Raw genomic sequence first — 210,872 nt, forward strand, 5'->3', positions numbered from 1 at the left:
TTGCGCTTGCCCGCAAATTGCTCGCCATCGCAAACGCCATCATCAGGGACAAAACAACCTTCCGACGAACCACCTGACAAACACAGTTGCCAGCCGGACCAAGTCCTTGGGATGGAAGACTCTCTCCACGGCGCAGACCGGGAGTGGGAGCAAAGCATGAGCTCTGCGGTTTCGGCGTAACACTGAAGCAGGCTTGCTCTCGCAGACCAGCACGCTGGTGAAGCCTTGTTGGGATAGAATTCCTATCCTTGATTTATGGAATAACGCAACTGCCCTGCCGCATGCAAGCCTCTGCCAGGCAAAATGCCCTCTCTTTCCGATTTACCCACAGGAAATCTCGCTCATGTCTCGCTGCCTGCCTCGGACAGCGGCAAGCCCTATTGGGCAGTGCACCGATAGGGCTGCTTTATACATGCGATCTGCGGGGTCGAGCACTCGGCCCTGCCTTCGGATACCAGACAGAATGAACATTGATCGTTGAACTCGAAGCACTTCGGGTTCGCCCGCAGGAACGCCTCGATGCTGGCGGCTTGCTCCTGGTTCACACTTTCTGTTTCGACACGGTCCGTGGAGAAGGCAGGCGACGGTCCTGCGACTAACAGCACGATCCAATACTTCAACGCGCGCATGAGTCAAACTCCGTTTCCCGCTTCGCCCTGCTGGTAAATTTTTATTGTACGAGTGTATATTATAATTTCCTTGCATAAGATATCGGCCTCTGCTTCAATTCACCAAGGCTGATGCTCAGGGCTGAGTATAATTTCGTTAATGATGCCTCACAGAAAAGCTGCAACCAATCCGCCATCTTTTGCTGATGCGGCTTGGCCCTGCCTGTCGAGTCAGGAACACATTGCCGTGAACATTTATTTTAGACACTGAATTTTAGCACTGCACCCGGTCGTTCCGGGAACCGTGACAGCCCGCAATGCATTTGCCTTCCCGAGAGAAGGAGCCTCGTCCATGCGCAATCATTGGATCTACGTCGCCATCGGCTTTATCGTCGGCGCCGGACTGTTCGCCACCACCGTGTGGCAGAGCACGCAGCCGGTCAAATCCGATCAATTCGCCACTATAAAACTCGAAAAGACCGACCGCATCCAAGGCGGCATCCAGACGTCGTTCGTCACGGAGCGGTTCGGTCCCATATACTCCGTCGAGTGACCCGTTTGTCGGATGACAGTTTCCCTGCTTTCGGCAGGGCAGGCTTCGGTGTGGAACAAGCGCCGCAAGCATGCCGGTATCATCGTGATGCTCTTGTCTTTCGCTGAAGGATGCGCAAGTTATTCGCGCCGGCAGTTTCCGGCATGACACGACGATCGAGGACCCCTGCGTTGAAATCAGAAGACAAGCCTGACGCCGAATTCAGGGTCGAAAAGCGAACGAACGGGCGCTGGGCTTTCGTGCTCAGCTACCGTGGCGTTACCTATCCCGCGCAGGGTCAGTTTAGCACCCAGCTTCAGGCACAGGCTGCCGCCTATGTTGCGATGAAACTTCTGCGGAAAACACGGTAGACCCCGGTGTCGCCCCGTCAGTTGTAAGGTGAGTTGCACGGGCGGCGCCCACCCTGAAAGGGCTGGAACGTGTCGTCGGACAATCGATAGGAGTTGTACCGCTCCTGGCACCAGCGAAGATGCGCATTCGCATCGAACACCTTTTGTCTTTGGCGAAGCCGCGGTCTGTTGTGTAGCGGTCCGCCAACGGTTGCTCCCGGGCCAATGCTGATGTCGGGACTCCCGCCGCGGTATCGTGAGCCGTAATTCGGATATCTCTGCTGCAGGAAATCGCGGTATTCCCTCTCGATGAAGAGGTTGTGATTGGTGCTGCCGCCGGGACCGCCGGCGCATATTCCCGTACTGCATGTCTGGGATTCTGCCGGTGGTATGCCTATCGCGGCGGCAAACACGGCAATGGCGAGCGTTGCGATAGCTTTCACGGGAACCTCACCTTCTTTCGGCAAGCAATGAGAGGTTGGAGGGGGATTTCTCTGGTTAACACTTGGAGTTGATGCAGGGTCCCTAGAACCTTTTCTGTCTGAATGGAAAGACTCTATATCAAGATTGGCGCCGTTTGAGGGCGCGCGGCAGCAAACGCTCGGCCGCGCACCGCCGCAAAAGACAATATTCCTATTCTCAGCTCATCAAATGGCTGCCTTTCCGTGTTCGCGCAATGCCTTTTCGAAAAGCAGAACGTTGAGGCCCCGCTTCAGCCACTCCAGCTGGGCTTCCGGCATCATTCTCAATCCTTCGTAATCCATGACACAAACGTTGAAGACGGTGGCCTTCACCTGCCGCCCTTCCTCGCATCCGAGCAACAATCCTTCGAGCCGCATCATCCGGTCGGCCGCCTTCTTCACCTTCAAAGCGCGGTCCTCGCTCGGCTCTCCCGCATGCCCTCGCACGTGACCGATCTGCTGCGCCCTGACGCTTGGAAAAGGAATGCCCGTCAAATGATAGTAGCGCACCATTGCCGCCGCATAATCGTCGCCGGCGTCCCGCTGCTGCTCGCTGATCCGGCCATCAAGAAACAGCCGGCCGAGCGTGTAGCCGGCAAGGGCGCTTCTGGTATCAAGGCCGTGCATGCGCTTGCGCGCTGCAAGGGCGACGGCCGTCGCTTCCTTCTCGCTGTCCTGTTGCGACCATTTGGGCTTTATCTTGCCGCAGGCAAAGCGCTCGGCATCGACCTTCCGCGGCCTTCCGAGTTGTGCTTTGCGCCTTGCACGCAGTTTCTGGGCTTTGGTCAGCATGGAGATCCTTTCGGGCCTGATGAGATGAGTTGCGCCGCGCGCGCCCTGCCCTTGCGCGGGCGGGGATGGGCGGAAGTCGGGGGATAAGAACGTGGGCCAGCAAGCAAGCGCCCGGTACGATCCGGGCAGCGATATCAGCTCAATATACCGTCTCGCTCCCGCCGGCAGCCTGCACGGCGGCAAGCACGGTCGTGTGATCACGGTGAAAGATTCGGCCGATCCCCGCCAGCGAGAGATCACGGCGTTGCTCATAGACGGCACGCATGCAGGCATGTCTCGGCCTCACTAGCCGGCGCTCACGGCGCACGCTGATGATGTCGTCCCAGCTTACGTCTGGAAAATCCTTGAGGACCACGGCAACGATTTCGTCGACCGACGGCCTGTCGCCATCTTCTCCGTCCGACCCCTGCTTCTCTCGGTCGGCAAGAAGGATGCGCGCCTGCGCCAGCAGCCGCGCTGCCGCATCGGCAAGATCGATTTCGAGCTTGGCGATCTGCCGCTCTTTCGCTTCGCTGTCCCGGGCAAACGCGACCAGCTGCCGCTCGAGCTCTTCGATGTGAGCGGCTCTGCGCGCCGCTATGCCCGGCCGTGTCAGCCGCTCCCGGATGAGGCCGTAGTGTCTCTTCTGCCTTGCCAGTTCCGAATTCTCCGCCATCGCTTCTCCAGTTCCATTTTCGGCGATCCCGGCAGCCAAGCGCATCCGCCGCTGCTTGACTTTATGAATGACATCTATAATGTCGTGTTGTCAACATGATTTATGTTATCAACATTGGTATGTCCCCTGTCATGAGCGAACGAGCTGAAAGATTGCGTGAGGCGCGCGTCAAAGCGGGCTATCGATTTGCCTCCGACGCGGCGAATGCCTTGGGCATTGTCACCTCGACCTATCGCGCCCACGAAAACGGGCAGAACGATTTCGAGCTCGGCGAGGCCGAGGTATACGGCCGCAAATTCAATGTCGACCCGCTTTGGCTGTTGACCGGTACTGACCGCCGGACCTCCATCCCCCTGCCCCCTGCCACGACATTGCCTGAAGTCCACGCGCCGGACGCTCGAGTCGGCGCCAAGGTAATCGGTCAAGGGGAAAAGATCCCCGTCTTCGGCCAGGCCGTCGGCGGAGTTGATGGTGAATTCATAATGAACGGCAATGTGTTGTACGAAGTCATGGCACCGCCCATCCTCTCGGATGTCTCAGGCGCCTATGCGGTATCTGTGTCAGGCGATTCCATGCATCCGCGGTACGAAGACGGCGAAGTCTGCTTCGTCGATCCGAGCCGCCGCGTCCGCAAGGGCGACTACGTGATCGCCCAGATCCGGCTGGAGGAAAGCGGCGCTCTGCTCGCCTATGTCAAAAAATTCGTCCGCCACAACAGCTCCGAATTGGTACTCGAACAGTTCAACCCGCCCAAGGAGCTGCGCTTCGAGGCCCATACAGTTCATTCGGTCCATTATATCGCCCTCGCTGGCAACGCCTGAAGGCACGAGAGCTTCTCTTTCCATCCGCATTCCATTGCTTGTCCCACGAGAGCCAGGCAAAACCTTGGACTGGATGTACGTTCGCCTCCCCATCCCGGCAACATCCGCCAATTTCAACACAGTTCATGTTGACATAGATCGTGTTGAGTGCGATGTTGCTGGAGTAATCAGGGCGAAGTCGCCCGACGCTTGCAGTTACTGAGGAGAAGAACCCCTAAATGTCCCTCCCCCGAATCAAATCCGATCTTCATGGTCAGGTCGACGAACTCTTCGCGGCCGATCTTCTCCATTCAACGGATGCGCAAAACCAGACGGCGCTCAAAGGATTTCTCTCTTCCGCCTATTGCAGCCTGGCTTCGCTCGCCTGGCATCTCGGCGCCGATGGGCGTGTTTTCCAGCGCGAGGCGCGGCCTGCGACGGACCTCGTCGACGACGTCTTCTTCGCCCTCAACCGCGAGCGCGAGTTTAGCGGCGGCGCCGATGCGCGGCAGACGCAACGACAGCTTGGCACTCATAATTCCCGCCAGCAGTTCGGAGGCGCCCTGTGATGCGGGCTGAGACATACGCAATCGTCAATCTGGCGGCTCTGAACCTCATAGAAGCCGTCAGTGCCGCCTACTTCGTCACAGAGAAGCAGGCCACCACCCGTCACGAGTTTCGCGCCCGCGAAATGTTGAAGAAAATTGCTCTGGCTCTCGATTACGACCTTACCGAAGCGGCAATCCAAGCCGACCGTCAGGAACTCTCAACCGGCATCGCGCCGCGGGCGACGGTCCCCGCCCTCAGGCTTGTATCTGCTGAGTTTGCTGAACGCAGCGGTGACTGATGTGCCGCCCTCCGCCGCTTCAATCGTCGTCAGGCGGGCAAGGCCATTTCGCGGGAGTGGAAAGACCGGACGGCAGTTTGGTCGCGTCGTCGCCGCAGGTGAGATCGACCTGTTCCTGCGTGAGGCCGGACGCTCTGGAAAGGTCGACACCTTCTATTCTGGTAAGGAAGAGGAAGGCGCGGTCCAGGTCGATCGGACCTTCGAAAACGGCGCCGCTCAGCTTGGCTCGCGAAAGATTGGCCATGGAGAAGCGGGCGCCCGTCAACACCGCCTGGTCGAAAGTCGCGCGCCCGAGTTCCGCCTTTTCGAAGTCCGCACCTGTGAGCCGCGCGCCGGTAAAATCGGTGCGCTGTAGCTCGGCGCTCGCAAAGGAGGCGTTTTCCGCGGAGATTGCTGAGAAATTACCCCGATAGGCCTCGACCCTGCTGAAATTCGCCTTGTCCGCCCTGGCGCCGGCAAGCGAAGCACGAACGAGCGTCGCCTTCTCCAGATTAGCGGAATTCAGATTGGCCCCGCGCAAGTCCGTCATGGTAAAGTCGGCATTCACAAGATTGCTTTCCGGCAGGTCGCTGCCACGCAGCATGATCTGTTTTTTGTTACAGTCCTGCCAGTCCGTGCGAGGCCCGGCCGTGCTCTTGCAGTCCGCCGCCGCGGCCGCACTGGGGCCAAATGCCGCTATCATGATCGCTGCGGCGAAAAGTGCCGCGCCGCCGGATCCCGTACCTGTCTTGCCAAGCTTCGTCATATCGCCGCTCCTGCCGGCCAGTCAAAATATCAGCCGCCCCATTTTACGGCAGGCTTCAGAAGCGCCGCAAAGAACTCCGTGGAATTCAATGTGTTACGACGAATCCACCTTTGAGGAAAGAGCGGCGGTAACCGCGCCGTCAATAGAGCGATTTTGCCAATTGGAGAGGCAGGAAATCTCTCGCTCCTGCCCCTTCCTGTTTTGGGTTGAATTCAAGCCTCGACGCCCTGGATGGCCGATACCTGCCAATCGGCGCCGGGCCTGCGCACAAAGGTCCATATCTCGACTGCCTCGGTCGGCCTGTCCGCGTCGCCGCTGACCACGTCGCCGGTCGCCCTGTCGCGCATCACGTCGACGCTCTCGTAGCGCATCGCAACGGTTGCGTAATCCCTGCCGTCTCCTCTCCATGCCTCGGCCAGGTCGCCCTGGACGAGGTGAACGTCCCGGACTTCGTTCTTGAGGCCCTTCGTTGCATTGTCGCTGAGCTCTTCTGCAAGGTAGGACATGGCCTCCGGTGTGGTCAGCCTCCGCAACGCCGCATAATCTTCTGCTCCGTAGGCAGCCTGCACGCCCTTCAGCATCGTCTCGAAACGATCGAGATCGTCCTGGCCGACACTGATTTCCTCTCCACCGCCATAAGCCGGTGCCGCAGCAGGCGAACGCGGCGCGGCGGCACTGCCCACGGCTTCCCCTATTCTTGGGATGCGGAAGGATGGCGGATTACCGGCCGTCGCCGATGTGCGGGCGGTTGCCGACGGCGCCGAATAGGCCGGGCGCTGGTTGCGGCCGAAAAACCGCATTGCAAGGGAAATGAGCAGAACGACGAGACCAACTTGCAGCAGCAATCCAAGGAAGCCGACGCCGCCGCCGATACCGTGACCGAGCAGCATGCCGATCAGACCGCCCATCATGAGGCCGCCGATCATCGATCCGCCGAATCCGCTGAAGAAGCCCGGGCGCGCATTGCCCGTCCGGTTCTGGGTAGCCGGGCTCGTTGCGGTCGAAGGCTGCGCATTCTGCCGCGGCGTCATCGTCCTGTCGATCGGCGCGGCGGGCGCGGGCGCCGTGCGCGTCGCCGGCGGCGCGGAAAATGTCCGGCTGCCGCGAGAACCGAATCCTCCGCCTGCCCGTCTCGCATCGGCGACATCGACCACCGTCAACATCGCCGCAACACCAATCGCCGCAATGGCCAGAACCCGTCCGAAACGCTGCATTTCCACCCTTCCCTATCTCAGAGCCCGCAATGGGCCGTAGAGCGTCATATAGAGCTTGCAGGACAAGAGTTTAAGAGCGTTTCCGCGTCTTTCTTCGATCGCGGCCCGGCTCGAGCAGTTCCCGGGAAGCGCGTGGCGGTTTACTGCCCGGAACTGCGGAAATCAGATTGGAGAAAAACCGGCCCTCGTCACGGATAATGGACCGGCGCGATGAATCCGAGTTCGAGCAACTGCCCGGACCCCGAGAATCGCGTCGAGCTCTCGTGGGAAAAGTCGAATTCCCCGGCCTCCTGCAGGTCTTCCAGCATCTTGCGATAGGCCGCCGCAGCATTGAAATACTGCCCTTCGGCGACCGCCCGCTCGATCTTCTCCTTGTAATCGGAGAAGAATTTGAAGTGCAGCAGCACGCCGGAGACGGCAGGAAAATTCCGCTCGCAAGGCAAAGGCTGATGAATGCTGACCCCCAGGCTGCATTCCGGGTCCCAGAAGATGACAGGATATTTCATGAGTTCGAGCAGATGGGCGAATTTGCGCTTCCGCGGGCCGCCGGTGATGCTGATCGCCCGCTTCGTATAGCTCATCTCGTATCCTGAGCCATCAAAATGATCGGCGATTTCCCAAGGCATCCAGCCGTCATCGCCGTCGAGTGAAGCAGCTCCGAGCTGCCCGATCGGATACATGTCGAGCATGGGGGCGGCAAGACGCTTCTCGCCCCTGCTCTCCAGCGCCTTAACAAGGTCGCCAAGCGGCCGGTTTTCGCAATCGTCATAGATCAGGAACTCGTCCGAATCGACATTCAGAAACCAGCGGCTCCCGCCATAGCGCTCGAACAGAGCCTCGCGCCATTCACGCCCTCTGCGGGCATCCCGATAGCGTACCGGCGAAGCCCAAAGGTCCACATCCGCCTGCGCGAGCAGATAGTCCCGCGTTCCGTCCGACGATACGTCGTCGACGCAGATAAATCGGGAGACGCCGAGCCTTCGGTAATGCGCAAGAAAGGCCGGCAGCAATTTTCGGTCGTTGTGCGTATTGAACACAAGTGGAATGTCGCTAGTGCCGAGCGGTCTCTGGCCACCCTCCGTCAGGCACGACATTTCGATCGACCGTTTCCGCCTGCGGACACGCGCCGTGAGCTTATACGTCTCGTAGCGTGAAAGCATGCGATCGAATATCCCTCTTCGCACCCGCTGCTTCTCATCCTCAGATGGGTGAAAGGGATAGTGAAGATCTTTCAAGGTCCGCTCCGATCAACCGATACGAAATGTTGCGTTTATCGGCATCGTCGCGAGAATTCAACACAACAAAAGCTCGAGCAATTCCGTCTTTCCGAGAAAAGCGGAAATTTGCTAGAATGCAAACGGATACCGCGGCCGCAAGCTCCGCGTTCCCAGCCTGACGAAGTTCTTCATTTTCCCCGGGATATGCTCGCGGCGGTCATAGGCGGCCAAGAGGTTTGCGGATCTTCGGTCCTCGTTGAAGCGGGCTATCCACTGCTCCGTCAGCTCGTCACGCTGGACGGCCATCGATGTCCGCAACTCCGCGGGCGGCGCCACCTGCATGTGAGCCACCAGGTGGTTGACGAAAGGAGCTGGATCGGCAGCGAGTTCCTCGTACACGAATTCCATAAACTGCGCACCGCTGAGCTCCAGATAGCTTTGCCAGAAGGCATAGCTGTCCAGTTCGACCCGCTTCTCGCCTCCGTCAGGAGTAGATAACCCCGCATGAACCGTCCGTCGTAACATACTTGCAAATGCCAGCCCGGGCGCGGTGAAAGATGAATGTTGGCTTTTTTACCACAAGCTAAAGCAGACAGATCGAGGCTTTGTCAGAGCGGAATGGCGAAAACTGTGCGAAAACACGGCAACCGCTGCAGAACTAGGGGAGCTCGAATGCAGCTCGCGATATATTGAGAATGTTTTTGGTGGGTGATCACGGGCTCGAACCGTGGACCCGCTGATTAAGAGTCAGCTGCTCTACCAACTGAGCTAATCACCCGCCGGACCGCTTTGCTGCGGTCTGGTGGGGCGTATAATGGCGTTCGCCTGGCTTGTCCAGCGGCCTTGCCAAGTTTTCTGCAAAAAAATCAGACCGCCAGCTCGCCCTCGGCAAGTTTTACCGCATGGCCACCGATCCGCGCACTCGCGATTTTCCCCTCCGCAATATTCAGATGCAGGTGAATAATCGAAGGACGGCCCATTTCCACGCCCTGCTCGATCAGCATGGGATGGTGGCCGTCGACCAGGCCGTCGAAAAAATTGACGGCGCCCGAAAGGGCGGCCGCAGCCGAACCGGTCGCCGGATCCTCGACGAGCCCCATGCCCGGAGCGAACATCCGGGTATGAAAACGGGCCATGTGATTGATGCCGCCGCGACAGTAGAGATAGGCAGCGGCAAGCCGTCCTTCGGCAAGCGGCGCCAGGTGTTCCCAACGCTGCGGATCGAACTCCACAGACGCCACCGAGCGAATATCGTGAAGGGGCACCATCACGAACGGAACGCCGGCACTCCAGAAAGACGGTACATGATTTTCGAAGCCGACCTGCGTCGCCTTGAGCGCAAGTGCATCGGCGATCTCCTGCCGGTCGAACTGCGCCTCAAGCCGGCTCGGTTTGCGCGGCAGGTCGAACTCCGCGAAGGTCGCCGAACCCGGTTTAAGTCTGACGACCGCGCGGACCGGCCCAACGCTTTCTTCCAGCACCTGCATCAGCTCGAGCGCGCTGTTGGCATCACCATAGGCCGTTTCGGCGATGGCAACAGCCGCTCCTACGGTCGGGTGTCCCGCAAAGGGCAGTTCATGTGCCGGGGTGAATATCCGAAGGCGAGCGGAATGGGCGGCGCTTTCGGGCCGCAGGAGGAAGACGGTTTCGGATAGGTTGAACTCCTGAGCGATAGCCTGCATGGCTTCTTCGGTCAGTCCATCGGCATCGAACACCACCGCGAGAGGATTTCCCGCTAGACGCTTCTCGGTGAAGACATCGTAAATCGCGTAGCGCCGTGCCATGCATGTCCCCTTATCGTCCGGGTCGCCGTGGATAGGTCCGGATGCGGAATCACAACGGTCCGTCTGCCGAAGCCTGGACGCCGGGTGCGTACTCTCGCGGTGCCGAACCGCTTGCGACCTTGCAACGCCAGCGTCCCGGCGGCAAGGCAAAAAGCCGCCGGCGGGCCTCCGTCACGCCATCTGCTGCCCCCGGATGCGCGCAAAAAGCCAATCGAGTATCGGTGGGATGAACTCGGGATAATTATGTGCGGTCGGCTCCGGCTCACGGATCGCCACCGCCTCGTCGATCTCCGGATGCGGATCGGAAGCGACATGCTCCGCCACTCGGGCAACGATGTCCTCGGCCGTGGCCGCCAGTCGAAACACGCGGAACACCGTAAGCGTGCCATCCATGTGGATGGCGTGCCAACCCGGTTCTGCGGTTGCCTCGGAGAGCGAAATGCCAGTCTCCTCCTTTACCTCGCGCGCGATGTTGCGAGCGACATCGCAGCGCCCGTCGACGATATCCTCCGGCTCGAGCGAACCACCCGGGCTATAGACCCGCCCCGGATTGGCCGTGTGTGCACCCATGCGAATGGCAATCAGGGCGTCGTCCGAGGAAACGAGCATCGGCATGCCGAAAATGTGGCTTGCCCCCGGCGCCCTCGTTTTCCGCCACCAGAGGAAGGTAGAATAGGGGACGATATGGGCTCGCGCCCGGATACGACCGTCGGCAACCAGAACCGATCGCTGCAGCACCATCCTGCCGTCGAACAGGTGCGGATTCACGGCGATTTCCTTTTGCCAGCTTTCCCGCGCCTTCTCCGCCTCTGCCAGATGAAACGGGTGTGGCTCGGCCGCGACCTCTATTTCGATGTCCGAGACCGGAAAGATCTTCCCTTCGACGGGCCATTGCGCACGATCGGTTTCAAGCAGCGTCATGATCAAATGTCCAGCGTCATCACGACCGGGCAATGGTCGGAGGCTTTGGGCCGGTCCCAGCCGGTACGCGGATAGCGTTCGACCTCCTGGCCTGCGGGAAAGATCGTGCGGTAAGGCTGGCCGGCGCGAATGACCTCTGGCACCCGGGCCGCATTGCGGCGCGCCAGTTCCTGTGACAGCCAGATATAATCGAGCTGGCAGAGATGCCGTTCCTCCGGCCCCCTGCTATGGAAAAGCGTCCATCGGTCTAGGACCGGGCGCCGCAGCATCGGGTTTACGACGAAGCCGTCGTGACTGAGGACATCGAGGGCGCTCGACGTCTCTTCATACGGAACGAACTCGTAGCCGTTGCGCCGATCGCCGAGCACATTCACCTTTTCCTGATAATCATTCATGTCGCCACAAACGGCGAAAATTTTGTCGGCCGTATCTCCGCTGCCGAAACGGCCTTCGATGATGTGACGCACTGCTTTCACCTCCGCGCGGCGCACGGCCATGGTCGCCTGCCGGCCGTCCAGGCCTTCGCGCGCTGGTCCCATGGACTTGAGATGCACCACATAAAGGGTCAGCGGTCGACCGCCGATTCGCACATCCACTTCGAGGCAGTCGCGTTTGAATATCCGGTCGCGTGGCCGGTTCGTCAGCGCCAGTTCATCGTTGAAGAGATCGAGGTCCTCATAGGTGAGCGCTGCATGGCTCTTGACCTCCAGGCACTCGATCTTCTGGCCGTCCCGGGTCTCCTCCCGCATCATTACGGCGACATCGATTCCCCGGGTATCATTGCCCTCGACCAGGTATTTCTGGCGGTAGCCATTGCCGACCATGCGGAACAGATAGCCGTATTCGAAGGCCTGCAGCGCCGCCATGTTGTCTGCCTCCTGCAGGCAAAGAATGTCCGCATCGCAATCGGCGATCGCCAATGCCGACATCTGCCGGACATCATCGGTATGCGCGATCGTACGCGCCTCTTCCAGACGCTGATACTCCGCCTCGCTGCGAACGTCGAAGAGGCGCAAGACCCGGTCCTGTTTGAGATGATTGCGGAAGCCGGAAAAATCGAACCGACTCATGAGATTCTCGATGTTGAAGGTGGCGAGGCGAAGCGACATCCGGGCAATTCCACATTGAATTGCGCGGAGATTAGAGCGGGACGAGCAAGACTGTAAAGCTGCAGGCCGAGCTTAACCGTCCTCCCGGAATGCCGGGACGCCGCGCCTCGCTCCTATCTTCTGACCGCCACCACCTGAGCGCGGCTGAAATAGGACAGCTGCACGCGGCCCGACTGGTTGCCCCCGATGAGACGTGCGGTCGACTTGGAAATCTGCGACAATACGCCGACGTGATAGCTCCGTCCGGCCCTGACGACGACGACATCACCTGGGCGCGCGTAGGAAAGCTTGACCGGTGCGCCGAAGCTCAACCACGAGCGGGCGATGCCATAGCTTTTCGGTGGCTGCCGGCCGGCCTTTCGGGCGACCATCCCCATGAAATGGCCGCACCAGGGCGTGCGTGCCGGATTGATGCCGAGGGCGGCACGCAGACGCCTGTTGTTTTTCACCTCGTGCAGCCCGGAATATTGCTGCGCCTGGGTCAGCATTCCCGCTGAAACGGTCTCCGGTGACATAAGGGCGACAAATGCTGCAGTCAGAAGCGCGACAAGCTTCATGAGTTGATCTCCCCTAACGGCGCCGCGCATCTGTCAAAAGCGCGAAGTCGCCGTAGCATTGGATTTGCCGCATGGATCCGCTAAGTTCCGATGCCATGCAGCCGGCGTGACCGGCCTGATGCCGGGCCTTGCCTGCGTCTCTTCCCGTCCATCGCAAGAGATCGTCCTTCCATAGACGTGCATTCGCGCACACCGAGCCATTCCGCATTCGGAGATACTCCCGACTGCAGATGAAATACTCCGGAACCAAAGGGCTAGAATGTCCTTGACCGAGGCGTACAGCGAATAGCGCGCCCGCTCGTTGGAACGCCCTGTCGGACGCCGGTACGGGACAAGCTGATACGCTGCGCGGTCCCGCCCGAAAGCGGCACCGTCCCGGCAACCATCAAGGCTGCACTCCGCCTTCGTCTCAAAATCCGAAGGACTTTCTAGCGCTTTGAGGCTGCACGCTCCGTAGCCGAAATCGAAATGGATCCTCGGCGCACAGTGATGCAGCCGGCCAATTGCAATGACCGTGCCCCAACCTGATGGCGATCGCTTTGCGAGAGTTGGAATTCCCCTGCCAGCCGGTGGTTAGCGGGCGGAAATCTGCCGGTGAGGTGAAGCGAAATTGTGGCAAGGTCCGCTTCTATTGCACAAAAGCCGCCGTTTCTTCGCTAATTCGCTATTTAGGCCCAAGAAAGGAGCGTTTCTACCGGTCTGGAGGACGAAAAATGGCGTAACCGTCGCCACCGAAAGTCTTCATTCCGAAAAATATATCAGCGCACCAGTCGAAGGGCACCCGGATAGTTGAAGTGGGTGTTCGCAAGCTCCTCACTGCAATCCATCTTGAATGTGCTGTTGCCGATCAGGGTGATCTCCTGTGCGATCAACCTGATGCACTCACCGCTGGTCGCACCATTGCCCGCATATTGGAGTTCGGCAGCATCGGGGAAGCGCCTGCGTGGAAGCTTCCGTTGCAGCACTCAGGGCGTCGACGACGCTTTCCTGAGGCAGCGCGTAGTTGCTCCAGAAGAATTTTTGGGCCGCATCATAGGCTTCCTCCTCGGTGGCGCCCTCGCCATAAGCCCGGACCGAACCGAGCGCCGCCGCATCGAGGGCGCTCTGGATCTTCTCCGCTTCGAAGTAGGCCCCGGCGAAGTCGATCGCCAGGGCAGCCGCGCCGATGATCGGAATGAATGCGATAGCGCCCAGAACGGCGAAGTTGCCTTCCCTGTCGCGCATCAGCCTTCTCATATGCAGGCAGAACGTCGCGGCCCTCATAGCCTTCCCTCTCAGCAGCTCCACCGCACTACTTAAGCATTAACTAATTTTAAAAACGTTGCTAAAAACGCTCGGCTTTTATGAAAGCTTTAAAAATGAGGTCCTCCTTTTTTCGTCATGAGCCCCCCATGCCCGGCGTGCTCGTCCCCGCGGCGGCTCGCAAAGCTTGGCTATGCGCAAGAAACAATCGTGCTTCGTTACATAACGCCCTGAAATGTTACTGGACCAAGCCCGTCCATCTCGGCAATCATGAAGGGGCAATCAGGGAACTCATTTCAGTAGCAATTTAGATCAGAGCTCGCTCTACGGTGAACTCTGGTTGCGGGATTGTACCCGGTTCAGCGCGCGGCGGCTTCCGGGCGGAGATCTGATCGATTTGCCCGGGCGTTTAGCGACGGGCGTGATATTGCTGCCGGTGAATATAGAGATTGGCAATTTCGCCGCGAATTTCCAGGACCCGCTCGCTGACGGCGGGCCCTGTTTTTGCTTAGGCACTTCGCTTCTGCCAACTCAGCCGTAGAGATATTCGGGCAGCCAGAGTGTCATCCCCGGCCAGATATACATGATGATCATGCAGACTATGACGATCAGCATGTACGGCATCATCCCTGCGAAGATCTGGTTGAGGGTCACCTGCGGCGGTGACACGCCCTTGAGATAGTAGGCCGACATCGCCACCGGCGGCGACAGGAACGCAGCCTGCAGGTTGACGAAGACGAGCACGCCCCAGAGGATCGGATCGATGTCGAAGTGGTGGAGCATCGGGAGGAAAATCGGCACGAAGATGATGATGATCTCGGTCCACTCGAGCGGCCATCCGAGAATGAAGATGATCGCCTGCGACAGAATCATGAACTGTATCGGCGTCAGATCAAGCGCGAGAACCCATTGCTCGACCAATGCCTGTCCGCCGAGGATCGCGAAAACGGCGGAGAAAAGGGCCGAACCCACGAAGAGCCAGCAGACCATGGCAGTGGTCTTCGCAGTCAGGAAGACCGCTTCCTTGGTGCGCTGCCAGTTGAGCGTCCGTGCCTGCAGCGCCAGCAGGAAGGCGCCCGCGGCACCGACAGCGGCGGACTCCGTCGCAGTCGTTATGCCGAACAGGATCACCGCGAGCACGATTACCGTCAGAAGCGCGAGCGGCATGACGGAGGAAGCGAGAAGCTTCACCACCTGAAGCCGTTCGGCGGTCATCCTGCGATAGTAGCGCACGAGCGGGACGGCGGCGACCGCCGCAGCGAGGCCGAACCAGATGTAGAATCCCGTCGCGGGACCGCCAACGGTCGCCGGTCCGGCATCCGCTACCGGCGCGCCCAGCTCTTCCAGTCCCTCCGGTGCCTCGGACGCGGCCGCCTGCTGATGAATGACGACATACCACCAGACAAGCCCGAACGTGGACACCGTCAGGAGAAGCGGAACGCATGCTGCAACAATGTTCTTGATGATCTTGAAGTAGGTGAGCCGTCCCTCACCGGCCTCGATCCCGAGCGCGCGTGATGGCGAGACGAGAGCAACGAGAAGTCCGGCGAGCATGTTGGGTGAATAGAGTTCCGCGAATCGCTTCATCCATGGCGGCACTGGAACGCGCGTCTGCTCCTCCGGGAGGCTCGGCGCAATCTTCGGATTGAGCATCGCCCAGCCGAGGACATAGGCGAGATAAAGAAGCGCCAGAAAGAAGCCTGGAAACATCGTCGCCGCATACAGCTTGACCACGGACTGCCCGGCCACCGCCGCATAGACGATGATCATCACCGATGGCGGGATCAGGATGCCAAGCGTACCTCCGGCAGTAATGACGCCTGAGGCAAGCTTCACATCGTAACCCGCCCGCAGCATCGGGTTCATGGCGATCACCCCCATCAGCACCACCACGGCGCCGACCAGGCCGCTGGCGATCCCCCAGAAGGTGCAGACGATGAGCGTTGTCACGGCGAGCGACGCTGGAACGCGCCGGAACGACAGCTGGACGCTGTAGAACATTTTGTCCACCAGCGCGCCCCGCTCCATTACGTAGCCCATCAGCACGAAAAGCGGAACTGAGATCAGCACGTCGTTGGTCATTGCTCCATAGGTGCGTTGGACCATGAGATCGAAGATACGATTGTCGATCCAGAGTTCCGCCGGATTGTAAAAGGCGTAGAAGCCGAACAGCATTCCAAGCCCCATGAGCGTAAAGGCAGTTGGAAATCCCATCATGATCACGACCACGATGAGACCAAGCATGGTCAGGCCAAGGAATGGTTCACTCACGGCTCTCCCCTCCGAGCCCGCGCTGCCGGGCTGCCCTGTCGATGTCCTGCGCGCGTTCCAACGCAGCCTCGCGCGTTTCCTGGTCGAGATGCTCGCTGTGGGCTAGCTGCTCGGCTACGACATCGATCTCCTCGACATCCTTCAGCCGGGCTGGCCAGGCCCCGGTCTTGAGACAGATGATGCAGCGCAGGATCTCCGCAAGTCCCTGGAATATGACGAGCGCGCCGGCGACAGGAATAACCGTCTTGAAAAAATAAAGCGGTGGCCCTTCGGCCGTGACCGTCGAGTGTTCGCCGATCCGCCAGGACAATGCGGCGTAGTCGTAACCGGCATAGATGAGGGCGGCGATGCCCGGCAGAAAGAAGAGGATGTACAGAATAAGGTCCAGTGCCGCCTGTGTGCGCGGCCTGAACGCACTGTAAAGGAAATCACCCCGCACGTGGGCGTTCTGCGCCAGTGCATAGGCCCCTGCAAGCATGAACAGGCTGCCGTAGAGCATGTTGCTGGCGTCGAAGATCCAGGCGGTCGGCATGTTCAGGATATAACGCTTGAAGACTTCGCCGCAGACCAGCAGCATCAGCCCAAGGATCAGCCACGCCGCCGCCTTGCCGGTCCAGACGCTGATGGCGTCGATCCTCATAAGCAGATGCTGAATGTTCACGCGCACCCCCGGGGATAGCCATGTCCTGACTGCACATCACCGCCGCATGCCGGCGATGTGCAGGATCGGATTATGTCAGAGCGACTTGGCGACCCCCTCCGGCCCGAAATAATGATCGAAGGCCATCCTTCGGTTGACGACCGTATCCTGCTCCCAGCGGGTTGCGCGTTCGGCAAAAGTGATCTGGGATTGCAGGACCTCCTTGAACACTGGATTTTCCGAGGATTTCCTCTTCACGACCTCGTCATAGACCTCGAGCTGCCGCTTCAGGATGGCCTCGGGAGTCTTGTAGAATTTGACCTTGTCGGCCGACTGCAACTCGCGATAGTCGGTCGAATACCGGTCGATCGCCTTCCAGGCCATGTCTGCCGAAGCCGCGTCCACCGCGTTGGTTATGATTGCCTTCAACTGGTCTGGCAGGCCCTCGAATTTTCCCTTGTTGAAAAGGATCTCGAACGTCTCGGCGTTTTGATGATAGCCTTGCAGCATGCAGATCTTCGAAACGTCGGGAAAGCCCAGCAGTCGATCGGACGAAGCATTGTTGAATTCCGCAGCGTCGAGCAGTCCGCGATCGAGTGCCGCCACGATCTCACCGCCCGGCAGGGCGTTTACCGCCGCGCCGAGCCCGGTGAACACGTCGATCGAGATACCGACGGTGCGGAACTTCAATCCTTTCAGATCCTCGGCCTTGGCGATCGGCTCCTTGAACCAGCCCAGCGGCTGTGTCGGCATGGGCCCGTAGGGGAACGATACGACATTTGCGCCTATGGACTCGTAGAGTTTTGCGAGCAGGTCCCTGCCGCCGCCATATTTGTGCCACGCCAGCATCATGTTGGCATCCATGGCGAAGCCTGGTCCCGATCCCCATAGTGCCAGCGCCGTCTGCTTGCCGTAGTGATAGACCATCACGCCATGGCCGCCGTCGAGCGTTCCTTCGGACACCGCGTCGAGCAGTCCGAATGCCGGCACGACGGCACCGGCCGGAAGCACCTCTATTCTAAGGTCGCCCCCCGTCATGTCGTTGACTTTCTTGGCGAAGTCGAGCGCGAACTCGTGAAAGATGTCTTTGGATGGCCAGGTGCTCTGCCAGCGCATGCTGATCGGCCCTTGTGCCCTGACGATACTCGGCGCTGCAACCATGGCCGCTCCGGCCACTGCTGCGCCGCGCAGGAATTTCCGACGCGACGATTCCCCGATCTCGGCTTTGTGTTTCATGTCTTCCTCCCAAATTGCGCGCGCGTTCCCCCCGTCTCGGGGCGGATCTTCACGCAAGCATTCACATTGACTGAAGGCACTAGCATCGTCCGGAGACGCCGCTGCGCCCCTTTTCTTTCATGCTGGATGAGAGAATACTCCCGAATGCGGCCCTCGCAAAGATTGCAGGCGAATCGGTCGAGAACCTGTCAACTCATCGGATTTCGGTCACACATGGCCAAGAGATGGACGGCATGAGACGGCTGGCGGCGATCTTGGACGCGGACGTCGTCGGCTATAGCCGGCTGATGGGACTGGACGAAGCCGGCACTTATCGGGCGGTCAAGCATTGCCACAACGCCTTCATTCTGCCGTTGGTCGAGGCCCATAACGGCAGGATCGTCAAGCAGGCGGGCGATGGAATGCTCGCAGAGTTCGCAAGCGTACTCGACGCCGTCGCTTGCGCCATCGCGATCCAACGAACAATGCACGATCAGGCCGGGAGCGCGGAAACTGAGCGTCTGGAATTGCGCATCGGCGTCCACCTCGGCGATATCGTCGCGGACGACGGCGATATTCACGGCGAAGGCATTGCCGTTGCCGGGCACCTTCAGGAAATGGCGCCGCCCGGCGGCATCTGCGTGTCGCAGCAAGTCTATGACCAGGTTTCCTCGAAACTGGATATCCAGATGGGAGACCTCGGCTGCAAGACGTTTGCCGATATTCCCGGCCCGCTGCACGTCTGGTGCTGGCAGCCGGGCGCAACACGGGAAGAATCGCCCGCACCAAAGCAGAACCGGCCGCGTCCTGACATGAAGCGGCCGTCGATCGCCGTCCTGCCATTCGTCAACTTGTCGAGCGTCGACGAACAGGAGCATTTCTCCGACGGCTTCACGGAGGAGTTGATTTCCACCCTGGCCCGATGCCGTTGGCTGCGCGTCGTCGCGCGCAACTCCTCCTTCACTTTCAAGGGGGTAACTGTCGACGTGAGAAAGGTTGCGTCCGACTTGGGCGTTAAATACGTGATCGAGGGCAGCATACGCCGCGCGGCAAACCGGATCCGCATCACGGCGCAATTGCTGAGCGGCGAAACCGGCATGCTGCTCTGGGCAGAGCGCTACGACCGCATGCTGGACGACGTTTTCGTGCTGCAGGATGAGATCGCGGGACAGATCACCGGTACTGTGGAACCCGAACTCGGCTTCATCGAATTCGCAGCGCTGCGCGGCCAAAGCGCGACGGACATGGATGCCTGGAATATCTATCTCAAGGGGTTATGGCACCTCTACAAGTTTGATCTTGAGAATCTGAGGATTTCCAAAGAGCTGTTCGAGCGAGCGATCGACCTCGAACCCGCTTTTGCCCAGGCCTATGCGCGCCTTGCTTATGTCCATATACAGCTCGGCTGGTATGGCCCTCTTGAGGAGCGGGGCGATCGGATCGCCGACGCGACGGCGCTGGCTGAACGTGCGACCGCGCTCGACGACCGTGAGCCGGCAGCGCATCTGGCACTCGGCCGGGCACGGGCACTCGGCGGCCAGCCGGAGCGTGGGATCGAACACCTGCGCAACGCACTGAGGCTTGTCCCAAGCTTCGCCCAGGGCCACTTTGCTCTCGGGCAAGCGCTTTGTTATGTGGGCCGCCCCGAAGAGGGCATCACCGCGATCAACGAGGCGTTCCGGCTGAGCCCTCGAGATCCGCATCTGTGGACGTTTCACAACATGGTCGCCATCGCCCAATACCAGGCGGGTCGCTTCGCGCAAGCCGCCGAGGCGGCCCGCGCCTCTCTACTCAAGGAAAATGCCACGTTCTGGCCCGCAATGGTGCTGGCAGCGTCCCTCGGCGCCCAGGAGCGGAAGGGCGAGGCCCGCGCGGCGGTGGCGGAGCTTTTGCGCCGGCGGCCGGACATGACCGCGAAAACGGCCCGCGCCGAATTCTACTTCGGCAGCGTGCCGGCCATGTCCGAGAAATTCATCGACCGCTTCGTCAGCGATCTGCACCGCGCCGGCGTGCCTGATTGATGCCGATGAGGCAAGGTTTGCCCCATTCGCCTGCCGGCACCTACTGCAGCGTGCGAGTCGGCACGGCCGCGGCCTGGCCGTTCATCGCCTCCGGCGCCGTCGCCTGTGCGCCGCGATTGCCATCGAGACCGGTCGCGACAACGGACACGCGGAAAGTCCCGTCGAGGCTCCGGTCGAAGATCGCACCGACGACGATGTCGGCCTCGTCATAGACTTCCTCGCGGATGCGGGTCGCCGCCTCGTCCACCTCGAAGAGCGTCATGTCCATGCCACCGGAGATCGATACCAGCACGCCCTTGGCCCCGCGCATGGAAACTTCGTCGAGCAGCGGATTGGCAATCGCCGCTTCGGCCGCCATCATGGCGCGGTTCTCGCCGGTCGCTTCACCCGTGCCCATCATCGCGCGGCCCATGCCCTTCATCACTGTTTTGACGTCCGCGAAGTCGAGATTCATCAGGCCTTCCTTGACGATCAGGTCGGTGATGCAACTGACGCCCGAATAGAGAACCCGGTCGGCAATCATGAATGCGTCAGCGAAGGTGGTCTTGGCGTCGGCGATACGAAAGAGATTCTGGTTGGGGATGACGATGACGGTGTCTGCGCTCTCACGCAGCCGATCGACGCCGAGCTCCGCCGTCTGCATGCGACGCTGACCCTCGAAGCTGAAAGGCTTGGTGACGACCGCTACCGTGAGAATGCCCGCCCGCCGCGCCGCTTCCGCGATCACCGGTGCCGCTCCCGTCCCCGTACCGCCGCCCATGCCTGCCGTAACGAAGCACATATGCGTCCCGCCGAGGTGGTCCATGATTTCGTCGATCGATTCCTGGGCGGCCGCATTGCCGATATCCGGAACCGAACCGGCGCCGAGTCCCTCGGTGATTGCAGCGCCCAACTGGATCCGCCGTTCCGCCTTCGACGTCGCCAGCGCCTGCGCATCCGTATTCGCGGCGATGAAATCGACCCCCTGCAGGTTCTCGGCGATCATGTTGTTGATCGCGTTTCCGCCCCCGCCGCCAACGCCGATGACCGTGATTTTCGGACGCATCTCGGTGATAACAGGCTTCTTGTATTCCGTCATGGTTTCTTCTCCTTGGGCAGTTCCCCGGCCGCCCGAAAACTCGGAACACGGAGATGGGATGCGGTGCGGCGCGAATCAGTCGCTTCCATTCTAGGAATTCAAAAAAGCCACGGAGAAGGCAAGAGCGACAAAATCAAGGCAGTCCACAATTACCTCGTTCAAAAGGCGGGCAGACCGAATGGACGTCCCGCAAAGCGTGTCGAATCAGGGTGATGCACCCATCGCGCTTCAGGCTCCACGGCTGCGTTCCTTCGAGCGTACGCCTTACTTAGCTTCGCAAGGCGATGGATGAGGCGCGGGCGATTACCGCCGAGCTCACTTCGCGAATCGCAACCAGCACCAGCCGCAGGACACGTGGCGTCGAAAGCCGAGACCTGCTCATACTCTCCAGCAAGGGTTTCGAAGGAACAACCGAGCTTTCGGCACGTTCGGACTGCGCCAGGCAAGTCCAGGAATGTGTAGCCAATTCCGCCGAAAGCGCGTGGTTCGATAGGTTAGAGCGTATCGGGTTCCGGCGAACACTGAAACCATTGAAAAGGAGGAGTGACTGCCATGGGTGTCGATCAGGCCCCGAAAGCAAAGGGCAAGCAGGCTGCCAGTGGTTTACGTGACAGCGCTGCCAAGGAAGAGAAGAAGGTTGAGGCACAAAAGGGTTCCGATCTCCGGAAAGGCGCCGAACGGTTCGACGAACGTTCGAAAAGCTCCGACGGCAAAAGCGCGGCCTCGAAGCAAAAACCGAAACCATAGGGAGCCTTCTGTTCAACGCCTCGGGCAGGGCTTCATCTCGATCCGCTCGAGCGCGCGCGCCCGCAGGCGCTGCAGACTTTTCAGCGGGGGTCACGCGCCCCAATCTCCGCTTGTCCCTCGGCACCCTCGCCGATCGACGCCCGGTGGCGGGCACCGACGCTCAACATATTATCGCGTTCTATGATCCGATTGATCAACTGCTCCACGCCTGCCCCGCGCACACCCTCGAGAACGATGTCGGCCGTATCCTTGAGCGCGGGCAAGGCGTTGGCAACCGCGGCTCCGCAGCCGCACGTTCTCAAAAGCGCGTGGTCGTTCTCGGCGTCGCCGACACCCACCACGCTGACAAAGGAGAGCCCCATCTCCTTCAAGGCCGCCTTGAGCCCCGTGGCCTTGTTCACGCCGGTGGGGAGCACCATGACGGCGCCCTTGTTGAAGATGATCTCGAGTTCGAGGCCGAGTTCGTTGATCGCCTCAAGCGCGGCGGTCTGGTGCGGCTCCCAGGTTGCGACGATCGAACGGCCGACCGACATCCGGTCCACGCCCTTCTCCTTCAGGCGCTCGATGAAAGCCGGCGGAGGCGAGGGTGCGAGCGGCCGCTCCTCGCCGGTTTCCGGCGTAAAAAGCAGCGCGCCATTTTCGGCGACGACTTTGTCGAACAGGCCGATTTCAGGAAAGACACTCTTCAAATCAGGCAGTTCGCGCCCGGTCACCAGCAGAAGCTTGCGCCCGGTCTCCTTAAATCTCTTCAGGGCCTCCAGAGTTTCCGGCCTGACGGCACCGTAATCGGCGAGTGTTCCGTCGTAGTCTGTCGCAAGAGCCATGACATCCATCTGTGCGCCGCCTCTCTTTGCCACCCGCCTCCGTCCGATCCTGGACGCCGTCATCGTGCTGCACAGTGGAACGTGCAGGGCCAATGCTGGTTCCGGCTCGGAAGGCTGCGTGCCAGCGCCGGAACCGTCCGGAGCGCTTGCAGGCAGGATGTGCAACGGTTCTGGTCCGCATCCGTGGCCTGGTTGCACCGATCGACCGCATCTAGACCAATTCCAGGAAAACTGCGCAGCGGTTTTCCGTCCGGAATTGCGGCAAAAAAGGGGTTGGAGAGTTTCCGCGATTCGGAGAAAAGCGGAAATGCTCTAAAGCCGCCAGCCCCCACTGATGACAAACGGAACCTCGGTGCCGTGGCAGAACGCCTTGTTGCTATAGGCTTTCAGGCTCTGCCCGTCCGGCAGTGCGAGTGTCAGTGCCGAGCGTTCGCCTTCGAACACGGAGGAGAGAACCCGCATCGGCATACCCCCGCTATCCGGGTGAACCTGCTCCGGTCGGATGAGTACGTCGGAAAGCGGCCCCTCGCCTGCATGCCCGTGGCCAGAACGCCTGCCGGCCAATGCCGCTTGCAGGAGCGGCCAATCGAGTTGGCGCCCGGCTTTCTCCGGCAATCTCAACCGCACGATCGCGCCTCGGCCGATCAGGCTCCCCACGACCCGCCCCTCCGGCCGCGCGTAAATATCCGCAGGCGGCGCCACCTGAAGAAGCTTCCCTTCGGACATCACCGCGACATCGGTCGCAAGCGCCATCGCTTCGGCCTGATCGTGCGTCACGTAGATCATCGTCGCGCCGGAGCGCTCGTGAAACGCGCGGAAGGTCTCCTCCATTGCTTTCCGCAAGTGCTGGTCGAGATTGGCGAGCGGCTCGTCCAGCAACACGATATCGGGTTGCTGGACGAGACAGCGCGCCAGTGCCACACGCTGCCGTTGACCGCCGGAAAGCGCCGATGGCCGCCGATCGGCGTAGGCCGTAAGCCGGACGAGCGAAAGCGCTTCGGCAACGCGCGATCGCCAAGCCTCGCCCGAGATGCGGCGCACTTTCAAGGGATAGCCGACATTCTCTGCCACCGTCATATGCGGCCACAGCGCGTAGGATTGAAACACCATCGCCATGTTGCGCTTTTCCGGCGGCAGCACCCGGACCGCATCCGAAAGCCTGCACTCGCCGAACTCGATCGAACCGTCCGTCGGCTGCTCGAAGCCCGCAATCATCCTGAGCACCGTCGTCTTGCCACAGCCGGAAGGACCGAGCAGTGCGAGGAAGCCCTGCTTGCGCAGCGTCAGCGACACATCCGAAACCGCCGGCCCTCCCTCGCCCGGACCTTTTGCTCCGAAATCCTTGGTCAGGTGATTGAGGATCAGTTGCGCCATGGCAGCACGCCCTCCGGCAGGTATTTCGCCAAGACTTCGAGCGTCGCCATCAACCCGATCACCACCGCGACGACAAGCACAGAAAGTGCCGAGGCAAGATTGGAGGAGCCGCTATCGTCGAGATTGAAGATCGCCACGCCGAGCGTCTGCGTGCCTGCGGACCAGAGGAGCGCCGAGACCGTCAGCTCGTTCGCCGCGATCAGGAAGACGAGAATGACAGAGGCACCCGCTGCGGGCGCCACCAGCGGCAGCAGCACGTCCCGCATGCGGCGCAGGAAGCCTGCGCCTGCAAGCCGCGCCGTCTCCTCGAGCGAGGGATCCATCTGCAGGAAGGCGCTCATCACCGGCTTAAGGCTCACGGCGAAGAAGGATGAGAGATAGGCGGCGAGAATGATCCAGATGGTGCCATAGATCGAAACGCCGATCACCGGCAGCGGTGCCGCGAAGGCAAGGATGAAGGCGACGGCGAGCACGATGCCGGGCAGTGCGTAGGGAATTTCGATAAGGATCGCCAGGAGATTGGCCACCCTCCCGCGTCGCGCTGCGAGCAGGTACCCGGCCGGCAGAGCAATCACAAGAAGGCCGACTGCCGCGGCCGAGGCAAGGAAGACGGAGTTCTTCAGCGCCGTCAGCGTCACCGTCTGGCGGAAGAGAACCTCGCCATAGGCCTGCAGGGAGACAGTGTGAAGAGTGAGCGGCACACCATAGGCCGGCACGAGTGAACTTGCGACAAGCGCCAGGAGCGGCGCGACGAGCACCAGTGCGAGGGTGCCCCAAAGCAGGGTCTCCACCGCAATTCGCAAACGCCCCAGCGTGAAGGCGGCCCTCGCCCCGGTAAGGCCGATGAGGCGATAATCCCGGCCCTTGAGTGCCCGCTGCTGCAGGAGCAGCCCTCCCGCGGAAATCGATGCGATGATCGTCGAAAGCACGGCAATTTCGCCGAATGTCGACGAACCGAAACTCGCGAACTTGGCGAAGATCAAGGTCGGTAGCGTTTCGATCGATGCGGGAATGCCGAGAATTGCCGGAATGCCGAAATTCCCGATGCCCGAGATGAAGGCGATGGCGCCACCGGCGATCAGCGCCGGACAGGCCAGCGGCAGAACGATGTCGCGGAAGACGCGCCAGGGCGAGGCGCCGGAAAGCCGCGCCGCCTCCACGCCGTCGCGCGGATGCGTCGCAAGTCCGGCCTTGATTGCCAGGAAGACAAGCGGCGCATGCTGCACGCCGAGAAGCAGTGCGATGCCCGCTAGCGAATAAAGCGGCTGCGGACTGCCGAGCGGCGGAGCAAGCCCCAATGTCTTGAGCAAGGGGCTCGAGGGCCCCGACATCTCCACCCAGGCTAGGGCCGTCACCTGTGGCGGGATCATCATCGGAAGCATGAAGGCGAAGCTCAAGGCAAGTTTACCGCGTATGTCCGTAAGCGCCACCACGAAGGCGAAGAGTGCGCCGACGACAAGCGAGATCACCATGCCGCCCGCGGCAGCAACGAGTGTGTTGCGAAGTGCGGCGAAGGTCGCCGCCTCGAGGAGCACGCTCGCCGCCTCGCCGCCTTCGAGACCTTTGAGGCCAGCCCAACCAAGGTGGATCAGAGGCAGCACCGAAAGCAGGAAGACGGCGCCGCACACGAAGGCAAGGAGCCATGCGGGCTCCCCGACCCCGGACATGCGCTTCCCCCGAAATCGAAAATATGACGATTGCCGCCTCGGACCGGCCTTCGCAGAACGCGTTTCAGGTACACGAACTTCGTCCGCGTAAGGCGGTGGCGGAAGATCGAAACCGCGCAGGGCCCGCGTCAACTCCTTCGGCAGACGAACCCGAGCCGGCCCGCGCTCCCCTTCGGACCCATCATCCTTCGCGCCGCCGGATGCGAGCCGGAGCCACTGCCAGCACCGCGCCTTCACCAGAACGCGCAGAGGACGCTCCAGCATTCTCGAGCCGGAGCGTACTTCAGCATCGGTGTCCACGGCCGGCGCATGCGTTGCCTTGCGCCGACCTCTGGCGATCTCGTCGGAAACGCGCATCGGAGGGTCAGTTGGTGCCGAAAATCCCCGAGAAGGTTTTCAGATCCGCGTCGGAATTCTTCACGGCTGCGGCGGCGTCGACCGGCAGCACCTTAACAACCTCGCGGGCGGGAAATCCCTCGGGCAAGGCAAGCCCGTTGCGGGCCGGAATGTAGCCCATCGTCACTGCCACCTGCTGCCCCTCTTCCGAAAGGAGGAAATCGACGAATTTCTTTGCTGCATCCGGGTTTTTTGCGGTTCTCAGGATGGCGACCGGCTCGGTAACGGCCGAAACGCCCTCCGCCGGAAAGACGAACTCCACCGGCGCGCCCTTTGCCTTCTCGCGGATCGCCATGAAATCCACCACCATCCCATAGGCCTTCTCGCCCGTTGCGACGGACTTCAACACGCCGCCATTGCCGCCGGCGGCCGTCGCGCCGTTTTCCGCGAGCGCCTCGTAGTAGTCCCAACCGAGCGCACCGATGCCGGCAAGCGTCTGGGCATCGATCAGCGCCGCGCCTGACGTGAGCGGGCTGGGCATGGTGACGAGCCCCTTGGCCTCGGGTTTCGCAAGATCCTCCCAGCCGGCCGGCTTCATCGCGGCGGAAGTGTTGTAGATGATCCCGGTGGTGATCATCTTCGTCGAATAATAGGTGCCGTCCGGGTCGAAGAGAGAGGCCTCGAAAGCTGAGGCTTCCGGAGATTTGTAAGGCATCAGCTGGCCCGCCTCCTTCAACCGCTGCATCGTCACCGTATCGGCGATCAGAAGCACATCCGCCACGGGGTTGCCCGCCTCGATCTCGGCCATCAGCTTAGCCATGATTTTTGTTGTTCCCTCCCGCACCCATTCCACCTCGACGCCGGGGTTGGCCGCCTCGAATGCATCCACCGTCGCCTGCGCGTCCTCGTTCGGCTGACTGGTATAAAGCACGAGGCTTTCGGCGAGAGCGGCAGTGGACAGGAGGCCGGCGACGAGCGCTGCGGCGACGGCAGGGAGAAGCGTTTTCATGAGTTTGCCCTCAGTCGGAGAAGATCGCACCGAGGGATAGAGCGCGTCTTTTACAGCCTTGTGACAACGGGACCGCCCCCTTCAACCCGTCCGCCGGCGAATGCGTTCGCATGATATTCGAAAAATATTATCCTCGGCCGAAATCAGCGGTTTGATCGTATTTTCAGCGGGCGATGACACCAAAAGAAATTAAATTCGGCTCATCCATTGCATATCCGGAAGCAGCGTTTATATATAGCTCATCGAAACTTGCTTGTGACCTTTGTCTACGCGCCGACGCGCTTCGTCAGATTTCCTCTCAAATATCGATCAAACCGGGCCGATATTCGTCCGGAAACTCTAGCGATTGAAAGGAAATCGTTATGAACTCAGGCACCGTAAAGTGGTTTAACAGCACCAAGGGCTTCGGCTTCATCCAGCCTGACGATGGCGCGACGGACGTGTTCGTACATGCCTCCGCCGTTGAACGCGCTGGAATGCGCTCGCTCGTAGAGGGCCAGAAGGTCACCTTCGACATCGTCCGCGACACGAAGTCCGGCAAGAGCTCGGCAGACAATCTGCGGTCTGCATAAATTCGTCATTCGCCTCCGCTGACCACGGATGTACTGGCAGGGAGCGCTTGAATGACGGGGCGCCCTTGCGCGTCTGAAAAGACGCGCGGCGCTCAAGAGGAGGTCGGGGTAACGCCCGGCCTTTTTTGCTTGTGGCGCCTTTGGGCGGCATGGACGAAGGAGACGATCATGAGCCGGAACACATATAGCGTTGGCGACTCGGTTGTTCTGAGAGCTGACCTTACGCGCACGGCAGCCGCCGATCGTACCTGCCGCATCGTTTCGATCCTGCCCGCGGCCGAGCACGGGGAAGCCCAGTATCGGGTGCGGTTCGGAACCGAGAATTTCGAGCGCCGTATCTTCGAGCACGACATCGATCCTTCGGAAACGGCTTCGCCGGTTCAGGAACACGGCAAGGCGTCATCGGTCGACGGCAAGCCCTGGTTCAAGCCCTTGAGCACCAGGGCGCGAAAGTAAAGAACTCAAATAGCAATCTTATTACAACGGAAAGGATCTATTTTGCAGGTACTCGTCAGGGACAATAACATCGACCAGGCTCTTCGTGTTCTCAAGAAGAAGATGCAACGTGAAGGCGTCTTCCGCGAAATGAAGATGCGCAGCGCCTACGAAAAGCCTTCCGAAAAGCGCGTCCGCGAAAAAGCTGAAGCTGTCCGCCGTACGCGCAAGCTCGCGCGCAAAAAACTGCAGCGCGAAGGCTTGCTGCCGGCGCCGAAGAAAGTCGCCCGCGCGCGCTGAAGCGCGCCGGTCCGGCTCTCGCCCGACTAGCCGACAGTTCTCGCGACGCGCCCCTTGGCGCGTCGTTTTCATATCTCGTTCCTTTCGTCCGAAGGGTTTGATCGTCTGCCGAATCCTCCTTCGGCCTGGCCCGACTAGCGCTTTTCCGCGAACGCGGCCTCTAAACCTTTTCACTCCCCCAGGCCCACACCGCCGCCACGCAGATCGCCATCTCCGCTGCGAAGGTCCAATGCAGAATGAAATTCAAGTACCAGGGCTGGTATCGCGCCGGTATCTCGACGAGGTTGAAGCGGATATCCGAAAAAGGATAGAGCCAGCGGATGTCGGCGGCTATGGAATCGAGAAAGAGGTGCAGGAGCACATTGGCAAAAGCAATCCCGACGAAGATCAGATATTGCCGCTTGCCCGCCAGACTTAGCGCCAGAACCGTAAGGGCCGCGGCCGCCAACCAGAACAATGGTGCATGGGTCCAGTAGTCGTGGTGTGGCGTACGCCGGCCGTCGACAAGGTAGAAATAGAAGAGATCGAGGTCCGGGGCGAGCGAGAAGATCAGTCCCACGGCCAGCGCCGGACGCCAGATGGTCTCGCGCTTGCGGACGATGCCCCGGGTGAGGAGGTAACCGGCCGGCAGATGGGCAATGAACATTTCAAGATCCTGGCTGGCAGCTTCGGGGATGCATTCCCTCGCTTATCAGGTTGATTTCCGGCGAATTGATGACAACCATAAGTTTATCGGAGATGCATCAAAAAGTCGGCCTGACTCTCCTTGTTCAACGCCGCTCCTCTGCGCGATTGCGCCTGTGGCTGTTGCCGCTATGCTGGCCGAATGGCGCCATACCGCCTCGGCAAAGGACACTCCGATGACGCTCACGCTCTATCTTCATCCGCTTGCGTCTTTCTGCCACAAGGTGCTCGTTGCGCTTTACGAGGCGGGCACGTCGTTCACGCCGCAGATCGTGGATTTCGGAGACCCCAGTGAGCATGCGCGCTATCTGGAGGTCTGGCCCGTGGGCAAGATCCCCGTGTTGCACGACGATGCGCGCGGCAGAACGGTGCCGGAAAGCTCGGTAATCATCGAATATCTCGACCAGCATTACCCCGGGGAACAACCGCTGATCCCACGCGATGAGGCGCTGGCACTCGAAGCGCGGCTCTGGGATCGCTTCTTCGATCTCTACGTTCAGGTGCCGATGCAGAAGATCGTCACCGATACGCTACGGGCCTCCGGCGAAAACGATGGCCGCGGCGTCGCCGATGCGCAAGCGGCGCTTGCAAGCGCGTATGATCTTGCCGAACGGCACTTCCACGACCGGCTTTTCGCAGTTGGAGAAGATTTTTCGATTGCCGACTGCGCCGCCGCTCCCGCCCTCTTCTATGCCGGGATCGTGGTGCCGTTCGACGACACTCATCCGAACCTTGCGGCATATTTCGAGCGGCTGCTTGCGCGTGCCTCCTTCCAGCGCGCACTGGCCGAAGCCCGGCCTTATTTCCCGCTGTTCCCCTATAGGGATGCGATACCCCCGAGATTCCTCTAACAACCTTACTCGACCGACAACGCAAGGAGCGAGACAATGGAATATCGTCAGCTCGGCCGATCCGGCCTCAAGATCTCGACCATCACCATGGGCACGATGACGATCGGCGGTGGCGGCAAGTTCGCCCAGGTCGGCGACGTCGGTGTCGCGGATGCCAGCCGCCATGTCGACCTCTGCCTGGATGCCGGCGTCAACCTCATCGATACGGCCGACATCTATTCAACCGGCGTCTGCGAGGAGATTATCGGCGAGGTTCTTGGCGGAAAGCGCAAGGACGGCGTGCTGATCGCCACAAAAGCACGCTTCTCCATGGGGCCGGGTCCGAACGACGGCGGCCTTTCGCGCCACCACCTGATCAGTGCCTGCGAGGCGAGCCTCAAGCGCTTGAAGACCGATGTGATCGACCTATACCAGGTGCATGAATGGGACGGCCAGACGCCGCTCGAGGAAACGATGGAAGCGCTCGATACACTCGTGCGGCAGGGCAAAGTTCGCTATATCGGCTGCTCCAACTATTCGGGCTGGCATATAATGAAGGCCCTCGGCGTCAGCGCCCTCGATAAACGCCAGCGTTTCGTCAGCCAGCAGATTCACTACACGCTGGAAGCCCGCGAGGCCGAGTACGAGCTGGTCCCGATTTCGATCGATCAGGGCCTTGGCATTCTCGTCTGGAGCCCGCTCGCCGGCGGCCTTCTTTCAGGAAAGCACAGGCGTGGCCAGTCGCCGGAAGGCACACGCCAGCTCGCCGGCTGGAACGAGCCGCCGATCCGCGACGAGGAACGGCTGTGGAAAATCGTCGACATCCTGGTGGCGATCGCGGCCGAACGCGGCGTGTCACCGGCGCAGGTCGCCCTCGCCTGGCTGATCGGCCGCCAGGCCGTCACCTCCGTCATCATCGGTGGTCGAACCGAGCAACAGTTCCGCGACAATCTCGCCGCCGCCGGCCTGAGGCTCACCGAAGAGGAACGCGAGCTCCTCGAGGCCGTAAGCCGGCCGCCGGTCATCTATCCGTACTGGCATCAGCTCTGGACCGCAAAGGACCGGCTCGGCAAAGCCGACCTCTCGCTTCTCGGACCGCATGTGTGAGTGACAGCACCTCTGAATTCGCGGCCGCCCCTCATGAGCTTGCTTACGCCGCCTGTGCAACCTCGCCGCGGACGAGGTCGCCGAGTCGGCGGATGCCCTCGTCGATCATCCTGCCGTTGGCGCAGGAGAAGCTGAGCCGCAGCGTGTTTTCACCTGAGCCGTCAGCGAAGAAGGCGCGGCCTGGTACAAAGGCCACCTTGGCTGTCTCGATCGATTTGGCGAGCAGCTCCGCGCCATCGGTGCCCTTTGGCAAGGTTACCCATATGAACATGCCGCCTTCGGGCTTCGTCCAGGTGACGCCAGCAGGCATGTATCTCTCGAGCGCCAAGAGCATGGCGTTGCGGCGCTGCCTGTAGGCCCCGTGAATTTTCTTCACCTGCTCATCGAAGCCGCGCTCGGCGACCGTCGCGATCGCCATCTGATTGATCGTCGAAGAGTGAAGGTCCGCGGCCTGCTTCATCAGCACCAGCTTGCGGATCACCGGCTCGGCGGCACAGATCCAGCCGACGCGAAGGCCCGGCGCCAGCGTCTTCGAGAAGCTGCCGCAATAGATTGTGCGGGTGTTGTTTATGTCGCCCTTGCGGGCGATCTCCAACGCCAGGATCGGCGGAACCGCCTCGCCGTCATAGCGCAGCGACTGGTAGGCCGCATCCTCGATGACGGCGATGTCGAGCTCCTCGGCAAGCGCGAGCACACGCTCGCGACCGGCGCGATCCACCGTCTCGCCGGTCGGGTTGGCGAAATCGGCCGAGAGATAGGCGAACTTGACGCGCCCACCGCCTTCCTCGGCCGCCTGGGCATAGGCCCCCGGCGTGCGATTTCCGGCGGGGTTCAGCTGATCGTAGGTCGGCTCGTAGGCGTTGAAGGCCTGCAGTGCACCGAGATAGGTCGGCCAGGTCACCAGCGCCGTATCTTTCGGCGACAGAAACAGTTTGCCGAGATAATCGAGCCCCTGCTGCGACCCGGAGGTGATGAAGATATTGTCGACGCTCGCCGGAATGCCGATTGCCGCCATCTGACCAGCGAGCCACTCGCGAAGCGGGCGATAGCCCTCGCTTACCGAATATTGCAGTGCTGCGCCGACGGTCGGGCCACCGAAGATTTCGGCATACGCTTCCTTGAACGCATCGTTCGGAAAAAGCTCCGGGTCGGGAATACCGCCGGCAAACGAGATGATTTCGGGACGATCCAGCAGCTTCAGCAACTCACGGATTTCGGAGGCTCTCATCCGGTTCGAGCGCGTGGCAAAAATGCTTTCCCAGTTCAGCATGGAGGTCCTCCCGATTGCATTCTTGGAAGAGGACCACAGCGCTGGATTTATGTCAATATTCCTGACCTATCTGGCAGCTCTCATTCGGCGGTTGACCCGTTGCCCTGCCAAATCCGGCAAAGCAGGCAGCCTTCGCCTGTCGCCTGTCGCCTGAGCTTGCACGGGAGGGCACCTGCTGCAAAACTGATCGACCGAACGAGGAGGACGCCCTTGCCGCCATTCGACAGCGACCACACGAGCCAGTTCTACCGCGAGAACGCCGCATGCTATGCAAGCCGTCCGCGCCGCGCGCCTGACACCCGGCTGGACACGTTCCTTTCGCGCTTGAGACCCGGCGCAGCCGTGCTCGAACTCGGCTGTGGAGGCGGCCAGGACAGCGCCTATATGATCGCAAAGGGTTTCGACGTGACACCGACGGACGGCTCTCCGGAGCTTGCGGCCGAAGCGTCTCGCCTGCTCGGAAGAAAGATTGCCGTCCTGCGCTTTGAAGAATTGCGCTGGCGCGACGCCTTTGACGGCGTTTGGGCAGAGGCATGCCTGCTGCATGTTCCGCGCGCCGGTCTAGTCGGCGTGCTGGGCCGCATCCTCGATGCGCTCAAAGACGGCGGCGTCCTGGCGGCAAGTTTCAAGTCCGGCAAGGCAGAGGGTCGCGACTGCTTCGGTCGTTTCTTCAACTACCCTTCGAGCGACGTTCTAGTGCGGCTCTTTGATGAGGCAGGTTGGCCGGAAGTGGACGTAGCCGAAACGGAAGGAAGCGGCTATGACGGCGCACCCACCCTTTGGCTCCATGCTACAGCCGTCAAGCTGCGAAAGTAGCTTGACCTCACAAGCAGTCATCGCGCCTGCACTCCGGTCAGTGCGACCGGGCAAGAAGCCGTGGCTATTTCAAGCCTCACCCTCACCGAAATAGCTGCAGACCAAAAGAAAAGAGATCCCAGCCAGAATAAGCAAATCGAAGAGAGCGAAGTGCTGCATGATCGTGGCCATAGTGCTCCTCCTATCCACTATGGCATGAAAACACGAAATTCCGTTTTTTGGAAGGAATACCTAGAATATAGACTAAAAACAGGAACAATATTCTATATTTATTTTGCATCGCAATATTCTTATTGCAGTGCAAAAGTAATCAGCCGATCCGCAAGGACCTCGCGCAATCTTCACGCACGAACCCTACCAGTTGACATGCTCGGGCTTGACCCGAGGATCCATTCGCGAACCTCACCAAAGCTGCGGATCGCACCAGTCCGGCTTTCTTCTTGATGAGTTCGTCCTTCTATGCCGCAGCGATGCTTTTGATTAGATCCTCGGGTCAAGCCCGAAGATGACGAATGGTGGCGTAGCGCATGAGAAAGCCGCGGCGAGGTCCGTGCATCCATCGGCTGGTGGTCTGCATTGCGAACGGCCGAGGCAGTCGGACGTCGTGCAAACGTGTCGCGACATCCCGCCCGTCATCCTCTTGTCAAGCCGTGTCCGGCCCGCAGTTGACGGAAGAGGAGGCGCATAGCCGTTTCCGACTCGCTGCAATGGGATCAATTCCGGCTTTCGGAGAGAAGCGGAAATACCTAGGCCGGCTGTACCGACTTCACGCTGCCGCTGCCGTCTACGATGCAGGTGAACCTGCGACCACCCGCATCGAGGTCGACGCTGTAGCTCGTTGCATCGATCTGTCTGGAGCTCGTGGGCAGGACCTTTGCGCCCCCGGCCTGGGCAACGACAGCATTCGCGCAGAGGAGTTGCAGGTCTGCAGGGGCCGTTTGGAGGCTCGTGCGCGCCATTTCCTGAGGTTCCGGATTCGATTGGCATGCGGCAAGAAGCGAAGCCGCTGCCAGCACGCACGCTTGAATTGGACGTCTTCCCACTTTACTCGTCGGCAAATTCCCACCCTCCGATCTCGTCGTAGCGACAGCCTGCAACTTCCCGCTCTCACCCGACCGGCCCCGGTCACCGGCCTTTTCCGGGTCACACGCCCTTGTAGAGCGCGGCCCCCTGCATCAGCACGATGACCTTCGCGCCCACGTCGACGCGCGAATACAGGTCGATGATATTGTCATTGTTCATTCTTATACAGCCGGAGGAGACGTCGAGACCGATCGTCCAGGGCTCCACCGTACCATGGATGCGGTAGATCGTATCGCTATCGCCCTCGTAAAGGTAAAGCGCTCGGGCGCCCAGCGGATTGTCCGGTCCGCCGGGCATGCCGCCTGCCCATTTTGCCGCATTCGGATCGCGTGCGACCATTTCGGCCGGGGGCGTCCAGGTCGGCCACTCGGCCCTGCGCCCCACCCGGACGATACCCGCCCAACCGAAACCTTCGCGGCCCACACCGATGCCGTAGCGAATCGCCTGACCACCCGGCTGGACCAGATAGAGGAAATGCTGGTTGCCATCGATGATAATCGTGCCCGGAACTTCCGCCGTGCGAAACGGCACCATCTGTCGGCGAAAGGCCTCGGGAACCTGATTGTTTCGCGAGAAATACTGTCGCGCTTTCCTCTTGTCGTAGTTCACCCATTTCTTTGTCTTGGAATCGTAGATCTGTGTCTGGGCAAGCGCTGCAAGCGGAATAAGGCAAAAACCGAGGAGAAGCAGCGCCTTTCCAAATTTGCGGCGGCCGACAGATATCTTCGGGAACTCCTGGCTCATCGTCATTTCGCCCATCCGTCGATCCGTTCCGCGTGGCTTTCAACCCACTTCCTGGCGTAGTCCACCGGCGTCTGCCGCTCGACTTGGAGCGCATAACTCATCGCCGTCACTTCATCCGGGGAGAAGTCCACATTCTGAAGGAACTGCGCGACTTCGGGATGTTTCTTTGCAAAAGCCGTCGCATAGCCGATCTGGAACTGGCCCGCGTCCCAGGCCGTGGACGCGCTCGACTTGCTGACCCATAGCGGATCGTTCGGCGGCGCGATTTTCCATTTGGAAGGATCATGGGGCGGCTCCTCAAGCCGGGAGATCTGGTGCAGCTTGAAAACATGATGCGGAGCGTAGCAGTAGAAGACCATCGGCCGCGCCGTCGCGATTGCCGCATCCACCGCCGCCATTGCAACATCTTCCTTGGCCTCGACAAGCGTCAGGTTTGCCGCATAGCCATAGCCGGCCGCCCGCGCACGTTCGATTCCGGTCGAAAGCCATTCGGCGGCGCCGATCCACATTTCTCCGCGTCCGTCACCGTCGGTGTCCAGGAATTTCGTCTTGGCCGGGTCGCCGAGATCCGCAACGGTCTTGATCGTCGCGGCCGCCTCCGGCGTGGCGCAAATCCCCTGCCATGCAGGTACCGCACGCGTACTCAGCGTCACGGCGCCCTTTTCGGTCACGAACTTGCGGACGAGCTCGTCGAAATTTGGCCGCCAAACCTCCGGCTGGATGTCGATTTCGCCCTTCTCTAGGCCGACGAAAGCGTTGAGCGTACCGAGTTCCCGCACCTCCGCATCGAGGCTGAATTTCTTGGCGATGCCGAATTTGAGGATGTTCGCCGCCGCCTGACCTGACGGCCACGGCGGCATCGCGATTACCAGATCCGCCGCGGCTGCCGGCGCAGTCATCGCTACCGCCAGCGCCGCCGCGCAAAAGAACTCTCCGCCTCTCCTCATAGTACCCCCCGAAAAGGTTTACCCGGACGTCTTCTTTATGCGAATGCTTGCTGAACTGGCTTTCTTTCGCGGGCAGAATGCACGGCTTGCCGAGTCCCGTCAACTTCTGGTTACAGCGGCTGCATCGGTCACCTGCCAATGCCGGCCGGACCTCACCGGGCGGAGCCGCGCACCGCCCATCGGATCCCCGCCGCAACCGCAATTCCGAGCACGGGCCAGATCGCCCAGAATCGCCCCTCCCAGGAAAGGAGGTTGACCGCGACGGCCGCAGATCCGACGGCCCCGAGCAGGGCAAGCCCGCGGTCGAATTGCGTCAACCCGCTTATCTGGCGAAGCACGGCGATCAAGGCGAAAGCAAACAAGGGCCATCTCGCCCAGAACTCCCCCTCCCACGAAGCGAAATTTATGGCGACGACCCCAGCCGCCGCCACGCCGAGGACACCGAAAATGCGGCGGTCCGTCCTTGATAAGCCCCCGGCTGGCACCCCTTCTGCTCCTGTGTCTGCGGCCAGGTTCTCGCGATCGGAAGGGGCGCCCTGTCTTCCCCAGCCGCCGCTGGCTTCCGGCAATCCCGGACCTTCCGCCGCTCCGATCTGAACCGCGTAACTCGGAACGCCGCCATCGATATTCTTGACCGTCAGCGCGCCGAGAAATTCGAAGCCGACGGCCAGCTTGTTGCGGACCTGGTCATAGACGGTGCTGGATATCACTATGCCACCGGCCGGCGCGGAGCCTTGCAGGCGCGCCGCGATATTGACGCCGTCGCCGTAAAGGTCATCGCCGTCAGCGATCACATCACCGAGATTGATGCCGATGCGATAGTCCATTCGCGCTTCGCTCGGGCGCCCGGCATTCAACCCGGCCAATTCGTTCTGGACGTCTATTGCCGCCCTCACCGCTTCCACGACGCTCGGAAATTCCGCGATCAGGCCATCGCCCCAGGTGTTGACAACCCGACCCTCATGCGCCTCGATCAGGCGCGCCATGGCATCGCGGCTGCGCTTCAGGGCCGCCAGCGTCCCCTCTTCGTCCTTCCCCATCAGGCGCGAATAATCCTGCACGTCGGCACAGAAGATGGTCGTCAGCTTACGGCGTGTTCTTGACATCGGATTTCGCCCTCGCTCGGAGTCGACGGCAGGTCGGCGCCTTGCGGGCAGCATAGCGAGGCCGTGGTGAATCTCAATGCCGGTGGCCGGAGCAGCGGCGGGCGGCAGTTTCCTGTGCTCCTTCTCGCTTCTCTAAAGGAACTGATCCACCCGTCGGCGGTTTGGGCTCCGTGTGTCGCAAGAAGCGACGATACTGGAGGTTACAGATGTTGAGAAAAGTATTGATTGCAGCCGCGATATCCGCCGCCGGCATTTCCCCTGCCTTCGCGCAGGCCGACATGGTTTGCGACCAGGCAGGCATGACGAAGCTCGAGACTGACGTGGGTCAGATCACCGATACGGGCCGCAAGGAGATGGCGCAGAAGGAACTCGCCATGGCGAAAGAAGCATTGGCCGCGAATGACCAGGAAAAGTGCAAGTCTCACATGGCGAATGCCATGAAAGGCAATGATCCGATGTAAGCGCTGCAATTCCTGAACGGAAAGCCGGAGCGCGCTCCGGCTTTCCTTCTTTTCATTGAAGGCAGATCTTAGTTCTTCGCCTTGTCGACCAGCTTGTTCTTGCCGATCCAGGGCATCATTCCGCGCAGCTTGGCGCCGACTTCCTCGATCTGATGGGCGTCGTTGACGCGACGAATGCCCTTGAAGCGAGCAGCACCGGAGCGGTACTCCTGCATCCATTCCGAGGTGAACTTGCCGGTCTGGATGTCCTTCAGCACGCGCTTCATCTCGGCCTTGGTTTCTTCGGTGATGATGCGCGGACCGGTGACGTATTCGCCCCACTCGGCCGTGTTGGAGATCGAGTAGTTCATGTTGGCAATGCCGCCTTCATAGATCAGGTCGACGATCAGCTTGACTTCGTGCAGGCACTCGAAATAGGCCATCTCCGGCGCATAGCCGGCCTCGACCAGCGTTTCGAAACCAGCCCGGATAAGCTCGACCAGACCGCCGCAGAGAACGACCTGCTCACCGAAGAGGTCGGTTTCGCATTCTTCCTTGAAGTTGGTTTCGATGATGCCCGAGCGGCCGCCGCCGACGCCGCAGGCATAGGAGAGCGCGAGGTCGAGTGCATTGCCGGAAGCATCCTGATGAACGGCAACAAGGCAGGGAACGCCGCCGCCCTTCTGGTATTCGCCGCGAACCGTATGGCCCGGGCCTTTCGGGGCGATCATCACGACATCGACCGAAGCCTTCGGCTCGATCAGGCCGAAATGCACGTTCAGGCCGTGCGCAAAGGCGATCGCTGCGCCGTCGCGGATATTGCCGGCGATTTCGGCCTTGTAGATATCGGCCTGCAGTTCGTCCGGCGTTGCCATCATCATCAGGTCGGCCCAGGCCGCAGCTTCGGCAACCGTCATGACCTTGAAACCATCCGCTTCGGCCTTCTTTGCCGTAGCTGAACCCGACTTCAGCGCGATGGCGACGTTCTGCGCTCCGGAATCCTTGAGGTTCAGCGCATGGGCGCGGCCTTGGCTGCCGTAGCCGATGATGGCGACCTTCTTCGACTTGATGAGGTTGAGATCGGCATCACGATCGTAATAGACGCGCATCGAATTTTCCTTCCCTTTGCTTGTCTGTTTCGCTTTGGCAGCCGAAAAATACGGCCGCCCTACTCTTTCGCGCCGTAAAGCGTGAGAAAGGCGTCGACCGCCCGCTCCGCCCTGCGGCTGAAATCCTTCTTCAAACGACCCGGCTCCTCCCCGAGAAGCATGCGCAGATGCCAGTCGGAGACGACGAGCCCGTAAAGCGCGCCATAGGCCTCGTCGGAGTCATCGAAGGCCAGCAGACCGGCCTTGCGCCCCGCTTCCAGCAGCGCACCCGCTCTGCGTCCGATCTGGCGCCGGCCGCGTTCCTGCAGCATGTGCCCGAGCTTCGAGCCTTCCCGGCTCGCCTGCCCGATCGCAAGGCGGTTGAGCGCCAGCGACACGTCGCCTGCCAACACGTCGAGAAGGTCCCTGGCGAAGGTGACGAGATGCACCCTCAAGCTGCCGCCGTCCAGCTTTGCGCCGGCAACGTCGAGTGTGCGTACCTTGCTCGCCTGAAAGGCGATCATTGCCGAAAGGAGCCCCTCACGGTCGCCGAACCACTTGTAGAGGCTCTCCTTGGAGCAATTCGCGGCGCGCGCGACACCCGCGGTCGTCAGAGCCTTTTCGCCGCCGTCGACAAGCAGCCGCAAAGCCTGCTCCAGCACCGCTCCCTGGCGCTCGGTCAGGCCGCTTCCGGCATCTGTCTCTTTCATCGCTCTGACGCTTTGCATCCGCTGACGCCCCATCAGTACCGTACGGTACGGTTCGTGGGGTTCTATTCTGCCCGGACAGGGGCGTCAAGCCGGATTTTCATTGAGAGGGAAGCAAAGCTTCACCGACGCAGGTCAACTGGGACTGACTGTTCGGGCGCTTCGTGTTTTTGATGGTCGGCGCCTGATCTCACACGACGGACCGACAAGAACTGTCGGCGCTGCAGATGCCTGGCTTCAGCTTGTCGAAGTTCACGTCGCTGCTTGCCGGTGAACGGCCGATCTCCACAGGAAGCTCGCGCTAAAGCGATCGGCATTCCTCGCCATGCGGGAGCGCCTCGAGTCGAATCCGATGAATTTTAGACCGGCCCACCCGATCTGAAATCATCGGGTTGGAGAAAGTAACGTTTTCCGGTCCGGAAAGGACCCCTTGCGCTCGCAATCAGATATTTCGGGCACCTGCGATCAGTTCCCACCGCCTGCCGTTCGACTGGGATTGCCGGGCGAAATAATTATAAGGGGTGCGTGACCAATCTCTGACCGAATTGGTCCTGTTGTCGAGAACCAGGTCACCTTCGCTCGTGCGGACGGTGAGAACCGTGTGGCCCTCCCCACGAAAGAGCGCAACCGTGAGTAGCAGTGCCGATGCGGGCCAGCCGCGCTTCAACAGCTCTCGCTTCTTGAGGATTGCGAAGTCCTCGCAGTCTCCGTAAGCGGTCGGCACGCGCCAGTCATCGTCCTTGCCGACGTTTGCGCGGTCGCTGCGTTCGCGGATGCTCGCATTGACGGCGCTGTTGATCTGTTTGAGCTGGCTGATTTTATCCGGAGCAAGAACGACCGCCTTTTCGCCGCCGCCTGTGCTGCAGAGGCGTGGCTCGCGGACGCAGAAAGATGCGAAGGCGGGCGGTGCGAAAGCCTTGCCGGAAGTCCTCATGGTTGTACCGGCATCTGCAGCCCCCGGGGCTCCAATAAGCAACAAAAAGACTGTCTGCGCAATGAAGCGTTTCACGAGGCGTTCTCCAACGACGGGCACAAGTCCCCCGATCCGACGTAGAGACTAGCTAAGATAGATTAAGCCATGGTTGATAACCCGAAATGAGGCCGCGATATGGCGATCTACTAATATTTCGTAAATTGACCACAGTTAATTTTAATTCAATTCTAAAAAGTATTTTTAAAGTTAATGTTTTAAGGAGTATAGAAATGAAAAGAATTAATAGATCGATATTTCGAACATTCTTCATACTCTCCACGGCAACGATCGGCGCCGTCGTGGTTACGACGGACGCAGACGCAGTACAGCGCCAGCGCATGACTGCCCGTCAGTGCAGCCCGCTTTCGGAAGCCAACTTCGCGGCATGTTGCGTTGCAATAAACCGCTCAAAAATCCTTACTCCTGCGCAGATTAAAATGTGTCCGCCTCTGACGACGGCAACCATCGGTGCTGGCACCGGACGGCACGATCGCAGCGATTCCACCGCAAGCGGCCCAATGAGAGGTGGCGGCAAGAGCGGCGCCAGCCGGGGTAGTGCTGGTACAGTCGGCAGTGGCGGCGGTGGCGGCGGCAGTGGCGGCGGTGGAGGCGGCGGTGGCGGCGGCGGCGGCGGCGGCGACAACGGCGGCGGCGGCGGCGACAACGGCGGCGGCGGCGGCGACAACGGCGGCGGCGGCGGTGGCGACAACGGCGGCGGCGGCGGCGGCGACACCGGCGGCGGCGGCGGTGGCGACAACGGGGGCGGCGGCGGCGGCGGCGACACCGGCGGCGGCGGCGGCGGTGCCGACAACGGCGGCGGCGGCGGTGGCGACAACGGGGGCGGCGGCCAGGATCCCGGCAAAGGTGGTCAGGACGGCGGTAAGGGCGGTCAGGACGGCGGTAAGGGCGGTCAGGACGGCGGCAAAGGCCACCAGGACAATGGCAAGGGCGGCAAGGACGGAAAAGGAAAAGGCGGGAAGGACAAGGGCGATAAGTGAGCGGCAACGGCCACGGCCACGCTGCGACGACGGAAGTCCCTGGCATATGCGATAACAGCGACGCCAACGTTGACGGCTTGCGTGTCGGCACGAACGGCACGAACTGGATGAAGCGGGCGGGCACCGTCTCCGCCTGTTTCCTTCCAAGTATATGACCCAAATAAGCGATATTGGCGTCAGCCAAAATTGCCGGGTAGCAGCCAGACTGGGAAAGCGGCAAGCCGGGGCGCTTGTTCAGCAACGTCAACGGAAACTCTCGAAGGGCGGCTCCCGCAGGTGTCGCCCTTTTCTTCTTCGGCATTGAAAATGAACGGATTGCGCAAGCTACGACAACCTTTCACTAACTCCTGGCCTCGATAATGCCGCCGCAATCGAGGACCGAATCGCATGACCAAGACCAATCCCAAACGACGGAAGCGCAGCACGCGACGGAAGAGCAGCCAGAATGGTATGGGCCGCTGGTATCTCGCGGCCGCAATCATCGTCGGAGGGATCGTCGCTTACGATCACCGGGGGGAACTCGACCGTCTGGCCAGTACATCGCAGCTGACGGCACTACTTTCGCCGGACGAGGAACTCACTGAGAAAAAGGTTCAAGCTAAGAAGAACGCCGAGAAGAGACCGCCAAAGAAGGTGGAACTCGCGACCATTCCGATCCCTGTCCGTCCAAAGGAACATACGGGATCCATAGCGCAGAAAGCGGCCTTGATCCCGCCAGCACCCGTCAAGCCGCCAGTGGCCCATTCACTCGAACAGGCTGGCCAGCGGCCACCCGAGAGCGACACCTTCTTTTTTTGCGGTATTCGGCACGACAATTGCGTCCTGGACGGCGACACGTTCCTGTTCAACGGGCAGAGAATTCTCATTGCCGACATCGACGCACCGGAAACGAAGCTTGCGAAGTGTGACGAGGAACGATCGCGCGGCTCCTACGCCAAGGCACGGTTGCGCGAGTTGCTGAATGCAGGAAACTTCGCCCTGGTGGCATCCGAATCCGCCCCGGGCGATGAGCCCGGCAAGCGGCGGCTCGTCGTCAGAAACGGCAGATCGCTTGGAGACATTCTCATATCGGAGGGACTCGCCAAAAAGCGTAGCGGGCGGCCCCAGTCATGGTGCGGCCAGTCCACCGCCCGCGTATCCGGTTGAAGCCGCCGGGAACAGGCTGCGGCGCTGTAACGGGAACCTTTATGCGTAGCGGCGGTGATCCGACAGAACGGCGTCGATGATCCGCCGCGACTTTTCAACCTCCCGTCGATCGGTGCCCGGCATCTCGGCAGCGACGATCAGCGCCTTCCACAACGTCCATCCTCGGCCACGCGCCCAGGTCCCTTCGTCGAGCCGGAGAGCGGCACGGAATGCGGTACGACTCGTCTCCTCGAACATCGTCCAGGCGATCGACAGATCACAAGCCGGATCGCCCACGCCCGACGTTCCGAAATCGATCACGGCGCTCAAACGGCCATTCTCAACCAAAAGATTGCCGGCGGCGACATCGCCATGGAACCAGACGGGAGCCCTGTCCCAGGCAGAAGCAAGTGCGGCCTCCCACACCAGGCGCGCGGCGTGGACGTCGATCCTGCCTTCAAGCGCGTCGAGCGCCCAGCGCGTTTCGCGGTCATAGACGGTCAATGCTCCGCCCCGGAAGAAGTTGTGCTGGCCGGGCGGCGGGCCGCCCTGGGCGTCGATCCGTTGCAGCGCAGCCAGAAATTCGCCGATTGTTGTTGCGAAGCGGCTGAGATCGGCAATTTGCGCCCGCGTGGCGATCTCGCCGTGGCGCCACTCATAGACCGACCAGTGCCAGGGATATCCCTCGCCCGGCCTGCCCATCGCCAGCGGAACGGGCACAGGCAGCGGCAGGGAAGGCGCGAGCCGGGGCAGCCATTCTTGCTCCTTTTCCACCTGGAGCGCGTAGTGAGCGGCGCTTGGTAGTCGCACGGTCATGTGCTTACCGAGGCGAAAGGTTCTGTTATCCCACCCGCCGAACTCGACCGGCCTTACGGGCAGATCCGCCCACTGTGGAAACTGTGTTGCAATCAGTCTCCTGGCGAGAACCGCGTCGATCACGGGCATGTCGGTGTCAGACATGGAAATACCGCACTCTGATCGTGAAGGCACCCAGCTTGTAACGAAAACATCGGAGTGGGCAACCCCGCCGGCCCATACCAACTGCTGCATCGATCAAGCGTCAATACGTATCAGCCCGAGCACACGTGCGGTCGCCGAGTAGAAGGCTCGCCTGGCCACAGGAGGAAATGCCCTCGCCCGCAGTCACTTATCCCCTCGAAGCGTGTCCTTCTGCGTGATCAGCCGTGCGCTGTGCTGACCGCTCAGATAGGTCCATAGCCAGCTCCACGCCACGGCAAAGCGGCTGCGGGTGCCTATCAGGAAGTAGATATGGGCGATGCCCCAGATCCACCAGGCGAGCGAACCCTTGAGCTTGATCCTGCCGAAATCGATGATCGCCGCACGCTTGCCGATCGTGGCGAGGCTCCCCTGGTGCCGGTAGCGGAACGGACCTGGCGCAGGCGAACCGCCAAGCCGGCAACGGATGACCTGGGCAACATAGGCGCCCTGCTGCTTGGCGGCCGGTGCGATGCCGGGCACCGGCTTGCCGTCTCCCTGGATGACGGATGCCGTATCGCCGACGATGAAGATGTTCGGGTGATCCGGCGCCGACAGGTCGGGGCCGACCTTTGCGCGGCCGGCACGATCCGCCTCGACGCCGACCCACTTTGCGGCGGGCGATGCCTGGACCCCTGCCGCCCAGACAAGCGTTCGGCTCGGCACGAAGCTTTCACCGATAGTGACCCCTTCTTCGGTGCAGTTGGTTACGGGCGTGCCCGTGCGCACCTCCACGCCCAGCTTCTCCAGCTCGCGGGAGGCATAGGCGGATAACTTCTCACTGAATGCGGGGAGAATGCGCGGGCCTGCCTCCACAAGCACCACCCGAGCCAGGCGCGTGTCGATCCGGCGGAACTCGCCAGGCAGCGTTCGATGCGCCATTTCGGCGATGATGCCCGCAAGCTCTACTCCTGTCGGTCCTGCTCCGATGATCGTGAAGGTCAGTAGCGCATCGCGCTCGGCCGGATTCTCTTCCAGTTCCGCCTGCTCGAAGGCAATGAGCACGCGCCGGCGAATGGTCGTCGCATCCTCCAGCGTCTTCAGCCCAGGCGCAACCGGTGCCCATTCGTCGTGGCCGAAATATGCGTGCGTCGCCCCGGTCGCCAGCACCAGCGTGTCGTAGGGAACCGATTGTCCATCCGCCAGCATCACTTCCGCGGCACTCGGATCGACGCCGACGACCTCACCAAGCAGCGTCGTCACCTCCTGCCGGTCACGGTAGAGCCGGCGGATCGGCCATGCGATTTCGGAGGTCGCAAGCACCGTGGTCGCCACCTGGTAGAGCAGCGGCTGAAACAGGTGATGGTTACGCCGATCGATCAGCGTAACTCTGACTGGCGCGCTCTTGAGGTCGTTGACGAGTTGCAGACCGCCGAAACCTCCACCGATCACGACGACATGATGTCTTTCCTGCATGCTCTTCGTTCCCCTTACATTTGCCCTAATCCGCGTAGCCGACGGGCACTGCGGTACCGCTTTTCAGGACTTCCATGGAAATCGAGGCGGAAACGTCGAACAGCTCCACCTTTCGCACGATCTGCTTGTAGACCACGTCATAGTGCTCGACCCTCGGCAGCACCACCTTGACGATGTAATCGTAATTGCCCGTCAGCCGATGCGCCTCGACGATCTCCGGTATGTCGCTGATCGCTCTCCGAAACTTTTCTATCCAGTCGTCGGAATGATGCGCCGTCTTGATCAGCGCAAACACTGTCGTCGGCACGCCCATCTTCTCGCGGTCGAGCACGACGATGCGCCTGCTCACATACCCCGCTTCCTCGAGCCGCTGAATGCGCCGCGAGCAGGCGGAAAGAGAAAGGCTCACCCGCTCGGCAAGATCGCTCATCGGGACGCTCGCATCCTGCTGCAAAAGCATGAGCAGCTTCCGGTCTCTATCGTCTAGCACGCTCCGACTCCTTGCCTTTAACGCGGCATGCGCCGAAAATTTGCGCCTTTCATATTTTTAACGCAAATACTGCGCGAAAAAATACAGAGGGACGCCGGACAAAGCAACCGCATCCAACCCCACCCGCATGATAATCTAGCAGTGGAACGGAGAAGGTGACGAAGCGTTCCCGAGGGTTCGCAGCACAAGAGCAGGGAACGAGATAATGGAAATGCGCAAAATCGGCCTCATCGGCGGCATGAGCTTCGAAAGTTCGGCTGTCTATTATCGAATGGTCAACGAAGCCGTACGCGAGCGGCGCGGTAAACTGCATTCCGCGGAAGTGCTTCTGCATTCCGTGGATTTCCAAGGGATCGTGGACCTTCAAAAAGCCGGCCGCTGGGATGAGGCCGCACTGCGTCTTTCCGATGTTGCCCGCGGGCTCGTCGCCGGTGGGGCCGATTGCATTTTGATCTGCACCAATACGATGCACCTGATCGCGGATGCGGTGCAGCGCTCGGTCGATGTTCCGTTGATCAACATCATCGACGAGACGGCCCAACGCCTAAAGAGTGCCGGCAGCCGCAAGCCGTTGCTGCTCGCCACCCGCTACACGATGGAACACGGCTTCTATGCCGAGCGCATGAAAACCCATGGCATCGATCTGATGGTCCCTGACGCCGCCGGCCGCACGCTGACCCATAATGTCATTTTCGACGAGCTCTGCGCCGGCCGGGTACTGGACTCCTCGCGCGACGCGCTAATTGCGCTCATCGAAAAAGCAAAGGCGGATGGCGCGGATGCCGTCATTCTCGGCTGCACCGAAATCTGCCTCATTCTCGATCCTGCCAATCTGCCGATCCCGGGCTTCGATTCAACCGCCATTCACGCCGAGGCGGCTGTCGAGTTCGCTCTCGGAGGACCGAGCATCACCCGCGCCGCTTGAGCACGAGGTCGCGGCAGCGGATGGGCAGCCGCCCATCCGACATCATGAATTTGCGGGCGCCCGCATGAACTGTTCGAATGCGAGACGCTTCATGCCGGCGCGTCGAACGCCGTACGCGCCTTTCGGATCGCGTCGTGATTCTCGAGCGACCAGTCGACAAAAACTTTTAAAACGGGCAGAAACGAGTGGCCGAGATCGGTAAGGCTGTATTCCACGCTCGGGGGCTGCGTCGGATAGACGGTGCGGTTCAGATAACCGTCGCGCTGAAGATCGCGTAGCGTCTGCGTCAGCATCCGTTGCGATATGTCTGGAATCAGCCGTCTGAGTTGCGAGAACCGCAACGGGCCGTCGGCGAGCGACAGGATCATCAGCGAATTCCACTTGCCGCCGATATTGTCCATCACGTCACGCACCGGACAATTGTCGATATCGAAGGGTACGCCGCAGATGACTGCCACCCGCTCGCCCTTCACCGCAGCCGTCGCTTTGTTCATGGCGGTACCCATTTCGTAACCACGGCAGAAAAAACTGCCTCCTTTACAGCTCTTAGCAGATAACGAGATAAGAGCAACTCTCGAAAAGAGACCAGCTTCAGATACGAGATCATGCCTCGGGGGCATGCCGAACCGGCTGGATGGAAGCGAAAGGAAGAACATGTCTCAAAAATTGCTCGTTACCGGAGCGACCGGCCAGTTTGGCAAGCTCGTACTCGATGCGCTTCTGGAATCCGGAAAAACGAAGCCGGCCGATATCATCGCCACCAGCCGGGACACCGCCAAATTGGCAGGCTATGCGGCGCAGGGTGTCGAGACCCGTGCTGCCGATTTCGACGATCCGGCCTCGCTCGAACGGGCCTTCACCGGCGCCGGCCGCATCCTCATCATCTCGACGGATGTTCTCGACCAGCCGGGCAAGCGTCTCAAGCAGCATCTCACCGCGGTCGAGGCAGCGAAGAAGGCCTCGGTGAACCATATCCTCTATACTTCGATGCCCGCGCCGGAAGCATCGGTCATTCCCTTCGCAACCGACCATCTCGGAACCGAAGAAGCCATCAAGGCGACGGGCGTTCCTTACACCATCCTGCGCAATGCCTGGTACATGGAGAACCTTCTCCTGTCACTGCCCCGCGCCCTTGCGACAGGACGATGGTTCTCCTCCGCCGGCAACGGCCGCATTTCGCACATCAGCCGTCGCGACCTCGCCGCCGCCGCCGCTTCCGCGCTCCAATCAGGCTCGACGGAAAGCCGCACCTATACGCTGACGGGAGCGCAGGCTTACACGACCGACGAGATCGCCGCCCTTGTTACCAAAGCTACCGGCAAAGCGCTCGACGTCGTCCACATTTCCGACGAAGCCTTGGCCGGAGGCCTCAAGGGTGCGGGTGTGCCGGACTTCTTCATTCCGATCCTGGTGTCCTTTGACGCCAATACACGGGAGGGGCATTTCGATGTGGTGACCGACAACGCCATTGCCATGACCGGTCGGAACCCCACAGAACTCGCCTCCTTCCTCGAAACAAACAAGGCTGCACTCACGCACTGATCAGGAGCTCAGCAAGAGGACCTCGGCGAACCTGGTTCGGCCGGGGCCCCCTTGGCCCAAGGGTGTGGTGTTGCGAAACTTGGTGCTGCGTTAGCCGCACCTTCAGCGAATGGCCTTCTCGTTCGAGCTTTCCAGCGAGGGCGCGGCCTGACGAACCACTTTTCCTTCCTCCGCCTTGTAGAAATACTGGCTCGCCACCAGCCACCCCTTGAGAGGCCTTAAGGGGGGAATGCAGGTCAGGAGCATAAAGGGTCCGGTGACCAGCAGATGGACCCACAGCGCTGCGCCGTACTGCACTTCCAGCCACACGCCGAGCAAAACGCTCGGCACGCAGGCGAAGCAAATGACGAAGAAAGCTGGACCGTCCGCCGGGTCGGCGAACGAATAGTCCAGGCCGCAGACTTCGCATTCTTGCCTGAGCTTCAGGAATCCGTCGAACAGATGACCCTGCCCGCAACGGGGGCAGCGGCCGCGCAAGCCCGTATGCAGCGGCGACAGAGGCGGCCACACTTGATCCGGCATCGTTCTTCCTTTCAGCAGTCTTCCTGTTCCGCAAACCCTTAAGCCTGCGAGACGTTCCCACAGTCGGCGGAACCTTCACTTTGACGCGCACAAATTGACATACAAACCATACAGAAACAACGGATTGTATGCATATTGCGCCGCGGCAAATTCGCGCAACAAGGGCATTCACGCACCACGTCAGGCGCGACTGCAACGAATTCAGACAATGAGATTGTGTGCAGCCGGCGAGCGGGCAAGAAGGCCGGCGATGACGTCAAGACTCTCCCGCAGGTCATCGCGCGTTCGGGCGGCGCCGAGACCGAGCCGCACAGCTTCGGGTGGATCCGATATCGCAAAGGCATCGCTTGCGACGACGCCGATCCCGGCCGCTCGCAACTGTGCGGTAAACTCACCGCGATTCCAGCCGGAAGGAAGCTTCAGCCAGAGATGGAAGCCCTCGCGATCGCTCGAAAGGTCCGCGCCCTCGAGGCTCCTGCTCGCGATCTGCTGGCGTGCGCCGGCCTCGGTGCGGATTGCGTCCAGGACCGCCTGCGCCGTTCCTTCCTCCAGCCAACGCGTTGCGATGGCGACCGAAAGAGGCGACGTCATCCCGGCCGTCGCCCGAACCGCGCCTTCCAGGCGGATGGCCGCCGATCGGTCAGGCGCGACCAGATAGGCGATGCGAAGCGCCGGCGAGAGGCACTTGGCAAGACCTGCGACATGATAGACGAGGTCAGGCGCGAGCGCGGCCAATGGCGGAACGGGACTTGCGGGCAAGGCCCCGTAGGCGTCGTCCTCGATAATGGCTACGCCGTGGCGGCGTGCGATCTCCACGATAGCTTCGCGGCGATCGAGCGGGAGCGTGGCGGTCGTCGGATTGTGAAGCGTGGGATTACAATAGAGAGCCTTCGGCCTATGGAGGACGCACGCCTCCTCGAAGGCTTCGGGCAAGATCCCGTTGCGGTCGATCCCAACACTGACGAGTTCGATGCCCAGATAGGCGGCCAGCGAACGGAGGCCCGGATAGGCCAGCGCTTCGGCGCAGACCCTGTCACCCTTCGTCGCCAGCATGCCGACGCTCGCAAGCAATGCTCCTTGCGCGCCCGTGCAGACGACCATCCGATCGGCCTGAAGTCCACCGAGCCGCGGCTTGAGCCAGGCCGCCCCTGCAGACCTGTCCCGCTCCGTGCCGCCGACGGGCTGATAGCGCATCAACAGTTCAGGGCTCCGCTGGTCAAGCCCGCCATGACCGAGTGCCCCGACATCCGCCCACATTTTCGCCGACAGAGCCGGGTCGTCGAAGAGCGGCGGCAGATTCATGCTCATGTCGACAAGACCAGCCGCGAGGCGATCCGCTGACGGACGGCCCGAACTCCTCTCACGGGTCCTGACATAGGTACCCTGCCCCACGCGGCCCTCGACCAAGCCGCGCCGACGCGCTTCGTTGTAGGCGCGGCTGACGGTGGTAAAGTCGATACCGAGCGCCGCCGCCAGAACCCGTTGCGGCGGCAGGCGCATGCCGTTTGCCAGCCGGCCTGCGGCGATGTCGGCGGCGATCTCGTCTGCAATGGCAAGATAAAGAGGCCCCTTCGCTCTGTCGAGCGCCGGCACCCAGGAAACCTCAACGCGATCCTCGTTCATCGAAACCTTGCGACTGTTCAATGTATGGATGTTGCATGGAGGCTGCAGCCGGCGCAAGAGCGGTCGCCTCGGTATTCGCCCCGTAAAGGCACGCGCGCCGGCCCGGTCCGCGGGGAAGGGCATATATCCAAGGGCATATGGTGGAAGCGTTGTGAAGACGATAATCTCTGCACCGTATTTGAAGCCCAGAAAATCAAGCATTCAGCTAAATTGTAAGGCGAACGCGCGCCACCTGGCGCCCTGCCATCAGTAATCTTGGCCTCGGCCCCTCTTTTGACGTGGGCAGACACATGCAAACGCGAAGCGTTATCGAGATTGCCGGCTCTGGCATCCACTTGCCTGCTGAACTGATCATCGCCGGTTACTGGGCTAGCCAGACCGGCCTCGTGGTTTTCGTTCTTAACGGCGTTACCCCACCTGCAGTCAACGCGGTGCTGGACCCGATTGTCGTAACGCTGCCGTTTTCGATCCCCGGTGTGCTTTACGTGGACATCAACGATGAGAAGCGCGTGCGCGAGGCAGTTCTGTTCGCCGAAGAGATATATGCCGCGACCAGAGCTTTCCGCCGAATCGCGGCTCGTTGTCGGATAGCTCCGGACACGATCGAATCCGTCGGAATGGCCTTCTCAAAGCTGGATAGCAGGGTACTGCTTGAAAGAATTGCCCGCAGACGGAGCCTTGCCGAGGCACACCCCGCCTCCCCCATTGCCATCGGCGACCGCCTCGGTTGGCGTGTGGCTGACGCGACGGGCGGATCCCGGGCTCAGTTTGCAAACGTCCGGTAGCTGAGGCCATGGATTAGAGTATCCGGTTCGGAGAGAAGCGCAAATGCCTGTCTAAGGAGCTACGGGCGCCGTTAAGTTGCCTCGTGAAATCAGATCGCGGTGACCTGGAACTTTCCGTTAGTCGAGCTCGAAGCGCTCCTTATAGTCCTGTCTAAGGGCTGGTGGCTGATCCTCTTTCTTCAGAAAGCAATTGCCCACCACGAGGCATTCGACCTCGGTGCCCATGAAGCACCGGAATGCATCCTCAGGCGTGCAGACGATCGGTTCGCCGCGAACGTTGAAGCTGGTGTTGACCAATATCGGGCAACCGGTTCGCGCCTTGAATTCGCTCAGCAGCTGCCAGTAACGCGGATTGGTTTCTCGATGCACCGTCTGCACCCGGGCTGAATAATCCACATGCGTGACCGCGGGGATCTTCGATCGCGGAACGTTCAGCCGGTCTATGCCGAACAAATCGGCCTCGTCGGAAACCGTAGCCAGTCTGTGGCGGTCGAGCACATCGGCGACAAGCAGCATATAGGGGCTGTCGACGTCGATATCGAACCACTCCGCCACGTCCTCGCGCCTTACCGAGGGGGCGAAGGGGCGGAAGCTCTCGCGGTATTTGACCTTGAGGTTCAGCGTCTTTTGCATGGTTGGCGAGCGCGGGTCGCCCAGTATCGACCTCGCCCCCAGCGCGCGCGGGCCGAATTCCATACGGCCCTGCATCCATCCGACCGCCTTCTCCTCCACGAGAGCGTCTACGGTCGAGGCGATCAATGTCTCGTCGTCCAAGACTTCGTATACGGCACCGCTGGCGGTCAGCCGCTTCTCGATATCCCGCTGGTCGAATGCCGGACCAAGATAAGCTCCTGCCATCCCGTCTCGTCCGTCGGGGGATCGCCCGTTTCCCAGATAGCCGTGCCAGGCCGCCAGCGCCGCGCCCACCGCGCCGCCCGCATCGCCTGCGGCCGGCTGGATCCAGATATCGTCGAATATCCGCTCCTTGAGCAATTTGCCGTTTGCAACACAATTCAACGCGACGCCGCCGGCAAGGCAGAGGTGCCGTTCGCCTGTTTCCCGGCGCGCAAAGCGGGCAAGTCTCAGAACGATCTCTTCGGTAACCGCCTGAATCGAGGCAGCGAGATCCATCTCGCGCTGCGTCAGCGGCGATTCCGGAGTGCGCGGCTCCGCGCCAAACAGACTGTGAAAGGCGGGAGAGGTCATGGTAAGGCCGGCACAATAGTTGAAATAGCGTTGGTCGAGACGGAATGAACCGTCCTCCTTCAGGTCCACCAAGTTATCCAAAATTCTCTTTACGAAGATCGGGCGTCCATAGGGCGCCAGCCCCATCACCTTGTACTCGCCGGAATTGACCTTGAAACCGGTGTAGTAAGTAAACGCGGAATAAAGCAGTCCGAGCGAATGAGGAAAGCGGATCTCCTTCAGTATTTCGAAGTCCTTGCCGCGGCCATGGCCCAACGAGGTCGTGCACCATTCTCCGACGCCATCCATCGTCAGCACTGCGGCGCTGGGGAAAGGTGACGGAAAGAAGGCGCTGGCGGCATGGGCCAGATGATGCTCCGTGAACAAAAGCGAGCCGGACCATTCCTTTACGCCAGCTAGCTTGCCCAACTGGCTGCGCAACAGTTTCTTCTGGAACAGTTTCTCCTTGATCCAGAGCGGCATTGCCATTTTGAAGGAACGGAATCCCCGCGGAACTGATGCGAGGTAGGTCTCAAGCAGCCGCTCGAATTTCAGGAACGGCTTGTCATAGAACACGACATGATCGATCTGAGCCATTTCGCACTCGGCTGCGGCCAGGCAATAGGCCAGGGCGTTGGCCGGAAAGGCGGAGTCATGTTTCTTTCGTGTGAACCGCTCCTCCTGCGCCGCGGCAACGATGCGTCCATCTTCGATCAACGCTGCCGCGCTGTCGTGATAAAATGCCGAGATACCGAGAATACGCATGGGCGCAGCGGCTCAGAACAAGGTATAGATGAATGGAGCGACCGCCGTACCCTGTGTCAGCACGACCATTGCGCCAAAGACGCCAAGGACGATGAAGATCGGCAGGAGCCAGAACTTCTTTCGGACGCCCATATAGGTCCAGAGTTCGCGTATCAGTTCCATGCTAGTCCTCCCCGCAGACAGGGCATTGGCTCTGGCCCTGCGTCAAAATTGATTGCGCATCGTCGCCGGGTCAGGCTCGTGCGGCGCGCGCGCTGTCCAATAGCTGACGGCGCTCCGATCCAAAGCGCCGGCGAGCGGATTGTAACCGCGCCATTTCAGAAAAACGCCGAGGGGCACGAATGCCACCGAGTAGATCAACAGCATAAGCACCGGATTGACGACCTTGAACATCACCATGCCAAGCCCCATCCAGAGTCGGTTCGGAACCGAAAGCCAACCAGGATGAACGAGCGCCAATACAACGAGGACAAGACCTGCGACGGCAAGCGCGACCGAGATGAACGTGAACACACCGGTGATCGCCCACTTCACAAAAACGAAAGCGAGCAGTATTCCGCCGACGGTGTAGCCGAAGCTACGGTTCGACGGCCCCTCCAGCGCGTGCTCCGGAAAGGATTCATGCGAATTGTTCATTGGGCACTTCCCAGCGGCGAGTGCTAATATCTGCCTAATACTGATTGTTGCGACATGCGGTCGCGTCATTGCAATGAATAGATAAGATGCTGAGTATAGAACAAGCGGTATCCCCCTGGGTCAATATACCATTGGATATAGGGGAACCCGCTGGTCGCCCCGTCGGCAAGCGGCGGCAACGTGTCACCGCCACACTCTGACCTGAAACGACATTAATTTTGCTTGAGACTCTTCCGGAAAAAATTCGTATATTTCCGGCGCAAGAATATTCTCGAGATTATCCTACAGTATTTATTTGAATTCAGTCACAAGATTTTAAAACGGTTATCACCCAAGCCGTCACTGCAGAGGAGCAGGATAAGGCGCTCTTAAAGAGACGTTTTCCCTAGTCTTCGCACTATAAACGGTTTGCGAACGAGGATACGCATTATGAAAAAGCGGCATTTCGGGCTTGCGGTGTGCGTGCTTCCGGCCCTTTATCTGTTGCTCAGTCCCGTCTACGCGTTGCTCAATTACGATCTGTTCGCTGCTGAAGCCCCGCATTTCGTTCGTTATGTGGTGATCCCCGGCCTGCTCGCTGCGTGCTTCCTCGTTCTCGGCCTGTTTGCGAGGCCAAACCTTTCCATTCTTGCGGGCGTCTGCGGATCGAGCATTTTGCTCGGCCTCTTCCTGTTCGAGGCGATGCACACGGTAACGGCCGTATCCGTGCGTTTGGGAATGTTCGGACAACTCAGCGAAGCGCAGGCAGAAACGCTCAGACGCAACGATAATATGGTTCCCGGCTTCACGCTTCGATACCTGAACCGCGTCTCTGGCACCGACGAACTGCCCGAGGCGCTGCTTTCCGGATTTCCGGCTGCGGAAGTGGTGCTTTGCACGTCCGGCGATGGTGTGGTCAGCTACACCGCCGACCGATACGGCTTCAACAATCCCGATGACCTCTATGACGATCCGCTGGATTTGATGCTCCTTGGAGATTCTTTCGTGGAAGGCTTTTGCCTGCCGCCGGGAGATGACCTAGCGTCCCAATTGCGTGCGGGCGGTATCCGCACCGCAAGCATAGGCATACGCGGAAACGGCCCTCTGACCGAACTCGCTGCTCTCGGCCGCTTTGGCGAGATCTTGCGCCCGCGGCGCGTGATGATGGTCTTCTTCGAAGGCAACGACTGGGAAAATCTGGAACGCGAACTTGCAGTTCCGTGGCTCCGCACGGCGCTGTCGCCGGATGCGGACTTCGGTTTGCAATCTGCCGTGCAGAATGCGATGCGGCAGGCACGAAGCATCTTGACCGAGCATAGGAACGCTGCTGTGACAAGCGTGGACCTCCTCACCAGAACGGCCTTGTTTCGCAATTTCGTCGCACTGCAGCAGACCCTCACGCGCCTCGGGCTGGTTTATCCGAAAATTACTCCAAGCAATCCGGAGTTCAGACGAATCTTGCACCGGGCAAAGCAACTCACCGAGAGCTGGGGCGGCTCTTTTACACTGGTCTACGTGCCGAGGATCGACCGTTTCATGGGACCGTTCTCGTCTGATCGGCCCTTCGATCCGCTGAGGATAAAAGTCCTGGGCGCCGCCGCGGCGGAAGGGATCGAGGTCATTGATCTCAATCCGGCGATCCGCGCGCAGGCCGACCCACTGCTGATGTATGCGCCCGACGCCCATTTCAGTCGCACCGGAGCCGAGTTCGCGGCGAGCGAGATTCTTCGTCGCGTGGGCGCGGCAACACCGGGCTCCCGGCAGCTCCCGGGGCAAGTCGTGGAGAACGAATAGAGGCTTTTCCGTCCGGATGCCGGCCGAGCGCCGGCCCGGCAACACTGCCGCCGTCAGCCGTGTCCTAGCTGCAGTCGTTGAGCAAGATTGGCGAGCTCCACACGGGTGGTTAAATTGAGCTTGCCGTACACGCTGTGGAGATGGAGTTTCACGGTCCCCGGGGCTATTCCGAGCCTCGCGGCGATTTCGCGGCTGCGCAGACCCGAGGCCGCCAGACGCGAGATCTCCAACTCGCGCGGTGTCAACTTTTGCAAGACCGCGCGGCGTTCGGCATCCCGTTCCCGAATGCGGCTTACCACCGAATTCATGCTTTGGCCGGCAAGATAGGTGCGTCCCGCCACGACGGCCCGAATGCAGTCGACAAGAGAGCTCTGTGCCCGCGCCTTCAGGACGACGCCGCCCACGCCGTTCCGCATCGCTTCGGCAAGCTCTTCGTCGTTCATCTCGGCGGCAAGGATGACGCAGGATAGACCGGGCATTTCCCGGCTGAAGCGTCGAACGAGCTCCAGGTCATCCATCTCCGTCAGGTCTAGGTCGACGAGAACGAGATCGACTGGATTGGCGGATAGGGTATCGATCGCATCCGCGGCGGTTCGGCAGGCTGCAATCAAGTGCCATTCGGGCTCGGCGCCGATTATGCGCGACAGTTCGTCCAGATCCGTCTGGTGATCGGCGATCACCACGATACGAGGACTGATGGATGAGCCGGAATGCGTTTGATCTTCCCTGTCCATTGCCCCATCCCATAGATCGGGAGCACCCGTCCCATGGTGCCACTTGTGCGGCGCGGGTCCAACTGGCTGAAGCCGCCACAATCGAAGCTGCACCATTCTTCCGAAACTCGTGTTCTCGCGGAATTGCTATGTATTTCCGCAATCCCGGACGGGATTCATATCCACTCTTCCTGGAAATGATCTAGCCGGGCCCGAGCCGGCGATCGGTTTCGCTTGGCATCAGGTCCTTGAACATCCTCGGCACGAGAGTCATCGCACCGTAGACGCTAAGGTGGTCATCGTCGGAATACAAGGGGATGCCGTCCTTCTCGACAGCGCAGATGGGGTTGCACAGAAGCGGCACGGCGCTGACGCGCTGTACGCCCGGATCCTCATCGGCAATGGCCAGGACCGAATTCGCCTTTGCGCTGCGTGCCTCTACCGCCTGCCGCGTGGGTGGAGGCGGCAGTTCGGCGTCGATCAGGCGGTGAAGCCCGAGTGCGTGCGGAACAGACCAGCCGATTTCCGGTATGCCGTCCACTATGACGACGCGCCGCCCCGTATCGCGGATCGCTCGAACCGTCTTCAAAAACTCGCTCTTGAAGATTTCATAATTTCCGGCGGTGCTGTGGCTCGCCTCCTTGAAGTCCACACGGTCGAGGACTGCAGGACGTCCCGTTTCGCCGGGATAGCGTTTGCCGTTCGCCGCCAGTGGCCAACGTGCGCTCAGGACCACCACCGGGAAATCATCGGTTTTCTCCAGCATCGTCATGATAGCCTCGTTGAAGGCGACGCAATCACGGCTGTGTCTCTGGTCTACCCTCTGTACACCGAGGATCGGCGGGCATGCGCCTCTGAAGGCCACCGCGCCGCCGAGTTTCCGATCGTCCATCACAAAATCAAGGCCCGACATGAGCGCCCCTGCATGGGAGTCGCCCCACAGAAGCACATCGTTCCTCAGATCGGCGGGCGAACTTACTTCGCCTTCGATGCGGCACAGACCTTCACTTGGAAGCCTGCCTTCACACCGGCCACGGCGGGTGTCGACGTCGCGGCTGCCGGCATAGGCGAGCCGAACATCCTGAGGAAGACGTTCGGGGAGCCCCTCACCTATGTTTACGGCCGCCGAAACGAGCGAGAGGGTAACAGCGCCGGCAAGCCCTGACGCAACGATGAGGCGCGGCGAAAATCCGGCCGGCGGCCCGCGGCGGAAAGGCCTCTCGACGAAATAGAGGCTTGCGAAGGCGCATACGAAGGAAAGGCCTATGGCGATGAGTGCCTGCGCATGCGGCAGATCCAGCGTACCGAGCGTCAGACGGAAATAAACGATGATCGGCCAATGCCAGAGATAGAGGGAATAGGAGGCGAGACCGATAGCCACCGGCACAGGGCCGGACAGCAAGCGCGCCACAATTGTACGCCGTTGTTCACCCGACCAAAGCAACGCCAGCGCACCGAAACATGGCAGCGCGGCGGCGAGGCCCGGAAATGACGTCGCAGCACTATAGAAAACCACGGAGATGAAGATCGCTGCGATACCGGACAACGCAACCGCCTCGACCAGGCGCGCGTTTCGGCAGGCCGGAAACGCGCCGAGCGCCAACAGGACGCCGAGTCCCAGTTCCCATGCCCGCGTTGGCGCGAAATAGAAACTTTCCTGCGGATAGGGTCCAGTGGCCCAGGCGGAAAGCACGAAGGACAGGATGCATAGGCCGGCAAGCGCCCCGAGGACTGTTCTGCGCGGCTTTCCATGGAGCCACCAAAGGAGGAGTGGCAAGACGATGTAGAACTGCTCTTCGACCGCCAGCGACCAGGTATGCAGCAGGGGCTCCAAATCCGCACTCGGAGCGAAATAATCGGACGTGGAGAACCAGAACCAGATATTCGATGCGAACAACATTGTGGCCAGTGCCGAGCGCGCAAGTCCGACCAGCATGTCCGGAAGAAGCAGAAGCACACCCGCGACCAGACACGTCGCCACGACGACGAAAAGCGCCGGCAATATCCGGCGGGCACGCCGCTCGTAGAACCTGACAAGCGAAAAGCGCCCTTCGGCGAGCTCCTTATGGAGTATTCCCGTGATCAAGAAGCCCGATATCACGAAGAAGATATCGACGCCCACGAACCCACCGGAAAAGCCCGGAATGCCCGCATGATAAAGAACGACCGGTAGGACCGCGATCGCTCGCAGCCCGTCGATATCCCTTCGGTACTCCATGTGAGTGCACCTCGAGCATTGGCAATGAATTTATTCGAAATAACTTGATCTATAACGCTGTAGATTGAACTTTATAAAACAATTCGGATTGGACCGGCTCAAAACTGTGGCCCATGGTCTTTGGACCCGCCGTCTGCGCAATTCGATTCCAAAAAACACGCAGGCAGCCATTCGTCAAGTGGCTAGCGATGAAAGAGGAGTATCTCTCCTCAAACCTTCGGATGTTTCTAAGCCGCCTCGCCGCAGGCGCGGCGAAAGCGTCGCACGGTTTCGGCCATGCCATATTCGAGCGCATCTGCCGTCAGCCCATGGCCGATCGAGACCTCGGCGAGTTCGGGGATGTATTTGACGAGCAACGGCAGGTTTGCGACGGTCAGATCGTGGCCCGCATTGACGGCAAGCCCGAGGCCGATCGCGATCTCCGCGGTGCGGCCCAACTCGGTCGCGACCCGCTCCGCCTTCTCCGGATCATCGTAACAGCCGCCGTAGGGTCCTGTATAAAGCTCAATCCGGTCGGCCCCCGTCTCCTTCGCGATTTTCAGCGCTTGCAGGTCGGGGGTGCCATCAGCAAAGAGCGAGACGCGGTAGCCCTTCTTCTTAAGACTCCCGACAACGTTGCCGAGCAGGTTATGGCTCTTGTGAAAGTCCCAGCCATGGTCGGAGGTCGCTTGCGCCGGATCGTCCGGCACCAATGTCACCTGCTCCGGTTCATGTCGCTCGACGAGTTCGAGAAACGCCTCGTTCGGAAAGCCCTCCATGTTGAATTCAGCGGCCGGAAACTCGTCGTCTATCAGGTTGCGGATCGGTTGGAGGTCGGAAAAGCGAATATGCCTCTGGTCCGGCCGCGGATGAACGGTCAGACCGCTCGCTCCCGCCTGCAGGGCGATGCGGCCCAGCCCGGTCACCGAGGGCCAGGGGAGATCGCGCCGGTTACGCAGCATTGCAATTGCGTTGAGATTTACGGAGAGCTTTGCAGGCATGTCGAACTTTCAGACGAAATGCCCCGATCGCAAAAGGGGCCGAATGATGATTGCGCTGCTGTTCTAGCGCAGATTTCGGGAACAGGTAACGGTCTTTGCACGCTTTTCGCAAGCCGCGCCTCTTTGACAGGGCTTAACTACGTTGATATCAACGCTCCTGAAGGCGAGAAGCCTCAAAACCCCGGAGGAGAGAGATCATGGCGACCCAGACCACGCTGATCCCCGCAACGGAACTGGCGGCGCGCAACCGCGCCCGCTTCCCCAACGAAAGCGCCGAGTACCGGCAAGCCCGAAACGCGCTGCTCGCCGAAGAGATCGAATTGAGGCGCCACCTCGAGCGGGTGGCGGAAATGCGAAGACGACTGCCGCCCGGCGGTGAAGTGGCGAAGACGTACCGCTTTGAGAGCGAGTACGGGGCCGTCACGCTAGCCGATCTCTTCGGCGAGAGGGACACCCTCATCGTCTACAGCTACATGTTTGGTCCGCAACGCGAAAAGCCTTGCCCTATGTGCACCTCCCTGATGGCGGCTTGGGAAGGAAAATTGCCAGATATCGAGCAGCGCGTGTCACTCGCTATGGTCGCCCGTTCGCCGATCGAAAGATTGCTCGCCGCAAAGATGGCTCGTGGCTGGACCCAGTTGAAGGTCTACTCCGATAGCGACGGGGACTTCACCCGCGATTATGTCAGTGCCGGCGACGAAGATGTTCCGGGCTACACCGTGTTTACGCGCAAGGACGGAACGATCCGGCATTTCTGGAGCGCGGAGATCAGCAACGAGATGGCCGATCCGGGCCAGGACCCTCGTGATGCACCGGATCCGGACCCTCTTTGGACCCTGCTCGACACCACACCCGAAGGCCGGGGCGGCGACTGGTACCCGAAACTCGAATACCGTAACGGCTGAAGACGTCGGCCGCATCGAAGGCTGCCGCCTGCCCGCCCCCGATCGGAGCGGTGCAGGCGTTGCACTGGCGTCCGCCCTCGAATGGGGAAATTTTTACTGTTTGACATCACTTTCCGACGGGCGGCCTGACAACCACCATCTTTGGGCCTAAGTTCCGAATCAGATTAAAGTTGCTTATGTGCTAAAACACAATTCCGGCATTGAGCCGCACACTTTCTTGGAGCCACCGATGACGCCTGCCGAAAGGCCATGCGATGAGACGATCCGGCGAGCGCTCGCCCGGGTTCTCGACAGCAAGGGCTTTCAGCGCTCCGAACGTCTGCGCACGTTTCTCTCCTATGTGGTGGAAAAGGAAATCATCGGTGAAGGCGCTCAGCTGAAGGGCTACTCGATCGCCATTGATGTTTTCGGACGCGGCCAGACCTTCAATGCCGACAGCGATCCTCTTGTGCGCGTCCATGCCGGCAAGCTGCGCAAGCTGCTTAAGGCATTCTACGAAACGGATGGCGCCGGCGAAGAATGGCAGATCGCCATTCCCAAGGGGACCTATGTGCCGGAGTACCGCCGGTGTTCAAACGGCGTCGAGGCATTGCCGGGCCCGGATGCCGCGGGCGCCCGCCGTCGCCAGCCCGGACGCGGGCCACCCTGGCAGCCCGCCCCCTTTTCGTCCCCCTGGGCCGTGCTTACCGTGCTGCCGCTTCTCCTTTTCGCCCCTCTGCCGGCCTCGGAAATGTCGCTCGACATCGATGCCGAGGCTAAACTCGTCAATGGTCCGATGGCCGCCGTCAGGGGGCTTCCCTCCGTCAGCATCAGCGTGACAGGATCGCAGCACAGGAGCACCCGGCGTTTCTCCTCGCAACTGCGTGATGCGGCGCTTCGGCATGGCACACTTGCCCAGGCGCACGTGTCTGATGGGAACCGCACACCGGCATCCGGCAATCAGGCGCTTGCGTTTTCCATCGCGCTCGCCTGGCACGATGCGCCTGCGGCGGGCATCCGGGTCACCCTGTCCCACGATGGGGAAGGCATCCCTTTGCGCCAGGACTTCATCTCCGCCGACCGCCTCGATAGCGAGGCCGATGTTCTCTACGAAAGCACTTCGCTTGCAGCGAAACTCTTCTCGCTGGACGGCGAGATCTATGCGCATGCCGCACTGGAAGGCTTGCAAAGTACCATGATGCAATGCATGTCGGCGACTGCCAAGTACCGGAAGCTGCTGACGCGCGACAGTTTCCAGCAGGCCTGGAACTGCCAGCAGAAGCTCAAGCCCCTCAAAGGCGACGAGCCCTTCTTCATCCTTTCCGTAAGCAGTCCGCACAAGATCAATGGCCATTGAATTTTACGCCTGTGGCCATTCACGCAGGTGGAGACGTGCCGGCGCGGAGTTGCGCACCGGATTGTAATCACGGCCGGCATCATCTGTCGCCATTGGTGATGGTCATCAAGCGGGCTGAGAGTTGTCTTCACCCAAAGGCAGCGGTAGTATTCATTGACAGTTCCTCGGTTTTGTAGAGTATTTCAAGGAACAGTGCGCCGGGTTTTCGGCCGAATATGCGAATGAACGGACGCCCGTTTCCATTCGACGCCACTCAATGGCGCCTCCTACGATCTGTATTCGGTACGGGCAGTACGCTTGGAGGACGAAATGAAGAATTGCACGATCACGCTTACCCTCGCAGGCTGCCTTGCCTTGTCCGGCTGCCAATCCGCCTCGATGACCGGCGGACGGCCCGGTGAGTTCGGCTGCATCGCGGGCACCGTCGGTGGGGCGGTCGTGGGTGGCCTGGCCGGCGCGACCATCGGCTCGGGAACGGGCCAGCTATGGGCTGTAGGTGGCGGCGCCGTGCTCGGCAGCGCTGCGGGCAGTGCCTTGACCTGCACCCGATAAGGGGGCCGGCAGTGATGAAAAGATCAGTCCTCGTGACCGCGCTTGCGCTTTCCCAGGTGACTCTTGTCCAGGTGAGTACGGGGGCGGCGCAGGATCAGCCTGGTGCCATGAACCAGGGCCAAATGAGTCGACTCGATCGTGACGGGAACGGCGCCGTCGACCGACCCGAGTATCAAGCCTTCATGACCTCGGCCTTCACGAACATGGACAGGAACAAGGACGGAAGCCTGCGCTCGGAAGAAGTGGCGCAGATTCTCGACGGAAAGCAGTTTGCCGCCACCGACGCCGACCGCGACGGCAAGCTTAGCCAGACCGAGTTCCTGAACAGGGTCATGGCTGATTTTCAATCGGCCGACAGAAGCGGCGACGGCAGCCTGCAGTAAGCCCCGTCGCCGCACAGACAACCATCAGTCACGATGTCTCTGCGGAGCAAGCGCCATTACCTGTGCATATGCCATCGGCGACCGGCTGCCGGGCATGTTCTCGTCGAGCACCAGGGTCTTCACGTCGTCGGAGCGGACGTCCAGCGCAATGACGCGCTCGAGCTTGTCGATCTGCCAGACCGCGTAGCCGAGTTCGGGAACATATCCGCAGTCGCACCCGCAATCGCCACCGAGGATCTCCCGCGGCTCATCCGGCAGGTACATGATCTGCGGCTTCGGCAGCTTGTAGCATTGACCTTCATAGGCATAGCCGTAGATAACACCAATACTCTTGATGTATCGCTCGCCACCCTTCTCGAAGTTCTTCGACGGTATGTTGACGCTGACTGGGAGCTGATTGAATTTCAACTCGTCATCGAATATTGCAAGGACAATCTGTTGCCTGAAAATGCCGGCGAGAACATCATTGTCGATCGTCCCGAGAGCCGCTTCCTTAACTATTCTGACGAGCGTTCTGAGGTCGTCTTCCTTTAGTGATGTTTCGCGTAACGATGTTTCGATTCTTTGCCGGATTTGCTCGTCTGTAATCTTGAAGATTTCTTCCCGCGTCGCCGGCCGCCCGTAAAGCCGCACCTCGCTTGGATTGTAGGTATCGTAAATCGGCTTGGACAGACCCTCCGGCTCTCTGCCCACTCCGGGATTGCTGCTGCAATTACTCATCTTCCTCTCCTTTTCTGTCCCCTATCTCGCACTGATGATTTCACGCCATACGAAATTGGCCTCCAGGACCCCCGCAGCCTGCCCTCCGGCCGCGGCGACGACGGCGGAAGCGACCTGATCGAGCCGCAAGGTGTCCGGGTTGATCGATGGCAACGACGTTGCGAGCGCCTGCCCCACCGCGTCGCGAGCCGCCCGAAGCGCAAGACCGAAAACCATCGGTTTGATCCGGAACGCCTCCGCCGTCGCCTGGCGAAATCGGTCGAAATCGTCCTGCTCCAGATGCCGGAGGTCGATGTCGAGCAGCCTTATATCGGCACAGTCTCGCTCCACGAGTTCGCGATGATACAGCTCGACAATTGAATCGAAGATCGCACCGACGAAGGGCAATGCCCGATCGTGCACCTCGCGTGTAACCTCGGACATCCGTCTAAAATTCGTTGCGAGGCGGATCTGGCTTTCCGGGCTGGTCTCCGCAAACCGGTTGAGCTCGTTATAGAGCAGGAGGTTACCCTTGGTCCGCCTGAGCAGCCTGTCGACGGCCGACTCGAAATGCAGGAACGAAATCAGCGAGACCAGATCGGAAAAGGCCTCCGAAAAGGAGAAGAAGTCGCCGCCGCGTGAAACGGAAGTCGGGATACCGGTTTCCGAAAGCAGGATGAGGTGGCCGGTTTCGTGGGCAATCGTGTCGAAATTCAGTGCATAGGGCCGCTTGATCCCGTCTATATCGGAACAGCCGAGCTCCAGAAATCCATAGCCCGCCTGCGCATTGTCCCAGTTCACGAAAGCAACGATCTCGAGCCGCGGAAAGGTCTGGTCGAAGAACCAGCGCACCGGCCTGCCCAGATAGCTCTGCCAGATGTTGAGGACGAAATGGACGCAGGCATAGGCATGAACCGGGAGGAACGCCCGGGAATCGGGAGAAAGGTTGTCGAAATGACGGTCCGGGCCCGGGGCAGCCGGTAGACGGAGAGCGCCATGGAACGGCGGCAGCCTGTCAAGACCGTAGGGTTCCTTGTCCTGGACGGGATCGACCACATACATCGTTGCGTCGCTCGGCCCCTCACCGATCTCGTCCCGCGGTATCGGCAGCCAGATGCGATCCGGCTTCTCATAGCCGGGGATGAAGGGTGGCTGAGGGAAGATCCAGAAGCGCGTACCTAAGTGCGCGTCACCGGATGCGAGGGCCTCGTCCCGAAGCAGACGCATCGCACAAACTGTCCCCGATTTTAAAATGCCTAAATTATGGTTTCAATTTATAGGTGTTCACCAAATTCGAGTCAATGCCGCCGGCCTCTAGGTCCCGGAGGAAGGTGTTCGTTGCGATCCAGCCATCAGCGCGGTGCGCCTGACGGTGCTGCGCCAGAAGGACCGGAGCCTTGCGCAGCGCATCCAGCGCATCGCGACGCTTCTGCCCGATGATTTGCGCTCTGAGTTCGCCGCTCCTGTCGGGCGCGCGGCCCGCCGCTCGAAAGACTGCCGCAAGGGAACGCTCCCGGAAGTTCATATCTCTAGCGATAGTTGTAAGCCGATCGCGCTCCGAAGGGAGGATGACACCGCTTCGCGACAAGGCGAAAAAGGTCCGCTGCAGGTCGACAAGTGCATCCGTCAAAGGAAGAAAACCGAGTTCCGGCGGTCCCGAAAGCACGGCAATCGCATCGTCTGGCGCGGCGTCGGAAAGCGGACCAAGGCTGAAGCGCCGATACCACCTGTAGATGAGGCCGACGCCGATCATGCCGAAAGCGTCAAGCTCCGCTGCTCTGAGCGCGCCCATGCTGGCGGCTCCGATGACGACAATCCCCTGCGCCATCGCCCAGAGGATTTCCTTGTGCCGGACCGCCGGTCTGTCCTGGAATTGTCCGTCTATCAGAACCATGGCGCTCGGACGAAAGGCATGCGCAGCAAGCAGAAAGTCACCTTGCGCAGCCGGCTGCAGATAAACGGCATCGAGGATTTTTTCCGCCTCGGCAAGCCGCAGGGTCGGACCAAGGAACACCAGAATCGGACCATCGGCTGCCATCGCATACTCACCGCAAGACGAAGAAGGGAGAGGCACCAGGAAGAACGGTTCGCACGCAATGTACACCGCCTTCGGCACCCACGGAAATGGCCAGCACCGGTCCGAGCCCTGCATCGATCACGCGGCCTGCCAGCGCACCGGAATTTGTGAGCGTCAGCGTCGGTGTCTCCATGAACCTTGTAGCGTGATCGCCAAGAATAAGCTCCCGGGCCTTCGCTATCGCCCCGTCCGTCCTCCTGCGATAGTGCTCCCTCGTCTGGTCGTCGCGGGCGCCAGAGATCGCCCCTGCCCGTGCCGAGAGTGCTTCCAGCATTGCGCTTGCAGCCGCCGCTGCAACGCTCGGGCCCGCGGCGTAACCTTCCGTCGGCAGCGCCAGTATCGGCTCACCCGGCGAAGTCTCGATCGTCTGACACCAGACGACGGGAACGGATGCCGGAGAGGGAGCGAGCCACAGGGCGAAGGAGATGCCGCGAGCGCTCGCAACCGACCGAATACGATCAATCCTGTCCCCCAGGCCAAAGGGCGCAAGCCGCATCCGATCGAAGAAGCCATGCGTGGCAAAGGCACGGGCGATCGCATCCCGTTCGAGGCATTCCCATAATCCGTGCAGGAAAGCGCCATTGGGGCTGGTATGGCAGGCAAGGCCGGTGGTCGTGCGCAGGAAGACGCCGTCATGGGCCGGCGGCGGATCGCTGTAACGGGTATGCACGAGTTCCAGCGGCACCGGCTGCACTAAGCCGCTCAGGACATCGATCCCTTCGATCCAGGCAATGACCTGTTGACGCCATTTTCCACGCCGTTCCGGAACCACGAGGTTCTCAAAGAGACCCTTGGTGACTTCGAGTTGGTCGGCGGTCGCGAGAAAGGTCCGATCTGCCGGAATGGACTCGGCAAAATAGCGTTCGAGCGATTCCATCAGCGCGCCGACTGCCGCCTCCGCTTTGGAGAAGCCCCTTCCGAGAGACGTAACTTCGGAGAGCGCGGCAGGCCGGACAGCCTGCATCACCGGCAGCCCGATCCGGTCAAGGCCGGTCAGATCGCCGAGCCGCGTGATGCGCGCGCGGCGGCAGAGCGGAGGAAGCGCGGCGAGGCAGCGTTCCAGGTTCCCCTCAACCGGATCGGCGGAAAAGGGTACCTTCCGCGCGGAGACGATAGAGGCATGGAGGTCCGCGGCGGTGCCGTCGACGCCCGCGCCGTTCTTCGGCCTCACACCGTCTCGCTCAGTGCCTGATGACAATGCCGAGCTCCCGCGTCGATTTTCGAGCCCGCCTGAGCAACGCCGTCGCCCCTTGGCTCTCAGCGATCTCGATAGCGCAGCGCAGGTCCGCAGCAACAACTTCCTTACGCTCCCCTGTACGCGCCAGAAGAATTGCACGGCACCGGTGCAACTCCGCCAGCCAGTAGGCGTGACCGGTTTCCTCACCCTTCCCGATCGCCTCATTCACCACGTTGATCGCCGGTTCGATCCTTCCGGCAAGACCCAGCAGCGTTGCGTGCATGCAAAGATAGATCGGCAGATCCGCGACGGCACCGAGCTCGCGCAATTGAGACAAGCCGCTCTGGAACAAGGCATGCCCGCTCGCAAGACTCGTGCGATGTGCCTCGGCCCAGCCGCCGAAGAGATTCGAGAGGCCGGACAGAGACTGCATCTTGTGCCTCTGGGCAAAATCCGCCATTCGCAGGGAAATACGGGTGAGCCCTTCGAAATCGTCCCGGTAAAAGGCCGACACCGCTTCTGTGTCCAGGGAATGCGCCTTGCTGTGTGCATGCGCTATCCGATCCGCGAAAGCGATCATTCTCGAAAGCGCCGCGTCGGATGCCTTGGTGCGTCCTGTGAGCCACAGGGAGAGTGCGAGTTGGCCGAGGCCGCAGACCTTGGCGTCATGCCCACCGAACTCCGTCCGGCTCTCTTTGGCCCGCTTTTCGTCATAGAGCGCAAGGCCCGCCTTGATCGCCTCCTGCGTTTCCCGATGGCGGCCGAGATTGAAATCGATCGCCCAGATGCAGTGATTGACCTGGAGCTGGATTTCCGGCTCATTGGCCTTCGACAGCATCGACCGCACCTCCAGAGCGCGGTCGTGCATGACGCGAAAATTCGATCCCGTAAGCCACCAACCCCAGTATATCGGAAACCATTGGGACTGCTCGGACAGCGGCCGCTGACGGGCAATCTCGACCGCGTCCTCGTAAAGCCTGCGCGCGGGCTCGGAGCTCAGACCGACTGCTCCTATCAGAATCGGACCGAGCGCCGTAAACGCTGAAAGCTTCAGAGGTTCGGCGGTGTCGCTCTCGCCCAGTTGGCCGCAGAGATCCAGGGCATGTTCCAGAAACTGTTTCGCCTCGATCATCGCGGACCGGCTCGAACTTTCCTTTCCCGCAGTGATGAACAAGGGGGCAGCCTCTTCGAGGAGTCCCGCCCGCTCCGCATGTTCGGCAAGAGCGCCCGTATCAATCCATGCGGCGATGCCGCGATTTTGGTTTACTGTCGTGAAGAGCCGCCGATGCAGCACCTGCCGCTGCTTACGCAGCACGGATTTGTAGATCGTTTCCTGTATCAGCGTATGCCGGAACCCATAGGCGGTCCGTCCCGGCAACCTTATCCGCGTCAGAAATCCGGTTTCGCAGAGGGTATCGGCAGCGTTTGCAAGTGCGCTCTTGCCGAAATCGGGTAGGAGAGCCCGAAGCAGGGGCAGGGTCACCTGCGTGCCGGCTACCGCCGCCGCGCGTGCCACCTCCCTGGCCGTGCCCAATTGTTGCAGGCGGGACGCCAATATCGATTCGAACGCCGACACATGCGTGGGATTGGCGCTCTCCGACAATCGCATCGTGTCAGGTTCGACGTTTTGCGACACCCATTGGCAGATCTCTTCTATGAACAGTGGAACGCCGCCCGAGATCCGTTCCGTCGCGTCGAAGAGATCGGGAAGCAGGTCGAGGCGATGCTCCGGCCATTTTGCCTTTATGGCCAGTCTGGTCTCATCCGGATCGAGAGGCCGCAACGGCAGGCGCGTCGGGCTGGCTATATCCAGCCATTCCGACGCAGAGGCAGGACGCGATGTCGTGACGAGTAGGATTGGGAATTGTCCGATTATCCTGGCAGCTTCGCCGAGAAGGTCTTGCGATGTCGGGTCTATCCAATGGATGTCCTCGACGGCCACGACGGCCGGCCCACTTCGGCACATGGCTTCCAATGCACGAAGCAGGGCGCGATGCGCCCTTTCGCGGATCGCCTTCGGATCCTTGCTCGACGGCTGCCGGCTTCCCTGCGCCCCGAGCAGATAGGCAAAGATATCGACGACCTCCGCATCCCTGATACCGTTGCGCTCGAACAGAGCCGCTACGGCGGCGGCCGTCGGACCCATCTGGCCGCCGCCGGATACCGATCCCGGAAGGTTGTTGAGGAGAGGATGAAGCGTCGAGCGGAACCCGCCAGGGAGACACTGGAAGAAGAGGAGCTTGGAACGCCGGCCGCGCGTTCGTCTGCGGATTTCCCTCAGCAACCGCGATTTGCCGATGCCGGCATCACCCTCGATAAGGACCACGGAGCCTTGTCCCGCAAGAACACCGTCCCAGATCCGCCCGATGGTATTCAGTTCGTTCTCTCGGTTGATCAAGGGTCCGCCGAGCCGGCCGAAAGCATAGAAGCGGTCTATGCCTACCTTGTGACCGAGCGCGCGCCACACTTTCTCAGGTGTCGTAAAGCCCTTGAGTTCCTTGCTGCCTTCAAACACAAATGAATAGGACCTGCCTGCAAGGTGGCGTGTTTCCTCGCAAACAAGCACGCTGCTCGGCGCAGCGATCGCCTGCAGGCGGGCAGCCATGGCAAGAGCGGCGCCCGTGACCGGCTCCTGAGCCCAGCCCTCGCGTGACGCTTCGCGAACCAGGGCGACGGAAGTGGCGATGCCCACGCGAACCTGCAGATCGTCCTGCCCCGCCTCGCGACCTACCCGCTTGCAGGCTTCGACAATGCCCAGTCCTGCCCGAATTGCGAGTGAGGCAGCGTCCCTGGCCTCGAGCTCGATCGGAAAAAGCGCAACGCCGCCATCGCCGGCCTCGTGCTGCATCACGCCCGAATGCGATGCAATTTCTTGCTTCGAGGCGAATTGGAACGCGGACATCAGTTCCTGGTAGTCCTCGATATCCATGACATGCATCAGATCGGTCGAGCCGACCAAATCGTAGCAAAGTGCCGTGACGATGCGCCGCTCGCCTCCACGCACGGAAGAGCCGCCCGAGCCTTGTCCACGCTCGGGCGCTTTTCGTGGTGTTTTGGTCCGGCTATCACGCAGCATGCACTACCCCCACGTCCGGCAGCCGAATTCACTCAGACGCGGCTCGGCATCTGGCGACTGTCCGTTTCTTCCCTTTCAACGTGACCCCGACCTGGAAAGGCGTGCGCAAAATCACCCTCGCTGCACGCGGTGTCGGGATCGACTCGGGAAGGCTGATTGCCGCATCGGCCAATGTCAATCGGCAGGCAGTTGCAAAGCGTACAAGCTGGCAATCTTTAGAGCCTTTGCTGTCTAAATGGAACATTCTGCCGGAGCAGGTTTTCGTCAGGGCGGCGATGATTGGCGAAGGTTCTATCCGAAGGTACCGCCGAGATCATCACCGCTGAGCCTGGAGGAAGCGGCACTGGATTGCCGCTGAGTTTGGGCTCAACCTCGGAAACAATGGTGGAGCAGCTCCCAGGCACCCAGCCCGTATCAGGAGACAATCGATGGCACGTACTCCCGCAAAATATTGCGATCTCGTCATGAAGGGCGGAATCACCAGCGGTATTGTCTATCCGAACGCGGTGCTGGCGCTCGCGCGCGACTACCGGTTCAAGAACATCGGCGGCACCTCGGCCGGCGCGATCGCAGCCGCGGCCTGCTCGGCCGCTGCGGTCGGAGACCGGTGCAAGCGGTTGAAGGTTCCGGTCGCTCAGCCGGAAGAGTTCATCGGTTTCGAAGGCCTTGCCAGGGCTTCGGCCAATCTGTCCTCGCCCGGCTTTATCAGGAGCCTCCTCCAACCTGCGGCCGGCGCAGGTCAGGCATTCCGCCTGCTCGTCATCTTGGCCGGCAGTGCCGGCTTTCTTCGCAAAACCCTTGCGCTTCTAGGCAGCGTCCTGCGCATCGCACCCGTCGAGATGCTGCTGTTGTTCGCCTCCCTCGCGAGCCTTGCTTATGCTGTGGGTGGTCCGACAGGCATTTTATCCGCCGCCCTACCGGCTGTGATCTGCGCCTATGTTGGAGGAGCGGTGTTCGCGGTGCTTCGCATCGCTCGTCTCATGCGGCGCAATCTGATGGGTCTCTGTACCGGCAAGGCATTCCATGATCGCTCCCGTGGCCGAAACGCGGCCCTTACGGATTGGCTCCACGAAACCCTGCAGGCGCTTTCAGGCAAACCTTTGGATCAGCCCCTCACCTTCGGCGATCTCTGGACGGCCCCGCGCTATCCGGGCGAACCGGGCTCCGAGCGCGCCGTGACCCTGAAGATGATCACGACGGGCATATCGCACCAGGAGCCGCGCAGCCTGCCCTTCGAAAGCGCGCTTTTCTGGTTTCGGCGCAGGGATTTCGACATGCTCTTCCCGAAGGCCGTCGTCGATTGGATGGTGGAGAAGGCGCGGGATCCGGTCACTGTGGCGGGCGAGAACTACTATCTGCTCCCGCATGACGCCGATATGCCGGTGCTCGTCGCAACGCGGATGAGCCTCAGCTTTCCCCTGCTGATCAGCGCCGTGCCGCTCTACGAGCCCGCCCGGCCCGAGAGCCCGCCCGCAACCGAGGGGGAAGCCCGCGCTGGTCCTGATGACGTCGAAGAGAAGACAGTATTGGACAGCACGGAAGCGCTCACCACCGGTGGCAGGAAGCGCCGGGCGGGACCGGCCGCATTCCGGATCTGCTGGTTCTCGGACGGCGGCATAAGCAGCAACTTCCCGATCCACCTGTTCGACAGGGCGCTGCCCAGATGGCCCACCTTCGCCATCAATCTCGTTTATCCTACTACGTCCGACACGCGGCCACAGCCTGCCGTGTTCCTGCCGGAAAGCAATCGACAGGGATGGCAGCGGCACTATCAGGCGATAGCACGAAATTCGGCCGTCCATGAGCTCTGCGCCTTCGTGTTCGGGATCGTCGCGACGATGCAGAACTGGCGCGATCTGCTCCAGTCACGCGCGCCGGGCCACCGCGAACGCATCGTCCATGTTGCGTTGAGCCCGGAGGAAGGTGGACTCAACCTGGCAATGACGAAACAGGTTCTGGACGCCGTCTCCAAAAAGGGCACGGCCGCAGGCGAGATCTTCGCCCGGTTCTCCTTCGAGAACCACTATTGGATCCGCTGGCGCAATCTCGCCTCGGCCCTCCAGCGCTATACGATCGACATCGCGGCGAGCGACGCCTATCAGCCGAAAATCCCGGATTATGAGGTCGCCTATGCCCTCGCCCGCGACGCCACGGCGACGCCGCCCTCCTATCGGTTCGCAAACAAGGCGGAGCGCCATGAGGCGGCGCGGCTCTTCGAGCAGCTTATCAGCGAAGGGAAGATATGGAGCGAAGAAGGGCCTGACCTGACCAAAACCGCCCCAAGGCCGCTGCCACAATTGCAGATCGCACCGACTTATTAGAACGAGGAGCCGGCAAACCACTGAAATAAGAGACAGCGAGCCCTCATTCACCTCACGATCGTCAACCGCTCGGCCGCGCGCGTGATCGCCGTATAGAGCCAGCGTTCGCGCGTATCGCGGAAAGCCCAGCTCTCGTCGAAAAGCACGACATTGTTCCACTGTGATCCCTGGGCCTTGTGCACGGTCAGCGCGTAGCCGTAGTCGAATTCGTCGTAGCGCTTGCGCGTGGTCCAGGGAATTTCACCCTCGACATCCTCGAACGCCGCCTTCAGGAGCTTTATCTTCGCCGCGCCCCGATTCATGTCGTCTTCTTCCGGCCGGATCATCAGGTTGATCCCCGGCTTGACCGTTTCCTTCGACGAGCTCATCACCTGCCAGAGCGAACCGTTGAGCAGCCCCTTGGCGGGATCGTTGCGAAGGCACACGAGCTTGTCGCCGGATTGCGGATATTCGCTGGTGAAGCCTTTCAGCTCTCGCAGTCTTTGGTTGTAGCGCCGCCGCGTCCTGTTCGTCCCGACCAGGACCTGATCTGCCTCAAGCACCAGAGGCTGTGTCACTTCGCCCTTCGGGATGACCTGCGCGGTGCCATAGTCGCCACGCATGATCTCCTTGCCCTCTCGCACCTGCATGGCGAGCTGAATGATCGGGTTGTCTCTCGCCTGGCGATGGATATCGGTCAGGAGAAAATCCGGTTCCTGATTGGTAAAGTAGCCGCCACCGGAAACCGGCGGGAGCTGCCCGGGATCGCCGAGAACGAGAATTGGCGTGCCAAAGCTCATCAGATCCTTGCCGAGCGCTTCGTCCACCATCGAGCATTCGTCGACAATGATCAGCGCGGCTTTCGCAACCGGGCTCTGGCGGTTGATCGCGAACATCGGGGCGATCGAGGTCTTCCCTGTCTCCTCGTTCTCCACCTCCTCCTCACCGCGCGGGCGGTAGATCAGAGAGTGAATGGTCTTGGCATTCGTCGCCCCCTTGGAACGCAGCACCTGCGCGGCCTTGCCGGTAAACGCGGCAAAAACCACCTCGCCATCCACATTTTCTGCGAAATGGCGGGCGAGCGTCGTCTTGCCGGTCCCTGCATAGCCGAACAGCCGGAAGAGTTGAGAACGGCCTTCCTTTAACCATTTCGAAACGGCCTTCAGGGCCTCATCCTGTTGCGGAGCGAACTGCATGATCCTGAGTGTCAGGATTCGGCCGCCGGACGCAAGTGCGGATTTGACCGTTCGGCCGCCACAACCGGTCGAAAGCCGTTCGGAAATTCCTGCAGCATCTTATCGACCCATTGAAGCCGTCTTTCGGCCCGAAGCCTGTGGCACTTTTTTGTACCTCGCCTTGAACCGGGGCGGCGGATGCTGCTACCAACGCCGCGCTGCATACAGTGTGCGCGATCGTCGACGCAGCCGATCCGCCCCGGAGAATATTCTTGAAGCCGGAACAGCCCTCAACCCCGACGCTGCCCAGGAACGGCGGACTGGGACGCCTGTCCCCCCTTTGGCAATGGGGCCTGCTTGCCCTGCTCTCCGCCGTCTTCGCCGGGATACTCGAAATGATCGGTATTCCCGCCGGCCTGTTGATGGGGCCGATGATCGCGGGTGCGGTCATCGGCATGAATGGCGGCACGATACGATTGCCGCGACAGCTCTTCTTCTGCGTCCAGGTGATACTGGCCATGATGATCGCAGCCTCCATGAGCCCCGATCTTCTCGCGACCTTTTCCGGCCATTGGCCCCTCTTCCTTGGAATCGTTCTCTCGGTGATCGGCGTCAGCACACTCTGCGGCTGGACGATCACGCGCATGGGCATTCTGCCGGGCACGACCGCGATCTGGGGCTCGTCGGCGGGCGCGGCCTCGACCATGCTCCTGATGGCCGATGCCTATGGTGCGGATGCCCGGCTCGTCGCTTTCATGCAATATCTGCGCGTCGTCTTCGTCGCCGGAACTGCCACGATCGTTTCCCATCTTTGGGTGAGCGGTGCCGAGGCGCCGACGGCAGTCCGCTGGTTTGCCCCCATAGCGGGCGTTCCCTTCTTCATGACCCTCGCCATCGGCATCATCGGCGGCTTTCTCGGCAAAATGCTGCGCGTCCCCGCCGGCGCCTTTCTCGTGCCTTTCGCAATCGGTTCGGCCCTCAACATCACTGGAACGCTGACGATCGAACTGCCGCAATGGCTTCTGGCGCTCTCTTTCGCAATGCTCGGCTGGAATATCGGCCTTGGCTTTACGCGGTCAATTCTTGCGCACGCCCGTCGCGCCCTGCTGCCGACGATCGTCTCCATTCTCGTGCTTATATCCTTTTCCGGTCTTCTCGCGCTGTTGCTCATCGAGGCCGCCGGCATCGATCCGCTGACCGCCTATCTCGCGACCAGCCCCGGCGGGCTCGATTCCATTGCCGTGATCGCCGCATCGAGCAATGTCGACCTTCCTTTCGTGATGGCCTTGCAGACGGCCCGCCTGCTCATCATCACGCTGATCGGCCCCGCCCTCGCCCGCTTCGTCGCCGACCGGGCGTGAAGTCCGCCGCAATGCCCGGCGTCGGCGCGCCAGTAGATAGCCTTGTGCCCGCAAGCCCTCATCGTCGTTTTCGTCCTCGCGGGGGAATAAATCCGCAACCTTGCGTGTCTTATCCTCGAACCCGCCCGATTGCGCGGTTCTGCTTCGAAGACATCTTGAGGAAGGAACGCTTATGAGAACGCTTTCACTGACCGTCGCCATCTCGCTTGCCGCGGCCGTCGCCGCCTTTGCCGCTCCGCCGGTGAAAACGGTCGAGTCGGAGAAAGGACCCGTGCTCGCCGCTGAAAACGGAATGACGCTCTACACCTTCAAAAACGACAAGAAGGGCGTCTCGGCCTGCTATGATGCCTGCGCGACGAATTGGCCGCCATTCACGGTGGAAGGCGATGCCCCAGCCGAGGGCGCCTTCTCGATCGTCGAAAGGAAGGATGGCTCCAAGCAGTGGGCGAAGGATGGAATGCCGCTTTATTTCTGGGTGAAGGACAAGAAGATGGGCGATGCGACCGGCGACGGCGTGAAGGGCGTATGGGATGCCGCACGGCCGTGATGGTCTGAAGAATGGCGCGGGGGAGACGATCTCCTCCCCCGACCCCTTCGAGGATAAAATCCTGGCGCTGATGCCGGCGCTGCGGCGTTACTCGCGCAGCCTCGCCCGCTCGGATACGGATGGCGAGGACCTGCTGCAGGACTGCGTCGAAAAAGTGCTTGCCAGACGCATGCAATGGCGAGGCGTGAACCTGCGCGCCTGGGCATTCACCATCATGACAAACCTCTATCGCAACGGCCACCGCCACCGTGCGCGGCATCCGGAAGTCGAATTCGATCAGGCGCTGGATCTTCGCGCGGAGGAGAATAATGCGGATCCTCTGGAGAGGCAGCGCCTTGTGCACGCGCTCGAGCGACTCTCGGCCGATAACCGAGCCGTATTGATGCTCGTCGTCATAGAGGGTTATCGCTATCAGGACGTGGCCGATATGATGGAAATCCCGATCGGGACCGTGATGTCCCGCCTCTCGCGAGCCCGCCGCCAGCTCGCCGAAGCGATGAAGGACGATAATGTGATCGCCCTGCGGAGACCGAAATGACCGACGAATTCGAAACCGTCTCCGACGCCGAACTGCACGCCTTTGTGGATGACCTTTTGAGCCAATCGGAACGCGCGCGTGTCGAATCCTGGCTGGAGAAGCATCCGGAAAAAGCCGACGAGGTGCACCGATGGCAGGCCCAGGCAGCGGCATTGAAGCAGTATTTCGCCCCTTACGCCCGCAGTGACGAAAATGATCGTGCGCTGATATCGGCTCGCCGGACAGCCGAACGTACCGGTTCTCGCTCGTCGGCGTTCAGGCTGCGGCGCCTTGCCGCCGTGTTTCTGATTTTCGCCGCTGGCGCGGCCGCTGGCGTTTACGCGTCCGATCTTTTCGCCCCTGACTCCCGATTGGCCGCCGCAGCCTCCGAGGCACTCCCCCGGCAGGCGGAATCGGCATTCCTGATCTATACCAGCGAAGTCCGCCACCCCGTGGAGGTCGGCGCCGGTGAGCGGGATCACCTCGCCACATGGCTCGGCAAGCGGCTCGACTACGCCCTAAGAATCCCCGATCTGTCCCCGCTCGGCTTTTCGCTCGTCGGCGGGCGGCTCATTCCCGTCAATGGCAAGGCAGGCGCGATGCTGATGTATGAAGACGGGACCGGCGGGCGGCTGACGGTGCTTCTCGGCCGGAACACCGAGAACCGCGAAACGAGCTTCCGGATCGCCAGCCGTGGCGATGTCGAGACCTTTTACTGGATCGACGGCGAGATCGGTTATGCCGTCACGGGCGAAGTGCCGCGCGACCTGCTGCAGAAGGTTGCCGACGAATGCTATCGTCAGTTCGAGAACTCGGAGCGCTCCTGACGCGTTCAATAGTCCGGTTCAACGTAGAGGATCGCTATCGAGGACGATTGGTTTTCCGTGCGGCGTCGCTTCCGCAGCGCGCTTCCAGCTTTTGACCAGCGCCTCGAGTTCGGAGCTTGAGACGATGGAGAGTTCTGTCAACAGCCGGCTGAGCGCCGCAACCCAGCATTCGTAATAGTCGCTGCCGTCGGGCCTGCGGCCGGGCTTGTAAAGCTCCGTCGAGAGCGCTTCCGTCCATTCGCTCCATGAAAACACGCCCTGCTCGTGAAGCCGTACGGTCATGGCGAAGACGGCCGCCTGCCAGGGTTCGGCAAAGACGGGGTCGCCCTCCCGCGATTTCGGCAGTTCTGCCGAAGCAAGGAGCGGCGACCGGGCAAGACTCGCGTCATAGAGGTTCAAGGTAGCTCTCCCATGCATCGATGGAGATGGTATGCGTCGGGTCCGCGCCCTCGCCCCAGATCTCCCGGGCGCCGAAGACGACGGTATAGAGCCATTGCGGATTCTCGCCCCTGCCGTGAGCGTTGTCGTCCGGAAAGACGAAGCTGCCCTGTACGGCCTCCACCACGCCCCTCCGGGCACGGGCGTAACGCGGGAGGCGTGTGTGACTCTCCGGATTGAAGTTCTTCGTACGCACGCTCTCGCCGGCGGCAAAGCGCGGCGGCGCTTCCACCGGCCGGTCGCACGCAGCTCCCTTGGCGAGCACGCCGGCAACCATGTCCGCTGCGAGCACCCGTTTGGGCTCCCGCCACTTGTCGAGCATACGGCCGGCGTCGAGCTCGGCTTCTGTCAGGAAGCCGTGGCGCTTGAGCAGCGTTTCCAGGGCTCGTGTCCAGATTTCATAATAGCTCGCCGAGAGATAGGTCGCCGGGGGCAGGCTTTCACGCGCGTGCCGGCTTTCGTCCAGCGTCCAGGCGCCGAAAGCGCCACAGGAAAGCGTAATGCCAAGCGCACGCTTCTCCCATTCCGCGTGGAACGTGGGCTCGTTCCATTCCGGAGCGATCGGGCCCATGCCATGCTGACCGCCGAGATCATGCGGACCGTTCATCGAAAAGCCTCCGGTGAAAGGGCGAGCCCGGTGCCGATCATCGAATCGCGCGTGACGAGCTTTGCCAGGGCATCCTCGCCGAGATCGTCGGTGGCCGCCGGCCGCTCCGGCACCACCAGATAGCGCAGCTCTGCGGTCGAATCCCAGACGCGGATCTTCTTTTCAGCCGGCAGGTTAAGCCCGAATTCTGCAAGAACGCCCCGCGGATCGATAACGGCCCGCGATCGATAGGGCGGCGCCTTGTACCAGACCGGCGGCAGCCCCAGCACTGCCCAGGGATAGCAGGAGCAGAGCGTACAGACGATGAGGTTGTGCGTTTCGGACGTATTGAACACCGCACGCATGTGCTCGCCCTGGCGTCCGGTGAAGCCGAGGCTGGCGATCGCCGCGGTGGCGTCACGTCTCAGCCAATCGGCAAAATCCGGATCGCTCCAGGCCTTGGCGACGACGCGTGCACCGTTTCGCGGTCCCACCTTCGTCTCGTATGTGTCGACGATCGCGTCGATCGCCGCAGGATCGATCAGCCCTTTTTCCGTCAACACCGTCTCCAGCGCCTTGACCCGCGCCTCCATGTCGGTGAGATGATTGTCGTGATGATGGCCGTGTTCTTCGCCAGGGCCATGACGATGCTCGGACATTCCGTAATCCTTTCCGAAAATGCGTCTATTATTAATGCATTGGGCGATGAAGCAGAATCATTTTCTGAAGATGCCCATTGGCTTACCTGAGCATCGGCCACAGGCTGACGACGAGCAGTACGGCCATGGTGATGTTGAACCATTTCAGCCGCGCAGGCTCCGAGAGCCATTGCCGGAGCGTCGAGCCGAAGCCCGCCCATGTCGAAACACTCGGCACATTGACGAGCGCGAAGACCAGGCCGACGATAAGCACGCTCGTGAAATAACCGTCGCTGCTCGTATAAGTCGCCATTGCCGAAACCGCCATCACCCAGGCCTTTGGATTGACCCATTGGAAAGCTGCCGCCTGCAGGAAGGTCATGGGCACCGCATTCGCCTTTCCCTCGCCGAGCGAGCGCGACGCGCCGATCTTCCAGGCGATCCAGACGAGATAGGCGCCCCCGGCAAATTTCAACGCCGTATGGAGGACCGGCACGGAATGAAGCAGTGCGCCGAGGCCGAGCCCGACTGCGATGAGGAGAACGAAGAAGCCGCTGCCGATACCCAGCATATGAGGAATGGTACGCACGAAACCAAAGTTCACGCCCGAGGCAAACAGCATCATGTTGTTCGGCCCCGGCGTGATCGACGTCGTGAAGGCGAACAGGAACAGCGCCAGCAGCGTATCCGGTTGCATGGTCTCCTCCAGGCCGCTTCACCCCTACAGCGCCGTGCGTCTTATCGGACGCACAAAGGTCGCTGTAGCACTTTGATCTGCTGCATGTTGTCCTTTGATCGGATCCGATTGAAGGAAACATGCAGTGGGGTGCCGCGGAAAGATCATAATTCAGCGTAACTTCGAGGCGGGCAATCGCCAGGATTTGGGTCAAGCTAGCTGACCTAATTCTAACCGCCACCCGAATCTTGTCACGGTGACAAGCGGACACGGATTGTTTCCGGCAGCACGAAATGGAAAATGGCACAGAATATTTACGACAAACCCGAATTCTTCGCCGGCTACAGCCAACTGGGCCGGTCCCTGCATGGGCTGGACGGTGCCCCGGAATGGCCGGCGATCCGCGCGATGCTGCCGAAATTCGACGGCCTGCGCGTCGTCGATCTCGGCTGCGGCTTCGGCTGGTTCGCGCGATGGGCGCGGGAGAACGGAGCCTCTAGTGTTCTCGGTATTGATTTGTCCGAGAAGATGATCGCACGGGCGCGCAATGAGACGAGTGATCCGGCCATCGAATACCGGATTGCCAATCTTGAGGAGCTGGTTCTTCCCGAAGCGCGTTTCGACTTCGCCTATAGTTCGCTTGCCTTCCACTACATCGAAGACTTCGACCGCCTGCTGCGCACGATCCACGCCAGCCTGTTGCCCGGGTCCAATTTCGTCTTCACCATCGAGCATCCCATCTACATGGCTCCGACCAACCCAGGCTGGACGGTCGATTCGGAGGGGCGCCGTATCTGGCCGCTCGATCGCTACGCAGTCGAAGGAACACGGCTTACCGACTGGCTCGCCAGGGGCGTCGTCAAGTATCACCGAATGTTCGGCACGACGTTGAACAGTCTGCTTGCGGCCGGCTTCGTGATCCGCCGCGTTCAGGAGTGGAGCCCCACCGCCGAGGAGATCGCCCGAATTCCCGACCTGGCGGAAGAGGTCGACCGGCCGATGATGCTGCTCCTTGCCGCGCAGAGAGAGGCTTAGACGCCGGATCTGCGGACGGGAGCGCCTATTTCCGCTTCTGCGCTTTCCCCTTTTTGACGGGTTCGGCGACCGGATTTGCTGCTTCCTCGGCCTCTTTCTCAAGCCGCATCTGCTTTAGGCGAGCCGTTTTCTTCACGCGCGCAGCAGCCTCTTGCTCGATAATGGCGCGTGACGCAATTGTGGCCTGGTCCGCGCGATCCGCAGGGTTCTTCTTCTCGGCCTTGAAAATTCGGTTACCGACGTCCTTCATGCGAGATCCTTCCATCAAATTTCAGCCAATAAAAAAGGCCGGGACAGACCCGACCTTCCTCATCATCTCAACCCACCGTGCCAGTACATCCGTGGTCACGGATGGGGAGATAACAATTTCATAAGATGCCGTCTTACGGCACAAACGCGCGGCCCGTTCAGAGCGCGCGAAGGTTGTCCGCCGAGGTCTTGCCCGAGCGCCGATCCTGCGTCAGCTCGAAGCTTACCTTCTGCCCGTCTTTCAGCGTGGACAGGCCGGCGCGTTCAACCGCCGAAATATGGACGAACACGTCAGCGGCGCCGTCATCTGGCTGGATGAAACCGAAGCCCTTGGTGCTGTTGAACCACTTTACCGTTCCAGAAGCCACGTCGATGTCCTTTCAATAGCCATGGAAAACCGCCACCGCATAAAAACGGTGTATCAAAACCGATGTTGTCAGGATTTTCGTGACGGTGCGCCGCGGCGCAGAAACAAATATCGTCGATCAATATCGATACTGAGCTATGTAGGTCATCATTGTGTTTCTTACAAGGCACAATTTTATTTTCTTTCGAGAGGATACTGTCGGCACCATCAAGCCCGCCGACGGAGCGTCCCGGGCCGGCCATGTTTGCGATTGCCTTATGGACTTTCAGCCAGCGGGCTTTAAATCTCGGCACTGACGCAACCTGCAGGACCATTACCGATGCACGATCCGATCCCGACCATCACTTTTCCGGACGGCCGCAAGGTTCCCGTGCTCGGCCAAGGCACTTGGCGAATGGGCGAAAACCGTGCCGGAGCCGCCGACGAGGTCCGCAGCCTGCAAGCGGGGCTCGATCTCGGCATGACGCTGATCGACACGGCGGAGATGTATGGCGACGGCGCCGCCGAACGCATCGTCGGAGAAGCGATCAAGGGTCGGCGGGGGGACGCCTTCCTGGTCAGCAAGGTACTGCCCTCCAATGCCAGCCGGACGGGCACGCTTGCCGCCTGCGAACGCAGCCTGCGCAATATCGGGACCGATTGCCTCGATCTATACCTTCTGCATTGGCGTGGCGGCCATCCGCTCACCGAGACTGTGGCCGCCTTCGAAGAGCTGAAGCAGGCTGGTAAGATCCGCGCCTGGGGCGTCTCGAATTTTGACGTCGACGACATGGAGGAGCTTGCGGCCGTACCCGACGGCGGCAATGTCGCGGCCAACCAGGTGCTCTACAATCTCGCGCGCCGCGGCGTCGAATTCGACCTTCTGCCCTGGTGCCGCGGCCGCGGCGTTCCGATCATGGCCTATTCGCCGCTCGACGAGGGCCGCCTGCTCAATGATGCCGACCTTATCCACATCGCCAAGGCGCATCAGGCGACGCCCGCCCAGGTGGCGCTCGCATTTTTGAAGACGCGCTCCGGCGTCATATCGATTCCGAAGACCGGTTCCGCCGGACGCGCCCGCGAAAACCGCGACGCAATGGATATCCATCTGACGGCGGAAAATCTCGCCGAACTGGATCGTCATTTCCCGCCGCCAAAGAGGAAGACGCGGCTGGAAGTGATCTGAGAAGCGACCACAGCGGCGCAGGCTCGGTGGCCCGCCTTGCCGACTGCGCTCATCCACGTCCCTATCGCGGTTGAGAGAACCGCCTCACATCCCCTGCGGGCCGCGGTTCATTGCAGCGATACCGGTGCGGCAGACTTCGATCAGCCCCAGCGGTTTCATGATGGCGATGAACTGCTCGATCTTCGAAGGCTTGCCCGTGATCTCGAAGACGAAGTGATCGATATTGGCGTCGATGACCGATGCGCGGAATGCATCGGCAAGTCTCAGCGCCTCGACCCGATGTTCGCCCGAGCCATGGACCTTGACGAGCGCCAGTTCTCGCTCGATCGGTCGCTCGTGACCGAGGCCGGCAGCGCGCACCGTGAGATCGACCACCCGATGCACCGGAACGAGCCTTTCGAGCTGGTTCTTGATCTGCTCGAGCACGTGCGGCGTGCCGCGGGTCACGATCGTGATCCGCGAAAGATGCGCCTCGTGCTCCGTTTCGGAGACCGTCAGACTCTCGATATTGTAGCCGCGGCCGGAGAAGAGGCCGATGACACGGGCAAGCACGCCCGGCTCGTTATCGACCAGAACGGATAGCGTGTGCGTTTCCGCAAGCTCGGTTTCCTTGGCGATGAAGTAGGCCGAGCCCGTAGGCTGAAGATGTGCGTTCATGATCCTGTTCCTACCCTTGTCCTCAAACGAGCTGGCGGCCCTTGGCGTCGATGGCGTTGGCAACCGCCTCGTCCGTGGCCTCGTCGGGGAGCAGCATTTCGTTATGCGCCTTGCCCGAGGGGATCATCGGGAAGCAATTGGCGAGATTTGCGACTCGGCAATCGAAAATGACCGGAGCCGGAGTATCGATCATCTGCTTGATTGCTTCGTCGAGCTCTCCCGGCTTTTCGCAACGGATGCCAACGCCGCCATAGGCCTCGGCGAGCTTGACGAAGTCAGGCATCGCCTCGGTATAGGAATGCGACAGTCGGTTGCCGTGGAGCAGTTGCTGCCACTGCCGGACCATGCCCATATATTGATTGTTCAGGATGAAGATCTTGACCGGCAGGCCGTACTGAACCGCGCAGGACATTTCCTGGATGCACATCTGGATCGAGGCGTCGCCCGCGATATCGATGACGAGGCTATCCGGATGCGCAACCTGAACGCCCACGGCGGCCGGGAAGCCGTAGCCCATGGTGCCGAGGCCGCCCGACGTCATCCACCGGTTCGGCTCCTCGAATCCGAAGAACTGCGCCGCCCACATCTGGTGCTGTCCCACTTCGGTGGTGATGTAGGTGTCGCGGTCCTTGGTGAGCTCGTAAAGCCGCTGGATCGCATATTGCGGCATGATGACATCGGCACTCGGCGTATAGGCGAGCGAATTGCGCGCGCGCCACTTGGTGATCGATTTCCACCAATCCTCGAGCCGCGTCCGGTCGACGGTCTTGGCCGCAGCACGCCACAGGCGAACCATGTCCTCGAGGACTGCGGCGACGTCGCCGATGATCGGAACGTCGACACGGACGTTCTTGTTGATCGAGGACGGGTCGATATCGATGTGGATCTTCTTTGAATTCGGCGAGAAGGCATTGAGCCGGCCGGTGATACGGTCGTCAAAGCGCGCTCCTATGCAGATCATGACGTCACAATCGTGCATGGCGAGATTGGCTTCATAGGTTCCATGCATGCCGAGCATGCCAAGCCAGTTCTTGCCGGAGGCAGGATAGGCGCCGAGGCCCATCAGCGTCGACGTGATCGGAAAATCGGTGAGTTCGACCAGCTCGCGCAGGAAATGTGCGGCTTGCGGGCCGGAATTGATGACGCCGCCGCCCGAATAGATAACCGGCTGGCGCGCGGACTTCATGAGCGCAACCGCCTCCTCGATCTTCTTCAGGTCGCCCTGGGTTTTCGGCTGATAGCTCTTCTGCGTTGGAACGGCCGAAGGCGGCGTATAGGCACCGGTCGCAAACTGGATGTCCTTCGGAATGTCGACGACGACCGGTCCGGGGCGGCCCGACTGGGCGACGCGGAAAGCTTCGTGGATGACGCGGGCGAGTTCGTTGACGTCCCTGACCAGCCAGTTGTGCTTGGTGCAAGGCCGCGTAATTCCGACCGTGTCGCACTCCTGGAAGGCGTCAGAACCGATCAGCGATGTCGGTACCTGCCCCGAGATGCAGACGAGAGGGATGGAGTCCATCAGCGCGTCCTGCAGCGGGGTAACCGCATTGGTCGCCCCCGGGCCGGATGTCACCAGCATGACGCCGACCTTGCCGGTGGAGCGGGCATACCCTTCGGCCATGTGGCCGGCGCCCTGCTCGTGGCGGACGAGGATGTGCTGTATGTCCTCCTGCTGGAAAATCTCGTCGTAGATTGGAAGCACGGCGCCGCCGGGATAGCCGAAGATGTGTTCGACGCCATTGTCTTTCAAAGCCTGGAGAACGATCTCCGCGCCCGTCATCTGGTTCTCAGTTCCGCTCATTGGCCTGCTTCCGTCCCTCGTTCAGGTTTGGGTGAATAACGTGTTTGAAGGCATAAAAAAAGGCCCCGTCAGGAGCCTCGTTCAGCGCATGGGTGGCTACCGCCGGATGGTTACACCATCCTGCCCATGCGCCGTCCCACCACAAGAATAACCGCGAATTTGTTCATGGGGCGATTTGTTAGACGGAAATTCCCCACCCGTCAACGTCTTTGGTGCATCCTGCCCGCCACGACCTGCGCGCAACCAGTTATTAAACCGCAGCCGCTATCCTGGGACGCCGCATGGAAAGAGGCACCGATGTTCGGTGCACAGCCTGCTGCTGATGTGGCGTTTTTCGCCCGAGGTGCTGCTTTGCTCGAGAGTGGATATCAATTGGCGCCTCGCGCCGGCGAGATGGATCGCCGCGATGGCTTGAAGCCCGGTAATCGCTTTCTCGGCCGTGTCGTCGGCTGCAACGGTTCGCGCGCGACGATCGCAGCCGTTGCCGAAAACGGCGAGACATCGCTTACCGAGCTCTGGTCGGTCGGCAAACTGGTCTCGATTTCCGTCGGCTCCAACCGCGTCGTGGCCCTGGTCTACTCGATGCAGACCATTTCCGAGGGTTGGGGCGAAGAGGCCAGTAACACTTTCCGCATCGAAGTGGAATTGATGGGCGAGGTTCAGGTCGGTCCGGATGGACGGGAAGCGTTTTCCGCCGGCATCAGCCGCTACCCCTATCTCGGAGCTATTGCCCATCGGATCCGCGTCAGTGACCTCGCGCGCATCTACGATCCTGGTCAATCGGACAGCTGCGTCATCGGCAAGCTCACGCAGGACGAAAGTCTCGACGCCACCATCCATGTTCCCTCGATGCTCGCCAAACACTTCGCGATCGTCGGCACCACAGGCGTCGGCAAGTCGACGGCCGTAACGCTGCTCCTCAACAAGGCAATCGCCGCGGACCCGAAGCTGCGCGTGCTGATTCTTGACCCGCACAACGAGTTCGCTGCTGCTTTTCCGGACCAGGCCGTGGTCATCGACACGGATACGCTCGACCTGCCCTTCTGGTTCTTCCGGCTGGAGGAGCTAGCCGAGGTCATCTTCCGTGGACGCCCGCCGGTGCCGGACGAACTCGACATCCTGCGTGATGTCATCGCGGATGCGAAAAGGGCGTTCAAGGGCACCGAATCCGGCCTGATGCGGCGGCATACGGAAAGAAGCTCGATCACGGCAGACACCCCTGTCCCCTATCGCATCGCCGATCTCCTGGCGATGATCGATGAGCGCATCGGGCGGCTCGAGGGGCGCAACGACAAGCCGCATCTGCGCTCCCTTAAGAACAGGATCGTCTCCGCCGTCAACGATCCGCGATACCATTTCATGTTCTCGCAGAACACGATCACGGACACGATCGAAGACACGATTGCGAGAATCTTCCGCATCCCCGGCGACGACAGACCGATTGCCACCTTCGAGCTCGCCGGCATCCCCTCGGAGGTGGTCAATTCCCTTGCCTCCGTGCTCTGCCGAATGGCCTTCGAGATCGGCCTCTGGGGCAACGGCGCTATCCACATGCTGGTCGTTTGTGAAGAGGCGCACCGCTATGTGCCGGCCGATCCCACGCTCGGTTTCCTGCCTACGCGCCAGGCCATTGCACGCATCGCCAAGGAAGGACGAAAATACGGAGTCTCGCTCGGCATCATTACCCAGCGACCGGGCGAACTCGATCCGACGATCCTGTCGCAATGCTCGACGGTTTTCGCCATGCGGCTCGCCAATGATCGCGACCAGGAAATCATCCGTTCGGCGATCTCCAATTCGTCGATCTCGACCACCAGCTTCATTTCCTCTATCGGCAACGGCGAGGCGATCGCCTTCGGCGAAGCAGTCGCAGTACCGATGCGCATGCGTTTTGCGCGGGTCGAAGACGCCCGCCTTCCCCGCGCCCACGGGATAACCGACAAGGTCGACGACGACGCGCCGCCCCTTGCCGACCTCCGCTCGATCATCAGCCGAATGCGCGCCGTAAACGGACCTGACATATCGAGTTTCCAACAGAGCTACCTGGCCGCGCAGACGAAGCAGCCGCCTGTGCACGAGGAAAACGGCTTGCGGGGCAATCCGGAGATCGAACGCTTCGACCGGATTCGCGCGCAGATCCTTTCGGGCGATGCGGACAGGGCGTCCGATCGATCCGCAACGGCCGTAAAACAGCAGGCGGGTTTCGGCCCACCCTCCTCATTGCGCGAAGGATCGCTGCGCGACAGTCTCCTCAAGCGGCCACTCGGCAGTCTCATTCGCAAGTAAAGCAAATCGCGCGAGATTGCGCGGTGCTCTGCATTTGGATCCGGAAGCTCGTCTCGCGCGTTGAAGTCGATCCGACCCTAAATCTTCGTGATCTCATCCGGGGAGACGACATGGACGACAATGACGCTTGGAGAATCGAGCGGCGGCTCTGGCTCGAGGGCTCCGAACCCTATCGCGAAGTGCTGGACGAAGACTGCATCATGGCATTCCCCGCACCGGTCGGTCTCCTGCGCGGGCGGTCGGTCATAATCCAAAGCCTTCACGGAATTCCGCGGTGGGAGCAACTCGCGGTCAGCGAGAAAATCATGGGCCGGATCGGAGAAACCTTTATCGTGCTCGGCTATCTCGCGGAGGCGCGACGCGGCGAAGATCAGCCCTATGCGGCCTATTGCACGTCCACCTATCATGGCGCCGGAGCCGAATGGAAGCTCATCCAGCACCAGCAGACGCCGGTCGATCACGGCACCCGTTAGAGCCGCCGATACTTGCGCGCTCTTCGCCTCATGGAGGCCGGACGGGCGCCTGTTCAATGGTTTTCGCCCAGCGCTTCCGCAGCGTCGATACGCTGCCAGGTCTCGTCGAGCTGGTTGCGAAACCAGGTCATCTGGCGCTTCGCATATTGCCGCGTCTGAGCCGCGCCGGCCTCGATCGCCTGCGCCTCGCTCATCTCGCCTTTCAGCATCGCGGCGATCTGCTGCACGCCGATCGCCTTCATCGCCGGCATCTCCGGCGGAAGATCAAGCGCGAGAAGCGCGCGCACCTCTTCGACGGCCCCCATGCCAAGCATTGCCTCGAAGCGCCGATTGATGCGGCTATGAAGCACCGGCCGCTCAGGCAGGACGACGATCTTCCGCGCCCGAGTGGCATCGATGATGACAGGACCTCGGCTCTGTTGGTAAAATCCGATCGGCCTTCCAGTCGCCTCCATCACCTCCAGCGCGCGCACGATCCTTTGCCCGTCACCGGATCGCACGCGCTGCGCCGTTTCCGGATCCAGAGCGGATAATTCGTAGTGGAGCGCCTCCGCACCCTCCTCCATCAGGCGCTTCCGCAGGCGCTGGCGGATCGCATGCGGAACCTCCGGCATGTCGGAAAGCCCTCCCGTCAGCGCCTTGAAATAAAGGCCGGTGCCGCCGACGAAAACGGGCATCCGCCCCTCTATCCTCAATCTCGCCACCAGCGCTTCCGCCTCGCGCAGCCATGCGCCGGTTGAATAGGCACGGTCCGGCGGCACGTGGCCGTAAAGGAAGTGCTCGACTCCCCCCATCTCGCTTTCGTCCGGGCGCGCGGTCAGTATTTTCAGCGTGCCGTAAACCTGCATGCTATCGGCATTGATCACGACGCCCCCGTGTCTCTGCGCAAGCTTCACCCCCAGCGCAGACTTGCCGCTGGCGGTTGGTCCGGTTATCAGGATCGCGTCGATGTCTCTCGCAAGGTTTTGCATCATGGCTCTCGTTGCCACGCTTATCGCCAATCCGTCAAATCCGGTTCTGACGCCAGCACGCGCGGAGGCGGCAGCGGAACGCCTCGATGCATCAGGACTCTATTGGCTCGCGGACGGCATCGCCTGCGACATCGTGTTGAGGGATGGCACCGATGCCGGCGAAGCACAAGCCGGGCTACGTGAGACGGTTGCCGGCGCCGCTATCGATGTCGCTGTGCAGGAGGCCGAAAGCCGTCGGAAGCGATTTCTGATCGCCGACATGGATTCGACCATGATCGGGCAGGAATGCATCGATGAACTGGCCGCGGAAGTCGGCTTGAAGGAGAAGGTCGCAGCAATCACGTCGCGGGCCATGAACGGTGAGATCGCGTTCGAACCGGCACTCGTCGAAAGAGTGGCACTTCTCAAGGGCCTGCCTGTTTCGGTCGTCGAGGAGGTCATTGCCAAGCGTATCACATTGACGCCCGGCGGCCGCGAACTCATTGCCACGATGAAGGCCAAGGGCCACTATACGGCGCTCGTCTCGGGTGGCTTCACCGTGTTCACCGGACCGATAGCGGAAATGCTCGGCTTCGACGAAAGCCGCGCCAATATTCTCCGTGACGAGGATGGCAGGCTCACCGGCGATGTCGCTCGGCCGATTCTGGGCAAGCAGGCAAAGATCGACGCGCTTATCGATATTTCGGAACGGCTCGGCATCACGCCAGCGGACGCCATCGCCGTCGGCGACGGCGCCAACGATCTCGGCATGCTGCAACTTGCCGGCACCGGAGTGGCGCTACACGCCAAGCCCGTGGTTGCCGAGCAGGCGAGGATCCGCATCGATCACGGCGACCTCACCGCCCTGCTCTACCTTCAGGGTTACCGGAAGACGGACTTCGTGGCGTGATCATCCACGAGACCGAGCGGCTCAGACTCCGTGCCTGGCTGGAGGCCGATCGCGATCTCTTTGCCGAGATCAACAGCGATCCAAAGGTGATGGAGTTTTTCCCCTTCCGCCGCAACCGCGCGGATGCCGATGCGCTCTTCGATAGCAACAACCGAAATATTTACGAAACCGGCTTCGGTTTCTTCGCGCTCGCCCTCAGGGAGAATGATGCACCGATTGGTTTTTGTGGACTTGCACGCACGGATCTCAAACCGCACCTGCCCGACGGCACGGTCGAGATCGGTTGGCGCCTGGCTGCCCGACACTGGGGAAAGGGCTACGTGACGGAGGCTGCGGGGGCGCTTCTCGACTATGGTTTCGAGGAAAGAAAGCTCGGCGAGATCGTTGCCATCGCCGTTGCGACGAATACCCGTTCCATCGCCGTGATGAAGCGGATCGGCATGTATTGCGACCCCTCGCGCGGTTTTGAGCATTCCGGCGTCCCGGACACGCACCCGCAGCTGAGACCACACGTGCTTTACGCGATCACCGCTGATCGGCGGCAGCGGAACGGCGAGACCGCGAAACGCTAGATCGCGAAGTTTCTAGAGCAATTCCAGGAAAAGTGGGAGCGATTTTCCGTCCGAAATTGCGGCAAAATAAGGGTTTAGAGAGTTTCCGGGATCGGGGAAAAGCGGAAATGCTCTAAGTCGGGTGACTTGAAAATTGAACGTGACCGTTTCTGGTACGTCAGAACGCCGCCGCGAGTTTCACTCCATCCGTACCGTCACGAAGCGCAGTTCGCCGCTTTTGTTGGCGATCATCAGCAAAGCGTTGCGGCGCCCGTCAGCCTTGAGTTCCGTGACGCGTGAGGTGACATCCTCCGGCGTCTCCATTGCTTCCTGACCAAGTTCGACGATCACCTCGCCCACCTCAACCCGGCGCTCGGCCGCGGGCGAATTGGGCTGCACCTCGGTAATGACGACGCCTTTGACGTTTTCGGCGATTCCGAAACTCTGGCGGCGGTCAGTGTCGAGCTCTGCGAGCTTCATGCCGAGCACGGTGTCGCTTGCCGGCAGTTGCGCGGCAGGCGGTTCGCCGGGCTTCGCATCACTGCTCTCCGGCATCTCACCCGGTTTCGCATTGGCGAGCTGCTCGCCATCTTCCAGCCGGCCCAGTGTCACGCGGACCAACTGCTCCTTGCCGTCACGGATGATCACCACATCGACGGCCTTGCCGACGGGGCTCTCTCCGACGGTGCGCATGAGGTCCCGAATCTCCGCGATATCCGTTCCGTCGAAGCGGATGATAATGTCGCCCGGCTTGATTTCACCTTTGGTAATCGGGCCGCCCTCGATGATGCCCGATACGAGCGCGCCGCGCGGCAGCTCCATTTTCAGGCTCTCGGCGATGTCATCGGTGACGGGCTGGATTCGAACGCCAAGCCAACCGCGGCGGGTTTCGCCGAATTCCTTGAGCTGGTTTACAACGTTGACGGCAAGCTCCGCCGGCACGGCGAAGCCTATTCCGACCGACATGCCGGTCTGCGAAAGGATCGCCGTATTGATGCCGACGACTTCGCCTTGCATGTTGAAAAGCGGTCCGCCCGAATTGCCGCGATTGATCGCCGCGTCGGTCTGGATGAAACTGTCATAGGGGCCGGCATTGATATTGCGGCCGCGTGCGGAGACGACGCCCACGGAAACGGAAACGCCGAGACCGAACGGATTGCCGACCACCATCACCCAATCGCCGATCCTGATCTTTCGCGAATCACCGAAAGAGACGGCTTTGAGCGGCTTTTTCGGTTCGACCTTCAGCAGGGCGAGGTCGGTTTTCGTATCCATGCCGACCAGTTTCGCCTTCAGCTTCGTGCCGTCGGAGAAATTGATTTCGATATCGTCGGCATCCTGGATCACGTGGTTGTTGGTGACAATGTAGCCCGCGGGATCGATGATAAAGCCTGAACCCAGCGAATTGACGGTGCGCGGCCGGCCGCCCTCGCCTCCCGGACCCCTGAAAAATTCGTCGAAGAACTCCTGATGGGGTGACCCTTCCGGCACCTGCGGTATCGGCGCATTGTCGTCGTCGCCCTTGACGTTCTGCGAAATCGATATGTTGACGACTGCGTCGAGCAGTCCCTCGGCAAGATCCGCGACGGATGGAGGACCGGCCGGAGGCCGTGACGTGGCCGTCTGGGCAAGCGCCGTATTGGTGAAAATGAGTGCCGTCGCGGCCGCGAGCGCCAGGCCGCGGAAGAATTCGGGTCGTTTCGACAAGTCGCCAGGCTCCTATCATTTCCCTTGCGTCACGCCGGCTTCAGGTCGGCCGGTGGAAATGACGCACGATCTTTGGTTTGCTGCAACGAACTACAGCGCCGCGCGACTTGTTCGAGAAGCGCGGCACGAGGACCTTCTCTTGAAGATACGGCGGAATTCCGAAGCGTCCAGACACGATTTCCTGATGGGCGGCAAATCGAAGGTGCGTCAGATGGTTATTTCGTGCCCGTGCTGCTTTAGCGCCTCGACTGCCTGCTCGAGATTGGACCCGGCGACGAAAATATAATCGGTGCTGAAGGTCGAATTGGCGAAGACGCCGACACCTGCCTCCGAGAGCGGCCGAAGCACCGACGACAGCACGCCCGGCACATCGAAACTGAAGTGCTGTTCGACGCGAAAACAGCGCCAGCCAAGCGAACTCTGCACACTGGACGGGACGCGAGCGGCACGACAGACGAGCGTCATCTCCTCACGGGAACTTGAGACCGTCCAGAATCCCGGCCCCGGCAGCCATTCCGGGATAGCGGACCCGACGTTCAGTCGGGTGATGGCATATTCGGCATCGACCAGCCGGATGAGCAATTTATGTGGCATTTCGCGTTATCCTCGAAGCAACCATACAAGCCCGACGCCGATGGCCACCGATGTCAATCCGGCCAATCGGAGCTGATGTTCAGGGACATACGGCAATCGCTTCGCCAGTTCCACCAAAACCAAAGGGGCCAGTGCGTACACCAGCCCCTCGATGATCAGGAAAAAAGCAAACACGGTCAGAAAGTCTGACATCGTTCGCTTAATCTGTGGTGGTCGGTGCCGCCGGTCCCGGGGTCGGCAGCGGCTGGTCCGCACCGTCGGCACTGTTGAAATAACGGAAGAATTCCGAGTGCGGCGAAAGCACGATGGTTGTATCCGGGCTGCCGATCGATTGCGAATAAGCCGCCATCGACCGGTAGAACTCGAAAAAGCCGGGATCACGCTGGAATGCGTCGGCAAAGATCTGCGTCCGCTCCGCTTCGCCCTCACCGCGCAGAATTTCCGAATCACGTTGTGCTTCGGCGACGATTTCGACCACCTGGCGGTCGGCAATTGCACGGCGTCTCTGGCCTTCCTCGTTACCGCGGGCACGGATCAGTTCGGCTTCGGCCAGACGCTCCGCCTTCATCCGATCAAAGGTCTGTTGCGAGACTTCCTGGGTCAGATCCGTACGGCGGATGCGCACGTCCTCGATGTTGAGGCCAAGCGATTCCGCATCGGCGCTGAGGTCGGTCCGGACCTCCCGCATCATCGACGCGCGTTCGTCCGAAAGCGCTGCCTCGAAGCCCCTGAGACCATAAACCCGGCGCAGGGACGCATCCAGGCGAGTCCTGAGCCGCGACTCCGCGGATTCCCGGTCGCCGGAAACCGTCTGGCGGAAGCGGCGAGGATCGGAGATCTTGTAGACGACGAATGCGTCCACCTCATAGAACTTGCCTCCGGAAACCTGCACTCGGATATTGTCGAGATCGAAACGGAGTGCCTGGTCTTCGACGTACTGAACACGGTCGGCATCCATGAAGCCGAACGGAAGCTTGAAATAAAGGCCCGGTTCGCTCTTCACCTCACGGATCTGACCGAAGCGCACGACGATCGCCTGCTGACGCTCGTTCACCACGAAGACCGAGGAGTAGACGACGAACAGGACAGCGGCGAGGACGATCAGGATAATGGAGCTGCGATTGTTGATCATTGGTTTCCTCCCGACTGCACGGGCCTGCCGATTTCATTGAGCGGCAGATAGGGCAGCACACCCTGGCCGTTCTTCTCGTCGAGGATGAACTTCTTGGACTTGCCGAGAACGCCTTGCATCGTTTCGAGATAGAGCCGCTTGCGCGTGACTTCCGGAGCCTTGGAATACTCGTCATAGACTGAGATGAAGCGCTGAGCCTCACCCTGAGCCTCCTTGACCACCCGATCCTTGTATGCGGCCGCCTCTTCCCGGATCTGCGCGCCTTGGCCGCGCGCCTTGCCGAGCACCTGGTTGGCATACTGGTTGGCCTCTTCGACGAAGCGATCCTCGTCCTGCTCGGCACGCTGCACTTCGTCGAAGGCATCGGCCACTTCGCGTGGCGGGGCGGCATCCTCGATCGCCACGGTATTCACCGATATGCCGGCGCCATAGCTGTCCATGGTCGCCTGGATCGTGTTCTTCACATCCGCGGCGATCGCCTGACGGTTGTCGCGGAAAATGTCCTGCGCAGGACGGCGTCCGACGACCTCGCGCATTGCGCTTTCGGCCACCTGCTGCAGCGTGTCGGCCGGGTTTTCGACATTGAAGAGATACGCCTTCGGATCGGTAACCGAAAACAGCACCGAGAACTGCACGTTGACGATGTTCTGATCGCCGCTCAGCATCAGGCCGGAATTTGTTTGGCCCGTGCGACCGCCGATATTCTGCTGCTGCTCGGTCACCTTGACGATCTCTACCGTTTCAAGCGGCCAGAAGTGATAGTGCAAGCCCGGCATGGAGATTTCTTCCTTCGGCTTGCCGAAGCGCATCTCAACGCCGCGTTCGTCCGGCTGAACGGTATAGATGGAGTTCAGCAGGATGAAACCGAGAACCAGCAGGCCGACAATGACGAAGATCCCGCCGTTGAAGCCCCCGGGAACCACGCTTTTCAGCTGATCCTGGCCACGCCGGATGATCTCCTCCAGATCCGGCGGACCACCTCTTCCGCCGCGTGGCCGGTTGGGCCCCTGGCCCCATGGCCCTTGATTGCCGCCGCCGCCGCCCCAAGGGCCACCGCCGCCGCCATTCTGATTGCTCCAGGGCATCAAAACCTCACTTCCAAGAAAATATTTCGCTGAACGCCCCGCAGGCATTGCGGCCGGTCACGATGTGAACCCGTTATAGGTATCATGTGCATTGCTTTCAACGCGATACGGCCGAGTTCACCGTAAATGCGTTAAATTTGTTCACCGGAGTGCCGCAGCGAAGGGCGAGAACGTGGACAAGAGCGGAAGACCGCTCAGGCCCCGGTCTCCTGCGACGGCGCAGTACGGCGCCGCCAGGTCACGAAATGCATAGCGTGACTGTCTTTCTCGCCGCTTTGCAGGTCTTCTTCGAGCACCTTTTCGAAAACCGCCGGGTCGATCTCGGGGAAGCGTGTGTCGCCATCCACTTCGGCCTGCACTTCGGTAACGTGGAGGACATCGGCCATGCCGATTGACTGGCGGTAGATCTCGCCGCCGCCGATAACGCAAATCTCATCGGCCCCAATCGCCGCCGCCCGCTCCCGTGCGACCGCAAGAGCCGCCTCGAGGGAGGGCGCGACCTCGGCTCCGGGAGCCTCGAAGGCGCGATTGCGGGTGACGACGATGTTCGGCCGGCCGGGCAGCGGCCTGCCGATTGCCGCCCAGGTCTTCCGCCCCATGATGACCGGCTTGCCGATCGTTTGTGCCTTGAAGCGTTTGAGATCGGTCGGCAGCCGCCAGGGGAGATCGCCCTCGCGGCCGATGACCCCGTTCAACGCGACGGCGACGACGATAACGATCTTCGGTAAGATCGCCGGGTTCCGTTCTGTTTCAGTCATGAAAACCACTCGGCTTGCTGTCGATCTCGCGTGCGCGAACCAGGGCGGCGCGGTCGGTGACCACCCGAATGTAGCGGTCTATCACGTCGCTCTCCGGCAGGATCTTGCGCATCCACTGCAATGCGCTTGCAAGCAAAAGATCGGCGGCGCTCATGGACTCACCGAGCAGATAGGTGTGCCGCGTGAGCGCCTCGATCACATGCGCGCACATTTCGGTGTACAGCCGGGCGAGCCCCGGATTGTTCACCGTCACTCCGGAAATATGCGCCAGGGCAGTCGGCTCGATGACGCCCGCATAATAGGCAAGCCACGACAGATAGGCGCCGCGCTCGGGGTGCCCGGGCGGGCGGCTGAGGCTGCAGTCGGGATAGAGATCCGTCAGATATTGCACGACGGCGACCGATTCCCAGATCAATGTCCCATCGTGCAGAAGTGCCGGAACCTGCTTGTGCGGATGCGGATTCTTTTCGTCGGGAGCACCCGATCCGTCCCAGCGGCGAATGTTGACGTAGCGGATCTCGTATTCGGCACCGAGCTCCTCGAGCAGCCAGACGATCCGCGACGAACGCGACAAGGGCGCATGGATCAGCGTAAGCATGTAACCTCCTGTTGGAGCGTTTCCAGGAGCCGAATATGGACGGCCTTCCGACGACTGCCCACCTGCGACAGGTCACGTTCGTCATCCGGGGCGGACCCGGGCTGAAGTCACCGCGACCTATACCGCCACCGGCGCCTTGATATGTGAATCGGCTTCGTAGCCGGTGAGTTCAAAGTCTTCGAATCTAAATGAAAATAGATCCTTCACAGCTGGATTGATCTCCATTCTCGGCAGCGGCTTCGGCGTTCTCGTCAGCTGCAGCTGCGCCTGTTCGAAGTGGTTGCGGTAGATATGAGCGTCGCCGAGCGTGTGGACGAAGTCGCCGGCCTCAAGCCCCGTCACCTGCGCCACCATCATCGTCAGAAGCGCATAGGAAGCGATGTTGAAGGGCACGCCGAGAAAGATGTCACCCGAGCGCTGGTAGAGCTGACAGGAGAGCTTTCCGTCGGCCACATAGAACTGGAAGAGGCAATGGCAAGGCGGCAGCGCCATATCGTCCACAAGCGCCGGATTCCAGGCGGAAACAATGTGGCGGCGGGAATTCGGATTGGTTTTCAACCCTTCGACGAGCGTCGCGATCTGGTCAATATGACCGCCGTCCGGCGTCGGCCAGGACCGCCATTGGTAGCCATAGACCGGCCCAAGATCGCCGTTCTCATCTGCCCATTCGTCCCATATGCGCACGCCATGCTCCTTGAGATAGGCGATGTTCGTATCGCCTTTCAGGAACCATAAAAGCTCATGGATGATCGAGCGCAGATGCAGCTTCTTGGTCGTCAGCACGGGGAAACCCTGCGACAGGTCGAAGCGCATCTGGTAGCCGAAAACCGAGCGCGTACCCGTGCCTGTCCGGTCGCCCCGGTCGGTTCCCGTTTCAATCACATGTTCGAGGAGATCGAGATATTGCCGCATGCATTTTAACCGACGATTCGTTCGTTGTTTTGAAAATAGAACGAACCGTCGCGCGAACCAATGGCCCAAAGTCGTTTTCCGGAACGGAAATCTGCACGCGAGATCACTTCGCCGGACGCCGGTTGGCGGCGTGATCCTGATACTGCTCGTTCCTCACTGCCCTCTCGTCCAAACCGCGCGAGTCGGAATGCTGAGCCTTGTCTCTGTTCGACAGGACCTCGTTCTCGCCCAGAACGCCTTCCTGCAATTCGGTTTGCGCGCCGCTGCCGGAACCTTTGCCCTTGTCGGGTTTTCCCATGTTCTTTTTGCTGGCGTTGGCCATCACGGATCTCCTTCATCTTTGTCTGGAATTTCAGGCTTCCGGCACCACCTCAGTCGCCGGCGCCCTTATGGTGCCTACTTTCCTGGTTCTTTCCGCGAAGAATGCTGCGATCGTCCTCCTCGTGGGAATCGGCATGCTCTGTGCTAAGATCCTGCCCCTGGCGTTGAGCTTTCCTCAAGGCGTCGGAACGGTGGAGATCCGCCTCGGCATTGAAATCCTTGTCTGCGTTCGCCGTGTTTTCGCGGCCCTGAAGCACGCGCTTCTGCTGCTCTTGCGTCTTTCTCCCGACCATTGCCTTGCTCCTACGTGTTCGTGCGACCGCGCTGGTCCGGGTTCGCGCCGCCTTGCGCAGTCGTGTCGTTTTCGACATCGCCTTCGATGGTGTTGCCGCGTTTGAGAGCTTCGTAGTCCGCCGGCCCGCGAATACCCTTCGTGCGGCCGATCCCGGGATCTTGTTTGAGGTCCTTGTCACTCGGGCGGTTTGTCTTCGGATGTTTGGACGATGTCATCGGCCTTCCTCCTGCGCTGCAATTCTCTCCGAGGCGCGCCTTGCGTGGGTGTCCCTCGTTTAACCGCACCGGACGGCGAATGTTCCGCAATCCCTTGCCCTCCGTCGGAAGTCAGTCTGCAGCGTTTCAACCGTTGCATGATTTTCCGAAGCGGCTCAGGGCGGGAGAGGCATGCAGCTGCTTGTCGGCAATCAAGCCAGGTGACGATGAGCGGCACAGGTCTCGACGTCTTCGACAAAACCTTGCGGAAACGTGACCCGCCGATCCGGAGAATGCGGCAATAAGCGTGTTCCAGGTGCTGGGGCGGCATATCGATCTCGGCCAAACGGCAAAGATACGCAATACTTTGCCGGGAAAGACCAGTCGCTATGGCCGAACAGCGTCGGCGCAGGCGAATAGTTCAAGCAGAAAGGTGGATCGCGGAGCCGTTCAGCGCCTACGAAAGTGGGCGCCGGGCTTGCGGCGCCGGCGCCTGGCGGTACGTCGCCGGCCGATATACGCATTGAATGGGAGACTGGATCAAAGCGTCTGGAGCTTGCCCAGATTCTTGGCCACTAGATAGTAAAAGGTCACGCGCGACTTGCTGCGATCGTCGGCCATCGCCGTGGCCGTAGCGGCGATCGCCGCATCTGCTTCGGCCCCGCTGACGCCGAGCTTCTTCTCGCACCATTTTTCCTTGACGCGTTCCAGTTCCTTCGGATCGGAAGCTGAAACAAGGGAAGAGTCCTTGTTGCGAAGGGCAATGCCGAGATGGCGCACGATCTTGTTGACAACTGCTTCGTCGGCGCTGCCGTCATACTTCTGCACATCTGCGAGATAATCAGTCATAAAGCCTCCATTTAGCACTTGCTATCAAAAGCTGCCGTCCTTCACGCGAACCACGTGCAGCAGCCGGAGTTTTTCACGCCGTTCGTGTAAGTCAAGGCGTTTCGCGTTAAGCTGGCAAGACCGACATAAATCCGTCATTTCCGCGCCGACAGCCCTTTTCTTAGGCCCCGGAAAGACCTATATGACGTGTGCCGTCTTCGGGCGGCTATGGCAATAAACGGGCGATGCAATAAACCCATTGGACCCGGGGGCGGTACCCGGCGCCTCCACCAAAAACCGGTCGGAATTCGAGACCGGCTTTTGATGGGGGCGAAATAGGATCGACAAGGGCGTAAAGATCGACTTTTTGCTCGGCATTGTACCACCGTTATCGGGCTAAACTTATAGTTGCAAACGACAACTATGCTGAAGCACGTCTCGCTGCCTAACGGCGGTGCGACACTTCAAATCAAGTCCTTCCGGGTAGCACCGTAAGGCGGGGTCCGAAGGCACCTGGCAACAGAAGCCTTCACCTTCTCCCCCGTCGTGAAATGGTCTATAGATGCCTCGATAATTGACTCGTCAGAACTGGGCGGGCAAATGAAGGAGCAGGCTGCCGCGCCGATGTCGTCAAGGCGCAGATTCGGCTATAGCACCTTGAATCGCTGCATGATTTCCTGAATGGAGTTCCGGTCACAGGAATCATGCACCAAGTGACTTGAAGAGAACGGGGATCAAATGGGCCAGGACCATATTCGCTACGACATTCTGGCGCAGGACGCGCTTCGCGGCGTCATTCGCAAGGTGTTGGCCGAAGTTTCCGCCACGGGACATCTGCCCGGCGACCACCACTTCTTCATCACCTTCCTGACCGGCGCACCCGGCGTCCGAATCTCGCAGCACCTCAAGGCCAAGTACCCCGAACAGATGACGATCGTCGTCCAGCACCAGTTCTGGGATCTGAAGGTTACCGAGACCGGCTTCGAAATCGGTCTTTCATTCTCGGACACCCCGGAAAAGCTTGTGATCCCATATAATGCGATCCGCGGCTTCTATGACCCCTCCGTGAATTTCGAGCTGGAGTTCGACGTGGCCGCTAGCGAGGAGCAAGAAACCGATTCGGCGGAGATAACGGCTTATCCCGTGGAGGAAACCTCCGAGAGCGTGACGGACGAAAACACCGAAAAGCCTGACGGTCCCAAAGGCGGTGGCGCTTCCATCGTCTCGCTCGATTCCTTCCGCAAGAAGAACTGAGTACTTGCATCTGCCGAGTATTTGGAAGGAGGCGCGACAATGACCGGCGACGTGACCAATCTGCGCCAGTTTCGCAAACGGCAGGCTCGGACTGCCAGAGAAAAGCAGGCCGAACAGAATCGCCTCACCTTCGGTCGAACCAAGGCCGAGAAATCCGTCACCAAAGCCCTGAACGAAAAAACCGCAAAGACGCTCGATCACGGGCGGCTCGACCGGGCGGGCGACGACGGTGCGCCCGATCGCAACAAGCCGTGAGGCCAGCGGCGCCGAAAACGATTCCTGCACAAGGACTTGCGACTGTTTCCCGATTCGGAGTGGCAGAGACTTGAATCCGTTTGCGAGCAAGGGAAAGGTCGTCAAACACTCGGCAACCCTGCACGGGCATCGCACCAGCTTCACTCTCGAAGAACCGTTCTGGCAGGAGTTGAAAGCGATCGCGAAGGACCGTGACATGCCGCTCGCGCGGCTGATCGCCGAAATCGACGACGGTCGCGGCCAGGAAGGAAATCTCTCGTCAGCCTTACGTGTCTATGTGCTCGCCTGGGTCAAGGCACGCGCCGACGCGACAGGTGGGGCATAGGTCGGCCGCCGCCCGCCGAAACGACTGCGCCCTACCGCACCGTAATATCGGGAAGCAGATCGAAATTCAGACCCTGACCCGCTGGCGGTCCAGCATTCTGACGCTGTCGGGTACCGGCATCCTGCGGCGGTGTGACAGGCGCCTGCTGGCGACCGATGCTGCGGGCGGGCAGTTGCCGCATCCTCAGCCGCTCCTCGTCTTCGGCGCGACGTGCGGCAGCCGCCCGCGCTTGCGCTTCGGCCCGCATCCGCGCCGCTTCTGCCGCCGCTGCCTGCCGGCGCCGCTCTTCCGCGATCGTCCGCAACCGCTGCTGCTCACGCTCGGCCGCGCGCGCTCGGTAGAGCGCGACCTCGCGACGCAGACGTTGCTTTTCGAGCACATTCGCCTGCAGTATTTCGACCCGTCTGCGCTCGCGCTCGAAGGCTCTGAGCGACAGGAAGTTCGAAAGCTCGGTGACGTCAACCGTTACGCCAGGCGATGAAAGCAGCCCGGCATAGCCGAAGCGGACGCGCGGATCTGCCCCCGCCAGCGCCTCCTCGCCCGGGCGGAAGGTCAGATCGATCGTGCCGGCCATCCGGCCTTCGGGCAGGTCGAAAGATGCCTCGCCGCTGAAAGCGGCGTTGCCGTCGCCCGCTGCGACGTTCTGAACCCTCACGGTCCCGCCTGCTATGCCGAAGGGCACTTTCACCGTGCCAACCACCGATTGACCGGAAAAGAGCAAGTTCTCTGCAGCCCTGCGGATCGACTCCGGCGAGATATCGGTCTTCATCGCATCTGCCGCAGCCATCAGCTGCGGCAGCGCCGCGGTATTGACCCCGTTCAGGGTAAGCCCGTTGAAGCTCGCCGTGCCCGATCCACTGAGCGATTGCGCCATTGCCTCGGGCGTTGCGCCTGTAGCCTCCATCGCAACCGCAAGGTCGAAGCGGCCGGTCGCGACGGGGCCGTTTGCCCGCACCCAACCCGCTTCGGCAAGATCGGCACCCTTGAGATCGAGTCGGGAGCGCAGATAACCCGAGCCGTTGGCGTTGCCGAAGTGCATTCGTCCCTCGAGCTTGCCCCCCAGCCAGTCCCCCGTCGCATCGCTCAGGGCGAGTTCATCTCCCTTCCATTCCAGCCGCCCGGCAAAGTTGGAAACCGGGTCGTAAACACCCGGCCAGAACCGCTTCGCATTTATGTTGACCGCCATGTCGAGCCCGGTCCATGCTGGCTTCGCCACCGGTGCCAGCGCCAGTCCCCCGGTACTGGTGTCGTGAACCTGTCCCAGAATGCCTTCTGCCAACCAGGCGAGATCAAGAGTATCGAGCGCCAGCTCCCCTTCGGCCTTGCCGGGAACCTTGCGGTCGATCGCAAGCGCACCGGCAAAACCATTCCGGTCTGCCCTGCCCTCGATTGCCGTAATCGCAATCTTGTCGGGATCGGTTGAAAATTCAGCCGAGACCGTCAGCGGCAAGCCGCTGCCCATCTGCGGCAGCCCGATGCCTTGCAGCAGCAGATAAGGCTCGAGATCCTCGGATTTGAGGGTGAGCTTTCCCTGGCCTTCGAGATAATGCGCGCGCGACAGATCGAAAACACCGTTTGCTGCAAGCGATGTCCGCTCCGTGGTGAAGCTCAGGGCGCCGTTGGCCTTGGAGCCCTCGGTACTCTGCAGCTTGATGGCAAGAATACCGTTGGCGTCCGCTTCGAAGGGTAGCGGATCCAGACCGGCCTGCCCCAGCAGAACGGCCGTTCGCGGATTTTCGAGCGTGGCCTCCAGCAGCATGCCCTGACCGGAAAGTGCCTGCGCGACATCGGGTGCCTGGTAGCTACCGGCTATCCTGCCTCCGCTGGCGGTACCGATCACGCCAAAGGTGACCGGTGCATTACCCTCCTTGTTTCCGGCCGTCAGGGTGAGGTCGAGCGCGGCGTCGGAGTAATAGGAGCCAGCTTTGATAAGCCGTGCCAAGGCCGGATGGGCCGTGCTGTGCCGTCCGATCATTTCGAGAAAGGGTGTAAGCTCTTCGGCGGCAAGCTTCATCTTCGCCGAGACGACCGGCTTTTCGAGCCCACCGCTCATCCGGCCGGAAAATGCGAGCTGTGCGCCCGCAAGTGCCCGGATCGCGACCCGCTCGGCCTGCAGCTGACCGTTCTTCAAGGTAAGCACTGCTTGGACATCACGTGCTTCCTCACCGAAGGCGGAGAACGTCTCGGCGGAAAGGTCGGCGGCGATCGAGTGCTGCAGCAACGTCCCTGTGGAAGCATCGCCGGCGACCAGCCCGGCCAGGGCCTGAAGCGCCTCGAGGTCTATGTGGTTGCCTTTCAACTGCATGGACAAAGCGGGCGGCTGATCGGCGAAGGACTGGCGCTCGATCCTGCCGCGCAGCGTCGCTGGACCGGCCGCCACTTCGAGACTTTCAAACTGCTGCAGAGTGTCGGTCAGATTGACGGTCGCGGAGAAACCGGCCGTTTTCAACGTGCGTATCGCCGGATCGACCGATCCCGCCAGCCAGTTCGCGAAACCAGACGGCTGGTTGGAGGCGATGACGAGGTCGCCGCGGAATGATCGATGTTCTTTGAGGTTCAGCCGTCCCTTGGCTTCCAGTAGCGTCCGACCGGGCAGCAATGCGACGGCATTGTCGACGATCCAGCCGGCGCCGTCCGGCCTCACATCGAGGCGGACGTCGCGCACCGTCGTATCGCCGATAACGATTGCCGGGAGCTTCAGGCTGGCCCGCCCCGGCACCTGCGGAATCGGAATATCGGCCGCGATCGCCAACATCGCGTCGATCCGCTGGCGGAGCGAAATGGCTGGGTCGCGCCCGGTTTTGCCGCTGCTGCCGGAGTTGCCGATGCGGCTGACATCGATCTGCTGACCGTCGGCAATCAACAGGAACCTCTGGTCCTTGCCTGTATCGAGCGTCGCCTCGCCGGTGACGATATAGGGATCGTCGGGCGGCCCGATCTCGAAATGATATTCCGGTACGCGGATGCTTTCGTTGGTGAGCTGGAACTCGCCGTTGATGCGCAGTGCGCCGTCCGCCTTCACCTCGTTGGCTGGCCGATTCTCCGTGAGGGTGAAGCGGCCGGCATAGACCGGCCGGAAATCGACGACTTTCAGACTGCCGTCGAGCTCCACGCCGAAGGGCCGTTCGTCCGGCACCAGACGCGCCCGAAGGCTCAAGGCTCCCGTTTCATCGACGGCATTGCTCGTGAACGAGAAGCTGCCCACCTCACCGTCAAGCGCCGCACGGCCTTCGGCCCTCCATGGTCCAGCCAGGGTGCGGGCGGAGAGATCGGCGGAGAGATCGCTGACCCGGCGCGTGCGCCCCGTCTGCTCGTCCACGAACTCGATCTCGCCGTCGGCGATCTCCACTTTCTCCAGTATGACCGTATGCGCGGGGATCGCCGTGCGCGATCCCCGCGCCCAATCCAGCGTGCCGTCCGGCTGGAGGCGTATCCGCGCCTTCGGCCGGTCCAGCCGCATGTCGAAGATCAGCGCCTCGCCGCTCAGGAACGGCGCAAGCTCGGCACTCATCGAAAATTGGGCAACCTGGATCAGCGGCGGGCCGCCATCGCTGGATCCGACGCGCACGTCGTTGAGCGTGACGGTGGGAAACGGGATAAGACGCGCATCGACGCTGCCATGGACCACCACGGGCTTGCCCATGATGCGGCTTGCCTCCCGCTCGAAATCGTTACGGAAGCTGGTCCAGTCGATAAAAAGGGGTGCGATCAGCGCGGCAAAGAGCGCGACAACCAACAGTCCGCCGAGGGTAACCAGTATTCGCGCCAGCACCGTGTCACATTCCCGTCAGTTCGTTCGCCCTCTGCATTGCGGCTTTGAGCCGGTTTTGCAAGCCTCAGATAAAGATCTTGCCCGGATTGAAGATATTGTCGGGATCGAGCGAGCGTTTGATCTGCCGCATGAGATCAAGCGCATCACCGAGTTCGGCTGCTAGAAACGGCATTTTGCCCTGGCCGATCCCATGTTCCCCCGTGCAGGTGCCATCCATGGACAACGCCCGCGCGTTCAGTCTCTCGACGAAAGCCTCCGCCCGCGCCACGTCAGCCGCATCCGTGTCATCGAAAAGCAGCCCTACATGAAAGTTGCCATCGCCGGCATGTCCGACGATCGGTGCGACCAATCCATATGCCGCGATGTCTTCGTGCGTCGCCGCGACGCAGTCGGCAAGCCTGGATATCGGCACGCAAACGTCGGTGGAGAGAATTGCTCGCCCGGGCATGAGGCTCTTCTGCGCCCAATAGGCATTGTGCCGCGCCTTCCAGAGCCGTGCCCGTTCCTCTGGATTCGTCGTCCAGATGAAACCGGGAGAGCCGAATTCCGACGCTATTTCCGCAAACTGGCGGGACTGGAGCTCGACGCTTTGCCCACCGCCGTGGAATTCGACGAAAAGCGTCGGTGTTTCCTGGTAGCTCAAACCCGAATAGGCATTGCACGCCTTCATCTGCAACGCATCCAGGAGCTCTATCCGGGCAACCGGGATGCCGGACTGGATGGTCAGGATAACGGCATTGCAGGCGTCGGCAATCGTAGGAAACGGGCAGACGCCGCCGGAAATCACCTCCGGTATTCCCTGCAGGCGCAGCGTGATCGAGGTTATGATACCGAGCGTCCCTTCGGCACCGACGAAGAGCCGTGTCAGGTCGTAGCCGGCGGACGATTTGCGCGCTCGATGAGCCGTCCTGATTTCGCGCCCGCCCGCCACGACTGCCGTCACGGCGAGTACGTTTTCCTTCATCGTGCCGTAGCGAACCGCGTTGGTGCCCGAGGCGCGCGTCGAGGCCATGCCGCCGATCGAAGCGTTCGCGCCCGGATCTATGGGAAAGAAGAGCCCCGTATCCCGCAGGTAAGTGTTGAGTTCCTCGCGCGTCACACCCGGCTCCACCGTGCAGTCCAGGTCTTCGGCACTGACCGCGAGTACGCGGTTCATCCGCATCATGTCGACCGAGATGCCGCCGTGAGGCGCATTGAGGTGACCTTCGAGCGAAGAGCCCGTTCCAAACGGAATGAGCGGCACCCTATGCGCGCAGGCGACTTCAACGATCTCGCACACCTCGGCGGCACTTTCGGGGAAAACGACCGCGTCGGGCAGCTGCGCGGGAATATAGGTCGTGGTGTGGGCGTGCTGCGCCCGGATCGCTTCGCCGGTCTGGAACCGGCCTCCGAAGCGTGCAGCAAGGTGGGTCTTGGCCGCGGCAATGCCGGTCTCGTTCCTGACCCCTGCCGCGATTGACTTCAATGCCACCAAAACTCTCCTTCTCGTCTCCCGATGCACCTTCGCCAGCACCGAGAAGAGGCGCCCTTGGGCCACCCACATAATCTATCCCTTATTCGCACTCGAAATAAGGGCAACCGGTCCGGCGGGAAGGAAAATAGGCAAGCTCCCATCCCCATTCCATTCTCTTGGGCCCTGATCGATGCGATCGGGTATTCATGGATGAACCATATGGTCGGCACCTCCGCCCGCCGCCGAGAGCCGTCCGGCCGGAAGCGCTTACATTTCAATGCGCTACTGTGCAAATCGGAATCACTTTGTCCAGAAGGTGACCCCTTCAGAATGCCGCCGCGGCAAAAAAATCCCTCTGGTGGTACCGGCTTGTCACAAGTGCGGCTTCTGCGAACGCTTTCATTTGCATGCCTGTCTGCTGCATGTGTCCTTCAATCGGCCCGATTGAAGGACAAAACATTCAGCAGATCCAAGTGCTACAGCGACTTTTCTGCGTCTGCTAAGACGCGCGGCGCTGTAGTATGGTCATGCGGAAAAGGAGAAACGCATGTCCGGCCTGCTCGCTTTGATCACCGCGGCGATTTTCTTCGGCGCCGCCATCTACATCAACCTGGCCGAGCAGCCTGCAAGGCTTGCGCTGGACGCAGGCGCGGCCCTCCGGGAATGGGTGCCCGCCTATCGGCGTGGATTCGAGATGCAGGCTTCTCTTGCGATCGTGTCCTGCCTTCTTGGCGCTATGGCCTGGTGGCAGACCGGCAATGCGCTCTGGGCCCTGGGAGCGGCCGTGATCATCCTCAATTGGCCCTATACTCTGCTCGTCATCATGCCGGTCAACCGACGCCTGGAAACGACCCGTCCGGATCAGGCGAATGCGGAGACGCACGAATTGATCGCCCGCTGGGGCAGGCTTCATGCCGGCCGTAGTGCGCTCGGTGCGGTCGCCACGATGGTCTATTTCACTGCCGCAGCAAGCGCATTGTGACGATATCGCCAAGCGGCCACTTGGCGGCCACTCAGACTAGATCTTCAGCACTTCGGCCGCCTTCATCTCTTCCTCCAGTTTCCGCTCCTCGTCGGCATGCGGTTTGGTGAAACCGGCGATGACCAGGTAGGCGACCGGCGTCAGATACAGGGTCACGATCACCGCCAGGCCCAACCCGCCGACGAGCACCCAGCCGAGAGCGATGCGCGCTTCGGCACCGGCACCGCTTGCCAGCACCAGCGGTACCGCGCCGACGACAGTCGCGATCATCGTCATCATGACCGGCCGGAGACGGATATTGGCTGCGTTCTCTATGGCGCTGCGAACGTCCTGTCCGCGGTCGCGGAGCTGGTTGGCGAATTCGACGATCAGAATGCCGTTCTTGGCCATGATGCCGACAAGCATGACGAGGCCTATCTGGCTGTAGATGTTCAGCGTGTTGCCCGTCAGGATCATCGCGAAAATGGCGCAGGCCAGACCCAGCGGCACGGTCGACATGATGATGAGGCCGCTCACGAAACTTTCGAATTGCGCCGCAAGCACCAGGAAGATGATGACGATCGCGAAGCCGAAGGTGACGAACAGACCGTTCGCGTTCTCGTCCAGCGTCGCGGCCTCGGCAAGAGGCATTATCCGCGATCCCGGCGGCAGAATGGGTTCGGCCATTTCTTCGACCATCGACAGCGCCTCGCCAAGGGCGAGGTCGGATTTCAGGCCCGCCGACAGCGAAACGGCGCGCAGCTGGGACTCGCGCGAAAGCTGCGGCGCCACCGCCTTCTCCTCGATCGTTGCGATCGACGACATCGGCACGATCCGGCCGTCCCCGGCCTTGATGAAGATATTCTGCAGATCCGTCGGGTCGTTGAGCGGCTCGGTGGAAGAAAGCAGCTTGACCGGGTAGGCTTCCCCTTCGACGAAGATGTCGACGACGCTGCTGCCGTCGAGCATCGCCTGCAGCGCCCAGGAAAGTCCGCCTATGTCCACGCCGAGGTCGGAGGTGCGTTCGCGGTCGATCGTCACCGACAATTGCGCCTGGTTGGCCTCGTAATTCAGCCTTACATTCTCGAAACGGCCACTGTCCTCCATGGCCCTGAGGAGCTTGGCCGCCGCATCGCCGAGCTTCGTGTAGTCGTTGCCGACGAGCGCGACCTGAAGGCCGCTGCCGGCGCCGCGGATACCCAGGCTGTTCGCCTGGATGGTGAATGCGCGCAAGGACGGGATCTTCGCGGTCATTCTGTTGATGTCGGCGACGATCTGACTTTGGGTGCGATCGCGCTCTTCCCATTGCGCGAGCGTCAGGACCATGAAGCCGCTATTGGCCGATCCGCCCTGTCCGGAAATCGAGAACACATTGCTGATCTCTCCGGATTTGAGCAACGGCTGCAGGCCCTCCTCGATGCGACGTATCTGTGCCTGTGTGTATTCCAGCGAGACGCCCTGCGGCGCGTTGATGCGCAACATGACCTGGGAGCGGTCCTCATTCGGTGTCAGTTCCGACTTGAGAGTCAGGAACCCCAGGGCGCCGGCGGCGGTGAAGAACGCCGCAACGGCGAAGACGATGAGCGGTGCATTGAGGCAGGCACCGAGCGTCACCCGGTAAAAGGCGGAGGCGCGCTGGCCAAACCGCTGCATCACACCCTGATGCTCTTGCCTCTCTTTCGTCAGCATGCGCGAAGCCAGCATCGGGCAAAGCGTCAGCGAGATGAAGGAGGACAGGAGGATCGAGAAGGCGAGCACGAAGCCGAATTCACGGAAAAGGCCGCCGGTCTGCCCCGGCAGGAAGGAGAGCGGCACGAACACGGCTGCAAGCGTCGCGGTTGTCGCGAGCACGGCGAAAAAGACCTCGAGGGTACCGTGAACGGCGGCGGCGCGCGGACCGAGCCCTTCGGCCCGGCGGCGCACGATGTTTTCGAGCACCACGATCGCGTCGTCGACGACGAGTCCGGTCGCGAGCACGATCGCCAGAAGGGTCAGGATGTTGATCGAGAACCCGGCAAGATAGATCGCGGCTACCGTTCCGATCAGCGCGATCGGCATTGTGATCGTCGGGATCAGCGTCGCGCGCCAGTCGAGCAGGAACAGGTAGATGACCAGGGTGACGATGAAAACGGCAACGAAAAGTGCGATCTCGACCTCATGAATGGCGCCGTTGATGAACACCGCATCGTCGCTGGTGACCTTGAGTTCGGTTCCGGGAGGCAGGATATCCGAGGAAATCGCGTTCACCACGCTGCGCACGCCCTGGGAGATATCGACCGTGTTCGACTGCGCCTGACGGATGATGCCGAGCCCGATTCCCTCCCGGCCGTTGGAGCGTAGCGCCGAAGTGCCGGTATCCGGGCCGAGCGTCACCGTCGCGACGTCTCGAAGCCTGACATTATTGCCGAGCATCAGGTTTTCGAACTGCTCGGGCGTCTGGAGATCAGCCGTCGCCCGAACGGAAATATCCTGGTTTGCACTCGTCAGCGACCCCGCCGGCACATCGTAGGAGGCATTCGCGAGCGCCTCGCGAAGGTTGGCCACGGTGACACCGCGCCCGGCAAGTTTCGCCTGGTTCACGTCGATACGGAAAATCTTCTCCTGATCGCCGTAGACGGTGACGTCGGCAACGCCTTCGACCGCCGCCAGCCGGTCGCTGATCTCGTTCTCGACGAGCAGCGTCATGTCGTCCATGCTCATCGTGTCCGACGTCAGCGCCAGACGCATGATCGGCTGGCTGTCGGAATCCGCCTTCACGATACGAGGCTCGTCGGCGTCATCAGGCAGTTGACCGGTGATCCGGCCGAGCGCATCGCGAACGTCGTTGGCCGCCTGGCCGATATCGGTCGTGTCGGAGAATTCGAGCGTTACCCGGCTGCGCCCGAAGGACGAGGTGGACGAGATGTCCTTGATGCCCTGCACGCGCGAGACGGCCCCTTCGACGACCGACGTCACCTCGCGGTCGATCGTTTCCGGCGAGGCGCCGTCGAATTCGGTGGTGACGGAAACCACCGGCTGGTCCACCTGCGGCAGCTCGCGAATCTCCACGCCGTTCCACGCGGCAAGGCCAGCCACGACGATCAATGTATTGACCACCAGTGCGAAGATCGGCCGGCGGATGAAGAGCGCTGTGAAGCCCGTCTTTCCGCCCTGCCCACCGCCTGGATGATGACCTCCCATGCCGATGTTCATTGCGCGTCTCCCGCAACCTTCTGCCCGGCCTCGGCCGCAGGCTCGCCGGCAATGCGCACGGCGCCGCCGTCGCGCAGCCGCTGCACGCCTTCGGTGACGACTCGGTCGCCCTCGGCGAGTTCCGCTTCCACGAGCACCTTGTCGGGGTTGCGCTGGATAATTTTGATCGGCACACGCTCGCTCTTGTCGCCATTGACGCGCCAGACAAAGGATCCTTCGGAGCTCCACTGGATCGCCAGCGGGTCGACGGTGGGATAACGATCACCTTCGAATGCCACTGTGACCGAGAAGGACATGCCGGCGCGCAGCATGTCGTCCGGATTCTCGAGTCTTGCCCGGACCCTGAGCGTTCGGCTCTCCGGGTCCAGGCGGTTGTCTATCGCATGAACAACGCCCTGGAGTGCGCGGGCTGGCCGCGCGATCGCGTTCGCGGTCACCGGCTGATCGACGAAGATCTTGCCCGCGAAGCGCTCTGGAACCCAGAAATCGACCAGGATTTGCGAACGGTCGTCAACCACCGCGATCGGCGTCGATGTCGTGACGTAATCTCCTATATTGACGGTGATGATGCCCACGACGCCCTTTGAAGGCGCTGCGATATCGCGCCGCTTCAGGTCGAGTTCGGCCGTTTTCAGCGCCAGTTCGGCCGCCTGCAGCGCAAATTCGGCGTCACGCACTTCGACCGCCGTCACTGCGCGCGCGGTGCTGAGATTGCGGTAGCGCTCGACTTTTTCCCGGGCGCTGTCGCGGGTCAACCGTGCCTGCTCGGCAGCAATCATCTGATCGTCGCTGTCGAGACGGGCGATTACCTGGCCTTCCGCGATCCTGTCACCCGATTTTACCAGTATTTCCGTGAGGTTTCCGGTTGCGGTCGGCGTAACCGTAACCGAACGGATCGCTTCGCCGTTGCCGATGGCATTCAGTCTGTCGTTGACGAGTGAGCTCGCGGCCGGCCGGACGACGACCAGCGGAACGTCCGCAAAGCCGCCAAGCCCCCCCTGCCCGCGTCCGCCCTGCCCGCGGCCGGCATTACCGGAACCGCCGCGTCCCGCTTGGCCGTCCTGCGGCCCTGACAGGGCATCGATCAACGGCTGCGAAACGCCGATCGCGGCCAAGGTCTCGCCCGCTCCGGGTGCAAAACGCACCCAGGCCGCGCCCCCGACGGCGAGGACGACGACGCTGATCGCGAGCTGATTCCAAAAGCGCATTCACATCTCCAAAAAGAAAAGCGCGCTCCAACGGGTGCGCACACCCGATGGAACGTCCCGATTTGTGCGGATTATCCTTGTTTGCGGACGGCCGGGCAATCTCGGAATGGCATCATTTCGCAATTGTAATAAAAGCGATTTTGTTGTTCGCATGATGGCGCTTGCTCCAACCGTCCACCGCACGCGCCGACGGCGAAGCGACGGCATGTTTACAGCCTCCGCGGCTCGGCTATTCTGTCCAGCGGCGGCGACTGTTTCGGACCGGCACTCGTCGCGAACGAAGACTGGCCGCAGGGCGATTGGCCGCAAGGGAGATTGGCAATGTGCGATGCATGCGTCTTGGAGTCGGTCAAGCAAAGGATGTTGTCGCGGCGCGGATTGCTCCGTGCCGCCGCGGTCGCCACGGCAGGCCTTGCCGCCGCGAACATGGGGATCGCACCTGCGGCGCTTGCCGCCGGCCATGGCAGCGTCACCGACCTCACCCACGAGCTTCACGAAGACTTCCCGACCTTTTTCGGTCAGCAGCAATTCTTCCGGGAGCAGAAGTTCAAATATTCCGAACACAAGTTCAACCTGTTCGAGCTTCGGGTAAACGAGCACACCGGCACCCATGTCGACGCGCCGCTGCATTTCTCCGCCGATGGACTTTCGGTGGCGGAGCTGCCCGTCGAAAAGCTTGTCGTGCCGCTGTGCGTCGTCGACATCCGCGAGAAGGCGGCCGCCGATCCGGATGCGCAGCTAACGCCGGATGACATCAAGGCGTGGGTTGCCGCCAATGGAGAAATTCCGGAAAACGCCTGCGTCGCCATGCTCTCGGGCTGGGCTGATCATCTCGGCACCGACAAGTTCCGCAATGCGGACGCGGCCGGAAAGCTGCACTTCCCCGGCTTTCATGCGGAAGCCGCCAAGCTCCTGATCGAGGAAACCAAGGCGGCCGGCATTGCCGTGGACACGCTCTCGCTCGATCACGGCGCCTCGCCGGATTTCGCCACCCATCATGCCTGGCTTCCGGAAGGCAGATGGGGGCTCGAGGCAGCCGCCAATCTCGACAAGCTGCCGGCGAAGGGTGCGACGATCGTTCTCGGCGCGCCGAAGCACCGCGGCGGCACGGGCGGACCGGCGCGCGTCTTCGCGCTCGTTTGAGCGACTGGAAAGGGAAAATATGAGCACTGTCGCCCCTCCGCCCGATCCGGAAGCCGATCCGCGCGTCAAGGCCGTTTTCGATGACATTCGCGCCACGCGTAAATCGGACTTCATCAACAATATGTGGCTTTGGCTCGCCTTCGACCCCGACCTGCTGGAGCGTACCTGGGCGGAGGTCAAGACGGTAATGGCGATGCCGTCGCCGCTCGATCCGTTGATGAAGGAGATGCTCTATATCGCCGTTTCCGTAACCAATGGCTGCGGATATTGCATTCATTCCCACACCGCCGCGGCGAAGGTCAAAGGGATGACTGACGCCGAGCATGCGGATCTTATGCGTGTCATTTCGCTCGCCGCCAAGACCAACCAGCTGGCGATGGCCCTGCAGGTTCCGGTCGATACGGTGTTCGATGCGTCCGGCGAAACAAAAGCTTCAGAACGCCCAGCCTGAAAATGCCATTCTTTCCACAGGCATGCCGGCAAGGGTGAAGTATCCGGAATAAAAGAAGAACATCATTTCTGGCCTTTCGGTCCCGAATCACTACATTGGGCCGCATGAGCAAAGGATTTGACGATATTCCCTTCTTCGACGAGGAGCCCGCTCCCCGGCAAGCGGCGGCTGCTACCGGCGGGATCGCCGCACGCGCCATGGCCGCCCGCGACAAGGCCCAGCGGCCGGACTACCTCTCCGGCCTCAATCCGGAGCAGCGTGAGGCGGTCGAGGCACTGGAGGGTCCGGTGCTCGTCCTCGCCGGAGCCGGTACCGGCAAGACGCGGGTCCTGACGACGCGGATCGCGCATATCCTCTCGACCGGCCGCGCCTTTCCCTCGCAGATCCTCGCCGTCACCTTCACCAACAAGGCAGCGCGGGAAATGAAGGAGCGCATCGGCGTGCTCGTCGGCCACGCCGTCGAAGGCATGCCCTGGCTCGGGACCTTCCACTCGATCGGGGTCAAACTCCTTCGCCGCCATGCGGAGCTGGTGGGGTTGAGGTCGGACTTCACCATTCTCGACACCGATGACGTCGTCCGTCTCATCAAGCAGCTCATCCAGGCCGAAGGGCTCGACGACAAGCGTTGGCCGGCCAAGCAATTCGCCGGTATGATCGACACCTGGAAGAACAAGGGACTGGACCCCTCGCAGATCCCCGAAGGCGATGCCCGCGCATTCGCGAATGGCAAGGGCCGCGAGCTCTATGCCGCCTACCAGAATCGGCTGCTGACGCTCAATGCCTGCGATTTCGGCGATCTGCTGCTTCATCCGATCCGCATGTTCCGCGCCAATCCGGACGTGCTGAAGGAGTATCACGGCAAGTTCCGCTATATCCTCGTCGACGAATATCAGGACACGAATACGGCGCAATATATGTGGCTGCGGCTGCTCGCCCAGCGGCCGCGGCCGTCTGAGCGATCTGCCTCGGCAGGTCCGGGCGACGCCCGGCAAGGCCAGGTGGCCGCCGCGCCCGATCGCGCGCCCCCGCGCAGCGGCGACAGCGTGAGCGCAAGCAAACAGCAGCAAATAAATATTTGCTGCGTCGGCGATGACGACCAGTCCATCTACGGCTGGCGTGGCGCCGAGGTGGACAACATCCTCCGCTTCGAGAAGGATTTCCCCGGCGCCAAGGTCATCAAGCTGGAGCGCAACTACCGCTCCACCGAACATATCCTCGGCGCGGCAGCGCATCTGATTGCTCATAACGAAGGCCGTCTCGGCAAGACGCTCTTTACGGAACGCACGAATCCTGAGGACGAGAAGGTGCATGTGCATGCTGCCTGGGACTCCGAAGAAGAGGCCCGCGCGGTCGGCGAGGAGATCGAGCAGCTCCAGCGCAAGAATCACAAACTGAACGACATAGCGATCCTGGTGCGCGCCTCCTTTCAGATGCGCGAGTTCGAAGATCGCTTCGTCACTCTCGGCCTCAACTATCGCGTTATCGGCGGTCCCCGCTTTTACGAGCGGATGGAAATCCGCGATGCCATGGCCTATTTCCGCCTCGTCTGTCAGCCGGCCGACGACCTCGCCTTCGAGCGCATCGTCAATACGCCGAAACGGGGCCTTGGCGACACGACCGTCCGCACGCTTCACGACTATGCCCGCGCCCGCGACATCCCCATGCTGGCTGCGGCAAGCGAAATCATCGAGACGGACGAGTTGAAAGCGAAGGCGCGCAAGTCCCTCTTCGACGTCGTCGCGGATTTCCGCCGCTGGCAGACATTGCTCGAAACGACGCCACACACCGAACTCGCGGAACAGATTCTCGAAGAGAGCGGCTACACCGCAATGTGGCAGGCCGACAAATCGGCGGAGGCACCCGGGCGCCTCGAAAACCTGAAGGAGCTCATCCGTTCGATGGAAGCCTTCGAGTCGATGCGTGGTTTCCTCGAGCACGTCGCCCTCGTCATGGACGCCGAGCAGAACGAGAATATGGACGCAGTTTCAATCATGACGCTGCATTCGGCCAAGGGACTGGAATTCAGTACCGTCTTCCTGCCCGGCTGGGAGGAAGGACTCTTCCCGCACCAGCGCGCTCTCGACGAGGGCGGCCGCTCCGGGCTGGAGGAAGAACGCCGCCTCGCCTATGTCGGAATTACCCGCGCCAAGCACCGCTGCCATATCTGGTTCGTGTCGAACCGGCGCATCCACGGTCTCTGGCAGTCGACGCTTCCATCGCGCTTTCTCGACGAGCTCCCGATCGCCCATGTTGAGGTCGCCGAACAGGAGGCCTCCTATGGCGGCTATAGTCGCGGCTACGGGCAGTCACGATTCGACAAGGCCGATCCATTCGAAAACAGCTACCAGACGCCCGGCTGGAAGCGCGCGCAGCAGCACCGTTCGGAGGCCACCCGCGACAACTGGGGCACCCGGTCCGGCCACTCTGTTGAACGCATCGGTTACGGCGAATCGGGCCCTCGCACCCGCACCATCGAAGGCGAGCTCGTCGCCAAGTCGACCACGGCCGAACCATCCCGCTTCAACGTCGGCGACCGCGTCTTCCACATCAAGTTCGGCAACGGAAACATCGCGGCGATCGAGGGGAACAAGCTGACGATCGACTTCGATCGCGCCGGGCAGAAACGCGTGCTGGATGGGTTTGTCGAGCGGGCGTGAAGCTGGAGCCTTCCTGCCGGAGCGCTGGTGAACGAAGTTTGTGCTTCGGATGGGCTCCGCACCCCCTCGATGGCGTAATCCCACTAAACGAAACGGATCTCGATCAGATCGTCACCGTGCGGGCGCCCCACGGGGTTACCGGTTGCAGGCGACGGCATGATGCAATTGCGGCAAACGTCAAAGCAAGGCCATCGAGATTGGCTCGGGCATTGTGAAGGGGCTCCCGACCATCCTCGATCGCGCACAATAATTCGCCCATTGCACCCCGGAATCCGTCGTTGAACCAGGTTCCGGAAAGAACGGGCCGAGCAATGCCGTTCTCGGTTGAAAGTTCGACACTCTGCCGGCCGAGATTTGGTCCCCAGCTGGACAGGCTACCCTTCGTCCCCGCTATATAAGTTCGGTCCAAGGGACCATATGGAACGGATCCGTCGAAAACGAGCGAGGCCTGCCCTCCTTCGAATTGCACGAGGGCTTGTGCCAGAAGCGGCGGGGCGACGCTCTGGCCCGACGCACGCGTGCGGGTAGCGATCACTGACGTGGCGCGGTTTCCAATCACGCTTGCGAGGAAATCGAACCAATGAATGGCGAAGTCCTGAAACACGAGGTCATCGATATTCTCGAAAGGCGTGCCCCTGATCCAGCCATGGTTCCAATGTACGCCGATATGGCAGGACATGAGGTCCCCGATCACACCGCTTGTGACGGCTTCGCGCATGTAGCCGAGATGCGGTGCCCAGCGCCCATTCTGATTGACGGCGAGCTTTAACCCCTGCTGCTCGGCGATCTCCACTAGCCGCAGCCCTGCATCGAGGTCGAGGACGAATGGTTTCTGGGACAGCACGTGCTTGCCTGCGCGAAGCGCGCTTTCGATCATGGGCGCCCGCGCGATGGGGTGCGTCGTGATATCGACGACATCGATATCGTCGCGTCTGATGACGCTGTCAAAGTCATCCGAAATATCGGCAGACGGGAAAAACGCGTCGCGACGCTCGATCGCCTTGGAGAGCGTGCGGTTGCAGATCACCCTCACGTCGTATCCGGCGCTCCGATAGGCGTCCAGATGGGCGAAGGAGATGCCCCCGGCACCTACGACGGCAATGCCCGGCGCGTAGGACCTGGTTCTCGGCGGTCGGTAATTCAGGACGGGTGCGTCGACGAGGGGCACTTCCGCCGTTTCGAGCGCATAGTCGCTCTCGTCCGGTTTGCTCATGGTAGGAGCTCCACGGTGCGCCTTTCCCGGGCGGAGAGAACGGCGCTGTCGATGATCTGCTGGCCTCCGGCGATAGGCCATTTTGCCATCGCGCACGTCCTCCCCTTTGGTCGAAGCGACCTGCCCCTCTGCGTGTTCCAGCGTCCCCAGGTACCGCCACGACATCCGCATTGTACATCAATTTGACGCATCATTCTGAAGCTATTAGCGTCTAGCCACGATTGTCAACATGTATGCGCTCGATTACACTCGCGGTTCATGGAGAAAAGCTACCATCGAACATTCAGGCCAAACGGCGGATAAAACACTCAATTTGAGGTAAAACCATTGACCGCCGTATTCTCCGCATCTAGATTCCCTCCGATATCAAGGGAATGACAGGAAAATGCCACGTGGTGAAATCGCGGCCGAAAGTGGATGAAATTGCCCGCATGGCCGGCGTGTCGAAGGCGACCGTCGACCGGGTGCTCAACAATCGGCCGGGGGTGCAGGAGCATACGCGCGCTCACGTGATGGCCATCGCTGCAAGCCTCGCCGAAACGCCGGGAGAAGTCTCGAACCCCGGTAAAATCGGCCTGGACTTCATCCTCCCGGGCGGCACGAACCCCTTTATCGCGGATCTGGCGCTCCACCTGGAGCGGCAGGCCGCGGTGCGACCGGATGTAGACGTCATCATCCATCGGCTGAACGGCATCGAGCCCGAGGAAATTGCCGAGAAACTGACAAGCCTTCGCCCCTCCTGCAAGGGCGTCGGCCTGATCGGGCTCGACAGCCCGGCGGTCCGGGAGGCGTTGCGGCAGCGGATCGCGGCGGGCGTCCCGGTGCTCACCCTTGTCTCCGACATCAGTCACGTCGGGCGGGTGAGCTATGTCGGCATTGACAACCGGGCCGCGGGGCGGCTGGCCGGATACCTGATCGGGCGCTTCGTGCCGGGCGCGAGGGGAAAGATCGCGCTGATTGCCGGTGCCCTTGCCTATCGCGGCCATGAAGAACGCGAAATGGGTTTCCGGCACGTGCTCGACGAGCGGTTCCCTCTTCTGGAGATCATCGCCGTTCGTGAGGTCAAGGAGAACCCCGAGCGCGCTTACAGCGAAGTGCGCACGCTGCTCGCCGAGGAGCCCGAACTCGTCGCGATCTACTGCATCGGCGCCGGCCATGCAGGCATTGCTCGCGCCTTGAAGGAGGCCGGGCGGGAGAAGTCCCTGATCTTCGTAGGGCACGACCTCACCGACGATACCCGTCAGTATCTGCTGAGCGGCGTCATGGACGCGGTGATCGATCAGAACGCCGGGGTCGAAGCGCGCGAAGCCATCGACCGTCTCGTGCGCGCCACCCGCAACGAGACCTCGATCTCTGCGGCGACGATCCGCATTCAATCGGTTTTCAGCGAAAACATCCCAGCCGACGCCTGAATCGCCGCAAACGGAGCAAAACATGGATAGGTTTGTCACGGAAGGCATTACGGTTCTGTTCGATCCGGTATGCGGCGTCGTCGACGAGGTCGTTATCGCCTGCGAAGGCGGTGAGTATCTGCGTCCGCTGCATAAGGCGCCCTGGACCCGCGCGGGCGAGCGGCTCCCCTCATCGGTACCGGCGGTCGAGCAAAGGCTGGCGGGCGATTTCTTCTGCGCGCCCTTCGCCAAGGCGCGGCCGGACCTCCCGCTGCACGGATGGGCTGCGAACGGGGATTGGCAGCGAGTGAAGGCGCCCTCGAACATGCGGGGGATGCAAACCGCGATCTATCAGCTTCGGCAGAAGGTCGAGGGGGCAGCCTTGACCAAGGAGATCCGTCTTCGGCCCGGTCACCCCTTCGTATATCAGACCCATACCTTCACCGGCGGCGCGGGCGAGATTCCGATCGCCCACCACGCGATGCTGCATGTGCCTGGCGGTGTGCGGCTGAGTTTTTCGCCGAAATCAAACGGCAGGACTGGTCCCACTCCACCGGAGACGGAGCCGGTCAGAGGCCGCTCGATCCTGGCCTATCCGCAGACGTTCGGATCACTCGCGTCTCTGCGCCGGGCCGATGGCGCAATCATCGACGGGAGCTTCTATCCTTTCGATCGAAACCACGAAGACGTCGTGGTTCTCTCCGAGAGCCCGACCGCGCCGATCGGGTGGTCGGCCGCCGTGGCGAACAAGGACGGGTTTATCTTCCTGGGCCTCAAGGATGCAAGCCTGCTGCCCCAGACTGTGCTCTGGATGAGCAATGGAGGGCGCTACTACCCGCCGTGGGACGGCAGGCACACTGCCGTTATCGGCATCGAAGAGGCGGCGGTTGATTTCCACCTAGCGGATGACGGCAAGGATGGAGAAAGTGTCCGCACCGCGCTCACCCTCGCTCCTGATACGGTTACCCGGATCCGCTATGCCTTCGGGGCATTTCCCGTACCGCAGGGTTGGAGCCGCGTTTCCGACGTCGCCGTTTCAGACAACCATGTCCTCGTTACGGACGCTAGCGGCGACGCCCGAACGCTCCCATTCGATGGGCGCTTCCTTCTTCCGGGCTAGCGCCTCTCCCCGCTTGACCGGAAATCCTCCAGGCGCATCGTGACTGGGCGAAGGTGTACATCTCAAGATGCGCTGCCGCAGCGATTTCAAGCCGTTGCCGGGTGCAGAGCGCCCTGAATTCGCCTTGACAGGAAAGTGATGCTTCCATTAGCATCTATAACATCAAAATGAAGCTTTAACTAAGTCATTTTGATGTTGACTGAGGAGGTCAGCGAAAATCAGAGGCCCGTTCAGACGATCGGGCCATGGGAGGAGAATTCAGGTGCTGAAGAAAGCTATAACATTGCTCTCGGCGGCGGTCATCGCTGCGGGAGCAGGTTTCGTTTCAAGCGCATATGCGCAAGGCAAAACCTACTACTGGGTCTCGCACGGCTCTCCGGCGGACCCGGTGTGGACCTATTTTCTGGCAGGTGCAAAACAGTGGGCCGAGGATACCGGCAATACGGTAAACACGTCATTCCAGAACGGTGACGTCCCTGCGCAGCAGGAAGCGATTAGAGCGGCGATTTCGGCGGGTGCGGCCGGCATTGCAACCACCACGCCCGATCCGGGCAGCCTCAACGAGGTCGTCAAGGAAGCAAAAGCGGCCGGCATTCCGATCATCAATTTCAACACACCGGACCCGCAGGCCGGCTTCGACGCCTATGTCGGAGGCGACAACAGAGCTTTCGGAAAGAACTGGGCGCAATATCTCGTCGACAAGAAGCTCGTGAAATCCGGCGATTTCGTCTGGATGCCCGTCGAAGTTCCCGGCGCGACCTACGGCGTTCAGGAAGAGGAAGGCATTGCCAGCGTCTTCAAGCCGTTGAACATCACCTGGGAAGTCACCGACGCAACGCTTGACCAGGCGGAAATCATCACCCGCATGTCAGACTACCTGACTGCAAACCGTTCGAAGATCAAGGCGATCATCGGACTGGGCGACCTCGTCACCGGCAGCATCAAGCGCGTCTTCGACCAGGTCGGCGTAAAACCGGGAGAAATTCCCGTGGTCGGCTGGGGCAATTCGATAGACACCACCCAGGAGGTTCTGACGGGCTACGTGAATGCCGCCCAATGGCAAGACCCGCAGGCGACCAGCTATATGGCACTGTCCATGGCTGCCATGGCATCGAGCAAGATACCGCCAGGTTTCAATATCATCACCGGCGCGCTCTACGAAAAGGATACGGCAGAGCTCTACGACAAGATCCTCTCCGGCAAGTAAGCCTCTCGAGTTCAGTCTGGCTGCGTCACCCGGCTTGTTCCGGGTGGCCAACCCAACCGGTGAGAATCATGCAACAACGTACGTTCCTGCAAAGCTTCGTCTCGAAGCCGGAATTCGGTCCGCTCGTGCTTCTGGTGCTCGAGCTTATGGTCTTCTGGTCTTTCAACTCGGATTTTCTGTCGCTTCCGAACATCAGCAATACGCTGTCCTTTACCGTCGAACTCGGCCTGATCGCACTGGCAATGACTTTGCTCATGACGGCGGGTGAGTTCGATCTTTCGGTCGGCTCGGTATTCGGCTTCTCGGCTGTCCTGATGTGGACCTTGTTCAACAGCGAGATGATGCCGCTCGGGGTCGCATTCCTCGTGGCGATTGCCGCCAGTCTGCTGATCGGCTTTGTCAACGGATGGTTCGTCACGAAGCTGAACATACCGTCCTTCCTCGTGACGCTCGGGATGCTCCTGGTCGTCCGAGGCACCGCTCTCTACGTCACCGACGGTTTCCCGCAGCGGACCTGGAATGCGGAAGGCAACCTGTTTGCCAACGTTCTGGCTGGAAGCTACTTCATCGGCAGTTTCCGGATGTACATGTCGGTGATCTGGTTCGCGCTGGCAGCGGTTGCGGCACATTACGTGCTCACAAAGACAAAGGCTGGAAACTGGATCCAGGCTTCGGGAGGCAATCCGAACGCTGCACGCGCGCGCGGGGTCAACGTGAGCCGCACGAAGATATGCCTGTTCATGGCATCATCCGCGATGGCGTCGCTTGCCGGCATCATCAGCTCCATCCGTACCTCTGCGGCCAACCCCAACAGCGGCACCGGCTACGAGCTTGAGGTGATCGCCATGGTGGTGATCGGCGGCACCGTGCTCACCGGCGGCCGCGGGACGATCATCGGCACGGTGCTCGGCATTTTCATTCTGCGCGTCATGCGCAACGGCATCGTCATGATCGGCGTGCCCGGCCTTGCCTACAACATCTTCATCGGCGCGATCATCCTCGGAATGATGGCACTGCACTCATGGCTGGAACGCCGACACAACTCAGGAGTATAAGGATGGCCGAAGATCTGATCCGAATGGAGAAAATCAACAAGTTCTACGGCCGCATCCATGCCCTTCGGGACGTCAACCTGACCGTCCGGACGCATGAGGTCGTAGGATTGCTCGGCGACAACGGGGCGGGAAAGTCGACATTGATCAAGGTGCTTTCCGGCGCCGTTCCGCTAACCTCAGGCAATATCCTGATCAAGGGCCGCAAGGTCGAACTGAAGAGCACGGCGGATGCGATCGCCAACGGTATCGAGACAATCTTCCAGGATTCGGCGCTTGTACCGCAGCTCTCGATCGCCCGGAACCTCTTTCTCGGTCGCGAGCCGATCAAAGGTGGAAGCTTCCTGAACAGACTCGACCAGGATGCGATGAACGCATCCGCTCGCGAACTCTTGAAGCGGGTCGGCATCACAAAGGATATCCCTCCGGAGACGCCGATCGCGGCCCTTTCCGGCGGCGAGCGTCAGGCAGTCGCGATCGCGCGCGCAATGCAGTTCGACAGCGAACTGATCATTCTCGACGAGCCCACCAACAACCTTGGGGTCGCCGAAACGCAGGGTGTCCTTCGTTTTGTCCGCGAGGCCCGCGACACCGGCCATTCCTGCATCTTCATCGCCCATAACATCCACCACGTTTTCCAGGTGGTCGACCGCATCATTGTCATGCGCGGCGGACGGGTGGTTGCCGACGACATCGATCCGAAGCACACGACCATCGAACAGGTGGAGCGGATCATCACGGGAGAGGAGCTGCTGCACGCGATAACGGCATAGGCCGCGCCCGATCGAGTACCGCGACCACGGCTGGTCGTCAAACGGGGGACCGCCCGGACAGCCACGCCGAGGACGGCGTGCGCGCCCGGGAAAGCGCATCGAAGCCGGCCGCGCCGTACCGTCGTTTTCCAAAGCGCATCGGCGGTCAGAACATTTTTCGGTACATCACGAAGCCCGACTTCTCGGCCACCCTATCGTAGAGCTGCATGGCCGTACGGTTCGTCTCGTGGGTCAGCCAATAGACACGGGGAGACCCAGCGCGTTTCGCGGCCTCGTAGACGCCGTTGATGAGAGCCCGTCCGATGCCTCTGCCACGCTCCACCTCATCGGTGAAGAGATCCTGCAGGTAGCAATTTGGCTGGATAGAGGTCGTACTGCGGTGGAATATGTAATGAGTCAGGCCGACGAGCCTGTCGCCGCTTTCCGCGACCAGTGCATGCATCGGCTCGTAGGCATCGAAGAAGCGGGACCAGGTCATTTGGGTAACGTCGGGATGGAGCGCTGTCTCGCCGGCGCGGCCGTAGAAGGCGTTGTAACCCCTCCAAAGGGGCAGCCATTGCTCGTAGTCGAGGCGCGTCACCGGGCGAATTGCAAGATTCTCGCTCATTCTCAATCCTTGTTCGCAAATCGGAGTGCACTACAACTACCTTCGTCGGGTGGTTCTGTCATCGCCCCGTTGTCAGGCTACATGCTTTCGCCTTCTCCCCTCGTCCGCTTCAACAACGCAATCACCTCGGCATCCGTCGTTTGTTCGAAGTCCTCATAATAGATGCTGACCGCATGGAATCGATTGGGCGTAGTGAGACAGACGAACCGATCCACCTCGTCTCGCAGGCTGGCGACTGCACTCGCCGGCGCGACCGGCACAGCGAGCATCAACGCCGCCGCGCCCGCCTGGCGCAGGGCTCTTGCCGCAGCCTTGGCCGTGCCGCCGGTGGCAATGCCGTCATCAACGATGATGACGTTACGCCCCCTCGGCGATCGTCGCATCTGGTCGCCGAGATAAAGCGCGCGGCGGCGCGCGAGTTCATGCCTTTGCCGCTCGGTCTCCGCCTCGACGTAGCTCTCGGAAGGATTCACGCTGCGCATGGCCTCGGCATTGAGCACGACCTGCGGTCCATCGCTGTCGACGAGTGCCCCGATACCGTATTCAGGATGGCCCGGCGCACCGATCTTTCGAACGATGAGAAGGTCGAGCGGCGCGGCGAGAATTTTCGCAACCTCGAAGGCGACCGGCACGCCCCCGCGCGGCAAGGCCATCACCAGCGGCTCGGAGAAGCGCTCCTTACGTATGGCATGGCCAAGCCTTCGCCCCGCATCGGTCCTGTCTGCAAAAACTATGCTTTCCTGCGTCATGACATTCGCTCCGTGAAAGCGTGCACCGACAACCACAACTATGGAGAGAGTGTTCGTTCAAATTGCAGCGAATTCCGCCAGCTTTCGTTAATGCGCGGCCGCTACCAATGGCCTTGCATACTGGCTGAAACGCAAGCCGCACTTTATTTTAGCACGACAGGCCGTTTCGAAATGAGCTTTCTCTCCGCCATACCCGCCATCGCACTTCTTGCCATGCTTCCCGTCCTCGCTTCTCTGCGGCGCATGCCGGTTGCCGGTGTTCGGGAAATCGCGCTCGGCTGCGTATTGTCGGCGGCGTCGGCAGCGGCGCTGACCGTTGCGACGGCCATGCAGGCGCCGATCGCTGCAATGTTCGGCTATGCAGGTCTGGTCGTCACCCTCTTCTTTGTCCTGCGAGGCCTTCAACGGTTCTTCGCGCTATCGATGCCAACCCCGCTTTTTCTGGTACTGGCGTTCTCGAGCGGCGTGGTCGGGTTCATCATTGCGCTTGGCGGCAATGGAAGTGCCGCCGCCACCATCATCGTCGTTGCGGGCGTGACCGCGCTCCCACTTCTTATCCTCGGCCTGGCCGCGGCCAATCGCTGGCCAAAGGAAATGCCGGTGATCCAGGTCGTCATTATCGGCTCCGTCGTCGTGGTCTTCACCGCCTTGGCTCATATCCTTGGCCCGTCGTCCCACTTCACGGCCGAGCGATCGGGATCGCCCGGCTTCATTCTGTTCGATTTCTTAGTCGTCACCATGCAGGCGCTTTGTCTTCCGCTTGTCTTCATTGCCGTGATCCTCACGATGCAGGCGCGCATCATCGCCGCGTTAAGAGCCGCGATCGCTCGGGACGGGCTGACCGGGGCGCTGTCGCGCGGAGCACTCATGGAAGAAGGCGAGCAGATCTTCGCCGAGTGCCTGACCCGCCGAAGGCCGGCTGCCTTCCTGTTGCTCGACCTCGATTTTTTCAAGCAGATCAATGATCAGTACGGGCACGCCTGCGGCGACATGGCACTCGCGCACTTTGCCGACACCGTCTCGACGTTCCTCGCAGGTCGGGGCGTTCTCGGACGGATCGGAGGAGAGGAATTCGGCATCGTCCTGCCGGACCACACTGAAGAGCAGGCAAAGGCGCTTGCCGAAGAGATCTGCCGCATCGTGCGCGAGACGCCTGCCGGCCGCTCTCATCAGCGCATCCGTTTGACCGTGAGCATAGGGATCGCAGCCGCCACCGCGCACGAGACGATTGCGGATGTGATGATCCGCGCAGACCTGGCCCTCTACGACTCCAAGGCGGACGGTCGCGATCGTTGCACGATCGCCAGGGATCGCCGGATTGACTCGAGCGCCCGCGCCCTTGCAGCAGCCGCCGCGCAATTGCGGGAAGCGCGCGCCGGCCGGCCGGAATTGCGCCACTCGGCGTGACCGTCCGCACGGCGTCTCCAGAACCGGGCGTCGACGGGGTGGCGGCCGGGAGCGTTGCATTGTAGCATCCGCCGCTTGTCTGGACTTTCCAGCTCATTGGAGGATATTCATGTTGCGTCGCATCCGTGCCTTGCTTTTCGCCGGCCTCACCCTCTCGGTCGCATCGGTTCCGGCGCTTCATGCCCAAACTGTCGGTGAGGTAGGGGTCGACTGGCTTGGCAACGACATCAAGATCGACGCGGTAAGCGACCCGAAGGTCAGCGGGGTTACGTGTCACGTCACCTATTTCGATCGCAGCGTCATCGACCGCCTGAAGAACGGCAACTGGTTCGAGGATCCATCGAACAACTCCATCTCCTGCCGCCAGACCGGACCGATAACCATCGACACCATCGAACTGTCTGAAGAGGGAGAGGAAGTCTTCCGTTCCGGCCTGTCCCTCATTTGGAAGAACCTGCTTGTGACGCGCATCTACGACAGGGCCAACGACACGCTGATCTATCTGGCGCATTCCCGGCAGTTGACTGACGGATCGGCTAAAATGTCGATCACGACGGTTCCACTCTATGGTGAACAGGTCACCTGGAAGAACGGGCGCCCGAAATAACCGCATCGCGACCCGGGGCAACGCTACGGATCAAAACGACAGGAAGGGGAGCACGGGTTCCGCACTCCCCTTCCGGGTTACAGCGCCGCGCTTCTGCCGGCTAGAGCATCGTGATCCAAGGTCGGCCGGATTTCACGCCGCATACATTGCTTCTTGAGCTGGTGCGCCCCGAGGAAACATGCAGTAGCTGGTTTCGTGCCTTATGGCTTAGGCGGCGTGATGCCCCGATAGTAGTCGCCCTCGCCCGTCTGGTATCTCTCGTGGTAGGTACCGCTTGGAGACATGATCCGACCGTCATCGATACTCCCCGTTGCGGTCGGGTCGACCGAGGTCGAGGGCATGGAGCGCATGGGGGACATGCGCACCTGGTTCTGCGTTCCCGGAGGATTGTTTGGGTCGAGACCCTGATAATAGCTATCCGCGAAGGCCGGCGCAGCGGCGCCGACCAAGGCGGATGACAGGGCAAATGCAGCAAATGATGTTTTCAGAAAAACTCTCATGGCATTAACTCCTATGTCCGTTAGGCATCCGACCTCCCAATGGATGCTGCTGTTCAGCATACGAGCCTCCTACGAATGCTGCGGTTCCCAACATAACACCGCGCACCCGCCGAAGGCGTTTGACGTTTTGTCACGTTTGCTCATCCAAGAGTGATGGTCCTTACGCAACTTTAACTTGACGCCAATCCAGAGCCGCAGGTGAGGCACTGCTTGTCTGCCTCCGTGAATGAAGGGCGAACCATCGCCTCTCGAGGCGGTGGTCCGCAAGAGCGCAACGCGCTCAGAAGAAGGGCCAAGGCATTTAGGGACGCGGTGCTGGAGGCGATATGCCCTGATAGTAGTCACCGTCACCGGGGCCCTGATACTCATTCGTATAGTGCTCTCGTGCCTTGCCGGGCACGTTATTGGCCCGGCTGCCCATCGGCGCCGGATCCACATAGATGCTGCCCGTGGGCGTAGGATCGACATAGACAGTGCCGGTCGGCGCGGGATCGACATAGACGCTCCCGGTCGGAGCAGGATCGACGTAATACGGGCTGGCCGGCACGGGTACCATTACCGACCCGGCGTTCTGTGTTCCCGGAGGATTGTGCGGGTCGATACCCTGATAATAACTATCTGCAAAGGCCGGCACCGCGACGCCGGCAAGCGCCGATGAGAGGGCAAATGCAGCGAGCGGTGTTCTGAAAGGAACTTTCATGGCGTTGCTCCTGTCTGTTTCCACATCAGCTTCCGAACGCGGAGGCTGTCATCACAGCAGAGGGCTTCTCGCCAATGCTGCATTTTCATAACTCGTTTGGCGTGCAGGGGTTCCTTAAATGCGCCCCGTATGTTTTCACATTTGCTCATGTCGCCGTGATGCGGATCTGGCGGCCGTTGCGTCGCCGCCGCCGCCGCATCTCGGCGTCAAACGTTCGCCGGCTCATGCAAAAGCCCGCTTTCGCGGGCCTCTACGAAAAGAAATGCGGGCTTATGACGGCTCGTCCCTGCTGGCTCGGGAATGGAGCTTCGCTCCCCGAAGGCCTATGCCGCCTGCGCCAGTTCCTCGGCGATGACGGTATCGAGGTTGAGGAAGCAGACCATCGATTTCTCAAGTGCAACTATGCCGCGGCAGAATGCTCGCTGTGCTTCCGGGATGATCTCCGGCGCCGGCTGCAGATCTTCGCCGCGGATCGTCATCATGTCCGAGACCTTCTCGACCAGGAGCCCGACGAGCTTGCCATTGATATCGGTAACGATGATCGCGGAGCGCTCGGACGGCTCGGTCATCTTCATCCCAAGGCGGCAGGCCATGTCGATGACGGGGATCACTGCGCCGCGCAGGTTGATGAGACCTAGGACATAGGGAGGGGTGTGCGGCATCGGCGTCACCGGCGCCCAGCCGCGAATTTCTCGGATCGCCATGATGTCTATGCAGAATTCCTGGTCGCCCAGATGAAAGGAGACGATTTCAAGGTAGGCGCCTGACTGTTTGATTGCGTTGCTCATGATCAAAACTCTTCCCAATTTTTACCGGATGCCTTTGCCGACGGCAGCGAACCCGGGCTGTTGCCAAATGCGCCCGCCAATTTTCCCATCAACGCCTTGGCGGGAGATGGAACGGAGCGCGTGGATGATTGTGCGGCTGTGCCTGACTTGCGGAGCGTGAGGGTCGTCGCGCCAGCCCCCGGTGTCGCGCTCGCCTGGACGCTCGCCATGGTCGTGCCTCCCCTGCCCGACGGTTGGACCGCCGCCATGCCGGTCGCCGTCTCGCGCGCCCGCTCATGGCGAAATTGCCCGACGAGTTCGCTTAGCATCTCGGCATCCTGCGCAAGCGTACGACTCGTCGCATTCGTCTGTTCGACCATGGCGGCATTCTGCTGCGTCATCTGGTCGAGCTGCGCCACGGCGGTGTTGATTTCATTCAGGCCAGTCGATTGCTCGCGCGCCGCTAGGACGATGGAGCTCATATGTTCGTTGATGCGGGCGACCTTGGTACCGATGTGGCCAAGCGCATGCCCGGTCTCCTGAACCAGCCTGACACCGGCCTTTACCTCGTCGCCCGAACGGCTCACCAGAGCCTTGATGTCTTTGGCGGCCCCGGCGGCTCGCTGGGCGAGCTCCCTCACTTCCTGGGCAACGACCGCAAAGCCTTTGCCGGCTTCTCCGGCCCGCGCGGCCTCGACCCCGGCATTGAGCGCCAGCAGATTGGTCTGGAACGCAATCTCGTCGATCACGTTGATGATCTTTCCGATCTCGCTGGAGGCGCCCTCGATGCGGGCCATTGCAGCGATCGCTTCACCGACGATACGTCCGGACTCCTCGGCATTTATGCGCGTTTCATCGACTATATGGCTCGCCTCTTCGGCGCGCTCGGTCGCGGTCTTCACCGTGACGGTGATCTCCTCCAGCGCGGCAGAAGTCTGCTCCAGCGACGCCGCCTGCTTTTCGGTCCGCCAGGCCAGGTCGTCGGCAGCACTGCGCATTTGCCGCCCGTTCGATTCGATGGAGGCGGTGTTTTCCCTGACGCTCGACAGAACGTGGCTCAACCGCTCCACCGTATCATTGAAGTCCCGGCGCAGGGCATCGAGCCCGCCCTCGAAAGGCTCGCGGATCGCGACAGCCAGATTGCCGTCTGCAAGCTGGTTCAGTGCCCGGCCAAGGGTCTCAACTGCGGTTTTGATCAAGCCGGCCGCCTGCTGACGCTCTGCCTCCTGCCGCCCACGTTCCGCTTCAGTTTCGTTCCGGCTCGTCTTCGCCCGTTCCTCCAGCGACCGCTTCTCGATTGCCGAAGCCCGGAAAAGCTCCACCGATCGTGCCATCTCACCGATTTCGTCGCCGCGTTCGAGCCCGGCCACATCAGCTGAAAGATCGCCCTCTTGTATCCGCCGCATGTTATCGCGCAGACCGAGAATGCCCCGGCGCAATGCGTTCCCGTGGAACCAGATCAGGCCGATAAGGCTTGCCATAGCCAGCAGGCAGGCGACGGCCTGGAACATGAGCGCATGTTTGCCGCTGGCACGCACATCGGCAATCCGTGCCTCGGCAAGGCTGGCTGCGGCATCGGCCAATCGCGCAAGCGACGCGCCCAGGCGCTCGCCGGCGCCGTCGATCACATCATCGATGCGAGCAAATTCGGCGGCTGGCGCTCCCGCTTCCACGAGAGCCTTCAACTCCTGCTCGACTGTCCTACGCAGTTCGGCCAGATCCGCATCGAAGCCGGCAAGGACCTCAGACTGCCCCAGAAGACGCGCAAGCGTCTGTATATCGGCTTGGTTGCGCTCGATAACTGCCAGAGAGGCCCTGATCTGGAGCGCGCGGTCCGGATGTATCCGGCGCTCGGCGCGGTCCACAATCGTGTCCATTGCCGCAAGCACGAGTTCCACCTGGGCGAGGCGCATTTCCTCGAGCGTTCCTGCACCGCGCTGAGCGATGATCGCCTTTTCGAGTGCTTCGCCTGAGCTGCCTTGTTCATACAGGCCAAGGGCGAGAACGGAACCGAACCCGAGAAAGGCGGCGCCCGCAAGCGTGGCAAGACGTTGGCTCACGGAGAGTTTACTCTTGGCGGATGGCAGCGTGTTCATTGAATATGGCAGTCCGTGGCTGGACCCCGCCGACGGCAGGTCTTCCGTTGCGATCGATGCGGGAAACCGGAGCTCGATCAAACCGGATGACCTCATGTCATATCGAAGTGGTGCACTTCTCCGCGTCATTGGACATTGGCAAATACATCTTAAACAATTGCTAAAACACGAGATCAATGCTCCCGCAGCGGCTATGCGGAAGGTTACGCGAATCCGCTGCGACTGCCCTTTTCCTTCCGTCTCACAATGCTATGATCTCCCAATGCGCACGGACACAAAGAAGTCGCTCACACCCCTGATCTTCGCCCTCGTTACGGGCGCGCTCGCGCTCGTCTCTTTGCTCGCTTTCAAAGGCTGGATGGCGAATGGGGCGGATATTTTTCTGTCGCTGGCTCAAGCCGGCCTCGCCTGGTGCATCTGAGACGGGACACACCCGAAGGTCCTGCGGCATTTGTCCCCTTTGCACCAGTGCATGTGAAGCGGTATCAACGCCCTACATTCCTGACGGCCTTACGGCGAAGCGCGTCCGCCCGGATGCGCAATGGGCCGCAACAGACTGGTGGCAATGATGAAATCCATACGCATAGTTCTCTGGGCGGCCATTCTGGTCCTGGTGGCCGTTCTCGGCTGGGTAAGCTTCGATATGACGCGATCCAAACAGCAGGCTGCTTCCGGCCCCTTCGGGGTACCCTTCACCCTCGTCGCCCAGAACGGCGAGCCGGTCACTGAAAAGGCCTTCACCGGCAAGCCGACGGCACTGTTCTTCGGCTTCACCCATTGTCCGGAAGTTTGCCCGACAACGCTGTTTGAACTGAACGGCTGGCTCGAAAAAGTCGATCCCGAGGGGAGCAAGCTGCAGGCCTACTTCATCACCGTCGATCCCGAGCGCGACACGCCTGAGGTACTCGGTCAGTATGTTTCGAACGTATCCAAGCGCATCACCGGCATCTCCGGTCCGCCCGAGAAGGTGCTGGAAATGGTGAAGGGCTATCGTGTCTACTACAAGAAGGTCCCCACCGACGAGGCAAAGCCGGAAGGCGACTACACGATGGACCATACCGCATCAGTCTTCCTCCTCGATGCGAACGGTCAATTCAGCGGAACGATCGCCTATGGCGAAAATCCGGAAACGGCCGTCAAAAAGCTGGAAAATCTCACACGGGGCTGACGCTGATCGCCGTCACGACTCCCGCGAGCGTCGGAAAAGCCGGCGCTTTGCGTTTGTCCTCCATTCATGATAGCGGCGAAACCGACCACAGCGCAGGCATCCGATCGGACGTGCTGAAGACGCTATGGCCCTTGAATGGCTGTATGCCGAAGGAAAGCACCGTGAGCGAGATACGCCTTTTCGTCACCACCACCGAGAAGCAGGCGACAGCCGTACTCGACGTCATGAGCGCGATCTTCGAAGACGACGATTACGCGATAGCTACCATGGAGATCGACGAGAAGCGTGATGTCTGGGAAGCTTCGGTCTATATGATGGCCGACGAAGAAGAGAGCGTGAGATCGCGCCTCGCTCAGGCACTCGAAGCCGATTTTGCGAATCTTCCGATCGAGCGCGAAGTGCTGCCGGATGTGGACTGGATTGCCAAATCGCTCGAGGGCCTCGCCCCTGTGCGCGCAGGTCGCTTCGTCATCCACGGTTCGCACGACCGTGACAGGGTTAAACCCGGCGAGATCGCCATCGAGATCGATGCCGGGCAGGCCTTCGGCACCGGCCATCACGGCACCACGGCCGGCTGCCTTGAAATGCTTGCCTCTGTCGCCCGGTCTCGGCCTGTCAGCAACGCTCTCGACCTGGGAACGGGAAGCGGTGTGCTGGCGATCGCCGCCTGGAAGCTTCTTCACGTGCCGGTGCTTGCAACCGACATCGATCCTGTCGCGACTTTCGTCGCCTCCGAAAACGCCCGTCGAAACGGTGTCGTCACCGGCTTGACCTTCGCCACCGCGCCCGGCTTTCACTCGAATACCTTCAGCGCCAGCGGCCCCTTCGACCTCATCATCGCCAACATCCTGGCGCGGCCGCTGATGAAGATGGCACCGCAACTTGCCGCAAATCTCGCCCCCGGAGGCTCGGTCATTCTCTCCGGCATCCTCGCCGAGCAGCGCTGGAAGGTGATCGCGGCCTATAATGGCCAGAACCTCAAGCATGCGCGCACCATTTGGCGCAACGGCTGGGTAACCATCCATCTGACCCGATAAGAGACTCTGCTTCGGTCCTTATTCCTCGACATCGGGATGAGGACCGTAAGAGTTCCAGCTGAGAAGAGAGCCTGAAACCGAAAAGGCCGCCCAGTCCATCATGACGGGCGGCCTTTTCGAAACAAAGGCGATGCCGAAGCATCGCCTGCTGGCCGGCTTGTGACCGACCATACCCGCGAGCCTGAGGAGGAGGAGCGCTCAAGCGGGCTCTACCGTTCCGAAGCTGACCACCCTGAGGGAGGAGGAGAACAGATGACCAGCTATTCTCGGAACTGCAGTCTTTTGAACCGGCGAATATTCGTCCGTGTTCGTTGAGCGCGCTTATAAACTATAATTCCGATAGAGATAGATACATTGCGGCATGGGTGCCATGCATCGTGTGCATATGTATGACAAATGGGCAGACGCCCTCAGCCGGAGGTGAGCCGATATGGCTGCTGTTTTATGAGTCTTGTCCCAAAACCGCTGCACATTTTCGGGCGACATGCATTAACATGCCTCGTCTCACCTTCCGTTCTCCTTCAAGCTTACCGGGGATATCCATGTTCCAGTCCTTCGAAGTCACCTCCACGCCTCAGTTCGGCAAGGAGAGAACCGCCGCACTGCGTACAGCCATCGCAAGCCTGGGCGTCGATGGCTTTCTCGTGCCGCGTGCCGACGAGTTTCAGGGAGAATATGTGCCCCGCTGCTGCGAACGGCTATCGTGGCTGACCGGGTTTACGGGCTCGGCGGGCGTTGCGCTCGTCACGCAGCGCCAGGCGATCGTTTTCGTCGACGGCCGCTACGTCACGCAGCTCAAGGAGCAGGTCGACGGCAGCGTCTTCACCGGCGGCGATCTCATCGGCGAACCGCCGCATGTGTGGCTTGAGCGCCATGCACCAAAGGGTTTCCGCCTCGGCATCGATCCCTGGCTGCACACCGCAGCGGAAGTTCGCCGGCTCGAAAAGGCGCTCGCCGCGATCGATGGCAGCCTCGTATTTCTTGACCACAATCCGCTCGACCGGCTCTGGGCCGACCGTCCGGCGGCGCCGCTTGGTGCGGTGGCGATCCAGCCCGTCGAGCATGCGGGGCGATTGGCGAAGGAGAAGATCGCGGCAATCGCGGCGGAAGTGGAAAAGACCAATGCCGCAGCCGTCGTTCTGACGGACCCCTCCTCCGTCGCCTGGACCTTCAATATCCGCGGCAGCGACGTGCCCCACACCCCGCACCCTTTGGCCCGCGCCATCGTCCATTCTGACGGACGCGCGGAGCTTTTTCTCGACAAGCGCAAGACGGGAATCGAGCAGGAAGCCTATCTGACCCAGCTTGCAGACATAATGGCACCCGCGACCTTCGACGATCGCCTGGCCGCCCTCGCCTCTACCGGCGCGGCAATGATGATCGACCCCGATCTCGCCCCCTTCGCCATCGGCGAGCTGATCCGCAGGACGGAAGGCCTGGTCATAGAGGCCGCCGATCCCGCCCGCCTGCCGCGCGCCTGCAAGAATGCAGCCGAGATCGGCGGATCGATCCGGGCGCACCTGCAGGATGGTGCGGCGATGGTTGAGTTTCTCGCCTGGCTCGACCGGGCGGAGCCCGGCAGCGTCACCGAAATCGGCGCAGTCCGGCAGTTGGAGGCAGCGCGTGCAGCCGTCGGTGAGCGCATGCAGAACCCCCTGAAGGACATTTCTTTCGACACGATCGCCGGTTCCGGCCCGCATGCTGCAATCATGCACTACCGGGTCACGAACGATACCGACCGGCCGATCGAGGCGGGAACGATGTTCCTGATCGACTCCGGCGCGCAATACGTCAACGGCACGACGGACATCACCCGCACCGTGGCGATCGGGACAGTGCCGGAAGAGCAGAAGCGGTTCTTTACGCTCGTTCTCAAGGGCATGATCGCAATCAGCACGGCGCGCTTCCCGAAGGGATCGCGCGGCGTCGACCTCGATCCGCTCGCCCGGATCGCGCTGTGGAAGGCCGGCGCCGATTATGCCCATGGGACCGGTCACGGCGTCGGCTCGTATCTTTCGGTCCATGAAGGACCGCAGCGCATTGCGCGGCTTGCCACGCAGGAATTGTTGCCCGGCATGATGCTTTCCAACGAGCCGGGCTATTATCGCCCCGGCGCCTTCGGCATCCGTATCGAAAACCTCGTCTTCGTTCGCGAACCGGAGGAAATCGCAGGCGGCGACCAGCCAATGCTCGGCTTCGACACGCTGACCTATTGCCCGATCGACCGCCGGCTCGTCCTTCCCGCCCTTCTGACGGACGACGAACTCGACTGGCTGAATTCTTACCACTCGGAAACGCGGGGGAAGCTGATGCCGCTTTTGGCCGACGGTGAGACCAGAGCCTGGTTGACCAGCGCTACGGAATCGATCGAGCGATAAACGGAGGGGGATGCGGCAAAGTCTGTGCCCGCATCCTCTCACCTGTAGGAATGATCAGATTCATGCCTCTGGGCCGCTCCGACCTGAAATCATCCTGGTCTGGGACGGGGCGGCCCGGCGGTGTGGGCTGGGGCTGGGGTACCGCCGGGCCTCCGTTGGGAGGGTCGATTTCTCAACCAACAGCATGGTTATATTTGCGGCGACGCTCTCGCGTAACCCGCGAATTTTACTGAATTTCACCTTTTCGAAAATCAGCTGGAAGCCAATACGGGCCGTTACCAGTCAGATCCCGAGCATCGTCTTGGCTTGACCGAGCGCTGCCTCCGAGCCCGCATGGTCGCCAGCCTTGTGTAAGTCTTCTCCCTGCTGGCGCAACTGTTTGACCTTGGCCATATCAGCGTCTGACAGCGATGCGTTGGGCATGGCCGCGTCGATCGCCTGCATCATGGCGGGGCACTGGTTCGCAAAAGCGGTAGCGGGCGCCAGCGCGAGAAACAGCGCAACGAAAATTCTGGTAATCATGGTCGCTCCTCCGTAGGCCGGGAGTCAGCTGCCTCCCCGGCAACAATAGGATGATAATCCAGAAGAGGCCGGGCGCCAATCCGATCGCCGGACCATGTTCGGGCGGCGAGGAACCTACATGATCAGGTGCCGGATCATCATGACCGTGATCCAGCCGACGAGGAGCATCCGAAGGGTCGAGAAGCGCAGCCCGATGACGAAGGCGACGAGCATCGCTGCGGCGACATCCATGCCCCCATAGACGAAGGCCGGCGCGACCAGGGTTGTCAATACGGCCGCCGGGACTGCGTTCAATGCAGACTCGATCCGCGGGGGGATGTTCTTGAGCTGCGTGATCAGGACATAGCCGCCGAAGCGCGTGACATAGGTGGCGACCGCCGCCGCGACGATGAGATAGAGAAGATCGAGATGTTGCGCGTCCAAGGATCAGGCCTCCTGTTCCACGGCGTGAACTTCGACCGCCGGCCGCTTCGGCGGCAGACAGGCTGCAAGCACGATGCCGGCAAGGGCACCGATGCTGACATGCCAGGGAGAGCCGACGAAATGCATCGCCGCGACGGAAGCGACGGCGCTCACCGCCACGATCGGCAGGAACCGGTCGCGTGTTCGGAAGCTCATCACGAGTCCCAGAAAGTAAATCGGGAGGAGCACGTCGAGGCCGATCGCCTTGGGATCGCCGATCAACTGCCCGAAAATCGCACCGATCAGCGTGTTGATGATCCAGGGGACATAGATTACGAGGCCGAAACCCGCATACCAGGCGAAGGTGACCGGCAATCCGCGCTCACCGCGCTGTTCGGTCTCTGCATATTGCGGATCCACGAGCAGGAAGAAGGCAATCAGCTTCTGACCGAAGCTGAAGTGGCGGATGTGCTTGGCGAGAGAAGCGGAATAAAGCACGTGGCGAAAGTTGACCGCGAAGACGGAAAGCACCACCAGCCAGGGCTGCACATTGCTTCCGAAGAGTTCGATGCCGACCATCTGGCTTGCACCCGCATAGACGGTGGCACTCATGAAGACCGCATCGGCAATCGAAAAACCGTTATCCACCGCAAGTGCGCCGAAAAGCGCTCCGAAGGGCGACGCCGCCAGCATGATTGGAAAGCCGCCGCGCAGCCCTTCCCGGAAATCGCTTCTAATCATGGAATTCTCCCGCGGGGCCGCTCGCAACGAGCACGCCGGCAGATTGCCTGCCGGACAGATAGGGGCTGCCGCCCATCGCGACAATTCAATTACTCTGATGCGGCGATTGAATTTTCTGATGGTTGGACGTGCGTCATACCGGAAGGAAGGCCCCCGAGACTTGTTGCTTGATCAACCATAAGGACGCGGGCGCAAGGATCGCGCCCGCCCCTACACGTCAACGCTTTACCTGAAACGTGTGCTCTATGCCGGGAAAGGTTCGCGCCTTCACCTCATTGGCATAATCCTCGACCGCCTTCGAGATCGCCGGGGCGAGCTCGGCGAAATGCTTGACGAAACGCGGTTTGAAATCATTGAAAAGGCCGAGCATATCGTCCGACACAAGGATCTGGCCGTCGCAGGCCGGCGAAGCACCGATACCGATGGTCGGCGCGCGCAGGGTGGCGGTGATCTCTCGTGCAACCGGCTCCACCGTCCCCTCGACCACTATGGCGAAGGCACCGGCATCGTCGATCGCCTTGGCGTCGCGGCGGATCTTGGCCACTTCCTTCTCGTTGCGCCCGACCGAGCGATAGCCGCCGGTCGTGTTGACGAGCTGCGGCATCAGGCCCACATGGCCGAGCACCGGAATGCCGCGGCTGACGAGGAATTCGACCGTCTCGGCCATCTCGGCCCCGCCCTCGAGCTTCACTGCGCTGCAGCCCGTTTCCTTCAGGATGCGCGCGGCACTGCGGAACGCCTGCTCCTTCGACTCCTGATAGGCGCCGAAAGGCAGATCGACGACGACGCAACAGCGCTCCGATCCGCGCATGACCGCCTGGCCATGTGCAATCATCATGTCGAGCGTGACGCCGACGGTCGTGTCGAGGCCGTAAAGCACCATGCCGAGCGAATCGCCGACGAGGAGGAAATCCACATGGGGATCGAGCAGCCGCGCGATCGGCGTCGTATAGGCCGTCAGGCTTACGATCGGTCGGTCGCCTTTCAGGGATTCGATGCTGGCGGGGCTGAGCCGCCGTTTCGTGGTGTGGACGCTCATTCTCACGCTACCTTTGCAAAACGGGCGGATTTCGGGGCTATGACGCGGTTGTCGAGCAGCTTCGTCGTGCCGAAGCGGACGAAAAGCAAAATGAGGACCGGCTTTCCTGAGATTTCGCCGAAGGGTTCAAGCGTTTCCGGGTCGCGCAGCGCCACCACTTCAGGCCGCGCCAGCGGCTCACCGGCGAGAAATTCCAGGACACGCTTCTCGATCTCGGCCGGCTCGGTGACGCCGCTTGCGATCAGCCGCTCGGCCTCGTCCAGTGCCCTCGGCACGATCGCGGCTGCGCGACGTTCTTCCGTCGTCAGATATACGTTGCGCGACGAACAGGCGAGCCCGTCCTCCTCGCGCACCGTCGGTACGCCGACCACCTTGACCGGCTGCGCCAGATCCTCGACCATGCGGCGTATGATCTGGAGTTGCTGGAAATCCTTCTCACCGAAATAGGCGCGGTCCGGCTGGACGATGTTGAAGAGCTTTGTCACGACAGTGGCAACGCCTGCGAAATGGCCGGGCCTGACTGCGCCTTCGAGTTCGGAGCCAAGCTTCGGCACGTCGACCACCGTTTCCATCGGCCTCGGATACATGTCGGAAACGCCGGGGGCAAACAGGATGTCGACCCCGCCATCCGTCAGCAGCTCCTGATCGCGGGCAAGGTCACGCGGATATTCGCCGAGATCCTCGTTTGCGCCGAACTGAAGCGGATTGACGAAAATGCTCGCCACCACCACGTCATTCTCGCCGCGGGCGCGGCGAACGAGCTCCATGTGTCCGACATGAAGATAACCCATCGTGGGGACCAGACCGACGGACCTGCCCGCCCGCCGGTGTTCGGCAAGGGCGTCACGCAGTTCTGCAATGGTGGTGATAGTTCTCATTTCCGGATCCTCCAATCCGCCGGGGCGAGAAAAACGGCACGCCACGCTGATATGGCTTCTGCATGATTCCTTAACTCCTTACCGATCTAAGGGCAAAATCATGCAGCATCATAAATGCTGCAGCGCCTTGTGGAGACCAGCTCCGCAAAAAGGCAATTGCATAAAATTTGGCTGCAAGCTCTATCTTGTGCAACGCAAAAATACAAACGGAAATGGTCGCTTTCGAAGTGCGGCCACCGATCGGCCCACTGGCGTGACCGACCATTGAACAGGAAAAATTCCGACAAGGATTGTCGGCATAACGCCCAGGCTTTCGTCCTTGGCTCATCGAAGCGGGATCAATTTCAAATAGGAGCACCCCATGCGCATGATTTTCGTCAACCTGCCGGTCAAGGATCTGAAAACGTCCCGGACCTTCTTCTCCGCTCTGGGCTTCACATTCAACGAGCAATTCTCAGACGAGACCGCCGCCTGCATGGTCATCGACGACAATATCTTCACCATGCTTCTGACGGAGCCGAAGTTCAGCAGCTTCATCGTCGGCGAAATCAGCGACACGGCGAAGGGCACCGAAGTCATCACGGCCCTTTCGGCTTCCAGCCGCGCCGAGTGCGACGACATGTTCGACAAGGCGATCGCCGCCGGCGGCAAACCATGGAAGCCGGCAATCGATTACGGCTTCATGTACGGCATCAGCTTCCAGGACCCGGACGGCCACGTCTGGGAGTTCATGTGGATGGACATGGCGGCGCAGCAACAGGCCTGAAGGCGGGCATTCTCCTTGCGATAGCGGAAACCGACCACGAACGATTATCCCCAATATCGGTTTGACGTCGGCCCTTGAGAAGGGCCGACACCTACCCCACCAACGGACCGCGCCATGCGTCCTGGTTATGGGTTCCACCGTAAAAAGAATTTCAAATTATGGCTGCGGCGCCTATTGTACTTCAACGGGAGAACCCAGGAGGATAGGTTGCTGGCTGATTTGCACCATCGTCATGCTTGGCGTGAACATATCGTGGTGCGCCCGATTCGAGGGTGCACGGGGATATGAAATCGCTGTTCCGGCAACGATCGGGCGTGTTCAGCAAGATCACGACGGTGCCGTTTCTTCTGCTGGTAATCGGCGTTGGCGGTTATTCCTGGGCGCAAGTTATCGTCATGGCATTCTCTCGCCTTCGAATTGAGGCGGGGCAATTTGTCTGGTCGCCGGCCGGCTTCGATAACTTCAGGGATATCCTGGCCAATGACGTGGCGCTTTATTCGGTTGCGGTCACCACGATTTTCGTGATCGCAACGGTCTGGCTGTCGGTGCTGCTCGGGCTGTTGCTCGCACTCCTTGTGCAACGCAGCAAGCGTTTCAATCGGCTTGCGCAGGTCGTCCTGTTGTGGCCGGCCATGGTTGCCCCAGTCGTGGTCAGCCTGATCTGGCTCCTGATTCTCAGCCCCAATATCGGCGTTCTTAATAAGCTTCTCGATACGTTCATGCTGCCGACGCAGGATTGGCTCGGTATGGAAGTCGGTGCGATCGTGGCGATCGTTATCGTCGATGTCTGGCACTGGACTCCCGTCGCCTTTCTGATGCTCTACACGGCACTCTGCGCCGTCGATGAAGAGGCGGTGGAAGCGGCGCGCTGCGACGGCGCCAACGAATGGCAAGTCATCCGCTACGTCAAGATACCGATGCTAATGCCGGCCATTTTGGGAACGATCTTCATTCGTGCCGTCATGGGTGTGAAAGCATTCGATGAAATGTACCTCCTCACTGCGGGCGGGCCGAACAATGCAACGACGCTCGTGTCGCTGCACATTCGCGACGTCTTCTTCGATCAGCTGAATTACGGCTACGGGTCAGCCTTCAGTGTGCTGATCGTCCTTCTGATGTCACTGATCATCGCGTTGGTGCTCACTGTCAGGACATTGCGTCACAGCCGGTTTTTTATGCGTGAGGTGCAGGAATGACCGCAGGTAGTCACGCCATAAAGGCAGAAGTAGCGACCCGTTCGAAACTCCGGCGGCGCCATAGCCTGTCCGACATGACGTCCGATGCCGTTCTGGTCCTGCTGCTTCTCGGTTTTGTCGCTCCGATAGTCTGGATGATCATACTCGCGTTTCAGTCAGACCGCGCCATCATCTCAATGTTCTGGGAAATCGATCTGACACTCGACAACGTTGCCAGCATCTTGTCGCCGGCCGAACCTTTCCGAGCGCAGCTCGTGAACAGTATCATCGTCGTGACGGGAACGGTCGTCCTCTGCGGTGCGGCCTCTACGCTTGCAGCCTACAGCCTGTCGAAGTTGCGCCTTTCAGGGTGGCTGAACGCGGCTGTCAACGTTTCCTGCGCCGTCGTGCCCCTTCTGCCGCCAATGGCCCTTGTTCCGGGTTTTTACGTCACGCTCATTCAAACCGGTCTGCTCGGCTCCCTCACCGGGCTGGTGATCCTGAACACCATCCTCAACCTGCCCTTCGCGACGTTGCTGATGAAAATCGGCTTCGACGATATTCCCCCCGCCCTGCAGGAAGCCGCCTCGATCGATGGTGCAAGCGAAGCGCGGACCTTCTGGATGATCATGCTGCCGCTCTCCATGCCGAGCCTGATCACGAGTTCACTCTTTACGGCGATCATGACGTGGAACGAGTTCCTGATGGGTCTGACGATGACTTCCGGCGGAACGACGTCGCCGCTTTCTGTCGGCATCGCATCGCTCGTGCAGCCCTACGAGGTACGGTGGGGGCAGCTTGCCGCGGCCGGCAGCCTCGCGGTTGTCCCGATCATGATCGCCAGCGTCGTCGCCAGCAAAAGGATTATAGCCGGCATGACACGCGGCGCGGTCAAATAAGCCGAAATAACTGATCACAGGGAGGAACAAGATGATCAAGCCAATAATTTCTTCGCCCAGACCGCACTTGAGCAGACGGCAGGTCTTGCAGGGCGTGGCGGCCGCGGCCGGTGCCGGATTGGCGGGATTTCCCGGACAGCTCGGCGCAGCAAGTCAGGTCAAGGAACTGATCGTTCTAACCGGAACCACCCCATGGCTCCCGGCTTACCAGAAGGCCGCAGCAGCCTACGAGGCGGAGAAGGGCATCAAGATCACGTTCCGCGCATTTCCCTATGGCGGAATGCGTACCCAGATGACCAACGCAATTCAGAGCAAGAACGCGGCCTTCGACGTCTTCCAGCTCGACGAACCCTGGACCGGCCAGTTCTACGACAACGGATGGGTCAAACCGCTCGAGGAGATTATCGAGGGCTACAAGCTCGACCCGAACATTCTGACCTATGACAGCCTTCCCCTCTGGGACAAACAGCAGAGGCGCGGCAAAGCCGGCGGGAAGATCATGGGCCTGCCGATAAACGGCAACGTCGATCTATTCGTCTACCGAAAGGACATCTATGAGAAGCTGGGTCTGACGGTTCCGAAGACCTGGGATGAGGCGATCGAAAACGGCAAGAAGGCCGTCGAAGCAGGCGAAGTCCGATATGGTTATGTCACCCGTGGCCAACCCACGGCCGGCGGGCAATCGGTCAGCTTCGAGTTCATGCACGTGCTTTACGGCTTCGGCGGCGATTGGTTCAAGGCCGACGGCGCTACACTCGTCCCGACAATCAACAATGACGCTGCAAAGACCGCGGCAGCGACTTTCCGCCGGCTTCTTGAGCTTGGGCCCTCACGGTCTCAAACGGTCGGTCAGGCGGACTGCATCGCCCTGATGCAGAGCGGCCAGGCTCTGCAGGGTCACTTCGTTGCTGCCGGCATGCCCCAGCTCGAAGACGAGACCCGTTCATCGGTCGTCGGCAAATGCGGCTACACCATCGTTCTGGCAGGATCACTCGACCATCCCGTTCCGGCAAGTGGTGTCTGGTCGCTTTGCGTCCCGGCGGATCAGGCGCCCGAACGGCAGCTCGCGGCAGCCGAGTTCATTATGTGGATGCTGGACAAGAAGCAGCAGGAAGCCTTTGCAGGCGCTGGCGGGATGCCGACCCGCAAAGACGTCGACGTGTCCGGAGCAGGCGCATTGCGACCGATCATGGAAGCCGCCAGGGATTCGGCGGCCCTCACGCAGGGCGCCATCCGCTATGTCTTCGCAGCCCAGATGCTTGAAGCCGTCGAACCGGTCATCGGTCAGATCGGCTCCGGTGACCTGGCCGTCGACGAAGGACTGGACGAACTGCAAGCGAAACTCGCGGAGATCGCCAAGGCGAGCGGCTTCGCGAAATAGTACAGCCAGATCCGCGGCAAGGCGGTCCGTGCTGTCACACGACAAGCGGGCCTGCCCTGCGGGTTCGGCGATCCCTTACAAGCACATCCGACACAGCTGCCGGCATCGGCCGGCGGAAAGGAGCGGGCGTGCCAGATAACTGAGAACCGATGCAACCAACCGAGAGAGCCTTGATGAGCAAGCGCCCCAATATCGTCCTCGTACTGGCTGATGACATGGGTTTTTCCGACCTCGGCTGCTATGGCGGAGAAATCTCGACGCCCAATCTGGACAGCCTCGCGCGTCGCGGCGCGCGCTTCACGCAGTTCTATAACACGGCGCGATGCAGCCCATCGCGTGCGTCGCTTCTGACCGGGCTTCATCCTCACCAGACCGGCATCGGTATTCTGACCAACAACGACTTGCCGCGAGGCTATCCGGGTAACCTGAACCTGCGATGCGCCACGCTGGCGGAAATGCTGAAAGCTGCCGGATATGCGACATGCCTCTCGGGGAAATGGCACCTGGCGAGCGAAATGCACGAACCGAACGATACCTGGCCGACGAGACGCGGTTTCGACCGGTTCTTCGGCACGCTCACCGGCTGCGGCAGCTTCTATACGCCCGGAACGCTGACCCGCGGCGAATGCGACGCCTCGGCCGAAGCACTCGACCCGGCATTCTTCTATACCGACGCCATCGCCTCTCATGCCGCGGAATTCGTCACCGAACAGTCCGCGGCAGGCAATCCGTTCTTTCTCTACGCCGCCTTCACCGCTCCCCATTGGCCGCTTCATGCACATCCCGGCGATATCGACCGTTATCGGGGGCGCTTTGACGAAGGCTGGGACGTTCTGCGCGAAAAGCGGATGAAGCGGCTGGTCGAGGAAGGAATTCTTACGGCGAGCACCGCAATCAGCGCGCGCGATCCCACGCAGCCCGCCTGGTCTGATACGAAGGAAAAGGCTTGGCAAGTCAAACGAATGCAGGCCTATGCTGCCCAAATCGAGCGAATGGACCGCGGGATCGGCAAAATCATCGAGGCACTTAAGACCGGCGGCACCTTCGAAAACACGGCTTTCATCTTCCTGTCCGACAATGGAGCATCGCCGGAGGATCTGCCGCAATTCGACGCCGAAAAATTCATGCGGCGAACGGACATTCTTCCACGGGCGACGCGCGATGGACTACCGATGCGTGTCGGCAATACTCCCGATATCTGCCCTGGTGCCGAAGACACATATTCCAGCTATGGCCGTGCCTGGGCAAACCTGTCCAATACGCCCTTCCGCTTCTACAAACGGTGGGTGCATGAAGGCGGCATCGCCACGCCATTGATTGTCCATTGGCCCGCAGGAGGACTCGATTGCGGCGCGATCCTCGATCAACCCGCCCAGCTCGTCGATATCGCCCCAACCATTCTGGAAGTGACCGGTGCAAGCTATCCGCTTCAGGCTATCGGCCGGGAAATCGCTCCGCTGGAAGGCTGCAGCCTGCTTCCTGCATTGAAGGGCGAAATACTCTTCGAGAGGCCGCTCTACTGGGAACACACGGGTAATGCCGCAATCCGCCTCGGACGATGGAAGCTTGTTCGCGAAGAGCCAAATGGCTGGGAACTTTACGACCTTGCAGCCGATCGCACAGAGCTGAACGACGTGGCGCCGGGCAACCCTGAGGTCGTCGCGGACCTCCGGGCAAAATGGGAAGCCTGGGCAGAGCGCATCGGCGTCATCCCCTGGGAGGTAACGCTCGGCATTTACGAGGAACGCGGTCTGCATCCGACCTGGGCAGCCGGCTGAGTGCATCAAGAGCCGGTCCGCCAGGCGAGATCACCCGGCCGGGTCCGGCATCAAAAGGAAAGTCACGACCATGGCTTCGGTCGAAATTCAGAGTGTCAAAAAGTTCTACGGCGCATTGCAGGCGTTGCACGGGGTTTCAATCCAGATCGAAGACGGAGAGTTCGTCACGCTGGTCGGCCCTTCCGGTTGCGGAAAATCAACCCTTCTGAGGATGCTCGCCGGGCTCGAGGAAATCAGCAGCGGGACGATCCGCATCGGCGCGGCGGTCGTCAACGACCTCCCGCCGAAGGACCGCGACATTGCAATGGTCTTTCAGAACTATGCCCTCTATCCTCACATGACGGTCGCCGAGAACATGGGCTTTGCCTTGAAGCTCAAGAATGCCGACAAAGGCGAGATCCGCTCCAAGGTCGAGCGTGCGGCGAATATCCTCAATCTCGACAAGCTGCTCGATCGTTATCCGCGCCAACTCTCGGGAGGGCAGCGCCAGCGGGTCGCCATGGGCCGGGCGATCGTGCGCGCGCCCAAGGTCTTTCTTTTCGATGAGCCGCTTTCCAATCTCGACGCGACGTTGCGGGTCTCGATGCGCGCCGAGATCAAGAGCCTGCATCAAAGGCTCGGCACGACCATTGTCTATGTGACCCATGATCAGGTCGAAGCTATGACGATGGCCGACAAGATCGTGGTGATGCGCGATGGGATCGTAGAGCAAGTCGGGGCGCCGCTGGAGCTTTATGACAGGCCATCCAACATGTTCGTTGCCGGCTTCATCGGGTCGCCAGCGATGAACTTTCTGACGGGCGATATCCGCGCGAATGGATTTATGACCGGCACTTGTCTGTTTCCCATTGGTGAAAATCGGCCTGATCTGCATGGCCGGAGCGCCGTGTACGGAATACGTCCCGAGCATCTGCGCATCTCGGAGGACGGCATTCCCGCCGAGGTTCAACTGGTCGAGCCAACCGGGTCCGAGTCACACCTGATCGTCAAAATCGCGGATCAGGCAATCACTTGCGTGGTGCGGGACCGCGTGGACGTCAGACCCGGCGATTTAATCCGGCTGTCTCCCGACGCGGATCGCGTTCACCTGTTCGATCCTGATGGAGAGAACCGGCTCTAGCTCCCCATGGAACTGCCGCAGAGGCCCGCTGAATTCGCAGGCGGGCGGGCAGCTTTTTCCAGGGGCTGCAGCAAATGAATCAGAGGAGGCGGCGATGAGCGGGATTTACGCACCACCGCGAAGCTGGGAAGAGTTGCAGAGATGCGTTGCGGCGCGAAAACGGGAATTTTCAGCGCAACTCATCCTTCTCGCAGAGTTCGCCCTGCGTCATCCAGACGCGATCGCCTTCGGAACATGCGGCTCCATCGCCGCTCATGCAGGAGTGTCAGCGACGACCGTGCCTAGGCTCGCTTCATTTTTGGGATATCAATCCTTCCGCGATCTCAGGAAGATGTTTCGCGACGACCTGCTGCGCGCTTCCAGTCTCGCTTCCGCCGACTAGAAGTATGAGTGAACGGCGCCAGAATCCCCCAACCGGATCCGACGATCTTGTCGACCGCGCCTATGAACCGACGTCCATAGCGGCGAGCCCGTAGCGGCGGTAATACTCTTCGGGTGCGTCATGGGCGATAAGCACACTCCGGATTCCCTCGGACAGGCGGAGCTCTATCTCCGAATCCCGGAAGGGCCGCATCTGCGTTCGGTCCAGATGAAGATCGTACAAGGTCGTTCCAAGGTCCACCGACCACCCGACCCGATCATTGTTGGGGATTCGTCGCGCATCTCGCAGCGCATCGATCCGAAGGACTGGCATATTCTTGGTGAAATTGAAACCAGCCGTAAGTGCCGACGTCTTCAGTTCCTCCGGGGTGAACAATGAAGTCATATGCATTGGCATGAGAGTGTACTCGTGGAGGTCGGGACCATAGAGGTCTTCGGGATACAGGTAATAAGTGTACCTGCCGTCGGTTGATCCGATGGGGCCGCCGAATACGCCGAAAATGGCAACGTCCCGCATCGATCTATCCTCCTTCAACAGGGGTAGGAGGGAATGTCCCTGCACTTCCTGCGGCACATCGATGCCGAAGAGATCGAGGAAGGTCGGCATCAGATCGATGGTCTGCGTAAGCGCCGAACGTCGCGTCCCGCCTCCTCCGGCATGCTCCGGATGGTAAATGATGAGTGGAATCGGGGAAATTTCGGCATAGTAAGGCATCCGATTCTTGCCCCACCAGTCGTGCTCGGCAAGAAGGAATCCGTGATCGGTGGACAGGATGATCGCTGTGTCTTTCCAAAGGTCGTGCTCGTCAAAATAGTCGAGCAGGCGCCCGAAGTATTCGTCGCACATTGTTACCAAGGCGGCATAGTTGGCGCGTATTTCCGCAATTTCCTCCGGGCTGTCGACGACTTTCTCATATTTCGGCCAGTCGAGAACACCGCCCTCCCATCCCGTAGCGTATTGCTCCTTGAACCGCTCCGGCGCGGCGAATGGCTCATGGGGATCGAAGCATTCGACCATCAGGAACCAGTCGTCTGCTGCTCGGTTCAGATCCAGGAATTCCAAAGCGGACTTAAAGCAGCGGGGACCCGGATACTCGTGCTCGCCACGAACGAATTCGCGATTGACCGCGCTCTGCATGCGCTTCCACGGATCATCAAAGTCATAATGCTTCTCCGAATACATTTCCTTGAAGCGCTCGAGTGGCGGCTGCACCATCGCTTTCCAGGGGTCGTCTTCCTGTCCGCGGATGAAATCCCATGTGCGGAACCGGGTATGATAGGTCGAGCCGCCATCCTCGAAATAATGAAGGTGGTCGGTGATCAGGTGCGAGTGAACGCCGCACTTGCCCAGCAGCTCCGGGAAGGAATTGTCGAACGGCTCCAGCGGCCCCCAGCTTCGATGCATGAAGTTCAGGCGGCCCGTGTGCAAATCCCGACGAGCCGGCATGCAGGGAAGACTGCCGACGAAGTGACTGTCGAATGTGGTCGCGCGTTCTGCAAACCGATCGAAGTTGGGCGTTTTGACCGCGTTCGCACCGTAGCGGCCCACGGCAGTGCGGTTCAGTGAATCGAACAATACAAATATGGCTCGCAACCGCGTCAAGCTCCTCTTCAAGTTCCCAATTCAAATGTACCGTGCTGGCGCCATATGCTAAAATTCCTTTTCTGCGAGAATCGATACGGATTTGTTATGGACCTCTTTAGGCATGTCGGCCTTCTGCGCTCATTTTTGATGGTCGCGCGGGAGGGGAATGTGACGGCGGCGGCTGAAAAACTCGGCATCAGTCAGCCCGCGCTGACGCGGAGCATTCGCCGCCTGGAAGACGAAACGGGCTTTCGCCTTTTTGATCGGCATACGAGAGGGGTCACACCCACGATCTATGGGAAGGCGCTGCTCCGCCACGCCCAGTTGATCGATACGGAATGCCGCTTCGCATCTTCAGAACTGGAGGCCCTTCGTTCCGGGCATAGAGGGCAGATAAAAATCGGAGGCGGCCCTTTCTGGGGTGCCGCCCTGCTGCCGAGGGCTGTCGCGCGATTGCATTCGCTTCTGCCCAAGCTACAGGTGAACTTGCAGATCGGCGTCAACAACGTGCTTCATCCGAAACTGCTGGATGGAGAACTGGACCTGGTGGTATCTGCAGCCCCCCGCGATCTATCGCAATTTCCGGAGCATTTCCGCTTTACTCGGATCACGACCATACGGAGCCAGATGTTTGTCCGTGAAGGGCACCCCATTCTCGCACAAGAACGGATCCGCTACGAGGATTTGGCAAATTATCCATGGATCATGTATCAGCAGGATCCGGAGATAATCGAGCGGGTCGCGACACTCCTCAAAGACCTCGGGGTCAACCCGCCTCGGATCGCCATCGAGGCAAGCTCACTGATGGCCGTATTGGAGCTTCTCAGATCAGGAGACTTCTTGGCCTGTTTGGCGGCGCCCATCCTTGGCGTCGTCCAGGACGTCGGAATCCGCCCCGTCCCCATCGACCGCGAAATTTGGAGCTTCCCCGCTGGCATTACTTACCATCGTGCAATCGAGCAATCCACGCCGTTTGAGCTGCTCAGACAGATGTTGACCGACGAGGTCACGAAACTCGGGCTCGACCGGACCGAACAAAGATAATTCAGACACCAGCTAAATCGAATCGAGGGGAAGACCGCACATAGTGAGTTGCGCTACCCGCCGATCAGCGCCAACCACTCGTCCTCGTCCATCGTCTGGAGGCCGAGTTCGCGTGCCTTGTCGAGCTTCGAGCCGGCGCCAGGGCCTGCGACGACGATGTCGGTCTTCTTGGAGACGGAGCCTGCGACCTTGGCGCCGAGACTCTCCGCTTTCGCCTTGGCCTCGTCGCGGGTCATCTTTTCGAGTGAACCGGTGAAGACGACCGTCTTGCCGGCCACGGGGCTGTCGGTCGCAACGGGCATCTCCGCACGCTCAGGCGTAACCTCCTCCAGAAGGTCGGAGAGGACCTTCAGGTTGCGCGGCTCCTTGTAGAATTCGACGATGGCGCGGGCGACCACCTCGCCTATGCCGTCGATGCTGTTCAGTTCGTTCCAGGCGTCTCCCGAAAAGCCGCCCGCCTCGGTCATGGCCGCGCCGAAGTGCTCGTAGGTGCCGTAGGAGCGCGCCAGAAGCTTGGCCGTCGTCTCCCCGACGTGGCGGATTCCGAGCGCATAGATAAAGCGATGCAGCCCAATCGAGCGGCGGGCATTGATCGCCTCGTAGAGTTTACGGACGCTGACCTTGCCGAAGCCATCGATGTTTTCGAGCTTCGTAAGCGAGGACTCCTGCCTGCGTTCGAGCGTGAAGATATCTGGTGCGGTGCGGATCCTGAGGGTCTCGTCCTCGCTTTCGAAGAAAAACTCGATCTGCTTGGAGCCGAGCCCCTCGATGTCGAAGGCATTACGCGAGACGAAATGCTTCAGGTGCTCGACCGCCTGCGCGCGGCAGACGAAACCGCCCGTGCAACGGCGCACGGCATCTACCTTGCCGGTCTTCTCGTTGATGTCGCGAACCGCGTGACTGCCGCAGATAGGGCAGCTCGTCGGAAACCGGTAAGGCTCGGTCCCTTCAGGGCGCTCGTCCATCACCACGTCGACGATCTGGGGAATCACGTCCCCTGCCCTCTGAACGATGACCATGTCGCCGATGCGGATGTCGCGCCCTTCGCGGATCGGTTCGCCCGTATTGCCGATGCCGCGGATGTAATCCTCGTTGTGCAGCGTTGCATTGGTCACGACCACGCCCCCGACCGTGATTGGCTCCAGCCGCGCGACAGGCGTCAGCGCGCCGGTGCGCCCGACCTGGATGTCGATGCCCTTCAGCCGCGTGAATGCCCGCTCTGCCGGGAACTTGTGCGCCGTCGCCCAGCGCGGGCTGCGCGAACGGAAGCCGAGCCTAGCCTGCAGATCGAGCTGGTCGACCTTGTAGACGACCCCGTCGATGTCGTAGTCCAGCTCCGGACGCTCCCGCTCGATATGGTGATAGTGCTCCAGGAGCTCGTCGGCGGAGAAGAAGCGCTGCATCAGCGGATTGACCGGGAATCCCCAGGCCTTGAAGGTCTCCACCATTCCGAGCTGCGTATCCGCCGGCATCGCCGACATCTCGCCCCAGGCATAGGCGAAGAAGCGCAGCCTGCGGCTCGCGGTCACCTTGGCATCGAGCTGGCGGAGCGATCCGGATGCGGTATTGCGGGGGTTGACGTAGAGTGGCCTGCCCTGCGCCGCCATTTCGGCATTGAGCGCGGCGAAGTCGGATTTCGCCATATAGATTTCGCCGCGGATCTCGACCACGTCGGGCGCTTCAGCAGGAAGCCTCTGCGGTATCATGCCGATGGTGCGGACATTGGCGGTGACATTTTCCCCGGTCGTGCCGTCGCCGCGGGTCGCGGCCGTGACCAGCCGACGGTTCTCGTAACGCAGCGACATGGAGAGACCGTCGATCTTCGGTTCCACCGTAAAGGCGATCGATCCATCCGGGAGCCGCCCGAGAAAGCGGTAGATGCCGGCGACGAATGCGCGGGCGTCCTCGTCCGAGAAACTGTTGTCGAGCGAAAGCATCGGCCGCGCATGAACTACGGGCGCGAAGGTCAGCGAAGGTGCGGCACCGACCTTTTGCGAGGGGCTGTCCTCGCGGATGAGCGCCGGAAATCGCTCCTCGATCAAATCGTTGCGCCGCTTCAGCGCGTCGTAGTCCGCGTCCGAAATCTCCGGATCATCCTTCCCGTGATAGAGCATGTCGTGGCGCGAAAGTTCCGCCGCCAGGAAGGCGAGTTCCTCGGCGGCTTCGGCTTCGGTCATTTGCTCGACCGGTTTTCTTTGATTCAGCATGGACGCGACTCCAGAACTTTGGAGTCGCTTTTACTGCATGATTCCTTAAATCGGAATCGATTTGAGGAGAAAATCATCAAGCAATGCACACTTCCGAGGCGAAGTTTGCGCGTCCGGCAAAGCGCGGCGCTTCAGAGAAGCCGGCCGGAAACAAACCCGGTGCGATCAGGCATTGCCGGCGAGCAATCGCGCAGCCGCGGCCCTCGCCTCTTCGGTGATCGAGGCCCCTGCCAGCATACGGGCTATCTCTTCGGTGCGTGCCGCATCGTCCATGCGAGCGACGCGAGTCGCGATCATCTCGGCTTTTTCCGCCGAGGGACCCTTCGAGATCAGGAGATGCGTGGCCGCACGCGCGGCAACCTGCGGCGCATGGGTGACCGAAAGCACCTGGACGGTCTTCGAAAGGCGTTTCAGGCGCTGACCGATCGCATCTGCCACGGCACCACCAACACCCGTGTCGATCTCGTCGAAGACGAGAGTCGGCGCCGAACCCCGGTCGGCAAGCGCCACTTTCAGCGCGAGCAGGAACCGCGAAAGCTCGCCGCCCGAAGCCACCTTCATGATCGGTCCCGGCCTGGTGCCGGGATTGGTCTGTACGTGGAACTCGACTGAGTCGATCCCGTCGGCCGTAGGCGATTCCGGATCGCTCGTCACCTCCACCATGAAGCGGGCGCGTTCCAGCTTCAGCGCCGGCAGTTCTTCCATAACGGCCGCCGAAAGTGCAACGGCCGTATTGTGCCGCTTTTCCGACAGCGACTGCGATGCAGCGTCAAACGCCGCTTTGCATTCGCCGACCCGTACCTCGAGTTGCTGCAGCTTCTCCTCGCCTGCATCGAGATCGGCGAGATCGGCGATCATCCGCACGGCAAGGGCGGGCAATTCGGTGACGGGGACGGAGTATTTCCGGCCCGCTGCGCGCAATGCGAAAAGCCGCTCTTCGACGCGTTCGAGCTCCTTGGGATCGAACTCGGTGTTGCGCAACGCGCGCTCGACCGCCATCTGGGCATCCGCAAGCTGGTTCAGTGCACCGTCCAGAAGTTCGACGGTCTCTTCAAGGAGGCCGGGAGCCTCATGGCTCTTGCGCTCCAGCCGCCGGACGAGCGATGCGATGAGCGGAACAGGCGATGCATTGCCGTTCAGAAACTCGGCTGCCTCGCTGATATCGCCGGCGATGCGTTCGACCTTCATCATGCGGGCGCGGCTCTCCGCCAGCTCCTCCTCTTCGCCATCGCGCGGCGATAGTGTCTCGAGCTCCTCGACGGAGGAGCGGAGATAGTCCGCCTCCCGGGATGCGGCCTCCACCTTCTCCCGATGTTTCTTCAGCCCCCGCTCGGCATCCTTCCAGGCGCGGTAAAGGTTCGCGACCGCTTCCGCCGCATCGGTGGTGCCGCCAAAAGCATCGACGAGCGTGCGGTGCGCGTCGGTATCGACGAGCGCTCGATCGTCATGCTGGCCATGGATTTCAACAAGCGTCTGGCCGACCTGGCGCATCAGCTGCACGCTGACCGGCTGATCGTTGATAAAGGCCTTGGTGCGGCCGTCCGCCGACTGCACGCGACGGAAGATCAGATCGCCATCGTCATCAATGCCGTTTTCCCGCAAAAGGAGCCGCGCCGAATGACCGGCCGGGACATCGAACACGGCGCTCACCTGGCCCCTGTCCTCGCCATGGCGCACGAGCGAACCGTCGCCGCGCCCGCCCAGCGCAAGCGACAGACTGTCGAGGAGAATGGATTTGCCCGCACCGGTTTCGCCGGTCAGCACCGACAGCCCGACATCGAAGCTGAGGTCAAGCCGTTCGATCAGGACGATATCTCGGATCGCGAGCTGGGCGAGCATCCGGTTTCATATCTTCGTTGTCGGGCGCCTGGAAATCACGCGCCGATAAGGTTTTTGCCCGCGCGCGCGATCCAGGATGTGCCGGTTTCGCGCGGCTCTAGCCCGCCCGATTGCAGCAGCTTGTAGGAATCGGCATACCATTGACTGTCCGGGTAGTTATGCCCGAGAACCGCTGCCGCTGTCTGAGCTTCCCCGGTCACGCCCATCGCATAATAGGCTTCGACGAGACGGGCGAGTGCTTCCTCGACCTGATTTGTGGTCGGATATCGCTCGACGACGGTGCGGAAGCGCGAAATCGCGGCCAGGTATTCCTTGCGCTCGAGATAATAACGGCCGACCTGCATTTCCTTGCCGGCGAGCTGGTCGCGTGCAAAACGGATCTTGGCCTGCGCGTCGTCGACATATTCGGAATCCGGATATTTGTCGACGACGACCTGCATTGCCTCCATTGCCCTCATAGCCGGTCTTTGATCCTGCGTCACCGACGGGATCTGCTTGGTGTAGGCCAGCCCCTGAATATATTGTGCATAGGCCGCGTCTTCGGACTGCGGATAAAGATTCAGGTAGCGGTTGGTCGAGTTGATCGCGTCCTGATACTGGCCGTTACGGTAAGAAACGAAGGCATTCATCACCAGCGCTTTGCGGGCATATTCGGAGAACGGGTGCTGCTTGTCGATCGCCTCGAACTTCCGCGCCGCCTCCGTGGTCTTGCCGGCGTTCAGGTTTGCGAGACCCTGATTGTAGAGCACCTCCGGCGGGTCGGTCTCCGCCGTGAGTTTGGTGATGTCGATGTCCGGATCATTCTGGCAGGCCGTGATCAGACTGGAGCCGGCGACAGCCGCTAAAACGACCGCGGCGACACGCGCTGATTTTCTTATGTCGACAGAAACTGCAAGAACCATCGGATATTCCCGTTTCACTCAGCGGCTAGCACCCCGCCAGACTTGCGCGTTTTAGAGCAAGTTACCTCAAGACCGCAACGTCATGATCGGCAATTCATGCAAATTTGTGGCGTCTGGCTGCACTGCACCTCTTTTCGGATGTGTAAAGTGCCTGTCGCATCGGGAAATCGGTGCAGCTGAACACCCGCTGCTTCCAGCGAATAACGAATCAGCAATGAAAATGCCGGCCTTTCGGCCGGCGACTGGAGAATGAATAGTGGCTCGCCAGGCGACGACGATCAGGCAGACCAGGGAGCGAAGCCAGGCGCGGCCACCGCCACCATATCCCTTGGACGCGTGCGCTGGCGCGGCGTCGCCGTTTCCACGACTTCATAGGCGGTCGGATCGCTGAGCAATGCCTTTAGGGCATTGGCATTCATCCGGTGCCCGCCGCGATAGGAGCGGTAACAGCCAAGGAAGGGCGCACCCGCCAAAGAAAGATCGCCTACGGCATCAAGCGTTTTGTGGCGAACGAACTCGTCCGTATAACGCAGACCCTCGACATTGATGACCGTATTGTCATCCGAGATCACCACGGAATTCTCGAGCGACGAGCCGAGTGCGAACCCCCCGGCCCAAAGTCGCTCCACATCCCGCATGAAACCGAAAGTACGCGCCCGCGACAATTCCCGCTTGAAAACCGACGGTGTCATATCGCCTTTCCAGGATTGCCGGCCGATGAGCGGGCAATCGAAATCGATCTCGACTTCAAAGCGCATGCCGTCATAGGGCGTGAACTCGGACCAGGATGCACCCGATTCGATGCGCACCGGCTTGAGTATACGGATATAGCGGCGCTTCTCCGGGAGCGAGTGAACGCCTGCCTGCTCGATCGCTTCGATGAAGGGCGCGGAGCTGCCATCCATGATCGGCATTTCGGCGCCATGTACTTCGATCAGCAGGTTGTCGAGGCCGAGTGCATAGACCGCTGCCATGACATGCTCGATCGTCGCGATCGACGTCGAGGGCGACAGACCTAGAACGGTGCAGAGATCGGTATTGCCGACATGCGACGAGACGGCCCGGAACTCGCTGAGCCGCCCGCCAGCGAGCACCCGCTGGAAAACAATGCCGGCATCGGCATCAGCCGGGTGGAAGGTAATCTCGACTTCCGACCCGGAGTGAACGCCAATACCCTTGAGGGTTATCGGGTTTGCAATCGTTGTCTGAAACCCGAGCAGTTCGATTCCCATTCTCGTCACTTTCAATCAAGGCGGCCGTTGGCCAATTCCTAAAAGGGTGCAGCTTTGCTCAAGGCACAAGACAAAGTACCGGGATCCCGCGCCAACCGGCCGGAACCTCGCTTCGAACCAACAGCGCCCGATCGAATCGTCTGCGTCCCCAATTCCGATGCTGAAAATAAGAGTTTGGAGGCACCATTCCAAATCACTGTTCGTTTCGTTTTGTTACGCAATTCATATGCGCACAATGGAAGTAGTAACCCCGTGAAATCACGGGAGAAATCGAAAAATGCCCGGGCTTGCGCCCGGGCATCGGCAAGGTGAAGGAACAGCCTCCGCATCTTGCCTCGAACCGAAATCGGCTCAAGAAAAACATGCAGTGGCTGAAGTACTACAGCGACGCTGTGCGGCTGATCAGACGCACAACGCTGTAGGTATCAGCTCGATTGGCGGCGCAGGAACGCCGGGATTTCGAGTTGATCGTCTTCATGCGACCGCATCTGCGGGGCAGCGCGACCGTGGTCGTCGAGCTGGCCGCGACGCGGCGCATAGAGGCTGGCTTCCGGAGAAAGCGGCCGACGCTGCTGCGAGGCGGCGCTCGGTGCGGCTGCGGTCATGTCGGACGAGACATTCGTCGCCTCCCGCTCCCGCAATCCCAGGGAAGTTGTGATCTTGTTCAGGAGCCCCATCGGCCCGCGCTCTTCCTGATGCAAGGGCGCCGGCTGTGCCCGGTGGTTCATTTCAGCCTTCACGACCGGAGGAAAATCCTCGACCTTAGGCATGCGGACCGGCTCGGCCTGCTGGCGTACGACCGGAGCGGGCTCCTGCCTGACGGGCTGGGCCTGCATCTGCGGCTGGACTGGCGCCTGCATCTCGACGGGGCGCGGTGCCGGCTGCGCCGGCCGCATTGCCGGCGCTTCAGCCGGAGCGACGCCGGCGAAAAGCTTGCTCTGCGGACGGAAAGCCTCTTCCTGCGGCTGCGGGGCCGCTGCGGAGATCTGGGCGTGGGCAGCTATATCGAGCTCCCGCTCCATTTCGGCTTCGCGGATCGCAAGCGCGATGTGGTCGACATTCTGCTGCTGAACCGGTTGCTGCACCGGCTGCGGCTGGGGCGCAGGCTGATGCGAAACGGTCGGCTGCGGGATGCTCTGTTGCGGCTGGGCCGGAACAGCGGCGGACGGACGGACGATCGGCTTCTGCGTTACCTGACGAAAGTCGGCAGAGCGGCCGGCCACCTCCGCGGCAGTACGGTCGATGCCGGTGGCGACGACGGAGACCCGGATAAGGCCCTCGAGTTCTTCGTCGAAGGTCGCACCGAGAATGATGTTGGCGTCCGGATCGACTTCCTCGCGGATACGCGTCGCAGCCTCGTCCACTTCGAAGAGCGTAAGGTCGCGGCCGCCGGTGATCGAGATAAGCAGGCCTTGAGCGCCCTTCATCGACGTCTCGTCGAGCAGCGGGTTGGCGATCGCAGCTTCCGCCGCCGCCATTGCGCGGCCTTCACCCGAAGCTTCGCCGGTACCCATCATGGCGCGGCCCATCTCGCGCATCACCGAACGAACGTCGGCGAAATCGAGGTTGATGAGGCCTTCCTTGACCATGAGGTCGGTGATGCAGGCGACACCCGAATAGAGAACCTGGTCAGCCATGGCAAAGGCGTCCGCGAAGGTCGTCTTGTCATTGGCGATGCGGAAGAGGTTCTGGTTCGGAATCACGATCAGCGTGTCGACCGACTTCTGAAGATCGGAGATGCCCTGATCGGCGATGCGCATGCGGCGTCCGCCTTCGAAATGGAAGGGCTTGGTGACGACGCCGACGGTAAGGATACCCTTGTTGCGGGCCGCCTGGGCCACGATCGGAGCAGCGCCGGTGCCGGTGCCGCCACCCATACCGGCGGTAACGAAGCACATATGCGTGCCCTGCAGGTGATCGATGATCTCGTCGATGCACTCTTCAGCAGCCGCACGGCCGACTTCCGGCTGCGAGCCTGCACCCAGGCCTTCGGTAACGGCGACACCCATCTGGATGATCCGTTCGGCCTTGGTCATGGTGAGGGCCTGGGCGTCCGTATTGGCAACGACGAAATCGACGCCCTGGAGCCCGGCGGTGATCATGTTGTTGACGGCGTTGCCGCCGCCGCCGCCGACGCCGAAGACCGTGATGCGCGGCTTCAGCTCGGTAATGTCCGGCTTCTGCAAGTTGATGGCCATAGTCCTGTTCCTTCTCTTTCCCTGGCCGCCTTGCCGAGCCGGCCAATTCCTTCAAACTCGAATACCTGTCTCGTCCGGCTGAATGCCGATCGATCTAGAAACTTTCTTTCAGCCATTGCCCCATTCGGGCGAAGCGGCTGTTGCCGCCGAGCGTGGAGAGCATGCCGCTGCCGGCGGCATGTGTCTCCAGATCGGCGACCTGGGGATAGATCATCAGCCCGACGGCAGTGGAGAAGGCGGGACCCTTCGCAGCGGCCGGGAGGCCGGATACTCCAAGTGGCCGGCCGATGCGGACATTGCGGGCAAGAATGCGCCGCGCCGCTTCCGGCAGGCCGGTCAACTGGCTGGCGCCGCCCGTCAGAACGATCCGTTTTCCGACGATCGGACTGAATCCGGACCGCTGGATGCGATCACGGATGAGCTCCAGCGTTTCCTCGATGCGAGCGCGCACGATGCGCGAAACCAGCGCGCGCGGTACGTGCGTCGGCTGGTCGCGATCGTCCTCGCCGATCGGCGGAACCGAAATGATATCGCGCTCGTCGGCGCTGTTCGGAAGCGCCGAACCGTGCACGACCTTCAACCGCTCGGCATCCTCGATGCGAGTGGACAGGCCGCGCGCCAGATCGGTCGTGACATGGTGACCGCCAAGGCCGACTGCGTCGGCATGGACGAGCCTGCCTTCGGCGAAAACCGAGATCGTCGTCGTGCCCCCGCCCATATCGATCGCCGCGCATCCAAGCTCGACCTCGTCGTCCACAAGTGCCGCAAGACCGCTCGCATAGGGCGTCGCGACCATGCCCTCTACGGAGAGGTGCGCGCGATTGACGCAAAGCTCGAGATTCTTCAATGCGGGCCGCTCCGCCGTCAGCACATGCATGTCGACGCCGAGCACATCGCCGAACATTGCCAGCGGGTCGCGTATGCCGCGCTCGCCGTCGAGCGAAAACCCCGTCGGCAAGGAATGCAGTATGGCCCGATCGGTGCGCAGCGACTGGTGGCCCGCGGCGGCAAGAACCTTCTTCAGATCGTTCGCCTCGACCTCCTGCCCACCGAGATCGATCGTTGCGGTATAGACGTCGCTCTGCAGACGGCCTGCGGAAACATTCACGATGAGGCTGTCGATCGTCAGCCCCGCCATGCGCTCGGCTGCATCGACTGCAAGCCTGACCACGCTTTCCACCGCATCGAGATCGGCGATGACGCCGTTCTTGACGCCCCGCGACTTCTGGTGGCCGATGCCGATGACCTCGATGTTATGCGTGCGGCCCGGCAGGATCTGGCTCTCGGCGCGCGGCGTCAGGCGGCCGATCATGCACACCACCTTGGTCGACCCGATGTCCAGGACCGAAACCACATGCGACCGCTTCGACGACAGTGGCTTCAGACGCGGAAGGCCGAAATTGGCGGATCCGAACAGATTCATATCCGCTTCTCCTGGGCTTTCAGCATCTTCTCCCTCGCCTTGAGCGCGACTTCCCGACGCTTCACCGCGTCAGCAGTCAACTGTACGGTCGTGCGGTCGTCGAGCCTGAGATCGACGGCCGCAATATCGCGCTCGAGCAATTTATGCGTGTCCTGCATATGGGCAAGGACGCTCATCGCGCGGGCGACATCCTTCTCCGGAAGTTTCACGACGACGCCATTATGGAGGCGCAGATCCCAGCGGCGCCCTGCGACGCGCACGAAGGCCTTGACGCGGGAGCGGAACTCGGGCCAGCGGGAGAATTCATCGTAAAATGCAGCCGCGGCGGTCTCCGCATCGCGGCCGACGAAAAGCGGCAGGCTGGCAAACTTGTTGTCCCTGAGCGGCGCGATGACGCTGCCGCTGCGCTCGATAAGCGATAGATCCGATCCGTGCTGCCAGATGCCAAAGGCTTCCCGCTCCCTGAGAACGACCTCGATCGTGCCTGGATAGATCTTGCGCACGGTCACGGTCTCGACCCAGGGCAGTTCGCCGATCAGCCGACGCGCCTCCTCGATATCGAGCGCCACAAGCGACGTCGTACCGTCCAGACCGAGCTGCTGAAGGATATCGATCTCCGAGGTCTGCGCATTGCCCGAGACGCGGACGTCCTCGATTGCGAAACCCGCCGCAGTCGTCGAGACCTGGGCGAAGCTCTGCGTATGCCCGCCGAGCGACATGCCGTAGAGGCCGGTCGCCAGCAGGAAGGCTGCAGCGGAAACCGTTCCGGTGTGATTGGGAAAACGGACACGACCGGCACCGAGACTGACGAGAAACCGCACGCCCTTGCGCAGCGGTCGCGGCAGGACGAACGATTCATCCGCCTCGGCGACACCCCCGGCTGGGTGACGAACCCTCTTGCCCCTTCTGCCCCTCAACGCAAGCACGACGCGTCCTCCACCATCCACCTGAGAAATTCACCAAACCGAAGGCCCGCATGCTGCGCCATTTCGGGCACCAGGGAGGTTGGGGTCATGCCGGGTTGGGTGTTGATCTCGAGCCAGATCAACTCGCCCTCACCATCGCCACGATCGTCGAAACGAAAGTCGGACCGGCTGACGCCGCGGCAACCGATCGCCTGATGCGCCTTCAAAGCCAGTGTTTGTATTTTTTGGTAAATATTTGGTGAAACCTGTGCCGGTATGACGTGCTTCGAGCCACCTTTTACGTATTTAGAGTCGTAATCGTAGAAGGCATGCCCCTGCGGAATGATCTCAGTGACGCCAAGAGCGACATCGCCCATGACGCCGCAGGTGAATTCGCGTCCTGCAACGTAGCGCTCGACCATGATGCGGTCGCCGTAGCGCCAGTCGCTCGAGGTGATCACCTGAGGCGGATGCGACTGATCCTCCTTGACGATCACCACGCCGAAGCTCGACCCCTCTCGCACCGGCTTCACCACGTAGGGGGGCTTCATCGGATGCTGATTGCCGAAGCTGCGGCGGTCCATGACCACTGCCTCGGCAACCGGAATACCGGCGGCCTTGGCGACATGCTTTGCCTGGGCCTTGTCCATGGCCAGCGCAGAGGCAAGAACGCCCGAATGGGTATAGGGAATTTCGAGATATTCGAGGATTCCCTGAATCGTTCCGTCTTCGCCGAATGGTCCGTGAAGCGCGTTGAAGACCACATCCGGGCGCAATTCCTGAAGCACCGCCGCGACGTCGTGACCGACATCGACGCGCGTGACGCGATAGCCTTCGCCTTCCAGAGCATCCGCGCAAGCCGTCCCCGAAGACAGGCTCACCGGCCTCTCCGAGGAAAATCCGCCCAACAGGACAGCGACATGCTTGCTGCTCATTCAAACCCCCAAACAATACGCCATTATCGCGAAGCTTGCTTGCACCTGGCTGATTCCGAAATCGCGATTCGCGAGATCGCCGCGTAGAACCACTACAACGACATTATGGTTAATGAAGTGTTTACTTTGGTTAACTCTCTCGCTTAATGCCCTTGGGCGGCACCGCCAAGAATCAACCAGAAACAAGATTTCCTAGCTGAATCAGAGGTTTCTGTGGCTTGCAAGGGAAATAATCTCTGGAAAGGACGAGCCCGCCTGCGGGCGCAGGCGGGCTCGTGGAGGTCTTGGCCGGGTGTTCCATGCCTTTTTCCGGCTAGGCTTCCTCGCCGACGACCTTCCAGGCGATTCCGGCAATGACCGCACCGATCAGCGGCGCCACCCAGAAAAGCCAGAGCTGTGAAATCGCCCAATCGCCGACGAACAGCGCCTGCCCGGTCGATCGAGCCGGATTGACCGAGGTGTTGGTGACCGGGATCGACACGAGGTGAATCAGCGTCAGCCCGAGGCCGATGGCGATGGGTGCGAAGCCCACAGGCACCCGGCTGTGCGTCGAGCCCAGAATGATGAACAGGAAAAAGGCGGTCATGACCACCTCGGTGACGAGCGCTGCCGTCAGCGAGTAGCCGCCCGGAGAGTGCTCGCCGTAGCCATTGGCGGCAAAACTACCAAGCTGGAAATCGGCCTTGCCGGTGGCGATCACGTAGAGGACGGCAGCCGCGGCGATCGCCCCGGCAACCTGCGCGATGATGTATCCGACGAGGCTCGCCGGCGGCACCCTGCCGACGACGGCAAGACCGAGCGATACCGCCGGATTGAAATGGCCGCCGGAAATTCCGCCAACCGCATAGGCCATGGTCAGCACCGTAAGGCCGAAGGCAAAGGAGACGCCAAGCAGGCCGATACCGACCTCCGGGAAGGCCGCGGCAAGCACGGCGCTGCCGCACCCGCCGAGAACGAGCCAGAAAGTACCGAGAAATTCCACAGAAAGCTTCCTGAACATGAATACTCCCCCAAAACGAAGCAAAACGCTTCGTTAACGAGAGTTCTACAGTATTCGAATCCCGTCAAGCGGGAGATGTATTCACCCTTCTTGCCCGCAATACGGGAGGCATGATGAATTCGCCCAAGCTGGAAGTGAGCTGCTCGGGCACGCGGACGACAGCACGCCGGCGGAATATTGCTTCGTCAGCAAGCGCATTTAGTTCGCATATCTTACGAAATCAGTCTTTCTCGATATGAAAACTTGCGCTAAGAACCGGCCGCCCGCCTCCCAAGACGGCATTCCGCTAGCTCCTTTCCTTGCCCCTGTCCGGGTAAAGAATTGATCTAACCCTCTGAAACTAAGCGATTCCGCGGGGAGAATGGTTCTCTTCCCCGCGAATTGCTCCAGGAACGAACCAATGACAGACGCGACAACCTCGCTGTCGCCGCAGGATGGTGCGTTGCATCGACAGGCCGTGAACTCCCCGGCCCGGGTGCTGTTCGCCAGCCTCGTCGGCACGACGATCGAATTCTTCGACTTCTATGTCTATGCGACAGCAGCGGTGATTATTTTCCCGCACCTTTTCTTCCCTGCAGCTGATCCGACCTCGGCAATGCTGCAGTCCTTGGCGACTTTCTCGATCGCCTTTTTCGCCCGTCCCCTTGGCGCCGTGATCTTCGGCCACTTCGGCGACAGGATCGGCCGCAAGGCGACGCTCGTCGCCGCGCTGATGACTATGGGGATTTCGACGGTCGTGATCGGCCTGCTGCCCACCTACGCGACGATTGGCGTCGTGGCGCCGCTTCTCCTTGCGCTCTGCCGCTTCGGCCAGGGCCTGGGCCTCGGCGGTGAATGGGGCGGCGCGGTGTTGCTAGCGACCGAGAATGCGCCGGAAGGCAAGCGGAGCTGGTATGCAATGTTCCCCCAGCTCGGCGCGCCGATCGGCTTCATCCTGTCGGCCGGGACCTTCCTCGTGCTCGGCGAGGTCATGAGCGACGAGGCCTTCCTCGCCTGGGGCTGGCGAATTCCCTTCGTCGCCAGCGTGCTGCTCGTGATCGTCGGTCTCTATGTCCGCCTGAAGATTACCGAAACGCCGGAATTCCAGAAGGCAATCGATAAACGGGAGCGCGTCGAGGTACCGGTGGCGGCGATATTCCGCTCGCATAAGCGAAGCCTCGCGCTCGGCACCTTCGTGGCACTCGCGACCTTCGTCCTGTTCTATCTGATGACCGTCTTCTCGCTCTCCTGGGGCACGACGAAGCTCGCCTATTCGCGCGAGCAGTTCCTGCTTGTACAGATGACCGGCGTCGTTTTTTTCGGCCTGATGATTCCCGTCTCCGGCATTCTTTCGGACCGCTTCGGACGCCGCCTGGTGCTGGTGCTCACAACAATCGGCATCGGCATATTCGGCCTCGTCATGGCGCCGCTTCTGACATCCGGTCTCGGCGGCGCCTTCGTCTTCTCGATCCTCGGACTCGGCCTGATGGGCCTTACCTACGGGCCGATCGGCGCGGCGCTGGCGGCTCCCTTTCCGACTGCAGTGCGTTATACCGGCGCCTCGATGACCTTCAACCTCGCAGGCATCTTCGGCGCGTCGCTGGCACCCTACATCGCCACCTGGCTCGCGACCAACTACAGCCTCGGCCATGTCGGCTATTATCTGATGGGCGCCGCATTGATCACGCTCGTCTGCCTGCTGCTTTCGAACGAGGAAGAGGTCTCGGGCTGAGGAGGAATGAACCTGAAAACAGGGCCGCGGCGGATGTCCGTCGCGGGCCCCTCTTTGGCGCTGATTCGCTTCAGGCCGTAGCGCGGCCGAGGAATTCCTTGATTTCGTAGCCCGGCATGAAATTGCCGACGCGCTTGATCTCCCATTCCAGCTTGACACCGGAATGGTCCATCACCCGCTGGCGGACGGTCTCGCCGAGATATTCCAGTTCATAGCCGGTCGCCTGACCGGTATTGATCATGAAATTGCAGTGAAGCGGGGACATCTGAGCGTTGCCGATCATCATGCCGCGGCAGCCGGCCTCGTCGATCAACTTCCAGGCCGAATGGCCTTCCGGGTTCTTGAAAGTGGAGCCGCCGGTCTTTTCGCGGATCGGCTGTACGGTTTCCCGATGCTGGCGCACCGCGTCCATGTCGTTGCGGATCTTGGCCTTGTCCTCTGCATAGCCTTCGAAGATCGCATGCGTGAAGATCAGGTCCTTGGCTGCCCCTGAATGGCGATAGCCATAGCCCATCTCCGATTTGCTCAGAACATGTCTGTCGCCCTTCCGGTCGACGGCATGGACTTCGAGGACGCGCGCGCTGGTTTCACCGGCATTGGCGCCGGCGTTCATGCGCAGTGCACCGCCGATCGAACCAGGAATGCCGTAATAGAAATAGAAGCCGCCTATGCCGTGGTCGAGCGCCATGGCGGCGAGGTTCTTGTCGGGGCAGATTGCGCCCGCCTTGATGCGGTGTTCACCGGCAAGTTCGAGGTCGCCGAAGCCCTTTGCCGAGAGCCGGATGACGACACCGGGAATACCTCCGTCGCGCACGAGCAGGTTGGAGCCCACACCGACGACCAGCACCGGCACCTCCTCAGGCACGAGCTTGAGGAAGGTAGTGAGATCGTCCGTGTCGTGCGGCTGAAACATCAGTTCGGCGAGACCGCCTGCCCGAAACCAGGTAACGCGGTCCATTGGGGCATCGGGCGTGATACGCCCGCGTATCGCGCTGACGCCGTTTCCGAGCGATTCGAGGAGTTTCTGCCCGTTGACCTGTTTCATGCTCGATTTCCCGAGATTTCCGCGAGCTGCTTCGGCAGCGCCGCGGCCCAATAGGTAATGCTGCCAGCCCCCAAGAGAACCACAAAATCGCCCGGCTGCGCAATCTTGGCGACAACAGGCGCAAGGGCCTCCTGTCCCGAGATATGGCGGGCATCGCGGTGGCCGGCAGCCTTGATGCGGTTGACCAGCGCTTCCGAATTGACTCCATCTATCGCTTCTTCGCCGGCCGAATAGACCGGAGCGAGCAGAATCGTGTCGGCGTCGTTGAAGCAGGATGTGAAATCCTCGAAGAGGCTCGACAGGCGCGAATAGCGATGCGGCTGGTGGACCGCGACGATGCGCCCCTGACAGGCCTCCCGCGCGGCCCTCAGGACGGCTTTGATTTCGACCGGATGATGACCGTAGTCGTCGAAGATGCGCGCGCCGTTCCACTCGCCCGTCAACGTGAATCGGCGTTTGACGCCGCCGAAGGAGGCGATCCCTCTTGCAATATCCTCCGGCTTGATGCCGAGCCGCTGCGCGACCGCCACGGCGGCCGTGGCGTTCGACACATTGTGACGGCCGGGCATCGGCAGCCTGAGATCCTTGATCTCGATCACCTGACCCGTGCGGCGGCGGCGTATCTCGATATCGAAGATCGAGGTGGCACCGTCCATCCGGATATTGTGGAAGCGCACGTCCGCCTGCGGGTTTTCGCCATAGGTGACGACTTTCCGGTCCTCGATCTTTCCCACCATGGACTGGACTTCCGGATGATCGAGACACAGCACACCAAAGCCGTAAAACGGCACATTTTCGACGAACTGGCGAAAGGCCGAGCGCACGGCGTCGAAGCTGCCGTAATGGTCGAGATGCTCGGGATCGATATTGGTGACCACTGCGATGTCGGCGGGCAGCTTCAGGAACGTGCCGTCGGATTCGTCGGCTTCAACGACCATCCATTCGCCCGCGCCCATGCGTGCATTGGTGCCGTAGGCATTGATGATACCGCCGTTGATCACCGTCGGGTCGAGGCCACCTGCATCGAGCAATGCGGCCACCATCGAGGTCGTGGTGGTCTTTCCGTGCGTTCCGCCGATTGCAATCGCATTTCGGAAACGCATCAGCTCGGCCAGCATCTCGGCGCGCCGGACGACCGGCAGAAACTTTTCACGCGCAGCGATGAGCTCTGGATTGTCCTTCTTGATCGCGGTCGAGACCACGATCACCTCGGCATCGCCAAGATTTTCCGCCTTGTGACCGATGGAAATTCTGATGCCCTTTTCCCTCAGGCGCTGCACATTGGCGCTTTCCGCCTGGTCGGAACCCTGGACGCGATGGCCGAGATTGTGCAGCACCTCGGCAATACCGCTCATGCCGATGCCGCCGATACCAATGAAATGTACGAGCCCGATCGTCTTCGGCATCTTCATGAACGTGTTTCCTTGAACTTCGCGACTGTCGAGCCGCTGGCAATAGCCTCTACCAGTAACGCAAGCAAGCGCGCGGCATCCGGCTTGCCGGTCTGGCGGGCACCAGCCGCCATCTGCGCCAGGGTATCCGGGTTGCTCATTGCATCTGTTAGAATGTTTGCAAGCCGCTCGGCGCTGAGCTCCACCTGGGCGATCACGCGCGCGCCGCCTTTCGCGGCCAGCGCAGCCGCATTTGCCGCCTGGTCGTGGTCGAGCGCATAGGGATATGGGACCAGGATTGCCGGCCGGCCGATGACCGAGACTTCCGAAACGGTGGAAGCACCGGAACGGCAGATAACGAGCTGCGCGGAGGCGATCCGCCCCGCCATGTCGGTGAAGAAAGGGGATACTTCGGCCGGAATGTCGAGCTTCTCGTAAGACGCGATGACACCTTCCCTGTCCTCGGGACGCGCCTGCTGCGTCACCTTCAGCCGCCGGCGCAAAGCGTCGTCGAGCCGGCAGACAGCTTGCGGCACTGCCTTCGAGAAAAATTGCGCCCCCTGGCTGCCCCCGAACACCACGAGATGAAAAGGCGCGTCACCACCGGCCGGCGCGTAGGGCACCCTCGCGGCTTCCAGCACCGCAGGTCGCACAGGATTCCCCGTTGCAACGGTCTTTGCAGCGAAGGCTCCCGTACCCTCCGGAAGAAAGCCGCCGGCAATGGCCGCAACGCGCGATGCGAGCATCTTATTGGCGCGCCCCATGACCGCATTCTGTTCGTGGATGATCGTCGGGACGCCCATGCCGGTTGCCGCGAGCAGCGGCGGCACAGTCGGATAGCCGCCGAAACCGACGACGGCCATCGGCTTGAGCCTGGAAATCAGCCGCCGGGCTGCTCTCAAACCCGTCCAGAGCTTCCACGCCGATCGTGCGAGCTTTACAGGATTCTTCGACCCGATCGTCGCCGACGCTACGACATGTATTTCGTCTGCCGGGAACCTGCCCGCGAAGCGCTCGGCGCGGCTGTCCGTCACCAGATGCACGGAATAGCCGGACGCCTTCAACTCGTGGGCAAGCGCCTCGGCTGGAAAGAGGTGTCCGCCGGTCCCGCCGGCGGCAAGTAGAATTATGCCTTTATCCATGTCTCACTATCCATGTCTCATTCGGCGGGCACCCCGACGCCCGATCGAAAGAGGCTGCGCTCGACGGCACGCTTCTCCGGCCTATGGCGCGTCAGTGCCAGGATGAACCCCGCCGTTACGCAGATCGCCACCATCGACGAACCACCATAGGAAATCAGCGGCAGCGTCATGCCCTTGGCCGGAAGCAGTTCGAGATTGACGCCAATATTGATCATCGACTGGATTCCGATCTGCAGAACCAGCCCGGCAACCGCGAAACGGTTGAAATCGTTGCGCTCGCGGAAGGCATGATTGAGGCCGCGCAGCACCACGAAAGCGAAGACCACGACGACGACCATGCAGAAGACGATGCCGAACTCTTCTGCCGCGACCGAAAAGATAAAGTCCGTATGGCTGTCCGGAATGACGCGCTTCATTATGCCCTCGCCTGGTCCCCGGCCGAACCAGTCTCCACGAATGATCGCCTCTCGCGCCGTATCGACCTGGAACGTGTCGCCCTCGCCGGTCAGGAACCGGTCGATGCGGCCGGCGACGTGGGGCAGGATGGAATAGGCGGCGAAAAACCCGCCCATGGCGACCGAAGCGAGCACGATGATCCAGAGCCATGGCATGCCGGCCATGAAGAACATGCCGCCCCAGACGACCGTCGTAAGAATGGTCTGTCCGAGGTCGGGCTGGGCGACGAGGAGCGCTCCGACAATGCCGAAGAGGAGGATTGAAAGCAGATTGCCGGGAATCTCCGGCTGACGTGCATGCTCGGCGAAAAGCCAGGCACAGACGACGACAAAGGCCGGCTTCATGAACTCCGATGGTTGCACCGAGATGCCGGCGAGCGATAGCCAGCGCCGCGAACCCTTGACCTCCTGGCCGAAGAACAAGGCGAGCGCCATCATCGCAACCGAGATGACGAGAAGGATGATCGCCGTGCGCCGCACCTGCCGTGGCGAAAGAAAGGAAATGCCGACCATCACCACCAGTGACGGCGGAAGAAAGAGTGCGTGACGCTTGACGAAGTGGAAGCTGTCCAGGCCAAGCCGCTCGGCGATCGGTGGGCTCGCGGCGAAGGAGAGCATGAAGCCGATGCCCATCAGGAGGATGAAGGCCGCCAGAAAAAATCTGTCGATCGTCCAGAACCAATCGGCCACGGGGCCCCGTTCGGCTCGGCTTACCATCTCTCTGTCCCCTTTCCGGCGCGTGCTGCGCCAACGTCACTATCCGGCCGAAGCCGTCAGATGAGCATGATCACGCCCTCGAGCGCCTTCACGTGCTCGACGAAGGCATCTCCGCGCAGTTCGAAGTTCTTATACTGGTCGAAGCTTGCGCAAGCCGGGGAAAGCATCACGGTCGCCGGCGCCCCGGCATCGCGCGCCGCGTCCGATGCCGCATGCGCAACCGCTTTTTCCAATGTCCCCGAGATTTCGTAGGGCACTGCCTCGCCGAGGGTCGCCGCGAAAGACGGCGCCGCCTCTCCGATCAGATAGGCTTTGACGATTTTCGGAAAGAATGGCGTCAACGAGGTGATGCCGCCCTCCTTCGGCAGACCGCCGGCGATCCAGTAGATACGGTCGTAACTCGACAGCGCCGGTGCTGCGGCCTCGGCGTTGGTCGCCTTGCTATCGTTGACGAAGATGGTCTCGCCCTTCTTCGCAACCGGCTGCATCCGGTGCTTGAGCCCCGGAAAGCTTCTGAGGCCGTCCACTATGTCCTTTTCGGAAATGCCGACCGCCAGGCACGCGGCGATCGCGGCCGCGGCATTCTGGGCATTGTGACCGCCACGCAGCGTCTGGATCCCGGCAAGGTCGGTAAAGAGCGACGATGCCCCGCCAGTCGCACGCATCAGCGCCGTACCTTCGGCATAGACACCTTCGGCAAGCGGATGACGGCGCGAGATACGCACGACCTTGGTACCTGCTCGCTCCACCCGGTCGGCAATCAGACTCGAAAGGCTGTCGTCGACACCGACAATCGCCGTTCCGCTCCCCGCCACCAGGCGCTCCTTGATGTCGGCATAGTGCTGCATCGTACCATGGCGATCCAGATGATCCGGCGTGAGGTTGAGGAGTATCCCGGCGGTGGGATCGAGCGTGGGTGCCAGGTCGATCTGGTAGGATGAGCATTCGACGACATAGAAGCGGTCCGCCTGCGGCGGCTCCAGCGTCAGCACCGCTGTGCCTATATTGCCGCCGAGCTGTGTGTCCCGCCCACTTGCGCGCAGGATATGGGCGATCAGCGCCGTCGTCGTGGATTTGCCGTTGGTGCCGGTGATGGCAATGAAAGGGCAGTCAGGCGCGTGCTTGCGCCGCTCGCGCACGAACAGCTCGACATCGCCGATGATCTCGACGCCGGCATGATGCGCGAGGTCGGCGCTCCAATGCGGCTTTGGATGGGTCAGCGGCACGCCGGGCGAAAGGACCAAGGCGGAAAAGGCATGCCATTCCTCGCCACGCAGATCGGCCGTCGCGATCCCGGCCTGATCCGCCTTGGCGACGCTGTCGGGGTTGTCGTCCCAAGCCACCACATCGGCTCCGCCTGCAACGAGCGCCTGGGCGGTCGCCAGTCCGGAGCCGCCCAGCCCGAAGAGTGCGACCTTCCTACCCTTGAATGAAGTGACCGGGATCATCGCGCTCACCGAAGCTTCAGCGTCGAGAGACCGACCATCGCAAGGATCACGGCGATGATCCAGAAGCGGATCACCACCTGGCTTTCCGTCCAGCCCTTCTTCTCGAAGTGATGGTGGATCGGTGCCATCAGGAACACCCGGTGCCCGGTGCGCTTGAACCAGAAGACCTGAATGATGACAGACAATGTCTCCATGACAAAGAGCCCGCCGATGATGACCATGACGATCTCGTGCTTGGTTGCGACGGCGACGGTGCCTATGAGACCGCCGAGGGCAAGCGAACCGGTGTCGCCCATGAAGATCGCGGCGGGCGGCGCGTTGAACCACAGGAAGCCAAGGCCTGCGCCGATCACCGCGCCGAGGATCACCGCGAGTTCGCCGGTGCCGGGCACGAAATGGATCTGCAGGTAGTTGGCAAAGACAGCGTTGCCGGCGAGATAGGCGATCAGCCCGAACGCGGCCGAGGCGATCATGACAGGGACGATCGCGAGCCCGTCCAGGCCATCGGTCAGATTTACGGAATTTCCCGCGCCGACGATGACGAAGCCGCCGAACAGCACGAAGAAATAGCCGAGATTGAGCATCAGGTCCTTGAAGAATGGAAAGGTCACCGATGACCCGAAAGTGGAGCCCGCCGCCCCTGCCGAAAGCGCAGCCTGCATCATGAAGAAGACGGCGATCGAGGCGATCACGAACTCGATGCCAAGCCGGGCTTTGCCGGAGAAGCCTTTGTCCGATTGTTTCGTCACCTTGAGATAGTCGTCGTAGAAGCCGATCGCGCCGAAACCCAGCGTTACCAGAAGCGTCGAGACGACATAGATGCTGGATAGATCGGCCCAAAGCAGCGAGGACACCACGATGCCCGCGAGGATCATCAACCCTCCCATGGTCGGCGTCCCGGCTTTCTTGAAGTGCGTCTGAGGGCCGTCGGCGCGGATAGGCTGGCCCTTGCCCTGACGGATGCGCAACGAAGCGATCATGGCCGGACCGAACAGGAACACGATCAAGGCAGAGGTGAACAGAGCCGCGCCCGTGCGGAAGGTGATGTAGCGAAAGAGATTGAAGAATTGAAAGTGGTCCGCCAGTTCCACAAGCCAGATCAGCATAAGGGACCTTTCCCCCGGAAGTTTATATCAGGACATCGTCCAAACAGAATCATCTGCCAGAAGATATCCGCTTGCGTTCGACTATGTTAGGCCATTTCCCCCGGCCCAAGGTCCGTATCCACCGGCACTGCGGCGCCTTGCGCCCTTCCAGGGTCGCAAAATCCGCCGCGGCACTTCCAGTTGTGTCATATCGGTTCCGCTTCAAGGAAGCAGCAGGCCGACACCGTCCCCTATGCTTCCCTTTTTCCGGCCTCGTCATGCGGATGGGCATCGAGAAGCGCCTGGACGATCTTTGCGCAACCGGTGCTTTTCGAAGACTTGACCATCACCACGTCGCCGGCTGCAACTGCGCCGAGAGCGTAGGCCGTCAGGTCGCTCACCAGATCGCGATGGACGACGGACACCTCCGACGGCAGGGCATCGCGCAAATGTGCCATCTCGGTCCCCGTCAGCCAGACGTCGGCGATACCCGCATCGACAATGGGTCTCGCAAGTGCCGCATGAACCGCCGCCGAATGCTCGCCCATTTCCAGCATGTCGCCAAGAATGGCGATGCGCCGGCCGCCGGGCGAGGGCTCGGCATCGCGGAGCAGCGTGATCGCCGCCCGCATTGAAGCCGGGTTGGCGTTATAGCTCTCGTCGATCAGCGTCATGTAGCCGGCACCCATCCTGAGACGGTGCCGCAATCCCCTGCCCTTTTCCGGCTGCATGGTTGCAAGCGATGCGGCGACGCGATCTGTGTCCGCGCCTGCCAGTGTCGCTGCGGCGATCGCCGCCAGAGCGTTCTCGGCGATATGGCGCCCCGGTGCGCCAATCGCGATTTCAAGCGTTCTGCCTCCGACACCCGCCCACAGCACCGAACCTTCCGCACCACCGGCGAACTCGGCCAGGCGGAATTCCGATTTTGGATTGGCGCCGAAGAAATGGACATGGCTGACCCCGGCTGTCGCGGCGGCCTTCTCCAGCAGTTCGTATTGAGCACTGTCCCTGTTGATCACCGCATGGCCGCCGTTGACGACCCCCTCGAAGATCTCAGCCTTGGCCGCGGCGATGTCGTCCAGACTCGCAAAATTCCCGAGATGGGCGGCAGCAATGCTGGTCACGACCGCCACATGCGGACGAACCATCCGTGTCAGCGGCCGAATTTCGCCGGCATGGTTCATCCCGATCTCAAAGACGCCGTAATCGGTCGTCTCCGGCATTCGGGCAAGCGTCAGGGGCACGCCCCAGTGATTGTTGAAGGATGCGACGGAGGCGTGGACCCGACCCAGCGGCGAAAGCATGTGCCTCAACATCTCTTTCGTCGTGGTCTTGCCGACCGATCCGGTAACGGCAATGATCTTTGCGGCGCTTCGGTCGCGTGCCGCGCAACCCAGCCGGATCATTGCCTCCAGCACGTCGTCCACGACGATCATCGGGGCGATCAGGCGCCCGAGCGCCGGCAGCTTCGCTTCGCTGACGACAAGAAGCGCTGCTCCGTTAGCAAGGGCGATCCCCGCATAGTCATGGCCGTCGACGCGATCGCCCCTGATCGCGAAAAAAGCCTCGCCATTGCCGATTGTCCGGCTGTCGATCGAAATGCCGGTGATCCCTTCCGGCAGGTTCCCGACGGGACGGCCGTTCATCGCGGCCAGAAGATCGCTGCTTGTCCAGAGCCAGTTCAAATCAAAGACCTCCCAGTGCCTTGCGGACCTCCGCGTGGTCGGAGAAAGGCAGCGTCACGGAACCAACCGTCTGCCCCTCTTCATGCCCTTTGCCCGCGACGATCAGCGTATCGCCGGTCTTCAGCATGCCGACGGCAACGCGGATCGCCTCGGCGCGATCGCCAATCTCCGTAGCGCCCTTTGCCGCCGCCATGATCTCGGCGCGGATCACCTCCGGCACTTCCGAGCGCGGGTTGTCGTCCGTGACAATGACGACATCGGCAAGGCGGCTGGCGATCTCTCCCATGATCGGGCGCTTGCCCTTGTCCCGGTCGCCGCCGCAACCGAAAACCACGACGACCCGGCCAGTGGTAAAAGGACGCAGGGATTCGAGCACATTTGAGAGCGCGTCCGGCTTGTGGGCGTAATCCACGTAGGCGAGCGCGCCATCCTTCGTCTGCCCGACGAGTTCGAGGCGCCCTGAGGCGCCCTGCAGCCTCTCCAGCGCCGAGAAAGCTGCCTTCGCGGAAATCCCCGTTGACATTGCAAGCCCCGCCGCAACGAGTGCATTGGCGACCTGGAAGTCACCGGCGAGCGGCACGTGTATCTCGTAGATGTCGTCGCCGACATGAACCTCCGCCGACTGCTTGTGGCGGAAATGCTCGACACGTTTCAGCGCGATGAAATCGCCATTGCGCCCAACGGTCCGCACATCGTGCCCTGCCTTGCGAGCGGCAGCGATCGCATCGGCGGACCATTGGTCATCGGCGAAGATCACGGCCGGCGAACCTTTCGGCAGCAACGCCGCAAAGAGGCGCATCTTCGAGGCCATGTAATGCTCAACCGTCGGATGGTAGTCCATGTGATCGCGGCCGAGATTCGTAAAGGCGGCGGCAGCGAGATTGACGCCGTCCAGCCGTTGCTGGTCCAGGCCGTGGCTCGACGCCTCCATTGCGGCGTGGGTCACGCCCTCATCAGCCAGTTCGGCGAGCAGCTTGTGCAGCGACACCGGATCCGGTGTCGTCAGAGAACCGTATTCGGCGCGGCCGGGTGATACGACGCCCGTGGTGCCGATCATCGCCGCCGAGAAACCGGAATGCGCCCAGATCTGCCGGGTGAAGGAGGCAACGGACGTCTTCCCCGCCGTACCTGTGACCGCCACCATCGTCTCGGGCTGGCGTCCGAAAAAGCTCGACGACGCCTTCGCCAGGAAACGGCGTGGTTCGGAGATCGTGAAAACGTTGATGCCAGCCTCTGCCCGGGCGCTGGTTCCCGCGACGACCGCCGAGGCCCCGCGCGATAGCGCGTCCGTTATGTAAGCGGACCCGTCCGCCTTCGCTCCGGCGACCGCGACGAAGAGGTCGCCGGGCCTGACCTGCCGGCTATCGGCCGTAATGCCGCCGATCTCGATGTTCGCGGCGTCGCCCTTCAGCTGCGCCGAAAGTTCCGGGAAACTCGATCCCGCCAGGTCCCTGATCTTCATGAACTGCACGTCTCACATCGATATGATCCTACAGGGATCTCTGCGCGTCATGTCAGACGCACAGGGACCGCCATAGGCTTTAGAATGCAGCATGGTCTCTTCCTTGGTCGACTCCGATCCAAGGAGCCATGCAGCGGAATCGCGAATCGTCCGCACTTTCATTTCACGGTCAATAAGACACAAGCAAGGCAGAACCGTCTTCTCCAAACTTAGGCTCGACCCCGAGCAGCGGAGCGGAGCGGCTGATGATGTCGCGCACCATAGGGGCGGCATTCGAGCCGGCGGTACGCCCCCCACCCTCGCCCGTTTTCGGCGCGTCGATGAAGGTCAGCACCATATATTTGGGATTGTCGATCGGAAACGCGGCCAGGAACGCATTGAAGTTCAAGTCGCTGGCATAGCGGCCATTGACGACCTTGTCCGCCGTGCCGGTTTTGCCGCCGACGTTGAAGCCGGGTACGAGCGCCCGCTTGCCCGAACCGGCAATGCCGTTCCGGCGCAGCAGGTAGCGCATGTCATCGCTCGTGCTCTTTTTCACCACCGCGCTCGCGAGTTCGCTCGCCTCTTCCTCGCTGCGCGGCAGAAAGCTCGGCGGAATGAGCTTGCCGCCATTGACCAGCGCGGCACCTGCAACAGCCGTCTGCAGCGGCGTCGTGGAGACGCCATGACCGAAGGAGATCGTGATCGAGTTGATCTTCTTCCACTCCCGAGGCTGGCTCGGCGACTTGACCTCCGGCAGTTCGGTCGGGAGCCGCGTCAGCAGGCCCATCCGCGTGAGGAACTCCTTGTGGCCGGGAATGCCTATCAGGTCGGCGATCTTGGCCGTGCCGATATTCGATGAGTACTGGAAAATTTCCGGCACTGTCAGAACGCGGCGCTTGCCATGGAAGTCCTTGATCGTGAAGCCGCCGATGCGGATCGGCCGGGTCGCATCGAAACTGTCATTGAGCGTCACCTTGCCGGAGTCGAGGCCCATTGCGATGGTGAATGTCTTGAAGGTGGAGCCCATCTCGAACGTGCCGTTCGACATGCGGTTCATCCAGCCCTCTTCGGCGCCTTCCGCGGGCCTGTTCGGGTCGTAGTCCGGAACGGAGGCCATAGCCAGCACTTCGCCGGTATGCACGTCGAGCACCACGGCCCCGGCGGCGATCGCCTCATAATTCTTCATGCCGGAATCAACGACGTCGCGCACGATGTTCTGCACGCGTACATCGATCGACAGCCTGACCGGCTCCAGCTTGGCATCGCTTGTCATGCCGATGGCGGCAAGATCGGCGAGCCCCTGTTCGTCGATGTAGCGCTCCATACCGGCGACGCCGCGGTTGTCGATGTTGACGTGGCCAAGAATGTGAGCCGCGGTCGGTCCGCCGGGATAAAAGCGCCGCTTCTCCGGCCGGAAACCGATACCTGGAATGCCGAGCGCAAGGATTTCGCTCTGCTGCTTCGGAGTGAGCTGCCGGCGCAGCCACTGGAAGCGCGAATCCGACTTGAGCTTGTTATAGATTTCGCGCGCATTGAGGTCGGGCAAAACAGTCGCCAATCGCTCCACCGCCTCATCGGCGTCGACGATCTTGTGCGGCTCCGCGTAAAGCGAGACGGTGCGAATGTCGGTCGCGAGCACCTCGCCATTGCGATCGAGAATATCCGGACGCGATGCCATGAGAGTGTCGGCGCGGCCGATCGAAGACACTGTTTCCGGTTGCGCCAGACCGTATTGAACCAGACGCCCTCCAATCACCGCATAGACGACACCGAAACTGGCTATCATGATCGCGACGCGGCTCTTCGCCCGGCTTGCGCTCCTCTTGCGCGTTCCTTCGAAGGTAACGTTGAGACCACCATCGGTGGTGCGATGATCGCCGCCAGCCGAGAAATGCGCCTTGCTCTTCAGCACCATGATACGGGAGAGAAACGACATCAGCGCGCCACCGAACCTGTTTTGATATTGTCGGCCTCGATGACTGCGGCGATGCTGTCTGCCGCCGCCTTGTCCTTGGCCTTCTTATCCTCTTCGGAAGGGGGCAGATCGGCCCTCAGCATCGGCAACTCCTCCGGTTGCGCAAGCTGCGTCGAGGGGGTCGGCGCGAGTTGCAGGTCGGCGGCAAAGACGGTCACCAGCCTCTCAAGCCGGTTCGGCTGGGTCAGAAGCGCCCAATCGGCCTTGAGCAGATCGATCGTATCCTCTTCAAGCTTTATGGCCGCGTCGAGCCTGCGCACCTCTTCAAGCTTGTTCTCAGCCTTATGCTTGATCGTATAGGTGACCGTTGCGGCCGCCGTCATGATGACGATCAGGACAACATCGAGCGTTCTGAGCATCGTCTCCTAGCCCCCCAGTCTTGCAAGGCTTGCCAGTTCCGGCAGGTTGAAAATGGACAAATCGGCACCCGGCGACGGAGCTGCTGTTCGTATTCCGGCTCTCAGCTTCGCGGACCGGGCACGCGGATTGCGTGACGCCTCTTCATCGCTCGCCGATACCATAGGCTTGCCGACTGGCGCGAAGGTTGCGGCGCGCGCCGTCACCAACGGCAAATGGCGGGAACCGCCCGCCTTGCCGGAGCGATCCTGGAAAAACGTCTTAACGATCCTGTCCTCGAGTGAATGAAAGGAGACGACAACAAGTCTACCGCCGGGCTTCAGCGCCCGTTCGGCCGCAAAGAGCGCAGCTGCAAGTTCGCCGAGCTCGTCATTGACGAAGATGCGCAGCGCCTGGAAGACGCGCGTTGCCGGGTGAATCTTATCTTTCGCCTTACGCGGCGTCACCGTCTCGATAAGATTGGCGAGATCGCGCGTGGTCTCGAACGGAGCCTCGGCGCGTCGCTTTTCGATGGTACGCGCAATTCGTCCGGCCTGCTTCTCCTCGCCGAGAAAGCCGAAGATGCGAATAAGATCCGAGACCTTCGCGCGATTGACGACATCGGCTGCGGAGACGCCGGCGGCCGACATGCGCATGTCGAGCGGCCCCTTCTTCTGAAAAGAAAAGCCACGCTCCGCCTCGTCTATCTGCATCGACGAAACGCCGACGTCCAGCACGACGCCGTCGAGACCCTCGGCGGGCGCATGCTCGGCGAGGCCGGAAAAACGGGAATGGATAAGGCTGAGCCGGCCGCCGCTGGCGCTTACCATCGACTGCCCGGCGGCGATCGCCGTCGGATCCCGGTCCAGGGCGATGACCTCGGCACCTGCATCGAGGATGGCGGACGCGTAACCGCCGGCACCGAACGTGCCATCGAGAATAACTTTGCCCGGAGCGGGTTCAAGAGCTGCTAGAACTTCCTCGAGGAGGACGGGAATGTGACGAACCGGTCCGCCATCGGCTTCAGAAGTCCTGCCGCCTTGATCCGTCACCATCCCGCCTCTCCACTCCAGAGCATGTCCGCTTTTCTCAAAATCGCGGAACTGCTCTGATTTCATGTTTCCCCGCAATTCCGGACAGAAAACTGCTGCGCAGTTTTCCTGGAAATGCTCTATTGCGAACGCAGCCCCCGTTGCTTGCGCCCTTCCCTGGCCTCCGCCTGCGCCCTCGCAAACGCCCGCGGCTCCCAGAGCTGAAAATGATCGCCCCGCCCTACGAATGTCACGTCGGTCGAGATACCGGTGAAGTCGCGGATGAAATCCGTCAGCATCAGCCGGCCCTCCTGGTCGAGCCTCAAATAGACGCCGCCGCCGTGAACAAGGAGCGACATCTGGTTGGCCGCATCCGAAAACGGATCCTCGGCGGACATTTGCTTTTCGAACCGGTCCAGAAGCTCTGGCCCGCCGACGCTGATCGCCGGAAAGACGAAGTCCTGGAAGCAGTATAACTCCCGCACGCCCGCCTCCGAAAGCACCGCACGGAAGATCGAAGGGACGGAGACCCGCCCCTTGGCATCGATCCGGTTCGTAACATGTGACAAGAAGCGGTTCATGACGCGAAACGGCCGCCCCCGACTGACGGACCATAATCATCGGCCCGCACGAACACTCGCATGACCGCGCAAAAAATCCCCGCCGGGCACATGCATGCCCGCCTGATCCTTCCATCGACGGAAGCCTCGAATTTCGCGATGACGGGCCATTGAACGGCCCTTGCGCAGTACCATTATGGGATAACATGGGACCATATGGGCGTCAATGGGATAAGCTCTTGAACAGCCTTGCGGATGATCAAATATTGATAGGTTGTTAAGTTTAACAAAGGGTTACGATCCGGACCCTAATGCCTTGGAATCCCGTTCAAAAGCGGACCGCGCCGGCAAGCCGGGTAGAACTGATTCGGTGCGCAACGATGCGAGGTGCACCGCCACTCGATGAGATCAGCAAAATCCCGGAGGGCGCTGGCGGAAGCGCAGCAGCAAAGAAAAAAAGCCAGTTGGCCTGTAAGCCGGGTTCTGTATGGCTCCGCCTCCGAGGAGACGAAACGTGGCAGCCATTCATCTGGGACTGCGCTTGCGCGCAGCCTCGTGCAACCCACCCGGACGACGCGCCTGGAAACCGGCTGGACGCTTGCGCGCCCGTGTCGTCCCTATTCGGTCTTGCTCCCGGTGGGGTTTGCCGTGCCGTCCATGTCGCCATGTCCGCGGTGGGCTCTTACCCCACCCTTTCACCCTTACTCCGCAAGCGGAGCGGTCTGCTTTCTGTGGCACTTTCCCTGGGGTCGCCCCCGCCGGACGTTATCCGGCACCGTGTTTCCGTGGAGCCCGGACTTTCCTCGCCCCGCGGCCTTTCGGCACTTGCGGGGCGCGGCTGCCCGGCCAACTGGCAGAGGCTCATTAAACGACCGTGGCGGCTAGCGCCAGAGAAATCGGTACTGCTGTAAATCATCGTGATCTGGAGGCCTGAGCAATTTCCAGGAATTGGTCGAACTGCTCCTGCGGCACAAACGATCCTCCTGTCGTCCAGACCACATGCGTTGCCTGCCGCAAGCGATCAGACAGCTTCAGCCGTTCGCAGAATGCCCGCCCCTGCGGATGCTTCACGATAAAGCCCGGCCCCGCAAAACCCGCGGCCGCAGAAGGCTCCAGGCGAAGACCCTGGACCTCGTGGGCAAGGAGCAGCCAGCGAAAGAGAGACGCATCGTCAACGGTGAAGACCCCTGCCAGCATGTTCCGCATGACTGTCGCAACGAAGGCCGACATCCGCGCGACGGCCATGCCGTCCGCCTCCGTGCTGTTCGTCAGCCCGACATCATAGACCGAGACGAGTTCCTCGGAACCACTCATCATATGGACGAGAGCGCAAGGCGACTGGACAGGCTCCACAAAGAAGCAATGCGCATTGTCGCCGAACACCTTTTTGGCACCATAGGTCACGCCGCCGGGGGCACCGCCGATGCCGCAAGGCAGATAAAGGAACAGAGGACGGTCGGCGTCGACGGCAACACCAAACGTTTGAAGCTGATCCACGAGTTCCGACGCGGCAACGCTGTAACCGAGAAACAGGCGTCGGGATTGCTCATCGTCGACGAAGTAGACCGCCGGGTCGTCCTCTGCCGCGCTGCGGGCGTTCTCCACCGCCGTGGTGTAGTCGGCCTCGTGCTGTACGACCTTCACGCCGAGCTTTCTCAATCGCTCCACCTTCCACGGTTTCGCATCCGATGACATGTGAACCGTTGCTTCGAAGCCAAGAGCACGCGCGGCGACTCCAACGCTGAGCCCCAGATTGCCAGTGCTGCCTACGGCGATCGAATAGCTGGAGAAAAATGCCCGGGCTTCGGCGCTGGCCAGATGACGAATATCCTCCCGGTCCCCGATAAGGCCCTCGCGCCTGGCCAGTTCTTCGGCGAAAACGAAGACTTCGTAGACGCCGCCGCGTGCCTTGATCGAACCCGCTACCGGGAGCGCGCTGTCTGCCTTAGCGAAGACCCGGCCGAACTCGCCGCCGCCATAACCAAGCGCCTCACGAAGCGCGTGCAATTCTGTCAGGTCGGAGCGTATTGCACCCGCTGTCTTCTTCAATTCGGGGAAACAGGTCTCGAGGAGCGGCGCCAGGCGCTCCCAGTCAGACTGTGCCACATCGACCTGATCGGGAACGAGCGGCAGGCAGGTATCGCCGATTGCATCGTCGCGGTACAGAGAATTGATCCAAAGGGTCGGGCGGGCTGAAAGCACATCGCTACGGGCCGGATCATTCGGGAGCTGAAGTGTCATGTCGTCCTCGTGTTTTGGGGGGCTACGAATGCTGCTCGCGCTGGAGTCGCTTAGCCATACCTGGCAATGGCGAGATCGGTGGCATCGATCTCCAGCTTGCGGTCGCTGACGAGATCGGCGATCACGCGGGCCGATCCGGAACTCATCGTCCAACCCAGAGTGCCGTGACCGGTATTAAGGAAGAGCCCGGCGATCCTGGTCGGGCCAATCACCGGCGTGCCGTCGGGCGTCATCGGACGCAGCCCGGACCAGAAGGAGCCCTTCGCGGCATCGCCGCCCGGGAACAGGTCCATGACCGAATGTTCCAGCGTGCGTCGGCGCGCAATGCCGAGGTCGTTGGTATAGCCGGAGATCTCGGCCATGCCTCCGACGCGGATGCGATCGCCGAGGCGGGTGATGGCAATCTTGTAGGTTTCGTCCATCACCGTCGATACCGGTGCGCGCGAAGCGTCCGCAATCGGAATGGTCAGCGAGTAGCCCTTTACCGGATAGACCGGCAGGCGAATGCCGAAGCGCCGCACGAGCAGCGGCGAATAGCTGCCGAGTGCGACCACCACCGCATCGGCGGCGCGCCGTCCCTTGGAGGTGACGACGCCGTGCACCCGGCCGCCATCGACTTCCAGCGCCCTGATCTCCGTGCCGTAATCGAAGCAAACGCCGAGTTTTTCCGCCCTCCCCGCCAGCGCATTAGCGAATTTGAAGCAGTCGCCGGTTTCGTCCTGCGGCGTTAGCAGGCCGCCGACGATCTTGTCGCGCACGCGCCCCAGCGCCGGCTCCGCACGGATGCAGCCGTCGCGGTCGAGCACCTCGTAGGGGATACCGTCGGCGGCGAGCGCGCTGATGTCCTTGGCCGACGCGTCGAGCTGCGCCTCGGTGCGAAACAATTGCAGCGTGCCTTGCATTCGCTCGTCATAGGTGATTGCCGTCTCCTCGCGCAGGGCAGCGAGCGACGTGCGGCTGTAGTCGGCAAGCCGCAGCATGCGGCTCTTGTTGACCGCATAACGCCGGGAGGTGCAATTGGAGAGCATTTTCGCCATCCAGCTGAGCATGGCCGCATCGATCCTGGGGCGAAGGATCAGCGGCGCGTGCTGCATGAAGAGCCATTTCAGCGCCTTCATCGGAATGCCGGGCGCAGCCCAAGGGGAACAATAGCCGAAGGAGACTTCGCCGGCATTGGCAAAGCTGGTCTCAAGTGCCGGGCCCGGCTGACGATCGATGACCGTCACTTCGTGTCCCGCCCTGGAGAGCTGATAGGCCGATGTGACGCCGATGATGCCGGCGCCGAGAACGATGACTTTCATGATGTACCCGAAATCAAGGCGAACGGTTGTGGCGCTGCGGCTCCGGCTCGACGGGCGCTTCAGCCCATGCGCTCGGATGCAAAGGAGCCCGGCGACGGCGGGAAGACGATGGTCTTGTTGCCGTTCAGGAAAACGCGGCCATGGATATGCGCATGGATCGCCCGCGCCAGAACCTGGCTTTCCACGTCGCGTCCGAGGCTTACATAATCGTCGGCGCTCTGGGCGTGCGTCACCCGGACGGTCTCCTGCTCGATGATGGGGCCTTCATCCAGGTCCGCGGTCACGTAGTGCGATGTCGCGCCGATCAATTTAACGCCCCGCTCGAAAGCCTGCTTATAAGGGTTCGCGCCCTTGAAGGACGGCAGGAACGAATGGTGGATATTGATGATGCGTCCTGACATCTTCCTGCACATCCCGTCGGAGAGGACCTGCATATAGCGCGCGAGCACGATGAGCTCCGCACCCGTCTCATCCACTATGCGCATCTGCTCGGCTTCCGCCGCCAGCTTGTTTTCCCTGGTGACCTTGATGTGGTGGAAGGGAATGTCATGGTTCACGACGATCTTCTGATAGTCGAAATGGTTGGAGATGACGCCCACGATGTCGATCGGCAGGGCGCCAATGCGCCAGCGGTAGAGCAGGTCGTTGAGGCAATGACCGAAGCGCGACACCATGAGGATAACCTTGCGCTTTGCCGTCTCGTCGAAGAATTCGGCATCCGCTTCGTATTCCGCGGCGATGTCGGCGAAGCCTTCGCGCAAAAGCTCGAGGGTGTGACCTTCCTCCGGCTGGAAGCTCACGCGCATGAAATACCGCCCGGTGCTTTTGTCGTCGAATTGGGCGCTGTCGGAGATATTGCAGCCGTTGTTGGATAGATAGGTCGCGATGGCAGCAGTCACCCCCCGGATGGACGGGCAGGCGACACGCAATGCATAGCGATTGGAGGGGACGGGCATCGGACGATCCTTTCGGGCCGCTCAATCGATATTGACGGCGTGCTGACGGCAGAAGGCCGTCAGGGTATTCGACAGCAGGCAGGCGATTGTCATGGGGCCGACCCCGCCGGGCACGGGCGTAATGGCACCGGCATGGCCGGCTTCCTCGAAGGCAACGTCGCCGACGATGCGCGACTTGCCCTCCGCTTCGACGCGGTTAATCCCGACATCGATGACCACGGCCCCGGGCTTGATCCAGTCGCCACGTACCAGGCCCGGCCGTCCCACCGCGACGATGAGGATATCCGCTTCCCGACAAAGCTCCGGCGCGTTGCGCGTGCGCGAATGCGCGATCGTCACCGTGCAGCTTTCGGCAAGCAGCAGTTGCACCATCGGCCGGCCGACTATGTTGGACTTGCCCAGAACGACCGCGTGGAGCCCCGACAGGTTCGCGCCGAGGCGGTCTTTCAGCAGTAAAAGGCAGCCGAGCGGTGTGCAGGGCACGAGTGCCGGTTGGCCGGTCGCAAGGCGTCCGGCATTGGAAATGTGAAAGCCGTCGACGTCTTTGTTCGGGTTGATCTCCTGAATGACGGCGTTGGCGTCGAGATGTGCCGGCAGAGGCAATTGAACGAGGATGCCGTGTACGGCGGGATCGACGTTCAGCCGGTCGATCAGCGCCATCAGTTCTTCCTGCGTGGTTTCTGCCGGAAGCTCGTATTTGAATGAAGCGATGCCGGCGGCAAGGGTCTGGCGATGCTTCGACCCGACATAGACTCTGCTTGCAGGGTCTTCGCCGACGAGCACGACGGCAAGGCCGGGAACCTGCCCGGTCTCTTCCTCCAGTTTCTTCACCCTGGCCGTGATATCGTCCAGCAGTCCGGCGGCGAACCGTTTGCCGTCAATGATCGCACGATCGGCGATTCTATCCATTCCCATGGGGATTCCTTTCGCGTTCAACGGACCGGGCGCACCGGCTGCAGCAAGTTAGAGCGGGATGCGGGCGGACAACCGAGCACACTTTTCCTCATCCCGCTCCGCCTGTACGGCTATCGCCCGCGTTCAGTGACCGTAGACGGGAAAGGCAGCCGTCAGTTCAGCCACCTTCGTCTTCGCAGCCTCGACGCTAAGGTCGGCATTGCCGGCAGCTTCCGCCTCGATGAGGTCTGCGATGATGGTGCCGAGCGTTCGGAATTCGTCTTCCTTCATGCCGCGTGTCGTGGCCGCGGAGACGCCGAGGCGCATACCCAACCATTCCGGCGGACGCGGGCTGTCGTTCGGGATCGGGTTCTTGTTGGCCGTGATGTTGGCACGGGCCAGCAGATCCTCGGCCTGCTTGCCGATCAAGCCCTTGCTCGACAGGTCGACAAGTACGATGTGGGTGTCCGTGCCGCCGGAGACGACCCGTACTCCACGGGCCATGAGGACATCGGCGAGAACCCGCGCATTGGTTTTCACTTGCGCCGCATAGACCTTGAAATCGTCGCGAAGCGCCTCACCGAGGCAGATCGCCTTGGCCGCCAGCACATTGCTGTGGAGCGATCCCTGGACCCCCGGGAACACCGCGGACTGGAGCTTCTTGAACCAGGCTTCGTTGTTGGTGAGGATCAGTCCCCCGCGCGGGCCGCGCAGCGTCTTGGTCGTCGTGCAGGTGACGATATCGGCGTGCGGGAACGGCGAAGGATGGACCCCGCCTGCCACGAGACCGGCGATATGCGCCATGTCTACCAGGAACCAGGCGCCAACCTTTTTTGCAATATTGCCCATGCGTTCGAAATCGAGTTCGCGCGGATAGGCCGAGCCGCCGGTGATCAGGAGTGTCGGACGCACCTCTTCGGCGATCCGCTCCAGTTCGTCATAATCGATGACTTCGGTTTCCGGGTTCACATTGTAGTTGTGGGGTTCGAACCAGCGGCCCGAAAGATTGCCCTTCATGCCGTGCGACAGGTGACCGCCTGCCGCAAGGTCAAGCGAAAGAACCTTGTCCCCCGGCGTCAGGAGCAGGAAGAATACGGCGAGGTTTGCCTGAGTGCCCGAATGCGGCTGGACATTGGCATATGCGCAGCCGAAAAGCTGCTTCGCCCGGTCGATTGCGGCCTGCTCCACCACATCGACGAACTGGCCTCCACCGTGGAAGCGGTTTCCCGGGTAACCTTCCAGGGTCTTGTTCGTCATCTCGTGGCCAAGCGCATCGAGAACGGCCCGGCTGACGATGTTCTCCGAAGCGATGAGTTCGATCTGGTCCTGCTGGCGCTTGCGTTCATTGTCGATGGCCTGCGCGACCAATGGGTCGCGTTCGTGAACCGGCGCATTGAAATAAGCCTTCGTGTATTCGGTCATGACCTGTCTCCGGACGGAAAGATGATGAGAACTCGAGGAAGGCTAGCGGCCGCATCGATCCAGAAAAAGTTAATAATATTTGCACATATGTTCTGATCTGCTAATGATTTGAGGGGCTGATTTCAGGAGTGGACGATGGATCTTTCTCGCTTGCGTGCTCTACGGGAATTGTCGATCCGCAAGACCATGGCGGCGGTAGCCGAGGCGCTCTACGTCTCGCCATCGGCTGTTTCGCAGCAGATCGCCCTGCTCGAACAGGAGGTCGGTATCGACCTGATCGAGCGCCGCGGCCGCGGCGTCGAACTGACGCCCGCCGGAAAGCAGCTCGTCGAACGGGCAGAGCGAATCCTGATAGAACTGGAGTCGGCGCGAGCCGATATTGCGGAGTTGAAGAAGGTCATTGCGGGTGAATTGCGCGTAGCGGCCTTTCCGTCCGTAGCCGGAGCAGTCGTTGCGGGCGCAATCCATGGGCTGCATCGTCTCCATCCCCGGCTGACGGTTCAGTTCGATGAAATGGAGCCGGCCGAGAGCCTCGCCGCGCTTCGCAGCTGGCAGACGGATATCGCGATCATCGACGATCTCAATGTACCGTCCGGCGCGCTCGACCCGAACATCGAGACGATTCCGCTCATGGAAGACGTCTTCAATGTGATGGTTTCCAGAACGCATCCCCTGGCAGAGCAATCCACGGTCATGCTGCACCAATTGCGTAACGAACGCTGGGCTCTCGACACCGCATCCTCGACCTACAACCGCATGATCACCGATGCCTGCCAGGAGGCAGGCTTCACCCCGAACATCGTCGCCCGCTGCAAGGGCTTCGAGGTTACGATCGCGCTGATAAGGCAAGGCTATGGCATTTCTATCCTTCCGGGCCTGAGGGCAAGCTATGACCTCGAAGACGTCTGGGTATGCAAGCTTGAGCCGGAGATCCGTCGCAAGATTTCCCTCGCGTTCCGTAAAGGAGAGAAACGCAGCCCCGCCGTTCAGGCGTTCATTGCGGAAGTGAACGAACGCGTCGGCTCCCGCCGCCGCGTGCCTGCCGGAGAAAGATAACAGCCGGGACGCGCGAAGGCCCTCCCATTAAAATCAAACAGTTTTTCTAAATAGTACATAAAGAAAAATTAAGTAGACCTGAATGAACTGCCTTCCTATCGTTCCTCCTGTCGATTGATATGGGTTTGCTGCTTAAGCGAACTTAGGCCAGCGGCGGGAGCAATCGCTACAGAACGGCAAGAGCCGCTGTTGCCCTATCACCCAATCACAACTCGGCAAGAGAGCAGGACTCTGCACCTTCGTGCGGGCCGTTCGCGATATAAAGGGGAATGCAATGAAACTGATCAAGCTTCTCACGGCCGGTGTTTTTGCCGGTCTCGCCGTTACCACAGGTCAGGCGTCTGCCTCCGTCCTCGACACCGTCAAGCAGCGCGGCACACTGAACTGCGGCACCGACAACACCGCTCCCGGTTTCGGCTACCTCAATACGACCACAGGCCAGATGGAAGGGCTGGACGTAGACTTCTGCAGGGCGGTTGCAGCGGCGGTCCTCGGCGACGCGTCCAAGGTCAAATTCGTCACCGTAACGGACAAAAGCCGCTTCGACGCCGTCCTGACGAACCAGGTGGACGTCGTCTTCGCACACACGACCATGAAGCCGGCCCGCGAATCCTCGATCGCCATAGATTTTCTGCCGGTCAACTTCTATGACGGCACGGGTATCATGGTGAAGACGGATTCCGAGGTGGTGCAGTTCGCCGACCTCGAAGGTGCGACGTTCTGCACGACTCAGGGTTCCGTGACCGAAACCGTGCTTACCAGCGCTTTCAAGGCCAATGGATGGCAGGGCTCCAAGGTTCTCACCTACGAAAACCTCGAAAAGCTGTTCGCCGCGCTCAACTCCGGTCGCTGCAACGCGATGAGCACAGACAAGTCCGCGCTTGCGGCCTGGGCCGGCAACTCGCCGAAGCCGTCCGATTATCTCATCCTGCCGGAAACCCTCGACAAGTCGCCCTTCGCTGGTTTCGTCGCGGCCAATGATTCCAAATGGCGCAATGCGCTGCGCTGGATCACCTACGGCCTGTTCCAGGCGGAGGAGTCCGACATCACACAGGCCAATCTCGAAGAAAAGCTGAAGAGCGACGACCCGTTCGTTCAGAAGTTTCTCGGCGTGGGAGGCGGCTACGGCAAGGACTTCGGCCTTCCGGACGATTTCGTTGCGCAGGCCATAAAGGCGATGGGCAATTACGGCGAGATTTACGCCCGCAATCTCGGTCCGGATACGAGCATGTTCCTTGACCGGAAAGGTACGCCTAACGCTCTTTGGACAGAGGGCGGCGCGATCTACTCGCCCCTCTGGAACTGATCCTCTCTACTGACCGAGCCGAGGCGGACGACCCGCCTCGGCTCCTATCCCGGTTCCAGGTATCCCGACATGAATGTGCATCATGCGAAAGCGGCCGAACATGCGGTCGACGACGATCTCCTCTCCGCTCGCCGGCGCCGCAATCGGATCAGGTACGGAGCCACCCAGTTTGCCGTGATCGCGGCCGCGATCACCCTGGTGGTCCTTTTTGCGCTTGCCGTGAAGGAAGGACTTGCCCGGCACGGGATCAGGTTCAGCTTCTCGTTTCTATGGGACGCCGCCGGATTCGACCTCAGCGAGGGCAAAACCTTCGTCTTCGACGGCACGTTCTGGCTGGCCTTTACGGAGTTCACCTCGGAGCGTTCGATAGCGCAGGCATTCGCCGCCGGAATCGTGAACACCACCAAGGTGGCGGTTCTCGCCATTGTTCTGAGCACCATGCTCGGAGTCCTGCTCGGTGTAAGTCGGCTCTCCACCAATTGGGTGGCTCGGAGCCTTTCCTTCTGGTGCGTCGAGTTCGTCCGCAACACGCCGCTCCTTATCCAGCTCGTCTTCTGGTACTTCGCGGTCATCCTGCATTTCCCACCTATCGCGGCCGCGGCCGAATTCTACGGCGTCGTCATCAGCCAGCAAGGCCTCTTTTTTCCGGCCCTCGTCTGGAAGGGCGAAGGTTCGCCGGTCGCCATCGCAATGGCGACTGCTTGCTGGGTCGCAATTCTCGGACTGGTCTTCGACAAGCACAGACTGGTCCGCCGGGTTTGCATGGGTGCCATAGTCGTGCTTCCTTGCCTGATGCTGCTGACCGGGATCGTGGAACTGGATTTCCCCGTGGCATCGAAGTTTCGGGCCAAAGGTGGTACAGGCATGAGCCCCGAAATGGCGGCACTGCTTCTGGCGATCGTCGTCAACAGCGCTTCCTACATTGCGGAAATCGTGCGTGGAGCGATCGATGCCTTGCCAAAGGGGCAATGGGAGGCGGCAGCCTCCCTCGGACTGAGCCGCCGCGATACCGTCCACGACATCATTCTCCCGCAGGTCTTCCGGGTCGTGCTGCCTTCCTTCGGAAACCAGTATATCAGCCTCACGAAAAACACGGCCCTCGGCATTGCGGTCGGATATCCCGAACTCTTCAACATCTACGGCACCATAGCGAACCAAACGGGCCATAGCCTCGAAGGCATCCTCATCGTCATGGCGTCCTATCTGATCCTTAGCTGGGCTATCAGCGCGACCGTCGCCTGGGCCGACCGCCGCCTGAGCAAACGCGGAGCGATGTGATGATCGCCAGATTCCTGAAATGGTCGCGGCACAATCTGTTCGGCAAGCCGTTCGACATTCTGCTGTCTCTCACCGTCATACCCGGCTTTCTCTGGCTGGCCTACCAGGTCGCGGCCTGGACGGTTACGACGGCGCGATGGGAGATCATCCCCGAGAGCCTGCGGATCCTGATGATCGGCATTTTCCCGGCCGAGCAGGCATGGCGCGCCTGGGTCGCGATCATGATCATCGCCGCCCTCCTCGGCGCGGCGCTGGGATGCGTGTTCGCCTTCAGGAAGCGCCACGCGGCTGGCTTGCTCTTGGTGCTGGCTGCCGTCATCGCGCTTACGGGTTCAAAAGACCTGACGAATGCGCTCCTTACCGCCTCGACCATTGCGATCTTTGCGAGCGGCTGCGCGGCAATCTCGCTTATCCCCTTGCTTCGCAGAGCATTGTTGCCGGCTGGCTTCATTGCGCTGATCGCAATCTTCGCCGTCATGTCGCCGCCCGGCGCCGGCCTTTGGGGTGGCCTGCTCCTGAGCATTCTGCTGACGCTCGTGACATCGATTGTCTCGCTTCCGGTCGGAATCCTGCTCGCCTTTGGCCGCCGCAGCCGTTTCTCGAGCATGCGGTGGATCTGTATGGGCTATATCGAGGTGATGCGGTCCGTGCCATTGATCATGGTCGTCTACTGGATCTGGATTCTGATGCCAGTCCTGGCGCCGCAATTCGGCCTCGCGGACGTCGTGCGCGGCATGATCGGCTTCACCCTGTTCTATTCCGCCTATGTGGCCGAATATGTCCGGAGCGGCCTGCAAGCCGTTCCCCGCGAACAGACCGAGGCGGCCCGCTCGCTCGGCATGAGCGAGTTCGACATCAACCGCTCGATCGTACTGCCGCAGGCCCTTCGCGTGGCGGTGCCGCCGCTTGTCGGCAATGTGCTCGATATTTTCAATACGGCGCCGCTGGTCTTCATCATCGGCCTGACGGATTTTCTGCGCGCCGGTCAGATGATCCTGGCCAATCCCCAATATGGCGACCGGACCTATGAGGTCTACGCCTTCCTGTTTCTCACCTATTTCCTTGTCGGATCCCTGATAACCTTCGTCGCGCGCAGGCTCGAAACGCATCTTGCACGAGGCAATCGGTGACCGAAATGAGCCATGCTGGAGACAGTTCCATGAACGCCATCATCGAAATGAAGAACCTCAACAAGTTCTATGGAAGCCATCATGTTCTGAAGGATATCGATCTTTCCGTTTCGAGAGGCGAGGTCGTAGTGGTGGTCGGAGCAAGCGGCTCAGGAAAATCCACCCTGATCCGCTGCGTCAACGGCCTGGAAATGTACCAGAACGGCAGCCTGCTCGTGGACGGTTACCCCATGCCGGTCGAGGAGGACCGCCGCCTGGGAGGCGAACGTGAACTCGCTGCCATCCGCAAGGGTGTCGGAATGGTGTTCCAGCAGTTCAACCTGTTTCCGCACAAGACGGTCGTGGAGAACATCACGATTGCGCCGATGCGCGTGCACAGGAAGACCAGGCGAGAAGCCGAAGCAACTGCCCTCAAGCTTCTGGAACGCGTCGGGCTGGAGGCTCATGCGCACAAATATCCGGGCCAGTTGTCCGGGGGACAGCAGCAGCGTGTGGCAATCGCCCGCTCACTAGCCATGGAGCCGCACCTGATGCTTTTCGACGAACCGACCTCCGCTCTCGACCCGGAAATGATCGGCGAGGTGCTCGACGTCATGCGGGAACTGGCGGCAGACGGCATGACGATGATGATCGTGACGCATGAAATGGGGTTTGCGCGCGAGGTGGCGGATCGGATCGTTTATATCGACCAAGGCAGCATCCTGGAAATTGGAAAGCCGGACGCCTTTTTCGACAATCCGGAAAACGACCGTGCCCGCTCGTTCCTTGCCCGTGTGCTGAAGCACTGACCGCGTTTCTAGCGCTCCCGTCGGGTTGGGGCAATTCCAGGAAAATTTGCGTAGCGGTTTTCCGTCCGGAATTGCGGCAAAACAACCGGTTAGAGAGTATCCGCGATTCGGAGAAAGCGGAAATGCTCTAACGAAACGCGACCGCGAAATCTGTCTCGTAGTCGTCGGCCGGAAGCCTCCCCTCCGTCAACAGCACGGCACCAAGCCTGCCGATCTCGTCGGAGCTCTTGGCAGCCTGTCCGTTGCCGCCTGTAAGCACAGCGACACGATTGCTCGCAAAGCCTATATAGGGGTAGCCGTGACGCGTGAAAGCGGTGACGCAGGGTGAATGATGCGTCGAGACCGGCCTCAGTTCCGGGATCGTCTCTGCGAGGAGCCTGTGCATATGCGCGGCCGCTTCTGCGTTTGCGCCGCTTCGGAACCATGCCCTGACCGCCGGCTCGCTGGCAAGAATCCGATCGGTCGGATCGCCGCCGATCTTTATATAATGCTTGCCGTCGGGATAGGCGACCGGAGGCAACAGATAGTAGCTTCGCTCCTGTTCCGGCGCGGCGCCGATCAGCGACGGCATGCGCGTAAAGCGGGGGAGATCATCCGCCGCGACCTCGGCAAAGAGCACCGTACGCGCCTTCACCGTGAGATCGAGCGGACGCGGGAGCAGCGCCTCCGAAATCGAGAAGCCGCCTGCGGCGACAAGGACGCGGCCGGCGTGCAGCGAGTGCCCGCCGGCTGTCCCGACCACCACTCGATGCCGGCCGTCTTCGACCGATACGACCTCGGAACGGATCACCCGTGCGCCGGATTTTTCGGCCGCGATCGTCTGCGCGAGCACGAGCGAGCGCGGATTGATGTAGCCTGCACCACGGGCCTCATGGATGCCGGCAAAGCCTTGAGGAAAGCGGAACCAGGGAAATCGCGCGGCGAGGTCGCCGCCGGGGATCAGCGGTGCTTCGACACCGAGCCTGTCGCGGGCGCGCTCGACATTTTCCAGATAGTCAAATGCGCTGCCCGGAGCGGGCGCCGCAATCAGGCAACCGACCGGGAAGTGGAATTCGACACCGCTCTCCCTTGCAATTTCCGGATAGCGGTCGATCGAGCGACGCGCCAGTCGCGCCCAGACCGGATCATCGTCGATCGTGCGGGTGATGCGGGCATTGTCGTAGTGGCTGGCGAACACACCGCTGTGGTTCGCCCAGTCCTCCGGCTCGTCAGGCCCGACGAGAGCGACATCGGCGCCTGCTCTCGCCAGATGGCGCGCCGCTGCGGCACCCATCATGCCCTTGCCGATGATGACAAAGTCAACGCTCTCCGACATGCCCTTCCCCGATGTTTGCTTCGCGACCGGGATAGCATGCCGCTCGGGCCGCCGCACCGAGTTCCTTTGAATATTAACAACATGCCGGAACGCGATACCCGACCTTCAAGCGCTGGCAGGCGTGGCGCCGTAGATCACAACCAGTCGAGAATAGTCTTGACCTTGCCGCAATAGCGCTTCGAAACGGGATTCATCCGCTTCGCACCATGGCCCGCATTGTATTTGAGAATGGTGCCGCAGGTGGAGCCGTCCGAAAGCTCCTTGGCCTTTGCCAGGTATTTCATTCCGAACTTGATGTTGGTCTCAGGATCGAAGAGTTCCTTGACCGAGCCGGAATAACCCATCATCCGGGCCGTGGCCGGCTTGATCTGCATCAGTCCGACTTCCCCGGCGCGGCCGCGAGCCTTGGGATTGAAGTTGCTCTCGACCTGTACGACAGCGTGCGCCAGATCTACCGGAACGCCGTATTGCTTGGCATAGGACTGGATGAGGATCGTATATTGGGAGCCGCCAGGCAATGCGAGGTCAGGTTTTGGATAACCCGTGGTTCGGGTCACGGAAGGTATCGCAGAAGTCTTGACGGTTTTGTCGATGCCCCCTGCATACGACGTACCCATCCCGGCGATGAACATGCCAAGGCATGCCGCCGCCGCAGCAACAGACGCTATTCTCATTTAGTTTGAAGTCTCCGGTCTGGGGAACCGACCGCGCGGCGCACCCCACCGCTACGAGCAAATTTCCCGATCGTTTTCATTGACAAGAGTGCCGCGCTCGGCGCCACATCTCCTGCAGTTGATGCAGCGGAAATGACCGGGCTATCATGGTAAACATGTGGCAGGACGACAAAATCGTGCACGAAAATCAACCGAACGCTAAATTAGGCCGGAGGAAAATCGTCGTTCAGTCGTTAAGATTCGGCAGCGCGGACAGCAGACGGTGCAGGGTATCGATGGTGGAAACGTCGGCAATTCCATCCACTCGCGATTGCCGGAAATGGCGCTGAAACGCCGCGACGGCGCCTTCGGTTTTCTGGCAGAATTCTCCTGTTATTTCAACGCCGTAGCCGTAAAGCAGGAGCATCGACTGAAGTGCTTCCACCGGTTGCCCGCAGTCGCCGCACTGGAAGAAGCGCCCGCCCCTCACCGGCGCGGGTTCCACCCAGTGTCCGACCCCGCGACGAAACAACACATCCCAAGGAAAATTTTCTCCAGGATCAACCTTGCGAATCGGCGCAATATCGCTGTGAGCAAGCACCCTCTCGGGGGCAATTTCCCAGCGTTCGCCACAGTCCAGACATAATTCGGCGACCGCCGCGACCTGCGCCTTAGGAAAGTCCGGCAGACCGCCCGGATGGCCGGCATTGGCGATCTCGATCCCGATCGAGCAGGAATTGATATCCGTCTCACCCTTCCAGAAGCTTTTGCCCGCGTGCCAGGCCCGGCGCTCTTCCGGCACCAACTGGGCAATGCGCCCTTCCTCATCGACGAAGTAATGGCAGGAGACCTGGCTTTCCTTGCGACAGAGCCAATCGAGCGCAGAAGCCGCCGTCTCCATGCCGGTGTAGTGAAGTATGATCATATCGGGCCTGCGCCCACCGGCGCGCTCGCCGTGGTTGGGCGAAGGCACGAGACGGGCGCCGGGGAAGTCGCAGGTGCTGGATGTCATGCGGCCCGGCGTTCTCTTTCAATTGCCTCGTAAGCCGCGTTGAGCACGGCCATGCGATCGTTGGCGATCGCGTGGAACTCCTCCGGCACGCCACGCGCCACGAGCATGTCCGGGTGGTTCTCGGACACCAGGACGCGGTATCGCTTTCGGATGGCGGCAAAGTCATCCCGGGGCGAAACGCCGAGCACCTGATAGGGATCGCGGTCGTCGCCATGAACGTGACGCGCCATGATCCGCCCGAAATGCTCGTCGTCCATCTTGAAGATCTCAGCCACGTGCCTCAGGAACGTCAGTTCCTTCTCATGCACTGCCCCGTCGGACTTCGCTATGTGGAAGAGCCCGTCGACGATATCTTCGAGGATTGGACAATTCTTCTCGCAGGAGGAGCAAAGCGAAGCCATCTTCTCCGCATAGGCCTCATACCCGGCAACATCCTGGCGCGCGAGATTGTAGAGGCGCGCGACGTTCTTCGCCTGATCCACGGGAAACTTGAAGATGTCTCTAAACGCGGTCACCTCGGCCTCGTTCACGATGCCGTCGGCCTTCGCCATTTTCGCCGAAAGGGCGATCATTGCGACAGAAAAGGCGACCTTTCGCCGCGTTTCCGGATCTCCTTCGAAGAGCGTCCGAACCGCCTCGACCACTCCTGTAAGCGCATTACCGGTGGCCGCGACGATCTTGAGAAGGTTGTCCCAAAATGACATGAGTGCGATTGTTCCCTGTCCACCACGAGAGCATGAACTTAAGTGGTGGCGATTTGCAAGCGGCAGAGCCGCGTCAGCCTTGATGGATGACGGATTTGTGATGGCCCCTCAATAATTCATATCGCCACAAATCTCAATCGAATTCCTGGAGCACGCTGTGCGACCATTTGAACACAACGTATGGCGCTGGCTTCCGTTGCAAACCACTTCCGACTTTTTCACCATCCACAGACCTGTCATTTTATTTCCATCGGATTTGCGTTAGACCACCGTTATCTTTGATCGAAGGCAAGGATTGTCCGGACGCGATCGAATCCAGAAGCGATCGCCTCATGTCGGAATCCGAAGGAGGACCCATGGCCAAGAAGAAAGTCGCAATGCTGACGGCGGGCGGGCTTGCACCCTGCCTTTCATCCGCTGTCGGCGGGCTGATCGGACGCTACACGGACGTCGCGCCGGACTATGAGCTCGTGGCCTATCGTTCCGGCTATCAGGGCCTGCTTCTCGCCGACCGGATCGAAATTACCCCGGCAATGCGCGAGCGCGCGCATGTGCTTCACCGGCACGGCGGATCGCCGATCGGCAATAGCCGGGTGAAGCTTACGAATACCGCAGATTGCGTGAAGCGCGGCTTGGTCAAGGAAGGTGAAAACCCGCTTCGCGTGGCCGCAGAAAGGCTCGCCTCCGACGGCATCAGCATTCTGCACACGATCGGCGGCGACGACACCAACACCACCGCAGCCGACCTCGCGGCCTATCTGGGCGCCAACGGCTACGATCTGACGGTCGTCGGCCTGCCGAAGACGGTCGACAACGACGTCGTGCCGATCCGTCAGTCGCTCGGCGCCTGGACAGCGGCCGAATACGGCGCCCGCTTCTTCGACCATGTCAGTAACGAACAAAGCGCCGCGCCGCGCACCCTCGTGGTTCACGAGGTCATGGGCCGTCATTGCGGCTGGCTGACTGCAGCAACCGCGCGCGCCTACATGCAGATGGCCGGCAACAAGGATTATGTCGACGGCTTCATGATGAACGCCCAGTTGAAGAATATCGACGGGCTCTATCTGCCGGAGATGAAATTCGATCTCGAATCAGAAGCCGAGCGCCTGCGCGACGTAATGGATCGTGTCGGCTTCGTTACTCTGTTCGTCAGTGAAGGTGCCTGCCTGGACGCCATTGTCGCCGAACGAGAGGCCGCCGGAGAGACGGTCAAGCGCGATGCTTTCGGTCACGTGAAGATCGACACGATCAATGTCGGCAACTGGTTCTCCAAGCAGTTTGCAGCGCTCCTCGGCGCCGAGCGCTCCATGGTGCAGAAGTCCGGCTACTATGCCCGATCGGCGCCCGCCAACGGCGACGATCTGCGCCTCATCCAGAGCATGGTCGATCTGGCGGTCGAAAGTGCACTCAACAAGGTCTCCGGCGTGACCGGCCATGACGAGGACCAGGGAGGGCGGCTCCGTACGATCGAGTTTCCGCGCATCAAGGGCGGAAAGCATTTCGACACATCCGTGAAGTGGTTCGGCGAGGTGATGAATGCCGTGGGCCAGAAATGGCAGGCCGCCGACTGACGAATGCCGAACGGTTCGCTGTTTTCTGAAACGGCGAACCGCTTCCTGCCCGAATACGTTTAAGACAGCCGTTGACGGCGGCGCGCGGGCATGGCTCCCTCCTTTTCAGAAGCCATTCAAACGGGGAGCCTCTTGATGTCCTTCGAACACTGGTTCGCCTTCGCCGCCGCATCGGCCGTGCTGCTTGCAATTCCCGGCCCCACTATTCTTCTCGTAATCTCCTACGCGCTCGGCCATGGCCGAAAGATTCCGGGAGCGACGGTCGCAGGTGTCGCCCTTGGTGATTTCACGGCAATGACCGCATCGATGCTCGGTCTTGGCGCCCTGCTCGCAACCTCGGCCGCCGTTTTCACCGTATTGAAGTGGATAGGCGCTGCCTATCTTGTCTGGCTCGGAATCAAGCTCTGGAAGGCGCCCGTCGAAAGCGACACGGGCAGCCTCCGGAAGAGTCCCGTCGAAAGGCCATCGCGAATCTTCATCCATACCTATGCGGTCACCGCGCTCAATCCGAAAAGCATTCTCTTCTTCGTCGCTTTCCTGCCCCAGTTCCTCGATCTGTCTCGGCCGCTTTTCACCCAGATGGCCATCTTCGAGACGACCTTCCTGGTACTCGCGACAGTCAACGCGGCGCTCTACGCCTGGCTTGCCGCCGCGGCCGGCAGCACCATCCGCAGGCCCAGTGTTCGGCGCATCGTTAACCGCGTCGGCGGTTCGCTGCTTATCGGCGCCGGCCTGCTGACGGCCGGCCTGAAACGCGTCACGTCTTGAAAGCTGCGCTCGCCTGCTTGCCGCCACCGGCGGCATAGGTTAATGGAAATTCACGCGAAGCGGGTGGCACCCGCTGATTTGCCGGGGCTGCGGGGCCCAGAAGCACGAAAGTGACAACATGGCGCATTTCCGTATCCCCCTTTCGAAACGGGCACTCACCGCCGTGTCCGTCGTGTCCGTCGTCGTTGCTTCGGGCTGTTCAACGGTGGAGCATACATCGCTTGCGGAGTTGACGGCGGTACAGACAGTAACGCCCCTGCCGAAGCCCGGAACGGAAACCACGGCTTATGCGCTGCCTTCGCCGATCGGTGCCGCGTCGAGCACAACGGCAGCACTGAGCGCGCAGACCTCGCCCACGGTGCCGGCAAGCGCCACAACGGCAGATGCTGGAGCGAACACGGCGCCCGCCACGGACGCGACCCTGGCCTTTGCCGCACCTCGCTCCGCTGCGGTGCCGGCGGAGAAGCCCGCCCAAGTCTTTGACGTGGCCATGGCGACACCCGCCTTGCCGAATCTCTCCCAGGCCGCTGCCCCGATCCAAAAGAACGCTGAACAACCCGCCCCCTTCATCGGAATTGCCGCCTCCTGGGATTCGGATTTCGACACCGGCGAGCCTGTCGGACTTGAAACACTCGTGGCCAAGCGCATGATCGTGCCGACGGAGCGCCCGAAGACGGACCTGATCGGCACGGCCGTCGATGCGGCAGTGGGTGCGGTCGCAAGCGCTATCCCCGAGTCGTTGAAGTTTTCGAAGACACCGACCAGTTCGCGGCCCGAACTCGACAGGATGATCAAATATTATGCCGAGCTGAACGGTCTGCCTCTCGACCTGGTGCATCGGGTGGTCAAGCGGGAGAGCAACTACAATCCGCGCGCCTATAGCAAGGGCAATTACGGGCTGATGCAGATTCGCTATAACACCGCCAAAGGTCTTGGCTATGAAGGGTCGGCCGAGGGCCTTTTCGATGCGGAAACCAACCTCAAATATGCGACTAGATACCTGCGCGGAGCGTGGATGGTTGCCGACAACAAGAATGACGGCGCGGTCAAGCTCTACGCCAGCGGCTATTATTACCATGCCAAGCGCAAGGGCATGCTGGACGAGCTGAACATGAGGTGAGGCGCGGCAAGGCTGCGGTCGTTTCGCCCAGCCGGACCTGCTCAATCGAGCGAATCAATAATCTTCGCGTTCAGCTTCTGCACGTCGTAGCGGAGCCGCGACGGTGTCAGCCCCAGTCGGACCACAGCGAGGCGTAACGAGGGGGCGATCATGATCGCCTGCCCGTCATGCCCGAGCATCCAGAATGTGTCTGAAGGAAAATTGGCCGTTCCGGCGCGGATACCGTTTTCCTGAAGCCAAACCTGGCCGCCCCCGTAATCACCGCCGGAAGCCGCCGTCGGCGTGCGCATGAACGTCACATATCCCTCCGGCAGCAGCCGCCTGCCCTTCCAGCTTCCGTCCTGAAGCAGAAACTCCGCGAAGCGCGCCCAATCCCGCGCCGAAGCATACATATAGGAAGAGCCGACGAAGGTTCCGCTCGCATCCGTTTCCATGACCGCGCTTGTCATTCCGAGCGGGGCGAAGAGTGCCTCGTGCGGATAGGCCAGGGCCTCCGCCGGATCCGCGAATGTCTGCATCCAGAGGCGGGATAGAAGGTTGCTCGTTCCGCTCGAATAGGCGAATTTCGTGCCCGGATCGGCTCCCAACGGTTTCGCGGCGACGAAGCCGGCCATGTCGTTTTCCAGGAAGAGCATGCGGGTGACGTCGGTAACGTCGCCGTAATCCTCGTTGAAGGTCAGTCCGCTCTGCATCGCGAGAAGATCGGTGAGCTTGATGCGAGCCCGGTCGTCGCCGTTCCATTCGGGCACCAGATTGGCCCGGGTCAGATCCATCCGCCCATCGGCAATGCGCCGGCCGATGATCGCCGCCGTCACGGATTTCGTCATCGACCAGCCGAGCAAGGGTGTGTTCCGGTCAAAACCAGGCGCATAGGTCTCCGCAACCAGCCTGCCGTCCCGGATAACGACGATCGCACGCATACCAGGACCTGCCAATGCCGGGTTCTCCACAAGCTTTTGTATGGCCGGGTCCGTGTCGGCCTTGTCCCCTTCGGGCCAGCTGACGTTCGGTTTATGGACGACGGATATCGCCGCCCTCTCAGCCTCGCGCAGTCCGGCGATGGCTTCGGCGCTGCCTCCGCTCACATTGGTGCAGCCCCGGCGCGGGCGGTAGACGGCTCTGCCAGGCGCGGCAAAGCCCATCATACGCGCCGTCACGCTCTGCTCTTCCCGATCGACCGAAACGCGCACGAGCTTCAGCAGCGGATGGCCAGGCGCCTGCACGTCATCAGCGAGCACGTCCTGCGGATCGCGTCCGGCGAGGAACACATTGGAGCAGACGATCTTGGCGGCGTACCCATCGCCGAGCGTGAGGAGCTCAGGCGGAAACAGGACCAGCCAGCCGAAAAAGGAAGCGAGCGCCGCCATCGCCAATCCGCCAAGCGTCTTCAGCAGACCCTGCATTCTCGTCCTCCTGGTTGCCTGCTTCTCTGTCTCTGGACACAACATGCAACAGGTCAGAATACTACAGCAACTTTCGCGCTTCCGGCTGCTGTACCCGACGGGCGCATATTGAAGCCGGCACGTCTGCCACATCCGCGGGGCCAGTCCGCAACCCGTCATCAAAGTGTAGCCGAGTCACCTTAGAACCGGCTCAGTTTCAACTGGATGACAGGCAAGATGACGGACCTCGCCAGAGATGCCGGTTTCGGCAAGAAGAATCCGAAACTGAAAAGTGCGCTCCTCCAGCATAGGGCTCTTTCCCTCGCCGGCCTTTCGGAGCGCCTGTTCGGTCTGCTCTTTTCCGGGCTCGTCTATCCTCAGATCTGGGAGGATCCGATCGTCGACATGGAGGCGATGCGGATCCGCCCCGGACACCGGATCGTTACGATCGGTTCCGGCGGCTGCAACATGCTGACCTATCTCTCTGCCCAGCCGGCCCGCATCGACGTGGTCGACCTCAATCCTCATCACGTCGCACTCAACCGGCTCAAATTGTCGGCTTTTCGCCATCTGCCTAACCATAAGGACGTGGTGCGGTTCCTCGCCGTCGAAGGCACGCGCTCGAACAGGCACGCCTACAGCATGTTCCTTGCGCCGAAGCTCGATCGGTTCACCCGTGACTACTGGAACGGCCGTGACCTGACCGGCCGCAGGCGCATCGGAGTCTTCGAGCGCAACATCTACCGAACCGGCCTACTCGGCCGTTTCATCACGGCAAGCCATGTCCTCGCGCGCCTGCACGGCATAAATCCCGAAGATTTCGTGAAGGCGCGTTCCTTGCGCGAGCAGCGGCAATTCTTCGAAGACAAGCTTGCTCCGCTCTTCGACCGCCCGGTCATTCGCTGGATCACGAGCCGCAAGAGCTCGCTTTTCGGCCTCGGCATCCCACCGCAGCAGTTCGACGAGCTCGCGCGCTTGAGCCAGGAGAAATCGCTTGCCGCGGTGCTGCGCCATCGCCTCGAGAAACTGACCTGCCATTTTCCGCTTCGCGAGAACTACTTTGCCTGGCAGGCATTTGCGCGGCGTTACCCGCGCCCCGACGAGGGCGAGCTGCCGGCCTATCTCCAGGCGAAGCACTATGAGGCAATCCGCCGGGGTGCCGAGCGGGTCAAGGTCCATCATGCGAGCTTCACGGAGCTGCTTGCCGGCAAACCCGCTGCCTCCGCCGACCGCTACGTGCTTCTCGACGCGCAGGACTGGATGAGCGACCTGCAGTTGAACGATCTCTGGACGGAGATCACGCGCACCGCTGACGCCGGCGCGGTGGTCATTTTCCGCACGGCAGCCGAGGCAAGCATTCTGCCGGGACGCCTTTCGCCCACTCTCCTCGACCAATGGCATTATGATACCGAGACTTCGGCGAAACTTGGCGCCGAGGATCGATCGGCGATCTATGGCGGCTTCCACATCTACCGGAAGAAGGCATGAGCGCCATGCAGACCGCGGCTGACAGCCATGCGCATCTCATGGACCGGATGTACCGCCATCAGCGTTATATCTATGACTTCACCCGCAAATACTACCTCTTCGGCCGCGATACCCTGCTCCGTGAGCTGACCCCGGCGCCCGGTGCCTCCATTCTCGAAGTGGGCTGCGGCACGGGCCGAAATCTGGCGATGATCGGCGATCTCTATCCCGGTGTCCGCCTTTTCGGACTCGATATCTCGGCGGAAATGCTGGCGGCCGCCAAAACCAAGCTCCGGCGCCAGGGCCGGCCGGATAGCTTCCTGCGCGTTGCTGACGCGACCGATTTCACAGCCGCGTCCTTCGGTCAGAATGGCTTCGACCGGATCGTGATCTCCTATGCCCTCTCGATGGTACCCGATTGGGAAAGGGCGATCGATGCCGCGATCGCCGCGCTAAACCCGGGAGGCTCGCTGCATATTGCCGACTTCGGCCAGCAGGAAGGCTGGCCCGCCGGGTTCCGCCGCTTGCTTCAGGCATGGCTCGGACGTTTCCATGTCACACCGCGCGAATCGCTTTTCGACGTGATGCGCAAAAAAGCCCAGACGAACGGATCCTCGCTCGAGGTCAGATCGTTCGGCAGGGGCTATGCCTGGCTCGTAGTCTATCGCCGGCCCGCAGCATGCTTCCCCTGATCTTGTTCGACGATCCGCAAAAGGCGGAAATGTTCTAAAAGAGTTGCGGGGGAAGAGCGCCGTGCTGCAATTCATACTTGAGCTAACGCAATTTTTACGATGTTATGGTGAAAAGGAGGCCACACCTCCCTGGGGAACTCACCAACTATGGAAATCATCGCGTGAGGCAAGATCGTCTTTCGTCTGCAAGCGGAGCCCTCATGCGCCGGTTGTTCGTGGCTTTGCTGCCCATCGCAGCCATCCTGTCCTCCTGCACGTCGACCGACTACGACCTCATCAAGACGGCTTCCATACAGCCTCGCTTCCACGACACGGATCCGCAGGATTTCGGCGGCAACACGCCACACCATCACAACGTTCACGGAATTGACGTCTCCAAGTGGAATGGCGACATCGACTGGCGCAAGGTCAAGAATTCCGGCGTGTCCTTCGCTTTCATCAAGGCCACGGAAGGCAAGGACAGAGTGGACGCCCGTTTCCACGAATACTGGCCCCAGGCGCGCGCCGCCGGCATCGCCTACGCGCCCTACCATTTCTATTATTTCTGCTCGACCGCCGATGCGCAGGCCAATTGGTTCATCGCCAATGTGCCGAAGAGCGCCGTCTACCTGCCGCCCGTCCTGGACGTCGAGTGGAATGGCGAATCCAAGACCTGCCGCACCCGACCGGCGCCCGAGACGGTGCGCTCCGAAATGAAGCGCTTCATGGATCGGCTCGAGGCACATTACGGCAAACGGCCAATCATCTACACGTCGGTCGATTTTCATCGCGACAATCTGGTCGGCGCCTTCAATGACTATCATTTCTGGGTGCGGTCCGTCGCCAAGCACCCGAAGGATATCTACGTCGATCGCCGGTGGGCCTTCTGGCAATATACCAGCACAGGCGTGATCCCCGGCATCCAAGGCAGCACGGACATCAACGCCTTCGCAGGCTCCCACAGAAATTGGAAGAAGTGGGTCGCGACTGTTTCGCAGGCGAGATAGACCACAAGAAGCAGCGGCGTGCTCTGCATTTCTTCATTCGGTCATAATGCTCTGAGAGAGCACCGGCAGTCACCCTCGACAGAGTTCAGGCCCGGCGGCACTTTGTGCGGCCGGCCACGGAAAGGAATTGCAATGACAGGCCTAGCGCGCAAAGCCCTTCTCTCCCTCGGATTGCTCGCGGTTGCCGGCGCGCCGGCCCTGGCGCAAGCTCCGGCTCAGCCACGAAATCCGGCCGTTGCGTGCGGCGGCGATCTCGCCACGTTCCTCGCGGGAATCAAGGCGGAAGCGATTGCCAAGGGCATCCCCGCAGACGCGGCAGAGCGGGCGCTTGCGGGCGCCGCTATCGACCAGAAAGTGCTGAGCCGCGACCGGGCGCAAGGGGTATTCAAGCAGACCTTCACGGAGTTCTCGAAGCGAACCGTCAGCAAGTCGCGCCTCGACATCGGTGCACGGAAGATGCGGGAATATGCCGAAGTCTTTGCCCGGGCCGAGCAGGAATTCGGCGTGCCGGCGCCCGTGATCACCGCGTTTTGGGCGATGGAAACTGACTTCGGCGCCGTACAGGGTGATTTCAATACGTTGAACGCATTGGTGACGCTCGCACATGACTGCCGCCGCCCGGAAATGTTCCGGCCGCAACTCCTCGCCGCGATCGAAATGGTTCAGCACGGCGATCTCGATCCCGCGACGACGACCGGTGCATGGGCGGGCGAGATCGGCCAGGTGCAGATGCTGCCGGAAGATATCATTGCCTATGGCATCGACGGCGACGGCGACGGCCATGTCAATCTCAAGACGAGCTCTCCGGATGCGATCCTGACGGCGGCTAAATTCATTCAGAGCCTCGGTTTCAAGGCCGGCGAGCCGTGGATCCAGGAAGTCCGGGTCCCGGATCAGCTTCCCTGGGAGAAGACGGGCCTGCAGCCGGGAATGACGGCCGGCGACTGGTTTGCTCTCGGCGTCACCCCGCGGGACGGCAACACGTCCAACAGTGCGCTCGAAGCTTCGCTCGTCCTCCCTCAGGGCCGCAAGGGCGCCGCCTTCCTGACCTATCCGAACTTCAACATCTATCTCGAGTGGAACCAGTCCTTCATATACACCACCTCCGCCGCCTACTTCGCGACCCGACTGGCCGGCGCCCCCCCTTATCAGCAGGGCAACCCGGAACCCGGGCTCGGCGACGCCGAGATGAAGGCCCTGCAGACCCGATTGCAGGCACTTGGTCACGACGTCGGCAAGATCGACGGGATCCTCGGCTCGGGCACGCGTGCTGCGCTGCAGAAGGAACAGCTGAAACTCGGGCTTCCCGCGGACGGTTGGGCAACGCAGAATCTCCTGGAGGCGCTCTGAGAGCGTTCGGCGTTTTGCTGAGACGCCTTTTCGGGCCAGGCAAATTCGGACAGAATGGCATGCCCGACCTTTCCTGAAGGCGCTCCGGGATTTCCGCCTACTTGCAGGCGACACAAGAAGCGGGTGGCGACACCCGCTTCGCTGGCGTATTGCTTACGCCAGTCCAACATCCCCGGCCAGCCCCTGCCTGAGCCCGGCGGCTCCAGCGCAGGCGAGATATGGCTTCACCCGCAAATTCCATCAGCACTCAGATGACGTTGCGTCTCTGGGCACTGCTCGCGCTACTCGGCCTCATCTGGGGCGGGTCCTTTTTCTTCGCCCGCGTGGCAGTTGCCCATGTGCCGCCGTTCACCCTCGTGTTCATGCGCCTGAGCCTCGCAGCTCTCGCCCTGCATTTCTATCTTCTCGGGCGCCACGGCATCTACCAGGCGCTTGCAGAACGCTGGCGCGAATTCCTGCTGATGGGGCTCATCAACAACGCCATTCCGCATGCTTTCATTTTTCTCGGCCAGACGCATATAGGTGCCGGTCTCGCTGCCATCCTCAACGCGACGACGCCGATCTGGACGGTCGTCATCGCAAACGTCGCGACCGAGGACGAAAAGCTCAGCGTCGCCAAGTTCAGCGGTTGCCTGCTCGGGCTTGCCGGTACCATCGTGCTCATAGGTCCGAGCGCAGCGGCAGGGCTCTTCGGCACGGCCGGCGACGTGCCGCTCTGGGCACTCGTTCTGCCGGTACTCGCCGCTGGAAGCTACGGTCTCTCCGGCAGCTATGGCAAACGCTTCCGCGATCTGGCACCGCCGGTGACCGCCGCAGGTCAGCTGACCGCATCGACGCTTGTCATGCTGCCGGTCGCCGTGCTCGTCGATACGCCTTGGGCCATGCCGATGCCGCCGCTCACCACAGTGCTCGCCATCCTCGGCTTGGCGCTCGTGTCGACCGCCTATGCCTACATCCTGTTCTTCCGGATCATGGCTGAAGCAGGCGCCACGAACACTTCGCTGGTAACGCTGCTGGTGCCGCCAAGCGCCATCCTGCTCGGATATCTCTTTCTGGGAGAAACGCTGCAGGCGACGGACCTCGCCGGAATGCTGCTCATTGCCGCCGGTCTGGTTGTCCTTGACGGGCGCATCCTGAGGCTCGGAATTTTCCCGGGACGGTGATCCCACCGCCGTCGCCGAGCCCACGTCCGGTGTGCGGCGATTCACCGATTCATCGTCACGTCACCCGCTCACGCAGCGTTACAGGCGGTTACGTTAACCTTCTGGCAGCAATTGTGAATAAACTGTGTCTTTCGAAAATCGCCCTTATTCCAGCTAGTTAGGTCCGATCTCCGGAAAATTCGGCGCTCGGCGTTCGCAGTGCAGCACAAGTTTCGCTTTCACCCGCCGTTTTTTCGCCCTATGTTTTAACCCGTAACGCAGGGAGGATCAGCTTATGGGACTTGCGCACTCGTTTAACGTCCTAATGATCAGTGCAGCGTTCGCATTCGTGGCCATAATGCTTTTCGTGTGATTCAGGCCACTGAAAGTCCGCCGAAGCAGGGGCTTCCGGAAAAGCCATTTCAAAGCGAGGCAGGTCAAACGGGCCGCTCAGGCATTTATTGACAGGCTGTAACAACAGAAAGCCCATGAACGCCGCTGCGTTCATGGGCTTTCTCCATGGTCATCGTAGTTCGCAGGACGGCAAACGTCACCCGGTCGCGGCCGCCCGGAACGAGCGCTCGGTGTCTACCGGCTGAGCCGACGCGCGTTCCGCTTCATAGCCGATCAATCCGCAAACGGCCGTGACGAGTTGCGGGCGGTTCATCGTATAGAGATGAAAGTCGTTGACGCCGCGCCGCACGAGATCGGCAATCTGCTCGGCCGCGATATGGGCTGCCTCCCTGAAGCGCTCCTCCGGTCGGTCGTTTAAGGGACCGAGCCGCGAAATAAGCGACTCCGGTACCCTGGCGCCACAAAGTCCGGCGAATTTCTGCACCTGGGCGAGGTTGTTGATCGGCAGTATTCCCGGCACGACCGGTATCCCGATGCCGGCGCGCCGTACGCGTTCCAGATAGCGCTCGAAGTCGTCATTGTCGAAGAAGAACTGCGTGAGTGCACGCGTCGCGCCCTTGTCGACCTTACGCTTCAGCATGTCTATGTCGGCAGCGACGTCGGAGCTTTCCGGATGCTTCTCAGGATAGGCCGAGACAGAGATCTCGAAATCGCCTCGTGCCCGCAGAGCCTTGACGAGGTCCGCGGCATTTTCATAGCCGCCCGGAAAAGGCTCATAGACGCTGCCGATCCCGCCTTGGGGGTCGCCCCTCAACGCCACGAAATGGCGTACTCCGCAAGCCACGAACTCGTCGACGACCGCGTCCACATCCGCCTTCGGCGCGCCAACACAGGTGAGGTGCGCCGCCGTATTCCCGATTGCCATCTCCCCGATCATCCGCTTAACCGTCGTCAGGGAGCGCGCCTTGGTCGACCCGCCGGCACCGTAGGTGACGGTGACGAAGGCGGGCGCGAAGACGGAGAGAGCCGTTACGGTTTGAAACAGCTGAGCCTCCATCTCGTCATTCTTCGGAGGAAAGTATTCGAAAGAAAATCTGATCCCGCGGCAGTCCACGGCATTGGGCAACCGTCCGTTCATTCTCAAACTCCCCCTGCATGAAGGCGCTGGCGCGGCATGTCGGCAACGGATTCGACCGCGCGCTGATCGCGCGCCAGCCAGATGGTGACAGTCAGTTTCCCCTCCTGCCCGCCTTCCGGCGCAAGGTCGGTTGTTTTTTCGAGCGAGAGATTTGCCTTCTGCAGCCAATCGCCCATTGTCTGGTGCGAGAAGCCGAGGCGCGCATGGGCGTGCTCGTCACGCAGATGTTCAAGACCATGCGGCGCGAAGTCGATGATGACGAGCCGACCGCCCGGTACCAGCATGCGCGCGGCCTCGGCAATGGCGGCTTCCGGCTCCTCGAGATAGTGCAGCACCTGATGGATCGTGACGAGATCGAAGGACTGCCCGTCGAGCGGCAGGTTGAAGATATCGCCGTGGCGGATTGAAGCCTTGGTGATGCCGGCCCTGTCCAGATTGGATCGCGCGACCGCCAGCATGTCACGGCTGGCGTCGACGCCGATGCCGCGCCGGTAGATGCCCTCGAACAGCTGCAGGATGCGTCCCGTTCCGGTACCGAGATCGAGCAAGCTGTCGACCGGCTCGTCGCCGACCATCGCCTTGAGCGCCGCCTCGACATCGCCTTCGGCGATATGCAGACGTCTGAGCTTGTCCCATTCGGCCGCGTTGCGGCTGAAATAGGCCTGCGCCTTCTCGGCTCTGGTTCTTTTCAGCGTAGCAAGACGGATTGCGTCCCTCGCCAGAATTGCATCGTCGGCCGCGGCCGAGGCGAGCAGTTCCCGGATCAGCGCGACGCGACGGCCCTCCTGCCGCAAACGGAAATAGGCCCAGGCGCCTTCCTGGTATCTGTCGATGAGCGCGACTTCGGCGAGCAATTTAAGATGGCGGGAAATACGCGGCTGCGACTGACCGAGAATTTCGGTAAGATCGGTCACCGTCAGGTCGCCGGCCGAGAGCAGCGCCAGCAGGCGCATGCGCGTCGGCTCGCCCGCCGCCTTCAAGACGTCGACCAGCGAATCCAAACCAAGCATTTCCCGATCAGCCATCGTCTTCCCCATCAACACATAAAGATATGTTTATGTGATTTGCGTCGGCCGCGCAAGAGATTTGCGCGGGGAGACAACGGAATGACGCATGGAGGATAAGCGCGGATCAGTTGCCGGCTCGCCACCTGACCGTAGCTGTCGCCGCAGGTCTCTGGCGCGGCAGACGCGCACACTCCTCCATGCCTGTGCTCGTCACAGGAATCCGGCCAGACCGGGTCCTCGGGCTGGAATGTCGCTTCCGCGCCGCAGACGCGGTGCTGCCGGATCTCTGTGACAAGGCATGAGAAAGGATCGGAGTGCGCGTTCCCGCGGGCATCCCGATCAATTGCAAGGCAGTCGACACACTCCCCTCATGCCTGTGCGTGCCACAGGCACCCAGCTACGGCGCGTCCGCGCCGTAAAGGACTTTTGTTCTTTGTGCAGCCATCGGACGTTTGTCGTTTTGCACTTCAGCTCTACGCCACCACAAGCGTACGGCGTTAACGCGTCAGGCGCTTGTAGGTTACCCGCTTGGGATTGACCGAGTCCGGACCGAGACGGCGGATCTTGTCCTTTTCGTAATCCTCGAAGTTGCCTTCGAACCACTCGACGTGACTGTCGCCCTCGAAGGCGAGGATATGGGTGGCGAGACGGTCGAGGAACATGCGATCGTGGCTGATGATCACTGCGCAACCCGCAAAGTTCTCGAGAGCATCCTCGAGCGCCGCCAGAGTCTCCGTGTCGAGGTCGTTGGTCGGTTCGTCGAGCAGCACGACGTTACCGCCGGACTTCAGCATCTTTGCAAGGTGCACGCGGTTGCGCTGGCCACCGGAAAGCGTGCCGACTTTCTGCTGCTGATCGCCGCCTTTGAAGTTGAAGGCCGAGCAGTAGGCGCGCGCATTGACCTCGTGCTTGCCGAGCTTGATGACGTCGTTGCCGCCTGAAATTTCTTCGAAGACAGTCTTATTCGCATCGAGCGCATCGCGGCTCTGGTCGACATAGGCGAGCTGCACGCTGTCGCCGATGCGGATGGAACCGCCGTCCGGCTGCTCCTGGCCGGTGATCATGCGGAAGAGCGTCGTCTTGCCAGCGCCGTTCGGGCCGATGACGCCGACGATGCCGCCTGGCGGCAGCTTGAAGGTCAGGCCGTCGATCAGCAACTGGTCGTCGTAGCCCTTGGAAATATTCTCCGCCTCGATGACGACCTGTCCCAGGCGCTCGCCGACGGGAATGATGATCTGCGCGTCCCCGGGACGCCGGTCCGCGGCCGCTTTGACCAGCTCGTCATAGGCGCGCACACGCGCCTTCGACTTCGCCTGGCGAGCCTTCGGGCTCGATGAGATCCACTCCTGCTCGCGGCTGATCGCTTTCTGGCGGGCAGCCTCGTCGCGCCCTTCCTGGGCCATGCGCTTGGATTTGGACTGCAGATAGGCGGAATAGTTGCCCTCGTAGGGAATTCCCCGGCCGCGGTCGAGCTCGAGAATCCACCCCGTGACGTTGTCGAGGAAGTAGCGGTCGTGAGTGACCATCAGCACGGCACCCGGATATTCGCGCAGATGCTTCTCGAGCCAGGCGATCGTTTCCGCATCGAGATGGTTGGTCGGTTCGTCGAGCAGAAGCAGTTCGGGCTGCGACAGGAGGAGCTTGCAAAGAGCGACACGGCGCTTTTCGCCACCGGACAGATTGGCGACATCCGCGTCCGCCGGCGGGCAGCGCAAGGCTTCCATCGCCATCTCCACCTGGCTGTCGAGATCCCATAGGTTCTGGCTATCGATGACATCCTGGAGCCTTGCGCCTTCGTCCGCGGTCTCGTCGGAATAATTCATCATCAGCTCGTTGTAGCGATCGAGGATCGCCTTCTTGGCGGCGACCCCTTCCATCACGTTCTCGAGCACGTTCTTCTGAGCGTCGAGCTGAGGCTCCTGTGCGAGATAGCCGACCCTCGCACCTTCGGCGACCCATGCCTCGCCGGTATATTCGGTATCGAGGCCCGCCATGATCCGGAGCACGGTCGACTTACCGGCCCCGTTCGGGCCGAGAATGCCGATCTTCGCTTCCGGATAGAACGAGAGATGGATGTTCTCGAGGACCTTCTTGTTGCCATAGGCCTTGTTGAGCCCGGCCATGTGATAGATGAACTGACGTGCCATAGAGGGAATGCTCCGCATCGGAAGAAATTTTGCCCGCTATGTAGGCGAAATATGGTGGCGGGGCAACGCCAAAGGCCCTCTGCTCGACGGCTCCCGCCACCCACCGAATGCGACTTGCGACCGATCAGCCCCGGCCTGCAGCGGCTGCAATACCCTTCCCGCATTTGAACTCCGTCGGACCTGCCGCCTGAATCAGCTCCGCAAGCTCCGCTTTACCCGAGAGTTCGCCCGAAAGCCCGATCGTCAGTCCGGTGATCACGCTGCGGCCGTTCACCGATTGGCAGCGCATACGCACCCGCTCGCCGGCGCCAGCCCCGAAGCTTTGATCGAAGGCCTGCTTGATCTGCTTTTCATCGAGTTCTTTGCCGATCTGATCGGCAAAGAGCGTACGTACCGCCGAGCTGTTGATCTCGTCCAGAAGCCGCAGCTGCAGTGCGAAATAGTCCTCGGCATTCGCGGTGTGGCACGTGCCGTTGCGCAACCATTGGTGGCGGTCGAGGCCCGACTTGACGCCCGGCATGGCAACGAGCAGGCGCTTGGCCGTCTCGTCCTGCACGGCGACTTCCGGCAGATCCAGCCAATCGCCCTTACGGTCGCGCACTTTGAGCTCCGCTTCCACACCGCAATAGCTCTTCTTGAGCGGCCACAGGCCATGAAGAGAGAAATGCGTCGCATCGAACCGCCTCGCTGTCTGATCGACGCACTCCTTGCGATCCGGCCGCGTCTCGCAGAAACCCGGTTGCCAGCTTACGGCAAGGATATATTCGGTCCTCGGCGCCCCCCCAGCTTCATTCTCGCCCGCCGAACTCTCCTGAGCCGCCGCGAGGGAAGCATTCGCCATTCCCAATGCCACCGCGGCTACCCTCACCAGATTTACCCATTCCCTTGCCTGCATTGCGCCGATCCTCCGAAAGAAAACAAAACAGGAACAAATAACTACATATGCGAGTAAATTGCAACCTTGAATCGGTACTGCCGGACTCCCTGCGAATTCGTTGTGATCTCATGCACAACGAGCAACAAGCTGCGATTGCCTTTCCCACTCAAATCGATTTGATATCCGGACGGCATCCGCAACTTGGGGGAAGCGATGGCATGTTCGGGCAGGTAAGGACGCATCGAAGCCCGACAGGTGCGACTCTCGGCTGGCGCAGTTTCGCCGCCGCCGGCCAATCGCGGGCTATTCTCGTCATCAGCCACGGTCTTGCCGAACATTCCGGCCGCTATGCCCGCTTTGCCGAGGCCATGGCCGACAAGGGCTTCCATGTTTACGCCCATGACCACCGCGGCCATGGTACAAGCCGCGCTCCCGACGCACCGCTTGCCATGTTCGCGCATCGGGAAGGTGCCTCAAAGGTCGTCACGGACCTCCATGCGCTCCGCGACATGGCGGTCGTCGATAAACCCGGCCTGCCGGTCGTGCTTTTCGGCCACTCGATGGGTGGCCTGATTGCACTGAACGCCGCCGAAGACGATCCTGGACGCTATGACCTGCTGGCGGTCTGGAACGCGAACTTCCGGCCGGGACTTGCAGGCCGCGCCGGGCAGTTGCTGCTGGCGATCGAGAAGATGCTGAAGGGCTCGGACGTGCCAAGTCCGCTGATGACGAAACTCACCTTCGGCGCGTGGGGCGCGCGTGTTGCCAACCGGAAGACTGATTTCGATTGGCTGTCACGGGATGAGAGCGAGGTTGCCAAATATATCGCCGATCCACTCTGCGGCTTTGACCCCACTGTCTCACTGTGGCTCGACGTCTTCGCCTTTGCCTTTGCCGGAGCCCGCGCCGACCGCCTTTCACGGCTGCCGTCGAACCTGCCGGTCCACCTTGCCGGGGGCAGCGCCGACCCTTCCACCTTCGACGGCGAGGCCGTTCGCTGGCTCGGCAGCCGCATGAAGGCGCAGGGCATGAGCGATGTCACCACCACGATCCATCAGGGCATGCGCCACGAAACACTCAACGAAGTCGGCCGGGAACAGGCGACGGAGGAATTCGCGGCCTGGTGTCTTGAGGAGATCCGGAGAAAGCGTCAGGGCCGATGAGCGAGCTCTCTCTTCCCAAAGCGGCAATCGATCAGAACCGGATCTCTTACGGTCTGACTCTGATGGTCGTTTCGGTCTTGCTTTCGCCGCTGATCGACATCTTCTCCAAGCTCGCTGTCGCAACGGTGCCCTCGGCCGAGATCACGGCTATACGCTTTCTGCTGCAGGTCGCCTTCATTCTGCCGATCGTCCTTTTGCGCGGCACTGTTCTCGATCTCACATGGCGCAAGAGCGCGCTGCATGCGCTGCGCGGCGGGCTCCTGGTTGTGACCATGCTTTCCTTCGTCACGGCGCTGAAGGTCATGGAAGTGGCCGATGCGATCGCCATTTTCTTCGTGGAACCGATCATCCTTACCATTCTCGGCAGCATTTTCCTGAAGGAGACGATCGGCTGGCGCCGCTATACCGCCTGCGGTGTCGGCTTCCTGGGTTCGCTGCTCGTCATCCAGCCGAGCATGCAGGAGGTCGGCCTGATCGCGCTTTTACCGATCGTCGCTGCCTTCGGCCTCGCCTTTTTTCTGCTCGTGACGCGGATGGTCGCGCAGAGCGAAGACCCTTGGTCGATGCAGTTCCATGCCGGCATCTGGGGCGGTCTTTTCTGTCTCGTGCTGCTCTGGTGCGGCGAGGGCACCGGATCCGCCGTTTTCGATCCGGTCTGGCCCGACGGGCGCGCCTTGTATCATCTGCTCGGCGTCGGTGTCGTCGCTACAATTGCCGGCGTGCTCGGCGTCTATGCCTATCGGGCCGCGCCCGCCTCGGTGCTCGCGCCGCTGCAATATCTCGAGATCGTCTCGGCAACGATCTTCGGCTGGCTCGTCTTCGGGGATCTGCCGGACGCGCTGAAGTGGCTGGGCATTGCGATCATCATCGGCTCCGGCCTCTATATCATATGGCGAGAGCGGCAGGTTCACAAAACGGCGAGTATCCCGCCGGTATCGCCGGCGATCTGACATCGGCGAATCAGGACAGCATTGGGAGGTGCGGACATGAAAACGGGCGGACAACTGGTGGTGGAGGCGCTTGTCGCCAATGGGGTGAAGCGCATCTCCTGCGTTCCGGGCGAAAGCTATCTGGCCGTGCTCGATGCGCTCTACGACTCGGACGTCGAAGTCGTCGTCTGCCGGCAGGAGGGCGGCGCGGCCATGATGGCGGATGCTTGGGGACGGCTGACGGGCGAACCGGGCATCTGCATGGTCACCCGCGGCCCGGGCGCAACCAATGCCTCCGCCGGGCTCCATGTGGCACGGCAGGATTCGGTTCCCATGATCCTCTTCATCGGCCAGGTGCAGCGGGAGGCGCGCGAGCGGGAGGCTTTCCAGGAGATCGAATACCGTCGCGCCTTCACCGAGGTCGCAAAATGGGTGGGCGAGATAGACGACCCGGCACGCATCCCCGAATTCGTCACTCGCGCCTTCGCCGTCGCGACGTCCGGCCGCCCCGGCCCAGTGGTCCTGACCTTGCCGGAGGACATGCTGACACAGAGTGCCGAGGCCCCGGCCGCACGCGCCTACCAACCGGTGGAAAGCCACCCTGGAACCCGCCAAATCGCGCGCCTCGCGGAACTTCTCTCTTCAGCGAAAAGGCCGATCGCCATTCTCGGCGGCACGCGCTGGTCTGCCGAAGCCGCGGCCGGGCTCAAGAGCTTCGCCGAACGCTGGCACCTCCCGGTCGGCTGCTCCTTCCGTCGGCAGATGCTTTTCGACCACCTGCACCCGAATTATGCGGGCGATGTCGGCATCGGCATCAATCCGGCACTGGCAGGAGAGATCAGGGAAGCCGATCTCATCCTCCTCATCGGCGGCCGGTTCTCGGAAATGCCCTCCTCCGGCTACACGCTGATCGACGTCCCCTACCCCAGGCAGACCCTGGTGCATGTCCATCCGGATCCGGGGGAACTCGGCCGGGTCTACCGTCCGGACCTCGCGATTGCCGCGAGCCCGCAGGACTTCGTCGCGGCGCTCTCCGGCCTGACGCCTGCGGCCGAACCCAGCTGGTCCGCCCGCACAAGGGAAATGCATGCTGCCTATCTCAAATGGTCGACGCCGCCGGAAAAGGGACCGGGCGACGTTCAGATGGGCCCGATCGTCAACTGGCTGGAAGCGAATACGGGGCCGGAGACGATTTTTACCAACGGTGCGGGCAACTACGCGACCTGGCTCCATCGCTTCCACCGCTTCCGCCGTTACGGCACGCAGGCTGCTCCCGCTTCCGGTTCGATGGGCTACGGCCTGCCGGCCGCTGTCGCAGCCAAGCATCTGCATCCCGACCGCGAGGTGATCTGCTTTGCCGGAGACGGCTGTTTCCTCATGCACGGCCAGGAATTCGCGACGGCCGTCCGCTACGGACTCCCCCTTATCGTGCTCGTCATCAACAACAACATCTACGGCACGATCCGCATGCACCAGGAGCGCGAATATCCCGGCCGCGTCAGTGCCACGGATCTGACGAACCCGGATTTTGCCGCACTTGCCCGCGCCTATGGCGGACATGGCGAAACGGTGGCGCGCACCGAGGAGTTTGCGGACGCTTTCCTGCGTGCGCGTGAAAGCGGCAAGCCCGCCATTATCGAGGTCAAGCTCGATCCGGAAGCGATCACGCCGACGCGGACGCTGAGCGAGATCCGCAAAGGATAGCAAGGGAAGAAGAGAGATTCCCGCGCCGCAGACGCGGCGCTGCTGGATTTCTGTGACAAGCACAGAAATGAGGGAAAGGGGAGAGATGGCTTGCACAGCGCGCAAACGGCAGCTGCCGTAACGCCCACCCCTCGCCAATCTCCGTCATTCCTGTGTTCGTCACAGGAATCCTGTGTGTCGAAACTGTGCTTATATGGGTGCGGGCGGAAGGCCGTCGGAATCCTGGTCTTTAAAGACCGTGTGCTGGCTCT

197 protein-coding genes, 1 tRNA gene, 2 other RNA genes and 2 pseudogenes are annotated in these 210,872 nt (G+C 61.2%); 79 read left to right on the forward strand and 123 right to left on the reverse strand.

Annotated elements, in window-relative coordinates:
- Positions 1 to 960 precede the first annotated feature (960 nt).
- Both FB009_RS19845 and FB009_RS33210 read left to right on the forward strand, forming a co-directional pair.
- The gene (locus FB009_RS19845) at positions 961 to 1,161 is read left to right on the forward strand and encodes a membrane protein (protein WP_011975983.1); all 201 of its coding nucleotides are present in this window, start codon (positions 961 to 963) and stop codon (positions 1,159 to 1,161) included.
- A 170-nt stretch (positions 1,162 to 1,331) separates the two neighbouring features.
- Positions 1,332 to 1,511 (forward strand): hypothetical protein, encoded by a 180-nt coding sequence (locus FB009_RS33210; RefSeq protein ID WP_018009745.1) that lies wholly within the window; start codon positions 1,332 to 1,334, stop codon positions 1,509 to 1,511.
- Positions 1,512 to 1,528: 17 nt separating this feature from the next.
- Here the strand turns inward: FB009_RS33210 and FB009_RS19860 are convergent, their stop codons facing one another.
- The 3 genes from FB009_RS19860 to FB009_RS19870 all read right to left on the reverse strand — a co-directional run bounded on the left by FB009_RS19860 (position 1,529) and on the right by FB009_RS19870 (position 3,398).
- Positions 1,529 to 1,933, reverse strand: a complete 405-nt coding sequence (locus FB009_RS19860; protein WP_011975985.1) for a BA14K family protein — start codon at positions 1,931 to 1,933, stop codon at positions 1,529 to 1,531.
- 204 nt (positions 1,934 to 2,137) lie between these two features.
- The gene (locus tag FB009_RS19865) at positions 2,138 to 2,743 is read right to left on the reverse strand and encodes a hypothetical protein (RefSeq protein WP_011975986.1); all 606 of its coding nucleotides are present in this window, start codon (positions 2,741 to 2,743) and stop codon (positions 2,138 to 2,140) included.
- 139 nt (positions 2,744 to 2,882) lie between these two features.
- Positions 2,883 to 3,398, reverse strand: a complete 516-nt coding sequence (locus FB009_RS19870) for a helix-turn-helix domain-containing protein (protein ID WP_011975987.1) — start codon at positions 3,396 to 3,398, stop codon at positions 2,883 to 2,885.
- A gap of 131 nt (positions 3,399 to 3,529) precedes the next feature.
- Here FB009_RS19870 and FB009_RS19875 point away from each other — a divergent pair, with 131 nt between their 5' ends.
- The 3 genes from FB009_RS19875 (at position 3,530) to FB009_RS19885 (ending at position 5,045) form a co-directional block, all read left to right on the forward strand.
- Positions 3,530 to 4,219 carry a S24 family peptidase gene (locus tag FB009_RS19875; protein ID WP_186447673.1) on the forward strand — a complete coding sequence of 230 codons (690 nt, stop codon included), beginning with the start codon at positions 3,530 to 3,532 and terminating at the stop codon, positions 4,217 to 4,219.
- 218 nt (positions 4,220 to 4,437) lie between these two features.
- Positions 4,438 to 4,767, forward strand: coding sequence for a hypothetical protein (locus FB009_RS19880; RefSeq protein WP_011975989.1), 330 nt, complete (start codon positions 4,438 to 4,440; stop codon positions 4,765 to 4,767).
- Positions 4,764 to 5,045, forward strand: a complete 282-nt coding sequence (locus tag FB009_RS19885) for a hypothetical protein (RefSeq protein ID WP_024312620.1) — start codon at positions 4,764 to 4,766, stop codon at positions 5,043 to 5,045. Before FB009_RS19880 ends, FB009_RS19885 begins: the two co-directional genes overlap by 4 nt.
- Before the next feature lie 19 nt (positions 5,046 to 5,064).
- Here FB009_RS19885 and FB009_RS19890 read toward each other — a convergent pair whose 3' ends face one another.
- From FB009_RS19890 to FB009_RS19955, 13 genes and pseudogenes are all read right to left on the reverse strand, one after another.
- Positions 5,065 to 5,790, reverse strand: a complete 726-nt coding sequence (locus tag FB009_RS19890; RefSeq protein ID WP_011975991.1) for a pentapeptide repeat-containing protein — start codon at positions 5,788 to 5,790, stop codon at positions 5,065 to 5,067.
- A 212-nt stretch (positions 5,791 to 6,002) separates the two neighbouring features.
- Positions 6,003 to 7,004 carry a Tim44 domain-containing protein gene (locus FB009_RS19895; protein WP_011975992.1) on the reverse strand — a complete coding sequence of 334 codons (1,002 nt, stop codon included), beginning with the start codon at positions 7,002 to 7,004 and terminating at the stop codon, positions 6,003 to 6,005.
- Positions 7,005 to 7,192: 188 nt separating this feature from the next.
- On the reverse strand, positions 7,193 to 8,164 hold the full coding sequence (locus FB009_RS19900; protein ID WP_011975993.1) for a glycosyltransferase family 2 protein: 972 nt from the start codon (positions 8,162 to 8,164) through the stop codon (positions 7,193 to 7,195).
- Positions 8,165 to 8,350: 186 nt separating this feature from the next.
- Positions 8,351 to 8,746 carry a hypothetical protein gene (locus tag FB009_RS19905; protein WP_011975994.1) on the reverse strand — a complete coding sequence of 132 codons (396 nt, stop codon included), beginning with the start codon at positions 8,744 to 8,746 and terminating at the stop codon, positions 8,351 to 8,353.
- Between the two features lie 177 nt (positions 8,747 to 8,923).
- Positions 8,924 to 8,999 (reverse strand) — tRNA-Lys (locus FB009_RS19910).
- 88 nt (positions 9,000 to 9,087) lie between these two features.
- On the reverse strand, positions 9,088 to 10,005 hold the full coding sequence (locus FB009_RS19915; protein ID WP_011976065.1) for a PhzF family phenazine biosynthesis protein: 918 nt from the start codon (positions 10,003 to 10,005) through the stop codon (positions 9,088 to 9,090).
- 171 nt (positions 10,006 to 10,176) lie between these two features.
- Positions 10,177 to 10,926, reverse strand: coding sequence for an NUDIX hydrolase (locus tag FB009_RS19920; RefSeq protein ID WP_011976066.1), 750 nt, complete (start codon positions 10,924 to 10,926; stop codon positions 10,177 to 10,179).
- 2 nt (positions 10,927 to 10,928) lie between these two features.
- A complete protein-coding gene (locus tag FB009_RS19925; protein WP_011976067.1) occupies positions 10,929 to 12,035 on the reverse strand; it encodes an endonuclease/exonuclease/phosphatase family protein in 1,107 nt (368 codons plus the stop codon).
- Between the two features lie 113 nt (positions 12,036 to 12,148).
- Positions 12,149 to 12,592, reverse strand: a complete 444-nt coding sequence (locus tag FB009_RS19930; RefSeq protein ID WP_011976068.1) for an NlpC/P60 family protein — start codon at positions 12,590 to 12,592, stop codon at positions 12,149 to 12,151.
- Positions 12,593 to 13,525: 933 nt separating this feature from the next.
- Positions 13,526 to 13,855 (reverse strand): annotated as a pseudogene (locus tag FB009_RS19940) (TadE/TadG family type IV pilus assembly protein); the annotation flags it as partial.
- Positions 13,856 to 14,365: 510 nt separating this feature from the next.
- On the reverse strand, positions 14,366 to 16,105 hold the full coding sequence (locus tag FB009_RS19945) for a TRAP transporter large permease (RefSeq protein ID WP_011976072.1): 1,740 nt from the start codon (positions 16,103 to 16,105) through the stop codon (positions 14,366 to 14,368).
- Positions 16,098 to 16,745: a TRAP transporter small permease subunit gene (locus FB009_RS19950; RefSeq protein ID WP_050574027.1), complete on the reverse strand. Its 648-nt coding sequence runs from the start codon at positions 16,743 to 16,745 to the stop codon at positions 16,098 to 16,100. The genes FB009_RS19945 and FB009_RS19950 overlap by 8 nt, the downstream gene beginning before the upstream one ends.
- A gap of 96 nt (positions 16,746 to 16,841) precedes the next feature.
- A complete protein-coding gene (locus tag FB009_RS19955; RefSeq protein ID WP_011976074.1) occupies positions 16,842 to 17,981 on the reverse strand; it encodes a TRAP transporter substrate-binding protein in 1,140 nt (379 codons plus the stop codon).
- A 233-nt stretch (positions 17,982 to 18,214) separates the two neighbouring features.
- On the opposite strand from FB009_RS19955, the gene FB009_RS19960 reads away from it, so the two are divergent.
- The gene (locus FB009_RS19960) at positions 18,215 to 19,981 is read left to right on the forward strand and encodes an adenylate/guanylate cyclase domain-containing protein (RefSeq protein WP_028054184.1); all 1,767 of its coding nucleotides are present in this window, start codon (positions 18,215 to 18,217) and stop codon (positions 19,979 to 19,981) included.
- 40 nt (positions 19,982 to 20,021) lie between these two features.
- Here FB009_RS19960 and ftsZ (FB009_RS19965) read toward each other — a convergent pair whose 3' ends face one another.
- Positions 20,022 to 21,059, reverse strand: a complete 1,038-nt coding sequence (ftsZ, locus tag FB009_RS19965) for a cell division protein FtsZ (protein ID WP_011976076.1) — start codon at positions 21,057 to 21,059, stop codon at positions 20,022 to 20,024.
- A 552-nt stretch (positions 21,060 to 21,611) separates the two neighbouring features.
- On the opposite strand from ftsZ (FB009_RS19965), the gene FB009_RS19970 reads away from it, so the two are divergent.
- Positions 21,612 to 21,806, forward strand: a complete 195-nt coding sequence (locus FB009_RS19970; protein WP_011976077.1) for a hypothetical protein — start codon at positions 21,612 to 21,614, stop codon at positions 21,804 to 21,806.
- 89 nt (positions 21,807 to 21,895) lie between these two features.
- On the opposite strand, the pseudogene FB009_RS19975 reads toward FB009_RS19970, so the two are convergent.
- The 4 genes and pseudogenes from FB009_RS19975 to FB009_RS19990 form a co-directional block, all read right to left on the reverse strand.
- A pseudogene (locus FB009_RS19975) lies at positions 21,896 to 22,639 on the reverse strand (HAD family hydrolase); the annotation flags it as partial.
- A 303-nt stretch (positions 22,640 to 22,942) separates the two neighbouring features.
- Positions 22,943 to 24,004: an ABC transporter ATP-binding protein gene (locus tag FB009_RS19980; RefSeq protein WP_101777822.1), complete on the reverse strand. Its 1,062-nt coding sequence runs from the start codon at positions 24,002 to 24,004 to the stop codon at positions 22,943 to 22,945.
- Positions 23,992 to 26,028: an ABC transporter permease gene (locus FB009_RS19985; RefSeq protein WP_127581674.1), complete on the reverse strand. Its 2,037-nt coding sequence runs from the start codon at positions 26,026 to 26,028 to the stop codon at positions 23,992 to 23,994. The genes FB009_RS19980 and FB009_RS19985 overlap by 13 nt, the downstream gene beginning before the upstream one ends.
- A gap of 7 nt (positions 26,029 to 26,035) precedes the next feature.
- The gene (locus FB009_RS19990; protein ID WP_145161929.1) at positions 26,036 to 27,016 is read right to left on the reverse strand and encodes an ABC transporter substrate-binding protein; all 981 of its coding nucleotides are present in this window, start codon (positions 27,014 to 27,016) and stop codon (positions 26,036 to 26,038) included.
- A gap of 362 nt (positions 27,017 to 27,378) precedes the next feature.
- On the opposite strand from FB009_RS19990, the gene FB009_RS20000 reads away from it, so the two are divergent.
- From FB009_RS20000 to rpsU, 3 genes are all read left to right on the forward strand, one after another.
- A complete protein-coding gene (locus FB009_RS20000; protein ID WP_011976082.1) occupies positions 27,379 to 27,588 on the forward strand; it encodes a cold-shock protein in 210 nt (69 codons plus the stop codon).
- A 168-nt stretch (positions 27,589 to 27,756) separates the two neighbouring features.
- The gene (locus FB009_RS20005) at positions 27,757 to 28,044 is read left to right on the forward strand and encodes a hypothetical protein (protein ID WP_011976083.1); all 288 of its coding nucleotides are present in this window, start codon (positions 27,757 to 27,759) and stop codon (positions 28,042 to 28,044) included.
- Positions 28,045 to 28,086: 42 nt separating this feature from the next.
- Positions 28,087 to 28,323: a 30S ribosomal protein S21 gene (gene rpsU / locus FB009_RS20010; RefSeq protein WP_011976084.1), complete on the forward strand. Its 237-nt coding sequence runs from the start codon at positions 28,087 to 28,089 to the stop codon at positions 28,321 to 28,323.
- 160 nt (positions 28,324 to 28,483) lie between these two features.
- Here rpsU and FB009_RS20015 read toward each other — a convergent pair whose 3' ends face one another.
- Positions 28,484 to 28,969: a metal-dependent hydrolase gene (locus FB009_RS20015; RefSeq protein ID WP_011976085.1), complete on the reverse strand. Its 486-nt coding sequence runs from the start codon at positions 28,967 to 28,969 to the stop codon at positions 28,484 to 28,486.
- 214 nt (positions 28,970 to 29,183) lie between these two features.
- On the opposite strand from FB009_RS20015, the gene FB009_RS20020 reads away from it, so the two are divergent.
- Positions 29,184 to 29,858, forward strand: coding sequence for a glutathione S-transferase family protein (locus tag FB009_RS20020; RefSeq protein WP_011976086.1), 675 nt, complete (start codon positions 29,184 to 29,186; stop codon positions 29,856 to 29,858).
- A gap of 36 nt (positions 29,859 to 29,894) precedes the next feature.
- A complete protein-coding gene (locus tag FB009_RS20025; RefSeq protein WP_011976087.1) occupies positions 29,895 to 30,944 on the forward strand; it encodes an aldo/keto reductase in 1,050 nt (349 codons plus the stop codon).
- 43 nt (positions 30,945 to 30,987) lie between these two features.
- Here FB009_RS20025 and FB009_RS20030 read toward each other — a convergent pair whose 3' ends face one another.
- Positions 30,988 to 32,214, reverse strand: a complete 1,227-nt coding sequence (locus tag FB009_RS20030; RefSeq protein WP_011976088.1) for an aminotransferase-like domain-containing protein — start codon at positions 32,212 to 32,214, stop codon at positions 30,988 to 30,990.
- Positions 32,215 to 32,424: 210 nt separating this feature from the next.
- Between FB009_RS20030 and FB009_RS20035 the strand changes: the two genes are divergently transcribed.
- On the forward strand, positions 32,425 to 33,030 hold the full coding sequence (locus FB009_RS20035; protein WP_011976089.1) for a class I SAM-dependent methyltransferase: 606 nt from the start codon (positions 32,425 to 32,427) through the stop codon (positions 33,028 to 33,030).
- Positions 33,031 to 33,776: 746 nt separating this feature from the next.
- Here FB009_RS20035 and FB009_RS32785 read toward each other — a convergent pair.
- From FB009_RS32785 to FB009_RS20055, 4 genes are all read right to left on the reverse strand, one after another.
- Positions 33,777 to 34,127: a hypothetical protein gene (locus FB009_RS32785; RefSeq protein ID WP_011976090.1), complete on the reverse strand. Its 351-nt coding sequence runs from the start codon at positions 34,125 to 34,127 to the stop codon at positions 33,777 to 33,779.
- Between the two features lie 46 nt (positions 34,128 to 34,173).
- Complete coding sequence (locus FB009_RS20045) at positions 34,174 to 34,872, reverse strand: L,D-transpeptidase (protein WP_028054194.1); 699 nt, start codon at positions 34,870 to 34,872, stop codon at positions 34,174 to 34,176.
- Positions 34,860 to 35,804 carry an ABC transporter substrate-binding protein gene (locus FB009_RS20050; protein WP_011976092.1) on the reverse strand — a complete coding sequence of 315 codons (945 nt, stop codon included), beginning with the start codon at positions 35,802 to 35,804 and terminating at the stop codon, positions 34,860 to 34,862. The genes FB009_RS20045 and FB009_RS20050 overlap by 13 nt, the downstream gene beginning before the upstream one ends.
- Positions 35,805 to 35,956: 152 nt before the next feature.
- On the reverse strand, positions 35,957 to 36,910 hold the full coding sequence (locus tag FB009_RS20055) for an adenylate/guanylate cyclase domain-containing protein (RefSeq protein WP_011976093.1): 954 nt from the start codon (positions 36,908 to 36,910) through the stop codon (positions 35,957 to 35,959).
- 206 nt (positions 36,911 to 37,116) lie between these two features.
- Between FB009_RS20055 and FB009_RS20060 the strand changes: the two genes are divergently transcribed.
- Positions 37,117 to 37,371, forward strand: a complete 255-nt coding sequence (locus tag FB009_RS20060; RefSeq protein ID WP_011976094.1) for a hypothetical protein — start codon at positions 37,117 to 37,119, stop codon at positions 37,369 to 37,371.
- 68 nt (positions 37,372 to 37,439) lie between these two features.
- Here FB009_RS20060 and ilvC read toward each other — a convergent pair whose 3' ends face one another.
- The 3 genes from ilvC to FB009_RS20075 all read right to left on the reverse strand — a co-directional run bounded on the left by ilvC (position 37,440) and on the right by FB009_RS20075 (position 40,178).
- Complete coding sequence (ilvC, locus tag FB009_RS20065) at positions 37,440 to 38,459, reverse strand: ketol-acid reductoisomerase (protein WP_011976095.1); 1,020 nt, start codon at positions 38,457 to 38,459, stop codon at positions 37,440 to 37,442.
- A gap of 59 nt (positions 38,460 to 38,518) precedes the next feature.
- Positions 38,519 to 39,166 (reverse strand): TetR/AcrR family transcriptional regulator C-terminal domain-containing protein, encoded by a 648-nt coding sequence (locus FB009_RS20070; RefSeq protein ID WP_011976096.1) that lies wholly within the window; start codon positions 39,164 to 39,166, stop codon positions 38,519 to 38,521.
- Positions 39,167 to 39,587: 421 nt separating this feature from the next.
- The gene (locus FB009_RS20075) at positions 39,588 to 40,178 is read right to left on the reverse strand and encodes a transglutaminase-like cysteine peptidase (protein WP_011976097.1); all 591 of its coding nucleotides are present in this window, start codon (positions 40,176 to 40,178) and stop codon (positions 39,588 to 39,590) included.
- Positions 40,179 to 40,348: 170 nt separating this feature from the next.
- Between FB009_RS20075 and FB009_RS20080 the strand changes: the two genes are divergently transcribed.
- Positions 40,349 to 41,116: a hypothetical protein gene (locus FB009_RS20080; protein ID WP_145161932.1), complete on the forward strand. Its 768-nt coding sequence runs from the start codon at positions 40,349 to 40,351 to the stop codon at positions 41,114 to 41,116.
- A gap of 387 nt (positions 41,117 to 41,503) precedes the next feature.
- On the forward strand, positions 41,504 to 42,262 hold the full coding sequence (locus FB009_RS20085; RefSeq protein ID WP_011976099.1) for a thermonuclease family protein: 759 nt from the start codon (positions 41,504 to 41,506) through the stop codon (positions 42,260 to 42,262).
- Positions 42,263 to 42,301: 39 nt separating this feature from the next.
- On the opposite strand, the gene FB009_RS20090 is transcribed toward FB009_RS20085, so the two are convergent.
- From FB009_RS20090 to FB009_RS20100, 3 genes are all read right to left on the reverse strand, one after another.
- Positions 42,302 to 43,201, reverse strand: coding sequence for an aminoglycoside phosphotransferase family protein (locus tag FB009_RS20090; RefSeq protein WP_011976100.1), 900 nt, complete (start codon positions 43,199 to 43,201; stop codon positions 42,302 to 42,304).
- Between the two features lie 183 nt (positions 43,202 to 43,384).
- Complete coding sequence (locus tag FB009_RS20095; protein WP_011976101.1) at positions 43,385 to 44,653, reverse strand: NAD(P)/FAD-dependent oxidoreductase; 1,269 nt, start codon at positions 44,651 to 44,653, stop codon at positions 43,385 to 43,387.
- A gap of 25 nt (positions 44,654 to 44,678) precedes the next feature.
- Positions 44,679 to 45,143 (reverse strand): Lrp/AsnC family transcriptional regulator, encoded by a 465-nt coding sequence (locus FB009_RS20100; RefSeq protein WP_018011899.1) that lies wholly within the window; start codon positions 45,141 to 45,143, stop codon positions 44,679 to 44,681.
- A 205-nt stretch (positions 45,144 to 45,348) separates the two neighbouring features.
- On the opposite strand from FB009_RS20100, the gene FB009_RS20105 reads away from it, so the two are divergent.
- Positions 45,349 to 46,068 carry an aspartate/glutamate racemase family protein gene (locus FB009_RS20105; RefSeq protein ID WP_011976103.1) on the forward strand — a complete coding sequence of 240 codons (720 nt, stop codon included), beginning with the start codon at positions 45,349 to 45,351 and terminating at the stop codon, positions 46,066 to 46,068.
- Between the two features lie 89 nt (positions 46,069 to 46,157).
- On the opposite strand, the gene FB009_RS20110 is transcribed toward FB009_RS20105, so the two are convergent.
- Positions 46,158 to 46,562: a winged helix-turn-helix transcriptional regulator gene (locus FB009_RS20110; protein WP_011976104.1), complete on the reverse strand. Its 405-nt coding sequence runs from the start codon at positions 46,560 to 46,562 to the stop codon at positions 46,158 to 46,160.
- 160 nt (positions 46,563 to 46,722) lie between these two features.
- On the opposite strand from FB009_RS20110, the gene FB009_RS20115 reads away from it, so the two are divergent.
- Positions 46,723 to 47,610, forward strand: coding sequence for an SDR family oxidoreductase (locus FB009_RS20115; RefSeq protein WP_011976105.1), 888 nt, complete (start codon positions 46,723 to 46,725; stop codon positions 47,608 to 47,610).
- Positions 47,611 to 47,712: 102 nt separating this feature from the next.
- Here FB009_RS20115 and FB009_RS20120 read toward each other — a convergent pair whose 3' ends face one another.
- Entirely contained in the window at positions 47,713 to 48,132 is a 420-nt protein-coding gene (locus FB009_RS20120) for a DUF983 domain-containing protein (protein ID WP_102045215.1), read from the reverse strand.
- Positions 48,133 to 48,333: 201 nt separating this feature from the next.
- Positions 48,334 to 49,755, reverse strand: a complete 1,422-nt coding sequence (locus FB009_RS20125) for an aminotransferase-like domain-containing protein (RefSeq protein ID WP_162304032.1) — start codon at positions 49,753 to 49,755, stop codon at positions 48,334 to 48,336.
- 290 nt (positions 49,756 to 50,045) lie between these two features.
- On the opposite strand from FB009_RS20125, the gene FB009_RS20130 reads away from it, so the two are divergent.
- A complete protein-coding gene (locus FB009_RS20130; protein ID WP_024311484.1) occupies positions 50,046 to 50,540 on the forward strand; it encodes a hypothetical protein in 495 nt (164 codons plus the stop codon).
- 117 nt (positions 50,541 to 50,657) lie between these two features.
- Here FB009_RS20130 and FB009_RS20135 read toward each other — a convergent pair whose 3' ends face one another.
- The 3 genes from FB009_RS20135 to FB009_RS20145 are packed head-to-tail and all read right to left on the reverse strand — an operon-like array spanning position 50,658 to position 53,126.
- The gene (locus FB009_RS20135) at positions 50,658 to 52,490 is read right to left on the reverse strand and encodes a carbamoyltransferase family protein (RefSeq protein WP_011976109.1); all 1,833 of its coding nucleotides are present in this window, start codon (positions 52,488 to 52,490) and stop codon (positions 50,658 to 50,660) included.
- Positions 52,491 to 52,502: 12 nt separating this feature from the next.
- The gene (locus tag FB009_RS20140) at positions 52,503 to 52,652 is read right to left on the reverse strand and encodes a DUF5989 family protein (RefSeq protein ID WP_011976110.1); all 150 of its coding nucleotides are present in this window, start codon (positions 52,650 to 52,652) and stop codon (positions 52,503 to 52,505) included.
- A gap of 42 nt (positions 52,653 to 52,694) precedes the next feature.
- Complete coding sequence (locus FB009_RS20145) at positions 52,695 to 53,126, reverse strand: hypothetical protein (RefSeq protein ID WP_011976111.1); 432 nt, start codon at positions 53,124 to 53,126, stop codon at positions 52,695 to 52,697.
- A 429-nt stretch (positions 53,127 to 53,555) separates the two neighbouring features.
- Here FB009_RS20145 and FB009_RS20150 point away from each other — a divergent pair, with 429 nt between their 5' ends.
- Positions 53,556 to 54,899, forward strand: coding sequence for a hypothetical protein (locus FB009_RS20150; RefSeq protein ID WP_011976112.1), 1,344 nt, complete (start codon positions 53,556 to 53,558; stop codon positions 54,897 to 54,899).
- Positions 54,900 to 54,952: 53 nt separating this feature from the next.
- Here the strand turns inward: FB009_RS20150 and FB009_RS20155 are convergent, their stop codons facing one another.
- The 3 genes from FB009_RS20155 to FB009_RS20165 form a co-directional block, all read right to left on the reverse strand.
- Positions 54,953 to 55,633, reverse strand: a complete 681-nt coding sequence (locus FB009_RS20155; RefSeq protein WP_011976113.1) for a LuxR C-terminal-related transcriptional regulator — start codon at positions 55,631 to 55,633, stop codon at positions 54,953 to 54,955.
- Positions 55,634 to 55,814: 181 nt separating this feature from the next.
- On the reverse strand, positions 55,815 to 57,830 hold the full coding sequence (locus FB009_RS20160) for an acyltransferase family protein (RefSeq protein WP_011976114.1): 2,016 nt from the start codon (positions 57,828 to 57,830) through the stop codon (positions 55,815 to 55,817).
- Between the two features lie 227 nt (positions 57,831 to 58,057).
- Positions 58,058 to 58,810 carry a pyridoxine 5'-phosphate synthase gene (locus FB009_RS20165; RefSeq protein ID WP_011976115.1) on the reverse strand — a complete coding sequence of 251 codons (753 nt, stop codon included), beginning with the start codon at positions 58,808 to 58,810 and terminating at the stop codon, positions 58,058 to 58,060.
- Between the two features lie 197 nt (positions 58,811 to 59,007).
- Between FB009_RS20165 and FB009_RS20170 the strand changes: the two genes are divergently transcribed.
- The 4 genes from FB009_RS20170 to FB009_RS20185 all read left to right on the forward strand — a co-directional run bounded on the left by FB009_RS20170 (position 59,008) and on the right by FB009_RS20185 (position 61,986).
- Complete coding sequence (locus tag FB009_RS20170) at positions 59,008 to 59,715, forward strand: DUF899 family protein (RefSeq protein ID WP_011976116.1); 708 nt, start codon at positions 59,008 to 59,010, stop codon at positions 59,713 to 59,715.
- A 229-nt stretch (positions 59,716 to 59,944) separates the two neighbouring features.
- Entirely contained in the window at positions 59,945 to 61,051 is a 1,107-nt protein-coding gene (locus tag FB009_RS20175; protein ID WP_011976117.1) for a hypothetical protein, read from the forward strand.
- A gap of 309 nt (positions 61,052 to 61,360) precedes the next feature.
- Complete coding sequence (locus FB009_RS20180) at positions 61,361 to 61,603, forward strand: glycine zipper 2TM domain-containing protein (protein WP_011976118.1); 243 nt, start codon at positions 61,361 to 61,363, stop codon at positions 61,601 to 61,603.
- A gap of 14 nt (positions 61,604 to 61,617) precedes the next feature.
- On the forward strand, positions 61,618 to 61,986 hold the full coding sequence (locus FB009_RS20185; protein WP_011976119.1) for an EF-hand domain-containing protein: 369 nt from the start codon (positions 61,618 to 61,620) through the stop codon (positions 61,984 to 61,986).
- Between the two features lie 24 nt (positions 61,987 to 62,010).
- Here FB009_RS20185 and FB009_RS20190 read toward each other — a convergent pair whose 3' ends face one another.
- From FB009_RS20190 to FB009_RS20210, 5 genes are read right to left on the reverse strand one after another with little or no spacing between them, the layout of a single operon-like run.
- Complete coding sequence (locus tag FB009_RS20190) at positions 62,011 to 62,706, reverse strand: hypothetical protein (RefSeq protein WP_011976120.1); 696 nt, start codon at positions 62,704 to 62,706, stop codon at positions 62,011 to 62,013.
- Between the two features lie 21 nt (positions 62,707 to 62,727).
- Positions 62,728 to 63,912 carry a gluzincin family metallopeptidase gene (locus tag FB009_RS20195; RefSeq protein WP_011976121.1) on the reverse strand — a complete coding sequence of 395 codons (1,185 nt, stop codon included), beginning with the start codon at positions 63,910 to 63,912 and terminating at the stop codon, positions 62,728 to 62,730.
- A gap of 34 nt (positions 63,913 to 63,946) precedes the next feature.
- Entirely contained in the window at positions 63,947 to 64,723 is a 777-nt protein-coding gene (locus FB009_RS20200; RefSeq protein ID WP_102045214.1) for a TfuA-like protein, read from the reverse strand.
- A 7-nt stretch (positions 64,724 to 64,730) separates the two neighbouring features.
- Positions 64,731 to 65,960, reverse strand: coding sequence for a YcaO-like family protein (locus FB009_RS20205; RefSeq protein ID WP_011976123.1), 1,230 nt, complete (start codon positions 65,958 to 65,960; stop codon positions 64,731 to 64,733).
- Complete coding sequence (locus FB009_RS20210; RefSeq protein WP_011976124.1) at positions 65,944 to 69,015, reverse strand: ATP-binding protein; 3,072 nt, start codon at positions 69,013 to 69,015, stop codon at positions 65,944 to 65,946. The genes FB009_RS20205 and FB009_RS20210 overlap by 17 nt, the downstream gene beginning before the upstream one ends.
- Positions 69,016 to 69,443: 428 nt before the next feature.
- Here FB009_RS20210 and suhR point away from each other — a divergent pair, with 428 nt between their 5' ends.
- Positions 69,444 to 71,336, forward strand: coding sequence for an RpoH suppressor SuhR (gene suhR / locus FB009_RS20220; RefSeq protein ID WP_011976126.1), 1,893 nt, complete (start codon positions 69,444 to 69,446; stop codon positions 71,334 to 71,336).
- Between the two features lie 47 nt (positions 71,337 to 71,383).
- Here the strand turns inward: suhR and FB009_RS20225 are convergent, their stop codons facing one another.
- Positions 71,384 to 72,511: an ATP-dependent DNA helicase gene (locus FB009_RS20225; RefSeq protein ID WP_011976127.1), complete on the reverse strand. Its 1,128-nt coding sequence runs from the start codon at positions 72,509 to 72,511 to the stop codon at positions 71,384 to 71,386.
- A 251-nt stretch (positions 72,512 to 72,762) separates the two neighbouring features.
- On the opposite strand from FB009_RS20225, the gene FB009_RS20230 reads away from it, so the two are divergent.
- The 4 genes from FB009_RS20230 (at position 72,763) to FB009_RS20245 (ending at position 75,742) form a co-directional block, all read left to right on the forward strand.
- Positions 72,763 to 73,851: an AbrB family transcriptional regulator gene (locus tag FB009_RS20230; RefSeq protein ID WP_011976128.1), complete on the forward strand. Its 1,089-nt coding sequence runs from the start codon at positions 72,763 to 72,765 to the stop codon at positions 73,849 to 73,851.
- Between the two features lie 172 nt (positions 73,852 to 74,023).
- The gene (locus FB009_RS20235; RefSeq protein ID WP_011976129.1) at positions 74,024 to 74,398 is read left to right on the forward strand and encodes a COG4315 family predicted lipoprotein; all 375 of its coding nucleotides are present in this window, start codon (positions 74,024 to 74,026) and stop codon (positions 74,396 to 74,398) included.
- Positions 74,382 to 74,936 carry an RNA polymerase sigma factor gene (locus tag FB009_RS20240; protein WP_011976130.1) on the forward strand — a complete coding sequence of 185 codons (555 nt, stop codon included), beginning with the start codon at positions 74,382 to 74,384 and terminating at the stop codon, positions 74,934 to 74,936. The genes FB009_RS20235 and FB009_RS20240 overlap by 17 nt, the downstream gene beginning before the upstream one ends.
- Positions 74,933 to 75,742 carry an anti-sigma factor family protein gene (locus tag FB009_RS20245; protein WP_011976131.1) on the forward strand — a complete coding sequence of 270 codons (810 nt, stop codon included), beginning with the start codon at positions 74,933 to 74,935 and terminating at the stop codon, positions 75,740 to 75,742. Before FB009_RS20240 ends, FB009_RS20245 begins: the two co-directional genes overlap by 4 nt.
- An 18-nt stretch (positions 75,743 to 75,760) precedes the next feature.
- Here the strand turns inward: FB009_RS20245 and FB009_RS20250 are convergent, their stop codons facing one another.
- The 4 genes from FB009_RS20250 to FB009_RS20265 form a co-directional block, all read right to left on the reverse strand.
- Positions 75,761 to 76,141, reverse strand: a complete 381-nt coding sequence (locus FB009_RS20250; RefSeq protein ID WP_018011918.1) for a nitrile hydratase accessory protein — start codon at positions 76,139 to 76,141, stop codon at positions 75,761 to 75,763.
- A complete protein-coding gene (nthB, locus tag FB009_RS20255) occupies positions 76,128 to 76,787 on the reverse strand; it encodes a nitrile hydratase subunit beta (RefSeq protein WP_011976132.1) in 660 nt (219 codons plus the stop codon). The genes FB009_RS20250 and nthB overlap by 14 nt, the downstream gene beginning before the upstream one ends.
- Positions 76,784 to 77,425: a nitrile hydratase subunit alpha gene (gene nthA, locus FB009_RS20260; protein ID WP_011976133.1), complete on the reverse strand. Its 642-nt coding sequence runs from the start codon at positions 77,423 to 77,425 to the stop codon at positions 76,784 to 76,786. Before nthA ends, nthB begins: the two co-directional genes overlap by 4 nt.
- A gap of 82 nt (positions 77,426 to 77,507) precedes the next feature.
- On the reverse strand, positions 77,508 to 78,101 hold the full coding sequence (locus tag FB009_RS20265) for a LysE family translocator (RefSeq protein WP_102045211.1): 594 nt from the start codon (positions 78,099 to 78,101) through the stop codon (positions 77,508 to 77,510).
- 279 nt (positions 78,102 to 78,380) lie between these two features.
- Here FB009_RS20265 and FB009_RS20270 point away from each other — a divergent pair, with 279 nt between their 5' ends.
- Positions 78,381 to 79,115, forward strand: a complete 735-nt coding sequence (locus FB009_RS20270; protein ID WP_011976135.1) for a class I SAM-dependent methyltransferase — start codon at positions 78,381 to 78,383, stop codon at positions 79,113 to 79,115.
- A gap of 25 nt (positions 79,116 to 79,140) precedes the next feature.
- Here the strand turns inward: FB009_RS20270 and FB009_RS20275 are convergent, their stop codons facing one another.
- Both FB009_RS20275 and FB009_RS20280 read right to left on the reverse strand, forming a co-directional pair.
- Positions 79,141 to 79,365, reverse strand: a complete 225-nt coding sequence (locus FB009_RS20275; protein WP_011976136.1) for a hypothetical protein — start codon at positions 79,363 to 79,365, stop codon at positions 79,141 to 79,143.
- A 157-nt stretch (positions 79,366 to 79,522) separates the two neighbouring features.
- Complete coding sequence (locus FB009_RS20280; RefSeq protein ID WP_003533862.1) at positions 79,523 to 79,732, reverse strand: cold-shock protein; 210 nt, start codon at positions 79,730 to 79,732, stop codon at positions 79,523 to 79,525.
- A gap of 318 nt (positions 79,733 to 80,050) precedes the next feature.
- Between FB009_RS20280 and FB009_RS20285 the strand changes: the two genes are divergently transcribed.
- The gene (locus FB009_RS20285) at positions 80,051 to 80,896 is read left to right on the forward strand and encodes an aldo/keto reductase (RefSeq protein ID WP_011976137.1); all 846 of its coding nucleotides are present in this window, start codon (positions 80,051 to 80,053) and stop codon (positions 80,894 to 80,896) included.
- Positions 80,897 to 80,980: 84 nt separating this feature from the next.
- Here FB009_RS20285 and ilvN read toward each other — a convergent pair whose 3' ends face one another.
- Positions 80,981 to 81,553 carry an acetolactate synthase small subunit gene (ilvN, locus tag FB009_RS20290; RefSeq protein ID WP_003534906.1) on the reverse strand — a complete coding sequence of 191 codons (573 nt, stop codon included), beginning with the start codon at positions 81,551 to 81,553 and terminating at the stop codon, positions 80,981 to 80,983.
- Between the two features lie 22 nt (positions 81,554 to 81,575).
- Entirely contained in the window at positions 81,576 to 83,354 is a 1,779-nt protein-coding gene (locus FB009_RS20295) for an acetolactate synthase 3 large subunit (RefSeq protein WP_011976138.1), read from the reverse strand.
- A 351-nt stretch (positions 83,355 to 83,705) separates the two neighbouring features.
- On the opposite strand from FB009_RS20295, the gene FB009_RS20300 reads away from it, so the two are divergent.
- Positions 83,706 to 85,640, forward strand: a complete 1,935-nt coding sequence (locus FB009_RS20300) for an ATP-binding protein (RefSeq protein ID WP_024311492.1) — start codon at positions 83,706 to 83,708, stop codon at positions 85,638 to 85,640.
- A gap of 110 nt (positions 85,641 to 85,750) precedes the next feature.
- Positions 85,751 to 86,113: a hypothetical protein gene (locus FB009_RS20305; protein WP_011976140.1), complete on the forward strand. Its 363-nt coding sequence runs from the start codon at positions 85,751 to 85,753 to the stop codon at positions 86,111 to 86,113.
- Between the two features lie 53 nt (positions 86,114 to 86,166).
- On the opposite strand, the gene miaA is transcribed toward FB009_RS20305, so the two are convergent.
- On the reverse strand, positions 86,167 to 87,087 hold the full coding sequence (gene miaA / locus FB009_RS20310) for a tRNA (adenosine(37)-N6)-dimethylallyltransferase MiaA (protein ID WP_024324790.1): 921 nt from the start codon (positions 87,085 to 87,087) through the stop codon (positions 86,167 to 86,169).
- Between miaA and serB the strand changes: the two genes are divergently transcribed.
- Both serB and FB009_RS20320 read left to right on the forward strand, forming a co-directional pair.
- Positions 87,086 to 87,973, forward strand: a complete 888-nt coding sequence (gene serB, locus FB009_RS20315) for a phosphoserine phosphatase SerB (protein WP_011976142.1) — start codon at positions 87,086 to 87,088, stop codon at positions 87,971 to 87,973. The genes miaA and serB overlap by 2 nt on opposite strands.
- The gene (locus FB009_RS20320; protein ID WP_011976143.1) at positions 87,970 to 88,545 is read left to right on the forward strand and encodes a GNAT family N-acetyltransferase; all 576 of its coding nucleotides are present in this window, start codon (positions 87,970 to 87,972) and stop codon (positions 88,543 to 88,545) included. Before serB ends, FB009_RS20320 begins: the two co-directional genes overlap by 4 nt.
- A 177-nt stretch (positions 88,546 to 88,722) precedes the next feature.
- On the opposite strand, the gene FB009_RS20325 is transcribed toward FB009_RS20320, so the two are convergent.
- From FB009_RS20325 to FB009_RS20385, 12 genes are all read right to left on the reverse strand, one after another.
- Positions 88,723 to 90,231: a Do family serine endopeptidase gene (locus FB009_RS20325; RefSeq protein ID WP_011976144.1), complete on the reverse strand. Its 1,509-nt coding sequence runs from the start codon at positions 90,229 to 90,231 to the stop codon at positions 88,723 to 88,725.
- A gap of 207 nt (positions 90,232 to 90,438) precedes the next feature.
- Positions 90,439 to 90,825, reverse strand: a complete 387-nt coding sequence (locus tag FB009_RS20330; RefSeq protein ID WP_011976145.1) for an ACT domain-containing protein — start codon at positions 90,823 to 90,825, stop codon at positions 90,439 to 90,441.
- Between the two features lie 6 nt (positions 90,826 to 90,831).
- Complete coding sequence (locus tag FB009_RS20335) at positions 90,832 to 91,017, reverse strand: DUF2065 domain-containing protein (protein ID WP_102045210.1); 186 nt, start codon at positions 91,015 to 91,017, stop codon at positions 90,832 to 90,834.
- Between the two features lie 7 nt (positions 91,018 to 91,024).
- Positions 91,025 to 91,957 (reverse strand): protease modulator HflC, encoded by a 933-nt coding sequence (hflC, locus tag FB009_RS20340; protein WP_011976147.1) that lies wholly within the window; start codon positions 91,955 to 91,957, stop codon positions 91,025 to 91,027.
- Positions 91,954 to 93,042, reverse strand: coding sequence for an FtsH protease activity modulator HflK (gene hflK / locus FB009_RS20345; protein WP_011976148.1), 1,089 nt, complete (start codon positions 93,040 to 93,042; stop codon positions 91,954 to 91,956). Before hflK ends, hflC begins: the two co-directional genes overlap by 4 nt.
- A 194-nt stretch (positions 93,043 to 93,236) precedes the next feature.
- Positions 93,237 to 93,800, reverse strand: a complete 564-nt coding sequence (locus FB009_RS20350) for a dihydrofolate reductase (protein ID WP_011976149.1) — start codon at positions 93,798 to 93,800, stop codon at positions 93,237 to 93,239.
- Positions 93,793 to 94,398 (reverse strand): glutathione S-transferase, encoded by a 606-nt coding sequence (locus tag FB009_RS20355; protein WP_011976150.1) that lies wholly within the window; start codon positions 94,396 to 94,398, stop codon positions 93,793 to 93,795. Before FB009_RS20355 ends, FB009_RS20350 begins: the two co-directional genes overlap by 8 nt.
- Positions 94,399 to 94,515: 117 nt before the next feature.
- Entirely contained in the window at positions 94,516 to 95,310 is a 795-nt protein-coding gene (locus FB009_RS20360; protein ID WP_011976151.1) for a thymidylate synthase, read from the reverse strand.
- A gap of 103 nt (positions 95,311 to 95,413) precedes the next feature.
- Positions 95,414 to 95,632: a hypothetical protein gene (locus FB009_RS20365; protein WP_011976152.1), complete on the reverse strand. Its 219-nt coding sequence runs from the start codon at positions 95,630 to 95,632 to the stop codon at positions 95,414 to 95,416.
- A 49-nt stretch (positions 95,633 to 95,681) separates the two neighbouring features.
- Positions 95,682 to 95,924 (reverse strand): hypothetical protein, encoded by a 243-nt coding sequence (locus tag FB009_RS20370; protein ID WP_011976153.1) that lies wholly within the window; start codon positions 95,922 to 95,924, stop codon positions 95,682 to 95,684.
- 10 nt (positions 95,925 to 95,934) lie between these two features.
- Positions 95,935 to 96,141, reverse strand: a complete 207-nt coding sequence (locus tag FB009_RS20375) for a hypothetical protein (RefSeq protein WP_011976154.1) — start codon at positions 96,139 to 96,141, stop codon at positions 95,935 to 95,937.
- Positions 96,142 to 96,660: 519 nt separating this feature from the next.
- On the reverse strand, positions 96,661 to 96,969 hold the full coding sequence (locus tag FB009_RS20385) for a DUF2853 family protein (protein ID WP_011976156.1): 309 nt from the start codon (positions 96,967 to 96,969) through the stop codon (positions 96,661 to 96,663).
- A gap of 151 nt (positions 96,970 to 97,120) precedes the next feature.
- Between FB009_RS20385 and ssrA the strand changes: the two genes are divergently transcribed.
- The 4 genes from ssrA (at position 97,121) to FB009_RS20405 (ending at position 98,782) form a co-directional block, all read left to right on the forward strand.
- Positions 97,121 to 97,482: a transfer-messenger RNA gene (ssrA, locus tag FB009_RS20390) on the forward strand.
- Positions 97,483 to 97,686: 204 nt separating this feature from the next.
- Positions 97,687 to 98,202: an SspB family protein gene (locus FB009_RS20395; RefSeq protein WP_011976157.1), complete on the forward strand. Its 516-nt coding sequence runs from the start codon at positions 97,687 to 97,689 to the stop codon at positions 98,200 to 98,202.
- A 39-nt stretch (positions 98,203 to 98,241) separates the two neighbouring features.
- Positions 98,242 to 98,457, forward strand: coding sequence for a DUF4169 family protein (locus FB009_RS20400; RefSeq protein WP_011976158.1), 216 nt, complete (start codon positions 98,242 to 98,244; stop codon positions 98,455 to 98,457).
- A 70-nt stretch (positions 98,458 to 98,527) separates the two neighbouring features.
- A complete protein-coding gene (locus tag FB009_RS20405) occupies positions 98,528 to 98,782 on the forward strand; it encodes a ribbon-helix-helix domain-containing protein (protein ID WP_011976159.1) in 255 nt (84 codons plus the stop codon).
- 31 nt (positions 98,783 to 98,813) lie between these two features.
- Here the strand turns inward: FB009_RS20405 and FB009_RS20410 are convergent, their stop codons facing one another.
- Both FB009_RS20410 and FB009_RS20415 read right to left on the reverse strand, forming a co-directional pair.
- Positions 98,814 to 102,554, reverse strand: coding sequence for an AsmA family protein (locus FB009_RS20410; RefSeq protein ID WP_011976160.1), 3,741 nt, complete (start codon positions 102,552 to 102,554; stop codon positions 98,814 to 98,816).
- Between the two features lie 64 nt (positions 102,555 to 102,618).
- Positions 102,619 to 104,025 carry an FAD-binding oxidoreductase gene (locus tag FB009_RS20415; RefSeq protein WP_028054197.1) on the reverse strand — a complete coding sequence of 469 codons (1,407 nt, stop codon included), beginning with the start codon at positions 104,023 to 104,025 and terminating at the stop codon, positions 102,619 to 102,621.
- 529 nt (positions 104,026 to 104,554) lie between these two features.
- Between FB009_RS20415 and FB009_RS20420 the strand changes: the two genes are divergently transcribed.
- Positions 104,555 to 104,989 carry a DUF1772 domain-containing protein gene (locus FB009_RS20420; protein WP_011976162.1) on the forward strand — a complete coding sequence of 145 codons (435 nt, stop codon included), beginning with the start codon at positions 104,555 to 104,557 and terminating at the stop codon, positions 104,987 to 104,989.
- Between the two features lie 36 nt (positions 104,990 to 105,025).
- On the opposite strand, the gene FB009_RS20425 is transcribed toward FB009_RS20420, so the two are convergent.
- Both FB009_RS20425 and FB009_RS20430 read right to left on the reverse strand, forming a co-directional pair.
- Positions 105,026 to 108,160: an efflux RND transporter permease subunit gene (locus tag FB009_RS20425; protein WP_011976163.1), complete on the reverse strand. Its 3,135-nt coding sequence runs from the start codon at positions 108,158 to 108,160 to the stop codon at positions 105,026 to 105,028.
- Positions 108,157 to 109,368, reverse strand: coding sequence for an efflux RND transporter periplasmic adaptor subunit (locus tag FB009_RS20430; RefSeq protein WP_011976164.1), 1,212 nt, complete (start codon positions 109,366 to 109,368; stop codon positions 108,157 to 108,159). Before FB009_RS20430 ends, FB009_RS20425 begins: the two co-directional genes overlap by 4 nt.
- A gap of 321 nt (positions 109,369 to 109,689) precedes the next feature.
- Between FB009_RS20430 and FB009_RS20435 the strand changes: the two genes are divergently transcribed.
- The 3 genes from FB009_RS20435 (at position 109,690) to FB009_RS20445 (ending at position 113,619) form a co-directional block, all read left to right on the forward strand.
- Positions 109,690 to 110,511, forward strand: a complete 822-nt coding sequence (locus FB009_RS20435) for a cyclase family protein (protein ID WP_011976165.1) — start codon at positions 109,690 to 109,692, stop codon at positions 110,509 to 110,511.
- A 19-nt stretch (positions 110,512 to 110,530) separates the two neighbouring features.
- Complete coding sequence (locus FB009_RS20440) at positions 110,531 to 110,962, forward strand: carboxymuconolactone decarboxylase family protein (RefSeq protein WP_011976166.1); 432 nt, start codon at positions 110,531 to 110,533, stop codon at positions 110,960 to 110,962.
- A gap of 104 nt (positions 110,963 to 111,066) precedes the next feature.
- The gene (locus FB009_RS20445; RefSeq protein WP_011976167.1) at positions 111,067 to 113,619 is read left to right on the forward strand and encodes an ATP-dependent helicase; all 2,553 of its coding nucleotides are present in this window, start codon (positions 111,067 to 111,069) and stop codon (positions 113,617 to 113,619) included.
- Positions 113,620 to 113,722: 103 nt separating this feature from the next.
- Here the strand turns inward: FB009_RS20445 and FB009_RS20450 are convergent, their stop codons facing one another.
- Positions 113,723 to 114,832 carry a Gfo/Idh/MocA family protein gene (locus tag FB009_RS20450; RefSeq protein WP_011976168.1) on the reverse strand — a complete coding sequence of 370 codons (1,110 nt, stop codon included), beginning with the start codon at positions 114,830 to 114,832 and terminating at the stop codon, positions 113,723 to 113,725.
- A 374-nt stretch (positions 114,833 to 115,206) separates the two neighbouring features.
- On the opposite strand from FB009_RS20450, the gene FB009_RS20455 reads away from it, so the two are divergent.
- The 5 genes from FB009_RS20455 to FB009_RS20475 all read left to right on the forward strand — a co-directional run bounded on the left by FB009_RS20455 (position 115,207) and on the right by FB009_RS20475 (position 120,375).
- Positions 115,207 to 116,244 carry a LacI family DNA-binding transcriptional regulator gene (locus tag FB009_RS20455; RefSeq protein ID WP_018011940.1) on the forward strand — a complete coding sequence of 346 codons (1,038 nt, stop codon included), beginning with the start codon at positions 115,207 to 115,209 and terminating at the stop codon, positions 116,242 to 116,244.
- A 22-nt stretch (positions 116,245 to 116,266) separates the two neighbouring features.
- Entirely contained in the window at positions 116,267 to 117,343 is a 1,077-nt protein-coding gene (locus FB009_RS20460) for a hypothetical protein (RefSeq protein ID WP_011976170.1), read from the forward strand.
- Positions 117,344 to 117,605: 262 nt separating this feature from the next.
- Positions 117,606 to 118,550: a substrate-binding domain-containing protein gene (locus FB009_RS20465; protein WP_011976171.1), complete on the forward strand. Its 945-nt coding sequence runs from the start codon at positions 117,606 to 117,608 to the stop codon at positions 118,548 to 118,550.
- 68 nt (positions 118,551 to 118,618) lie between these two features.
- Positions 118,619 to 119,605 carry an ABC transporter permease gene (locus tag FB009_RS20470; RefSeq protein WP_011976172.1) on the forward strand — a complete coding sequence of 329 codons (987 nt, stop codon included), beginning with the start codon at positions 118,619 to 118,621 and terminating at the stop codon, positions 119,603 to 119,605.
- A gap of 2 nt (positions 119,606 to 119,607) precedes the next feature.
- Complete coding sequence (locus FB009_RS20475) at positions 119,608 to 120,375, forward strand: ATP-binding cassette domain-containing protein (protein ID WP_011976173.1); 768 nt, start codon at positions 119,608 to 119,610, stop codon at positions 120,373 to 120,375.
- A gap of 145 nt (positions 120,376 to 120,520) precedes the next feature.
- Here the strand turns inward: FB009_RS20475 and FB009_RS20480 are convergent, their stop codons facing one another.
- Positions 120,521 to 120,982: a GNAT family N-acetyltransferase gene (locus FB009_RS20480; protein WP_011976174.1), complete on the reverse strand. Its 462-nt coding sequence runs from the start codon at positions 120,980 to 120,982 to the stop codon at positions 120,521 to 120,523.
- A 77-nt stretch (positions 120,983 to 121,059) separates the two neighbouring features.
- Positions 121,060 to 121,731, reverse strand: coding sequence for a phosphoribosyltransferase (locus FB009_RS20485; protein WP_011976175.1), 672 nt, complete (start codon positions 121,729 to 121,731; stop codon positions 121,060 to 121,062).
- A gap of 171 nt (positions 121,732 to 121,902) precedes the next feature.
- On the opposite strand from FB009_RS20485, the gene FB009_RS20490 reads away from it, so the two are divergent.
- Positions 121,903 to 123,138, forward strand: a complete 1,236-nt coding sequence (locus tag FB009_RS20490; protein WP_024311501.1) for a GGDEF domain-containing protein — start codon at positions 121,903 to 121,905, stop codon at positions 123,136 to 123,138.
- Positions 123,139 to 123,247: 109 nt separating this feature from the next.
- Positions 123,248 to 123,745, forward strand: a complete 498-nt coding sequence (locus FB009_RS20495; protein WP_011976177.1) for a CreA family protein — start codon at positions 123,248 to 123,250, stop codon at positions 123,743 to 123,745.
- A 200-nt stretch (positions 123,746 to 123,945) separates the two neighbouring features.
- Here FB009_RS20495 and FB009_RS20500 read toward each other — a convergent pair whose 3' ends face one another.
- The 4 genes from FB009_RS20500 to FB009_RS20515 form a co-directional block, all read right to left on the reverse strand.
- On the reverse strand, positions 123,946 to 124,305 hold the full coding sequence (locus FB009_RS20500) for a hypothetical protein (protein ID WP_011976178.1): 360 nt from the start codon (positions 124,303 to 124,305) through the stop codon (positions 123,946 to 123,948).
- Between the two features lie 241 nt (positions 124,306 to 124,546).
- Complete coding sequence (locus tag FB009_RS20505; protein WP_011976179.1) at positions 124,547 to 124,945, reverse strand: hypothetical protein; 399 nt, start codon at positions 124,943 to 124,945, stop codon at positions 124,547 to 124,549.
- Positions 124,946 to 125,268: 323 nt separating this feature from the next.
- Positions 125,269 to 125,733, reverse strand: coding sequence for a chemotaxis protein CheW (locus FB009_RS20510; protein ID WP_011976180.1), 465 nt, complete (start codon positions 125,731 to 125,733; stop codon positions 125,269 to 125,271).
- A 2-nt stretch (positions 125,734 to 125,735) separates the two neighbouring features.
- A complete protein-coding gene (locus FB009_RS20515) occupies positions 125,736 to 127,808 on the reverse strand; it encodes a methyl-accepting chemotaxis protein (protein WP_024311502.1) in 2,073 nt (690 codons plus the stop codon).
- A 262-nt stretch (positions 127,809 to 128,070) separates the two neighbouring features.
- Here FB009_RS20515 and FB009_RS20520 point away from each other — a divergent pair, with 262 nt between their 5' ends.
- From FB009_RS20520 to FB009_RS20535, 4 genes are all read left to right on the forward strand, one after another.
- The gene (locus FB009_RS20520) at positions 128,071 to 128,229 is read left to right on the forward strand and encodes a hypothetical protein (RefSeq protein ID WP_011976182.1); all 159 of its coding nucleotides are present in this window, start codon (positions 128,071 to 128,073) and stop codon (positions 128,227 to 128,229) included.
- A 147-nt stretch (positions 128,230 to 128,376) separates the two neighbouring features.
- Positions 128,377 to 128,976, forward strand: a complete 600-nt coding sequence (locus tag FB009_RS20525) for an SCO family protein (protein ID WP_011976183.1) — start codon at positions 128,377 to 128,379, stop codon at positions 128,974 to 128,976.
- A gap of 161 nt (positions 128,977 to 129,137) precedes the next feature.
- On the forward strand, positions 129,138 to 130,013 hold the full coding sequence (locus tag FB009_RS20530) for a 50S ribosomal protein L11 methyltransferase (RefSeq protein WP_024311503.1): 876 nt from the start codon (positions 129,138 to 129,140) through the stop codon (positions 130,011 to 130,013).
- Positions 130,014 to 130,555: 542 nt separating this feature from the next.
- Positions 130,556 to 132,391, forward strand: a complete 1,836-nt coding sequence (locus FB009_RS20535) for an aminopeptidase P family protein (protein ID WP_011976185.1) — start codon at positions 130,556 to 130,558, stop codon at positions 132,389 to 132,391.
- 282 nt (positions 132,392 to 132,673) lie between these two features.
- Here FB009_RS20535 and FB009_RS20540 read toward each other — a convergent pair whose 3' ends face one another.
- The 5 genes from FB009_RS20540 to panC all read right to left on the reverse strand — a co-directional run bounded on the left by FB009_RS20540 (position 132,674) and on the right by panC (position 135,973).
- Complete coding sequence (locus FB009_RS20540) at positions 132,674 to 132,913, reverse strand: hypothetical protein (protein ID WP_011976186.1); 240 nt, start codon at positions 132,911 to 132,913, stop codon at positions 132,674 to 132,676.
- Between the two features lie 114 nt (positions 132,914 to 133,027).
- The gene (locus tag FB009_RS20545) at positions 133,028 to 133,336 is read right to left on the reverse strand and encodes an AzlD family protein (RefSeq protein ID WP_011976187.1); all 309 of its coding nucleotides are present in this window, start codon (positions 133,334 to 133,336) and stop codon (positions 133,028 to 133,030) included.
- A 3-nt stretch (positions 133,337 to 133,339) separates the two neighbouring features.
- The gene (locus FB009_RS20550) at positions 133,340 to 134,056 is read right to left on the reverse strand and encodes an AzlC family ABC transporter permease (RefSeq protein WP_011976188.1); all 717 of its coding nucleotides are present in this window, start codon (positions 134,054 to 134,056) and stop codon (positions 133,340 to 133,342) included.
- Positions 134,057 to 134,273: 217 nt separating this feature from the next.
- Complete coding sequence (gene panB, locus FB009_RS20555) at positions 134,274 to 135,095, reverse strand: 3-methyl-2-oxobutanoate hydroxymethyltransferase (protein WP_011976189.1); 822 nt, start codon at positions 135,093 to 135,095, stop codon at positions 134,274 to 134,276.
- Positions 135,096 to 135,097: 2 nt separating this feature from the next.
- On the reverse strand, positions 135,098 to 135,973 hold the full coding sequence (panC, locus tag FB009_RS20560) for a pantoate--beta-alanine ligase (protein WP_011976190.1): 876 nt from the start codon (positions 135,971 to 135,973) through the stop codon (positions 135,098 to 135,100).
- 361 nt (positions 135,974 to 136,334) lie between these two features.
- Here panC and FB009_RS20565 point away from each other — a divergent pair, with 361 nt between their 5' ends.
- The 7 genes from FB009_RS20565 (at position 136,335) to FB009_RS33945 (ending at position 143,474) form a co-directional block, all read left to right on the forward strand.
- Entirely contained in the window at positions 136,335 to 136,739 is a 405-nt protein-coding gene (locus FB009_RS20565) for a VOC family protein (RefSeq protein ID WP_011976191.1), read from the forward strand.
- 284 nt (positions 136,740 to 137,023) lie between these two features.
- Entirely contained in the window at positions 137,024 to 137,935 is a 912-nt protein-coding gene (locus tag FB009_RS20570) for a carbohydrate ABC transporter permease (protein WP_011976192.1), read from the forward strand.
- Entirely contained in the window at positions 137,932 to 138,813 is an 882-nt protein-coding gene (locus tag FB009_RS20575; RefSeq protein ID WP_011976193.1) for a carbohydrate ABC transporter permease, read from the forward strand. The genes FB009_RS20570 and FB009_RS20575 overlap by 4 nt, the downstream gene beginning before the upstream one ends.
- Positions 138,814 to 138,844: 31 nt before the next feature.
- A complete protein-coding gene (locus FB009_RS20580) occupies positions 138,845 to 140,194 on the forward strand; it encodes an extracellular solute-binding protein (RefSeq protein ID WP_011976194.1) in 1,350 nt (449 codons plus the stop codon).
- 173 nt (positions 140,195 to 140,367) lie between these two features.
- Complete coding sequence (locus FB009_RS20585; protein ID WP_234705053.1) at positions 140,368 to 141,972, forward strand: arylsulfatase; 1,605 nt, start codon at positions 140,368 to 140,370, stop codon at positions 141,970 to 141,972.
- A 70-nt stretch (positions 141,973 to 142,042) separates the two neighbouring features.
- Positions 142,043 to 143,092, forward strand: coding sequence for an ABC transporter ATP-binding protein (locus FB009_RS20590; RefSeq protein WP_011976196.1), 1,050 nt, complete (start codon positions 142,043 to 142,045; stop codon positions 143,090 to 143,092).
- Positions 143,093 to 143,186: 94 nt separating this feature from the next.
- Positions 143,187 to 143,474 (forward strand): MurR/RpiR family transcriptional regulator, encoded by a 288-nt coding sequence (locus FB009_RS33945; RefSeq protein WP_024311506.1) that lies wholly within the window; start codon positions 143,187 to 143,189, stop codon positions 143,472 to 143,474.
- Between the two features lie 60 nt (positions 143,475 to 143,534).
- On the opposite strand, the gene FB009_RS20600 is transcribed toward FB009_RS33945, so the two are convergent.
- Positions 143,535 to 145,067: a sulfatase gene (locus tag FB009_RS20600; protein ID WP_145161935.1), complete on the reverse strand. Its 1,533-nt coding sequence runs from the start codon at positions 145,065 to 145,067 to the stop codon at positions 143,535 to 143,537.
- Between the two features lie 96 nt (positions 145,068 to 145,163).
- On the opposite strand from FB009_RS20600, the gene FB009_RS20605 reads away from it, so the two are divergent.
- A complete protein-coding gene (locus tag FB009_RS20605) occupies positions 145,164 to 146,102 on the forward strand; it encodes a LysR family transcriptional regulator (protein WP_127625685.1) in 939 nt (312 codons plus the stop codon).
- A gap of 53 nt (positions 146,103 to 146,155) precedes the next feature.
- Here FB009_RS20605 and ligA read toward each other — a convergent pair whose 3' ends face one another.
- From ligA to aqpZ, 9 genes are all read right to left on the reverse strand, one after another.
- Positions 146,156 to 148,309: an NAD-dependent DNA ligase LigA gene (gene ligA, locus FB009_RS20610; RefSeq protein ID WP_011976200.1), complete on the reverse strand. Its 2,154-nt coding sequence runs from the start codon at positions 148,307 to 148,309 to the stop codon at positions 146,156 to 146,158.
- A gap of 165 nt (positions 148,310 to 148,474) precedes the next feature.
- Complete coding sequence (gene recN, locus FB009_RS20615) at positions 148,475 to 150,148, reverse strand: DNA repair protein RecN (RefSeq protein WP_011976201.1); 1,674 nt, start codon at positions 150,146 to 150,148, stop codon at positions 148,475 to 148,477.
- 35 nt (positions 150,149 to 150,183) lie between these two features.
- The gene (locus tag FB009_RS20620; protein WP_011976202.1) at positions 150,184 to 151,050 is read right to left on the reverse strand and encodes an outer membrane protein assembly factor BamD; all 867 of its coding nucleotides are present in this window, start codon (positions 151,048 to 151,050) and stop codon (positions 150,184 to 150,186) included.
- A gap of 278 nt (positions 151,051 to 151,328) precedes the next feature.
- Entirely contained in the window at positions 151,329 to 152,282 is a 954-nt protein-coding gene (gene lpxC / locus FB009_RS20625) for a UDP-3-O-acyl-N-acetylglucosamine deacetylase (protein WP_011976203.1), read from the reverse strand.
- Between the two features lie 425 nt (positions 152,283 to 152,707).
- Positions 152,708 to 154,480 (reverse strand): cell division protein FtsZ, encoded by a 1,773-nt coding sequence (gene ftsZ / locus FB009_RS20630; RefSeq protein ID WP_011976204.1) that lies wholly within the window; start codon positions 154,478 to 154,480, stop codon positions 152,708 to 152,710.
- A 94-nt stretch (positions 154,481 to 154,574) separates the two neighbouring features.
- Complete coding sequence (gene ftsA / locus FB009_RS20635) at positions 154,575 to 155,903, reverse strand: cell division protein FtsA (protein ID WP_011976205.1); 1,329 nt, start codon at positions 155,901 to 155,903, stop codon at positions 154,575 to 154,577.
- Entirely contained in the window at positions 155,900 to 156,829 is a 930-nt protein-coding gene (ftsQ, locus tag FB009_RS20640; RefSeq protein ID WP_011976206.1) for a cell division protein FtsQ, read from the reverse strand. Before ftsQ ends, ftsA begins: the two co-directional genes overlap by 4 nt.
- Positions 156,817 to 157,743 (reverse strand): D-alanine--D-alanine ligase, encoded by a 927-nt coding sequence (locus tag FB009_RS20645; RefSeq protein ID WP_011976207.1) that lies wholly within the window; start codon positions 157,741 to 157,743, stop codon positions 156,817 to 156,819. The genes ftsQ and FB009_RS20645 overlap by 13 nt, the downstream gene beginning before the upstream one ends.
- A 313-nt stretch (positions 157,744 to 158,056) precedes the next feature.
- A complete protein-coding gene (gene aqpZ / locus FB009_RS20655; RefSeq protein ID WP_011976208.1) occupies positions 158,057 to 158,743 on the reverse strand; it encodes an aquaporin Z in 687 nt (228 codons plus the stop codon).
- Positions 158,744 to 159,143: 400 nt separating this feature from the next.
- On the opposite strand from aqpZ, the gene FB009_RS20660 reads away from it, so the two are divergent.
- A complete protein-coding gene (locus FB009_RS20660; RefSeq protein WP_011976209.1) occupies positions 159,144 to 160,454 on the forward strand; it encodes an MFS transporter in 1,311 nt (436 codons plus the stop codon).
- Positions 160,455 to 160,524: 70 nt separating this feature from the next.
- Here the strand turns inward: FB009_RS20660 and murB are convergent, their stop codons facing one another.
- From murB to FB009_RS20750, 18 genes are all read right to left on the reverse strand, one after another.
- Positions 160,525 to 161,499 (reverse strand): UDP-N-acetylmuramate dehydrogenase, encoded by a 975-nt coding sequence (murB, locus tag FB009_RS20665; RefSeq protein ID WP_011976210.1) that lies wholly within the window; start codon positions 161,497 to 161,499, stop codon positions 160,525 to 160,527.
- Positions 161,496 to 162,911 (reverse strand): UDP-N-acetylmuramate--L-alanine ligase, encoded by a 1,416-nt coding sequence (gene murC, locus FB009_RS20670; protein ID WP_011976211.1) that lies wholly within the window; start codon positions 162,909 to 162,911, stop codon positions 161,496 to 161,498. The genes murB and murC overlap by 4 nt, the downstream gene beginning before the upstream one ends.
- The gene (gene murG / locus FB009_RS20675) at positions 162,908 to 164,032 is read right to left on the reverse strand and encodes an undecaprenyldiphospho-muramoylpentapeptide beta-N-acetylglucosaminyltransferase (protein WP_024311509.1); all 1,125 of its coding nucleotides are present in this window, start codon (positions 164,030 to 164,032) and stop codon (positions 162,908 to 162,910) included. The genes murC and murG overlap by 4 nt, the downstream gene beginning before the upstream one ends.
- A gap of 17 nt (positions 164,033 to 164,049) precedes the next feature.
- A complete protein-coding gene (ftsW, locus tag FB009_RS20680; protein WP_011976213.1) occupies positions 164,050 to 165,204 on the reverse strand; it encodes a putative lipid II flippase FtsW in 1,155 nt (384 codons plus the stop codon).
- A gap of 56 nt (positions 165,205 to 165,260) precedes the next feature.
- Positions 165,261 to 166,652, reverse strand: a complete 1,392-nt coding sequence (gene murD / locus FB009_RS20685; RefSeq protein WP_011976214.1) for a UDP-N-acetylmuramoyl-L-alanine--D-glutamate ligase — start codon at positions 166,650 to 166,652, stop codon at positions 165,261 to 165,263.
- Positions 166,653 to 166,657: 5 nt separating this feature from the next.
- Positions 166,658 to 167,758, reverse strand: coding sequence for a phospho-N-acetylmuramoyl-pentapeptide-transferase (gene mraY, locus FB009_RS20690; protein ID WP_011976215.1), 1,101 nt, complete (start codon positions 167,756 to 167,758; stop codon positions 166,658 to 166,660).
- Positions 167,759 to 167,988: 230 nt separating this feature from the next.
- Positions 167,989 to 169,422, reverse strand: coding sequence for a UDP-N-acetylmuramoyl-tripeptide--D-alanyl-D-alanine ligase (locus FB009_RS20695; RefSeq protein ID WP_018208060.1), 1,434 nt, complete (start codon positions 169,420 to 169,422; stop codon positions 167,989 to 167,991).
- Between the two features lies 1 nt (position 169,423).
- Positions 169,424 to 170,884: a UDP-N-acetylmuramoyl-L-alanyl-D-glutamate--2,6-diaminopimelate ligase gene (locus tag FB009_RS20700; RefSeq protein WP_011976217.1), complete on the reverse strand. Its 1,461-nt coding sequence runs from the start codon at positions 170,882 to 170,884 to the stop codon at positions 169,424 to 169,426.
- A 169-nt stretch (positions 170,885 to 171,053) separates the two neighbouring features.
- Entirely contained in the window at positions 171,054 to 172,802 is a 1,749-nt protein-coding gene (locus tag FB009_RS20705) for a peptidoglycan D,D-transpeptidase FtsI family protein (RefSeq protein ID WP_011976218.1), read from the reverse strand.
- Positions 172,802 to 173,200 carry a cell division protein FtsL gene (ftsL, locus tag FB009_RS20710; RefSeq protein ID WP_011976219.1) on the reverse strand — a complete coding sequence of 133 codons (399 nt, stop codon included), beginning with the start codon at positions 173,198 to 173,200 and terminating at the stop codon, positions 172,802 to 172,804. The genes FB009_RS20705 and ftsL overlap by 1 nt, the downstream gene beginning before the upstream one ends.
- Before the next feature lie 6 nt (positions 173,201 to 173,206).
- Positions 173,207 to 174,232 (reverse strand): 16S rRNA (cytosine(1402)-N(4))-methyltransferase RsmH, encoded by a 1,026-nt coding sequence (rsmH, locus tag FB009_RS20715; RefSeq protein ID WP_024311510.1) that lies wholly within the window; start codon positions 174,230 to 174,232, stop codon positions 173,207 to 173,209.
- Between the two features lie 116 nt (positions 174,233 to 174,348).
- On the reverse strand, positions 174,349 to 174,789 hold the full coding sequence (gene mraZ, locus FB009_RS20720) for a division/cell wall cluster transcriptional repressor MraZ (protein ID WP_011976221.1): 441 nt from the start codon (positions 174,787 to 174,789) through the stop codon (positions 174,349 to 174,351).
- A 435-nt stretch (positions 174,790 to 175,224) separates the two neighbouring features.
- Positions 175,225 to 175,622, reverse strand: an RNA gene (gene rnpB, locus FB009_RS20725) — RNase P RNA component class A.
- A gap of 58 nt (positions 175,623 to 175,680) precedes the next feature.
- Positions 175,681 to 177,009, reverse strand: a complete 1,329-nt coding sequence (locus FB009_RS20730; RefSeq protein ID WP_011976222.1) for a D-serine ammonia-lyase — start codon at positions 177,007 to 177,009, stop codon at positions 175,681 to 175,683.
- Between the two features lie 50 nt (positions 177,010 to 177,059).
- Entirely contained in the window at positions 177,060 to 178,310 is a 1,251-nt protein-coding gene (locus FB009_RS20735) for a D-amino acid dehydrogenase (protein WP_011976223.1), read from the reverse strand.
- 59 nt (positions 178,311 to 178,369) lie between these two features.
- Positions 178,370 to 179,266 carry a formyltetrahydrofolate deformylase gene (gene purU / locus FB009_RS20740; RefSeq protein WP_018208056.1) on the reverse strand — a complete coding sequence of 299 codons (897 nt, stop codon included), beginning with the start codon at positions 179,264 to 179,266 and terminating at the stop codon, positions 178,370 to 178,372.
- Positions 179,267 to 179,287: 21 nt separating this feature from the next.
- Positions 179,288 to 180,181, reverse strand: coding sequence for a bifunctional methylenetetrahydrofolate dehydrogenase/methenyltetrahydrofolate cyclohydrolase FolD (gene folD, locus FB009_RS20745; protein ID WP_018208055.1), 894 nt, complete (start codon positions 180,179 to 180,181; stop codon positions 179,288 to 179,290).
- A 123-nt stretch (positions 180,182 to 180,304) separates the two neighbouring features.
- On the reverse strand, positions 180,305 to 181,582 hold the full coding sequence (locus tag FB009_RS20750; RefSeq protein ID WP_011976226.1) for a serine hydroxymethyltransferase: 1,278 nt from the start codon (positions 181,580 to 181,582) through the stop codon (positions 180,305 to 180,307).
- A 135-nt stretch (positions 181,583 to 181,717) separates the two neighbouring features.
- Between FB009_RS20750 and FB009_RS20755 the strand changes: the two genes are divergently transcribed.
- The 5 genes from FB009_RS20755 (at position 181,718) to FB009_RS20775 (ending at position 187,140) form a co-directional block, all read left to right on the forward strand.
- Positions 181,718 to 182,638 carry a LysR family transcriptional regulator gene (locus FB009_RS20755; protein ID WP_011976227.1) on the forward strand — a complete coding sequence of 307 codons (921 nt, stop codon included), beginning with the start codon at positions 181,718 to 181,720 and terminating at the stop codon, positions 182,636 to 182,638.
- 274 nt (positions 182,639 to 182,912) lie between these two features.
- Positions 182,913 to 183,944, forward strand: coding sequence for a transporter substrate-binding domain-containing protein (locus tag FB009_RS20760; protein ID WP_011976228.1), 1,032 nt, complete (start codon positions 182,913 to 182,915; stop codon positions 183,942 to 183,944).
- A 69-nt stretch (positions 183,945 to 184,013) separates the two neighbouring features.
- Positions 184,014 to 185,222, forward strand: a complete 1,209-nt coding sequence (locus FB009_RS20765; RefSeq protein WP_011976229.1) for an ABC transporter permease subunit — start codon at positions 184,014 to 184,016, stop codon at positions 185,220 to 185,222.
- Positions 185,222 to 186,352, forward strand: coding sequence for an amino acid ABC transporter permease (locus FB009_RS20770; RefSeq protein ID WP_011976230.1), 1,131 nt, complete (start codon positions 185,222 to 185,224; stop codon positions 186,350 to 186,352). Before FB009_RS20765 ends, FB009_RS20770 begins: the two co-directional genes overlap by 1 nt.
- 29 nt (positions 186,353 to 186,381) lie before the next feature.
- Positions 186,382 to 187,140 (forward strand): amino acid ABC transporter ATP-binding protein, encoded by a 759-nt coding sequence (locus FB009_RS20775; RefSeq protein WP_011976231.1) that lies wholly within the window; start codon positions 186,382 to 186,384, stop codon positions 187,138 to 187,140.
- Positions 187,141 to 187,267: 127 nt separating this feature from the next.
- Here the strand turns inward: FB009_RS20775 and FB009_RS20780 are convergent, their stop codons facing one another.
- From FB009_RS20780 to FB009_RS20795, 4 genes are all read right to left on the reverse strand, one after another.
- Positions 187,268 to 188,455 carry an NAD(P)/FAD-dependent oxidoreductase gene (locus FB009_RS20780; protein WP_011976232.1) on the reverse strand — a complete coding sequence of 396 codons (1,188 nt, stop codon included), beginning with the start codon at positions 188,453 to 188,455 and terminating at the stop codon, positions 187,268 to 187,270.
- Between the two features lie 134 nt (positions 188,456 to 188,589).
- Positions 188,590 to 189,129 (reverse strand): lytic transglycosylase domain-containing protein, encoded by a 540-nt coding sequence (locus tag FB009_RS20785; RefSeq protein WP_011976233.1) that lies wholly within the window; start codon positions 189,127 to 189,129, stop codon positions 188,590 to 188,592.
- Positions 189,130 to 189,355: 226 nt separating this feature from the next.
- Positions 189,356 to 190,120, reverse strand: a complete 765-nt coding sequence (locus FB009_RS20790; protein WP_011976234.1) for an N-acetylmuramoyl-L-alanine amidase — start codon at positions 190,118 to 190,120, stop codon at positions 189,356 to 189,358.
- Positions 190,117 to 190,824, reverse strand: a complete 708-nt coding sequence (locus FB009_RS20795; RefSeq protein WP_011976235.1) for a J domain-containing protein — start codon at positions 190,822 to 190,824, stop codon at positions 190,117 to 190,119. The genes FB009_RS20790 and FB009_RS20795 overlap by 4 nt, the downstream gene beginning before the upstream one ends.
- Positions 190,825 to 191,180: 356 nt before the next feature.
- Here FB009_RS20795 and FB009_RS20800 point away from each other — a divergent pair, with 356 nt between their 5' ends.
- The 3 genes from FB009_RS20800 to FB009_RS20810 all read left to right on the forward strand — a co-directional run bounded on the left by FB009_RS20800 (position 191,181) and on the right by FB009_RS20810 (position 194,283).
- Positions 191,181 to 192,395 carry a pyrophosphate--fructose-6-phosphate 1-phosphotransferase gene (locus FB009_RS20800; protein ID WP_011976236.1) on the forward strand — a complete coding sequence of 405 codons (1,215 nt, stop codon included), beginning with the start codon at positions 191,181 to 191,183 and terminating at the stop codon, positions 192,393 to 192,395.
- 135 nt (positions 192,396 to 192,530) lie between these two features.
- A complete protein-coding gene (locus FB009_RS20805; RefSeq protein WP_011976237.1) occupies positions 192,531 to 193,163 on the forward strand; it encodes a LysE family translocator in 633 nt (210 codons plus the stop codon).
- Positions 193,164 to 193,281: 118 nt separating this feature from the next.
- Complete coding sequence (locus tag FB009_RS20810) at positions 193,282 to 194,283, forward strand: lytic transglycosylase domain-containing protein (protein ID WP_011976238.1); 1,002 nt, start codon at positions 193,282 to 193,284, stop codon at positions 194,281 to 194,283.
- A gap of 41 nt (positions 194,284 to 194,324) precedes the next feature.
- Here FB009_RS20810 and FB009_RS20815 read toward each other — a convergent pair whose 3' ends face one another.
- Complete coding sequence (locus FB009_RS20815; protein ID WP_011976239.1) at positions 194,325 to 195,686, reverse strand: serine hydrolase domain-containing protein; 1,362 nt, start codon at positions 195,684 to 195,686, stop codon at positions 194,325 to 194,327.
- Positions 195,687 to 195,902: 216 nt separating this feature from the next.
- Between FB009_RS20815 and FB009_RS20820 the strand changes: the two genes are divergently transcribed.
- From FB009_RS20820 to FB009_RS20840, 5 genes are all read left to right on the forward strand, one after another.
- Positions 195,903 to 197,153, forward strand: a complete 1,251-nt coding sequence (locus tag FB009_RS20820; protein ID WP_024311516.1) for a DUF3419 family protein — start codon at positions 195,903 to 195,905, stop codon at positions 197,151 to 197,153.
- The gene (locus FB009_RS20825) at positions 197,150 to 197,824 is read left to right on the forward strand and encodes a class I SAM-dependent methyltransferase (RefSeq protein WP_011976241.1); all 675 of its coding nucleotides are present in this window, start codon (positions 197,150 to 197,152) and stop codon (positions 197,822 to 197,824) included. Before FB009_RS20820 ends, FB009_RS20825 begins: the two co-directional genes overlap by 4 nt.
- Before the next feature lie 200 nt (positions 197,825 to 198,024).
- Positions 198,025 to 198,810, forward strand: a complete 786-nt coding sequence (locus tag FB009_RS20830) for a glycoside hydrolase family 25 protein (protein WP_011976242.1) — start codon at positions 198,025 to 198,027, stop codon at positions 198,808 to 198,810.
- A gap of 132 nt (positions 198,811 to 198,942) precedes the next feature.
- Entirely contained in the window at positions 198,943 to 200,160 is a 1,218-nt protein-coding gene (locus FB009_RS20835; RefSeq protein WP_011976243.1) for a lytic murein transglycosylase, read from the forward strand.
- Positions 200,161 to 200,378: 218 nt separating this feature from the next.
- Positions 200,379 to 201,323: a DMT family transporter gene (locus FB009_RS20840; RefSeq protein ID WP_011976244.1), complete on the forward strand. Its 945-nt coding sequence runs from the start codon at positions 200,379 to 200,381 to the stop codon at positions 201,321 to 201,323.
- Positions 201,324 to 201,624: 301 nt separating this feature from the next.
- Here the strand turns inward: FB009_RS20840 and FB009_RS20845 are convergent, their stop codons facing one another.
- The 5 genes from FB009_RS20845 to FB009_RS20865 form a co-directional block, all read right to left on the reverse strand.
- Positions 201,625 to 201,810: a hypothetical protein gene (locus FB009_RS20845; protein WP_020487246.1), complete on the reverse strand. Its 186-nt coding sequence runs from the start codon at positions 201,808 to 201,810 to the stop codon at positions 201,625 to 201,627.
- 42 nt (positions 201,811 to 201,852) lie between these two features.
- Positions 201,853 to 202,794, reverse strand: coding sequence for a methylenetetrahydrofolate reductase [NAD(P)H] (gene metF / locus FB009_RS20850; RefSeq protein WP_011976245.1), 942 nt, complete (start codon positions 202,792 to 202,794; stop codon positions 201,853 to 201,855).
- Positions 202,795 to 202,796: 2 nt separating this feature from the next.
- Positions 202,797 to 203,819 (reverse strand): ArsR/SmtB family transcription factor, encoded by a 1,023-nt coding sequence (locus FB009_RS20855; protein WP_011976246.1) that lies wholly within the window; start codon positions 203,817 to 203,819, stop codon positions 202,797 to 202,799.
- Positions 203,820 to 204,298: 479 nt separating this feature from the next.
- Positions 204,299 to 205,948 (reverse strand): energy-dependent translational throttle protein EttA, encoded by a 1,650-nt coding sequence (gene ettA / locus FB009_RS20860; RefSeq protein WP_102045203.1) that lies wholly within the window; start codon positions 205,946 to 205,948, stop codon positions 204,299 to 204,301.
- A 124-nt stretch (positions 205,949 to 206,072) separates the two neighbouring features.
- Complete coding sequence (locus tag FB009_RS20865) at positions 206,073 to 206,843, reverse strand: ribonuclease T2 (protein ID WP_011976248.1); 771 nt, start codon at positions 206,841 to 206,843, stop codon at positions 206,073 to 206,075.
- A 200-nt stretch (positions 206,844 to 207,043) separates the two neighbouring features.
- Here FB009_RS20865 and FB009_RS20870 point away from each other — a divergent pair, with 200 nt between their 5' ends.
- The 3 genes from FB009_RS20870 to FB009_RS20880 are packed head-to-tail and all read left to right on the forward strand — an operon-like array spanning position 207,044 to position 210,621.
- Positions 207,044 to 207,988 (forward strand): alpha/beta fold hydrolase, encoded by a 945-nt coding sequence (locus FB009_RS20870; RefSeq protein ID WP_011976249.1) that lies wholly within the window; start codon positions 207,044 to 207,046, stop codon positions 207,986 to 207,988.
- Entirely contained in the window at positions 207,985 to 208,938 is a 954-nt protein-coding gene (locus FB009_RS20875) for a DMT family transporter (protein ID WP_011976250.1), read from the forward strand. Before FB009_RS20870 ends, FB009_RS20875 begins: the two co-directional genes overlap by 4 nt.
- 36 nt (positions 208,939 to 208,974) lie before the next feature.
- Entirely contained in the window at positions 208,975 to 210,621 is a 1,647-nt protein-coding gene (locus tag FB009_RS20880) for a thiamine pyrophosphate-binding protein (RefSeq protein ID WP_127580719.1), read from the forward strand.
- Positions 210,622 to 210,872 lie beyond the last annotated feature (251 nt).

Origin of the sequence: Sinorhizobium medicae (genome assembly GCF_007827695.1) — a bacterium.
GTDB classification, from domain to species: Bacteria; Pseudomonadota; Alphaproteobacteria; order Rhizobiales; family Rhizobiaceae; genus Sinorhizobium; species Sinorhizobium medicae.

Coding starts and splice junctions, on each gene's coding strand:
- FB009_RS19955 (WP_011976074.1), bottom strand. CDS start 17,981: ATGAAACACAAAGCCGAGATCGGGGAATCGTCGCGTCGGAAATTCCTG.
- FB009_RS19895 (WP_011975992.1), bottom strand. CDS start 7,004: ATGCAGCGTTTCGGACGGGTTCTGGCCATTGCGGCGATTGGTGTTGCG.
- FB009_RS20245 (WP_011976131.1), top strand. CDS start 74,933: ATGACCGACGAATTCGAAACCGTCTCCGACGCCGAACTGCACGCCTTT.
- FB009_RS20330 (WP_011976145.1), bottom strand. CDS start 90,825: ATGCCACATAAATTGCTCATCCGGCTGGTCGATGCCGAATATGCCATC.
- FB009_RS20350 (WP_011976149.1), bottom strand. CDS start 93,800: ATGACTGAAACAGAACGGAACCCGGCGATCTTACCGAAGATCGTTATC.
- miaA (WP_024324790.1), bottom strand. CDS start 87,087: ATGATGCAAAACCTTGCGAGAGACATCGACGCGATCCTGATAACCGGA.
- FB009_RS20110 (WP_011976104.1), bottom strand. CDS start 46,562: ATGAACAAAGCGACGGCTGCGGTGAAGGGCGAGCGGGTGGCAGTCATC.
- FB009_RS20025 (WP_011976087.1), top strand. CDS start 29,895: ATGGAATATCGTCAGCTCGGCCGATCCGGCCTCAAGATCTCGACCATC.
- FB009_RS19930 (WP_011976068.1), bottom strand. CDS start 12,592: ATGAAGCTTGTCGCGCTTCTGACTGCAGCATTTGTCGCCCTTATGTCA.
- FB009_RS20000 (WP_011976082.1), top strand. CDS start 27,379: ATGAACTCAGGCACCGTAAAGTGGTTTAACAGCACCAAGGGCTTCGGC.
- FB009_RS19880 (WP_011975989.1), top strand. CDS start 4,438: ATGTCCCTCCCCCGAATCAAATCCGATCTTCATGGTCAGGTCGACGAA.
- FB009_RS19970 (WP_011976077.1), top strand. CDS start 21,612: ATGGGTGTCGATCAGGCCCCGAAAGCAAAGGGCAAGCAGGCTGCCAGT.
- FB009_RS20050 (WP_011976092.1), bottom strand. CDS start 35,804: ATGAGGAGAGGCGGAGAGTTCTTTTGCGCGGCGGCGCTGGCGGTAGCG.
- FB009_RS20660 (WP_011976209.1), top strand. CDS start 159,144: ATGACAGACGCGACAACCTCGCTGTCGCCGCAGGATGGTGCGTTGCAT.
- rsmH (WP_024311510.1), bottom strand. CDS start 174,232: ATGGTGACGGATCAAGGCGGCAGGACTTCTGAAGCCGATGGCGGACCG.
- FB009_RS20825 (WP_011976241.1), top strand. CDS start 197,150: ATGAGCGCCATGCAGACCGCGGCTGACAGCCATGCGCATCTCATGGAC.
- FB009_RS20135 (WP_011976109.1), bottom strand. CDS start 52,490: ATGCGTATTCTCGGTATCTCGGCATTTTATCACGACAGCGCGGCAGCG.
- FB009_RS20585 (WP_234705053.1), top strand. CDS start 140,368: ATGAGCAAGCGCCCCAATATCGTCCTCGTACTGGCTGATGACATGGGT.
- FB009_RS19890 (WP_011975991.1), bottom strand. CDS start 5,790: ATGACGAAGCTTGGCAAGACAGGTACGGGATCCGGCGGCGCGGCACTT.
- FB009_RS20605 (WP_127625685.1), top strand. CDS start 145,164: ATGGACCTCTTTAGGCATGTCGGCCTTCTGCGCTCATTTTTGATGGTC.
- purU (WP_018208056.1), bottom strand. CDS start 179,266: ATGCCCGTCCCCTCCAATCGCTATGCATTGCGTGTCGCCTGCCCGTCC.
- FB009_RS20815 (WP_011976239.1), bottom strand. CDS start 195,686: ATGCAGGGTCTGCTGAAGACGCTTGGCGGATTGGCGATGGCGGCGCTC.
- FB009_RS20455 (WP_018011940.1), top strand. CDS start 115,207: ATGACAGGAAAATGCCACGTGGTGAAATCGCGGCCGAAAGTGGATGAA.
- FB009_RS20385 (WP_011976156.1), bottom strand. CDS start 96,969: ATGACTGATTATCTCGCAGATGTGCAGAAGTATGACGGCAGCGCCGAC.
- FB009_RS20645 (WP_011976207.1), bottom strand. CDS start 157,743: ATGAGCAGCAAGCATGTCGCTGTCCTGTTGGGCGGATTTTCCTCGGAG.
- FB009_RS20705 (WP_011976218.1), bottom strand. CDS start 172,802: ATGTCGTTTCTCTCCCGTATCATGGTGCTGAAGAGCAAGGCGCATTTC.
- FB009_RS19990 (WP_145161929.1), bottom strand. CDS start 27,016: ATGAAAACGCTTCTCCCTGCCGTCGCCGCAGCGCTCGTCGCCGGCCTC.
- FB009_RS20800 (WP_011976236.1), top strand. CDS start 191,181: ATGGCCAAGAAGAAAGTCGCAATGCTGACGGCGGGCGGGCTTGCACCC.
- FB009_RS20830 (WP_011976242.1), top strand. CDS start 198,025: ATGCGCCGGTTGTTCGTGGCTTTGCTGCCCATCGCAGCCATCCTGTCC.
- FB009_RS20170 (WP_011976116.1), top strand. CDS start 59,008: ATGGCGACCCAGACCACGCTGATCCCCGCAACGGAACTGGCGGCGCGC.
- FB009_RS20120 (WP_102045215.1), bottom strand. CDS start 48,132: ATGCCGGATCAAGTGTGGCCGCCTCTGTCGCCGCTGCATACGGGCTTG.
- FB009_RS19875 (WP_186447673.1), top strand. CDS start 3,530: ATGAGCGAACGAGCTGAAAGATTGCGTGAGGCGCGCGTCAAAGCGGGC.
- ftsA (WP_011976205.1), bottom strand. CDS start 155,903: ATGAATCTGTTCGGATCCGCCAATTTCGGCCTTCCGCGTCTGAAGCCA.
- FB009_RS20550 (WP_011976188.1), bottom strand. CDS start 134,056: ATGATTAGAAGCGATTTCCGGGAAGGGCTGCGCGGCGGCTTTCCAATC.
- FB009_RS20020 (WP_011976086.1), top strand. CDS start 29,184: ATGACGCTCACGCTCTATCTTCATCCGCTTGCGTCTTTCTGCCACAAG.
- ftsZ (WP_011976204.1), bottom strand. CDS start 154,480: ATGGCCATCAACTTGCAGAAGCCGGACATTACCGAGCTGAAGCCGCGC.
- FB009_RS20430 (WP_011976164.1), bottom strand. CDS start 109,368: ATGCGCTTTTGGAATCAGCTCGCGATCAGCGTCGTCGTCCTCGCCGTC.
- FB009_RS20865 (WP_011976248.1), bottom strand. CDS start 206,843: ATGCAGGCAAGGGAATGGGTAAATCTGGTGAGGGTAGCCGCGGTGGCA.
- FB009_RS20880 (WP_127580719.1), top strand. CDS start 208,975: ATGAAAACGGGCGGACAACTGGTGGTGGAGGCGCTTGTCGCCAATGGG.
- FB009_RS20760 (WP_011976228.1), top strand. CDS start 182,913: ATGAAACTGATCAAGCTTCTCACGGCCGGTGTTTTTGCCGGTCTCGCC.
- FB009_RS19960 (WP_028054184.1), top strand. CDS start 18,215: ATGAGACGGCTGGCGGCGATCTTGGACGCGGACGTCGTCGGCTATAGC.
- FB009_RS20080 (WP_145161932.1), top strand. CDS start 40,349: ATGAAAAGAATTAATAGATCGATATTTCGAACATTCTTCATACTCTCC.
- FB009_RS20490 (WP_024311501.1), top strand. CDS start 121,903: ATGAGCTTTCTCTCCGCCATACCCGCCATCGCACTTCTTGCCATGCTT.
- FB009_RS20295 (WP_011976138.1), bottom strand. CDS start 83,354: ATGAGCGGAACTGAGAACCAGATGACGGGCGCGGAGATCGTTCTCCAG.
- FB009_RS20520 (WP_011976182.1), top strand. CDS start 128,071: ATGCGCACGGACACAAAGAAGTCGCTCACACCCCTGATCTTCGCCCTC.
- recN (WP_011976201.1), bottom strand. CDS start 150,148: ATGCTCGCCCAGCTCGCGATCCGAGATATCGTCCTGATCGAACGGCTT.
- FB009_RS20770 (WP_011976230.1), top strand. CDS start 185,222: ATGATCGCCAGATTCCTGAAATGGTCGCGGCACAATCTGTTCGGCAAG.
- FB009_RS20570 (WP_011976192.1), top strand. CDS start 137,024: ATGAAATCGCTGTTCCGGCAACGATCGGGCGTGTTCAGCAAGATCACG.
- mraZ (WP_011976221.1), bottom strand. CDS start 174,789: ATGAACCGCTTCTTGTCACATGTTACGAACCGGATCGATGCCAAGGGG.
- ligA (WP_011976200.1), bottom strand. CDS start 148,309: ATGCTGAATCAAAGAAAACCGGTCGAGCAAATGACCGAAGCCGAAGCC.
- hflK (WP_011976148.1), bottom strand. CDS start 93,042: ATGCCCTGGAGCAATCAGAATGGCGGCGGCGGTGGCCCTTGGGGCGGC.
- FB009_RS20795 (WP_011976235.1), bottom strand. CDS start 190,824: ATGTCATTTTGGGACAACCTTCTCAAGATCGTCGCGGCCACCGGTAAT.
- murD (WP_011976214.1), bottom strand. CDS start 166,652: ATGATCCCGGTCACTTCATTCAAGGGTAGGAAGGTCGCACTCTTCGGG.
- FB009_RS20155 (WP_011976113.1), bottom strand. CDS start 55,633: ATGGACAGGGAAGATCAAACGCATTCCGGCTCATCCATCAGTCCTCGT.
- FB009_RS20515 (WP_024311502.1), bottom strand. CDS start 127,808: ATGAACACGCTGCCATCCGCCAAGAGTAAACTCTCCGTGAGCCAACGT.
- FB009_RS20060 (WP_011976094.1), top strand. CDS start 37,117: ATGTTGAGAAAAGTATTGATTGCAGCCGCGATATCCGCCGCCGGCATT.
- FB009_RS20470 (WP_011976172.1), top strand. CDS start 118,619: ATGCAACAACGTACGTTCCTGCAAAGCTTCGTCTCGAAGCCGGAATTC.
- FB009_RS20590 (WP_011976196.1), top strand. CDS start 142,043: ATGGCTTCGGTCGAAATTCAGAGTGTCAAAAAGTTCTACGGCGCATTG.
- FB009_RS20165 (WP_011976115.1), bottom strand. CDS start 58,810: ATGCCTGCAAAGCTCTCCGTAAATCTCAACGCAATTGCAATGCTGCGT.
- ettA (WP_102045203.1), bottom strand. CDS start 205,948: ATGGCACGTCAGTTCATCTATCACATGGCCGGGCTCAACAAGGCCTAT.
- FB009_RS20095 (WP_011976101.1), bottom strand. CDS start 44,653: ATGCAGGAAAGACATCATGTCGTCGTGATCGGTGGAGGTTTCGGCGGT.
- FB009_RS20225 (WP_011976127.1), bottom strand. CDS start 72,511: ATGCAGTTCGCTCCGCAACAGGATGAGGCCCTGAAGGCCGTTTCGAAA.
- FB009_RS20475 (WP_011976173.1), top strand. CDS start 119,608: ATGGCCGAAGATCTGATCCGAATGGAGAAAATCAACAAGTTCTACGGC.
- FB009_RS19865 (WP_011975986.1), bottom strand. CDS start 2,743: ATGCTGACCAAAGCCCAGAAACTGCGTGCAAGGCGCAAAGCACAACTC.
- FB009_RS20835 (WP_011976243.1), top strand. CDS start 198,943: ATGACAGGCCTAGCGCGCAAAGCCCTTCTCTCCCTCGGATTGCTCGCG.
- mraY (WP_011976215.1), bottom strand. CDS start 167,758: ATGCTGATCTGGCTTGTGGAACTGGCGGACCACTTTCAATTCTTCAAT.
- folD (WP_018208055.1), bottom strand. CDS start 180,181: ATGGGAATGGATAGAATCGCCGATCGTGCGATCATTGACGGCAAACGG.
- FB009_RS20525 (WP_011976183.1), top strand. CDS start 128,377: ATGAAATCCATACGCATAGTTCTCTGGGCGGCCATTCTGGTCCTGGTG.
- FB009_RS20370 (WP_011976153.1), bottom strand. CDS start 95,924: ATGGTCGGGAGAAAGACGCAAGAGCAGCAGAAGCGCGTGCTTCAGGGC.
- FB009_RS20030 (WP_011976088.1), bottom strand. CDS start 32,214: ATGCTGAACTGGGAAAGCATTTTTGCCACGCGCTCGAACCGGATGAGA.
- FB009_RS20070 (WP_011976096.1), bottom strand. CDS start 39,166: ATGCAAAGCGTCAGAGCGATGAAAGAGACAGATGCCGGAAGCGGCCTG.
- FB009_RS20565 (WP_011976191.1), top strand. CDS start 136,335: ATGCGCATGATTTTCGTCAACCTGCCGGTCAAGGATCTGAAAACGTCC.
- FB009_RS20805 (WP_011976237.1), top strand. CDS start 192,531: ATGTCCTTCGAACACTGGTTCGCCTTCGCCGCCGCATCGGCCGTGCTG.
- FB009_RS19900 (WP_011975993.1), bottom strand. CDS start 8,164: ATGCTTTCACGCTACGAGACGTATAAGCTCACGGCGCGTGTCCGCAGG.
- FB009_RS20765 (WP_011976229.1), top strand. CDS start 184,014: ATGAATGTGCATCATGCGAAAGCGGCCGAACATGCGGTCGACGACGAT.
- metF (WP_011976245.1), bottom strand. CDS start 202,794: ATGAACGGACGGTTGCCCAATGCCGTGGACTGCCGCGGGATCAGATTT.
- FB009_RS20130 (WP_024311484.1), top strand. CDS start 50,046: ATGCAAACGCGAAGCGTTATCGAGATTGCCGGCTCTGGCATCCACTTG.
- FB009_RS20275 (WP_011976136.1), bottom strand. CDS start 79,365: ATGAAGGACGTCGGTAACCGAATTTTCAAGGCCGAGAAGAAGAACCCT.
- FB009_RS20580 (WP_011976194.1), top strand. CDS start 138,845: ATGATCAAGCCAATAATTTCTTCGCCCAGACCGCACTTGAGCAGACGG.
- FB009_RS20425 (WP_011976163.1), bottom strand. CDS start 108,160: ATGAACATCGGCATGGGAGGTCATCATCCAGGCGGTGGGCAGGGCGGA.
- FB009_RS20265 (WP_102045211.1), bottom strand. CDS start 78,101: ATGCAACCGGATACGCTGCTGGCGCTGTTCCTGTTCGCCTTCACGACG.
- FB009_RS20125 (WP_162304032.1), bottom strand. CDS start 49,755: ATGAACGAGGATCGCGTTGAGGTTTCCTGGGTGCCGGCGCTCGACAGA.
- ftsZ (WP_011976076.1), bottom strand. CDS start 21,059: ATGACGGAATACAAGAAGCCTGTTATCACCGAGATGCGTCCGAAAATC.
- FB009_RS19985 (WP_127581674.1), bottom strand. CDS start 26,028: ATGCGCGTTTCCGACGAGATCGCCAGAGGTCGGCGCAAGGCAACGCAT.
- FB009_RS20175 (WP_011976117.1), top strand. CDS start 59,945: ATGACGCCTGCCGAAAGGCCATGCGATGAGACGATCCGGCGAGCGCTC.
- FB009_RS20005 (WP_011976083.1), top strand. CDS start 27,757: ATGAGCCGGAACACATATAGCGTTGGCGACTCGGTTGTTCTGAGAGCT.
- murC (WP_011976211.1), bottom strand. CDS start 162,911: ATGAAGATGCCGAAGACGATCGGGCTCGTACATTTCATTGGTATCGGC.
- FB009_RS20270 (WP_011976135.1), top strand. CDS start 78,381: ATGGCACAGAATATTTACGACAAACCCGAATTCTTCGCCGGCTACAGC.
- FB009_RS20620 (WP_011976202.1), bottom strand. CDS start 151,050: ATGGTTCTTGCAGTTTCTGTCGACATAAGAAAATCAGCGCGTGTCGCC.
- FB009_RS19925 (WP_011976067.1), bottom strand. CDS start 12,035: ATGTCGCTTCGCCTCGCCACCTTCAACATCGAGAATCTCATGAGTCGG.
- FB009_RS20180 (WP_011976118.1), top strand. CDS start 61,361: ATGAAGAATTGCACGATCACGCTTACCCTCGCAGGCTGCCTTGCCTTG.
- FB009_RS20140 (WP_011976110.1), bottom strand. CDS start 52,652: ATGGAACTGATACGCGAACTCTGGACCTATATGGGCGTCCGAAAGAAG.
- FB009_RS20395 (WP_011976157.1), top strand. CDS start 97,687: ATGGGCCAGGACCATATTCGCTACGACATTCTGGCGCAGGACGCGCTT.
- FB009_RS20485 (WP_011976175.1), bottom strand. CDS start 121,731: ATGACGCAGGAAAGCATAGTTTTTGCAGACAGGACCGATGCGGGGCGA.
- FB009_RS20305 (WP_011976140.1), top strand. CDS start 85,751: ATGGACGACAATGACGCTTGGAGAATCGAGCGGCGGCTCTGGCTCGAG.
- FB009_RS20185 (WP_011976119.1), top strand. CDS start 61,618: ATGAAAAGATCAGTCCTCGTGACCGCGCTTGCGCTTTCCCAGGTGACT.
- panB (WP_011976189.1), bottom strand. CDS start 135,095: ATGAGCGTCCACACCACGAAACGGCGGCTCAGCCCCGCCAGCATCGAA.
- FB009_RS20365 (WP_011976152.1), bottom strand. CDS start 95,632: ATGGCCAACGCCAGCAAAAAGAACATGGGAAAACCCGACAAGGGCAAA.
- FB009_RS20790 (WP_011976234.1), bottom strand. CDS start 190,120: ATGACATCCAGCACCTGCGACTTCCCCGGCGCCCGTCTCGTGCCTTCG.
- FB009_RS20145 (WP_011976111.1), bottom strand. CDS start 53,126: ATGAACAATTCGCATGAATCCTTTCCGGAGCACGCGCTGGAGGGGCCG.
- ftsW (WP_011976213.1), bottom strand. CDS start 165,204: ATGGTAAGCCGAGCCGAACGGGGCCCCGTGGCCGATTGGTTCTGGACG.
- ftsL (WP_011976219.1), bottom strand. CDS start 173,200: ATGCTCAGAACGCTCGATGTTGTCCTGATCGTCATCATGACGGCGGCC.
- nthB (WP_011976132.1), bottom strand. CDS start 76,787: ATGAACGGTCCGCATGATCTCGGCGGTCAGCATGGCATGGGCCCGATC.
- FB009_RS20400 (WP_011976158.1), top strand. CDS start 98,242: ATGACCGGCGACGTGACCAATCTGCGCCAGTTTCGCAAACGGCAGGCT.
- FB009_RS20735 (WP_011976223.1), bottom strand. CDS start 178,310: ATGAAAGTCATCGTTCTCGGCGCCGGCATCATCGGCGTCACATCGGCC.
- ilvN (WP_003534906.1), bottom strand. CDS start 81,553: ATGAACGCACATCTTCAGCCTACGGGCTCGGCCTACTTCATCGCCAAG.
- FB009_RS19920 (WP_011976066.1), bottom strand. CDS start 10,926: ATGACGCTGCTTGAAACCGATCGTGCGCAATGGCCCGTCGAAGGGAAG.
- murG (WP_024311509.1), bottom strand. CDS start 164,032: ATGGATAAAGGCATAATTCTACTTGCCGCCGGCGGGACCGGCGGACAC.
- FB009_RS20450 (WP_011976168.1), bottom strand. CDS start 114,832: ATGAGCAAACCGGACGAGAGCGACTATGCGCTCGAAACGGCGGAAGTG.
- nthA (WP_011976133.1), bottom strand. CDS start 77,425: ATGTCCGAGCATCGTCATGGCCCTGGCGAAGAACACGGCCATCATCAC.
- FB009_RS20775 (WP_011976231.1), top strand. CDS start 186,382: ATGAACGCCATCATCGAAATGAAGAACCTCAACAAGTTCTATGGAAGC.
- FB009_RS20150 (WP_011976112.1), top strand. CDS start 53,556: ATGAAAAAGCGGCATTTCGGGCTTGCGGTGTGCGTGCTTCCGGCCCTT.
- FB009_RS20785 (WP_011976233.1), bottom strand. CDS start 189,129: ATGAGAATAGCGTCTGTTGCTGCGGCGGCGGCATGCCTTGGCATGTTC.
- FB009_RS20855 (WP_011976246.1), bottom strand. CDS start 203,819: ATGGCTGATCGGGAAATGCTTGGTTTGGATTCGCTGGTCGACGTCTTG.
- FB009_RS20045 (WP_028054194.1), bottom strand. CDS start 34,872: ATGGGCGAAATGACGATGAGCCAGGAGTTCCCGAAGATATCTGTCGGC.
- FB009_RS20820 (WP_024311516.1), top strand. CDS start 195,903: ATGACGGACCTCGCCAGAGATGCCGGTTTCGGCAAGAAGAATCCGAAA.
- FB009_RS19870 (WP_011975987.1), bottom strand. CDS start 3,398: ATGGCGGAGAATTCGGAACTGGCAAGGCAGAAGAGACACTACGGCCTC.
- FB009_RS20875 (WP_011976250.1), top strand. CDS start 207,985: ATGAGCGAGCTCTCTCTTCCCAAAGCGGCAATCGATCAGAACCGGATC.
- FB009_RS20495 (WP_011976177.1), top strand. CDS start 123,248: ATGTTGCGTCGCATCCGTGCCTTGCTTTTCGCCGGCCTCACCCTCTCG.
- FB009_RS20435 (WP_011976165.1), top strand. CDS start 109,690: ATGTGCGATGCATGCGTCTTGGAGTCGGTCAAGCAAAGGATGTTGTCG.
- FB009_RS20445 (WP_011976167.1), top strand. CDS start 111,067: ATGAGCAAAGGATTTGACGATATTCCCTTCTTCGACGAGGAGCCCGCT.
- FB009_RS20335 (WP_102045210.1), bottom strand. CDS start 91,017: ATGTCAGACTTTCTGACCGTGTTTGCTTTTTTCCTGATCATCGAGGGG.
- FB009_RS20090 (WP_011976100.1), bottom strand. CDS start 43,201: ATGTCTGACACCGACATGCCCGTGATCGACGCGGTTCTCGCCAGGAGA.
- FB009_RS20160 (WP_011976114.1), bottom strand. CDS start 57,830: ATGGAGTACCGAAGGGATATCGACGGGCTGCGAGCGATCGCGGTCCTA.
- FB009_RS20845 (WP_020487246.1), bottom strand. CDS start 201,810: ATGAACGCAGCGGCGTTCATGGGCTTTCTGTTGTTACAGCCTGTCAAT.
- FB009_RS20505 (WP_011976179.1), bottom strand. CDS start 124,945: ATGAAAGTTCCTTTCAGAACACCGCTCGCTGCATTTGCCCTCTCATCG.
- FB009_RS20575 (WP_011976193.1), top strand. CDS start 137,932: ATGACCGCAGGTAGTCACGCCATAAAGGCAGAAGTAGCGACCCGTTCG.
- FB009_RS20195 (WP_011976121.1), bottom strand. CDS start 63,912: ATGCGTCTGCTTCGGGACGAGGCCCTCGCATCCGGTGACGCGCACTTA.
- FB009_RS20535 (WP_011976185.1), top strand. CDS start 130,556: ATGTTCCAGTCCTTCGAAGTCACCTCCACGCCTCAGTTCGGCAAGGAG.
- serB (WP_011976142.1), top strand. CDS start 87,086: ATGGCTCTCGTTGCCACGCTTATCGCCAATCCGTCAAATCCGGTTCTG.
- FB009_RS20460 (WP_011976170.1), top strand. CDS start 116,267: ATGGATAGGTTTGTCACGGAAGGCATTACGGTTCTGTTCGATCCGGTA.
- FB009_RS19950 (WP_050574027.1), bottom strand. CDS start 16,745: ATGAGGATCGACGCCATCAGCGTCTGGACCGGCAAGGCGGCGGCGTGG.
- FB009_RS20780 (WP_011976232.1), bottom strand. CDS start 188,455: ATGTCGGAGAGCGTTGACTTTGTCATCATCGGCAAGGGCATGATGGGT.
- FB009_RS20420 (WP_011976162.1), top strand. CDS start 104,555: ATGTCCGGCCTGCTCGCTTTGATCACCGCGGCGATTTTCTTCGGCGCC.
- murB (WP_011976210.1), bottom strand. CDS start 161,499: ATGAAACAGGTCAACGGGCAGAAACTCCTCGAATCGCTCGGAAACGGC.
- FB009_RS20115 (WP_011976105.1), top strand. CDS start 46,723: ATGTCTCAAAAATTGCTCGTTACCGGAGCGACCGGCCAGTTTGGCAAG.
- FB009_RS20510 (WP_011976180.1), bottom strand. CDS start 125,733: ATGAGCAACGCAATCAAACAGTCAGGCGCCTACCTTGAAATCGTCTCC.
- FB009_RS20190 (WP_011976120.1), bottom strand. CDS start 62,706: ATGAGTAATTGCAGCAGCAATCCCGGAGTGGGCAGAGAGCCGGAGGGT.
- FB009_RS20085 (WP_011976099.1), top strand. CDS start 41,504: ATGACCAAGACCAATCCCAAACGACGGAAGCGCAGCACGCGACGGAAG.
- FB009_RS20440 (WP_011976166.1), top strand. CDS start 110,531: ATGAGCACTGTCGCCCCTCCGCCCGATCCGGAAGCCGATCCGCGCGTC.
- FB009_RS20700 (WP_011976217.1), bottom strand. CDS start 170,884: ATGAAGATCAGGGACCTGGCGGGATCGAGTTTCCCGGAACTTTCGGCG.
- FB009_RS20015 (WP_011976085.1), bottom strand. CDS start 28,969: ATGTTCATTGCCCATCTGCCGGCCGGTTACCTCCTCACCCGGGGCATC.
- FB009_RS20840 (WP_011976244.1), top strand. CDS start 200,379: ATGGCTTCACCCGCAAATTCCATCAGCACTCAGATGACGTTGCGTCTC.
- aqpZ (WP_011976208.1), bottom strand. CDS start 158,743: ATGTTCAGGAAGCTTTCTGTGGAATTTCTCGGTACTTTCTGGCTCGTT.
- FB009_RS20240 (WP_011976130.1), top strand. CDS start 74,382: ATGCCGCACGGCCGTGATGGTCTGAAGAATGGCGCGGGGGAGACGATC.
- FB009_RS20055 (WP_011976093.1), bottom strand. CDS start 36,910: ATGTCAAGAACACGCCGTAAGCTGACGACCATCTTCTGTGCCGACGTG.
- FB009_RS20755 (WP_011976227.1), top strand. CDS start 181,718: ATGGATCTTTCTCGCTTGCGTGCTCTACGGGAATTGTCGATCCGCAAG.
- FB009_RS20355 (WP_011976150.1), bottom strand. CDS start 94,398: ATGCTTACGCTGATCCATGCGCCCTTGTCGCGTTCGTCGCGGATCGTC.
- FB009_RS20210 (WP_011976124.1), bottom strand. CDS start 69,015: ATGCTGCGTGATAGCCGGACCAAAACACCACGAAAAGCGCCCGAGCGT.
- FB009_RS20870 (WP_011976249.1), top strand. CDS start 207,044: ATGTTCGGGCAGGTAAGGACGCATCGAAGCCCGACAGGTGCGACTCTC.
- FB009_RS20500 (WP_011976178.1), bottom strand. CDS start 124,305: ATGCTGAACAGCAGCATCCATTGGGAGGTCGGATGCCTAACGGACATA.
- FB009_RS20750 (WP_011976226.1), bottom strand. CDS start 181,582: ATGACCGAATACACGAAGGCTTATTTCAATGCGCCGGTTCACGAACGC.
- FB009_RS20375 (WP_011976154.1), bottom strand. CDS start 96,141: ATGACATCGTCCAAACATCCGAAGACAAACCGCCCGAGTGACAAGGAC.
- FB009_RS20360 (WP_011976151.1), bottom strand. CDS start 95,310: ATGCGGCAATATCTCGATCTCCTCGAACATGTGATTGAAACGGGAACC.
- FB009_RS20105 (WP_011976103.1), top strand. CDS start 45,349: ATGGAAATGCGCAAAATCGGCCTCATCGGCGGCATGAGCTTCGAAAGT.
- FB009_RS20480 (WP_011976174.1), bottom strand. CDS start 120,982: ATGAGCGAGAATCTTGCAATTCGCCCGGTGACGCGCCTCGACTACGAG.
- FB009_RS19905 (WP_011975994.1), bottom strand. CDS start 8,746: ATGTTACGACGGACGGTTCATGCGGGGTTATCTACTCCTGACGGAGGC.
- FB009_RS33945 (WP_024311506.1), top strand. CDS start 143,187: ATGAGCGGGATTTACGCACCACCGCGAAGCTGGGAAGAGTTGCAGAGA.
- suhR (WP_011976126.1), top strand. CDS start 69,444: ATGGCACGTACTCCCGCAAAATATTGCGATCTCGTCATGAAGGGCGGA.
- FB009_RS19915 (WP_011976065.1), bottom strand. CDS start 10,005: ATGGCACGGCGCTACGCGATTTACGATGTCTTCACCGAGAAGCGTCTA.
- FB009_RS20200 (WP_102045214.1), bottom strand. CDS start 64,723: ATGGCAGCCGATGGTCCGATTCTGGTGTTCCTTGGTCCGACCCTGCGG.
- ilvC (WP_011976095.1), bottom strand. CDS start 38,459: ATGCGCGTCTATTACGATCGTGATGCCGATCTCAACCTCATCAAGTCG.
- FB009_RS19980 (WP_101777822.1), bottom strand. CDS start 24,004: ATGGCGCAACTGATCCTCAATCACCTGACCAAGGATTTCGGAGCAAAA.
- FB009_RS20540 (WP_011976186.1), bottom strand. CDS start 132,913: ATGATTACCAGAATTTTCGTTGCGCTGTTTCTCGCGCTGGCGCCCGCT.
- FB009_RS20285 (WP_011976137.1), top strand. CDS start 80,051: ATGCACGATCCGATCCCGACCATCACTTTTCCGGACGGCCGCAAGGTT.
- lpxC (WP_011976203.1), bottom strand. CDS start 152,282: ATGGGAATCGAACTGCTCGGGTTTCAGACAACGATTGCAAACCCGATA.
- FB009_RS20730 (WP_011976222.1), bottom strand. CDS start 177,009: ATGACACTTCAGCTCCCGAATGATCCGGCCCGTAGCGATGTGCTTTCA.
- panC (WP_011976190.1), bottom strand. CDS start 135,973: ATGAGAACTATCACCACCATTGCAGAACTGCGTGACGCCCTTGCCGAA.
- FB009_RS19845 (WP_011975983.1), top strand. CDS start 961: ATGCGCAATCATTGGATCTACGTCGCCATCGGCTTTATCGTCGGCGCC.
- FB009_RS20235 (WP_011976129.1), top strand. CDS start 74,024: ATGAGAACGCTTTCACTGACCGTCGCCATCTCGCTTGCCGCGGCCGTC.
- hflC (WP_011976147.1), bottom strand. CDS start 91,957: ATGATCAACAATCGCAGCTCCATTATCCTGATCGTCCTCGCCGCTGTC.
- FB009_RS20810 (WP_011976238.1), top strand. CDS start 193,282: ATGGCGCATTTCCGTATCCCCCTTTCGAAACGGGCACTCACCGCCGTG.